Source organism: Massilia sp. Leaf139, from assembly GCF_001424165.1.
GTDB lineage: Bacteria > Pseudomonadota > Gammaproteobacteria > Burkholderiales > Burkholderiaceae_D > Telluria.
Genome location: NZ_LMOJ01000024.1, coordinates 57,672 through 288,357, shown reverse-complemented (window position 1 = coordinate 288,357; position 230,686 = coordinate 57,672). Strand labels below are relative to the sequence as shown.

At 64.9% G+C, this 230,686-nt stretch carries 195 protein-coding genes, 3 tRNA genes, 1 other RNA gene and 5 pseudogenes (2 of these 204 only partly in view); 89 read left to right on the top strand and 115 right to left on the bottom strand.

The features are described from left to right. The 3 genes from ASF77_RS17055 to ASF77_RS17045 form a co-directional block, all read right to left on the bottom strand. Positions 1-263, bottom strand: the 5' portion of a protein-coding gene (locus tag ASF77_RS17055) for a sulfite exporter TauE/SafE family protein (protein WP_056341831.1). 511 nt of this gene lie to the left of the window's left edge; 263 of the gene's 774 nt are visible here — the first part of the coding sequence; the start codon lies at positions 261-263; its stop codon lies off the left edge, out of view. Positions 264-546: 283 nt separating this feature from the next. Further along, a complete protein-coding gene (locus ASF77_RS17050) occupies positions 547-1,185 on the bottom strand; it encodes a peroxiredoxin (protein ID WP_056341828.1) in 639 nt (212 codons plus the stop codon). A 129-nt stretch (positions 1,186-1,314) separates the two neighbouring features. After that, positions 1,315-1,704: a diacylglycerol kinase gene (locus ASF77_RS17045; RefSeq protein ID WP_056341825.1), complete on the bottom strand. Its 390-nt coding sequence runs from the start codon at positions 1,702-1,704 to the stop codon at positions 1,315-1,317. A 152-nt stretch (positions 1,705-1,856) separates the two neighbouring features. Between ASF77_RS17045 and ASF77_RS17040 the strand changes: the two genes are divergently transcribed. Then, on the top strand, positions 1,857-2,642 hold the full coding sequence (locus tag ASF77_RS17040) for an IclR family transcriptional regulator (RefSeq protein ID WP_056341823.1): 786 nt from the start codon (positions 1,857-1,859) through the stop codon (positions 2,640-2,642). 43 nt (positions 2,643-2,685) lie between these two features. Here ASF77_RS17040 and ASF77_RS17035 read toward each other — a convergent pair whose 3' ends face one another. From ASF77_RS17035 to ASF77_RS17025, 3 genes are all read right to left on the bottom strand, one after another. After that, a complete protein-coding gene (locus tag ASF77_RS17035) occupies positions 2,686-3,876 on the bottom strand; it encodes a serine hydrolase (protein WP_373961919.1) in 1,191 nt (396 codons plus the stop codon). Between the two features lie 187 nt (positions 3,877-4,063). Next, entirely contained in the window at positions 4,064-4,771 is a 708-nt protein-coding gene (locus tag ASF77_RS17030; RefSeq protein ID WP_056341820.1) for a nitroreductase, read from the bottom strand. Next, the gene (locus ASF77_RS17025; RefSeq protein WP_056341817.1) at positions 4,768-5,679 is read right to left on the bottom strand and encodes a DMT family transporter; all 912 of its coding nucleotides are present in this window, start codon (positions 5,677-5,679) and stop codon (positions 4,768-4,770) included. Before ASF77_RS17025 ends, ASF77_RS17030 begins: the two co-directional genes overlap by 4 nt. 345 nt (positions 5,680-6,024) lie before the next feature. Between ASF77_RS17025 and phaP the strand changes: the two genes are divergently transcribed. Next, on the top strand, positions 6,025-6,606 hold the full coding sequence (gene phaP, locus ASF77_RS17020) for a TIGR01841 family phasin (RefSeq protein ID WP_056341814.1): 582 nt from the start codon (positions 6,025-6,027) through the stop codon (positions 6,604-6,606). Between the two features lie 217 nt (positions 6,607-6,823). Here phaP and ASF77_RS17015 read toward each other — a convergent pair whose 3' ends face one another. The 6 genes from ASF77_RS17015 to ASF77_RS16990 form a co-directional block, all read right to left on the bottom strand. Continuing rightward, a complete protein-coding gene (locus ASF77_RS17015) occupies positions 6,824-7,546 on the bottom strand; it encodes an ABC transporter ATP-binding protein (RefSeq protein WP_056341811.1) in 723 nt (240 codons plus the stop codon). Next, positions 7,546-8,313: an ABC transporter ATP-binding protein gene (locus ASF77_RS17010; protein WP_056341807.1), complete on the bottom strand. Its 768-nt coding sequence runs from the start codon at positions 8,311-8,313 to the stop codon at positions 7,546-7,548. The genes ASF77_RS17015 and ASF77_RS17010 overlap by 1 nt, the downstream gene beginning before the upstream one ends. Positions 8,314-8,326: 13 nt before the next feature. Further along, positions 8,327-9,541, bottom strand: coding sequence for an ABC transporter ATP-binding protein (locus ASF77_RS17005; protein ID WP_056341804.1), 1,215 nt, complete (start codon positions 9,539-9,541; stop codon positions 8,327-8,329). Positions 9,542-9,550: 9 nt separating this feature from the next. After that, positions 9,551-10,486, bottom strand: a complete 936-nt coding sequence (locus ASF77_RS17000) for a branched-chain amino acid ABC transporter permease (RefSeq protein WP_056341801.1) — start codon at positions 10,484-10,486, stop codon at positions 9,551-9,553. Positions 10,487-10,689: 203 nt separating this feature from the next. Next, the gene (gene ispH / locus ASF77_RS16995; protein WP_056341799.1) at positions 10,690-11,655 is read right to left on the bottom strand and encodes a 4-hydroxy-3-methylbut-2-enyl diphosphate reductase; all 966 of its coding nucleotides are present in this window, start codon (positions 11,653-11,655) and stop codon (positions 10,690-10,692) included. 11 nt (positions 11,656-11,666) lie between these two features. Next, complete coding sequence (locus ASF77_RS16990; protein ID WP_056342297.1) at positions 11,667-12,122, bottom strand: peptidylprolyl isomerase; 456 nt, start codon at positions 12,120-12,122, stop codon at positions 11,667-11,669. A gap of 242 nt (positions 12,123-12,364) precedes the next feature. Here ASF77_RS16990 and ASF77_RS16985 point away from each other — a divergent pair, with 242 nt between their 5' ends. The 6 genes from ASF77_RS16985 to ASF77_RS16960 all read left to right on the top strand — a co-directional run bounded on the left by ASF77_RS16985 (position 12,365) and on the right by ASF77_RS16960 (position 15,645). Continuing rightward, entirely contained in the window at positions 12,365-12,724 is a 360-nt protein-coding gene (locus ASF77_RS16985; RefSeq protein ID WP_056341796.1) for a TetR/AcrR family transcriptional regulator, read from the top strand. 12 nt (positions 12,725-12,736) lie between these two features. Further along, a complete protein-coding gene (locus ASF77_RS16980; RefSeq protein WP_056341795.1) occupies positions 12,737-13,090 on the top strand; it encodes a hypothetical protein in 354 nt (117 codons plus the stop codon). 111 nt (positions 13,091-13,201) lie between these two features. After that, positions 13,202-13,873, top strand: a complete 672-nt coding sequence (radC, locus tag ASF77_RS16975) for a DNA repair protein RadC (RefSeq protein ID WP_056341791.1) — start codon at positions 13,202-13,204, stop codon at positions 13,871-13,873. Between the two features lie 175 nt (positions 13,874-14,048). Beyond that, entirely contained in the window at positions 14,049-14,285 is a 237-nt protein-coding gene (rpmB, locus tag ASF77_RS16970; protein ID WP_005665737.1) for a 50S ribosomal protein L28, read from the top strand. 13 nt (positions 14,286-14,298) lie between these two features. Beyond that, positions 14,299-14,466 (top strand): 50S ribosomal protein L33, encoded by a 168-nt coding sequence (gene rpmG, locus ASF77_RS16965; protein WP_056157216.1) that lies wholly within the window; start codon positions 14,299-14,301, stop codon positions 14,464-14,466. A gap of 141 nt (positions 14,467-14,607) precedes the next feature. Next, positions 14,608-15,645, top strand: a complete 1,038-nt coding sequence (locus ASF77_RS16960) for a lysozyme inhibitor LprI family protein (RefSeq protein ID WP_082493845.1) — start codon at positions 14,608-14,610, stop codon at positions 15,643-15,645. Between the two features lie 74 nt (positions 15,646-15,719). On the opposite strand, the gene ASF77_RS16955 is transcribed toward ASF77_RS16960, so the two are convergent. The 5 genes from ASF77_RS16955 to ASF77_RS16935 all read right to left on the bottom strand — a co-directional run bounded on the left by ASF77_RS16955 (position 15,720) and on the right by ASF77_RS16935 (position 20,851). Continuing rightward, a complete protein-coding gene (locus ASF77_RS16955; protein ID WP_056341783.1) occupies positions 15,720-16,928 on the bottom strand; it encodes a fatty acid desaturase in 1,209 nt (402 codons plus the stop codon). Between the two features lie 181 nt (positions 16,929-17,109). Then, the gene (locus tag ASF77_RS16950; RefSeq protein ID WP_056341780.1) at positions 17,110-18,378 is read right to left on the bottom strand and encodes a mechanosensitive ion channel family protein; all 1,269 of its coding nucleotides are present in this window, start codon (positions 18,376-18,378) and stop codon (positions 17,110-17,112) included. 18 nt (positions 18,379-18,396) lie between these two features. Further along, positions 18,397-19,725, bottom strand: coding sequence for an RsmB/NOP family class I SAM-dependent RNA methyltransferase (locus ASF77_RS16945; protein WP_056341777.1), 1,329 nt, complete (start codon positions 19,723-19,725; stop codon positions 18,397-18,399). Between the two features lie 25 nt (positions 19,726-19,750). Next, the gene (purN, locus tag ASF77_RS16940; protein ID WP_056342295.1) at positions 19,751-20,383 is read right to left on the bottom strand and encodes a phosphoribosylglycinamide formyltransferase; all 633 of its coding nucleotides are present in this window, start codon (positions 20,381-20,383) and stop codon (positions 19,751-19,753) included. 69 nt (positions 20,384-20,452) lie between these two features. After that, complete coding sequence (locus tag ASF77_RS16935; protein ID WP_056341773.1) at positions 20,453-20,851, bottom strand: barstar family protein; 399 nt, start codon at positions 20,849-20,851, stop codon at positions 20,453-20,455. Between the two features lie 386 nt (positions 20,852-21,237). Between ASF77_RS16935 and ASF77_RS16930 the strand changes: the two genes are divergently transcribed. From ASF77_RS16930 to ASF77_RS16915, 4 genes are all read left to right on the top strand, one after another. Beyond that, positions 21,238-21,747, top strand: coding sequence for a glycine zipper 2TM domain-containing protein (locus tag ASF77_RS16930; RefSeq protein ID WP_056341770.1), 510 nt, complete (start codon positions 21,238-21,240; stop codon positions 21,745-21,747). Positions 21,748-21,863: 116 nt separating this feature from the next. Beyond that, entirely contained in the window at positions 21,864-22,646 is a 783-nt protein-coding gene (locus ASF77_RS16925; RefSeq protein ID WP_056341767.1) for a spermidine synthase, read from the top strand. 21 nt (positions 22,647-22,667) lie between these two features. Continuing rightward, on the top strand, positions 22,668-24,488 hold the full coding sequence (locus ASF77_RS16920; protein ID WP_056341764.1) for a GspE/PulE family protein: 1,821 nt from the start codon (positions 22,668-22,670) through the stop codon (positions 24,486-24,488). 58 nt (positions 24,489-24,546) lie between these two features. Continuing rightward, positions 24,547-24,622: transfer RNA gene (locus ASF77_RS16915), tRNA-Lys, on the top strand. An 81-nt stretch (positions 24,623-24,703) separates the two neighbouring features. On the opposite strand, the gene ASF77_RS24405 is transcribed toward ASF77_RS16915, so the two are convergent. The 6 genes from ASF77_RS24405 to ASF77_RS16905 form a co-directional block, all read right to left on the bottom strand. Further along, positions 24,704-25,108, bottom strand: coding sequence for a hypothetical protein (locus tag ASF77_RS24405; RefSeq protein ID WP_156648919.1), 405 nt, complete (start codon positions 25,106-25,108; stop codon positions 24,704-24,706). A 551-nt stretch (positions 25,109-25,659) separates the two neighbouring features. Beyond that, positions 25,660-25,869 (bottom strand): hypothetical protein, encoded by a 210-nt coding sequence (locus ASF77_RS24400; protein WP_156648918.1) that lies wholly within the window; start codon positions 25,867-25,869, stop codon positions 25,660-25,662. 590 nt (positions 25,870-26,459) lie between these two features. Then, positions 26,460-28,481, bottom strand: a complete 2,022-nt coding sequence (locus tag ASF77_RS23780) for a DUF2235 domain-containing protein (RefSeq protein WP_162244867.1) — start codon at positions 28,479-28,481, stop codon at positions 26,460-26,462. Next, positions 28,462-29,055, bottom strand: coding sequence for a DUF3304 domain-containing protein (locus tag ASF77_RS23775; RefSeq protein WP_082493843.1), 594 nt, complete (start codon positions 29,053-29,055; stop codon positions 28,462-28,464). The genes ASF77_RS23780 and ASF77_RS23775 overlap by 20 nt, the downstream gene beginning before the upstream one ends. Then, entirely contained in the window at positions 29,052-29,918 is an 867-nt protein-coding gene (locus ASF77_RS23770) for a DUF4123 domain-containing protein (RefSeq protein ID WP_162244866.1), read from the bottom strand. The genes ASF77_RS23775 and ASF77_RS23770 overlap by 4 nt, the downstream gene beginning before the upstream one ends. Before the next feature lie 2 nt (positions 29,919-29,920). Then, the gene (locus tag ASF77_RS16905; RefSeq protein WP_056341758.1) at positions 29,921-32,767 is read right to left on the bottom strand and encodes a type VI secretion system Vgr family protein; all 2,847 of its coding nucleotides are present in this window, start codon (positions 32,765-32,767) and stop codon (positions 29,921-29,923) included. Positions 32,768-33,001: 234 nt separating this feature from the next. Here ASF77_RS16905 and ASF77_RS16900 point away from each other — a divergent pair, with 234 nt between their 5' ends. The 4 genes from ASF77_RS16900 (at position 33,002) to ASF77_RS16885 (ending at position 35,638) form a co-directional block, all read left to right on the top strand. Beyond that, complete coding sequence (locus tag ASF77_RS16900) at positions 33,002-33,517, top strand: hypothetical protein (protein WP_229445469.1); 516 nt, start codon at positions 33,002-33,004, stop codon at positions 33,515-33,517. A gap of 69 nt (positions 33,518-33,586) precedes the next feature. Then, a tRNA-Lys gene (locus ASF77_RS16895) sits at positions 33,587-33,662 on the top strand. A gap of 64 nt (positions 33,663-33,726) precedes the next feature. Next, positions 33,727-34,320, top strand: a complete 594-nt coding sequence (locus tag ASF77_RS16890; protein WP_056341754.1) for a YigZ family protein — start codon at positions 33,727-33,729, stop codon at positions 34,318-34,320. 142 nt (positions 34,321-34,462) lie between these two features. Then, positions 34,463-35,638 (top strand): MFS transporter, encoded by a 1,176-nt coding sequence (locus ASF77_RS16885; RefSeq protein WP_082493841.1) that lies wholly within the window; start codon positions 34,463-34,465, stop codon positions 35,636-35,638. A gap of 44 nt (positions 35,639-35,682) precedes the next feature. On the opposite strand, the pseudogene ASF77_RS23765 reads toward ASF77_RS16885, so the two are convergent. From ASF77_RS23765 to ASF77_RS25165, 6 genes and pseudogenes are all read right to left on the bottom strand, one after another. After that, positions 35,683-36,428, bottom strand: a pseudogene (locus ASF77_RS23765) (slipin family protein); the annotation flags it as partial. A 9-nt stretch (positions 36,429-36,437) separates the two neighbouring features. After that, the gene (locus ASF77_RS16875; RefSeq protein ID WP_229445468.1) at positions 36,438-37,859 is read right to left on the bottom strand and encodes a nodulation protein NfeD; all 1,422 of its coding nucleotides are present in this window, start codon (positions 37,857-37,859) and stop codon (positions 36,438-36,440) included. Positions 37,860-37,948: 89 nt separating this feature from the next. Then, positions 37,949-38,785 (bottom strand): HDOD domain-containing protein, encoded by an 837-nt coding sequence (locus ASF77_RS16870; RefSeq protein WP_056341748.1) that lies wholly within the window; start codon positions 38,783-38,785, stop codon positions 37,949-37,951. A 114-nt stretch (positions 38,786-38,899) separates the two neighbouring features. Further along, positions 38,900-40,012 carry a BON domain-containing protein gene (locus ASF77_RS16865; RefSeq protein WP_056341745.1) on the bottom strand — a complete coding sequence of 371 codons (1,113 nt, stop codon included), beginning with the start codon at positions 40,010-40,012 and terminating at the stop codon, positions 38,900-38,902. A gap of 131 nt (positions 40,013-40,143) precedes the next feature. Continuing rightward, entirely contained in the window at positions 40,144-40,824 is a 681-nt protein-coding gene (locus ASF77_RS16860; protein WP_056341742.1) for a hypothetical protein, read from the bottom strand. Positions 40,825-40,909: 85 nt separating this feature from the next. Then, on the bottom strand, positions 40,910-42,526 hold the full coding sequence (locus tag ASF77_RS25165) for a methyl-accepting chemotaxis protein (RefSeq protein ID WP_056341738.1): 1,617 nt from the start codon (positions 42,524-42,526) through the stop codon (positions 40,910-40,912). A 360-nt stretch (positions 42,527-42,886) separates the two neighbouring features. On the opposite strand from ASF77_RS25165, the gene ASF77_RS24965 reads away from it, so the two are divergent. Further along, positions 42,887-43,735, top strand: a complete 849-nt coding sequence (locus ASF77_RS24965) for a PEP-CTERM sorting domain-containing protein (protein ID WP_056341734.1) — start codon at positions 42,887-42,889, stop codon at positions 43,733-43,735. Between the two features lie 60 nt (positions 43,736-43,795). Here ASF77_RS24965 and ASF77_RS16845 read toward each other — a convergent pair whose 3' ends face one another. Beyond that, the gene (locus ASF77_RS16845) at positions 43,796-45,529 is read right to left on the bottom strand and encodes a DNA mismatch repair protein MutT (RefSeq protein ID WP_056341731.1); all 1,734 of its coding nucleotides are present in this window, start codon (positions 45,527-45,529) and stop codon (positions 43,796-43,798) included. 150 nt (positions 45,530-45,679) lie between these two features. On the opposite strand from ASF77_RS16845, the gene ASF77_RS16840 reads away from it, so the two are divergent. After that, positions 45,680-46,219: a transposase gene (locus ASF77_RS16840; protein ID WP_056341727.1), complete on the top strand. Its 540-nt coding sequence runs from the start codon at positions 45,680-45,682 to the stop codon at positions 46,217-46,219. 48 nt (positions 46,220-46,267) lie between these two features. Here ASF77_RS16840 and ASF77_RS16835 read toward each other — a convergent pair whose 3' ends face one another. Genes ASF77_RS16835 through ASF77_RS16825 form a run of 3 tightly spaced genes read right to left on the bottom strand, consistent with a single transcriptional unit; the run spans position 46,268 to position 50,559 of the window. Beyond that, a complete protein-coding gene (locus ASF77_RS16835; RefSeq protein ID WP_229445467.1) occupies positions 46,268-47,743 on the bottom strand; it encodes an efflux transporter outer membrane subunit in 1,476 nt (491 codons plus the stop codon). A gap of 26 nt (positions 47,744-47,769) precedes the next feature. Then, positions 47,770-49,371: a DHA2 family efflux MFS transporter permease subunit gene (locus ASF77_RS16830; protein WP_056341724.1), complete on the bottom strand. Its 1,602-nt coding sequence runs from the start codon at positions 49,369-49,371 to the stop codon at positions 47,770-47,772. Between the two features lie 21 nt (positions 49,372-49,392). Beyond that, on the bottom strand, positions 49,393-50,559 hold the full coding sequence (locus ASF77_RS16825) for an HlyD family secretion protein (RefSeq protein WP_056341722.1): 1,167 nt from the start codon (positions 50,557-50,559) through the stop codon (positions 49,393-49,395). Between the two features lie 118 nt (positions 50,560-50,677). Between ASF77_RS16825 and ASF77_RS16820 the strand changes: the two genes are divergently transcribed. From ASF77_RS16820 to ASF77_RS16785, 8 genes are all read left to right on the top strand, one after another. Beyond that, the gene (locus ASF77_RS16820) at positions 50,678-51,328 is read left to right on the top strand and encodes a TetR/AcrR family transcriptional regulator (protein WP_082493838.1); all 651 of its coding nucleotides are present in this window, start codon (positions 50,678-50,680) and stop codon (positions 51,326-51,328) included. A gap of 132 nt (positions 51,329-51,460) precedes the next feature. Then, positions 51,461-51,646, top strand: a complete 186-nt coding sequence (locus ASF77_RS16815; protein WP_056341719.1) for a hypothetical protein — start codon at positions 51,461-51,463, stop codon at positions 51,644-51,646. 282 nt (positions 51,647-51,928) lie between these two features. Then, entirely contained in the window at positions 51,929-52,915 is a 987-nt protein-coding gene (locus ASF77_RS16810) for a polyprenyl synthetase family protein (protein ID WP_082493837.1), read from the top strand. A 54-nt stretch (positions 52,916-52,969) separates the two neighbouring features. Beyond that, positions 52,970-54,262: a glycosyltransferase gene (locus tag ASF77_RS16805; RefSeq protein WP_056341716.1), complete on the top strand. Its 1,293-nt coding sequence runs from the start codon at positions 52,970-52,972 to the stop codon at positions 54,260-54,262. Next, on the top strand, positions 54,255-55,475 hold the full coding sequence (crtY, locus tag ASF77_RS16800) for a lycopene beta-cyclase CrtY (protein WP_056341714.1): 1,221 nt from the start codon (positions 54,255-54,257) through the stop codon (positions 55,473-55,475). The genes ASF77_RS16805 and crtY overlap by 8 nt, the downstream gene beginning before the upstream one ends. Then, the gene (locus ASF77_RS16795; protein WP_056341711.1) at positions 55,472-56,962 is read left to right on the top strand and encodes a phytoene desaturase; all 1,491 of its coding nucleotides are present in this window, start codon (positions 55,472-55,474) and stop codon (positions 56,960-56,962) included. Before crtY ends, ASF77_RS16795 begins: the two co-directional genes overlap by 4 nt. Beyond that, entirely contained in the window at positions 56,959-57,951 is a 993-nt protein-coding gene (gene crtB, locus ASF77_RS16790; protein ID WP_229445466.1) for a 15-cis-phytoene synthase CrtB, read from the top strand. Before ASF77_RS16795 ends, crtB begins: the two co-directional genes overlap by 4 nt. Positions 57,952-58,024: 73 nt before the next feature. Continuing rightward, a complete protein-coding gene (locus ASF77_RS16785; protein ID WP_056341708.1) occupies positions 58,025-58,438 on the top strand; it encodes a DUF2141 domain-containing protein in 414 nt (137 codons plus the stop codon). An 18-nt stretch (positions 58,439-58,456) separates the two neighbouring features. On the opposite strand, the gene ASF77_RS16780 is transcribed toward ASF77_RS16785, so the two are convergent. The 5 genes from ASF77_RS16780 to aceE all read right to left on the bottom strand — a co-directional run bounded on the left by ASF77_RS16780 (position 58,457) and on the right by aceE (position 65,781). Further along, on the bottom strand, positions 58,457-58,780 hold the full coding sequence (locus ASF77_RS16780; protein ID WP_056341706.1) for a hypothetical protein: 324 nt from the start codon (positions 58,778-58,780) through the stop codon (positions 58,457-58,459). Positions 58,781-59,088: 308 nt separating this feature from the next. Further along, positions 59,089-59,640 (bottom strand): hypothetical protein, encoded by a 552-nt coding sequence (locus tag ASF77_RS16775; RefSeq protein WP_056341703.1) that lies wholly within the window; start codon positions 59,638-59,640, stop codon positions 59,089-59,091. A 120-nt stretch (positions 59,641-59,760) separates the two neighbouring features. Next, a complete protein-coding gene (lpdA, locus tag ASF77_RS16770) occupies positions 59,761-61,632 on the bottom strand; it encodes a dihydrolipoyl dehydrogenase (protein ID WP_056341700.1) in 1,872 nt (623 codons plus the stop codon). 12 nt (positions 61,633-61,644) lie between these two features. Beyond that, positions 61,645-63,012: a dihydrolipoyllysine-residue acetyltransferase gene (gene aceF / locus ASF77_RS16765; RefSeq protein WP_056341697.1), complete on the bottom strand. Its 1,368-nt coding sequence runs from the start codon at positions 63,010-63,012 to the stop codon at positions 61,645-61,647. Between the two features lie 75 nt (positions 63,013-63,087). Then, a complete protein-coding gene (gene aceE / locus ASF77_RS16760; protein WP_056341693.1) occupies positions 63,088-65,781 on the bottom strand; it encodes a pyruvate dehydrogenase (acetyl-transferring), homodimeric type in 2,694 nt (897 codons plus the stop codon). 402 nt (positions 65,782-66,183) lie between these two features. Here aceE and folD point away from each other — a divergent pair, with 402 nt between their 5' ends. The 5 genes from folD to ASF77_RS16735 all read left to right on the top strand — a co-directional run bounded on the left by folD (position 66,184) and on the right by ASF77_RS16735 (position 71,572). Beyond that, a complete protein-coding gene (folD, locus tag ASF77_RS16755) occupies positions 66,184-67,092 on the top strand; it encodes a bifunctional methylenetetrahydrofolate dehydrogenase/methenyltetrahydrofolate cyclohydrolase FolD (protein WP_056341692.1) in 909 nt (302 codons plus the stop codon). 59 nt (positions 67,093-67,151) lie between these two features. After that, positions 67,152-69,236: a M3 family metallopeptidase gene (locus ASF77_RS16750; RefSeq protein ID WP_056341690.1), complete on the top strand. Its 2,085-nt coding sequence runs from the start codon at positions 67,152-67,154 to the stop codon at positions 69,234-69,236. Between the two features lie 102 nt (positions 69,237-69,338). Continuing rightward, the gene (locus ASF77_RS16745; protein WP_056341686.1) at positions 69,339-69,764 is read left to right on the top strand and encodes a DNA polymerase III subunit chi; all 426 of its coding nucleotides are present in this window, start codon (positions 69,339-69,341) and stop codon (positions 69,762-69,764) included. After that, entirely contained in the window at positions 69,761-70,165 is a 405-nt protein-coding gene (locus ASF77_RS16740) for a hypothetical protein (RefSeq protein WP_056341683.1), read from the top strand. Before ASF77_RS16745 ends, ASF77_RS16740 begins: the two co-directional genes overlap by 4 nt. Before the next feature lie 273 nt (positions 70,166-70,438). Then, positions 70,439-71,572, top strand: coding sequence for a branched-chain amino acid ABC transporter substrate-binding protein (locus ASF77_RS16735; RefSeq protein WP_056341681.1), 1,134 nt, complete (start codon positions 70,439-70,441; stop codon positions 71,570-71,572). Positions 71,573-71,731: 159 nt separating this feature from the next. On the opposite strand, the gene ASF77_RS16730 is transcribed toward ASF77_RS16735, so the two are convergent. Then, complete coding sequence (locus ASF77_RS16730) at positions 71,732-72,040, bottom strand: c-type cytochrome (RefSeq protein ID WP_056341678.1); 309 nt, start codon at positions 72,038-72,040, stop codon at positions 71,732-71,734. 185 nt (positions 72,041-72,225) lie between these two features. Here ASF77_RS16730 and ASF77_RS16725 point away from each other — a divergent pair, with 185 nt between their 5' ends. Beyond that, positions 72,226-72,450 (top strand): TIGR04438 family Trp-rich protein, encoded by a 225-nt coding sequence (locus ASF77_RS16725; protein WP_056341675.1) that lies wholly within the window; start codon positions 72,226-72,228, stop codon positions 72,448-72,450. 148 nt (positions 72,451-72,598) lie between these two features. On the opposite strand, the gene ASF77_RS16720 is transcribed toward ASF77_RS16725, so the two are convergent. From ASF77_RS16720 to ilvD, 4 genes are all read right to left on the bottom strand, one after another. Next, positions 72,599-74,917 carry a CHAT domain-containing protein gene (locus ASF77_RS16720; RefSeq protein WP_056341672.1) on the bottom strand — a complete coding sequence of 773 codons (2,319 nt, stop codon included), beginning with the start codon at positions 74,915-74,917 and terminating at the stop codon, positions 72,599-72,601. Positions 74,918-74,927: 10 nt separating this feature from the next. Beyond that, positions 74,928-76,160: a hypothetical protein gene (locus ASF77_RS16715; protein ID WP_056341669.1), complete on the bottom strand. Its 1,233-nt coding sequence runs from the start codon at positions 76,158-76,160 to the stop codon at positions 74,928-74,930. Positions 76,161-76,263: 103 nt separating this feature from the next. Further along, on the bottom strand, positions 76,264-77,376 hold the full coding sequence (locus ASF77_RS16710) for a helix-turn-helix transcriptional regulator (RefSeq protein WP_056341666.1): 1,113 nt from the start codon (positions 77,374-77,376) through the stop codon (positions 76,264-76,266). A gap of 119 nt (positions 77,377-77,495) precedes the next feature. Then, positions 77,496-79,181, bottom strand: coding sequence for a dihydroxy-acid dehydratase (gene ilvD / locus ASF77_RS16705; RefSeq protein WP_056341663.1), 1,686 nt, complete (start codon positions 79,179-79,181; stop codon positions 77,496-77,498). A 126-nt stretch (positions 79,182-79,307) separates the two neighbouring features. Between ilvD and ASF77_RS16700 the strand changes: the two genes are divergently transcribed. Next, on the top strand, positions 79,308-80,198 hold the full coding sequence (locus ASF77_RS16700; protein ID WP_056341660.1) for a LysR family transcriptional regulator: 891 nt from the start codon (positions 79,308-79,310) through the stop codon (positions 80,196-80,198). Continuing rightward, positions 80,198-81,028, top strand: coding sequence for a prolipoprotein diacylglyceryl transferase (gene lgt, locus ASF77_RS16695; RefSeq protein WP_056341656.1), 831 nt, complete (start codon positions 80,198-80,200; stop codon positions 81,026-81,028). The genes ASF77_RS16700 and lgt overlap by 1 nt, the downstream gene beginning before the upstream one ends. A 140-nt stretch (positions 81,029-81,168) precedes the next feature. On the opposite strand, the gene ASF77_RS16690 is transcribed toward lgt, so the two are convergent. From ASF77_RS16690 to ASF77_RS16660, 8 genes are all read right to left on the bottom strand, one after another. After that, positions 81,169-81,969 carry a sulfite exporter TauE/SafE family protein gene (locus ASF77_RS16690; protein ID WP_056341653.1) on the bottom strand — a complete coding sequence of 267 codons (801 nt, stop codon included), beginning with the start codon at positions 81,967-81,969 and terminating at the stop codon, positions 81,169-81,171. A 120-nt stretch (positions 81,970-82,089) separates the two neighbouring features. After that, positions 82,090-82,485, bottom strand: a complete 396-nt coding sequence (locus ASF77_RS16685) for a hypothetical protein (RefSeq protein WP_056341651.1) — start codon at positions 82,483-82,485, stop codon at positions 82,090-82,092. A 110-nt stretch (positions 82,486-82,595) separates the two neighbouring features. After that, positions 82,596-82,898 carry an autorepressor SdpR family transcription factor gene (locus tag ASF77_RS16680; protein ID WP_056341647.1) on the bottom strand — a complete coding sequence of 101 codons (303 nt, stop codon included), beginning with the start codon at positions 82,896-82,898 and terminating at the stop codon, positions 82,596-82,598. A 70-nt stretch (positions 82,899-82,968) separates the two neighbouring features. Then, complete coding sequence (locus tag ASF77_RS16675; protein WP_056341645.1) at positions 82,969-83,436, bottom strand: EVE domain-containing protein; 468 nt, start codon at positions 83,434-83,436, stop codon at positions 82,969-82,971. A 75-nt stretch (positions 83,437-83,511) separates the two neighbouring features. After that, positions 83,512-83,693, bottom strand: a non-coding RNA gene (gene ssrS / locus ASF77_RS23760) — 6S RNA. 46 nt (positions 83,694-83,739) lie between these two features. Next, the gene (locus ASF77_RS16670; RefSeq protein WP_056341642.1) at positions 83,740-84,051 is read right to left on the bottom strand and encodes a cell division protein ZapA; all 312 of its coding nucleotides are present in this window, start codon (positions 84,049-84,051) and stop codon (positions 83,740-83,742) included. Then, a complete protein-coding gene (locus tag ASF77_RS16665) occupies positions 84,048-84,308 on the bottom strand; it encodes a hypothetical protein (RefSeq protein ID WP_056341639.1) in 261 nt (86 codons plus the stop codon). Before ASF77_RS16665 ends, ASF77_RS16670 begins: the two co-directional genes overlap by 4 nt. Positions 84,309-84,407: 99 nt before the next feature. Continuing rightward, on the bottom strand, positions 84,408-85,001 hold the full coding sequence (locus ASF77_RS16660) for a hypothetical protein (RefSeq protein ID WP_056341636.1): 594 nt from the start codon (positions 84,999-85,001) through the stop codon (positions 84,408-84,410). Between the two features lie 381 nt (positions 85,002-85,382). Between ASF77_RS16660 and groES the strand changes: the two genes are divergently transcribed. From groES to ASF77_RS16645, 3 genes are all read left to right on the top strand, one after another. Beyond that, positions 85,383-85,673, top strand: a complete 291-nt coding sequence (gene groES, locus ASF77_RS16655; protein ID WP_056341632.1) for a co-chaperone GroES — start codon at positions 85,383-85,385, stop codon at positions 85,671-85,673. Between the two features lie 35 nt (positions 85,674-85,708). Further along, on the top strand, positions 85,709-87,355 hold the full coding sequence (gene groL / locus ASF77_RS16650) for a chaperonin GroEL (RefSeq protein WP_056341628.1): 1,647 nt from the start codon (positions 85,709-85,711) through the stop codon (positions 87,353-87,355). Positions 87,356-87,447: 92 nt separating this feature from the next. After that, the gene (locus tag ASF77_RS16645) at positions 87,448-87,867 is read left to right on the top strand and encodes a hypothetical protein (RefSeq protein WP_056341625.1); all 420 of its coding nucleotides are present in this window, start codon (positions 87,448-87,450) and stop codon (positions 87,865-87,867) included. Between the two features lie 138 nt (positions 87,868-88,005). Here the strand turns inward: ASF77_RS16645 and ASF77_RS16640 are convergent, their stop codons facing one another. Then, on the bottom strand, positions 88,006-88,386 hold the full coding sequence (locus ASF77_RS16640; RefSeq protein WP_056341622.1) for a DUF5329 domain-containing protein: 381 nt from the start codon (positions 88,384-88,386) through the stop codon (positions 88,006-88,008). A 171-nt stretch (positions 88,387-88,557) separates the two neighbouring features. Here ASF77_RS16640 and ASF77_RS16635 point away from each other — a divergent pair, with 171 nt between their 5' ends. Both ASF77_RS16635 and ASF77_RS16630 read left to right on the top strand, forming a co-directional pair. Beyond that, complete coding sequence (locus ASF77_RS16635) at positions 88,558-89,655, top strand: NAD(P)-dependent alcohol dehydrogenase (protein WP_056341619.1); 1,098 nt, start codon at positions 88,558-88,560, stop codon at positions 89,653-89,655. 146 nt (positions 89,656-89,801) lie between these two features. Continuing rightward, entirely contained in the window at positions 89,802-90,260 is a 459-nt protein-coding gene (locus tag ASF77_RS16630; protein ID WP_229445465.1) for a hypothetical protein, read from the top strand. A gap of 226 nt (positions 90,261-90,486) precedes the next feature. On the opposite strand, the gene ASF77_RS16625 is transcribed toward ASF77_RS16630, so the two are convergent. After that, positions 90,487-92,127: an alpha-glucosidase family protein gene (locus ASF77_RS16625; protein WP_056341613.1), complete on the bottom strand. Its 1,641-nt coding sequence runs from the start codon at positions 92,125-92,127 to the stop codon at positions 90,487-90,489. A 253-nt stretch (positions 92,128-92,380) separates the two neighbouring features. Here ASF77_RS16625 and ASF77_RS16620 point away from each other — a divergent pair, with 253 nt between their 5' ends. Continuing rightward, entirely contained in the window at positions 92,381-93,991 is a 1,611-nt protein-coding gene (locus tag ASF77_RS16620) for an oligopeptide:H+ symporter (protein WP_056341609.1), read from the top strand. 68 nt (positions 93,992-94,059) lie between these two features. Next, positions 94,060-94,293, top strand: coding sequence for a hypothetical protein (locus tag ASF77_RS16615; RefSeq protein WP_156648916.1), 234 nt, complete (start codon positions 94,060-94,062; stop codon positions 94,291-94,293). Here ASF77_RS16615 and ASF77_RS16610 read toward each other — a convergent pair whose 3' ends face one another. Genes ASF77_RS16610 through ASF77_RS16600 form a run of 3 tightly spaced genes read right to left on the bottom strand, consistent with a single transcriptional unit; the run spans position 94,294 to position 97,318 of the window. Then, the gene (locus ASF77_RS16610; protein ID WP_056341602.1) at positions 94,294-95,580 is read right to left on the bottom strand and encodes an NAD(P)/FAD-dependent oxidoreductase; all 1,287 of its coding nucleotides are present in this window, start codon (positions 95,578-95,580) and stop codon (positions 94,294-94,296) included. It lies immediately after the preceding gene. A gap of 4 nt (positions 95,581-95,584) precedes the next feature. After that, positions 95,585-96,502 (bottom strand): quinoprotein relay system zinc metallohydrolase 2, encoded by a 918-nt coding sequence (locus ASF77_RS16605; protein WP_056341599.1) that lies wholly within the window; start codon positions 96,500-96,502, stop codon positions 95,585-95,587. Further along, positions 96,503-97,318, bottom strand: coding sequence for a quinoprotein dehydrogenase-associated SoxYZ-like carrier (locus ASF77_RS16600; RefSeq protein WP_056342276.1), 816 nt, complete (start codon positions 97,316-97,318; stop codon positions 96,503-96,505). It abuts the gene before it with no gap. Positions 97,319-97,573: 255 nt separating this feature from the next. Here ASF77_RS16600 and ASF77_RS16595 point away from each other — a divergent pair, with 255 nt between their 5' ends. After that, positions 97,574-100,303, top strand: coding sequence for an alpha-1,6-glucosidase domain-containing protein (locus tag ASF77_RS16595; RefSeq protein WP_056341597.1), 2,730 nt, complete (start codon positions 97,574-97,576; stop codon positions 100,301-100,303). A gap of 13 nt (positions 100,304-100,316) precedes the next feature. On the opposite strand, the gene ASF77_RS16590 is transcribed toward ASF77_RS16595, so the two are convergent. Continuing rightward, the gene (locus tag ASF77_RS16590) at positions 100,317-101,984 is read right to left on the bottom strand and encodes a response regulator (RefSeq protein WP_056341593.1); all 1,668 of its coding nucleotides are present in this window, start codon (positions 101,982-101,984) and stop codon (positions 100,317-100,319) included. Next, a complete protein-coding gene (locus ASF77_RS16585; protein ID WP_056341591.1) occupies positions 101,974-103,419 on the bottom strand; it encodes an ATPase domain-containing protein in 1,446 nt (481 codons plus the stop codon). Before ASF77_RS16585 ends, ASF77_RS16590 begins: the two co-directional genes overlap by 11 nt. Before the next feature lie 245 nt (positions 103,420-103,664). On the opposite strand from ASF77_RS16585, the gene ASF77_RS16580 reads away from it, so the two are divergent. Next, positions 103,665-105,308, top strand: a complete 1,644-nt coding sequence (locus ASF77_RS16580) for a long-chain fatty acid--CoA ligase (protein ID WP_056341587.1) — start codon at positions 103,665-103,667, stop codon at positions 105,306-105,308. 69 nt (positions 105,309-105,377) lie between these two features. Further along, positions 105,378-106,124 carry an AAA family ATPase gene (locus ASF77_RS16575; protein ID WP_056341584.1) on the top strand — a complete coding sequence of 249 codons (747 nt, stop codon included), beginning with the start codon at positions 105,378-105,380 and terminating at the stop codon, positions 106,122-106,124. Between the two features lie 84 nt (positions 106,125-106,208). Here the strand turns inward: ASF77_RS16575 and ASF77_RS16570 are convergent, their stop codons facing one another. The 11 genes from ASF77_RS16570 to ASF77_RS16520 form a co-directional block, all read right to left on the bottom strand. Continuing rightward, positions 106,209-106,457 (bottom strand): Imm74 family immunity protein, encoded by a 249-nt coding sequence (locus ASF77_RS16570; protein ID WP_056341581.1) that lies wholly within the window; start codon positions 106,455-106,457, stop codon positions 106,209-106,211. Between the two features lie 197 nt (positions 106,458-106,654). Beyond that, the gene (locus tag ASF77_RS16565; RefSeq protein ID WP_156648915.1) at positions 106,655-106,858 is read right to left on the bottom strand and encodes a hypothetical protein; all 204 of its coding nucleotides are present in this window, start codon (positions 106,856-106,858) and stop codon (positions 106,655-106,657) included. A gap of 159 nt (positions 106,859-107,017) precedes the next feature. Next, positions 107,018-108,880, bottom strand: a complete 1,863-nt coding sequence (gene glk, locus ASF77_RS16560; RefSeq protein WP_056341576.1) for a glucokinase — start codon at positions 108,878-108,880, stop codon at positions 107,018-107,020. A 163-nt stretch (positions 108,881-109,043) separates the two neighbouring features. Continuing rightward, on the bottom strand, positions 109,044-109,895 hold the full coding sequence (locus ASF77_RS16555; RefSeq protein ID WP_056341574.1) for a hypothetical protein: 852 nt from the start codon (positions 109,893-109,895) through the stop codon (positions 109,044-109,046). Positions 109,896-109,963: 68 nt separating this feature from the next. Then, the gene (locus tag ASF77_RS16550; RefSeq protein ID WP_056341571.1) at positions 109,964-110,809 is read right to left on the bottom strand and encodes an oxygenase MpaB family protein; all 846 of its coding nucleotides are present in this window, start codon (positions 110,807-110,809) and stop codon (positions 109,964-109,966) included. Between the two features lie 24 nt (positions 110,810-110,833). Beyond that, on the bottom strand, positions 110,834-111,862 hold the full coding sequence (locus ASF77_RS16545; protein ID WP_373961893.1) for an alpha/beta fold hydrolase: 1,029 nt from the start codon (positions 111,860-111,862) through the stop codon (positions 110,834-110,836). Between the two features lie 95 nt (positions 111,863-111,957). Next, entirely contained in the window at positions 111,958-113,100 is a 1,143-nt protein-coding gene (locus ASF77_RS16540; RefSeq protein ID WP_082493836.1) for a glycerophosphodiester phosphodiesterase, read from the bottom strand. Then, positions 113,100-115,496 carry a TonB-dependent receptor gene (locus ASF77_RS16535; protein WP_056341565.1) on the bottom strand — a complete coding sequence of 799 codons (2,397 nt, stop codon included), beginning with the start codon at positions 115,494-115,496 and terminating at the stop codon, positions 113,100-113,102. The genes ASF77_RS16540 and ASF77_RS16535 overlap by 1 nt, the downstream gene beginning before the upstream one ends. 132 nt (positions 115,497-115,628) lie before the next feature. Then, positions 115,629-117,302 carry an alpha-amylase family glycosyl hydrolase gene (locus ASF77_RS16530; RefSeq protein ID WP_056341562.1) on the bottom strand — a complete coding sequence of 558 codons (1,674 nt, stop codon included), beginning with the start codon at positions 117,300-117,302 and terminating at the stop codon, positions 115,629-115,631. A gap of 20 nt (positions 117,303-117,322) precedes the next feature. Continuing rightward, entirely contained in the window at positions 117,323-118,954 is a 1,632-nt protein-coding gene (locus ASF77_RS16525) for an alpha-D-glucose phosphate-specific phosphoglucomutase (protein ID WP_056341560.1), read from the bottom strand. Between the two features lie 78 nt (positions 118,955-119,032). After that, a complete protein-coding gene (locus tag ASF77_RS16520) occupies positions 119,033-120,355 on the bottom strand; it encodes an MFS transporter (protein WP_056341556.1) in 1,323 nt (440 codons plus the stop codon). Positions 120,356-120,645: 290 nt separating this feature from the next. Between ASF77_RS16520 and ASF77_RS16515 the strand changes: the two genes are divergently transcribed. Continuing rightward, positions 120,646-121,920 (top strand): MFS transporter, encoded by a 1,275-nt coding sequence (locus ASF77_RS16515; RefSeq protein WP_056341552.1) that lies wholly within the window; start codon positions 120,646-120,648, stop codon positions 121,918-121,920. A 14-nt stretch (positions 121,921-121,934) separates the two neighbouring features. Next, on the top strand, positions 121,935-122,774 hold the full coding sequence (locus tag ASF77_RS16510; protein ID WP_056341549.1) for an alpha/beta hydrolase: 840 nt from the start codon (positions 121,935-121,937) through the stop codon (positions 122,772-122,774). Positions 122,775-123,065: 291 nt separating this feature from the next. Here ASF77_RS16510 and ASF77_RS16505 read toward each other — a convergent pair whose 3' ends face one another. Further along, complete coding sequence (locus ASF77_RS16505) at positions 123,066-124,922, bottom strand: DEAD/DEAH box helicase (protein WP_056341546.1); 1,857 nt, start codon at positions 124,920-124,922, stop codon at positions 123,066-123,068. A 274-nt stretch (positions 124,923-125,196) separates the two neighbouring features. Beyond that, the gene (locus tag ASF77_RS16500; RefSeq protein ID WP_056341543.1) at positions 125,197-127,863 is read right to left on the bottom strand and encodes a TonB-dependent receptor; all 2,667 of its coding nucleotides are present in this window, start codon (positions 127,861-127,863) and stop codon (positions 125,197-125,199) included. A gap of 585 nt (positions 127,864-128,448) precedes the next feature. Between ASF77_RS16500 and ASF77_RS16495 the strand changes: the two genes are divergently transcribed. The 3 genes from ASF77_RS16495 to ASF77_RS16485 are packed head-to-tail and all read left to right on the top strand — an operon-like array spanning position 128,449 to position 135,511. Further along, complete coding sequence (locus tag ASF77_RS16495) at positions 128,449-130,290, top strand: glycoside hydrolase family 13 protein (RefSeq protein ID WP_056341540.1); 1,842 nt, start codon at positions 128,449-128,451, stop codon at positions 130,288-130,290. Further along, positions 130,290-132,611, top strand: a complete 2,322-nt coding sequence (locus ASF77_RS16490; protein ID WP_056341537.1) for an amylo-alpha-1,6-glucosidase — start codon at positions 130,290-130,292, stop codon at positions 132,609-132,611. The genes ASF77_RS16495 and ASF77_RS16490 overlap by 1 nt, the downstream gene beginning before the upstream one ends. A gap of 8 nt (positions 132,612-132,619) precedes the next feature. Continuing rightward, on the top strand, positions 132,620-135,511 hold the full coding sequence (locus tag ASF77_RS16485) for a hypothetical protein (RefSeq protein ID WP_056341535.1): 2,892 nt from the start codon (positions 132,620-132,622) through the stop codon (positions 135,509-135,511). 143 nt (positions 135,512-135,654) lie between these two features. Here ASF77_RS16485 and ASF77_RS16480 read toward each other — a convergent pair whose 3' ends face one another. From ASF77_RS16480 to ASF77_RS16470, 3 genes are all read right to left on the bottom strand, one after another. Further along, positions 135,655-136,644, bottom strand: coding sequence for a diacylglycerol kinase family protein (locus ASF77_RS16480; RefSeq protein ID WP_056341532.1), 990 nt, complete (start codon positions 136,642-136,644; stop codon positions 135,655-135,657). An 88-nt stretch (positions 136,645-136,732) separates the two neighbouring features. Continuing rightward, entirely contained in the window at positions 136,733-137,257 is a 525-nt protein-coding gene (locus tag ASF77_RS16475; RefSeq protein ID WP_056341530.1) for a GNAT family N-acetyltransferase, read from the bottom strand. Between the two features lie 75 nt (positions 137,258-137,332). Continuing rightward, a complete protein-coding gene (locus ASF77_RS16470) occupies positions 137,333-138,607 on the bottom strand; it encodes an amidohydrolase family protein (RefSeq protein ID WP_056341527.1) in 1,275 nt (424 codons plus the stop codon). Positions 138,608-138,833: 226 nt separating this feature from the next. Between ASF77_RS16470 and ASF77_RS16465 the strand changes: the two genes are divergently transcribed. From ASF77_RS16465 to ASF77_RS16450, 4 genes are all read left to right on the top strand, one after another. Next, positions 138,834-139,544 (top strand): phasin family protein, encoded by a 711-nt coding sequence (locus ASF77_RS16465; RefSeq protein ID WP_056341523.1) that lies wholly within the window; start codon positions 138,834-138,836, stop codon positions 139,542-139,544. A gap of 278 nt (positions 139,545-139,822) precedes the next feature. Continuing rightward, the gene (locus ASF77_RS16460) at positions 139,823-141,586 is read left to right on the top strand and encodes an ABC transporter ATP-binding protein (RefSeq protein WP_056341520.1); all 1,764 of its coding nucleotides are present in this window, start codon (positions 139,823-139,825) and stop codon (positions 141,584-141,586) included. Next, positions 141,573-143,378: an ABC transporter ATP-binding protein gene (locus ASF77_RS16455; RefSeq protein ID WP_373961892.1), complete on the top strand. Its 1,806-nt coding sequence runs from the start codon at positions 141,573-141,575 to the stop codon at positions 143,376-143,378. The genes ASF77_RS16460 and ASF77_RS16455 overlap by 14 nt, the downstream gene beginning before the upstream one ends. Positions 143,379-143,550: 172 nt before the next feature. Next, positions 143,551-145,632: a GGDEF domain-containing protein gene (locus ASF77_RS16450; RefSeq protein ID WP_056341517.1), complete on the top strand. Its 2,082-nt coding sequence runs from the start codon at positions 143,551-143,553 to the stop codon at positions 145,630-145,632. 89 nt (positions 145,633-145,721) lie between these two features. Here ASF77_RS16450 and ASF77_RS16445 read toward each other — a convergent pair whose 3' ends face one another. From ASF77_RS16445 to ASF77_RS16410, 8 genes are all read right to left on the bottom strand, one after another. Beyond that, positions 145,722-146,258 carry a transposase gene (locus tag ASF77_RS16445; RefSeq protein WP_056341514.1) on the bottom strand — a complete coding sequence of 179 codons (537 nt, stop codon included), beginning with the start codon at positions 146,256-146,258 and terminating at the stop codon, positions 145,722-145,724. Positions 146,259-146,399: 141 nt separating this feature from the next. Next, on the bottom strand, positions 146,400-146,645 hold the full coding sequence (locus ASF77_RS16440) for a hypothetical protein (protein WP_056341511.1): 246 nt from the start codon (positions 146,643-146,645) through the stop codon (positions 146,400-146,402). 10 nt (positions 146,646-146,655) lie between these two features. Next, positions 146,656-147,009, bottom strand: a complete 354-nt coding sequence (locus tag ASF77_RS16435) for a hypothetical protein (RefSeq protein WP_229445464.1) — start codon at positions 147,007-147,009, stop codon at positions 146,656-146,658. Positions 147,010-147,073: 64 nt separating this feature from the next. Beyond that, the gene (locus tag ASF77_RS24705; RefSeq protein WP_200934193.1) at positions 147,074-147,961 is read right to left on the bottom strand and encodes a hypothetical protein; all 888 of its coding nucleotides are present in this window, start codon (positions 147,959-147,961) and stop codon (positions 147,074-147,076) included. A 12-nt stretch (positions 147,962-147,973) separates the two neighbouring features. Next, positions 147,974-151,615: a tubulin-like doman-containing protein gene (locus tag ASF77_RS16425; protein ID WP_056341504.1), complete on the bottom strand. Its 3,642-nt coding sequence runs from the start codon at positions 151,613-151,615 to the stop codon at positions 147,974-147,976. Positions 151,616-151,640: 25 nt separating this feature from the next. Beyond that, positions 151,641-152,078, bottom strand: a complete 438-nt coding sequence (locus ASF77_RS16420; protein ID WP_056341501.1) for a hypothetical protein — start codon at positions 152,076-152,078, stop codon at positions 151,641-151,643. A gap of 23 nt (positions 152,079-152,101) precedes the next feature. Beyond that, positions 152,102-153,586 carry a hypothetical protein gene (locus ASF77_RS16415; RefSeq protein WP_056341498.1) on the bottom strand — a complete coding sequence of 495 codons (1,485 nt, stop codon included), beginning with the start codon at positions 153,584-153,586 and terminating at the stop codon, positions 152,102-152,104. Continuing rightward, positions 153,583-155,064 carry a hypothetical protein gene (locus tag ASF77_RS16410; protein ID WP_056341495.1) on the bottom strand — a complete coding sequence of 494 codons (1,482 nt, stop codon included), beginning with the start codon at positions 155,062-155,064 and terminating at the stop codon, positions 153,583-153,585. The genes ASF77_RS16415 and ASF77_RS16410 overlap by 4 nt, the downstream gene beginning before the upstream one ends. A gap of 221 nt (positions 155,065-155,285) precedes the next feature. Between ASF77_RS16410 and ASF77_RS16405 the strand changes: the two genes are divergently transcribed. The 3 genes from ASF77_RS16405 to ASF77_RS16395 all read left to right on the top strand — a co-directional run bounded on the left by ASF77_RS16405 (position 155,286) and on the right by ASF77_RS16395 (position 158,449). Further along, positions 155,286-156,344, top strand: coding sequence for a hypothetical protein (locus ASF77_RS16405; RefSeq protein WP_056341491.1), 1,059 nt, complete (start codon positions 155,286-155,288; stop codon positions 156,342-156,344). Positions 156,345-156,422: 78 nt separating this feature from the next. Next, positions 156,423-157,607 carry a sensor histidine kinase KdpD gene (locus ASF77_RS16400; RefSeq protein WP_056341488.1) on the top strand — a complete coding sequence of 395 codons (1,185 nt, stop codon included), beginning with the start codon at positions 156,423-156,425 and terminating at the stop codon, positions 157,605-157,607. A 2-nt stretch (positions 157,608-157,609) separates the two neighbouring features. After that, a complete protein-coding gene (locus tag ASF77_RS16395) occupies positions 157,610-158,449 on the top strand; it encodes a phytanoyl-CoA dioxygenase family protein (protein ID WP_056341485.1) in 840 nt (279 codons plus the stop codon). A gap of 112 nt (positions 158,450-158,561) precedes the next feature. Here the strand turns inward: ASF77_RS16395 and ASF77_RS23750 are convergent, their stop codons facing one another. After that, the gene (locus ASF77_RS23750) at positions 158,562-158,999 is read right to left on the bottom strand and encodes a response regulator (protein ID WP_162244865.1); all 438 of its coding nucleotides are present in this window, start codon (positions 158,997-158,999) and stop codon (positions 158,562-158,564) included. 37 nt (positions 159,000-159,036) lie between these two features. Beyond that, entirely contained in the window at positions 159,037-160,272 is a 1,236-nt protein-coding gene (locus ASF77_RS16385; protein ID WP_056341479.1) for a Gfo/Idh/MocA family protein, read from the bottom strand. 245 nt (positions 160,273-160,517) lie between these two features. Between ASF77_RS16385 and ASF77_RS16380 the strand changes: the two genes are divergently transcribed. Further along, complete coding sequence (locus ASF77_RS16380; protein WP_056341476.1) at positions 160,518-160,901, top strand: response regulator; 384 nt, start codon at positions 160,518-160,520, stop codon at positions 160,899-160,901. A gap of 103 nt (positions 160,902-161,004) precedes the next feature. Here the strand turns inward: ASF77_RS16380 and ASF77_RS16375 are convergent, their stop codons facing one another. Together ASF77_RS16375 and ASF77_RS16370 are read right to left on the bottom strand one after the other, a co-directional pair. Continuing rightward, positions 161,005-161,712, bottom strand: a complete 708-nt coding sequence (locus ASF77_RS16375; RefSeq protein ID WP_056341473.1) for an anti-sigma factor domain-containing protein — start codon at positions 161,710-161,712, stop codon at positions 161,005-161,007. Further along, complete coding sequence (locus tag ASF77_RS16370; RefSeq protein WP_056341471.1) at positions 161,709-162,293, bottom strand: sigma-70 family RNA polymerase sigma factor; 585 nt, start codon at positions 162,291-162,293, stop codon at positions 161,709-161,711. Before ASF77_RS16370 ends, ASF77_RS16375 begins: the two co-directional genes overlap by 4 nt. Positions 162,294-162,548: 255 nt before the next feature. Between ASF77_RS16370 and ASF77_RS16365 the strand changes: the two genes are divergently transcribed. The 10 genes and pseudogenes from ASF77_RS16365 to ASF77_RS16325 all read left to right on the top strand — a co-directional run bounded on the left by ASF77_RS16365 (position 162,549) and on the right by ASF77_RS16325 (position 175,416). Next, complete coding sequence (locus ASF77_RS16365) at positions 162,549-164,045, top strand: DUF4331 domain-containing protein (protein WP_056341468.1); 1,497 nt, start codon at positions 162,549-162,551, stop codon at positions 164,043-164,045. A 15-nt stretch (positions 164,046-164,060) separates the two neighbouring features. After that, the gene (locus ASF77_RS16360; RefSeq protein WP_056341465.1) at positions 164,061-164,330 is read left to right on the top strand and encodes a hypothetical protein; all 270 of its coding nucleotides are present in this window, start codon (positions 164,061-164,063) and stop codon (positions 164,328-164,330) included. Between the two features lie 53 nt (positions 164,331-164,383). Next, positions 164,384-165,556 (top strand): tetratricopeptide repeat protein, encoded by a 1,173-nt coding sequence (locus ASF77_RS16355; RefSeq protein ID WP_056341463.1) that lies wholly within the window; start codon positions 164,384-164,386, stop codon positions 165,554-165,556. Next, positions 165,553-166,680, top strand: coding sequence for a HupE/UreJ family protein (locus tag ASF77_RS16350; protein ID WP_056341461.1), 1,128 nt, complete (start codon positions 165,553-165,555; stop codon positions 166,678-166,680). The genes ASF77_RS16355 and ASF77_RS16350 overlap by 4 nt, the downstream gene beginning before the upstream one ends. A 133-nt stretch (positions 166,681-166,813) precedes the next feature. Further along, positions 166,814-168,609 (top strand): annotated as a pseudogene (locus ASF77_RS16345) (M1 family metallopeptidase); the annotation flags it as partial. Positions 168,610-168,993: 384 nt separating this feature from the next. Continuing rightward, positions 168,994-169,332 (top strand): annotated as a pseudogene (locus tag ASF77_RS24390) (hypothetical protein); the annotation flags it as partial. Between the two features lie 465 nt (positions 169,333-169,797). Then, positions 169,798-171,895, top strand: a pseudogene (locus ASF77_RS16340) (M1 family metallopeptidase). 188 nt (positions 171,896-172,083) lie between these two features. Then, complete coding sequence (locus tag ASF77_RS16335; RefSeq protein ID WP_056341459.1) at positions 172,084-172,572, top strand: DUF6702 family protein; 489 nt, start codon at positions 172,084-172,086, stop codon at positions 172,570-172,572. A gap of 8 nt (positions 172,573-172,580) precedes the next feature. Then, entirely contained in the window at positions 172,581-174,626 is a 2,046-nt protein-coding gene (locus ASF77_RS16330) for a TonB-dependent receptor (protein ID WP_056341456.1), read from the top strand. 52 nt (positions 174,627-174,678) lie between these two features. Next, positions 174,679-175,416 carry a 2OG-Fe dioxygenase family protein gene (locus ASF77_RS16325; protein WP_056341454.1) on the top strand — a complete coding sequence of 246 codons (738 nt, stop codon included), beginning with the start codon at positions 174,679-174,681 and terminating at the stop codon, positions 175,414-175,416. A 339-nt stretch (positions 175,417-175,755) separates the two neighbouring features. Here ASF77_RS16325 and ASF77_RS16320 read toward each other — a convergent pair whose 3' ends face one another. After that, positions 175,756-176,145, bottom strand: coding sequence for a hypothetical protein (locus tag ASF77_RS16320; RefSeq protein ID WP_056341452.1), 390 nt, complete (start codon positions 176,143-176,145; stop codon positions 175,756-175,758). A 35-nt stretch (positions 176,146-176,180) separates the two neighbouring features. Continuing rightward, positions 176,181-177,080, bottom strand: coding sequence for a LysR family transcriptional regulator ArgP (locus tag ASF77_RS16315; protein WP_056341450.1), 900 nt, complete (start codon positions 177,078-177,080; stop codon positions 176,181-176,183). 97 nt (positions 177,081-177,177) lie between these two features. On the opposite strand from ASF77_RS16315, the gene ASF77_RS16310 reads away from it, so the two are divergent. From ASF77_RS16310 to ASF77_RS16300, 3 genes are all read left to right on the top strand, one after another. After that, entirely contained in the window at positions 177,178-177,795 is a 618-nt protein-coding gene (locus ASF77_RS16310; RefSeq protein ID WP_056341448.1) for a LysE/ArgO family amino acid transporter, read from the top strand. Positions 177,796-177,914: 119 nt separating this feature from the next. Beyond that, complete coding sequence (locus ASF77_RS16305; RefSeq protein WP_056342263.1) at positions 177,915-179,048, top strand: efflux RND transporter periplasmic adaptor subunit; 1,134 nt, start codon at positions 177,915-177,917, stop codon at positions 179,046-179,048. A gap of 7 nt (positions 179,049-179,055) precedes the next feature. After that, positions 179,056-182,190: an efflux RND transporter permease subunit gene (locus ASF77_RS16300; RefSeq protein ID WP_056341444.1), complete on the top strand. Its 3,135-nt coding sequence runs from the start codon at positions 179,056-179,058 to the stop codon at positions 182,188-182,190. A 285-nt stretch (positions 182,191-182,475) separates the two neighbouring features. On the opposite strand, the gene ASF77_RS16295 is transcribed toward ASF77_RS16300, so the two are convergent. The 3 genes and pseudogenes from ASF77_RS16295 to ASF77_RS24955 all read right to left on the bottom strand — a co-directional run. Next, a complete protein-coding gene (locus tag ASF77_RS16295; protein ID WP_056341442.1) occupies positions 182,476-183,396 on the bottom strand; it encodes a hypothetical protein in 921 nt (306 codons plus the stop codon). Positions 183,397-183,483: 87 nt separating this feature from the next. Further along, positions 183,484-184,425: a YqjD family protein gene (locus ASF77_RS16290; RefSeq protein WP_056341441.1), complete on the bottom strand. Its 942-nt coding sequence runs from the start codon at positions 184,423-184,425 to the stop codon at positions 183,484-183,486. Between the two features lie 622 nt (positions 184,426-185,047). Then, positions 185,048-185,301, bottom strand: a pseudogene (locus ASF77_RS24955) (IS3 family transposase); the annotation flags it as partial. A gap of 184 nt (positions 185,302-185,485) precedes the next feature. On the opposite strand from ASF77_RS24955, the gene fnr reads away from it, so the two are divergent. Then, complete coding sequence (gene fnr / locus ASF77_RS16285) at positions 185,486-186,253, top strand: fumarate/nitrate reduction transcriptional regulator Fnr (protein ID WP_056341439.1); 768 nt, start codon at positions 185,486-185,488, stop codon at positions 186,251-186,253. Between the two features lie 71 nt (positions 186,254-186,324). Here fnr and ASF77_RS16280 read toward each other — a convergent pair whose 3' ends face one another. The 13 genes from ASF77_RS16280 to pepN all read right to left on the bottom strand — a co-directional run bounded on the left by ASF77_RS16280 (position 186,325) and on the right by pepN (position 200,484). Next, positions 186,325-186,855: a FixH family protein gene (locus ASF77_RS16280; protein ID WP_082493832.1), complete on the bottom strand. Its 531-nt coding sequence runs from the start codon at positions 186,853-186,855 to the stop codon at positions 186,325-186,327. A 9-nt stretch (positions 186,856-186,864) separates the two neighbouring features. After that, positions 186,865-188,250, bottom strand: a complete 1,386-nt coding sequence (gene ccoG / locus ASF77_RS16275; protein WP_056341435.1) for a cytochrome c oxidase accessory protein CcoG — start codon at positions 188,248-188,250, stop codon at positions 186,865-186,867. Next, positions 188,247-189,215: a cytochrome-c oxidase, cbb3-type subunit III gene (ccoP, locus tag ASF77_RS16270; RefSeq protein WP_056341433.1), complete on the bottom strand. Its 969-nt coding sequence runs from the start codon at positions 189,213-189,215 to the stop codon at positions 188,247-188,249. Before ccoP ends, ccoG begins: the two co-directional genes overlap by 4 nt. Continuing rightward, positions 189,208-189,372 (bottom strand): CcoQ/FixQ family Cbb3-type cytochrome c oxidase assembly chaperone, encoded by a 165-nt coding sequence (locus ASF77_RS23745; RefSeq protein ID WP_082493831.1) that lies wholly within the window; start codon positions 189,370-189,372, stop codon positions 189,208-189,210. Before ASF77_RS23745 ends, ccoP begins: the two co-directional genes overlap by 8 nt. Before the next feature lies 1 nt (position 189,373). Beyond that, positions 189,374-189,991 carry a cytochrome-c oxidase, cbb3-type subunit II gene (gene ccoO, locus ASF77_RS16265; RefSeq protein ID WP_056341431.1) on the bottom strand — a complete coding sequence of 206 codons (618 nt, stop codon included), beginning with the start codon at positions 189,989-189,991 and terminating at the stop codon, positions 189,374-189,376. Positions 189,992-190,009: 18 nt separating this feature from the next. Next, a complete protein-coding gene (ccoN, locus tag ASF77_RS16260; RefSeq protein ID WP_056341429.1) occupies positions 190,010-191,485 on the bottom strand; it encodes a cytochrome-c oxidase, cbb3-type subunit I in 1,476 nt (491 codons plus the stop codon). Positions 191,486-191,643: 158 nt separating this feature from the next. Continuing rightward, complete coding sequence (gene ccoS / locus ASF77_RS16255) at positions 191,644-191,796, bottom strand: cbb3-type cytochrome oxidase assembly protein CcoS (protein WP_056341427.1); 153 nt, start codon at positions 191,794-191,796, stop codon at positions 191,644-191,646. Positions 191,797-191,798: 2 nt separating this feature from the next. Beyond that, complete coding sequence (locus tag ASF77_RS16250; protein WP_056341425.1) at positions 191,799-194,189, bottom strand: heavy metal translocating P-type ATPase; 2,391 nt, start codon at positions 194,187-194,189, stop codon at positions 191,799-191,801. Then, the gene (locus ASF77_RS16245) at positions 194,186-194,944 is read right to left on the bottom strand and encodes a sulfite exporter TauE/SafE family protein (RefSeq protein WP_307181329.1); all 759 of its coding nucleotides are present in this window, start codon (positions 194,942-194,944) and stop codon (positions 194,186-194,188) included. The genes ASF77_RS16250 and ASF77_RS16245 overlap by 4 nt, the downstream gene beginning before the upstream one ends. A 2-nt stretch (positions 194,945-194,946) precedes the next feature. Next, complete coding sequence (gene hemN, locus ASF77_RS16240; protein WP_056342259.1) at positions 194,947-196,344, bottom strand: oxygen-independent coproporphyrinogen III oxidase; 1,398 nt, start codon at positions 196,342-196,344, stop codon at positions 194,947-194,949. 270 nt (positions 196,345-196,614) lie between these two features. Further along, positions 196,615-196,690 (bottom strand) — tRNA-Thr (locus ASF77_RS16235). Positions 196,691-196,803: 113 nt separating this feature from the next. After that, positions 196,804-197,805: a class 1 fructose-bisphosphatase gene (locus ASF77_RS16230; RefSeq protein ID WP_056341422.1), complete on the bottom strand. Its 1,002-nt coding sequence runs from the start codon at positions 197,803-197,805 to the stop codon at positions 196,804-196,806. A gap of 33 nt (positions 197,806-197,838) precedes the next feature. Further along, positions 197,839-200,484 carry an aminopeptidase N gene (gene pepN, locus ASF77_RS16225; RefSeq protein ID WP_056341421.1) on the bottom strand — a complete coding sequence of 882 codons (2,646 nt, stop codon included), beginning with the start codon at positions 200,482-200,484 and terminating at the stop codon, positions 197,839-197,841. A 206-nt stretch (positions 200,485-200,690) separates the two neighbouring features. Here pepN and ASF77_RS16220 point away from each other — a divergent pair, with 206 nt between their 5' ends. Further along, positions 200,691-201,338: a DUF4136 domain-containing protein gene (locus tag ASF77_RS16220; RefSeq protein WP_056341419.1), complete on the top strand. Its 648-nt coding sequence runs from the start codon at positions 200,691-200,693 to the stop codon at positions 201,336-201,338. A gap of 253 nt (positions 201,339-201,591) precedes the next feature. Here ASF77_RS16220 and ASF77_RS24380 read toward each other — a convergent pair whose 3' ends face one another. The 4 genes from ASF77_RS24380 to ASF77_RS16205 are packed head-to-tail and all read right to left on the bottom strand — an operon-like array spanning position 201,592 to position 204,041. Next, a complete protein-coding gene (locus ASF77_RS24380) occupies positions 201,592-201,735 on the bottom strand; it encodes a hypothetical protein (protein ID WP_156648913.1) in 144 nt (47 codons plus the stop codon). Further along, on the bottom strand, positions 201,732-202,706 hold the full coding sequence (locus ASF77_RS16215; protein ID WP_056342254.1) for a quinone oxidoreductase: 975 nt from the start codon (positions 202,704-202,706) through the stop codon (positions 201,732-201,734). Before ASF77_RS16215 ends, ASF77_RS24380 begins: the two co-directional genes overlap by 4 nt. Continuing rightward, a complete protein-coding gene (locus ASF77_RS16210; protein WP_056341417.1) occupies positions 202,706-203,101 on the bottom strand; it encodes a methylglyoxal synthase in 396 nt (131 codons plus the stop codon). Before ASF77_RS16210 ends, ASF77_RS16215 begins: the two co-directional genes overlap by 1 nt. 16 nt (positions 203,102-203,117) lie before the next feature. Next, positions 203,118-204,041: a DMT family transporter gene (locus ASF77_RS16205; RefSeq protein WP_056341415.1), complete on the bottom strand. Its 924-nt coding sequence runs from the start codon at positions 204,039-204,041 to the stop codon at positions 203,118-203,120. A gap of 92 nt (positions 204,042-204,133) precedes the next feature. On the opposite strand from ASF77_RS16205, the gene ASF77_RS16200 reads away from it, so the two are divergent. From ASF77_RS16200 to pepA, 13 genes are all read left to right on the top strand, one after another. Further along, on the top strand, positions 204,134-205,039 hold the full coding sequence (locus ASF77_RS16200) for a DUF2182 domain-containing protein (protein WP_082493829.1): 906 nt from the start codon (positions 204,134-204,136) through the stop codon (positions 205,037-205,039). 178 nt (positions 205,040-205,217) lie between these two features. After that, on the top strand, positions 205,218-205,943 hold the full coding sequence (locus ASF77_RS16195) for a YebC/PmpR family DNA-binding transcriptional regulator (RefSeq protein ID WP_056341411.1): 726 nt from the start codon (positions 205,218-205,220) through the stop codon (positions 205,941-205,943). Positions 205,944-205,964: 21 nt separating this feature from the next. Continuing rightward, positions 205,965-207,230 carry a phosphoribosylamine--glycine ligase gene (purD, locus tag ASF77_RS16190; RefSeq protein WP_056341410.1) on the top strand — a complete coding sequence of 422 codons (1,266 nt, stop codon included), beginning with the start codon at positions 205,965-205,967 and terminating at the stop codon, positions 207,228-207,230. Between the two features lie 254 nt (positions 207,231-207,484). Further along, the gene (gene hemF / locus ASF77_RS16185; RefSeq protein WP_056341408.1) at positions 207,485-208,396 is read left to right on the top strand and encodes an oxygen-dependent coproporphyrinogen oxidase; all 912 of its coding nucleotides are present in this window, start codon (positions 207,485-207,487) and stop codon (positions 208,394-208,396) included. A 22-nt stretch (positions 208,397-208,418) separates the two neighbouring features. Next, on the top strand, positions 208,419-209,096 hold the full coding sequence (locus ASF77_RS16180; RefSeq protein ID WP_056341405.1) for a nicotinate-nucleotide adenylyltransferase: 678 nt from the start codon (positions 208,419-208,421) through the stop codon (positions 209,094-209,096). Continuing rightward, complete coding sequence (gene rsfS / locus ASF77_RS16175) at positions 209,096-209,797, top strand: ribosome silencing factor (protein ID WP_056341403.1); 702 nt, start codon at positions 209,096-209,098, stop codon at positions 209,795-209,797. The genes ASF77_RS16180 and rsfS overlap by 1 nt, the downstream gene beginning before the upstream one ends. 17 nt (positions 209,798-209,814) lie before the next feature. Further along, positions 209,815-210,285, top strand: coding sequence for a 23S rRNA (pseudouridine(1915)-N(3))-methyltransferase RlmH (gene rlmH, locus ASF77_RS16170; RefSeq protein WP_056341400.1), 471 nt, complete (start codon positions 209,815-209,817; stop codon positions 210,283-210,285). 14 nt (positions 210,286-210,299) lie between these two features. Then, complete coding sequence (locus ASF77_RS16165) at positions 210,300-210,917, top strand: nucleoside triphosphate pyrophosphatase (protein ID WP_056341397.1); 618 nt, start codon at positions 210,300-210,302, stop codon at positions 210,915-210,917. 253 nt (positions 210,918-211,170) lie between these two features. After that, on the top strand, positions 211,171-212,634 hold the full coding sequence (gene rng / locus ASF77_RS16160) for a ribonuclease G (RefSeq protein ID WP_056341395.1): 1,464 nt from the start codon (positions 211,171-211,173) through the stop codon (positions 212,632-212,634). Between the two features lie 355 nt (positions 212,635-212,989). Next, positions 212,990-213,769, top strand: a complete 780-nt coding sequence (locus ASF77_RS16155) for a sensor histidine kinase (RefSeq protein WP_056341393.1) — start codon at positions 212,990-212,992, stop codon at positions 213,767-213,769. Positions 213,770-213,854: 85 nt separating this feature from the next. After that, positions 213,855-214,283 (top strand): hypothetical protein, encoded by a 429-nt coding sequence (locus tag ASF77_RS16150; RefSeq protein WP_056341392.1) that lies wholly within the window; start codon positions 213,855-213,857, stop codon positions 214,281-214,283. Continuing rightward, a complete protein-coding gene (locus ASF77_RS16145) occupies positions 214,267-215,721 on the top strand; it encodes an ATPase domain-containing protein (RefSeq protein WP_056341390.1) in 1,455 nt (484 codons plus the stop codon). Before ASF77_RS16150 ends, ASF77_RS16145 begins: the two co-directional genes overlap by 17 nt. A 273-nt stretch (positions 215,722-215,994) precedes the next feature. Next, a complete protein-coding gene (gene pepA / locus ASF77_RS16140) occupies positions 215,995-216,840 on the top strand; it encodes a flocculation-associated PEP-CTERM protein PepA (RefSeq protein WP_162244864.1) in 846 nt (281 codons plus the stop codon). 63 nt (positions 216,841-216,903) lie between these two features. On the opposite strand, the gene ASF77_RS16135 is transcribed toward pepA, so the two are convergent. The 6 genes from ASF77_RS16135 to ASF77_RS16110 form a co-directional block, all read right to left on the bottom strand. Beyond that, complete coding sequence (locus tag ASF77_RS16135; protein WP_056341386.1) at positions 216,904-217,614, bottom strand: energy-coupling factor ABC transporter ATP-binding protein; 711 nt, start codon at positions 217,612-217,614, stop codon at positions 216,904-216,906. After that, on the bottom strand, positions 217,611-218,318 hold the full coding sequence (locus tag ASF77_RS16130) for an ABC transporter permease (RefSeq protein ID WP_056341384.1): 708 nt from the start codon (positions 218,316-218,318) through the stop codon (positions 217,611-217,613). Before ASF77_RS16130 ends, ASF77_RS16135 begins: the two co-directional genes overlap by 4 nt. Before the next feature lie 6 nt (positions 218,319-218,324). Continuing rightward, on the bottom strand, positions 218,325-219,194 hold the full coding sequence (locus ASF77_RS16125) for a formate dehydrogenase accessory sulfurtransferase FdhD (protein WP_056341382.1): 870 nt from the start codon (positions 219,192-219,194) through the stop codon (positions 218,325-218,327). Beyond that, entirely contained in the window at positions 219,191-221,992 is a 2,802-nt protein-coding gene (gene fdhF, locus ASF77_RS16120) for a formate dehydrogenase subunit alpha (RefSeq protein WP_056341380.1), read from the bottom strand. The genes ASF77_RS16125 and fdhF overlap by 4 nt, the downstream gene beginning before the upstream one ends. Next, a complete protein-coding gene (locus tag ASF77_RS16115) occupies positions 221,989-223,704 on the bottom strand; it encodes an NAD(P)H-dependent oxidoreductase subunit E (protein ID WP_056341378.1) in 1,716 nt (571 codons plus the stop codon). Before ASF77_RS16115 ends, fdhF begins: the two co-directional genes overlap by 4 nt. Positions 223,705-223,860: 156 nt before the next feature. Then, a complete protein-coding gene (locus ASF77_RS16110) occupies positions 223,861-225,504 on the bottom strand; it encodes an OFA family MFS transporter (protein WP_056341376.1) in 1,644 nt (547 codons plus the stop codon). A gap of 121 nt (positions 225,505-225,625) precedes the next feature. Here ASF77_RS16110 and ASF77_RS16105 point away from each other — a divergent pair, with 121 nt between their 5' ends. From ASF77_RS16105 to ASF77_RS16095, 3 genes are all read left to right on the top strand, one after another. Further along, the gene (locus ASF77_RS16105) at positions 225,626-226,702 is read left to right on the top strand and encodes a substrate-binding domain-containing protein (protein ID WP_056341374.1); all 1,077 of its coding nucleotides are present in this window, start codon (positions 225,626-225,628) and stop codon (positions 226,700-226,702) included. 159 nt (positions 226,703-226,861) lie between these two features. Continuing rightward, positions 226,862-227,416, top strand: a complete 555-nt coding sequence (locus ASF77_RS23740) for a PAAR domain-containing protein (protein ID WP_082493860.1) — start codon at positions 226,862-226,864, stop codon at positions 227,414-227,416. 10 nt (positions 227,417-227,426) lie between these two features. Further along, complete coding sequence (locus ASF77_RS16095) at positions 227,427-228,497, top strand: DUF2515 family protein (protein ID WP_056341372.1); 1,071 nt, start codon at positions 227,427-227,429, stop codon at positions 228,495-228,497. 49 nt (positions 228,498-228,546) lie between these two features. Here ASF77_RS16095 and ASF77_RS16090 read toward each other — a convergent pair whose 3' ends face one another. Further along, on the bottom strand, positions 228,547-228,783 hold the full coding sequence (locus ASF77_RS16090) for a hypothetical protein (protein ID WP_056341370.1): 237 nt from the start codon (positions 228,781-228,783) through the stop codon (positions 228,547-228,549). Between the two features lie 246 nt (positions 228,784-229,029). Between ASF77_RS16090 and ASF77_RS16085 the strand changes: the two genes are divergently transcribed. Next, positions 229,030-230,686 carry the 5' portion of a family 1 glycosylhydrolase gene (locus ASF77_RS16085; RefSeq protein ID WP_056341368.1) on the top strand. 605 nt of this gene lie beyond the right edge of the window, so only the first 1,657 of its 2,262 coding nucleotides appear in the window; its start codon is at positions 229,030-229,032; its stop codon lies off the right edge, out of view.

The window sequence follows — 230,686 nt, the reverse complement described above, 5'->3', positions numbered from 1 at the left end:
AGCGTGGCGACCAGGGCGGCCGGCAGCGCACCCAGGCACAGGCGGCGCACGATGGCCCAGTTGACGGTGTTGTTGAAGCGGTGGGTGATGGTGCCTGCGCCCTTGGTGATCGAGGCAAACGCGAGATCGGTGCCGACCGCGACGGTGGGCGAAACGCCGAACAGCAGGGTCAGGAGCGGCGTCATCAGCGAGCCGCCGCCGACGCCCGTCATCCCGACCAGCAGGCCGACCCCGAAGCCGGCGGTAATGTATGTCATCAGCATGGCCCAAGAGTAAGCCGGGTCAGCCGTGGGACAAACGACGGGTTTCTTATTTGCTTATGCGTTGAGGGGAATGGGGGTGAGGCTTGCCGTAAATCGATATATGAAACGCGTTGCGATATGTAGGGTGGGCTCTCGAGCCCACGCGGTGATAAGCGACAGCAAGATCGTCGTGCACGACATCGGAGCTGGTGCGTATCACCGCGTGGGCACAGGTGCCCGGTGAAGCCGTGGGCGAGGCCATTGGCCTAGCCCACCCCTACGATTCCTGGCGAGCACCAGGTCATTACTTGTTCGGCTGCGGCGTCAGGCGCAGGTACGGCCGCGGCGCCGTAAAGCCCTTCGGATATTTCTCGGCGATCACCGCTGGATCCTGCACGGTCAGCGGGATGATGACGTCGTCGCCATCCTTCCAGTTGCCCGGCGTGGCCACCGTATGCGCGTCGGTCAGCTGCAGCGCGTCGATCACGCGCAGCACTTCGTCGAAATTGCGGCCGGTGCTCATCGGGTAGGTAATGGTCAGGCGGATCTTTTTCTTCGGGTCGATCACGAACAGCGAGCGCACGGTGGCCGTGGCCGACATTTCCGGGTGAATCATGTCGTACAGGGTGGACACCGACTTGTCGGCGTCGGCGATGATCGGGAAGCCCACCACGGTCTGCTGGGTTTCCTCGATATCCTTGATCCAGTTCTTGTGCTGCTCGGCCGGGTCGACGGAGAGCGCGATCGCTTTCACGTTGCGCTTGTCGAATTCGGGTTTGAGCTTGGCCGTCAGGCCCAGTTCGGTCGTGCACACCGGGGTGAAATCGGCCGGATGCGAAAACAGCACCACCCAGGAATCGCCCGCCCAGTCGTGAAAGCGGATGCGGCCGATGGTGGAATCCTGCTCGAAATCGGGTGCGGTGTCGCCGAGGCGTAAGGTCATGGTCTTCTCCAGGAGGTTGGTCGGAACAGGCGCGGCAGCAACATGAACGCCGCCGTAAGCCATCCGGCTATTCTGCGGCATTTTCGGCAAGCTTGCTGCGCTGTCAACGCATAAGCATATGCGGTTTCTTCACATGAAGCGGCTGTAGAGCACCGTGCCCCAGGTCAGCGCCGCCAGCAGCACCGTGAGCCCGACCGCGGCGCTTCCGAAGTCCTTGGCATTCTTCGAAAGCGGATGGCGCTCGAGCGAGATGCGGTCGACGATGGCCTCGATCGCGGAATTGATGAGTTCGACAATCAGCACCAGCAGCAGTACGCCGATCAGCACCAGCCGCTGGAAGCCCGAGACCGGCAGCACGAAGGCGAAGATGACGCCGAGCGCGAACACCAGTACTTCCTGGCGGAAGGCGTGTTCGATGCGCCAGGCCATGTACAGGCCCTGCACGGTATAGCTCGACGCGGCAAGGATGCGCTTGAAGCCGCTCTTGCTCTTGAATTCGCTGGTCTGGTGTTCCATCATATTTCCAAGAAGACATGAAGAAATGTCATTATGCCTGTTCTCCCTCTGCCATGGAGCGTTCCGTTGTTAGATGTCTAGCACTAGGGAAATAGTCACCATTTTTCGCATTATGGTATAAAGTAGATTCAATACTGCACCGCACCAACCACATCATGAAAATCGAAACCCTTGAACCGCCCAAGACATCGATCCAGGTGATTGAGCGCATGGTCGCCCTGCTCGACGCGCTGGCGATGTATCCCGATCCGGTGAGCCTGAAGGAATTGTCGAAGGTCTCCGGGCTGCATCCTTCCACCGCCCACCGCATTCTCAACGACATGGTCGTGACGCGTTTCGTCGACCGCGTCGAGCCCGGCACCTACCGGCTCGGCATGCGCCTGCTGGAACTGGGCAATGTCGTGAAAAGCCGGCTGTCGGTGCGCGAAGCGGCGCTCGACTACATGCGCGCGCTGCACAAGAAAACCCAGCAGACGGTTAACCTGTCGGTGCGCCAGGGCGACGAGATCGTCTACATCGACCGCGCCTTTTCCGAGCGCTCGGGCATGCAGGTGGTGCGCGCGATCGGCGGACGCGGGCCGCTGCACCTCACTTCCACCGGCAAGCTGTTCCTGTCGGTGGACGAAGCCAAGGCGATCCGGGCCTACGCCACGCGCACGGGTTTAGCCGGCCACAACAAGAATTCGATCACGGATTTGTCGAAGCTCGAGCGCGAGCTGAGCCTGGTACGGGCGCGCGGTTATGCACGCGACAACGAGGAGTTGGAACTGGGTGTGCGCTGCATGGCCGCCGGCATCTACGACGACAGCGGCAAGCTGGTGGCGGGCCTGTCGATCTCGGCCCCGGCCGACCGCCTGCAGGAAGACTGGCTCGACGACCTGGTGCAGACCGCCGGGCAGATTTCGGCGACGCTGGGATTCCGGCCGGTGTCGGTGGCCTGAGCCGTTGCGCAGGTAAAAGAAAAGGCGCCGCGGGCGCCTTTTTTTATCGTTTCTGCAGCACCGCGCCCGCGGTCACCGTCGAAAACGAGGTATGCGTTGCTTCGCCGGCTCCAAGCGGGCTGACGGTCGGCACGGTGATGCTGTCCGGCGTAAGCGCTTCCAGCCAACGGCGCATGCGTCCGGCGTCGGCGGTACGCGACATCTTCCCTTTCGAATCGAGGAAGACCATGATCACGTTGCGGCCCTGGATCATCGCCTGCATCACCAGGCAGCGCCCCGCTTCGTTAATAAAACCGGTTTTCTGCAAGCCGATGTTCCAGTCGGGCAGCGCCACCAGATAGTTCGTATTGTTGTAGCGCATCGGACGGCCGCTGGCTTCCACTACCCAGTTCGGATCGGTCGAGTACTGGCGCAGCAGCGGCTTCTGGTGGGCGTAGGCGACCAGCTTGGCCAGGTCGCGCGCGCTCGACACGTTCTGGCTCGACAGGCCGCTGGAATCGACATAGCGGGTATCGTTCATGCCCAGCTCGCGCGCCTTGGCATTCATCGCCGCCACAAAGGCGTTGATGCCGCCCGGATAGTTGCGGCCGAGTGCAGAGGCGGCGCGGTTTTCCGAGCTCATCAGGGCGATGTGCAGCAGGTTATTGCGGGTCATGCGCGCGCCGACCGGCAGGCGCGAGCTGCTGTACTTGTGGCGGTCGACGTCGTCGTTGGTGATGGTGAGGGTTTCGTTCAGGTTCTGCGCCGCTTCGACCACGACCAGGCCGGTCATCAGCTTGGTGATCGAGGCGATCGGCAGCGGAACGTTCGCATTCTTTTCGAACAGCACTTCCGAACTGTTCTGGTCGAGCACGAGGGCGACGCTGGAACGCAGCGAGAGCGGATCGCGCGTCTGGTTCAGGCCGGCCAGGTCGCCGGCGGTACGGGCCGCGGGAATGGCCAGCACGGCGGGCGCGGCGCGGCGGATGCTCTGGTAGACCACGCGGCGCTTGCCGTTGACTTTCACGACGCGGCGCACCAGGCGCTGGCGGCCGTCGGCGACCGGGGCGTCGGCCACCTGCTTGCGCTTGCTGCGGGTGGCCTTGGAAGCGGCCTTGCGCACCGGCTTCTTCTTGACCGCCTGGCGCTTCTGTTTGCTCGACGAAGCCTGCGCGCCGGCTCCCGCGCCGGCGGCCGACACGGGCTCGGCGACCAGGAAAAGGGAAACCAGGACAGACAACAGGAGCTTCATTATTTCTACTTCCTTTTACGCGAATCGGTCAGGCATGCTCTGAAGTGTATGCGCCTACAACTCATCTGCAAGCGAATTTAACATTGCCATGCCTATTTTGCCGCACAACAACGGAATCATGCACCGTGCATGCTGAGGTGTGGCCCGATCTTTTCACATTGTGTAACGCACGCAACAGCAGAGTTAACAATCACTCAAGGAAACGGACAAAGGCCGACAGCGGTTCGCGTTCCGTCACCAGCGTGTTCTCGATCTTGCCCGGATCGGCCCAGCCCAGCGCCATGCCGCACACCACCGTCTCGTTCGGCGGCAGCTGGAGTTGTTCGGCAATGACCCGGTGGTACTGGGTAAAGGCGGCCTGCGGGCAGGTATCGAGGCCACGGCCGCGCGCGGCGACCATGATGTTTTGCAGGAACATGCCGTAATCGAGCCAGGAGCCCTGCTCCATCACGCGGTCGATGGTGAAGATCAGCCCGACGGGCGCATCGAAGAAGCGGAAATTGCGCGCATGCTGGGCCGCCATGCCGGCCTTGTCTTCGCGCGACAGGCCGAGCAGGCCATATAAATCCCAGCCGACCTTGCGGCGGCGGTCGATGAAAGGCGAGACCCATTCGCGCGGATAGTAGGCGTATTCCTCGGTGTGCTGGCGCGACTGTTCGGGGTCGAGGTGGACGGCCAGGATGGCGTCCGACAGGGCGACCCGCGCCTGCCCGGTCAGCACGTACACTTTCCAGGGCTGGGTATTCGTGCCCGAGGGCGCGCGCGCCGCCACTTCGAGGATGCGTTCGATATCGCTGCGCTCGACCGGCTTGTCGAGGAAGGCGCGGATCGAGCGGCGCGAAGTGATGGCGGCATCGACCGCGTTCTGCGGGCTGGGTGCTTGCTGGTGCGGGGTCATGCAGTCTCCTGTTTCTTGACGACGAAAGCGACGCCGGTCACGGCCACCGCCATGCCCAGCAGCCCGAGCGGGCTGAGCGACTCGCCGAACAGCAGCCAGGCCATGATGGCGGTGGTCGGCGGAGTCAGGTACAACAGGCTGGTCACTTCGGTGGCGTTGCTGCGCCGGATAAGCTTGAACAGTAAAAAGATCGCGCCGATCGACAGCGCGAACACCGACCACAGCAGCGCGGCCACGAAGTTGGCGTTCCACGTTACTTTAGACAATGCCGGATCCAACTGTTCAAAAAGAATTGCGCAGGGCAGCAGCGCGGCGACAGTCGCGGCGAACTGGATCACGGTGCCCGTGCGCAGATCGAAACTCGGGCAGTAGCGGCGCTGGTACATGGTGCCGGCCGTGATCGAGAGCAGCGCGAACAGGCAGTACAGAATGGAGCGCGTCGACAGGCCTGCCAGATTGATCTTCGCCGCCACGACCAGCGCTACCCCGCCCAGGCCCAGCACCAGGCCGATCCACTGGCGCGGACGCACACGCTCGCCGATCAGGGGCGCGGCCACCGCGGTGAGGATCGGCTGCATGCCGACAATCAACGCCGACAGTCCGGCCGGCATGCCGATCTTGATGGCGCACCAGACGCCGCCCAGATAGCCGGCCTGCAGCAGCAGCCCCGCCACCGCCACATGCTTGATGCGGCCATGCGGCCAGGGCGCGCGAAACAGCAGGACGATGGGCAACAGCACGACCAGCACCAGCAGGCAGCGCAGCAGCAGGAAGGTCAGCGGCGGCGCATACGGCAGGCCGAACTTGGCGACGATGAAGCCGGTGCTCCAGAGGACAACGAAAAAGGACGGCACCAGCCAGCGGTGCTGCGAAGCGGATGCGCCTGGGAGTGCGGTGGTGTCGGCCATGGTCGTGGAAGTCGGGCGCAAAGATCGGGCACAAGGGTCGGGCGCAAAGGTCGGGCGCGAACCGGCGGACGGCGAGTAGCGCAGTTGCAAGTCTAACATGGGTAGACATTCTCTTCCGGCCACCCGATCCGGGTGAAAACCTTGGCAGACTGACGCTACAAGTTGTTGAGAAGTATTTCTTCCGATGCAAGAACACAACAATCATTTCCGGCGTGGTGCGATGCACCAAAATCGCTTGACGCGTCCGCCGAAATGGGCAAAACTTCGCTCTGTTGCGGTGCACCATTCGAACCAGCACCGGTTTGTAGCAGCATACCTTCCTATAACGTTTGTTTGGAGATACACATGTTTGCAATCCCAGAGCAGTTCTCGAATGCTACCAAAGCCAATTTCGAATCCCAGTTCGCCCTGTTCTCGTCGCTGACCGCGAAGACCTTCGAAGGCATGGAAAAGCTGGTCGAGCTGAACATCAATACCGCCCGCGCTACCCTGGCCGACAACTCGACCACCGCGCGCCAGCTGCTGTCGGCCAAGGATCCGCAAGAGTTCTTCCAGCTGAGCGCCGCCCAGGCCCAGCCAGCCGCTGAAAAAGCCGTCGCCTACAACCGCCAGCTGGCCGCCATCGCCACCGGTACCGGCGCCGAGTTCTCGAAAGCCGCCGAAGGCCAGATCGTCGAAGCCAACCGCAAGGTCATCGCCCTGGTCGACGAAGTGAGCAAGAACGCACCAGCCGGTTCGGAGACTTTTGTCGCCGCCGTCAAGACCGCGATCAGCAATGCCAACGCCGGCTACGAGCAGTTCAGCAAGACCACCAAGCAGGCCGTCGAAGCCATCGAAAGCAACGTGAACGCCGCCGTGTCGCAGTTCTCGCAGGCTGCCGCCAAGGCGCCGGCTGCCGCTGCCAACGCTGCCGCCGCTGCTGCTTAAATTAAAATTGCCCGTCTTGTGCGGGTAACAAAAAAGGCCGCCTGAGTGATCAGGCGGCCTTTTTACATGATCCGTCCGAGAACGGGGGCGCCGCAATTCGGCGCGTGTACGCGGGCATGCCCGCCCTACGGTGCACAACCGTCAGTAGTGAGCCGTCGCGTAAGGTAGGGCGGGCATGCCCTCGGATCACGCCATGCATGACCACGCCGCATGTCAATCACTCCCCCAGATACGCCGCCTGCACCCGCGGATCGTCGAGCATTGCCTGCGCATCCCCGGTCATGGTGATTAGTCCGGAATCCATCACATACCCCCGGTGCGCGGCCTGCAGCGCCAGCTTCGCGTTCTGCTCGACCAGCAGGATCGTGATCCCCTGCTTCGACACGTCGCGAATCACCTCGAAAATCTTCTCCACCATGATCGGCGCCAGACCCATCGACGGCTCGTCGAGCAGCAGCAGGGTCGGGTGGCTCATCAGGGCGCGCGCCATCGCCAGCATCTGCTGCTCGCCGCCGGACAGGGTGCCGGCCAGCTGGCCCGAACGCTCTTTCAACCGCGGGAAGACACCGAACCATTTCTCGATGTCCTGCTCGATCGCCGCCTTGTCGTCGCGCGTGTAGGCGCCCATCAGGAGGTTCTCGTGGATCGTCATGCGGGTGAACACGCCCCGCCCTTCCGGCACCATGGCCAGCTTTTGCTGCACCAGGCGGAAGGACTGCGTGCCCATCAAGGGCTTGCCGAGATAGGTCATCGTCCCCTCGACCTTGCAGGCCGGCAGGGTGCCGGTGATGGCCTTCAGGGTCGTGGTCTTGCCGGCGCCGTTGGCGCCGATCAGGGTCACCAGTTCGCCCTTGCCGACTTCCAGGTCGATGCCCTTGACGGCCTTGATGCCGCCGTACGCGACCTTCAGGCCCGCGATCTTCAACACTTGTTCGCTCATCAGTGAGCACCTCCCAGGTAGGCCGCGATCACCGCCGGATCCTTCTGGATCTCGGCCGGGACGCCTTCGGCGATGCGCTTGCCGTACTCGAGCACGGTAATCCGGTCGCACAGGCCCATCATCAGTTTCACGTCGTGCTCGATCAGGAGCACGGTCTTGCCGCTGGCCTTGATCTTGACCAGCAGTTCGCGCAGCGCCAGCTTTTCGGTGGCGTTCATGCCGGCGGCCGGTTCGTCCAGAGCCAGCAGTTGCGGATCGGTGGCCAGGGCGCGCGCGATTTCCAGGCGCCGCTGGTCGCCGTAAGACAGGTACTTGGCCGTGCGGTTGGCGAACTGGCCGATGCCCACGAAATCCAGCAGTTCCTGCGCGCGGGCGCGGATCGCCGCTTCCTCATCGCGCGCCGCCTTGTGGCGGAAGATCGCGCCGAACACGCCCTGCTTCGAGCGCACGTGGCGTCCGACCATGACGTTTTCCAGCGCCGTCATCTCGCCAAATAAACGGATGTTCTGGAAGGTGCGCGCGATGCCCGCCTTCGCCACCGCATGCGGCGCCGAGGGCGAATACGGCTTGCCGGCCAGCTCGAACTTGCCGCTGTCGGGCTGGTACAGGCCAGTGATGACGTTGAAGAAGGTGGTCTTGCCGGCGCCGTTCGGGCCGATCAGGCCATAGACCTGGCCGGGACGGATCTGGATCGCGACATCGGTCAGCGCCTGCAGGCCGCCGAAGCGTTTATTCACGCCGGAGATATTCAGGAGAAATTCGCTCATCGTGATCAGCGCCTCAGACGGCCGCCGCCTCCTTGTCGTCGTCGCGCGCCAGCGCCGCGTTCGGGCGGTCTTCCTTGTTCGGCGAAGGCCACAGGCCGGCCGGACGCACCAGCATGATGGCCACCAGCGCCAGGCCGTACAGCAGCTGGCGCAGCACCTCGGCTTCGATGATCACTTTCCCGAACAACGCCATCTGCGCCGGCTCGACCACGTGGCGCAGCACTTCCGGCAGGGCCGCCAGCAGCACGCCGCCCAGCACCACGCCGGGAATGTGGCCGATCCCGCCCAGCACCACCATCGCCAGCACGGCGATCGATTCGGTCAGCGAGAACGATTCCGGCGACACGAAACCCTGGAAGGCGCCGAACATCGCGCCGGCCACGCCGCCGAAGGACGCGCCCATCGAGAAGGCCAGCAGTTTGACGTTGCGGGTATTGATGCCCATGGCTTTCGCCGCGATCTCGTCTTCGCGGATCGCCACCCAGGCGCGGCCCAGGCGCGAATGCTGCAGGCGGCTGGTCACGAAGATCGTGGCAATGCACAGGAACAGGAACAGGAAGTAATAGGCGTTCACCGAAGGCATGCCGTAGCCGCCGATGTACACCGTCGATTGCGAACCTGCTTCGCCGGCGAGGGACACGCCGAAGATGCGGATCGGATCGATCATGTTGATGCCCTGCGGCCCGTTCGTGAAGTTAATCGGGTCGTTCAGGTTGTTCATGAAGATGCGGATGATCTCGCCGAAGCCGAGCGTGACGATGGCGAGATAGTCGCCGCGCAGCTTCAGCGTCGGCGCACCCAGCAGCGCCCCGCACAGCGCCGCCACCAGCCCCGCCAGCGGCACGATGGCCCATACGGACAGGTGGATGCCGTTCTGCTGGATCTCAGGCCCGAACAGGGCAACCAGTGCTTCCCCGATCGCCGGCGAGTAATTCACCACCGATTCGAGCAGCGCCGCGAATTGCGGCGAGGAAAACAGCCCGACCAGGTAGGCGCCGACGGCGAAGAAGGCGATGTAGCCAAGGTCAAGCAGGCCGGCGAAGCCGACCACGATATTCAGCCCGAGCGCCAGCATGATGTACAGGAGCGCGATGTCGATGATGCGCACCCAGGAGTTGCCGTACTGGGCGGCAAAGAAGGGGAAGGCCAGCATCGCGGCCAGCAGCAGGCCCATCGTGATAAAGGCCTGGCGCTTGTCGCGGTGGACGTCGAAAGTGAGGAAGGCCACGACGTCTCCTTATGCGCGGTCGGCCACGCGCTCGCCCATGATGCCGGACGGACGCAGGGTGAGCACCAGGATCAGCACCACGAAGGCGAAGATGTCCTGGTAATGGCTGCCGAGGAAGCCCCCGGTCAGGTCGCCGATGTAGCCGGCGCCGAGCGCCTCGATGATGCCGAGCAGCAGGCCGCCGATCATGGCGCCGTAGATGTTGCCGATCCCGCCCAGCACCGCCGCGCAGAAGGCTTTCAAACCCGGCAGCACGCCCATGGTAAAAGTGATCGAGGCGTAGTTCGCACCCCACATTACGCCGGCCACGGCGGCGAGCGCCGCGCCGATGGCGAAGGTGGCGACGATGACGCTGTTCGAATCGACGCCCATCAGGCCGGCCACGCGCGGGTTTTCGGCGACGGCGCGCATCGCACGCCCCATTTTGGTGCGTTCCACCAGCAGCACCAGCCCCACCATGGCCAGCGCGGCGAGCACCAGTAACAGCACCTGGGTCTGCGAAATCATGGCGCCGCCGACCATGATCGGTTCGCTCGAGAGCAGTTGCGGGAAGGGCAGCGGGCTGCGGCCCCACCACGGCATGGCCATGACGAAGGTCTGCAGCAGGATCGAGACGCCGATCGCGGTGATCAGCGGCGCCAGGCGCGGCGCGTTGCGCAGGCGGCGGTAGGCGATGCGTTCGATGAGGACATTGACCAGCATCGCCACGGGAATCGCACCGAGGATGGCGACGGCCAGCTGGACGAAACCGGGCAGACCGGGAAAATAGGCTTCCAGCAGTTGCAGGATCGAGAGGCCGACCATCGCCCCGATCATGAGGACGTCGCCGTGGGCGAAGTTGATGAGGTTTAGCACCCCGTAGACCATCGTGTACCCAAGCGCGACCAGTGCATACATGCTGCCTAGCACCAGCCCGTTGAGTATCTGCTGGACAAAAGTCTCCATCGTTTCCGCACCCTTCAGATCGATAACAAAACGGCACTCCGGGATCCCGAAGTGCCGCTCATCCGCCCGCTGCCGTGTGCGGCGGCAGGCAAAAACAGTTGCCACTACAAAAATTCCGAGCGTCGCCATCATAGCGAGCTTTTTGAAAAACTAACAACGGAAAGTTGTAGTGCGCTCCTGTGTTAGCGAAAGGAGTGCAAAACTTATGCCACCTCGGCCTTGACGCCGTCCAGGCCTTTCGGCAGCGGGAAGATGACGTTCTCTTCCACGCCTTCCAGCGCACGCACGCTGGCCGCGCCGAGCTGCTTCAGACGGTCTATGACGGCCTGCACCAGCACCTCCGGGGCCGAGGCGCCGGCGGTCAGGCCGATGCGCCGCTTGCCGGCGATCCATTGCGGGTCGATCAGGTCGGCGCGGTCGACCATGTAGGCGGGCGTGCCCAGCTTGTCGGCCAGCTCGCGCAGGCGGTTCGAGTTCGAGCTGTTCGGGCTGCCGACGACGATCACCACCTCCACCTGCGGCGCCATGAACTTGACCGCTTCCTGGCGGTTGGTGGTGGCGTAGCAGATGTCGCCCTTCTTCGGCTCCATGATGTTCGGGAAGCGTGCCTTCAATGCCGCGATGATCTCGGCGGTGTCGTCGACCGACAACGTGGTCTGCGAGACATAGGCGAGATTGTCCGGATTGGCCACCTGCAGGGTCGCCACGTCCTCGACGGTCTCGACCAGGTGCATGCCCTCTTCAGCCTGGCCCATCGTGCCTTCGACTTCCGGGTGGCCGTCGTGGCCGATCATGACGATTTCGGCGCCCTGCTTGCGCATCTTCGACACTTCCACGTGCACCTTGGTGACCAGCGGGCAGGTGGCGTCGAAAATCTTCAAGCCGCGCGATTCGGCTTCGAGGCGCACGGCCTTCGAGACGCCATGGGCCGAGAACACCAGCGTATTGCCGGCCGGGACGTCGTCGAGGCTCTCGATGAAGATCGCGCCCTTGGTGCGCAGGTCTTCCACCACATACTTGTTGTGGACGATTTCGTGGCGCACGTAGATCGGCGCACCGAACTGCTGCAAGGCGCGCTCGACGATCTCGATGGCACGGTCGACGCCGGCGCAAAAACCGCGCGGCTGGGCAAGCAGAATCTCGTTTTCCACGTTTGCGACGTTTTCCATAATTATTCCTGTTACAGAACCGAAATCAGTTTCACTTCGAATTGCAGATCCTGGCCGGCCAGCGGGTGGTTGAAGTCGAACAGCGCGGCGTCCTCGCGCATTTCGCGCAGCATGCCGGCAAAGCGGCCGCCGCCTGGCGCGGCGAAGTCGACCAGGTCGCCCGCCTTGTAGTCGGCGTCGGGCACCGAGTTCTCGTCGAGCGTCTGCTTCGAGACCCACTGCAGCAGTTCCGGATTGCGTTCGCCGAAACCTTCGGCGGCGCTCAGCGTGAACGTCTTGTGTTCACCCTCCGCCATGCCGAGCAGGCGCTCTTCGAGGAAAGGCGCGAGCTGGCCCTGGCCCAGCATCAGCGTGGCCGGGTTGGTGCCGAAAGTGGTGACGATGTCGGTACCGTCCGCACCGGCAAGGCGGTAGTGCAGGGTCAGGTAAGCCGATTCGGTGACGACAGCAGGGGAAGCGTTGGACATGTTCTTGGTCAAGTCAGGCAAACCGCTATTGTAATGCCTGGTGCCCATTCCCGCCTCGGAGCGCCACTTTTTTTGGCAGCAGCCGCCCTGCGTGAAACCGTTTTTCGCCGGACTGTCGCGCCTGCGCATCGGGCAAGCTGGGCGCCTCCGGAGTTATTTACCGATCGTTCCACAATAATTGTTGACTGACCATTCCATAATCGGCAGAATGGGTTTGTCAATCAAGCACCGGGAACGATCACATGGCACGCCCCAGGAATTTTTCCGAAGACGAGGTTCTTGTCCAGGCCGCCGCGATCTTCGCGCGCCTGGGCTATGACGCCACCTCGATCGACGACCTGCTCGCCGCCACCGGCCTGCAGCGCGGCAGCCTGTACAAGGCTTTCGGCTCGAAACGCAACCTGTTCGAAAAGGTACTGGCCGGGGCGCTGGCGCCGGGCTGGACGAGCAACCCTGCCTCGATCGACCTTCTGATTATTGCCCTCAAGGAGCTGGTGCCCGACGATCCGCCCATTGCCGCGCTCTGCCGGCGGGCGGTCGAGGAAGCTGGAACCGACGCCGCGCGGCTGCTGGGCGCGCGCCTGCTGGAACACCTGGACTGAGAAAGGAAGACCATGCCCCTACTCGAACTGACCGAAAAGGAACTGGTGGTGCACCTGTGCACGTGGGAGGCCGTGCTTTCGCTCCACGGCAGCATCCGCATACCGCTGGCGAACGTGCGCGGAGCCACCGCCGACGAGGGCTACCGCGGCCGCGAATTGGGCCTGCGCGCACCGGGAACCGGGGTACCCGGCCTGCTGTACGCCGGCACCTTCTACAAGAATGGCGACCGCCAGTTCGTCTTCATCGCCCGCGGCACCCATCCGGTCGTGATCGAATTGGCCAACGAAAAATTCAAGCGCATCGTGCTGGGGGTGAAGGATGCGCGGCGCACCGCGGCCGAGGTGAGCGGCGCGGTCGCGGCCTGAGGCCGGACGAATACAGCTGCGCGCGGGATGCAGCACCTGCGCGCCAGATCAGAACCCGATCCGTCCGGATGCCCATAATCGGCCCTCCTCTTTTTATGAAGGCGGAGCACCATGGGCATTAATGACTGGCCGGAACAGCACCGGCCGCGCGAACGGCTGGCGCGCGAAGGATCGGCCGCCTTGTCGAACGCCGAATTGCTGGCGATTTTCCTGCGCGTGGGCGTGCGCGGACGCAGCGCCGTCGAACTCGGCAGCCACATGCTCGAGCACTTCGGCTCGCTGCAGGCTTTATTGCATGCGACGCCCCAGGAGTTTTCACAGGTGCACGGTCTCGGCCTGGCCAAGTATGCGCAGCTGCAGGCCGTGATGGAACTCTCGCGCCGGGCGATCTCGGAAGAATTCTTTCGCCACGCGCTGTGTTCGCCCGACGTTGTCAAAACCTATTTGCGCGGCAAATTCGGGCTGCAAGCCCACGAATCCTTCGTCGTCCTCTTCGTGGATGTGAAAAACCGCCTGATCGATGCGCAGGAAATGTTTCGCGGTACCCTCACCCACACTTCCGTCTACCCGCGGGAAGTCGTACTGGCGGCTCTACGTCGCAACGCCTCGGGGGTGATGCTGGCGCATAACCACCCGTCCGGGATGGCCGAGCCCAGCGATGCCGACATCAAGCTGACGCGCGCGCTGACCCAGGCGCTGGCCCTGATCGACGTGCGTGTCCTCGACCATTTTGTGGTAGCCGGGACACAGGTGCATTCTTTCGCCGAACACGGCCAGCTCTAGCGGCGGCGTTCAATTAACTGCGTGAAAACAAGGTGTAAAGCACGATTTTACAATTGTTAAATTCAATCACAGAATCAAGACACAATTGTTTTTCGCAAGTGATTGATTCCGCGATGGTTTTCACGCTATACTCTCGTTTTTCCGAATTCGGAAGTTTATTCTTAAGGAGTGCATTATGGCACGTGTCTGCCAAGTTACCGGCAAGGGTGTGATGGTTGGCAACAACGTCTCCCACGCTAACAACAAAACCAAGCGTCGTTTCCTGCCGAACCTGCAGAACCGTCGCATCTACGTGGAATCCGAAAACCGCTGGGTCTCGCTGCGTTTGTCCAACGCCGGCCTGCGCGTCATCGACAAGCTGGGCATCGACGCCGTTCTGGCCGACATGCGCGCTCGTGGCGAAAAAGTCTAATTAGGGAGCTATCATGGCAAAAACTGGCCGCGACAAAATCAAGCTGGAATCGACCGCAGGTACCGGTCACTTCTACACCACCACCAAGAACAAGCGTACGATGCCGGCGAAGATGGAAATCATCAAGTTCGACCCCAAAGCACGTAAGCACGTTGCGTACAAGGAAACCAAGATCAAGTAATCGATCCTGGTGCTGTACAAGAAAAGCCGCCCACGCAAGTGCGCGGCTTTTTTGTTTTATCGGGCCCTTGTGACAATCGGTGATTTTCTGGCAAGCCTGGATGCGTATGATGAACGGTTTCGAACCTCGACAATACCTCCTATGTTTCGCCGCTCCCATGTTCTACGCGCTGCCCTCGCTGCCGCCTTGCTCTGGGTCGGCAGTTCGGGAGCCGCACAGCCCTCCGCTGCGGCTTATCCCAACACCGAAGGCTTCGGAATCGCATTCGACAAGGCCGAGGACTGGTATCGTCACTGCATGCGCGTCGAGCGCCTCGCCTACCCTCCCGCACGCGCGGACGGGGAGCGCTGCGACGCCGTCGATCTCTATTACGTGAAACGCGAACAGGCATCGACCTCCGCCGCCGAGTGGCGCCAGGTACATGCCTGTGCCCGCGCGGCGGGTGACGACGCCGTCCTGATGATGCTCCATGCGAACGGCTATGGGGTGCCGCGCGATACCGACCGCGCCTTGCACCATGCCTGCAAACTCGACAGCGCCAAAGCGGAAATGGAAGGCCGGGTGACCCACCTCGCCAGCGGCGCAGCCGCGCCCGACGGCCAACCCTTCGACCTGTGCGACCACGTCACCAGCGGCCGCATGGGATCGGTCTGCGCAGGCTTGAAGGAGACCCGCACGGCGCGCGCGCGAAACACGCGTCTCGATCGCCTCGCCACCACCCTGCCAGCCGCGGCGCAAGCACCGTTCGTGCAGTTGCGCAAGGCTGCCGATGCCTTCGCAAGCCAGTCCCAGTCCGAAGTCGACATGCAGGGCACGGGCGCGGCCGGTTTCGCGGTCGCCCATGCCGCAAGCCGACGCAATGAATTCCTAGACACGGTACTCGCCGCCACACGCGGCAAGCTGGCGCCGGTCAGCGCATCCGAATTCGCGCGGCTCGACGCCCGCCTGAATGCGGCCTATCGCAAGCTGCTGGCGGCGCCGCGCGGACAGGAAAACTGGAAAGCCCGGATCGGGCAGTCCACGGTTACCCGCGCGGATCTGCGCGCCACCGAGCGCGCCTGGCTCGCCTACCGCGACGCCTGGATTCCCTTTCTGCGAGCGGCGCGCTTGCCGGCAGACCCGGTCGCGGTCAAGGCAGCGCTGACGCGCCAGCGGCTTGCCCAGCTCGAGCGCATCTGAACGTGTGATACAACAGACCGCACCATGAAAAAAGGCTCCCGCGGGAGCCTTTTTTTGTAGCGAACCTGAAACGCTTATGCGTAGCTGCGCAGGCGCAGCGAGAATTCCTGCAGCGACTTGATGCCCGAGGCTTCGGCACGTGCGCACCAGTCCTGTAGTTGCTGCAGCAGCTGGTCGCGGGTCGAATGCGAGCGTTCCCAGATCGCGCCCAGTTCCACGCGCATCTGGTGCATCGTTTCCAGCGCCTTGCTGTGCTTGAAGAGCTCGATAAGCTGTTCTTTCTGCGACAGTTCCAGCTTGCCCGGCTCGCGCTGCAGCAGCTTGCGCGAGGATTTCAGGAAGCGCTTCTCCAGCTCGGCCTTGGTCTTCAGGTGTTCCAGTTCCTCGCGGAACGCGACCTTGACCGACTTGGCATACTTCGCCATCACGTCGTAGCGGTTGGTGATGACCGACTGCAGCGTGTCGAGGTCGGCGATCTGCTTGCCCTTGGCGAACTTCGGCTCCGGCGCAACCTTTTTCACTTTCGCCAGGCCCATCATTTCCAGGGCGCGGATATAGCACCAGCCGAGGTCGATCTCGTACCACTTGCTCGACAGCTTGGCCGAAGTGGCGTGGGTATGGTGGTTGTTGTGCAGTTCCTCGCCGCCGATCAGGATGCCGAACGGGAAGATGTTGGTGGCCGCATCGGCGCAATCATAGTTGCGGTAACCCCACCAGTGGCCCAGGCCGTTGATGATGCCGGCCGCGGTGATCGGGATCCACATCATCTGGACGGCCCAGATCGTGATGCCGATGACGCCGAACAGGGCGACGTTAATGACGAGCAGCGCCGACACGCCAACCACGCTGTGCTTGCTGTACACATTGCGCTCGAGCCAGTCGTCCGGCGTGCCATGGCCGTACTTGGCCAGGGTTTCCTTGTTCTTGCTCTCGACGCGGTACAGTTCGGCGCCTTCCAGCAGCACTTTCTTGATGCCGCGCGTGACCGGGCTGTGCGGGTCTTCCTCGGTATCGCATTTCGCGTGGTGTTTGCGGTGGATGGCCGCCCATTCCTTGGTGATCTGGGCCGTGGTCAGCCACAGCCAGAAACGGAAGAAATGGCTCGGGATCGCGTGCAGTTCGAGGGCGCGGTGGGCCTGGTGGCGGTGCAGGTAAATCGTGACGCTGGCGATCGTGATATGGGTCACGACCAGGGTGTAGAGCACGACCTCCCAGCCGGAAAGGCCGATGAGTCCGGTATTCAGGAATTCCAGGACGGAATGCAGGATGTTGCTAAAGCTCATTAAGGCTCCAAGGTGATTGCTGTCTGGTGCACGCCATCTTTTCTGGGAGAAGGTCGTAAGGCCCGACGAGGGATCGGGCCGCTATCCGCATTTTACGCACTTCTCGTGACACACGGCACGAACCACGCACGTAAATTGCGTCTTTCGGCAAAATGTGCGCCACATTCATGCCAGATGTGCATCAAGTTGGAGGAAGTTGTGGCACCAATCCCAAACGGATCGCGCCGGAGTGTACTAATGCGTAAATATTCTTGTTCACGGCCGAGATCACGCTGCCGCTGCCCTTCTCCGGATCGATGATCGAAAAGCCCAGTTCCAGCTCGTAGCCGGTAGGGCCGAAGGCGTTGAGCTGCACCGAAGGCGCCGGCTCGGCGATGACGCGCTCGACCTCGTCCGCCTGGCGCACCAGCAACTCCATCACTTCGTCGAGGTTGCTGTCGTAGGCGACGGTGATGCGCGTGCTCAGGCGCACCGCCTTGTTGGTGCCGGACTGGTTCAGCACGACGCCGGTGATCAGCATTTCGTTCGGCAGCAGGGTTTGCGTGCCGTCGAGCGCCTGCAGCACCGTGGTGCGCGTGTTGATGCGCGCAACCCGGCCCGAATACTTGTCGACCGTGATCGGATCGCCGATCGACAGGCTGCGTTCGAGCAGGATGATAAAACCGGACACATAATTACTGGCGATGCGCTGCATGCCCAGACCGAGACCGACGCCGAGCGCGCCGCCGAACACCGACAGCACGGTGAGGTCGAGTCCCATCAGGTTCAGGCCGACCAGCACCGACACCAGGATCAGCAGTGCGCGTGCCATGCGCGCCAGCACCACGCGCGAGGAGGTATGCAGCCCTTGCAGGCCCATCAGGCGCTCCTCGATCGAGGCGCCGGCCCACAGCGCCACCATCATCAGCACGATGACCGAGACCGCACCCTGCAGGATGTCGAGCAGGGGAATGCGCTTTTTGCCGATCGGCAGGCGCCGATCCTCGAGGAACTCGATGATGTCCGGCCACATCCCGAGCAGATACAGGGCCACGCCCAGCCAGACGATGAGCGCCAGGATTTTCTCGAAGGTCTGCAGCGCCGTGCCGATCTGGCCGTGCCGGGCGAACCCCCGCCGCAGCAGGTAGAACACGATGCGGATCAGCGCCATCGACGTGAACAGCGGCAAAGCCACGTTCAACAGGTGTACGCTCTGCTGCTTTTGCAGGGCGATCTTCGCGCCCCAGACCAGACCGGCGATCAGCAGCGGCGCCAGCACGCGGCCGAAGCCTTCCACACCGATGCGGCGCAGGGCATTCTGGCCGTCGTCCTCGTGCAGCCAGCTGCGCCGGATGAAGCGCGCCAGCAGCAGGCCGATGACCACCGCACCGACGATGGCCAGCGCCTGCCACAGGATGCGGGGATTGCTGATGTCTTCCAGGAGATCCTGCAGCAGGTCGGTCAATGGCATCTGGGCGCGGTTCCTTTTTTACGCGTCGGTGGCGTCAGTGTCTGCTTCGTCAGCGGCGGTGGCTTTCGGCTCTTTCGCTTTTTTTGCAGCCATCGGCTTGCGTTCCAGCACGGCGGCGAAGAAGCCGTCGGTGCCGTGCTTGTGCGGCAGGAGCTTCAGGTACTGATCCATCTCCAGGTCGATCTTCTGCTCGGCCAGCACGTCCTTCATCGGCACCAGGGCGAAATCCGGGTGCGAGGCCAGGAACTGCTCGACGATGAAATCGTTCTCTTCGTTCAGCAGCGAGCAGGTGGCGTACACCAGGCGGCCGCCGCCCTTGAGCAGGCGCGCGGCGCCGTCCAGGATCGAGGCCTGCTTTTCCTGCATCTCGGCCACGGCCGATTCCGGCTGGCGCCACTTGACGTCGGGATTGCGGCGCAGGGTGCCCAGGCCCGAGCACGGCGCGTCGACCAGCACGCGGTCGATCTTGCCGGCCAGGCGCTTGATCTTGGCGTCGCGCTCGTGCGCGATCAGCACCGGATGCACGTTCGACAGGCCGCTGCGCGCCAGCCGCGGCTTCAGCTTCGATAGGCGCTTTTCCGAGACATCGAAGGCGTACAGGCGGCCGGTGTTGCGCATCGTCGCGCCCAGGGCCAGGGTCTTGCCGCCGGCGCCGGCGCAGAAGTCGACGACCATCTCGCCGCGGCGCGCGGCCAGGATCTGGGCCAGCACCTGGCTGCCCTCGTCCTGCACCTCGATCGCGCCGTCCTTGAACAACGGCAGGTTCTGCAAGGTTGGCTTCTTCTTGACGCGCAGGCCGAGTGGCGAGTACGGGGTCGGCTCGGCCAGAATCGGCGCCTCGGCCAGCTTGGCGATGACCTCGTCGCGATTGGCCTTGATCGAATTGACGCGCAGGTCGAGCGGCGCCGGCGTGTTCAGCACGGCCGCCAGTTCCTTTGCTTCCGGCTCGCCATATTGGGCGACCAGCTTGTCGAACAGCCACTGCGGCATGTTCGCCTGCGCCAGTGGCGGCAGCAGGCTGCGGTCGATTTCCTTGATGCGAGTCAGGAACTCCGTCTCGTCCTCGTGCAGGCCGCTGAGCGACTCGATCCCGGCCGTTTCCGCCAGGCCCATCAAGGCGAGGCGGCGCATCGACGGCGTGCCGCCGCTGCCGCCGAAATCGGTGAAGAAGGTCTTGTTGCGCAGGACGGCATACACCGCTTCGGCGACGACGCCGCGTTCGCGCGAACCGAGGCGCTGGTGATCCTTGAAGTAACGCGACAGGGTGACGTCGGCCGGGGCCGTAAAGCGCAAGATCTCGCGCAGCACCTCTTCGGTACTGCCGAGAATTGCTGGTGGCAATCTCATGAAAATCCTTGAATGACTACTGGTGTTAACTGGTGATGGTGTCGGCGAAGTGCGAATCTGAAATTCGGACATCGCCCTGTTCAATACTGAGCCTGTCTTCGACGAACAGGCGCACGGCATAGGGGTAGAGCTTGTGTTCCTCGGCCAGCACGCGCGCCGCCAACGTGTCGGGCGTGTCGCCCGCCAGCACCGGCACGCGGGCCTGGGCCACGACCGGGCCATGATCGAGCTCGGCAGTGACGAAATGCACCGTCGCGCCATGCTCGGCCACGCCGCCCTCGATCGCCTGGCGATGCGTCTCCAGCCCCGGGAAGGCGGGCAGGAGCGAGGGATGGATGTTCAGCATGCGCCCGGCGTAATGCTCGACGAAGGGCGCCGTCAGGATCCGCATGAAACCGGCCAGCACGACCAGGTCGGGCGCGAAGCGGTCGATTTCCTGGCGCAGGGCCGCATCGAATTCGGCGCGGCTCGCAAACTGTTTACTAGGGACGACCGCGGTAGGAATGCCCTGGGCTTGCGCGAAAGCGAGTCCTGCCGCATCCGCCCGGTTGCTGATCACTGCCGCGATCCTGGCCGGCCACCCTTCCAGCTGCGCGGCGCGCACGACCGCTTCCATGTTGCTGCCGCGGCCAGAGATGAGGATGACGATGTTTTTCATGGCGCGCATTGTACCGCAAGGCCTGCCACCTGCCGCCTGCCGGCGCCACGGGCTGCGTCCCCTTCGACACTACTCGAAGGAGTAAAAAACGCGGAACGGGACTTTCTTCTCGGCCCAGAATTCGGCCGCGTCGCGGAACACGTCGAGCAGGGTCTCGCGCGCTTCCTTGTCGAATTTCTGGGTGTTCGGCAGCTGCTCCAGCACCACCAGGAAGCCGGGCTGGAGGCCGGCTTCGGACACGGTATTGGTGAGGCAGTTGCGCAGGGCGTCGAAGTTCTTGCTGCAGGGTTTAGGAAAATAGAAGTTCTCGCCGATGCGGGCGCACACCTGTTGCTTGGTCAGCGTGTTCGCGCAATGCGCGTACAGGAAATGGTGGCCCATTCGCACCGCCTCTTCCTGCAGTTCCGGCACGCGATAAGCGCGAATGGACTGCACAAGATTGGACGGCACTCTCATCAACATACTCATTTTTCCCTCAAGTCGACCTGGTGAGTGTGTGAAAAACTCCAGGGCCGTTCACCATGCATGCCCAGGCAGCAACGCCGTTCTCCTAAATCGTTTCCACGCGCCAATAACCCTAAGTCTGTAAGGGTAACGTTTTGTAGTAACCGAAGCAACCCGAATGTGCTTCAGCGGCCAAAATTTGAAAGAAACTGCCGCTTTTCGCGCAAATTCGTGCCTGTTTGGCGTGTTTTCGCATTCTGGCCTTCCTGCGACTCCATATGCACGGCTGTTACATTTTGTTGCCACGCAGATCGACCGGAAAGTCCGCGCCAGGATTAACATACATGGGTGGACGTGAATTCATTGGACGTCACTTCATACTAACCGCTGCACCTACGACGAGGTTCCTCATGAACATGCAAACCAAACTGATGATTTCCGCCCTGGGACTGTGCGCCTTGCCGCTCGCCCAGGCCGCCGAATTCGAAGACTTCGGCCGCGTGGTGCGCGTACAGCCGCGCGTCGAGCAGATCCGCATGCCGCGCCAGGAATGCCGCACCGACTACCAGCAGGTGCCCGTGCAGCAGCAGCGCGGTGCCGGCGGCTCGATCGTCGGCGGCATCGCCGGCGCCCTGCTCGGCAACCAGATCGGCAGCGGTAACGGCCGCGTCGCGGCAACCGCCGCCGGTGCGATCGCAGGCGCCGTCGTCGGCGACCGCGTGGAAAACAATGGCCGCCAGGATGTCGCCGTGCAGGAACAGGCCGTGCGCCAGTGCCGCACCGTCGAGGCCATCGAATCTCGCACCAGCGGCTACGACGTGACCTACGAATACCGCGGCCAGAACCACACCGCCTTCATGCAGCGCGATCCGGGCAACCGCATTCCCCTGCGCGTGACGGTCGAGCCTGCGCAGTACTGATCTGTCTGCTATCGGAACGGCGAAGCCCCCTCCTTCACCGTTCCGACCCATTCCCGTGGCGCTTGCGCTGCGGGAACCCCTCCCGTGATAATAGGACGATTCCTTCAGGTCGCCCTATGCTCATCAAACGCAAATCCATCGAACAAGCCGAATCCTCGCGCCGTCCCGCGCGCAAGCCGAAATTCGCGCCCGTGACCCTGTCCGAACAGGACGGCGTCCGCTATCTCCACTTCGGCACCGAATGGGTGCAGGGCGCGATGCGCATCCGTAAGCCCGACTGGCCGGAACTCGAATACGCGCAGCAGATGATGGCCTGGATGCTGTTCATCGAGACGCCGCGCCATATCGCCCAGCTCGGCCTCGGTTCGGCCACGCTCACCAAATACTGCTTCCGCCAGTTTCCCGAGGCCCAGGTCACGGCCGTGGAACTCAATCCTTCGGTGATCGCCATTTGCGACACCATGTTCAAGCTGCCGCCGCGCGATGATCGTCTACACATCCTCGAGATGGATGCGCTCGACTTCGTCGAAGACCCCGAAAACCACGGCCGCTACGACGTGCTCCAATGCGATTTATATGACGCCACCGCGCGCGGTCCCGTGCTCGACACGCCCGAGTTCTATGCCGCCTGCAACGACTGCCTGACCGAACAAGGCATCATGACGGTCAACCTGTTCGGCGACCACCCGAGCTACAACAAGAACATCAAGGCGATGAAATTCGCCTTCGCGCACGTGATCTGCCTGCCGGAAGTCCACGACGGGAACGTCGTCGCCCTCTGCTTCAAGACCCGGCCCGCGCTCGACAGCGCCGCGCTGGCCGCACGCGCGGCCCAGATCGTCGCCGCCACCAAGCTGCCGGCGAAATCCTGGGTCAAGGGTATCGAGGCGGCACGCTAACCATTCGAACACCGAGGGAACATGAACGCCAACGTCCAACCCGCTTCCCTCCCCCGCAGCCCCGCGCGGCCGCGCAAGCTCGACCTGCAGGCGATTTTCTCCTGGCTCCTGGCCGACGGCATCGTCGAGAAAGACAAGGTCAAGGCGCATTTCGCCCAGGCCCAGGGCGTCCTGAAAAACGCGGCCGGCTCGATGCACCCCTTGACGGCCGTCGCCCAGTGCAAGCTGGTGTCGACCCAGCCGCCGCACCGCCTGCTCACGCTCGACATCCTCACCGAATGGTGCGCGGCCAAGGTCGGCATCCCCTTCATCCGCATCGACCCGCTCAAAATCGATTTCACGAAGGTGGCCGACGTGATGTCGGCCAGCTATGCCGCGCGCTTCAATATCCTGCCGGTCGACATCAGCGCAACGACCTTGACGGTGGCGACCAGCGATCCGTTCGCGCTCGAGTGGGAAGCCGAGATCGCCAAGCTGTCGCGCCGCCGCATCGAACTGGTGCTGGCCAACCCCCTCGACATCGCGCAATACATTTCGCAGTTCTTCAGCCTGGCGAAGTCGATCCGCGACGCCAGCAAGTCGAACGCCCAGGACGTCGCCCTGCGCAACAACTTCGAGCAGCTGGTCGAACTGGGTAAGGCAAATAAACAGTTCGATGCGAACGACCAGCACATCGTCAACATCGTCGATTGGCTGTGGGGCTACGCCTTCGAGCAGCGGGCGTCGGACATCCACCTGGAGCCGAAACGTGAGATCGCCGTCATTCGCTTCCGCATCGATGGCGTGCTGCACCAGGTGTACCAGGTGCCGGCGGCCGTGATGCTGGCGATGACGGCGCGCATCAAGCTGCTCGGCCGCATGGACGTCATCGAAAAGCGCCGCCCGCAGGACGGCCGCATCAAGACCAGGACAAGCAACGGCCAGGAAGTCGAACTGCGCCTGTCGACCATGCCGACCGCTTTCGGCGAAAAGCTGGTGATGCGTATCTTCGACCCGGAGGTCGTGGTCAAGACGCTGCCGGAACTGGGCTTCCCGCCGGACGACGCCCAGCGCTGGGACGCCCTCACCAACCGCCCGCACGGCATTATCCTCGTCACCGGGCCGACCGGCTCGGGCAAGACGACGACGCTGTACACGACCCTGAAGGCGCTGGCGACCAACGAAGTCAACGTCTGCACGGTCGAGGATCCGATCGAGATGGTCGAGGCCTCGTTCAACCAGATGCAGGTACAGCCCGGCATCGACCTGTCCTTTGCCGACGGCGTGCGCGCCCTGATGCGCCAGGATCCGGACATCATCATGGTCGGCGAGATCCGCGACCTGGCGACGGCCGAGATGGCGATCCAGGCCGCCCTCACCGGCCACCTCGTGCTCTCGACCCTGCATACCAACGACGCACCCTCGGCCGTGATGCGCCTGCTCGAACTGGGCGTGCCCGACTACCTGCTGGAAGCGACCCTGATCGGCGTGATGGCCCAGCGCCTGGTGCGCACCCTGTGCCCGGACTGCAAGGCGCCGGATGGCGAGCTGAGCGACGACGTCTGGGAAAGTCTCGGCGGCGCCTGGCAGCTGCCCAAGCCGGCGCTGGTCTACCGCCCCATCGGCTGCCCCGAATGTCGCCAGACCGGCTACCGCGGCCGCACCGGCTTGTACGAGCTGCTGACGGTGTCCGAGGAATTCATCCGTTTGATTGGCGACGCGGCCGACCTGGCGGGCCTGCGCCAGCAGAGCGTTGCCGACGGAATGAAACCGCTGCGGATTGCCGGGGCGATGAAGATCATCGAAGGGGCGACGACGGCCGAGGAAGTGCTGAAGGTGACGGCGGCGCTGTCGGCCTCCTGAGGAAGTTCGCTTAGCACTAGCGCAAACGCCAATCGCCGGCTATAATGCTGCCTCTTTCGGGTCGTTAGCTCAGCTGGTAGAGCAGCGGACTTTTAATCCGTTGGTCGCAGGTTCGAATCCCGCACGGCCTACCACGAATTTAGCAGCAGCAATGAAGGCGTCATGAGTGATCATGGCGCCTTTTTTGTTTTAGTACCAATTGCCAGCTAGCTCCTCTAAAACTCCAATTGCTTAAGATCAGCTGAAACCGTTGCAATTGGATAGCCTTCACCTTCGCAATAACTCAAGAAATGAAGAGTGATTCTTTTGTTAACAACTGAAAGCTTTCCTAAGGTTTTTGTTGAACTATTTCGATCCATTAGTTCGATCGGTCGGTTACAGCTATCAATTAAAATACTCGATAAAATCTTCGGAGCCGCTGCTCGGACATCGAGAAAATTTAAAAATATTTCTGCACCTGCGCTACATTGTCCACTTCCATTCCCGCCTTTCGTTCTGATAAACGAAACAAATGCAAGTACTCCCTTATCTTTATATGCTTGCATAGCGTTGGGCAAGAATCCAATGAAACCGTCCGCACCGACCAGTGACGGATCATACTTTCTCGGAATCCGCTGCAAAACTACCTCTCCTCGCTCAGATTTCAAGAGGATGCTGGTAGATTTCTGATTATATCGGATCTGGTAGAGACTTCCATTGAAACATGCACTTGGGTACACCCTTACTAATTCTTCGAATTTCTGATCTTTGCAATTCGTGCTAGCTTGAGGTGCAGCCGCAACTGTATCGCAAAAAATTAATGACATCCCTAACATGACCGCGGCAATTTAATTTTTCATTTATATTTCCGCCCCAATAAAATTCTAGTCGTAGAGTTAACGTCTGCATTTTCAGAATCTGCTATTTTTCAGCACGCTTGCCGCTTATTTTTGCTTTGTATATTGTCATGTGAGAGACGTTGGCTAAGTTTGTAGAAAGGCGAATTTTAGTCCATTCACGAAGGGCTAGAGCGTCACATCGATTACTACGAGGTCAACGACAGTTGCGAAGGCTTCCTGAGTAGTAATGGCGCTCATTTGTTTTAGATAGACACGTCATGCGACTAGCTGCGACGCCTGCGTAGATCGCTGATCGACGCAATTTTAAAAGCAATGCTCCTTCATTAACTAGTTTAGCGCTCTACGCTCTTCTTTTCCTCATCGTCTTCTTTTTCACAACATGATGATGGTGGATCTGCTTGCTTGAGTAGTCCTCTTATTGCATCAGCTGAAATCATCATACTTGCAGAATAATATGGCTTAGAAAAATAAATTGTCATTACAATCTTGCATTCGATTGCTGACTTATTCTCTATTAATTTTAAGACCTCTTTACTCTCCATGAATCTTCGATGTGAGTAATTATCTCAACTAGCAACAAAAAACCCTTCCGACCGATACTTTTAATTCGCATCCCCTTCTTTTCCCTAAAGAAGTAAATCTCCCTCGAAAAACTTTCCCATCGCGTGTTCGCCCCTGAAGTTACAATCATCATCGAGCGAACAAATAAGTCTCTCGGTGACGACGCTCTCACCACGCTCTTGGTCAAAGAAAAAATCAAGGCTTTTTTGTCGAATCGAGCACGACTGAATTTTTTCTTTCTGCTTCGTCAATGATTACAAAAGTTAATTTGGTGATTGGCTCATCATTCGATTGGCATCCTGACAAAATAAGCAAAAGTGGCAGCAGGAATTTCGCCATCGTCGTACTCAGTCAGCTTATAAATTAATTCATAAAAGGTATTGACCGCAAGTTTTTCCTTCGATAACTTAGAACAGCCCTTCGTATTATCGTGATTTGTATTCCCTACAAATACGATCGGGGCCCTAAACTACCTATCTTTCGCCGAACTCAGCAACGCATCTCCTCTGCCAACTCCTGGCAGCAAGGACTAGAAATTGAAGCGCTACAGCGCCTACTCAGCAATTTCCACTTAACATGTGCCTTTGGCCTTTTCGTGGGACTCAAAGTTCCCTGGATGGAAAGCATATTCATATTTATTGTCGCCACCCAGATAAACGACCCGAGGATCCGATGGCAGCGTTGCATCCCCTGCAAAGCCTGCCAAAGAGTCGTGAACATAATTATCAAAAAAGCTAATTATATTCGGATCAGTTATCCCCTTGTTTCTTTCGAATTCATTTTCGTAAGCTTCGATCAGACTTTTGTAATGAGGACGAAGATTCTTAAAGTTTTTATGTTCAACCTCGTCTCCGAAAATATGCTTTTTTGTTCGCGCTCTACGTATTGCCATCACATCATTAATAAGTTGCGCATCATATATAGACAGCATATTTTGCAACTGATCCATTTTTGGCTGCGCGAGCTTCCGAGCCTTTGCGCTCAGTAGATCGTGATGGACACTCAGCTTTCTTTCACGTGCAGCCTGAATATCCTCATTAGACACTCCTGACTGCGGAGCTATTGAACCTCCGCTTCGTGCATTCATCGTTGCTGACGAACGACGCGATATGAGGGAGTCAAGTTCTTTAGCAGCACGAGCTTCTTCTTTTTCCAACCGCCAAATTTCGTCATCGATTCGCTTTTCGTCGTGGGCAAAAATATTCCGATGCTTAGAGATGCGGGTAGCTTCTTCCGTATTTCCAGCGAGCTTAAGTCTTATGGAACGGAATCGCCAGGCATAGTACAGTGCCATGTGTCTATTCATTGTTGTTCCAATTGTGGCGACGGATCCTACTTTCTTCAGATAGTGGTTAAAGCAAGCGATTAAATCCTTACTAATCTCAAAATCTTCCTTGTTCTCAACTCCCCAGGATATGGCAGGCAGAAGTGGCACCCCACAACTTACCGCGTGCCTATACATTTGCGTTAAAGGAATCAGTCCCAGTCCTTCAGTCCGCAATTCGCTTCTTGCACCCTCTCCTGGAGCATAACTACCTCCCACGTCGGAATGAACACCTGGATAGACAGTCTCATAAAAATGCCTAGGTTTTGTAATTTTTTTCGACTGGAAGATACTGATACTGTCCACTGGGAATGAATTTCGGATTTCATGCGCAGCGATGAAGTCCCTCACCTCTTCTACAGCATAGTCAATCTCCATTTTCCCACCCCAACCAGCGTGCCCGTCATATTTACCGGGCGCAGGGTCTGCTCCGGGCGCGGCATCCTCTGAGAACGCCAATGCTTCCGGTCGCGTTTTGCGATAATTTTCCAACCGATCTTCCATCATATATTCAACACTCGACATAGCGACGCCAACCTTGCTTGTCGTGTTTGAACTCATCGGCAATCCAACTGATGCTACCGTATCGAACAGACCCGCAAATCTAAGTCTAATGGGCCATTGACCTTGCTTCGATACCCATTTTCCTTTTTCCTTTTTGCATCGTTCCTCAAGCAGCATGCTAAGAAATGCACGTGCTAGTGCAGCACCGCGACTAAAGCCGAAAACAGCAATATTAATTTCAACTATCGAGGCTGAACTTGATGCTTGGGCACGGTTAAGATGGGGTAGCAAATAGCTATCGAACTGCTTTAAAGCGTAGTCTAACCGTTCTTGACCCATCGAGCCTGTTCCCAAACCTAATGCACTACCACCGTCATCACCTATTTCTCGGAAGTAGGTTCCGACTCCTTGCAAATACATGGCATAAATCCCATTAACAGGGTCATTTGCCGAGTGCACACGATACAGTTTTGCAACATTACTATGTTTCGGGACATTTTTGTCAGCAAATAAATTATTACCTGTCCCATCAAAGAAAAATGAGAACCAAAGGCATTGCTTACACGTAGCTCTATTGTCAGGCGAACTCTTCACTGTCACAGCGGCCGACACACTTTCAAGAGGCCTAATTTTCACAATCGGCTCAGCCGGAATAGTATCTATATGTGCTGCTTGTTCTGATGCTGTACGCAAGGCTTTTTCATTCGGCTGTAGCGGTAATGCTTTACTGTCTCCAACTCGACCGCTATTCTGGTTTTTTGTCATCTCGACACCTGGGTAAGTTAGTTTTCTGATTACGCTTGCCATTTAATGCAATTCGCGGCAGTGACAATTCATTTGTTAATTCTGCGCGCACCGACCCATCAGGATAAAAATGTACTTCCAAATGTTCAGGGGAGTGGTTCTTTGGATGAAGCACGTCCACATATGCTTCTTTATAATAAGCGAATATGTTTTTGAAAACCTCCCCGGATATGCGAGATTTTGTGATGTATAAGCACCCTCCTGACTGCCATCGAACATGAATCCTTAAGCTTTCTTTCTTTGCACCCGACAATACCAAGCAGCAGGCTGATTTCCCTCCGCCACTAGTTCTATTACTCAGGAATATATTTCCGCCACCTTGACCGTTGATGCTAAAGCTATCTATTATCTGATCCGTATAATTAAACCCAACTATATCTATGGCGTTGCTATTATCTATTTTCAGGATGTCATTTATGTCAACATTATTTTCAAGAGCATATCCGGCAGCGGTAAAGAAGACCATTCCAAAAAGAGAAATTCTATTTATGATTTGGTGACGCAGAATTTTTCGACTCAAAGACTTATGATTCATATTTCCACACCTAAATAATTTTCTACGATTTGCGTAAATTTTGCTTCTCCAGATTGAACCTGATCTAATCCCTCACTCCAGTAACGTTCCTTTTCAAAAGAATCCCCGCATAAAAGGGAAACTATACAGTAGAGGCTGAGATCGATAGTGGACATGATGCCGAAAGTATTTGCAAGACGGATTTTATCCGCTGCAAATCCATATCTGTCGTGCGGCAAGTTTTTCTTGAGGTGAGGCACCGCTTCTAAAAGTAAGTGAATGACGCGGTCTGGTTCTAACGCTTCGACCAAGGTTGCTTCTTGCTTTTCACTGAGACACAACTGGCCACATGGGTCATCAACTTCTTTAAATTCACTGCTGACCTCAACTAATTTTCCCAATCGATCGACAAACCACCATGTACTTGCCGCGCTAAAGAAATTTTTGGCTTGATCGAGAGATAAAATTTTTTTCAATTGCTCTAAGACACGAGGATCAAAAAATCGAAGCATTGCGTCCATATTTTGAGAAATTTTCATGTCAAGGCGCTTGCTTAATCGTTCTTGAACGGTATCAAGCGACTGAGACGACGCTAAGAGAATAAGACTGGATGTAGGCACACCATTATCTGTAATCCATCTTAATAATCTGCTGCTTACCTTTAAAGATGAATAACTGCCGAGCAGAATCAAAAACGGTGCAACAGAAAGCTCATTTTCCTCCCTCGAATCCGCAAAAAGGCTAGCCCATTTTGCGGGGCTTGCCACGAGCTCACGATGTAGCCCAGGCATTCCTGTATGGTCGGCGACGATATACAGATTTAGTTTTGGATTAGTAGTTATATAGTTCGTCGCAAATACCTTGAATTCGGAATTCGATAGCATATTCATCTTAGAATAAATGGCGACGCCATGTTACGCGCCTTAATTAAACATTCGACGCAAATACTTGTCGGCATGACTGGCAATGGGTAAGACAATTTATCCGGCCCCATAAAACTCTTCTTCCCCGCCCGCACCTTGATCTTCCCCGGACACTGCACCGTAATATTCCCGCCTTCGATCGTGATATTCGCCCCACCCGCCGTCGATAAGCTGATCCGCTTCGCGGCCGCCCAGTCGATATGCGCATTCGCGCTGATGACATTCAGCTCGTCGCGCGCCTGGACTTTCAATTCATCGGCCTGCGCCTGAATATCGATCGCATCCTCGGCGGCGATGAGTTGCAGGCCGAGTCCGCCCTCGCCTGCCTTGACCGCGCCGCCGAGCATGCCGATTGCTTGGCCGCTGTGGATTCGCATTTGCCCACCACCGGCGAACTGCGTGTCCTGTCCACTCATCAGCGCGACGCTTTCGCCGTTCGCCAGTTGCAGGCTCTGGCCGGCCACGGCACCAAAGCCGGCCGCGGCAGAAATGGCGATGATCGGATCCGTCGCGTGGGGCGCCTTGCCCTTGCCATCGCCAGTGTTCTTTGCGCCCGCGTCCGCCAGCGCCGCGTCCAGCGAATCGGTGCCGACCATGCCGGAGACGGCAGTCAGCAATGCCTTCAATGGCGCCGCCTTGTCGTCCAGCGCACTAGCCTTCGCCTTGACGGCGCCAAGGTGCGTGGCCAGGCCGACCGTTTGATGCGTAACGGCGGCGTTGCTGAAAGAATCGGCCAGCTTGGTCGCGGCAGAGAGCAGCGACATCCCGGCGGCGTTGTCGCCCGCGGGATCGCGCTGGGTGGCGCTGTGGTCAATCTTGTAGCTGGTGATCAGCAAGCCCGCGCCGCCCCGCACTGCACCGTAGGCGTCCGTGCGCAGTTCGGCGCCCAGGCCGCGGAAGCTGCCGCGGTAGTTGTCGGCAGCGTGGATTAAATGGCCGAGGTTGAGTTCGCTGGCGGCATGGGTGCTGCGCAGCTGGACGCGGCCCTGGACGTCGGTGTCGTCGAACAAGAGCTGGTTGTAGCCCGCGCCGCCGAATTCCTTGCTGCGGATGCCCCACTGGGCGGCGCTGTTGCGGTGGCCGGCGCTGTCGGCCGAGGCGCCGTGCCACACGGGGCTGTTGCCGCCGGCAAGGTTGCCCTGGGCGGAGGGCGCGTGGTCGCGCGCGGGCGCGAACGGGGACGCCTCCGGTTCGGCGACGCGGATGCCGCCCGGCGTCGGTGCGATGCCGCCTTCGCCCTGGCCGTTATACAGGGCGCCGACGATGATCGGGCGGTCGATGTCGTTCTCGAGGAACTGCACCAGCATTTCCTGGCCGATGCGCGGCAGGAATTGGCAGCCCATGCCGCCGCCGGCCGAACGCTGGGCGACGCGCACCCAGCAGCTGGCGTCGCCGCGCTCCTGCCAGTGGAAGCGGATGCGCACGCGGCCAAGGCGGTCGCAGTAGATTTCGTCGGCGCCGTTCGGCTGGTCGCTGCCGTCGGCGCCGATCACGATGGCGCTTTGCGTCCCATGCGCTGTCGGACGCATGTATCGGGTGGCGTCCAGGCGCCACGGCACGTCGGACGGGATGGCATCGAAACAGTTGGCATAACCCGTCTCGCGCGCCTGGGCAATCGCCAGCGCGAAGTCCTCCGGTACGTCGCGCGGGGCGATTTCCTCCAGCAGTTCCGGGATCGGCCCGAACAGTTCGGCAAGCGCGTGCTGGGCCGGCGCCGGCATGTTGTTGACGCCGACGCTCGCCACGCGCAGCACGGTGAAAGCCGCATCCGGGCATCGTGCCAGCAGCAGGCCGTCGATGTGCAGGCGGGTGCCGGCGCACAGGGTGCGCAGCGTGGAACGGCCGCGCCACAGGGCGCTGCGCGCTTCCTGCGCTTCCATCAGCAGGTCGGCATGACGGCGCGCCTGTTCGCGGGTGGCATAGGCGTACTGGCCGGGCACGTCGTAGGATTCGAGCAGGGGCAGCTTGCTGTTCTGTGCCAGCCGGCTCGGGGATTGCGCCGCCACCGCCTGCTTGGCCTTGTAATCGTGGCTGAGTACGGTCGTCAGCGAGCACTGCAGGCGGCGCCGGGCCACCAGCGACTGCACGGTGTCGCTGGCTTCGACCGCGCGCACGCCGTGGTAGCGCACGGCGCCGGCCGCTGCACTGCCGGCATCCTCGGGCACGGCATCGGGCTGGGTGCTGTCGGCGAACAGCACCAGGCTCGCTTCTGTCGCATCCGGCTCCCAGCGCCAACCCAGGCCCTCCTCAGCCAGCAGCCGTTCGATGAAAGCGAGGTCGGTTTCGCGGTACTGACAGCAATAGCTGCGGGGTATGGCCTGCACCATGAAAGGGCTGGTGTCGTCGCTCCAGCGCCAGCGCGCCGCTGGTTGGTAGGCCTGGAGGACGCTGTCGACGATGTCGATGACGCTCCTGTCTTGCCAGACCCGGCTGTTACGCACCTGCCCGAGCCGCCACAGCCAGGGCGCGATGCGGATGCGGTAACGCGCCAGGCCGCCATCGCTGCCGAGCATGGCTACCCCGCTGATTTCGCCGCCGAAGCGCTGGCGGGTGCCGTCCGCCAGGCTGATGGCCAGGTGCGCGGCCTGTCCCAGCAGGGCGGCTTGATCCACGTGGGCACTCGTCGACAGCATGATCACGTCGCGCCAACCGACTTCCTGCACGGCATCGCTGGCGCCGAAGGCTTCCACCAGCAGCGTTCCCGCTTCAAGGCCGGTGTCGCCGTCGCCGATCGTCAGTTCGTACAGCCGGCTCGCACTGGAAAACTCCGCCAGCGCATCGGTGACTTGTCGAACCAGCGCAATAGTCATGGATTCAGGCACTCCTCATGCATGAGCGATAACAAAGACAGCCGTAAAGACGGCATTTACGGGAGAAGCGTTGCCACGATACAAGGACGGCCTTTCCCGACATTTGCGCCGCGTCATGGCGCTCAGGAACGAGACGAATTGACAACACGTCCGCCTGTCATCCGGTGTGCTGTCGAACAGAAGGAGTCAGGCAACGATGCTAAAGTTGCTACATATTCCCACCCGAGGATTTCTGTGAAATACCTGCAAAAAATCGGCTCCATCGGCTACGTGCTGATCGCCCTGCTCTTTTTCGTGTGCGGCTTCACGCTCATCGTGCTTGGCGCCATCGAGATCTGGTCGGCCCTGCGTCCCTCGGACGAGCATTCCGTGCAAGATCGTTTCCGTCTCATCCTGGAATGCGTGGGTCTGTTGACGATCGCCGTGGCGGCCCTCGAACTGGGGCAGACCGTGCTGGAAGAAGAGGTTCAACGTGCCGTACACGTGAGTTCGCCGACCCGCCTGCGCCGTTTCCTGTCGCGTTTCCTGATCGTGGTAGTGGTCTCGCTCGGCGTCGAATGCCTGGTCGGGGTATTCCAGTTCGTGCACACCAAGCCGGAATTGCTGCCGCATGTGGCGTCGATCGGCCTTGCGGCAGCCGTCCTGCTGGCGGCCTGGGGCATGTTCGTGCGCATGAACGTCGAGGCCGAGAAGCTCGAGCCGGAAGCCATGCGCGAAGCGCAAAAGGAAGACAAGAACGTCGAAACCTAAGCGACTTGCACAAACGCGCAGGAAGTTCTTGGACATTCGCAAGAGTCCGGCTATAATCTTGCCTTCTTCGGGTCGTTAGCTCAGCTGGTAGAGCAGCGGACTTTTAATCCGTTGGTCGCAGGTTCGAATCCCGCACGGCCTACCAAAGATTCAGCGAAAACGCCAACCTTCACGGTTGGCGTTTTTGTTTCCGCGTCCCGCGCATCCACATGCCCCAGACCCTCCTCGCCCCCGTCCACCACGAACTGCTGATCAAGAAGAGCCGCTTCATCGCCTGCGTGCAGCCGATGACGGATCGGGCCAGTGCGCAGGCTGTGGTGGCGGGGCTGCGCGCCCAGCATCCGCAGGCGGCCCACGTCTGCTGGGCGCTATTGGCGGGCGGCCAGTCGGCGGCGGTCGACGACGGCGAGCCGAGCGGCACGGCCGGGCGGCCCATGCTCGACGTGCTGCGCCACCAGGATCTGGAAGGGGTATTGGCCACCGTCGTGCGTTACTTCGGCGGCGTCAAGCTCGGCGCCGGCGGCCTGGTACGCGCCTATACCGACAGCGTGGCCCAGGCCCTGCTGCATGCCGACAAGGTTGCGATCATCCGCCAGGCCACCCTGCGCTGCAGCGCGCCGTATGCGCAGGAAGGCATGATCCGGCGCGAACTCGAAGCCGCGGGCGCAACCCTGCTCGAGGTCGGCCATGGCGACGCGGTCGTGTTCGCCTTCAGCCTGGCCGAAGCCGAGGCGCCGGCTCTAATCGCGCGCCTCAACGAAGCAGGTCATGGACGCGTTGGCTGGATCCGCGACGACGCTTGAAGGGCGGCGCTATCAGGGTGCCGAATACCTGACATCACAAGCCGAAAGCGGACGGGTTCAATCGTGCGGGCTATAGTGGCCGGTTCCACTCGGCCCGGCTTTTTCACGCGCTCTAGTGTCACCACTGTAAAGACATCCTATTTTGATCAAGAAAAGCCTGCTCCCGCTGGCCCTTGGCGGCTTCGGCATCGGCATGACCGAATTCGTCATGATGGGCATCCTTCCGGACATCGCGTCCGGCCTCGCCATCACCATTCCCCAGGCCGGCTACCTGATCACTGCCTATGCGCTCGGCGTCGTGGTCGGTGCGCCGACCCTGGTCAGCCTGCTGGCCCGGCGTCCGCCGCGCACCGTGCTCATCTGGTTCATGCTGATGTTCGCAGTGTTCAATGCCCTGTCGGCGCTGGCGCCGAACTTCGGGCTGATGCTGGTGTCGCGCTTCCTGGCCGGCCTGCCGCACGGCGCCTTCTTCGGGGTCGGCGCGGTCGTGGCCAGCCGCCTGGCAGACGAGGGCAAGGTGGCCGCCGCGCTGGCGACCATGTTCACCGGCCTGACCCTGGCCAACGTGCTCGGCGTCCCGCTCGGCACCTGGCTCGGCCACAACGTCAGCTGGCGCCTGGTTTTCCTGATCGTCGCCGCCATCGGCCTGGCGACCGCCATCAGCCTGCAGCGGCTGGTGCCCTTCATCGAAGCGCGTCCGAGCGCGGGCTTCCGGAAGGATCTCGCCATCTTCCGCAAGCCGCGTCTGTGGATGGCGCTGGCGATCACCTCGATCGGCACTGGCGGCTTCTTTGCCTGGTTCAGCTATATCGCGCCGCTGCTGACCGACCTGTCGCGCTTCGCACCGGGCCAGATCCCGATGATCATGACCGTCGTCGGCGTCGGCATGACGGTGGGCGTGAACCTGGGCGGCCGGCTGGCCGACCGCTTCGCGCCGATCCACGCGATCGTCATCCTGCTGATGACGATGACCGCCTTACTTCTGATGAACGGCCTGTTCGCAACCTCGCAACCGGCAATGCTGGTGCTGGCCTTTGCCACCGGTGCGAACGCGCTGGCGATGGGGCCATCGATCCAGATGCTGCTGATGGAACACTCGCGCGAGGCCGAGATGCTGGGCTCGTCGCTGGGGCAATCGGGCTTCAATATCGGCAATGCGACCGGTGCCTTCCTGGGCGGGATTCCGCTGACGCTGGGCTTTTCGTACGCGGCGCCGCAGTGGGTGGCGGCGGGGCTGGCGTTCAGCGGGGTATTGCTGGCGCTGGGAATGCTGGGGATGCGATCGCGAACTTCGTCGTTGAAGCTGCGCGCGGAGTAAAAGGCGAGTTCGAACTTAAGGCGAGCCGCTTGGCGGTTCCTTCCTTCCAGCAGGCTCGACAGCATCTCCACCGGCAGCGGGAAAACAATGGTCGTGGTCTTGTCGCTGGCCAGCGTGGACAGGGTCTGCAGGTAGCGCAGCTGCATCGCGCCCTGCTGGCGCGCCAGCACCTGGGCCGCCTGCATCAGCTTTTCCGAGGCCTGCAACTCTCCTTCGGCGTGGATGACCTTGGCGCGCCGTTCGCGTTCGGCTTCGGCCTGGCGGGCGATCGCGCGCACCATCGATTCGTCGAGGTCGACGTGCTTGATCTCGACATTGGCGACCTTGATGCCCCAAGCGTCGGTCTGGGCGTCGAGCACTTGCTGGATGTCGATATTCAGGCGCTCGCGCTCGGCCAGCATGTCGTCGAGCTCGTGTTTGCCGAGCACCGAGCGCAGCGTCGTTTGCGCCAGCTGGCTGGTCGCCTCCATGAAGTTCGCCACCTGGATGATGGCGCGCTCGGGGTCGACGACGCGGAAGTACAGCACGGCATTCACCTTCACCGACACGTTGTCGCGCGAAATCACATCCTGCTTCGACACGTCGAGCACCACCGTGCGCAGGTCGACCCGCACCATCTGCTGCAATATTGGGATCAGGATGATCAGGCCCGGCCCCTTCACCGACCAGAAGTGCCGAGCTGGAACACGACGCCGCGCTCGTACTCGCGCAGCACGCGCACCGATATCGCGAGCAGCACCAGCGCCGCCACGATCAGCAGCGACAAGCCGAAACTCAGGTTGAACAGCATCGCGCTCTCCTAGTGTCCGTTGGCACGGGTTTCCTTGCCGTCGGGAGCATGTTCCAGCGGCGCCACCAGCAGCACCCGCCCGCGCCGCCCCAGCACCCGCACCCGTTCTCCGCGCGCCAACGGCATCTCGGCCGCGACCTGCCAGGTCTCGCCGCCGATATTCGCCCAGCCCTGGTGCGCTCCCGCCTCCCCGCTTTCCCCGAGCACCTCGCCGATGCTGCCCTCCAGGTTCGCCAGCGTGCCTGGACGTGGCCGCCGTCGCGTGCGCAGGGCGACATGGGCCGTAGCGCCCACGAGCAGCGCGGCCGTGAGCCCGACGCCGGCAACCAGCCCCAGCGGTAAACCAAAGCCCGGCGCCTCGCTGTCGAGCAGCAGGGCGCCGATGACGAAGGCGATCACGCCGCCGAAGCCGATCATCCCGAAACTGGGCAGGAAAGCCTCGGCGATCATGCAGGCCAGCCCGAACAGGATCAGCGCCAGTCCCGAATAATTGATGGGCAAGAGCTGCAGGCCGTACAGGCCGAGCAGCAGGCAGATCGCGCCCACCACACCCGGCAGCACGGCACCGGGGCTCATGAATTCGAACAGCAGGCCGTACACGCCGATCGACAGCAGGATCAGGGCCACGCTGGGATTGGTGATCGCCGCCAGCAGGCGTGTGCGCCAGTCGGGCGGCGTCTCGACGATGGCGGCGCCGGCCGTGTCGAGCCGGCGCGGCTGGCCGCGCACGGCGACGCTGCGCCCGTGCGCCGCCGCCAGCAAGCCGGGGACATCACGCGCAACGAGATCGACCACCTTGGCCGCCCGCGCATCCTCGGCCGACAGGCTCAGCGACTGGCGCACCAAGGCCTCGGCCCAGACCGCGTTGCGTCCGCGCAGCTGCGCCAGGCCGCGCAGGTAGGCAGCGGCATCGTTGACGGCCTTGTTTTCCATGGCCGAGGGCTGCCCCGGCTTGCCCGTGCCCGGCGGGTCGGGGCCGGTGCCGACCTGTACCGGCGTGGCGGCGCCCAGATTGGTGCCGGGCGCCATGGCCGCGACGTGGCAGGCGTAGAGGATATATGTGCCGGCGCTGGCCGCGCGGGCGCCGCTGGGCGCGACGAAGCAGGCGACGGGAACCGGTGCGGCGAGGATGGCACGCACGGTGACGCGCATGGCGGTGTCGAGCCCGCCCGGCGTGTCGATGCGGAGCACGGCCAACTGGTGTCCCCTGGCGGCGGCCTGGGCGATGCCGCGCTCGATGTAGTCGGCATAGGCGGGGCCGATGGGGCCATCGACGGCAAGGAGCGTGACGGCGGCGCTGCCCGCACGCGGCTGCGCAGGCACGGCCGCGAACGCGGCCGCAAGCGCCGGCAGCCAAAGCAGCCAGAGCAGGCAGCACATGCACAGCTGCCCCACGACCTTCGACGGCGCATGCCCCCGGTGACGATCCACGCTCGCTCCCGCAAGATGACCCATGCGGTTAGAACGGCTGGCCTCGTCCTTGGTTCCCGGCCGTGGTTTGCGCTACATGGAGATGCCGCTCAAACCAGCAGCGGCCCGCCCATCGCCTTGCAGGTTTCCTCGGCCTCCAGCCTGATCGACGCCAGCAGCTCTTCGTCGAGAACGAAATCGATGGCGCTGTCGCCATGCTCGGGCAAGGCCGGCGGCGCCGTGCCGAGCGGGGATGCGACCGGGGCGTACTGGTTCGCCAGCAGCAACGTGTCGAGCAGGGTCGAGGGCGGCATGTTGATCCAGGCGCGGCGCAGCTGGCCGATGGCGTCCAGCACCGGCTCCGGCACGGCCAGTTTCTTCATGACCTCGAGACCGACCACGTCCTCGCACAACTCTCCCCATTTTTCAGGATCGTCGTCGAGGAGACCCGGGAATTCGTCGGCGCGCGAGAGCAGATAGAAGCCGCCGACTTCGTGGATGATGCCGGCGAACAGCGCCGTATCCGGATTGGTGCCGGTCACGTGGCGCGCCAGCGACCAGGCCAGCGCCGCCACATTGGTCGTGTGCTGCCACAATTGTTCGGCCTTGGCGCGCAGTCCCGGATCGTTGATGCGGCTGCCGAACTGGCGCACCAGCAAGCTGGCGACAAGCGATTGCAGGCGCCGGTAGCCCATGCGGGTGACGGCGGCGCGTACGTTCGTCACGGGCGGCCCGCCACCGCTGAAGGCGGCCGAATTGGCCAGCGCCACGGTACGCGCGGCCAGCTGCGGCTCGGCCAGCACCAGCCGGATCGCATCGTCGAGCGGACAATCGGGATCGTCGAGCGCCTGCTGCAGGCGCAGCACGGCATTGACGCTGGTGGGGAAAGTGATATCACCGCGGGAGGCCTGCGCCACGATGTATCCAAAGGCTTCGAGTTTATTCACCTGAAAATTATACCTGCCCCCGCCGGGCCACGTGTTTACGTGACGGACGCTGCGGTCGCCGCGTAAACGACGACGGCCCCGAGCGGGGCCGTTCACCTTCGGAAAGCTTCCGATTTACTTCACTTTGATCGCGCTCTTCACGCTGGTCACGCCGTCGACTTCCTTGGCCGCCTTGACGGCCTTATCGGCCTCGGCCTTCGATTCGACGAAGCCGCTCAGCATGACGACGCCCTTCTCGGTCTCGACGTGGATGCCCAGCGATTTCAGTTCCGGCTGGGCCAGCAGGCCCGCCTTCACTTTGGCGGTGAGGGCGGTGTCGGAAGCGGCGACGGCGGTCGTGCGGCCGGCGTCGCGGGTCTTGTCGGCGGCGCGGTCGGCCGCGTTATCGGTCTTGGCGACGGCTTCCTTCGACTCTTCCCTGGCATTGGCGGCCGTCTGGCGGGTCTTGTCGCCGACGTTCTCGGCCGTGTTCTCGGTCTTCTGCGCCACGGTCGCGGCGACAGCCTTGGTCTTGTCGACCACGGTGGCGGCGACGTCCCTGGTCTTCTCTGCCACGGTCGCGGCGACCGCCTTGGTCTTGTCGACGGCGGTGGATGCGGCATCCTTGGTCTTGTCGGCGGCGCGCTCGGTGGCGTTCTCGGCGCGGCCGGCCATCGTCGTCACATTGCCCTTGCTGTCGACCAGGCAGCCGGTGTTGGCGCTGCCGGCGGTCTGCTCGCACTTGGCGACCGCTGCGGCCTTGACCGGATCCTTGGTGTCGGTACTGGCGATCAGGCCGGCACTGCCGCTGGCGCCAACGGCGGCGGTCGAGGCGCCGTCACGGCCGGCCTTGGCGTCGGCCAGCGCGGCGGTGCGCACCGACTTGGCGTTGTCCATGCAGCTATCCTTCTCGGCGCCGCTCTTGGCGTCGCACTTGGCCTTGGCGACTTCGTAGTCGGCTTCGGCGACCTTGTTGCGGGCGCTCGCGCGGCCCTTGTCGGAGGTGTTGTACTTGGCGAAGGCCTCGGACTCGGTACGGGCGCGTGCGGCTTTCGCCTCGGCCATGCAGACATCCTTGTCGTTGCCGCTCCTGGCATCGCACTTGGCGGTGGCGCTCTTGTATTCGGTAGCGGCCTTTTGCGTCGCGTTGCGGTAAGTGGCCGGATCGTGGTTCAGGGCGGCGGTCGGTGCGGCGGCGAAGGTGGCGCCGGCGGCGGTAGCCAGCAGGGTAGCGAGCAAGGATTTCATGGCGGTGTCCCTCGGGTCAGTTGTTGTGATAGCACCATTAAACGCTGGCCCCTCCACAACATCTGTGCGACAACGAACACTTGCCGGATAAACCATAAACATGGGTAAACCGTCACGCCGGGACGGCCCCTTCAATCCTGTAGCAGCCCCTGGCGCCACAGGGGCTCGGCCTCCTCGAACGGTGCCCCCTTGCCCGCGATGCGGCTGCCGTCGGCAGCCAGTGCGACCCAGGTGCGGGTGTCGTGGCCGCCTCGCGGCGTCTGGCCTGCGCGCACCGACGTCAGCCAGCCGTGCACGCGTGCATAGGCGTGAGGATTGCTGTGGCGCGTCCAGGCCAGCGCCGCCAGGTCGGCATAGGCTTCCTCGCGCCGGGATTCGCGCAGCGCGCGCGCCATTGCCAGCAGCGAGGCGTCGCTCGCCGTCTCTTCGCCCACCTCGGTAAAGCCGGCCGGGAGCGCGTTCCAGGCGCCCTTCGCGTGACGCCAGCAATGGGCGATTTCGTGCGCCGCCATGGCCTCGATGAGTTCGGCCTGGCTGTCCACCGGCACCTTCGCGAACACGGCTTCGGCCTGCGGATTGCCGCGCAGCGACAAGACGAGCTTGCAGCGGCCATCGGCGAAACCCATGGCCAGCGGCACGTCGGTGGCGCGCGCCTGCGGCTGGACGATGATGTCGAGCGGCAGTTTCAACTGTTGGGAATAGGTCAGTACCGGGGCCGCCGCCTGTAGCCAGCGCTGTTCGAGCGCGGTCAGTTCGGCGGCCTGGGCGGTTGCGCCGGCAAGCAGCGCGAGAGGAAACAAGGATTTGAACATGGAAGAGTTCCGGGTGCGATGAAGTGCCTCAAGGCAATTCTATGACCGAGAATATCTTCCCATTCAGAAATATTTTTGTCCCTATTCAAACCGACAATGCTAGCGCCGCAACTTGAGGCGCAGATGCAACAGCACGCCCCTGCTGCTGCTGTTCCATTTTAAACACACTGACCACGCCAGCCAGGGTCGTGGCCTGGTGCTGGAGCGAGGCGGCGGCGGCACTCGCCTGCTCGACCAGGGCCGCGTTCTGGCGCGTGGCGTCGTCCATGCGGCCGATGGCGCTGTTGACCTGCTCGATACCCGCACTTTGTTCGGCGCTGGCCGAACTGATCTCGGCCATGATGTCGGTGACGCGCCGGACGCTGGTGACGATCTCGTTCATCGTGCTGCCGGCCTCGTCGACCAGGCGGGCGCCGGCGTCGACGCGCTCGACCGAGCTGCCGATCAAGCCCTTGATTTCCTTCGCCGCCGCCGCCGAACGCTGGGCCAGGTTGCGCACTTCGGTCGCCACCACGGCGAAACCGCGGCCCTGTTCGCCGGCACGCGCCGCTTCCACGGCCGCGTTCAATGCCAGGATGTTGGTCTGGAAAGCGATGCCGTCGATGACGCCGATGATGTCGACGATCTGCTTCGAGGACGCATTGATCGACGCCATTGTCTCGACCACCTGTGCGACCACCGTACCGCCCTTCAAGGCTACTTCCGAGGCCGATTCGGCCAGTGCATTGGCCTGGCGCGCATTGTCCGCGTTCTGGCGCACGGTGCCGGTCAGTTCCTCCATCGACGCCGCCGTGTCCTTCAAGGTGTTGGCCTGGTTCTCGGTACGGGTCGAGAGGTTGTCGTTGCCGGCTGCGATCTCGGTCGACGCGTTGGCGATCGTCAGGGTCCCGCTGCGTACCTGGGAAACGATGGCGACCAGGCTGTCGCGCATGCCCTGCATCGCGAACAGCAAGCTCGAATCGTCGCCGGGCCGGGTGGCGATGCGCACGCCCAGGTTGCCGGCCGCGATGCTGCGCACGATGTGGGCGGCGTAGCCGGGCTGGCCGCCGAGCTGGCGCAGCAGGCCGCGGCTGATGAACCAGGCGCCCAGGCTGCCGGCGGCGACGGCCACCGCGCACAGCGCGGCCATCCACGCCAGGAAGCTGCCGGTCAGGGCACGCGCTTCGGCCGCCGAATCCTTGTTCAGCTGCTCTTCGAGATCGATCAGGCGGTTCACGCTGGCCAGCCAGGCGACGAAGGCCGGCGCCGCGCCCTGCGCCAGCAAGGTGCGCGCGCCCTCGACATCGCCCGCCAGGCGCAGTTCGGTCACTTTTGCGATCAGCGGCTGGGTCTTGCGCTCGTCTTCCTTGATCGCCACGAGTGCGCTTCGTTCGTCGGGCAGGATGTCGCTGCGCGCGGCGAACAGGGCATCGAGGGCCAGGCCGGCGCGCTCGTAGTTCGCGGCAAGAACGCGGATCTGCTCGATGGCCGGCTGCGCGGCGGCATTGTCCGTGGCGAGCACCACATCGCGCAAGGCAATCGCACGGTCATGCACGCTGCCGCGGAAATTGATCGCATGGCGCTGCTTGACGTTGTTGACGTCATTGATACGGTTCAGGGTCGCGTCGATATTGCCGACGCGGCTCACCGCCAGTGCCGTCAATACCATCATCAGCGCCAGCACGGCGCCAAATCCCAGCGCCAGTCGGGCGCCGATCGTCATTTTTGAAACATGGAAGCTCGCTATAGGTCGGCCGGCACTCGCTCCGGATACGCCACGCAGCATGTATTGCCACATGGAAATTGTGCAAAACTATAGCAGAACACCCTATTTTTTCGTCAAATTACCAAAAACTCCTCCGCCAGGTGTTGTAATTTGACGAATTTATCGGAAGAACAACGCCACGGTGGTGAAAAAAATTTGCTGCCGAAAAACTTTACACGCCCTGAATTTGAAAATAAAAAACAGCGCATAAACCATTGTTTTTAAATAGTAAATTATTTCCGGTACGAAAATTGCTTTTCATATTGGCAACGGCACGTCGATGCCCGATATATTTACATGAACCGACCAGGGATTCCCATGACATCTTCGATCCAGTACACCAAAACGCTCGCGGCCGTGGCCGTCGCACTGCTGACCACGACGGCCCACGCCACCGAAATTTATGCGAACAACCCTGCTCCGGGCGATGCGTTCACCAACGCGGTCGGCGATGCCGGCCAGGCCATCGGCAGCACCGGCTGGTACTACAACAACGTACGCAACAGCACCGTCGTCGGTATTAACACCGACAACCCGCATTCGGGCAATGGTTCGGTGTCCTTCGCCGCGCCGGCGAACGGCAAGGCCGACGTCGAGTACCTGCCGGGCCGTTCGCTGGGCGCGTTTTCCGCGCTGAGCAGCATGTCCTACGACTGGTTCCGCGACAGCGACAGCGGCGCCGGCGAGAAGCTGCACCCATCCCTGCGCGTCCTGGTCGATCGCGACGGCCTGCTGTCGACCAACGACCGCGGCTACCTGATTTTCGAGCGCACCTACAACGGCAACATGGCGGCGCCTGTGAATGAATGGGTAACCGACACGATCGGCGCCGGCACCTTCCTCTGGAACAGCCGCTTCTTCGCCAACACCCTGGAGCCGGGCACGAACATCAACGGCACCGGCTATGCCTACGATGCGACGCTCGCCGAATGGCAAGCCTACATGCCGAGCAGCGCGATCATCCTGGGCTTCAGCTCGGGCGTCGGCAGCGGCTGGGGTAGCTTCACTGGCGCGGTCGACAATATCTCGTGGACGATCGACAGTGTCACCACGACCAGCAACTTCGAAGTCGCGCGCGCGGCGGAAGTGCCGGAGCCAGGCAGCATCGCCCTGCTCGGACTCGGCCTGGCGGGCCTGGCGCTGCGCCGCCGCAAGACCAAAGCCTGATACGCGTTGCACCAATAAAAAAGCCCGCGCCAGCGGGCTTTTTTCATTGAAGCGAAGGCACTAGCGCCTGTCCGCTCCAGTCAGCGCCGCCGCCGTCACGAAAGCCGGGCGGATGTCGTTCGGCACCGCCTTCATCTTGTCGAGCGCCTTTTGTACGTCGGGGCGGATGACGACATATTGCGTCATCATCGCCTTGGCGCGCGCATAGTCGCCCTGCGCCTCGATCGTCAGGAACTCGCGGGTCAGGTCGCTCACGGCGCCCTTGATCTTCTTGAAATCGACCGAGAAGCTGCCGTCGCCGTGCGAAACGAAGGCGCCCTTGTCGAGCAGGTAGTTCACCTGGATCGCCATGCCGCGCGCGTGCGAGTCGGTCAGGCCGAAGTGCAGCGTGCGGAAACACGAGGCGAGGAAGGTGTTGTACAGCTTGCGCTCGGCCTGGGCGCCCTGCCCCAGCGTGTCCTTCAGCTGGCCCTTGTCCATCATGTAGGCCAGCGCCCAGAGGCCGGTGACGTCGGCTTTCGCTTCCTCGATGGTCGAATAGGCTTCCTTCAGATCCTGGCGCGGCGTCGATTCCTTGCCGTTCACCTTCGTGTGGTGCGGGCCCAGGCCGTGGGTGATCTCGTGCGCCAGGATGTGGGTGAAGAAGGAGTCGAAGTCGAGATCCTTCTGGTCTTGCGGCCGCAGTACCAGCTTCGTGATCGGCTTCAGCGTCGATTCGAATTTCGCTTCCTGGATATTTTTCAGCATGACGCGCTTCGAGCCGCGCTCGCGGATGATGCGCTCGTCGTTCGGCAAGTTGTAGGCAGCCGTCTGCACGCCCATGTTGCCGTCGCCCGCGCCATAGACCTGATTCACTACCACCATCGGCGCCATCGCCCCGACCTTTGGATTGCGGTACTGCTTGTCGACCGGCAGGTTGTCTTCCAGCTCCTGCATGTGCTTGCCGAAGAAGTTCAGCTTCTGCGTCTCCTTCGCATCGCGCACGCTGACATAGGCCTCGAAGGCCGCCTTGTAGCCGAACAGTTCGTCGTTATAGGTCTCGTACGGCCCGATCGTGATGTCGACCGGCGAATCGAGATCCATCCAGGCGAAGTCGGACGCCAGGTAGTCGTTCGACAGGAAAGCGTCGGCGCGCAGCAGCAGGAATTTTTTCAGGGAGGCGTTGTCAGTGCTGGCCGCGGCGTCGCGCAGCAGCTTGGCCAGCTGCGCCAGTTCCGGCTTGTATTCCTCGGAATACTTCACCGTGCGGAACTTGTCGTCCGGGCCGGTGCGGATCACGGTGAAATACCATTGCGCCGCTTCCTTGTCCTTGGCGGACAGCCCGTTCATCCAGGCTTCCAGCGCTTCCTTGCTGGCGCCGGCCGGATAGAAATTCGCGCCGTCGGGCTTGCGCGCCGGGATGGCGATGCCGGCATACTCGGCCGGCATGAAGGAGGCATTGCCGTCGATGATCGACCACGGCCCCTTGTTCAGCCAAAAGTAATGCTGGCGCGCCTGGCCCAGCGGCGTCGTATCCTTCCGCAGCGCCGCCCACAGCGCTTCGTTGCCGGCCCAGCACTGGCGCAGCTGCAGGGTATCGATGATCTTGGCCGCCTCGATCAGCTTGCCGATCGCGGCGCGGTCGTCCTTCGACAACGCCGCCGTATCGGCCCGCAGTTCGACCGGCGCGAAGCGCTTGGCCATCGCATTCAGTTCGGCGACGCTTGCCGCATGGGGTTGAGCGGCAGGCGCTTCGGCTGCCGTGACGGTGCCGGCAGCGATGGCCAGCACGAGCGGTGCGAGAAGGTGTTTCATGAGCCCCTGTCATGTCGGAATGAAGCTGCAGATTGTAGTACGTAGGGCGGGCATGCCCGCGGATTTTCGTATGCGTATCCTCGTCCCACGCATGACACGTTTGCGCCAACGCATCCGTCACACCGCTTCAACCGCATACGATGCCGCACCATGCCCTACTACCGCCGCCTCCGCTCTGGCCCCACCTATTTCTTCACCGTCGTCGCCTACCAGCGCCGCCCGATCTTCTGCGACCCGCACTTTCGCGCAGCCCTTCGAAAATCGATCACCGCCGTTCGTGTCGCGCGTCCGTTCACGATCGACGCCTGGGTACTGATGCCCAACCACATGCACTGCATCTGGACTTTGCCGGAGAAGGATTTCGATTACGGAAGGCGCTGGGGCGAGATCAAGCGCTACGTATCGCACTTGTGCCGTGAGACGCTCCATGACCCTGCCTTGTTGACGCGTTCAGCGAAGAAGCATCGCGAATCGACGATCTGGCAGCGCCGGTTCTGGGAGCACCAGATACGCAACGATGCGGATTTTGATCGGCACATGGATTACGTGCATTTCAATCCGGTGAAACACGGGTTCGTGATGAACGTGGCGGAATGGGAGCATTCGACGTTTCACCGGCATGTGCGCGATGGGGTGTATGCGCAGGATTGGGGTGGGACGGTGGAGGCGCGGACGCTCCATTTTGAATGAATGGTCGGGTGGGCATGCGCACGTACGCGTGGGCATGCCCACCCTACATCAACGTACCGTCGCCAAGGCTGGTGCCTCCGACCAGCCCCCACCGAGCGCACGCGCCACGGCGACCGACGCCAGCAAGCGCTGGGTACGGATCTGCGCGGCGGCGCGGTCGGCGGCGAGGGCGCTGCGCTGGGCGTCGGTGACGTCGAGATAGGTCGAGATGCCGCGCTGATAGCGGGCCTGCGCCACCAGCAGCGCGCGCGCGGCCGCTTCCTGCGCCTGCCCCTGCACCTCGCCCTGCTTCTGGCGCTGCTGCACGTCCGACAGCGCGTCTTCGACTTCGCGCAGCGCGCCCAGCAGGCGATTCTCGTGGTTCGCCACGGCTTCCTCGTAGCGCGCCTTGTACAGGGCCAGGTTGGCCTTGTTGCGGCCGCCGTCGAAGACCGGCAGCGACAGCGCCAGCGGGCCGACCGAGAACTGGCGCGCGCTGCCGCCAGTCAGGTCGCGCAGCGACTCGGAGGCGTAGCCGAAATTGCTGGTCAGCGTCAGCGACGGATAGAACATGCCTTCGGCCACGCCGACCTGGGCGTTGGCCGCGCGCAGGTTGGCGACGCTGGCGGCCAGGTCGGGACGCTGGGCCAGCAGGCTGGCCGGCAGGCCCACCGGAATCGACGGCGGCAGCGGCAGCGCCGGTTTCGCATCCGGCGGCAGCAGCGGCGTGCTCGGCGAGCCGCCGACCAGCACGGCGAGCGCGTGCTCGACCAGATTGCGCTGGCGCCGCACTTCGTGCAGGTCGGCTTCGGCATTGGCCCGTTCGATGCGGGTACGCGATACGTCGAGCTCGTTCGACAGGCCGGCATTGAAGCGCGCCTCGACCAGCTCCTGCGCCTCACGCCGCGCCGCCAGCGCGTCCGCCAGGATCGCGCTTTCCGCATCCAGGCCGCGCAGCTGCCAGTAGCTCTGCGCCACCTGGCTCGACAGCATCAAGAGCACGCCGTCGCGGTCGTCCTGGGCGGCCAGGGCCTGGGCGTCGGCCGCCTCGACCACGCGGCGCACGCGGCCCCACAGATCGAGTTCATACGACAGCGCCGCGCCGACGCTGAAGTTGTTGCCTTCGATCGAGCGGCCGCCCAGCGCCAGCGCCTGCGAGGTCTCGGCCGAGGTGCGCGAATTCGACACGCCCGCGTTCACCGACACGTTCGGCGCCTGGCCCGCGCGCAGCACGCCCAGTTGCGCCTGCGCCTGCAGCAGGCGCTGCGCCGCTGCCTTCGCGCCCGGGTTGTCGCGCAGCGCGCGCTCTTCCAAGGCGCTCAGGGTGGCGTCGTTGAACACCGTCCACCAGTTGGCCGGCAGGCGCGCGCTGTCGCTGGGCGCAGCGGCCGGCGCCTCGGCATGGCGGTAGGCCGGCGCCTCGACCGCTTTCGGTGCGGTGAAATTCGGGCCGATGGTGGAGCAGCCCGCCAGCAAACTCATTGCGGCCGTCACGCCGGCGGCGAGCGCCTGGCGCGGGAACATCTTGGCAAAGGAATCGAACATCGTTTTTCTCGTCTCTTCAAATGGGTTCAATGACCGCCGCCGGCGCCGCCGGGGGACTTGACCTTGTCGGCGAGCCAGACCGCGGCGATGCATCCGACCAGGATGATCCCGACGATAAAGAAGCCGTCGTTGTAGGCCATCACATAGGCTTCGCGCCGCACGATGCGGTCGAGCGCGGCCAGCGCCTGGCTGGCGGCGGTGGCCGGGTCGATGCCGCCCGCGATGAAGGCCTGCGTCATCTGGTCGAGGCGTTCCTGGGTCGCCGGCGCGTAGCTCGAGACCGACTCGCCCAGGCGCGCCGAATGGAAGTGTTCGCGGTTGGTGAGCGAGGTCGCCAGCATGGCGATGCCGATCGAGCCGCCCAGGTTGCGCGTCATGTTGAACAGGCTCGACGCCGACGGCATGTCCTTCGGCGCGATGCCCTGCATGGCGAAGTTCGACAGCGTCAGCATCACGAAAGGCTGGCCGATGGCGCGCACCACCTGGGTCAGCATCAGCTGGTCGTAGCCGGTGCTGGCGTCCATGAAGGCGTTCATCAGGCAGGAGCCGCCGAACAGCAGCAGGCCGAAACTGCACAGGATGCGGTTGTCGACCTTCGAGGACAGCGCCGCCGCGAACGGCATCACGAGCAATTGCGGCAGGCCGACCCAGGCGATGACTTCGCCGATCTGCATCGGCGTGTAGCCGGCGATCTGGCCCAGGTACAGCGGCAGCAGGTAGGACGAGCCATACAGGCCCATGCCGGTGACGGCCGAGAGCACGGTCGCGATCAGGAAGTTGCGCTGGCCGTACAGACGCAGGTTGACGAAGGACTGCTGGCGCGAGAAGCTCGTCGCCACCCAGCCCAGGATGCCGATCAGGGCCAGCGACGCGAAGGTGATAATGAACTGCGAGTCGAACCAGTCCTTCGAATTGCCCTCCTCCAGGAAGATCGTCAGGCAGCCCAGGCCCATCGCCATCAGGAAGATGCCGAGCCAGTCGGCGTTGAGCAGCTGCCGCGCGTTGGAAGGCTCGCGGTCCAGACCCCACACGATGCCGGCGATGAGCAGCACGCCCGGCACCCAGTTGATGTAGAAGATCGAGGGCCAACCGTAGATCTCGGACAGGTAGCCGCCCAGGGTCGGGCCCATGGCCGGCGCCAGCGTGGCGGTGAGGCCGAAGATGGCCATGCCGACCGCGCGCTTGGAAGACGGCAGGCGCGTCATCACCAGCGTCATCGCCATCGGGATCAGCGCGCCGCCCGTGAAACCCTGGAGCATGCGGAAGACGATCATGCTCTCCAGGTTCCAGGCCGCGCCGCACAGAGTCGAGAACACGAGGAACAGCGAGGTGGTGCCGATCATGTAGGCGCGCACCCCGAAGGCGCGCGCGAACAGCGCCGTCATCGGGATGACGACGATCTCGGCGCACAGGTAGGCGGTCGAGATCCAGGAGCCCTCTTCCTGGGTCGCGTTGAGCGTGCCGAGGATGTCGCGCAGCGAGGAATTGGTGATCTGGATGTCGAGCACCGCCATGAAGGCGCCGAGCATGCCGGCGGCCACCGCGATCCAGGTGCGCAGGTCGATCTGCGCGCCGGCGGCGGGCGCGCCGGGGAAGGCGGCGGGCGCCGCCGCGGTCTTACTCGTCATGATGATCCTTCACGTGCGTCCTTAGTTCGCCTGGGCGGTGCGGGCGGGCACGGTGCCTTTCGGCTCTACCTCCTGGCGCAGGTCGACTTCCGCCACCACCGACATGCCCGGCACCAGGCGGCCGGTCAGGCGCTGCACGTCGTTCGGCGCCAGCGTGATCTTGACCGGCACGCGCTGCACGATCTTGGTGAAGTTGCCGGTCGCGTTATCGGCCGGCAGCAGCGCGAACTGGTTGCCCGAGGCCGGCGAGAAGCTGTCGACGCGGCCGACCAGGTGCTCGTCCGGCAGCGCGTCGACTTTCAGTTCGACCTGCTGGCCCGGATGCAGGCCGGCGAGCTGGGTTTCCTTGAAGTTGGCGGTGACCCAGACCTTGTCTTCGACCACGGCGACCAGCTGCTGGCCAGGCTGCACGCGGGCGCCCACTTCCACGCTGCGGCGGCCGATGCGGCCATCGACCGGCGCCACGATACGGCTGTAGCCGACCTGCTGCTTGGCATCCTTCAACTGCGCCTGCAGCACCTTGATCTGGGCTTTCAACACATCGCGCGCCGACGCGGCGGCGGTGATCTGGGCCTGGGCGGCGGCGGCGTTGTCGCGGCGCGCATTCACATCGGCAGCGGCGGCCGTGCGGGCGGCGTTCGCGGCGTCGACTTCGGCCTTGGAGACGGCCTTCATCTGCTTCGTGTAGAGCTGGCCGAAACGCTCGGCGTCCTGGCGTGCGCGCAGCGCGAGCGCCTGCGACTGGCCGACTTGCGCCTGCGCCGCCTGGGACTGGGCACGCACCTGCGCCACTTGCGCATCGGCCTGGATTACCTGCTGCCTGGCGCTGGCGATCTGCGCCTCGATCTGCTCGACGCGCACATGCTGGTCGGCCGGATCCAGTTCGGCGATCACGGTGCCCGCCTTCACATGCTGGTTGTCTTCCACCAGCACGCGCGTGACGACGCCGGCGATGCGCGCCGACACCGGGTGCACGTGGCCGGCGATGTAGGCGTTTTCGGTATCGACGAAGTTATGGCTGCGGTACCACATGCGGCCGCCGGCGCCCAGCGCCGCGATCGCGATCAGGCCGACCACGAACAGCACGCGCTTGTTCGGCGGGGTCTTGGCGGCGGCCGGGGCCGCGCCAGGCACGGCGGAAGGATTGCCGAGCGGCTTCTGCTCGAGCGAAGGCTGCGTTTGGGACATGAAGCGACTCCAAAAAAGGAACAGGTGGTTTTTCAGTCCACCATTATTCGGCAAGCGCCCGGCTTCGTCAAGAAATGAAACGGTTGCATTTCATTTCTGCGTGAATTACAGTGACGCCATGAGCAAACTATCGCAAGCACCCGCTTCGCTGCGGGGCGCCGGACGGCCGAAAGCGAGCGACGTCGAAGCCCGCACGCAGGACTTGATCGACGTGGCTGCGCAGCTGTTCCTGGCCAACGGCTACACCCGCACCAGCCTCGAATCGATCGCCAAGGCGGCCCGCGTTGCCGTGCGCACCATCTACGTCAAGTTCGGCGGCAAGGCCGGCCTGCTCGACGCCGTGCTGCTGTCGCGCCGCGACGCGTTCTTCCGCATGCGCGACATGGAAAACGATCTGCGCCCGTTCCGCGAGGTGGTCGACGATTTCGCGCGCCAGTTCTTCGACCTGCTCTGCCAGGATCAATTGATCGCCATGCAGCGCGTGGTGATCGCGGAAGCGGCCGACAATCCGGAACTGGCCCACACCTTTTATGATGCCGGCCCGCGCCTGACGCGCGACATGCTCGAACGCTTCTTCGCCCGTGCCGACATCCGCGCCCAATTGCGCGACGACCTCCCCTTCGAGCAGCTGCCCGCATTTCTCACCAGCTGGATCTCCGGCGACGCCATGCAGCGCTTCGTCTTCCCTCACGACCAGCCCACCCGCGCCGACGCCCACCGCCTGCTCGCCCAGCGCCTCGAACTGTTTTATCGCGCCGTCTTGCGCTAGCTGTAACGGCAGAGCGAATGTGCGTCAACGCACCGACCCGTTGGGGGTAGGAGTGAGAACCTGTCCTTCTTTCAAGGAGGATGTCATGGATCTCAACAAGAACATCACAGCAGAACGCTGCAAGGGGGTAGCATGAGCAAGACTTCCCGTTACGAATGGCGCGACCAGCAGGCGTCCCTGCATGAGCGCATGAAGGGTTTCCTGCAAAACCCTGGCAACGAGCAACTCGAAGCCGTGCTGGCCGAAATGCGCGCCTATGCCGATGCCGCCAAATCCGGGCATATCGACATTCCGCAAAGCTGGACGAGCTACGGCTGAACGCCGTTCCGGCACTCTTCTAGTGCCACCACGAAAATGCCGCCCGGCTAACGCTCGGCGGCATTTTTCATGGGCCTGCGCCGGGCACTCATTCCCAACTTCCATGTTAATGGGACAACAACGGGACAAAAGTGTGACCTGCGTACATAAAGCGCTAAATTTGATGAGAAAACGATCGGAAATCTGCCCGCACTATTGAACAATTGACGATACGTAAGGTCGAATCCGGTATGATGAATTACGAATTCAACAATATTCGTCTATACATTCAAGGATCGACGCATGACTACGATGACTGGACGCATCACGGGGCTCGACATCGACAAGCGGGGCGACCCCTGGCTGACCGAACTTGCCGCGATCCGGCACGAGTTCGAAGAACGCATGGCGCAACTACTGCCCGACAGCGCCAATGGCAGCGATGCCCTGGCCACCGCCATGCGCGCCGGCACCCTCGGCGCCGGCAAGCGCATGCGTCCGCTGCTGCTGATGCTGGTCGCGCGCGACCTCGGCTGCGCCTCGCCCGCGCTGGTCGATATCGCCTGCGCGGTCGAGATGGTGCACGCCGCCTCGCTCATCCTCGACGACATGCCCTGCATGGACAATGCCATGCTCCGGCGCGGCCAGCCGACCATCCACGTGCAGTTCGGCGAAGACGTTGCCATCCTCGCCTCGGTGGCCCTGCTCAGCCGCGCCTTTGGCGTATTGGCCGAGGCACCCGGGATCCCGCCCGCCGTGCGTGCGCGCCTGGTGGCCAAGCTGGCGGAGACGGTGGGCACGCAAGGCCTGGTGCGCGGCCAGTTCGAAGACCTGCGCGCCAGCGGCCAGCGTTCGGAACAGGAAATCGCGACCACCAACGAGCTGAAAACCGGTGTGCTGCTGGGCGTCTCGGTCGACATGGCCGCCATCCTGGCCGAGACCGACGACTGCGTCGCCGAATCGCTGCGTTCCTTTGCACTGGCGGCCGGCCATGCCTTCCAGATCCGCGACGACTTCCAGGACGATCCGGCCAACGACACCAGCGTCACCGGCAAGGACACCGGCAAGGATCTCGGCAAGGCGACGCTGACCAATGTGCTCGGCTTCGAGGAAGCCAAGAAGCGCCTTGCCACCCACCTCGACGAGGCCGACCGCTACCTGACCAGCGCCATCGGCAGCAAGCAGCGCACGCGCCGCTTCGTCGACACCCTGTTCGGGCACGGCATGGACTTCCGCTTCGCCCGCAGTCCGCGTGCCGGCGCATACGACACGCACCAGGTGCGCCATTGAACGCTAGGCCGCCGCACGCCGCCGCGTTCCTGCGCGCCTGACCGGGAGCACCGCATGGCGCATTTCGGTGTGGTCGCACCTGCGTTCTACAGCCACGTGAGCGCGCTGTCGGCACTCGCACTGGCCTTGCACGAGCGCGGCCACCGCATCACCTTTTTCCAGCGGCCCGACGCCGCCGCATACGTGAACGACGCCCGGCTCGGCTTCCATGCCGTGGGCGCCGACACGCACCCGCCCGGTTCGCTGCCGGAAGCGCTGCGGCGGGCGGCCAATCCCGGCGGCCCGCTCGGGCTGCGCCGCGTGATCCTGGACATGGCCGCCGGCACCGCCATGCTGTGCCGCACCCTGCCCGCCGCCTTCGAACAATTGAAGGTCGACGCCGTCCTCGCCGACCAGATGGAGCCGGCCGGCGCCCTGGTCGCCGAAGCGCTGGGCCTGCCCTTCGTCTCGGTCGCCTGCGCCTTGCCCGTCAACCGCGAGCCCGGCGTGCCGCTGCCGGTCATGCCCTTCGACTGGCGCACCGGCGAGCGCGCGCTGCACATGGTCGAGGGCAGCACCCGCGTCTACGACTGGATGATGACGCCGCACCAGCGCGCGATCGAGGACGCATCGCGCCGCCTCGGCATCCCCGTGCGCGGCGCCCTGCACGAATGCCTGTCGCCGCTGGCGCAGATCAGCCAGACGGTGGCCGCCTTCGATTTCCCGCGCACGCAGCTGCCCGACACTTTCCACCACGTCGGCCCCTTGCGCGCCGCCTCGCACAAGGCGCCCAGCCGCATCGAGCCGCTGCCCGACATCGATCCCGATCGCCCCTTCATCTTCGCCTCGCTCGGCACGCTGCAGGGCCACCGCTTCGACCTGTTCAAGCGCATCGCCAAGGCCTGCCGCCGCATCGACGTCCAGCTGCTGGTCGCCCATTGCGGCGGGCTCGATGCGCGCCGGGCCCAGGCGCTCGGGCGGCATGGCGCAACCTGGGTCTGCGCCTTTGCGCCGCAGGAAGCGGCGATCGCGCGCGCCGACGCCGTCGTCTCGCACGCCGGCCTGAACACGGTGATGGATGCGGTGGCCAACGACACGCCGATCCTGGCCCTGCCGATCGCCTTCGACCAGCCCGGCGCGGCCGCGCGTATCCGCCATGCGGGCATCGGCCTGTCGGCCTCGCCGCGCTTCACGGGAGCGGCCGAACTGGCACGCCGCCTGCGCCGCCTGCTCGACGAACCCGAATTCGCCCGGCGCTGCGCGCCGCTCGCCGCCGCCGTGCACAAGGCCGGGGGCAGCGCGCGCGCCGCCGATATCGTCGAGGCGGCGCTCGGCCTCGACGCACGGAGCGCGCTGCACCGTGGATAAGCCCCACCTCGCATCCGTCCCGCCGCCCAGCGCCACCTATGACCTGATCCTGGTCGGCGGCGGGCTGGCCAATGGCTTGATCGCCTGGCGCCTGCGCACGCAGCGGCCCGATATAAAGATCCTGCTGCTCGAAGCCGGCGAGACCATCGGCGGCAACCACACCTGGTCTTTCCACGACGGCGACCTCGCTCTCGAGCAGCGCGTGTGGATGGCGCCGCTGGTCAGCACCCGCTGGCCCTCCTACGACGTGGTCTTTCCCGGCTACGCGCGCAGCTTCGACAGCGGCTATGCCAGCATCGACTCGCACACCTTCGCGCGCGTAATCGGCGAGGCGCTGGGCCCTGCCCTGCGCACCGGCGCCCGGGTCGAGTCGCTGACGCCGACCACGGTGCGCCTGGCGGGCGGCGAGTGCTTGCGTGCCGGCGCCGTCATCGACGGCCGCGGCCCGCAGGCCAGCCCGCATCTCGCGCTCGGCTACCAGACCTTCCTGGGCCAGGAAGTGAGACTGGCCGTCCCACATGGGCTCAAAGCGCCCGTCATCATGGATGCCAGTGTCGAGCAGCAGGGCGGCTACCGCTTCGTCTACCTGCTGCCCTTCGGCCCCGACCGGGTGCTGATCGAGGACACCCATTACGTCGATACCGGCGTCTGGGAGCCCGAGCGCCTGCGCGCGAACATCGCCGCCTACGCCAGGACACGTGGCTGGACGATCGCCGAGGTGCTGCGCGAGGAACACGGTTCGCTGCCGATCGTGCTGGCCGGCGATTTCTCGGGTTTCTGGGACGAGCTCGACGGGCAGCCGACCTCCGGCCTGCGCGCCGGCCTGTTCCACGCGACGACCGGCTATTCGCTGCCGCATGCGGTGCGCCTGGCCGAGCGCATCGCGAGCCTTACCGACCTGTCGGCGCCCGGCCTGTTCGCCGCCATCCGGAACGAGGCGCAGGCCGAATGGCGTGGCCAAGGCTTCTTCCGCCTGCTCAACCGCATGCTGTTCCTGGCCGGCAGTCCGGACAACCGCTGGCGCGTGATGGCGCGCTTCTATCGCATGCCGGCGCCGCTGATCGAACGCTTCTATGCCGCGCGCCTGCACCTGCTCGACAAGGCGCGCATCCTGAGCGGCAAACCTCCCGTTCCCGTGCCGGCCGCCATGCGCGCGGCCTGCATGGTCGAACCCCACATGCTTCAACCTCGTCAGATCAGGAATTCCCAATGAATCAAGCTAACAAGGCGGTCGTCGTCGGCGCAGGCTTCGGCGGCCTGGCCCTGGCCATCCGCCTGCAGGCCGGCGGCACCCAGACGACCCTGCTCGAAAAACGCGACAAGCCGGGCGGGCGCGCCTATGTCTACGAAGACCAGGGCTTCGTCTTCGACGCCGGCCCCACCGTCATTACCGATCCGTCCTGCATCGAGGAACTGTTCACGCTGGCCGGCAAGCGCATCGAGGACTATGTCGAGATGCTGCCGGTGGCGCCCTTCTACCGCCTGTGCTGGGAAGACGGCAGCCATTTCGACTATGCCAACGACCAGGAGGCGCTCGACCGCCAGATCCATGCGATCAACCCGCGCGACGTCGCCGGCTATCAGCGCTTCCTGGCCTATTCCAAGGCCGTGTTCGAGGAAGGTTATATCAAGCTGGGCACGGTGCCCTTCCTGACCTTCCGCGACATGATCGCGGCCGGCCCGCAGCTGGCCAAACTGCAGGCCTGGCGCAGCGTCTACTCCATGGTCTCGCGCTTCGTCGAGAACGAGCACCTGCGCCAGGCCTTTTCCTTCCACTCGCTGCTGGTCGGCGGCAATCCCTTCGCCACCTCCTCGATCTACACGCTGATCCACGCGCTCGAACGGCGCTGGGGCGTCTGGTTCCCGCGCGGCGGCACCGGCGCACTGGTAAAAGGCCTGGTGCGCCTGTTCGAGGACATCGGCGGGCGCATCGAGCTGAACGCCGCGGTGGCGCAGATCGAAACGAAGGACGGACGCGCCAGCGGCGTGCGCCTGGAAGACGGCCGCCTGTTCGCCGCCGATGCCGTGGCCTCGAATGCCGACGTAGTGCACACCTATGCCTCGCTCCTGAACGGGCACCCGCGCGGAAATACCGAAGCGGCCAGCCTGCGCAAGAAGCGCTTTTCCAATTCGCTGTTCGTCATCTATTTCGGCCTGAACCATCATCACAGCCAGCTGCAGCACCACACGGTCTGCTTCGGGCCGCGCTACCGCGGCCTGATCGACGAGATCTTCAAGGGCGACGCGCTGGCCGACGACTTTTCGCTCTACCTGCACGCGCCCTGCGTCACCGACCCTTCGCTGGCGCCGCCGGGCTGCGGCAGCCATTACGTGCTGGCGCCGGTGCCGCACCTGGGCAATGCCGACATCGACTGGGACGTGGAAGGGCCGCGCTACCGCGACAAGATCTTCGCCTACCTGGAAGAGCGCTACATGCCGGGCCTGCGCAGCCAGCTCGTCACCAGCCGCATCTTCACACCCTTCGATTTCCGCGACCAGTTGAATGCCCACGTCGGCTCGGCCTTTTCGCTGGAACCGGTGCTGACGCAAAGCGCCTGGTTCCGCCCGCACAACCGCGACCGCGACCTGAGCAACCTGTATCTGGTCGGCGCCGGCACCCATCCCGGCGCCGGCGTGCCTGGCGTGATCGGCTCGGCCAAGGCGACGGCAGGCCTGATGCTGGCGGAGGCGGGGGCATGAACGCCAGCGTGAACCCGACCCTGCTCGAACACGCGACCGAGACCATCAAGGTCGGCTCGAAGAGCTTCGCCGCCGCCGCCAGGCTGTTCGACGCGCCGACGCGGCGCAGCGTGCTGATGCTCTACGCCTGGTGCCGCCATTGCGACGACGTGGTCGACGGCCAGGAGTTGGGCTTCGGCGCGGCGCCTACCTCCGGCCACGATCCGCAGGCCGAGCTCGCGCAACTGGTCGAGCAGACGCGCCGCGCCTATGCCGGCGAGACGATGCGCGATCCGGCCTTTGCCGCCTTCCAGGAAGTGGCGCTGCGCCATGCGATCGCCGAGCGCTACGCCTTCGACCACCTGGCCGGCTTCGGCATGGACGTCGACGCCGTGCACTACGAAACGATCGAAGATACGCTGCGCTACTGCTACCACGTGGCCGGCGTAGTCGGCCTGATGATGGCGCAGATCATGGGGGCGAAGGAGCCGCGGGTGCTCGACCGCGCCTGCGACCTGGGCCTGGCCTTCCAGCTGACGAACATCGCGCGCGACATCATCGACGACGCCGGCATCGGGCGCTGCTACCTGCCCGCGCAATGGCTGCGCGAAGCCGGCATCCCGCCGCAGGAACTGGCGCTGCCGCGCCACCGCGTGGCGCTGGCCAAGGTGGCGGCGCGCCTGGTCGACCATGCGGAACCGTATTACGCCTCGTCGATGGATGGCATCAAGGCCCTGCCCCTGCGCTCGGCCTGGGCGATCGCCACCGCGCGCAACGTGTACCGCCAGATCGGGATCGAGGTCAAGGCGCGCGGCCCGGCGGCCTGGGACGAGCGCGTCGGCACTTCGCGCGCGATGAAACTGATGCTGCTGGCGAAAGGCGGCGTGCAGGCGCTGCTGTCGCGCCTGCGGCCGGTCAGGCCGCGTCCTGGCGGCTTGTGGCAGCGTCCCGCGGCGCAGGTTCCGGCACCCGGCCATGCAGGGCCTGCAGCCGGCCTGTCAGGGTCGTGACCGGCGGCGCGTAAGCCGAAGGAGACGGCGAACTGTCCCGCTCTCGCACCGCCAACACCACAAGGAAAACCGAATGAAACAGCTGTCCCGCACCACCCTTCTTGCTACTCTCCTGTTCGCGGCCGCTGCCGCCCCTGCCGCCACGGTCGAAGTACGCGTCAGCGGCGTCACCGCCAAGGGTAAAGTTGCCGTCGCCGTCTGCGACAAGGCAAGCTTCCTGAAACAGTGCGCCCACAACGCCACCGCGCCGGCCCAGGCCGGCGAGACGACGGTGACGATCAAGGACGTGCCCGCCGGCACCTGGGCCGTGCTGGCCTACCAGGACGAGAACGGCAACGGCGAACTCGACCGCAACCTGATCGGCATCCCCAAGGAACCCTACGGCTTCAGCCGCGACGCGCGCAGCAAGTTCGGGCCGCCGTCTTTCGAGGACGCGGCGTTCGAAGTGGGCGACGCGCCGGCCGCGGCGACCGTGCGCCTGCGCTGAGGGTCGACGCCGGTTCGCTCAGGCGCTGGTGGCCGCTTCGCGCGGCTTGGCCTCCACGCCGCTGTCGAGCACCCGCATCAGGAAATGCACCTTGCGCGCCGCATGGTGGCGCTCGTGGTGGTCGCGGGTCAGGATCTCGACGCGCCGCGGCTGCAGCGACAGCTGGCGCACGTCGATGTGATCGCCCGCCGCATCGTTCCCCGCGAACTGGGCCGCCAGGTGCTGAGCGATGGTGCCGGTCAGCGTGACCGGGACGCCGTGCAGCGTCGTACTCAGCTCGAAGGCGCGCGAGGCGGGCAGGACGAATAAGGTGCCGGTGTATTCAGTGCCATGCTCTTCCATGTCAGTCTCCTGTATCACGCATGTGATGCGCTGGGCGGAGCGCAGGCTCGCCGGTGCGCGTCTTCATCATAGCGCGGCTGGAGCGGGCACGGCGTGGAAATTTGAGGTGGCATGAGTCCCGGAAATGTAGGGTGGGCGCCCCGTGCCCACGCGGACGCATGCGCCCTGTTGGCACTGCCACGATGCCGCATCCCCATGTGGGCACGGGGCGCCCACCCTACGACGCCCGGCATCATGTACAGGCCAAACCAGGCGCTGAGGTCGAGGCATCCCGATGATGCGACGAAACACTAGCGCAGATCTGGCCCTTACTTAGGCTGCAAGCGCGCCTTCCAGTACGCAGCGCGTACGGGATTCACCGGTATGCCCAGGATGCCCTTTTCGTAGGCCCCGCTCAGGAATTCGATGGCGCGGCGGTCGCCGTCCGTCGCCGCCTGCTCGAAATGAGCCAGGGCCTGCGCGAGCGAATGATGTTTATTTTCGGGGTTCAGCAGAAACCCGCCAAACTCGAAGCGCCCTTCTCCGCGCGCCACGGCCTTGTTGAACAGTGCCAGCACCTCGTCGTCGTATTCCTCGCGTTGCTGGCGGTAGCTGCTTGTCCCTCTTGTCGCCTCCAGCGCCATGGATCGCACATTCACTTGCGCCTCGAGTGCGCCTGGGCAGCCATGCTCGAACGCGCGCTCGATCGCCTGCAACATCCGTGCTTCCCTGTCCGGCTCTTGCAAGGCGCGCGCCCGCAGCATGTTCTTGAACAGTTCGGCCGGATTCTCCTCCGGACAGGTCGCGTCCTGGGCCTGGGAGTTTAGGGGCAGCATCAGGACTGTGATGCCAATGAGGAGCAGTGCGAACGATCGAATCATGTCGGTTCCCGATGAATTAAGCGCGTGGAACTTATTCTGTATTAGAACGTCGATCGCATACCGAAATAAAAAAACCGGAACCTCGCGGTTCCGGTTTCGGTTCTTCCAGTCGTGCCGGTATCAGCGCTTGCGCATCGGCGGCAAGTCCGTGCAGACGCCCTTGTAGACTTCCGCCGCCATGCCGATCGACTCGCCCAGGGTCGGATGCGGGTGGATCGTCTTGCCGATATCGACGCCGTCGGCGCCCATCTCGATCGCCAGGGCGATCTCGCCGATCATGTCGCCGGCATTCGTGCCGACAATCGTCCCGCCGATGATGCGGCCGGTCTCGGTATCGAACAGCAGCTTGGTGAAGCCTTCGTCGCGGCCGTTGGCGACGGCGCGGCCGCTGGCGTTCCACGGGAAGTGGCCCTTCTCGACCTTGATACCCTTCTGCTTGGCTTCGTCCTCGGTGAGGCCGGCCCATGCCACTTCCGGATCGGTGTAGGCGACCGATGGAATGACCTTGGCGTCGAAGTAGGCCTTTTCGCCGTGCGCCGCTTCCGCCGCCACGTGCGCTTCGTGCACCGCCTTGTGGGCCAGCATCGGCTGGCCCACAAGGTCGCCGATGGCGAAGATGTGCGGCACGTTGGTGCGCATCTGGCCGTCGACGCCGATGAAGCCGCGATCCGTGACTGCCACGCCGGCCTTCTCGGCCGCGATCTTCTTGCCGTTCGGGCTGCGGCCGACGGCCACCAGCACCAGGTCGTACATCTGCGGCTCGGGAGCTGCGACGCCCGCTTCGGCCGACTCGAAGGTCACCTTGATGCCTTCGGGGAGGGCTTCAACGCCGACCGTCTTCGTCTTGAGCATGATGTTGTCGAAGCGGTGCGCGTTGTACTTCTGCCAGACCTTCACGGCCTCGCGATCCGCGCCCTGCATCAGGCCGTCCATCATTTCGACCACGTCGATGCGCGCACCCAACGTCGAGTACACGGTCGCCATCTCCAGGCCGATGATGCCGCCGCCGATGACCAGCATTTTTTTCGGCACCTGGCGCAGCTCCAGCGCGCCGGTCGAATCGACGATGCGCGGATCTTCCGGCACGAACGGCAGCTTCACCACCGAAGAGCCCGCGGCGATGATCGCCTTGGCGAACTTCACGACCTTCTTGGCACCGTCCGAACCCGTGACTTCGATGTGGTTCGGGCTAAGGAACTGGCCCACGCCCTGCACCACATTCACCTTGCGCGCCTTGGCCATGAAGGCCAGGCCGCCGGTCATCTTCTTGATGACGCCGTCCTTGTAGCCGCGCAGCTTGTCGATGTCGATTTCGGGCTTGGCGAAGGTGACGCCGTTGGCGCTCATGTGCGCCGTCTCGTCGATGATGTGCGCCATGTGCAGCAGCGCCTTCGAGGGGATGCAGCCCACGTTCAGGCAAACGCCGCCCAGGGTCGCGTACTTCTCGACCAGCACCGTGTTCATGCCGAGGTCGGCGGCGCGGAAGGCGGCCGAATAGCCGCCCGGGCCGGCGCCCAGCACCATCATCTCGCATTCGACGTCGACCTGGCCGCTGTAGCTTGCCGCGACAGGGGCCGGCACGGCGTTCGGTGCGGCCGCATCGGCTTTATGGGCCGGCGCGTAGGAGTCGGTCGGGCCGGCAGCGGCCGTCGGCGCCACGGCTTGCGCGCCGATCTGCGCGTCCGGCTTGGACGATGCGGCAGGCGCAGGGGCGGCAGCAGGCGCCGCAGCAGCAGCCGGTGCAGCAGCTCCCGCACCTTCTTCGATCATCAGCAGCAGCGAACCTTCGTTCACCTTGTCGCCGACCTTCACTTTCAGTTCCTGTACCACGCCAGCGTGGGTCGACGGAATCTCCATCGAGGCCTTGTCCGACTCCACGGTGACCAGCGACTGGTCGACCTTGATCGTGTCGCCGGGCTTGACCATCAGCTCGATGATCTCGACGTCCTTGAAATCGCCGATGTTCGGGACTTTTACTTCAACAGTACTCATGCTCGGCGCTCCTTACAGAAGGGTCTTGCGCAGGTCGGCCAGCACTTCGGCCAGGTAGGCGGCGAAGCGCGCGGCGCCGGCGCCATCGATCACGCGGTGGTCGTAGGACAGCGACAGCGGCAGCATCAGGCGCGGCTGGAAGGTCGAACCGTCCCAGACCGGCTTCATGGCCGACTTCGACAGGCCCAGGATCGCCAGTTCAGGCGCATTGATGATCGGCGTGAACGCCGTGCCGCCGATGCCGCCGAGCGACGAGATGGTGAAGGTCGCGCCCTGCATGTTCGCCGGCGAGAGCTTGCCTTCGCGCGCCTGCGCGGAGAGCTCGCCCATTTCGGTGGCGATCTGCGACACGGTCTTCTTGTCCGCATCCTTCACGACCGGAACCACCAGGCCGTTCGGGGTGTCGGCGGCGAAGCCGATGTTGTAGTACTGCTTCAGGATCAGATTGGCGCCGTCTTCGCTGAGCGAGGCATTAAATTGCGGGAACTTCTTCAGTGCGGCGACCGAGGCCTTGATCACGAAGGCGAGCATGGTCAGCTTCACCGCCGACTTCTGCTTTGCCAGCGCCGCGTTCGAATCGACGCGGAACTGCTCCAGGTCGGTGACGTCCGCTTCGTCGAAGGTCGTCACGTGCGGGATCATGACCCAGTTGCGGTGCAGGTTCGGGCCGCTGATCTTCTTGATGCGCGACAGCGGCAGCAGCTCGGTCGGGCCGAACTTCGAGAAGTCGAGCGACGGCCATGGCAGCAGGTCGAGGCCGACGCCGGAACCGCCCTTGGCCGGAGCAGCAGCAGTCGGGCCGGCGGCCATTACGCCCTTGACGAAGTTCTGCACGTCGATCTGCGTGATGCGGTTCTTCGGGCCGGTGCCCGGCACGCGCGACAGGTCGACGCCGAGTTCGCGCGCGAACTTGCGGATCGATGGCGAGGCGTGGGCTTTGGATCCGTTGGCGGCCGCCACATCGCCAGCTGGCGCGGCCGCAGGTGCAGGTGCAGGCGCAGCAGCAGGCGCCGGTGCAGGTGCAGGTGCAGGAGCCTGTGCGGCGGCAGCAGGTGCCGGCGCAGGCGCGGCAGGTGCCGCGGCTGGCGCAGCTTCGGCAGCCGGCGCGGGCGCGGCGGCGCCACCTTCGGCAGGAGCGCCTGCCGCTTCCTCGAGCATCAGCACGAGCGAACCTTCGGCGACCTTGTCGCCGACCTTGACTTTGATTTCCTTGACGACGCCGGCGTGGCTGGATGGGATCTCCATGCTCGCCTTGTCCGATTCGACGGTGACCAGCGACTGGTCGACCTTGATCGTGTCGCCTGGCTTGACCATCAGTTCGATGACTTCGACTTCCTTGAAGTCGCCGATGTCCGGGACTTTGACTTCCACAATGCTCATCGTATTAGCTCCGTTTTTATTTGTATGCGTGCACAGAAGCGTGCCTACCACCGAGGCAGGCACGCATCACGAGCATTACTGGGTCACAGGATTCGGCTTGTTCGCATCGATGCCGTACTTGGCGATCGCCTGCGAGACGATCGAACGATCGATCTTGCCTTCGTCGGCCAGCGAACGCAGGGCGGCGACCGTGATGTAGTAACGGTTCACTTCGAAGAACTCGCGCAGTTTCACACGCGAGTCCGAGCGGCCGAAGCCATCGGTGCCGAGCACTTTATAGGTGCGGCCCTTCGGCATGAAGGCGCGGATCTGCTCGGCGAACATGCGCATGTAGTCGGTGGTCGCCACGATCGGGCCGGTCGTGTCCTGCATCAGCGAGGTCACGTAAGGCACGCGCTGTTCGGCGTCCGGATTGACCATGTTCCAGCGCTCGCAATCCTGGCCGTCGCGCGCCAGCAGCGTCAGCGACGGAGCCGACCAGACGTCGGCGGCCACGCCCCAGTCGGCCAGCAGCAGTTCGGCGGCGAAGATCGATTCGCGCAGGATGGTGCCGCAGCCGATCAGCTGGACGCGGTTCTCCGTCTCGCCACCCTTCTTGAGCAGGTACATGCCCTTCAGGATGCCCTCTTCGGTGCCGGCGGTGAGACCCGGCTGCTCGTAGTTCTCGTTCATGATGGTGATGTAGTAGAACACGTCTTCCTGTTCTTCCACCATGCGGCGCAGGCCGTCACGGATGATCACCGCCACTTCGTGCCCGAAGGTCGGGTCGTACGGCAGGCAGTTCGGCACGGTCGCCGCGATGATGTGGCTGTGGCCGTCCTCGTGCTGCAGGCCTTCGCCGTTCAGCGTCGTGCGGCCGGCGGTGCCGCCCATCAGGAAGCCGCGCGCACGGATGTCGCCCGCCAGCCAGACCAGGTCGCCCACGCGCTGCATGCCGAACATCGAGTAGAAGGTGTAGAACGGGATCATCGTGCGGTTGTTCGACGAGTACGAGGTCGCCGCGGCGATCCACGAGCTCATGCCGCCCGCTTCGTTGATCCCCTCCTGGAGGATCTGGCCGGCCTTGTCTTCGCGGTAGTACATGACCTGGTCTTTATCGACCGGCTCGTACAACTGGCCTTGCTGGTTGAAGATGCCGATCTGGCGGAACAGGCCTTCCATGCCGAAGGTGCGCGACTCGTCGACCAGGATCGGCACGATGCGCTGGCCCAGGCTCGGATCCTTCAGCAGGCTGGTGATCACGCGGACGTAGGATTGGGTCGTCGAGATCTCGCGGCCCGGCGCGGTCGGCTCCAGCACGGCCTTGAACGATTCCAGCGGCGGCACGACGAGCTGCTCGTCGGCCTTCTGGCGGCGCTGCGGCAGGTAACCGCCGAGGGCCGCGCGGCGCTCGTGCAGGTACTTCATTTCCGGCGAATCGTCGGACGGCTTGAAGAACGGGATCTCGGCCAGCTTGTCGTCCGGGATAGGAATGTTGAAGCGGTCGCGCATCTCGCGGATGGCTTCGTCATCCAGTTTCTTGGTCTGGTGCGCGGTGTTGCGCGCCTCGCCCGACTTGCCCATGCCGAAGCCCTTGACGGTCTTGACCAGCAGGACGGTCGGCGTGCCCTTGTTCTCTTGCGCGTTCTTGAAGGCAGCGTAGATCTTGTGCGGATCGTGGCCGCCGCGGGTCAGGCGCCAGATGTCGTCGTCGCTCATGTTGGCGACCATCTTCAGCAGCTCAGGGTGCTTGCCGAAGAAGTGCTTGCGCACGTAGGCGCCATCCTTGGCCTTGTAGTTCTGGTATTCGCCGTCGACGGTTTCCATCATCACGCGCTGCAGGATGCCGTCCTTGTCCTTCGAGAGCAGCGCATCCCACTGCGAGCCCCAGATGACCTTGACGACGTTCCAGCCGGCGCCGCGGAAGTCCGCTTCCAGTTCCTGGATGATCTTGCCGTTGCCGCGCACCGGGCCGTCCAGGCGCTGCAGGTTGCAGTTGACGACCATGACCAGGTTGTCGAGCTGCTCGCGCGCGGCCATGCCGATCGCGCCCATCGATTCCGGCTCGTCCATCTCGCCGTCGCCGCAGAAGACCCAGACCTTGCGGTTGGCGGTGTCGGCGATGCCGCGTGCGTGCAGGTATTTCAGGAAGCGCGCCTGGTAGATCGCCATCAGCGGGCCCAGGCCCATCGAGACGGTCGGGAACTGCCAGAAGTCCGGCATCAGTTTCGGGTGCGGGTAGGAAGACAGGCCCTTGCCGTCGACTTCGCGGCGGAAGTTCAGCAGCTGCTCTTCGGTGATGCGGCCTTCCAGGTAGGCACGCGCGTAGATGCCGGGCGAGCTGTGGCCCTGGATGTAGAGCAGGTCGCCGCCGTGGGTGTCAGTCGGGGCGTGCCAGAAGTGGTTGAAGCCGATGCCCAGCATGTTGGCGAGCGAGGCGAAAGAGGAGATGTGGCCGCCCAGGTCGCCGTCGGCGCGGTTGGCCTTGACGACCATTGCCATCGCATTCCAGCGCATCCACGAGCGCAGGCGCTCTTCGTATTCGAGGTTGCCCGGGCAGTTCACGTTCAGGTGCGCCGGGATGGTGTTCACATAAGCGGTGTTGCTGGAGAACGGGATGTGGGCGCCGCGGCGGCGCGCCAGGTCGACCAGGCGCTCCATCAGGTAGTGCGCGCGTTCGGTGCCTTCGTTCTCGATGACGGCTTCGAGCGCCTCGAGCCATTCCTTGGTTTCGAGCGTATCTGGGTCATTGGCGGCCTGGGCCGTCAACTGATCGAGCTGAGCTGACATTGGTGCGTCTCCTTGGTTTTGGTGGCCCACGTCGATCTCCAGATCGCCGGCGGCGGATTGATGAACATCTAACCTGAATTAATCGACCAGATTCTACCAGCGCAAAGACTCTTTTTCAAATTACGATATATCGTTTCATAATATGGAATTTCGTACACAACTGTAGGGTGGACGGGTTCCCCGTCCACGCGTTCAACCTACGTTTGCCAGTCGTAATGCAGGTTCGCACACGTCCGCTGGACGCGTGGACGGGAGACCCGTCCACCCTACATGCATACGGCTGCATCCTCATCGTTACCAAGTCTGTAAATATGACAACGAACCACTGAGCGCGGCGCGCGATACCGCGTGCTTCCCACAGGGGCCGTATAATTTCATCTTTGTCCAGTGATGAGCCCCACCATGCCAGCCCAACTGATCGACGGAGTCCAACTTTCCCAACAACTGCGTGCCGAGATTGCCGAGCGCGCCAAGAAGCTGGCCGCCGCCGGCCAGCAGCCGGGCCTGGCCGTGATCCTGGTCGGCGAAGACCCCGCCAGCCAGGTCTATGTGCGCAACAAGGTCAAGGCCTGCGGCGACGTGGGCTTTCACTCGGTGCTGGAAATATACGATGCCGACCTCACCGAGGCCGCCCTCCTCGCCCGCATCGATGCGCTCAACAACGATCCAGCCATCCACGGCATCCTGGTGCAGATGCCGCTGCCGCGCCACATCAATCCGAGCAAGGTGATCGAAGCGATCGCGACCTCCAAGGACGTCGACGGTTATTCGGTGCTGTCGGCCGGCGAACTGGTCGCCAACCTGCCGGGCTTCCGTCCCTGCACGCCTTACGGCTGCATGAAACTGATCGAGAGCACGGGCGTCGACCTGCGCGGCAAGCATGCCGTCGTGATCGGCCGTTCGAATACGGTCGGCAAACCGATGGCGCTGCTGCTCTTGCAAGCCAACGCAACCGTCACTATCTGCCATAGCGCGACGCCGGATCTCGGCCTGTACACGCGCCAGGCCGACGTGGTCGTCGCGGCAGTGGGCCGCCGCAACACCGTCACCGCCGACATGGTCAAGCCGGGCGCGATCGTGATCGACGTCGGCATGAACCGCGACGACAACGGCAAGCTCTGCGGCGACGTCGACACCGCCGGCGTACGCGAGGTTGCCTCGCACATCACCCCGGTGCCGGGCGGCGTCGGGCCGATGACGATCACCATGCTGCTGATGAATACCGTCGAGTCCGCGGAACGCGTGCTCGGCAAGCGCCAGGAACTGCTCGGCCAGGCCACGGGCATGGATCCGAAGCATGGCACCGCGTAATTGAATGTAGCCAGCGATACCGGCGCAAAGTCCGGTATCGCCATCTAGGAAGGAACACAATGGAAACGAACGCCAGCAATCCCCTCCTCGACTTTTCAGGCCTGCCGCGTTTCGACGCGTTCCGTCCAGAACACGTCACGCCTGCCATCGAGCAACTGATCGGGGAAGCCACCGCCGTCGTGGCCAGGCTCGAAGCGCCGAGCGACCAGGTTACCTGGGATAATTTCGTCGTGCCGCTGGAAGAAGCGACCGAACGCCTGGGCCGCGCCTGGGGCATCGTGAACCACCTGAACCACGTGGCCGACACGCCCGAACTGCGCGCCACCTACAACGAGAACCAGCCGAAGGTCACCGAGTTCTGGACGACACTGGGCCAGAATGAAGTGCTGTTCGACAAATACAAGGCGATCCGCGCCGGCGCCGATTACGACAGCCTGAGCCCGGCCAGAAAGCGCATCGTCGAGAACGCGCTGCGCGACTTCCGCCTGGGTGGCGCCGAACTGCCGGCCGATAAAAAGGAACGCTTCGCCGCCATCCAGGAACAGCACGCCGCCATTTCCACGCGCTTCTCGGAAAACGTGCTCGACGCCACCAATGACTACAAGCTGATCGTCGACGACGAGAGCGAGCTGACCGGCTTGCCCGAGGACGCGAAAGCCGCTGCCCGTGCCGCCGCCGAAGCGGCCGGCAAGAGCGGCTTCCAGTTCACGCTGCACTTCCCGTCCTACTTCCCGCTGCTGCAGTTCGCCGACAACCGCAAGCTGCGCGAAACGATCTACCGCGCCAGCGCCACCAAGGCCTCGGACATGGGCGTCGTCTTCAGCGAACTGGAGAAGTGGGACAACAGCTCCAACATCGCCCAGCTGTTGAGCCTGCGCGACGAGGAAGCGAAGCTGCTCGACTACCGCAACTTCGCCGAAGTCTCGCTGGTGCCGAAGATGGCCGAGAGCCCTGAGCACGTGATCAACTTCCTCGAAGACCTGGCGCGCCGTGCCCGTCCGTTCGCCGAAAAAGACCTGGCCGAGCTGCGCGCCTTCGCCAAGGAAGAGCTGGGCATCGAAGACATGCAGGCCTGGGACGTGGCCTATGCTTCGGAAAAACTGCGAGAGAAACGCTATGCCTTCTCGGCCCAGGAAGTGAAGGAATACTTTCCGGAACCGAAGGTCATCGAAGGCCTGTTCAAGGTCGTGCAGACCCTGTTCTCGGTCGAGATCAAGCCGGATACGGCGCCGGTCTGGCATCCGGACGTGCGCTTCTACCGCATCGAGCGTGACGGCCAATTGGTCGGCCAGTTCTATTTCGACCTGTACGCGCGCGCCGGCAAGGGGCAAGGCGCGTGGATGGACGACGCGCGCGGACGCCGCATGACGACGGGCGGCATCGTGCAGACCCCGGTCGCCTACCTCACCTGCAACTTCACGCCGCCGGCAAGCGTGGACGGCAAGCTGCAGCCTTCGCTGTTCACGCACGACGAAGTGACGACCCTGTTCCACGAGTTCGGCCACGGCCTGCACCACATGCTGACCGAAGTCGAGGAGCTGTCGGTATCGGGCATCTCGGGCGTGGAATGGGATGCGGTCGAGCTGCCTTCGCAGTTCATGGAAAACTTCTGCTGGGAGTGGGACGTGCTGCAAGGCATGACCGCGCACTTCCGCAGCGGCGAGCCGCTGCCGCGCGCGCTGTACGACAAGATGCTGGCCGCGAAGAACTTCCAGTCGGGCATGCAGACCTTGCGCCAAGTGGAATTCTCGCTGATCGACATGCACCTGCACTACGATTTCGATCCGCGCAGCCAGCGCACCGTGCAGGAGCTCATCGACGACGTGCGCAGCAAGTTCTCGGTGATGATTCCGCCGTCCTTCAACCGCTTCCAGCATTCCTTCGGCCACATCTTTGCCGGCGGCTATGCGGCCGGCTACTACAGCTACAAGTGGGCCGAGGTGCTGTCGGCGGATGCCTATGCGGCCTTCGAGGAAGCGCTCGAGGCCGGCGGCGGAGAATTGTCGGCGGAAACGGGCCGGCGCTTCCAGCGCGAGATCCTGGCGGTGGGCGGCTCGCGTCCGGCATTGGAATCGTTCAAGGCCTTCCGCGGCCGCGAACCTTCCATCGATGCCCTGCTGCGCCACAATGGCATGAACGCCTGAAGGATCGGCGGACTGCGGCGACCTCTGCGCCGGCGATAAGTTCGCCGGCGTAGAGCGACGCAAACCAACCACCGCCAGTCGCGCCGGATTACAATCTGATCCATGACACGGATCGACTTTCATACCAATATCCCCGACAAGCTCGCCTACGCCTGCCGTCTGGCACGCAAGGCTTACGCGTCGAAGGCAAAAATCGTCCTGCTGGCCGAAGACGCCGCGCAGGCCGCGGCCCTGAACGAGGCGCTGTGGACGCTGTCCAATATCGATTTCCTGCCGCACGTGATGGCGGACGATCCGCTGGCGCCGGAAACGCCCATCATCATCACCGACAGCGAAGAAGCCGAGCTGCCGCACCACGAGATGCTGGTCAACCTCACGCGCCGCACGCCCAGCACCTTCGCCCAGTTCGCGCGCGTGTTCGAGATCATCTCCGTCGACGAGAGCGACGCCGCCGCCGGGCGCCAGCGTTATGTCGCCTACAAAAAGCAGTCCTATCCGCTGACCCACTTCGTCGCAGGACAATCATGAGCCAGAACCCGGCCTTCGATAGCAGCATTCCCGTGTTAACTGAAGTCGTGCTGGAGCCGGCGGCGCTGACGCCGGCGGAGGCCGAACCGGCCGCGCCTCAAGAGGCGGCTGCGCTCCTGCCGACCGAGGATCAGGCGCAGAAGCTGGCCGACAGGCAGGCCGAGCAGGACGCGAAGGCCGATACGGAACCCGCGCTCCAACCGCTGCCCGAACCCGACTGGGACGAACTCGAGCGCCGCATCGCCGAGCGCGTCGTGGCGCAATTACAGCCGCAAATCGACGCCGTCGTACGCAACGCCCTCGCCTCGGCCGCCGACCAGATCCACGTGGGCCTGCGCCAGGCGGTCGAGCAGGTCGTGGCGCAGCAGGTCGCCGCGCTCCAGTTCGGCCAAAAAACCTGACGTAGGAGCCATTGGGGCCAATGGCCTCAATGGCGGGTTCACCGGGCACTCCGTGCCCGCCCTACCACTGCCAACCCGGTGCACGCATCACATTTTCGCCTTCAAACCGTGCATCGTTTCCCCCGCATGCACCGGACATGACCACCCCGCGCAATACCGCTTTCCTCCCCCTCCAAATTGTTGTACCTTTTGCTCTGCATTAATCGCAACAGCGCAACAGGCGCTCGCCGGCGGTGAATCGGGCGCTCTATACCCCCCAATTTTGGAGAACGTATGACCACCAAGTTGATTCCCCTTGCCATCGCGATGCTGCTTGCTGCGAATGCCAGCGCCCAGCAGGTCGTCAAGATCGGCCACGTCGGCCCGGTCTCGGGCCCGAATTCGCACCTCGGCAAGGACAACGAGAACGCCGCCCGCATGGCGATCGAAGAGCTCAATGTGAAAGGTTTCACCATCAACGGCCAGAAGGTCACCCTGCAGCTGGTGGCCGAGGACGACGCCTCCGATCCGAAGCAAGGCACGGCCGTGGCCCAGAAGCTGGTCGACGCCAAGGTCAAGGGCGTGATCGGCCACCTGAACTCGGGCACCAGCGTGCCGGCCTCGAAAATCTACAACGACGCCGGCATTCCGCAGATCTCGCCGGCCACCACCGCCACGCAGTACACCAGGCAGCGCTTCCCCGGCGCCTTCCGGGTGGTCGCCAACGACGCCAAGCTGGGCGGCACGCTGGGCAAGTACGCGGTCGATACGCTGAAAGTGAAGAACATCGCCATCATCGACGACCGCACCACCTACGGCCAGGGCGTCGCCACCGAGTTCGCCAAGGGCGCCAAGGGCCCGGGCGTGAAGATCGTCGGCAAGGAATTTACCAGCGCCACCGCCACCGACTACACCGCGATCCTGACCTCGATCCGCGCGAAGAAGCCGGATCTGGTTTTCTTCGGCGGCATGGATTCGGTCGGCGGCCCGATGCTCAAGCAGATGAAGGCGCTCGGCATCGACGCGCGCTTCATGGGCGGCGACGGTATCTGCACCGAGGCGCTCGGCCGCCTGGCGGGGGACGCCGTCGGTGAAGGCAAGGTCATCTGCGCCGAAGCGGGCGGCGTCACCGGCGCCGAGCAGGAAAAGGTCATGAGCGACTTCCGCGCCCGCTTCAAGCAGAAGACCGGCCTCGAGGTGCAGCTGTATGCGCCGTATGTCTACGACGCGGTGATGGTGATGGCGGCGGCGATGCAGAAGGCCAATTCGGTCGAGCCAGCCAAGTACCTGCCTGAACTCAAGAAGATCAATTACAAGGGCGTGACCGGCCAGATCGCCTTCGACACCTCGGGCGACATCAACAACGGCGCGCTGACCCTGTACACCTTCAAGGGCGGCAAGCGCAGCAAGATGGACGTGATCCGCTGATCCACCCGGCCGGGCCGCGCGCCCGGCGCTCGCCGCGTCGGCCGGCGCCATGCCGGCCGTTTTCGTTGCGGCGATCAAAACCGAAGGGCAAACAAAAAGCGCGCCTGGCTGACGCCGGCGCGCTTCGGTTTCAACGCTGAGACAGACTCAGGGAGGCGATTACTTGGTCGCCAGTACCCATTTCACCAGGCTGCGCGCTTCCGCTTCGCTCACCTGCGGATTGGCCGGCATCGGCACCGGGCCCCAGGCGCCGGAGCCGCCCTTCATGACCTTGGCGACCAGTTTGTCTTCCGCGCCCTTTTGGCCGGCATACTTGGCAGCCACGTCCTTGTAGGCAGGGCCGACCAGCTTGGTTGCGGCAGCGTGGCAGGCCATGCAATTCTTGGCTTTCGCCAGGTCGGCTTGCGCGAACGCGCTCGAGGATGCCAGCACCGACAAGAGACCGCACAACACCAAAGAACGTTTCATCTGTTTCTCCAAAAGTAATGGCTGCATTCTACCGCGTTTCCGGGCAGTAGCCGCTCGTCGTCACACTCTGTAACCTCGCTTACGACTTTCAGCGAATAAGGGTTGTAAGCTTTCCACGCCCACGCCATATTTTGCCACAGAGCACTAAATTCTTAGTAAGATGGACGACATTCCGGAGAACGACCATGCCCCTCATCCTGTTGATTGCCGTGTTGCTGGCGCTGCGCTTTTTTGAAGTCTGGCGCTTTGCCGAACTGTCCTGGTGGTGGATCGTCGGCCTGATGGTGTTCGCCTTCGTCTGGTTCGAGTACGTGGAAAAGATGCTCGGCTGGGACAAGAAGAAGGTACACGACGAGGACGAGCGCCGGCGCAAGGCCCGCGTCCAGGATTCTTTCGACAGGCGCAAGTAGCGCCTTCCAGCCCTGCAATGCCACGGCAAAGCGCCTGCCGCTTGCACCCGCGGGATCTACGGTGCGCGGCCCGGGCGCATGCGGTGGCACGCTTGCCTGCCCCGGGGGCAAATGCATCGGGCGCAGCCTGTCGACGTCGTTCACGGTGTCATTGCCCGTGCCCCGTCAGGTAAAACGCCGCCCAGAACATCGGCTCGGGATGGCGCGCACGCACCAGGGACTGGGCCTGCTGTAAGGCCGCCTTCTTGCTGCTGCCCGCCTTCAAGGCCTTGTAGAACTCGGTCATCAATTCCGCGGTCGTACGGTCTTCGACTTCCCACAGGCTGGCCACGATATTGCTTGCGCCGGCGTACAGGAAGCCGCGCGCCATGCCCAGCAGGTCGTCGCCGCCCAGCGCCTTGGCCAGGCCGGTCTCGCAGGCCGACAGGGTGACCAGGTCGGCGTCCAGCCGCAGCTGGAACAGTTCTTCTACTTTCAACGCACCGTCATTGTCCTTGTCCGGCGCCAGCGCCAGGCGCGAGGCGAGCGGCTGTTCGTCCTTGAAGTCGCCGTGCGCCGCCACGTGCAGGTAGCGGTAGGCGGGCGCCATCTGGCGGAACCCGGTCTCGCTGGCCTGCGCCCGCGTCAACACGCGGCTTCCTGGCGCGAGCGGAGCGATCTGCAGCGCTTCCTGCTCCGCCGCCGGCAGGTCGAGGTCGGCGTGGCCAAGATCGGGATTGCCGAGGATGAGCATGGGCGACAGGCCCGTCTTGTCTGGCGCGCGCAGGTATTTCTGCACGCTGGCGCTGGGCAGATAGCGCAGCCGGTGACGCGCCTGCAGGTAGGCGCTGCCGTCGTGCAGGGCGGCGAAAGGCAGGTAATGCAAGGCGCCGTGCGGCACCAGTACCAGGTCTTTCCCCGCAATCAGCTCCGCCACCGGGGCGATCAGGCGCTGGTACAGCTGCTGCGACGCGGCCAGGGTATCGGCATGGCGCTCGCCCACCAGCGTGCGATAGCGGCGCACCGCCGCTTCCAGGCCGGCTGCGCCAGCGCGCCGCGCCACCACCCGATCCGCCGCCACCGCCACGATGACCAGATCCTGCCCATGCAAGTGGTACTCGACCAGCACTTCGCCCGGCTGCAGATAGCCGCGGATGTCGGCAAGCGGCAGCGCCTCGACGGTGACGAGCGATGCCAGCGTCGGGTCGCGCTGCCTGAGCGCGGCCTCCTTGTCGATGCTGCGTGCACGCGCACGCGCCAGCGCGCCGGCGTCGCCCGCTGCCACGTGCTGCAGCGCCGCTTCGTCGCGGGCCTGGCGCAATTCCGCCAGCGCCTGTTGGCCGGCCGTGCTGCCGCCCAGCAGGCGCTGGGGCGAGTGCGCGCTTTGCCCGGCCAGCATGTCGACCAGGGCGCGCGACTTGGCGCGTTCGATGTAGTCGTAGGCGAGGCTGTCCTGCCCCAGCTGCAGCGCAACGCCGATCGCGGCCGCGTACAGGGCTTCCTTGTCGCCGACGAAGCCGATCTTGCTCGCTTCGGTATTGATGCTGGCGCGCTGGGCCTCGACCACGTCGATGGCCTGGCGCAGCAGCACCAGGGCGCGCTCGGGCGCCTCGTCCTGGCGCGCCATGCGGGCCGCCTCATACAGGGCGAGCCAGTGGATGTCGCCGTTCTGCCAGATCTGGTCGAGCGCCAGCAGGCGTGCGAAGCTGCGCCGGGCCTGTTCGCGGCGGCCGGTTTCAAGCAGCGCCTTGGCCTGCATCCAGGCGCGCGGCAGCTCCACCCACAGCCAGTTGTTTTCTCCCGTGATGAAGGCGCCGCTGGCAAGCCGGTCGAGGAAGATGTTCAGGGACAGGGTCTTGTCGGCGTCGAGCGCGGCCAGCACGCCGGCGTAGTCGCCCAGCGCCATGCGTGCACGCGCCAGCGCCATCGCCTTGGCGCTGGCATGGGCACCCAGCATGCCGACGCGCACACCCTCGAGTTCGCGCGCCGCCTGCAGGCCGCCGGCGTGGTCGCCGCCCAAGGTGTGGGCGATCGACAGCGCCGCCAGCGCATTGCACAGGATGTCAAGTTCGTCGCTCTCCTCTTTCTTGAACCAGACCAGCGCCAGCCTGGCCTGGGCCCTGGCGGCCTTGTATTGACCCAGTTCGACGAGCGCATCGGCGCGCATGATGTGCAGCGACGGGGTGGCGTCGTCGAGGGCGAACAGGCGGGTATGGCGCTCGCCCTTGCGCAGCAGGGCCTCGAGCCGGTCGAGGCAGGCCAGCAGCGGCGCATAGCGCTTGGTCTTGCTGTAGGCGTAGCACAGCGCGTGCTGGTCGGGCGTGTCGAGCGGGCGCAGCGCGGCCTGGGCCTCGAGCTGCTTTTCCAGCTGCCCGAAGCGGCCGCTCGCGGCCAGGCCGACCTGGTCGGCGCCGGCCGCGCCGGCCGCCGGAGCCAGCACCAGCAGCAGCGCGCTGCTTGCCACGATCGTCGCCAGCCGGCGCATCATGGCCGGATCCTCAGAACCAGAACCCGAGGTTGGCGGTGAAGCCGCTGGTGTCCTTGCCGCGCACGTAGGACAGGCCCATGCGCGTGAAGCTGCGGGCATTGGTCGCGCGCTTGTTGGTACCGAGCGTGATCCCGATTTCCTGGGTGCTGGCCACATAGGGTTTGTCGCCCAGGTAGCGGGTGTCGATCAGCGAGACTTCGGCCGACAGCCTGGAACTGACGAAGCTGGCCGGCAGCGAGAGCAGCAGGCCGTTGCGGGTGAGCTTCAGGTCGATGCCGGGATCGTATTCATAGTCGCCGGTGGAGAACTTGCCGGTCTTGTAGACGCCGACCATGTTGCCGATGCCTAGGTGGTAGCCGCCCAGGGGAATCACATAAGTGCTCATCAGCGAGGCCGACATGATGGTGGCGACCGTGGCCCTGTCCTTGGAGGCGACCACCGAGTACCTGGCGCCGGGGCTGATGGTCCAGCGGTCGGTCACTGGGAAGCGGTAGGCCGCGCCGATGCCGCCGTGGTAGCTGGCGGCGCCGCCCGTGTTGACCTTGGTGAGCGGCATCGACAGCACCAGCTGGCGGCGCGGGTCGATGTCGTTGCGCACGGTGTACGACAGCGGCAAGGTAGTGGTCTTGATGTCGTCGGTTCCCGCGATATTGTAGGAGCCGTAGGACAGGCCGATGCCGATCAGGTTGTTGGTGGCGTTCTCGCCCTGGCCGGCGCCGCCGACGCTGCCGATGTTGCTCATGGTGTCGAAGCCGGCCGCGAAGTCGGCCGCGCCGATAGTGGGAATCGCGCCGCCGGCGCCGGTGATGGCGCTGGTGGGCGAGTTGCGCGCCTGGTAGTTGATCAGGCGGCCGAGCAGGTCGGAGTTCTCGACGTAGTCCTCGAACTGCTCTTCCGAGAGGTCGCGGTTTGCGCCGGTGAAGCTGCCGGACTCGTTCAGTTCGACGAAGTTGTAGTGCAGGGTGTTCGAGCCGGCATCGTAGCGGAACACGATGTTGACGTCATTCAGGCGCCCAACCGCCGTTGCAGCCGAGGTCTGGGAATAGGCACTGTTACTGAGCGAAAAATTCGAGAGCGCATTGAGGAAGGTGTCGATCTTCGATTCGCACAGCGACTGGCCCGCCACCCCGTTGACGTCGGCGCGAAAGCCGAACGAGCGGTTGCAGTCCAGCTGTTGGGCGAAGGCGGGGGCGCTTGCGGCGCCCAGCACCAGGGCGCAGCCCAGTGTCGGTGTCAGTTTCATTGGTTTCCCCCTTTCTGGTTATATGAGCATGTCGGCAACAGCGGACAGTATTCACCGAAGGGGCAAGGCGCCACATCCACAAACTTGATGATGCGGGGTGTTTTTATCCGGCGAGGCGGCTGACCATGTTCACCAGGTCGACCTGGCGCGCCATGCCCGTCTTGTCCAGGATGCTGCGGATCTGCGTGCGCACGGTGCTGACCCCGGCCCCGCGCAGGCGGGCGACCCGGTCGGCCGCGTCGCCGTCGAGCAGGTGGCGCAGGATCTCGCGTTCGGCCGCGGTAAGGCCGAACAGCTCGCCCACGCGCAGGATCATCGCCGCGCGCCCCGTGTCCGGCAACTCGACGACAAGCAGGTAGCGCTGTTCGTAGAAGGCGCCCGCATAGGTGTCGACGTCTGCCGGCAGGGCCGACAGGCTGCCCCTGAACAGTGTGTTGGCGGCGCCGCCCTGGAGCAGGAACGGAACCGTATGCCCGTGCCGGCGGCAGGCGGCGAACATATCGGGAAAGGCCGGCGCGGCGCGGCGCCCGAGCGCGACGATCCTGCCCTGATTGGCGCGCACCAGCGCATGCGCGCCCGAGAGCAGCGCCTGGCCGCGCGCATCGCTGGAGACGACCCGCGCCTGGGCATCGAGCAGCAGCCAGGCGCAGGATGCGCTGTCGGCAGCCGCGCGGTCGATCATGCTGCGCAGCTTCAGGCTGCGCAGCTGGCGCGCGGTCTTGACGGCCAGCTGGATGTGGGGCAGCAGACGCCGCAGCAGGGCGCAGTCGTGCGCCGAAAAGTCGTCGCTGCCGGCCTCGCGGTACCAGCACAGGTTGGTGAAGGGCACGGCGTCATGCGGGCTGCCGTCGAACAGCACCGAGCCGAGCATGCGTCCCATGCCGGCCTGCCTGCCGAATTCATTGTAAAAGGGGCTGCGTACCAGTTCGCCATGGGGGACGAGCGCGGTGCCGGTGACGACCACGTCCTTCTTCATCAGGCCATTGCGGGCGGCGGCCGCGGCCCAGACATCATCCGCGCTCCAGCGCGTCTCGAAGGCCTTGACCGCATCGGGGCAGATGTTCTGGCTGATCAGGGTGTCGTCCGGCTCGCTCTCGGAATGCGAGGTGAAGAGAAAAGCGGAGTGCGCGCGGAAGGCGGCGCCCAGCCCTTCCATCATACGAGGCATGTGACCAGGCGTGCAGGCGGCGGCGTAAATCGTCTGGAGCAGGTTCATGGAAGCGTTCCCGAAGTCGCTCCATCAATGTACCTGTTGGTATGTTTATGTCAACACATGCAGAGGCCGCTTGTATTTATCGTTGCATAATTTATACAAGCCTGCCCCTGCCTTGCCGCTCAGTCCGTCACCGCCCCCTTGCTCGCGCTCGAGGCCAGCTTCGCGAACTTCGCCAGCACCCCGCGCGTATAGCGCGGCGCCGGGCGCGTCCAGGCCGCGCGGCGGCGCGCGATCTCCTCCTCCGGCACGTTCAGCTGGATCAATAACTGGTTGGCGTCGATCGTCACCGAATCGCCCTCCTCTACCAGCGCGATCGTGCCGCCCTCGAAGGCTTCCGGCGAGACGTGGCCGACAACCATGCCCCAGGTGCCTCCCGAGAAACGCCCGTCCGTGATCAGGCCGACCGATTCGCCCAGGCCCTGCCCGATCAGCGCCCCGGTCGGCGCCAGCATTTCCGGCATGCCGGGGCCGCCCTTGGGGCCGAGGTAGCGCAGCACCAGCACATCGCCCGGGTTGATCTGCTTGGCCATGATCGCGTCCATGGCCGAATACTCGTCGTCGAACACGCGCGCCGGGCCGGTGATGGCCGGGTTTTTCAGGCCCGTGATCTTGGCCACGCAGCCTTCCGGCGACAGGTTGCCCTTCAGGACGGCCAGGTGGCCCTGCGCGTACAGCGCCTGGTCGATCGTGCGGATCACGTCCTGGCCGGCTGGCGGCGTCGAGGACACCTCGGCCAGTTCCTCGGCCAGGGTGCGGCCGGTGATGGTGACGCAGTCGCCGTGCATCAGGCCGGCGTCGAGCAGCAGCTTCATCACCTGCGGCACGCCGCCCGCCTTGTGCAGGTCGGTGGCGACATACTGGCCCGAGGGCTTGAGGTTGCAGATGACGGGCACCTGGCGGCGGATGCGCTCGAAGTCGTCCAGCGTCCATTCGACTTCGGCCGCGTGGGCAATCGCCAGGTAGTGCAGGACGGCGTTGGTCGAGCCGCCGGTGGCCATGATCAGCGAGACCGCGTTCTCGATCGCTTTTCTCGTGATGATGTCGCGCGGTTTCAGGTCGCGTTTCACGGCTTCCACCAGCACGCGCGCTGATTCGGCGCAAGAGCCGACCTTCTCGTCGTCCGGGTTGGCCATCGTCGACGAATACATCAGCGACATGCCGAGCGCCTCGAAGGAGGACGACATGGTGTTGGCCGTGTACATGCCGCCGCAGGAGCCAGAGGACGGGCAGGCATTCTTCTCGATGCCGTCGAAATCCTCCCGGCTCATGCGCCCGGCCGTGAATTCGCCGACCGCTTCGAAGGCGGAGACGATGGTCAGATCCTTGCCCTTCCAGTTGCCCGGCTTGATGGTGCCGCCGTAGACGTAGATGCCCGGCACGTTGGCGCGCGCCAGGGCGATCATCCCGCCCGGCATGTTCTTGTCGCAGCCGCCGATGACGACCACGCCGTCCATCCACTGGCCGTTGACGCAGGTTTCGATGCAGTCGGCGATCACCTCGCGCGAAATCAGCGAGAACTTCATGCCCTCGGTGCCCATCGACATGCCGTCGGAGATGGTCGGCGTGCCGAACACCTGCGGATTGGCGCCGGCTTCCTTGACGGTGGCGATTGCGATGTCGGCCAGCTTTTGCAGGCCCGAATTGCAGGGCGTGATGGTCGAGTGGCCGTTGGCGATGCCGATCATCGGCTTGTCGAAGTCGTCCTGCTGGTAGCCCATCGCGTAGTACATCGAGCGGTTCGGGCTGCGGGCGACGCCCTCGGTGATGTTGCGGGAGCGGCGATTGTAGCGCGGCTGGTCGGCCATGATGGACTCCTTGGAAACAATATCCAAAGAATGCCTTGCGTCCCGGGGAGCGTCAAATATAAGATTTGCCGAGCTGTGATTCGTAAAACATATCACAGCCAATAAAATTCATGGAAATGCATATCGATGAACATTGAACTGCGCCAGCTGCGGTATTTCGTCACCGTCGCCGAGGAACTGCACTTCGGCCGCGCCGCCGCGCGCCTGCACATGACCCAGCCGCCGCTGTCGCAAACGATCGCGGTGCTGGAAGCGACGCTGGGCGCGTCGCTGTTCCTGCGCGACCGGCGCCAGGTGGCGCTGACCGAGGCCGGGGCCGCCCTGCTGCCCGAGGCGCGCCGCCTGCTGGAAGGCGCCGCCGGCCTGGGCGAGCTGGTGCGGCGCGCGGCGGCCGGAGAATCGGGGCGCCTGGCCCTTTCCTTCGTCACGCCGGCCGACTACAGCCTGCTGCCGCCCCTGCTGCGCGACTACAGCGCGGCCTATCCGACCGTCGAACTCGTGCTGCAGGAAGCGACCACCGACGTCCAGGTCGACGATCTGTTAAACGATCGCATCGACGCCGGCCTGGTCATTCCGCCGCTATCGGACAAAGCGCAGGATCGGCTCGACTATATCAAGGTGCTGGCCGAACCGCTGGTGCTGTGCGCGCCGGCGGGCGTGCTGCCGGATGGCGGCAAGCCGGTCGACTTGTCGACGCTGCGCCACCTGCCCCTGATCATCTTCCCGCGCAAGAGCGCGCCGAGCCTGTACGACGCCATCCTCAGCTGCTTCCATGACGCCGGCCTCTCGCCCGTCATCAAACAGGAAGCGATCCAGATGCAGACCATCGTCAGCCTCGTCTCGGCAGGCATGGGCTTGGCACTTGTGCCACAATCCGTGTCGAACCTGATGCGCCCCGGCGTAGAATACCATGCCCTCGCCAGCCCGACGCCGCTCGTCGAACTCGGCCTGGCCTGGCGCCGCGACAATGCCTCGCCCGTGCTGCGGGGCTTTTTGGAATTACTAAGGAAAACATAATGCTGGTACACCCGAATCCGGATCCGGTCGCCTTCTCGATCGGCCCGGTCGCCATCCACTGGTATGGGCTGATGTACGTCGTCGCCTTCGGCCTGTTCCTGCTGCTGGGACGCGTGCGCATCAAGCAGCCGCACATCGCCGCGCAGGGCTGGAAGAACGAAGACCTGGACGACATGCTCTTCTACGGCATGCTCGGGGTCGTGATCGGCGGGCGCCTGGGCGAGGTGCTGTTCTACCAGCCGGCCCATTTCTTCGCCAATCCGCTCGAGATCTTCAAGGTCTGGCAGGGCGGCATGTCCTTCCACGGCGGCTTCCTCGGCGTGCTGATCGCGATGGCGCTGTGGGCGAGAAAATCCAAGCGCAACCTGCTCGACGTCTACGACTTCATCGCGCCGATGGTGCCGCTCGGTTATGCCGCCGGCCGCCTCGGTAACTTCATCAACCACGAACTGCCGGGCCGCGTGGCCGACCCGAGCCTGCCCTGGGCCATGCTCTGGCCCGACGGCGCGGGCCTGCACTACCTGGAAGGCCTGCGCCACCCGTCGCCGCTGTACCAGATGCTGGTCGACGGCATCCTCGTGTTCCTGATCCTGTGGCCGTTCGCGCGCAAGGCCCGTCCACGCCTGGCGGTGGGCGCGATGTTTACCCTGCTGTATGGCTGCGCGCGCTTCTTCACCGAATACTTCCGCGTGCCGGATTGGGAAACGACCGTGGCCGGCATGCCGATCACCTCGGGGCAGGTGCTGTCGCTGCCGATGATCGTCGCCGCGCTGGTCATGCTGGGGTGGGCGTATTCGCGGGATGGACGTAGGGTGGTCGGCTCCACCTAAAAGCCGGATCCGCCTGCGGCATGGACGCCGCCCACGCGTAACGCACGCATTTTAATTGCGCGCCGCGGGCCATTCGGGCGTCACGCGTGGGCGGCGTTACCGGCGCGGATTGATCACGCATCCGGGTGGAGCCGGCCACCCTACATCGCCTTCCAGAACATGTACGCCGCCAGCGCGTAAAGAATCACCGAAAACACCTTCTGCAACTGCCGCACCGGCATCCGGTGCGCCGTGCGCGCGCCGAGCGGCGCCATGGTCACGCTGGCGGCGACGATGATCGCCAGCGCCGGCAGATAGATGTAGCCGAGCGAATAGTCCGGCAATCCCGCCTCGCCCCAGCCGTAGAACACATTCGCCAGCGTGCCCGCCAGCGCGATCGGGAAGCCGAGCGCGGCGCTGGTGGCTACCGCATTGTGGATGCGCACGCCGCACCAGGTCATGAAGGGCACCGAGATGAAACCGCCCCCCGCGCCGACCAGTCCCGCCAGGATGCCGATCAGCCCGCCCGCGACGAACATGCCGCCGGTGCCGGGCAAGTCGCGCGCCGCGGCGGGCTTCTTGTTGACCAGCATTTGCGTGGCCGAGAAGGCGACGAACAGGCCGAAGAACCAGGCCAGCGTCGACGCGTCCATCTGCTTGCCGATCCAGGGGCCGATGGTCGAGCCGACCACGATGCCCGGGGACAGCAGCTTGACGATGCGCCAGAGCACGGCGCCGTGCTTGTGGTGCGCGCGCACCGAGGACAGCGAGGTGAACATGATGGTGGCGAGCGAGGTGGCGATCGCCATGTGCACAACCAGCGCCTCGGGCACGCCGCGCGCCGTCAGCACCATGGTAATGAAAGGCACCAGGATCATGCCGCCGCCGATGCCGAGCAGGCCGGCGGCGAAGCCGCCGAAGCAGCCCATGGCCAGCAGGGCCAGGATCAGGAACGGATCCATGCGCCCTCCCCGGTGGTGGGAGAGGCTGGAGAGTAAAACGTGGAAGCCATGGTCGTGCCTTGTCAAACGGATGAGACAGGCATACTAGACCATGGATCGCGGATTGTCGAAGCCGTCCCTTCAGCCACGCACGACAGCGTCGCGTGCGCCCAGGCAGCGCAGCACGGCGGCAAGCAGCGCCACGGCCAGCACCGCGCCACCGGCCAGGTGCATCCAGGCCAGGGGCGCCAGCAGCATCGCCAGCATGTAGCCGAGGCCGCCCAGCACCAGGCTCCAGCCCGCGAAGCGGCGCGCGGCCTGCTCGGCCTGCGGCGAGCGCAGGCGCGCCAGGCTGGTCAGCGATTTCGGAATCACGTTCGCATAGAACACCACGACAATGCCCAGCAAGGCGCCGGTCAGGCGCTGCGCCCATTCGACCGACAGAAGGTCAGGTGTGGCCCAGCGCAAGGCTGCGGCGCCGCCGAGGATGGCTGCGGCGGCAAGGAGGGAACGGCGAAGTGAGACGGTGTGTTTCATGACTTCTCCTAAAGCGCCTAACAAAACTTCCACAGCTGCGTTGCAGCTCCTTGTCGTACAGTCGTACAGTCGTACTGTCTTCGTCGCTGCGCCTTGCTCTGAAAGTTCTGTTAGACGCTTTTGGTATCCGAATGGCCGGTTTCCGGCCGCGTGACTTGCAATCCAAACGTTTGCGCAAAGGCGAGCAGCGCTTCTTCCAGCACCGACAGCTTGAGGCGGTAGGTGACGTTCCTGCCCTGCTTCTCGGCGTCGATCAGACCGGCGTTGACGAGCACCGCGAAATGCGCCGACATGGTGGGCTTGGATACGTCGAACATGTCGGCCAGTTCGCCCGCACCGATGGGGCCGGCCTGCAGCAACTGCAGCACCTTGCGGCGGGTCGGGTCGGACAGGGCTTTGAAAACGGTACTCATGCAATCGATTATTAGCTAATCATCTAACTATTGCAAGCAGTTTTGCGCTGAAGTCGATACCGCTGTTGGATTATCGTTGTTCGCGAATGAAAGCGAGGATCGTATTCCACTGCCCGCTCGTCACCGGCGAAATGGAAAGACGGCTGCCTTTCTGCAGCAAGACCATGTCCTCTAAAGCGGGAATCGCGCGCATGTCGGACAGCGGCAAATACCGCCCTTTTTCTTTCGCGCGCACGTCGACCGATATCCAGCGCGGTTGCGCGGGTGTCGCTTGCGGGTCGAAGTATTTGCCGGCGCTATCGAATTGGGTGGCGTCCGGATACGGGCCGCTTGCCACTTCGGCGATGCCGGCCACGCCGGGAACGGCGCAACTGGAGTGATAAAACAGGATGCCGTCGCCAACCTGCATCTGGTCGCGCATGAAATTGCGGGCCTGGTAATTGCGCACGCCGAACCAGGCGACCGTTTGTTCCGGCGCGGCGAGAACGTCGTCGAAACTGACTTCATCGGGTTCGGATTTCATCAACCAGTAAGGCATCGTGCGGACAGCTCCAAAACATAAAGCAGGCATAAAAAAACGGCTGCGGACAAATGCCCGCAACCGCTTATGGAATATAGCCCCGCCTGTGCCGTTTTTTGCCGGCATCCCGAACCTGATGGCTCAAGGTGGTCACAGTCAGTCCAATTTCGGGTTCGTCGAACTAGCGACGCTCACGCCCATCAAACACTATCCCGCAACCTATGCATGTAAATGGTTCAAGGAATATATGGCAATCTCGAACACCGCAGGGTGCCTCGCAGTTTACTCGCTTGAAGCCTCATGTCAAACGAATTTGGCCGCTCAGGACAAATTTTCTTGCGGCGCCAGGGCCTGGTCGAGGACGCTGTGCATGGCCTCGAGTTTTTGTTTCACTTCGAGCATCGACATGTCCGACAGCGGGCCTTGTGGCGACTTGACCGACAAGAATTCCGCCGCCACGCTGAGCGCGGCCATGACCGCGATGCGGTCGTTGCCTTTCACCTTGCCGGAGTCGCGCAGCGCCGTCATCTTGCCGTCGAGGTAGCGCACGGCGTCGCGCAGGGTCGCCTGCTCGCCTTCCTTGCAGGCCAGGCGATAAGGCTGGCCCATGATCGTCACATCCAGGTAAATCATCGGGCGGCCTCGCTCTTGATGGGTTCGGCGTGCTGGTCGTCGTCCATTTCCGCGTCGTCAGGTTCAGGGGCGGGCAATTGCTCGATCACGGCTTCGACCTTGTGCTGCACCTCGACAAGCCGCTCGACGAGCGCCATGTTGACTTCGTTGAGCAGCTCATTGGTCTGGCGCAGTTGGGCGTTCTCGCTGCGCAGCGACCCGACCAGCGACGCAAGTCGCTCGATTTTGTCGGATAGGTCTTGGAATTCGGAAATCATTCGTAACTATAGGTCTGATCTGGTTAGACAGTCAACAGGATAGCGTGTCGTGCGCCCCGCTGCCCGCCCGGGACGAACGGTGCACCCAAGGCGCCGGCGTCAGCGCTTCTTCAGATAATTGTCGGGATCGAAGTCGGCGAAATCGATCTTGCCGAAATCCTTGGGCGGCACATGCACCTGCGATTCCCGGCTCGTATCCGGCGCATGGACGTCGAAGGAATCGATCTCCACCCGCACCAGTTGCCAGGTCTTGTCGCGGCGCGAGTACGCAAACGTGTAGCTGCTCGACCAGCGGTCGCGCGATCCGCCCGCATTCGAGACCGTGAAACGCCTGCCCTTTACTTCCAGCTCCTGGAACGGATCGCCCATCACGCCGCCGCAGTCCTGGCAGCCGACCACCGCCCCGTTCTTCTTCAGCAGCGCCAGCGCGCCATTGCTGCCGCGGCCGACCACCAGGAGCACCCGGCTGCCCATGTCGTCGCCGCGCTGCAGGACGACGAGGTAGTCGCGGGTGCCATCGCCGTCCAGGTCGGCGGGGTAAAAGCGCAGCAGGCAGGAGCCGGGTTCGACGAAGCGCGCGAGCTCGGCCGGCGCCCGCTCGTCCACGGGTTCGCGCGCACACAGGGTTTGCGCGGACGCGGCGTGGGGAAGCAGCGAGAGCAGGACTGCGAGGAACAGCGTCGGTATCGTCATGGGCATGGCTCGCTAAAACTGAACAGCAATCGTCACGGACGGCGTCAAGGGCGCCGACACGCGCGGTTCAAACACTTTTTGATCTCGATCAATTCCCCACCAACAGTGCGTCAAACCCCTTGTCATCGGTGCTAGTCTCTCCGCTTTGTGCCTGCGCAAGGAGGCGGACAGCGTCTCATCCTGCGTGCATATCTTGAGCAAGTTCAAACCGACACGGTTTATTTTGCAACATGGCCGCTTGAAATACCAAGATGTCGTCCCTATAATTAGCACTCGTTAGTTGAGAGTGCTAACAACTCTTTCAAAGCCGCGGCGCAGTCCGCGACGCGGCCATCGAAGCACAACAAAGCTAGTCCAAACCACTGAATAAAGGAGTTTTGCATGAACCTTCGCCCTCTGCACGATCGCGTTATCGTGAAGCGTCTCGACCAGGAAACCAAGACTGCCTCCGGCCTGATCATCCCTGATGCAGCCGCCGAGAAGCCGGACCAGGGCGAGATCCTCGCCGTCGGCAATGGCAAAGTCCAGGACAACGGTCAAGTCCGTGCACTGGAAGTCCAGGTTGGCGACCGCGTCCTGTTCGGCAAGTACTCGGGCCAGACCGTCAAGGTCGACGGCCAGGAGCTGCTGGTGATGCGCGAAGAAGACATCATGGCCGTTCTGGTCAAGTAATCCTCCCCTCAGAATATCTCTCGGAGAAATAAAAAATGGCAGCTAAAGAAGTAATTTTCGGCGACGCAGCGCGCGCCAAGATGGTTGAAGGCGTCAACATCCTCGCCAACGCAGTCAAGGTCACCCTGGGCCCGAAAGGCCGCAACGTCGTGCTGGACCGCGCCTTCGGCGCACCGACCGTCACCAAGGACGGCGTCTCGGTCGCGAAAGAGATCGAACTCAAAGACAAGCTCATGAACATGGGCGCGCAGATGGTCAAGGAAGTCGCTTCGAAAACCAGCGACAACGCCGGCGACGGCACCACCACCGCGACCGTGCTGGCACAAGCCATCGTCCGCGAAGGCATGAAGTTCGTTGCCGCCGGCATGAACCCGATGGATCTGAAGCGCGGCATCGACAAGGCAGTTGCTGCCACCGTCGAAGAGCTGGCCAAGATCGCCAAGCCATGCACCACCTCGAAAGAAATCGCCCAGGTCGGCGCGATCTCGGCCAACTCGGACTACTCGATCGGCGAGCGCATCGCTGAAGCGATGGAAAAAGTCGGCAAGGAAGGCGTCATCACCGTCGAAGACGGCAAGTCGCTGAACGACGAACTCGACATCGTCGAAGGCATGCAGTTCGACCGCGGCTACCTGTCGCCGTACTTCATCAACAACCCGGACAAGCAAGTCGCCATCCACGACAACCCGTTCGTCCTGCTGTGCGACAAGAAGATCTCGAACATCCGTGACCTGCTGCCGGTGCTGGAGCAAGTCGCCAAGGCCGGCCGTCCGCTGGTCATCATCGCCGAAGACATCGAAGGCGAAGCGCTGGCGACCCTGGTCGTCAACAACATCCGCGGCATCCTGAAGACCGTCGCAGTGAAAGCCCCTGGCTTCGGCGACCGCCGCAAGGCCATGCTGGAAGACATCGCTGTCCTGACCGGCGGCCAGGTGATCGCCGAAGAAGTCGGCCTGACCCTGGAAAAGGTCACGCTGGCGGAACTGGGCCAGGCCAAGCGTATCGAAGTCGGCAAGGAAAACACCATCATCATCGACGGTGCAGGTTCGGCTGAAAACATCGAAGCGCGCGTCAAGCAAGTGCGTATCCAGATCGAAGAAGCGACCTCGGACTACGACCGTGAAAAGCTGCAAGAGCGCGTGGCCAAGCTGGCCGGCGGCGTTGCCGTGATCAAGGTTGGCGCTGCCACCGAAGTCGAAATGAAGGAAAAGAAAGCACGCGTCGAAGACGCGCTGCACGCTACCCGCGCCGCGGTTGAAGAAGGCATCGTGCCAGGCGGCGGCGTCGCCCTGCTGCGTGCCCGCGCCAACCTGAACGTCAAGGGCGACAATCCTGACCAGGAAGCCGGCATCAAGATCGTCCTGCGCGCCATGGAAGAGCCGCTGCGCATGATCGTCCAGAACGCAGGCGAAGAAGCATCGGTCGTCGTGTCGGGCGTCCTGGCCGGCACCGGCAACTACGGCTACAACGCCGCCAACGGCACCTATGGCGACATGGTCGAAATGGGCGTCCTGGATCCAGCCAAGGTCACCCGCTCGGCGCTGCAGAACGCAGCCTCGATCGCCGGCCTGATGCTGACCACCGACTGCATGGTCTCGGAAGTCGTCGAAGACAAGCCAGCCGGCGGCATGGGCGGCATGGGTGGTATGGGCGGCATGGGCGGCATGGACGGCATGATGTAATGTGCCACCGGAGCGCCGGTTCGCCGGCGCCCTGCTGCACAATCAAGCCTGCAAGGTTCGCCTTGCAGGCTTTTTCATTTTTGGAGACGACGATGGCTGCAGTGAATGCGGAAGATCTGGAAGACGCCGTGCTGATGGTGTCGGAAGCGGGCACGCGCGACGAGGCCTGGGTCTCGCTCGATACGGGACGGGTGCACGTGCGCTCGCCGCTGGTGGACGAGGAAGCGGCGCCCCTGCCCCAGGATATCGACAGCTCGACGCGCTACGTGCGCGTACCGCACATGCGCACGCTCCCGCTGGGACTGGAGATGGCGTTCGATTTCGCCGCCGCCGCTCTGCCCGACGATGCCGAGCGCGTGCGCGCGATGTTCAAGCGGGTAGGCGGCTACCAGGAATTCAGCGCGCTCCTCGAACAGCACGGCTTGACCGAGCGCTGGCACGATTTTCGTGAGGCGCAGACGCGGGCGGTGCTGGCGGGGTGGTGTGCCGAACATGGCTTGGAATTGCGCTAGCGGCGCATTTCCAACCCCCGCGGGCATGCCCGCCCTACTTCGAAACCCGTGGCTGATGCGTCACGTAGGGCGGGCATGCCCGCGTGCGCACGTCTGCGAACCACGCACGTAAAACACGATCGATTACCCGGCACGCCGCTACTTGCCCGCCCGCCCCCGAAACCGCCGCAACTCCTCCATCAAATACGCGTTGCTGGCCACCGCCTTCCCTCCTCCGCAGCGCACCTGATAATCCTTCCCGCTCATGCTGCTCTCGCTGGCCGCGCGCTCGATGAAGGACTCGGCACTCGTCACCAGCGAACGCTTGAGCAGGTAATCGTATTTCTTCTTCAAATGCGCCCGCGCCTCGCCCCCGGCATGCCAGCTGCCGTTGCGATTGAACTCGCAGCCCGGCGTGGCTACATAGTCGAGCAGGTGCGCGATCTCGGCCTGGGCGCGCGCGTCGGGCGCGCCTAGGGCCGCGCCGTGCACGGCCGCAGCGAGCAGCACGGCGCCCGCGCTTCCGATCAGCTTTCTCATTGTTCCTCCGCCTTCGAAACCACACAGATGGGCCGAGTCTAGCAGCCCGCCGCGATGCGGCGCGTCCCGAAAGCCTTGCAGGAACGCCCGCGCCGCGCCTTGAGCGCGTCACCTAACAGACGCGGCCGCAAGGCGCGCCTATCTTCCCCGCTCCCAACCCAAGGAGCGAACATGATCAAGGTCACCGGCTACGCGGCGAAGCACTCCTTTAGCCGCCTCAAACCCTATGAATTCGAGCGCGAGGAAGCGGGCGCGCACGAGGTCGAAATCGACGTGCTGTATTGCGGCGTCTGCCATTCGGACATCCACCAGGTGAAAAACGAGTGGTCGAACACGGTCTATCCCTGCGTGCCCGGCCACGAGATCGTCGGCCGCGTCACGAAAGTCGGCCCGGCCGTCACGCGCCATGCGGTGGGCGACCTCGTCGGCGTCGGCTGCATGGTCAACAGCTGCGGCCAGTGCGAAGCCTGCCAGTGCGGCGACCAGAACTACTGCGGCAGCCCGAACAGCTGGCTGGCGACCTACAACGGCCCGATGATCCCGAAAGCGAAAGCGGGCGAGAACATCTACGGCATGGACAACACCTTCGGCGGCTACTCGAACGTGCTGGTGGTGAAGGAAGACTTCGTGCTGAAGATCCCGGCCGCGCTGAAGCCCGAAGTGGCGGCGCCGATCCTGTGCGCCGGCGTGACCACCTATGCGCCGATGAAGCACTGGGGCGTCAAGGCGGGCGACCAGGTCGGCATCATCGGCATGGGGGGCCTGGGCCACATGGCGGCGAAGATCGCCAAGGCGATGGGCGCCGAGGTGACGCTGTTCACGACGACGAAAGAGAAGATCGAGGAAGCGCAGAAGCTCGGCTTCAAGGCGGTGCTCGAGAAGGACAAGAAGGCGCTCGAGGAACTGGCAAGCAGCTTCGACTTCATGCTCTCGACCGTGCCCGAGAAGCACGACCTGAATCCCTTCGTCGAACTGCTCAAGCGCGACAGCGTGCTGTGCGTGGTCGGCGCGCTGGAGCCGCTGGCGCCGACCGACAACATGGCGCTGGCGCAGATGCGCCGTTCGGTCGCGGGCTCCCTGATCGGCAACCTGGCCGAGACCCAGGAGATCCTCGACTTCTGCGCCGAACACGGCATCGGCCCGGAGATCGAGATGATCCGTATCCAGGACATCAACGACGCCTATAAAAAGGTCGAAAAGGGAGACGCGCGCTTCCGCTACGTGATCGACATGGCCTCGCTGAAGGAAGAGATCGCGGGCGAGCAGTAAGCAGTTCGCGTGCAGGAATGCCATGGCTTCAGGTTCTCGGCCGCTTACCTGCCACGCGCTGTCGAACTCGTCGAGATCGAGCGCCGGATTGCCCGGCGCTCATGCATCGGCTAGTATGGCCCCACGTTTTTCCACGAGGCCCGACCATGATTTCACACACCCGCCTGCTGACCGTTTCCCTGCTCGCCGCGGCCCTGCTCGCCGGCTGCAAGGAAAGGCAGGCGCCTGCACAGCCGGCGGCGCCCGCCAAGCCGGCCGTGCAGCAGAAGGCCGAGCCGGCCGTGACGCGCGAACAGGCGATGGCGGCGCTGCTGGCGCTGCCGGAAGTGAAGAGCTGGTCGCAGGACATCGAGAAGCGCTCGCGCGGCAAGGCGCACGGCGCCGTCATCGAAGACGACCCGACCCCGCGCGTCATCAACGGCACGGCTTACTGGCAGCTGAGCTTTGTGGAGAACCGCGCCGACAAGGTGCAGCGGCGCGAAAGTTTTCTGGTGGCGCGCACGGGGAGCCAGATCCTGGTGGAAGACACCGCCAGTGATACGGTGATGTCGTTGGACGACTGGCGGCGCGGGATTCGGCGGGTAGAGACGAAGTCGGCGGATTGACGGTGAGGTAGCGTGGGCACGGGTGCCCACCGTACGTTACGCTATGGCCGCGGGTTCGTAATTGCGATAGTAGCCGTGTAACGTAGCGTGGGCTCTCCGAGCCCACGCGTTCACCGTGTGCAATCACGCGGTTTCACACATACATTCCGACGCGTGCAATCGCGGTATCGAACACGTTTCGATTGTCTACCCGCGACCACCGCGGATTTTTATGCAACGACCGTCGTTAACCCACCGTCCCGAACCACGCTCCATACGCCGGCAGCGTCACGCGACCGGAAGCCGCCTCGCCCGGCAAACCGTGGCCGGCCAGATCCTGGGCCGATGCCGTCTCCGGCCAGTCGATCGTCACCGGCGCGTTCGACAGGTTGAAGGCGGCCAGCACGGTCGCTTCACCCTCCAGCGTGCGGCGCAGGGCCAGCACCGGTTCGGGGGCGTCGAAGAAGGAGATGTCGCCGCGCGTCAGTTGTGGCAGCTGCTGGCGCCAACCGATGATGCGGCGCGCGGCATTCAGTGCCGAGCCGGCATCGCTTTCCTGGACAGAGGCGGCAGCGGCCAAGTGCGGTGCGGCGACCGGCAGCCATGGAGTGCCTTCGGTGAAGCCGGCGTGCGGCGCCTCGCTCGTCCACGGCATCGGCGTGCGGCAGCCATCGCGGCCCTTGAACTCGGGCCAGAAGGTGATGCCGTACGGGTCTTGCAGCAGCTCGAACGGCACGTCCGCTTCCGGCAGCGCCAGCTCGTCGCCCTGGTACAGGCAGGGCGTGCCCTTCAGCGAAAGCTGCATCGCCAGCACCATCGAGGCAAACGCCACCGATGCATCCTCGCCGCGCCAGCGTGTGACCACGCGGATCGCATCGTGGTTCCCGACCGACCACGAAGCCCAGCCGCCTTTCACGCGCGCTTCGAATTCTTCCACTTGCGTGCGGATGTGCTTCGCAGTGAATTCCGGCGTCAGCAGATTGAAGCTGTAGGCCATGTGCAGCTTGTCGCCGTCGGCCGTGTACTCGGCCATGCAGGCCAGGGCGTCGTCGGCGCCGACTTCGCCGATCGACACGGCGCCGTATTCGTTCAGCAGCGCGCGGATCTTCTGCAGGAAGGCGATGTTTTCCGGACGCGTCTTGTCGTAGATGTGGGACTGCATGCCGTAGGGGTTGACGTCGGTGACCGAGGCCGTGTCGCGCTTGGTGGCCGGCGGATTGCTGCGCAGCTGGGTGTCATGGAAGTGGTAGTTGCAGGCGTCCATGCGCACGCCGTCGACGCCGCGCACGAGCCAGAAGCGCAGCGCGTCCAGGTGGGCCTGCTGCACGTCCGGGTTGTGGAAGTTCAGCTGCGGCTGGCTGACCAGGAAGTTGTGCATGTAGTACTGCTTGCGGCGCGTGTCCCACTGCCAGGCGGAGCCGCCGAAGACCGACATCCAGTTGTTCGGCGGATTGCCGTCCGGGGCGGCGTCGGCCCAGACATACCAGTTGGCTTTCGGATTGTCGCGGCTGGAGCGGCTTTCGACGAACCATGGGTGCGCATCGGCCGTGTGCGCCATCACCTGGTCGATCATGATTTTGAGGCCGAGCGAATGCGCCTTGGCCACCATGGCGTCGAAGTCGGCCAGGCTGCCGAACAGCGGATCGACGTCGCAGTAGTCGGAGATGTCGTAGCCGAAGTCCTTCATCGGCGACTTGAAGTAGGGAGACAGCCAGACGATGTTCACGCCCAGGCTGGCGATGTAGTCGAGCTTCGCGGTAATGCCGGGGATGTCCCCGACGCCATCGCCGTTCGTGTCAAAGTAGCTGCGCGGGTAGACCTGGTAGATGATGGCTTCGCGCCACCAGTCATGCTGTTGCGTGGATTGCTGCGTGGCGGTCTGGGTCATGGCGGTGTCCGGTAGAGAATCGGTGAGAAATTTTAGGCAATATACATCAGGATTTTCGATTTTACAATCCGGCTGCCTACCGATATACCACTTATATTTCCTTTGCATTCAACGGCTTACATGCAAATATTATTTGCACTGATAATGGATCAGGTAGCAAAACTACGAACATGCTGCATCGCCATAAATTTTCAGGTTGCAAAGACCTCACTGACATCATAGGATCGCGTGTCATTTATTACAGGATGCGCCCATGAGCCAGCCAACGCCGACCGCCACCAGCGGCCGCATGCCCCGCCAGATCCCCTACATCATCGCCAACGAAGGCTGCGAGCGCTTCAGCTTTTATGGGATGCGCAATATCCTTACGCCCTTCCTGATCTCGACCCTGCTGCTGTTCTTGCCGGAGTCCGAGCGCACGGGTGAAGCCAAGCACGTGTTCCACACCTTCGTCATCGGCGTCTACTTCTTCCCGCTGCTGGGCGGCTGGTTGGCCGACCGCTTCTTCGGCAAGTACAACACCGTCTTCTGGCTCAGCCTCGTGTACTGCGCCGGCCATGCCTGCCTGGCCATCTTCGAGGACAACGTCAAGGGCTTCTATCTCGGCCTGGGCCTGATCGCGCTCGGCTCGGGCGGCATCAAGCCGCTGGTGTCGTCCTTCGTGGGCGACCAGTTCGACCAGACCAACAAGGGCAAGGCCAAGCTCGTCTTCGACGCCTTCTACTGGATCATCAACTTCGGCTCCTTCTTCGCCTCGCTCCTGATGCCGCTGTTCCTGAAGAACTACGGCCCGGCCGTCGCCTTCGGCATCCCCGGCATCATGATGTTCATCGCGACCGTCGTGTTCTGGAGCGGCCGCCGCAAGTACGTGCACGTGCCGCCGGCCGGCGCCACGCCGCATTCCTTCACCCGCGTCGCGAAAAGCGCCCTGCTGGCGCAGGCGCCGGGCCAGGGCCGTCCGGGCCTGACCGTCGCCATGATCGGCGTAATCGGCGCGCTCGTCTCGCTGGCGATGTCGCCGCAATGGGGTTTCGTGATCGCGGCCTGCACGGCGCTGGTGCTGCTGCTGGCCTTTGGCAGCATCGGCACCTCGATGCAGCTCGAGCGCGCGCGCGGCCTGCATCCGGACGAGGCGGTCGACGGCGTGCGCGCCGTGCTGCGCATCCTGGTGGTGTTCTCGCTGGTGACGCCGTTCTGGTCGCTGTTCGACCAGAAGGCCTCGACCTGGGTGGTGCAGGCCAATTCGATGGTCACCACCTTCTCCATTTTCGGCAACGAGTTCACGCTGCTGCCGGCGCAGATGCAGGCGCTGAACCCGCTGCTGGTGATGCTGCTCATCCCGTTTAACAACCTGGTGCTGTTCCCGATGCTGGCGAAGCTCGGCTTCACGCCGACGCCGCTGCGCCGCATGACGGCCGGTATCGCCTTCTCGGCCCTGTCCTGGCTGGTGATCGGCACGATCCAGGTGTCGATGGACGCGGGCACCCCGACCTCGATGGCCTGGCAGATCCTGCCGTATGCGCTCTTGACGATGGGCGAAGTGCTGGTCTCGGCCACCGGCCTCGAATTCGCCTACAGCCAGGCGCCGGCCTCGATGAAGGGCGCGATCATGGCCCTGTGGAGCCTGGCCGTCACGGTCGGCAACCTGTGGGTGCTGGTGGTGAACGCGGCCGTCAAGAACGACGCCGTGCTCGGCACCATCGCCGGTTCGGGGGTGAGCGTGATCGCCTTCCAGATGTACTTCTTCGCCGCCTTCGCGCTCCTTGCGGCGATCGCGTTCGGGCTGTACGCGAAGCGTTACAAGATGGTCGACCATTATCGCAGTACGGACGACGCGCAAGCGCCGGCGCCGGTCAAGGCCTGATGCGCTGACTACCCCTCTTCAAACGCCCGCCTAGCGGGCGTTTTTTACTTGCGGCCGCGATTATGTTAATGGACGAACTGTTCCGCGCCGACGAAACGCTTAGTGTGAAGCGCAGCACCAGTCATCACATGAAAGTAGAGAATATGAAAGACGTAAAAGTAGATGTGCGCGTGAACGTCGGCGTCGACGCGGCCAGTGTCGCGATGCTGTTTGCCTCCGCAGCGTGGGCACTGTTCCTGTACAAGGAGCACAAGCAGGCGAAGCTGACCGCCGATGCCCAAGGCCGAACAGTGTCGGCGTAATCAGGTGTGCGCTCCCGGCGCCGTGCGCGGCCGGGCCGCCTGTCCCAGCACATCGCCCCAAATCTGCTGCGCCCACGCGTCGGCATCCGCGCCTTCCTGCGCCGACGGTCGATCCGAGAGGAAGCCGGCGCCGTCGGCCGCCATGCCCTTTTTCGCCGCATCGTAGCGGTAGATCGTCGAGATATGCATCGCCTGGCGGTCGTCGACGAAGCTGTAGCAGGTGTTGGCAAAGGCCGGCGCCGGATCGGGCACTCCGCCCAGCATCAGGTCGACGATGGCGCGCGCGCAGATCTTTGCCTGGGCATTGGCCATGTGCGCCGACTTGGGCAGGTTCGAATCGATCGCGTCGCCGATCACGTGAACGCGCGGCAGCGCGGTCGATTCATAACTGAGAGAGTCCACCGCGCACCAGCGCCCCTCGGCATTGGCCAGGCCGCCCTCCCGGGCAATGCGGCCCGCCCGCTGAGGCGCAATGAAGTTCAGTACATCGGATTTCACGGTATCGAAGATGGTCTTGACGGTCTTGCTCGCCACGTCCACCTGGCGCACTTCGCTGCCCGGCAGGTACTCGATTATGTCCGGATACAGCTCGCGCCAGGCCCGTTCGAACAGGACGCGTTTCGAGGTGATGACGGGATTGGCATCGAGCACCACGACCTTCGAGCGCGGCTTGTGCCGTTTGAGGTAGAAGGCGACTTGGCAGGCGCGCTCGTAGGGCGCGGGCGGACAGCGGTAAGGCTGCGGCGGCACTACGATCGTAAAGACGCCGCCGTCGCGCATGGCCATCAGCTGGCGCTGCAGGTTGCGCGTCTGCGGCCCCGCCTTCCAGGCATGGGGAATGCGCTCCTGCGCGCTCGCCAGCTGCGGAAAGGCGTCGAAGATGAAGTCGATGCCGGGTGCCAGCACCAGCCGGTCGTAGGGCAGTGCTTCGCCGTCCACCACGATGCGCGACTTGTCCGCATCGATCGCCGTGACGCCGCCGCGCAGGAAGCGGACGCCGTGATTCCGACGCAACGGGTCGTAGCCGAAGCTGATGTCGTCCAGCGTTCTCTGGCCGCCCAGCACGCGGTTGCTGACCGGGCAGGAGGTGAAGGCGGCGTGCTGGTCGACGAGGGTGACCTCGATGCGCCCGCCGCTCAGCAGGCGCAGGTACCTGGCCGCCGTCGCGCCGCCGAAACCTGCGCCGACGACGACCACGCGTCCCAGCCTGGCCCGGCCGGCGCCGGCAAGCGTCGGCACCGAGGCCGACGCGGCCAGCGCCAGTTCCAGGAAGGTGCGCCGGCGCATGGCCTCACTCCCATTCCATGAGCGGGTACAGCAGGTTGACGTTGCGCCGGTTGACGGCATCGAAGAGCTGCCAGCGCGCCCGCTCCGAGGCGGCCGCCTGCTCCATCGTCTCCGTCATGTCGGCGCCGTCACGGATGCCGGCGCGTACGTCGCGCAGCAGGATGGTGAGATAGTCGCGCTGTCTGTCCAGCGCCGCGTCCCTATTGCGGGTGACGGGGCCGTGCCCGGGGATGGTCACACCGGCCTTCAGCTTCCTCAGCGATTCCATGGCCGCGAGCCAGCCTGGGACATCGCCGTCGACCGAGGGCGTACGCTCGATGAAGAGCAGATCGCCCGTCCACAAGCTGCCGCTGGCCGCATCGAACACGGTGAGGTCGTTGTCCGTATGGGCCTTCGGCCAGGCGCGCAACTCCAGCTTGCGCCCGCCGAGGTCGAGGCTCAGGCGATCCCCGATGGTCTCGCCCGGCGCGACCACCCTGCTCTCATTGGCCACCTCGCCCAGCTGCTTGTTCAGGCTGCGCAGATACCCGTCGCCGCGTACGGCCAGGGCCTGCGGCAGCCTGGCGTGGCCGATGAAGCGGACACCGGCGCCGGCAAAGGCGGCGTTGCCGAACACGTGGTCGGGGTGTCCATGCGTGTTGATCACATAACGAACGGGCAGTTGGGTGACGCGGCGCAGTGCCTCCTTGAGCGCCATGCCGACGGCGTAGGAGCCGCCCGTGTCGACGACCGCCACCGCCTCGGCGCCGACGATGAAGCCGATGTTGGCGATGTCGCCGTCGTAGCCGTCCTCGAAATCCTTGTGCTGCCCGATGTGCACATACACGCCCGGCGCCACCTGCTCGACTTTCAAGGGCGCCGCGCAGGCATGTGCCGCGGCGGCGCTGGCCAGCAGCCAGGCCAGGCGGAGGAGGCGCCGCATCTAGCCTCCGACGCTGAGCGACTGGCGGAAACTGCCGCCCGCATTGTCGCGAATGGACACTTGCAGCGCGCCCGGCCCGTCAGCGACGAAGCTGAAGCCGATCGAGGGATCTTCGCTGATGCCGATCTGCGTATCGGCCGTCATCACCGGCTTGCCGTTAAACGTGACGTCGATCTTGTCGATGAAAAAAGCGGGCCGGAAGCCATGCGTGTTCAGGTCGCGCTGCAAACCGGTGTACATCGGATGTTTAATAAGGAGCCTGGCCTTGTTGACCTCGCCCCGCTTGAACGGGCCGTCGAGGGCGATCTTCATCTTGCCCGCTGCGGCGATGGCCGCCGCGGCGTCGCCCGTGGCCGGGCCGCCGCAGCCGCCTGAGGCTTTCACGGCGGTCTCGTTCACGTACAGCCGCCCGTCGCTCGCTTCGGCGACCACGTGTACCTGCGAATCCGATTCGAAGCGGATGCGGGTGGCGATCTCCGCCTTGCCGCTTTGCGGATTGAAGTGGAACACCGCCGTCAGCGGTACCGGGTTTTTATCGACGAAGACCGTGACCGACCTGATGTAGCGCGCCGCCGTCATCGGGTGGTCGATGCTGAAGGCGAAGGGCACCTGCTCGCCGCTAGCCGCGCGCGCGGGCGCCGTCAGGCGGACAAAGGGCGCCGGTTCCAGCTTCTTGCCGGGGTAGTAGGACTGCTGTAGCGCCGTCCAGGCCGCGTCCGGCGTCTGGGCCGATGCCCTGAAAGGAGAGGCCGCCAAAGCCAGCGCAACCAGACTATACGAGAGATACCGACGCGCGCTCTGTAGTCGATTTTTCATCAGATCCACCTCCATCCTGGTACGGATGTCCGATTTCATTTCCGAATCGTCTTGCACGGCCGCGAACAGGCTGCGGGCAGCCGCGCCGACAGAACGACTATAGCGCATCCACATTCTGTTGTATGAATCCTATTTTGCACGGCACGAGGCGGCTCAGTGTTCGTCTAGTAAAATTACATCAATAGCAGCACTGATCCGCGTTATTCTTGCGGCTCTGCACTTCGCTCCGTAGCTAAATTACGAGAAAATCCGCGCATGCTCCCTACCGTTCGCATCATCGCCTTTGCCGCAGCCAGCGCTGCCTTCGTCAGCCCGGCGCACGCCGCCATCGCCCTCCAGGCCTGCGACGCTCCTGCCTTCGCCACCGTCCTGCAGGCCGCGCCCGGCAAGCTCGAGGCGCGCGCCGTTTGGCTCGACCGCCGCCTGGCGAAGTGGCCAGGCATGGCTGCCGAGGGCCGCTTCCGTCTTTACCACTCGGCGGCCGGCACGATCGCCGCCGCCGTGGGCGGCAAGGTGCAGAACGCGTCGGGCGCGCTGGAATTGAAGGTGCATGCGGGCGCCATGCCGCCCTCGGCCGCGCAGCGCTTCAAGTACGTCCCGAACGGCCCGGTGCTGGCCCTCGATGAAGCCGACCTGCCGCGCATCGCCCGGCTGCACCGCGAGCAGCTGGTGCTGGTGCGCGAAGACGCCGCCGGCAATGTATTTGCCGCGACGCGCCTGCAGGCTGCCGGCGCCCTCGACGACCTGTACGCCGCCGCGCAGGACATCCCCGACCTGGGCGCCACGCCGCGTCCGGACGGCACCACGTTCAAGCTGTGGGCGCCGACCGCGCAGGGGGCTGCCGTCTGCGTCTACGACAAGGGAAGCGGCCGCGCCCGCGCCATCCATCCGCTCGCCTTCGACGCCCGCACCGGCGCCTGGAGCGCGCAGCTCCCGGGCGATCTCTCCGGCCGCTACTACAAGTACGCGCTCGAGGTCGTCGCCGACGGCGCCGGCCTGGTGCGCAATCTCGTCACCGATCCGTATTCCGTCAGCCTGAACACGGACTCGCAGCGCAGCTATATTGCCGACCTCGACTCCCCTGCCCTGAAACCCGCGGGCTGGGACGCGCACCGCACGCCGGACACCGTCAGGGCGCAGACCGACATGACGGTCTACGAACTGCACGTGCGCGATTTCTCGCGCGACGACGCGAGCGTGCCGGCGCACAAGCGCGGCAAGTACGCCGCCTTCGGCGAAACGAACTCGAACGGCATGCGTCATCTGAACATGCTGGCGCGGGCGGGTATGACCGACATCCACCTGCTGCCCGTCTACGACATCGCCACCGTGCCCGAACGCGGCTGCGCGCTGCCGCAGCCGGCGGGCGCTGCCGACAGCGAAGGCCAGCAGGCGCTGGTGATGAAGACGGCCCATACCGACTGCTACAACTGGGGCTACGACCCCTGGCACTACAACGCGCCCGAAGGCAGCTACGCCAGCGACCCGGAGGACGGCGCGCGCCGCATCGTCGAACTGCGCGAGATGGTAATGCACCTGCACCGTGCCGGCCTGCGCGTCGGCATGGACGTGGTCTACAACCACACCTTCGCCGCCGGCCAGCAGGAAAAATCCGTACTCGACCGGATCGTACCCGGCTACTACCACCGTCTCGACGCGGCCGGCCAGGTCACCCAGTCGACCTGTTGCGACAACACGGCAACGGAAAACGCCATGATGGGCAAGCTCATGGTCGATTCGAGCGTGCTGTGGGCGCGGCACTACCGCATGGATTCCTTCCGCTTCGACCTGATGGGCCACCAGCCGCGTTCCACCATGGAGCGCCTGCAGCAGGCCGTGAACGCCGCCGGCGGCCGCCACGTGCAGCTGATCGGCGAGGGCTGGAACTTCGGCGAGGTGGCCGACGGCGCACGCTTCGTACAGGCCTCGCAACTGTCCCTGAACGGCAGCGGTATCGGCACCTTCAGCGACCGTGCACGCGATGCCGCGCGCGGCGGCGGTGCCGGCGACTCGGGCGAGACCGTCGTCAAGCAGCAGGGCTATATCAACGGCCTGGTCTACGACGCCAACGCCCTGGCGGGCGAGCGGCCGCGCACCGACCTGATGCGCGCGGCGGACATGATCCGCGTCGGCCTGGCCGGCACCCTGCGCAGCTATCCGCTCCTGAACTTCGACGGCGTCACCCGCACGCTCGATCGCATGGATTACGGCGGCCAGCCGGCCGGCTATGCGGGCGCGCCGGGCGAAACCGTCAACTATGTCGAGAACCACGACAACCAGACCCTGTACGACGCCAACGCCCTGAAACTCCCGCGCGCTACCTCCAGCGCGGAGCGCGCCCGCGTGCAGGTGCTGGGCCTGGCGATCAACGCCTTCAGCCAGGGCGTGGCCTATTTCCATGCCGGCTCCGAAATCCTGCGTTCGAAATCCCTCGACCGCAACAGCTTCAATTCGGGCGACTGGTTCAATCGCCTCGACTGGACGTACCGGACGAATCACTTCGGCACCGGCCTGCCGCCCGCGCCCGACAATGCGAAGGACTGGCCCCTGTTTGCGCCGTTGCTGGCCGATCCGGCGCTGCGCCCCGCCCCCGCCGACATCGCTTTTACGCGCGACGCTTTCCGCGACCTGCTCGCCATCCGCGCCAGTTCCACCCTGTTCCGCCTGCGCAGCGCCGACGAGGTGGCGCAGCGCCTGCGCTTCTTCAACGTCGGGCCGCGGCAGGAGCCGACCGTGATCGCCGCCCACCTCGACGGCCGCGGCTACGCCGGCGCCGGCTTCGCGGGGATCCGCTACTTCATCAACGTCGACAAGGTCGCGCATGCCGTCACCGACGCCGCGGCGCGCGGCAAGCGCCTGCGCCCCCATCCGGTGCACAGCGCGGCGCAAGCAGGCGACAAGCGCGCAGCACTGGCGCGCTTCGATGCGGCGACGGGCAGCTTCAGCATCCCGCCGCGTACGGCGGTGGTGTTTGTCGAGGAGTAGAGCGCGATGCGCGTCAGTCCTTTTGCTGCGATTGATTGAGTGCCGCCGACATGGCCTGCGTCAGCGCACTGAGCGTGTAGGGTTTGCGCAGGAACTGCACCTGCAGCGTGTGCAGGCGGCCGGGGTCGACGATATAGCCGCTGGCGAGGACGACCGGCAAATGAGGATGGTGTAGCGCCAGCCAGTTCACGAGGCCGATGCCATCCATACTACCCGGCATCATCACATCCGACAGTACCAGGTCGATTCCGCTGAAGTCGGCTTCGATGGCCGCATCGGCACTGTCGGCCAGAATGATCTCGGCATCGAGCACTGCCAGCAAGGACGACATCGTTTCCGCGACGACCGGATCGTCTTCCACGCACAGGATGCGCACCCCGGCCAGAGAATGCGCTTGCTCTTCCAGCACGGCCGGCTGCGTCGGATCCGCGGTTCCCTCACTGCGCGGCAATAGCATGCCGACCGTCGTCCCGCGCGGCTCGCGGCGAATGAAGGCAAGGCCATGACTCTGGCTGGCGAAACCGTATACCTGGGACAGGCCCAGACCCGTACCCTTGCCGACGGCCTTGGTCGTGAAGAACGGCTCGAAGGCTTCCCGCGCGGTCTTCTCGGACATGCCTTCGCCATTGTCGGTCACGCTGATGCACACGTATTCGCCAGCCAGCACGCCTCCCTCCGGCAGCTGCGCATCGGGCAGGTGATAATTGGATGCGGTCAGCACGATGCGGCCGCTGCCCTGCATGGCGTCGCGCGCATTGCTGGCCAGGTTCAGCAATGCGGCATCGAGCTGCGCCGGATCGACCGAGACGGGCCACAAACCGGGGGAGACCTGCAGGCGCAGGTCGATTCCCTGCCCCAGTGAACCGAGCAGCAGTTCCGAGGCCGCGTTCAGGTACAGCGGCAGGTCGAGGGCGACGTTGTTCAGCGGCTGCCGGCGCGCGTAGGCCAGCAGCTGCTGCGTCAGCGCCGCGCCATGGCCGCTGGCGCGGCGGATGCTGTCGAGCGCGCGTTCGCTGCGCGGATTGGCGTCTTTCGACAACAGCATGCGCAGCAGGGTTTCCGAGCCCGAGATCACTTGAAGGATGTTGTTGAAGTCGTGCGCCACGCCGCCGGTCAGCCGGCCCAGCGATTCGAGGCGGCGCGCCTCGGCCAGCGCCCGTTCCACCCGGCGCCGTTCGCCGATTTCCCGCTCCAGCGATTGCGTGCGTTCGCGTACGGCTTGTTCCAGCGAATCGGCATGCCGCTCCAGTGCCTGCCACTGGTCGCGGACGGCAAATTGCAGCCGGCGCGTGCGCAGGGCCGCACGGATCGACATCAACAGCACCTCGCGCGAGGTCGGCCGTTCGATCAGGGTGATGTTGCCGATGCGCGCCAGGCGCGTGAAGCGCTTGCTGTCGACCTTCGTGCCGCCCGGGCCGGCCAGGGTCAGCACCGGCAGGTCGGACCAGGGCGGCTGGCGCCGCAGGCTGGCATCCATGCCCTCGATCGAGCACTGCTCCAGCCCTTCCTCGGTGACGATCGCGCACCAGGCATCCTCGCCGAGGGCTGCGTAGAAGGCCGCCGCATCGGGACAGGCCCGCACCTGCACGCCTTCTTCTTCCAGCAGCATACGCAGGGTGGCGGCATCGCCTTCGATGGGGGCGAAGACCGCGGCAACGGCGGAGGGCGCGTCAGAAATCAAGTGGCGATACTCCGGAGTCCTTGAGCGGCACACCGATCCGCTCGCCGATGTCGATGCCCGCGTCGGTCAGGTGAAACTCGCGCACGTCGTGTTCGTGGCGGCCATGGCGGCGCTTCAGGATGCAGATGGCCTTGTGGACGACGTTCTCGTGCTCGTAGTAGCGCAGTGAAATGATGTTGTCCGTGATGATGCTGAGCGCGTCCGGTTCCTTCGAGGTATCGAGGCGGGCCGAATGCGCGCCGACGATGATCGACGTCACGTTCATGTTGCTCAGGTAGGAGAACAGTTCGTTCATCTGCAGCAGCAGCGATTTTTCCTCGCGAATCACGTCGAGATAGGAGTTGATGCAATCGATGATGATCAGGCGTGCCCCGCGGTCTTCGACCAGGCGCCGCACGTTCCAGATGAATTCGCCCGGCGAGATGCGCGAGGGATTGACGCGCTGGAGGTAGAACAGGCGCCCCTCGTCGGAAGCGGCGCCCTGGTGCATGTGCTCGACCATGCGCGAACGCAGCGTGACCTCCGACTCATCGAAGGTGAAGTAGCCCACGTGGTAGCCGCTCTCGACCACCGACAGCGCGTACTGGAGGGCCAGCGTGGACTTGCCCGATCCCGAGGGGCCGACCACCATCGTCGAGCTCCCGGCGACGAGCGCCCCGCCGACCATGTGGTCGAGACTGTCGACCTTGCTCAGGATGTCGAGCGCACCGTCGTCACGGTGGTGCTCCTGCGCGATCAGGCTGGGGAACACCAGGATTTCGCTCTTCTTGATCGCATAGTCATGCCAGCCGGTCTGGAAGTCGCCGCCGCGCAGCTTGACCACGCGCAGCCGGCGCCGCGTCGCGCCGAAGCTGCGTTCGAGCTGCTCGAGCGTGACGACGCCGTGCACCGCGCTTTGCAGCTCGAATTCGCCGCCGTCGGAAGTGAGATCGTCGAGCAGCACCACCGTCGCATCGAACGTGGCCAGGCGCTGGCGCAGGTCGATGATCTGGCGCCGGTAGTGGGCGCTGTCGCGCGCCAGCAGGCGCACCTCGACCATCGAATCGATGACCACGCGCTTGGCGCCGCTATGGGCGATGCGATCGGCGATGCGCGCCACCAGGGCCGACAGCTCGGTATCGGTCGGCAGCAGGATGGTCTGCGAGGACGTGGTGTCCGCCGACATTGGCATGATCTCTTCGATGACGATACCGTCCAGGTTCCAGCCGTGGCTGCGCGCGGTGGCGGTCAGTTCTTCCCGGCTCTCCGACAGCGTCAGGTACAGGCATTCGTCCCCGACCGAAACGCCGTGGATCAGGTAGCGCAGGCCGAAGGTGGTCTTGCCGGTTCCCGGCCTGCCCTCGATCAGGTGCACGCGTTGACGGATCAACCCGCCTCTCAGGACGGCGTCGAGTTCCGGAATTCCGGTCTGGATTCGTTCGATATCGGCCTGCATGACTGCTCCTTGCTTGAATATGGCTGACGCTGCCGTCGTCGGCACTGTTGAAAAAATTATAAAACATGCAAAAAACCTCGATTGTGGCCTGCATAACAGAGCGGCACGATCGGCTGGCCGACCGCTTTCGGCGAGCAACACCCGGCAAGCGGCGTAGCCCCGGGGACTGAAGTATGATTGGAAGCGTCACGCTTCCGATCAGAGAGGCGGATACCCAATCGCGATAATTGAGGAGACACCGCAATATGTCCGAACGCCCCGCCGACTTCTGGCCGCGCGCCCTGCCGCGCCACCTGACCATCCCCGCCACCAACCTGTTCTTCAACCTCGAGGTCTCGGCCGCGCGCTACCCCGACAAGCCGGCCGTCGTGTTCTACGACACCTCCCTCACCTATGCCGAACTGAAGGACGAGGCCGAGCGCGTGGCCGGCTTCCTGCAGGCCGAATGCGGCGTCAAGCAGGGCGACCGCGTCCTGCTCTACATGCAGAACAGCCCGCAGTTCATCGTCGCCTACTACGCGATCCTGCGCGCCAACGCGGTGGTGGTGCCGGTCAATCCGATGAACCTGACCGAAGAACTGCGCCACTATGTGGGCGACACCGGCGCCACCACCATCTTCGCGCCGCAGGATCTGTATGCGCAGGTCGCACCGCTGTTGGAGCAGGGTCTGCGCCACGTGCTGCTGGCGGCCTATTCGGATTACGTCACCAGTCTTACCGACCTGAATGTGCCGGACGTCGTGCGCGGACGGCGCCGCGCCATCGAGGACGCCGGCGTGGTGCTCTGGCACGCCATGCTGGCACGCGGCTGCCGGCCCGGCCCGCTCACCGCCGGGCCCGACGACCTGGCCGTCATGCCCTACACCTCGGGCACCACCGGCCTTCCCAAAGGCTGCATGCACACCCACCGCAGCGTGATGTACAACGCCGTGGCCGGCGTGCAGTGGTTCGGCGCGCAGCAGGATTCAATCGCCCTGAGCGTACTGCCGCTGTTCCACGTGACGGGCATGCAGGGCGGGATGAACGGGCCGATCTTCATTGGCGGCACCGTCGTGCTAATGGCGCGCTGGGATCGCGACACCGCGGCCGAATGCATCCGGCGCCACCGTATCAACGCCACCCAGCTCATATCCACGATGGTGATCGACCTGCTCTCGAGCCCGCGCATCGACGAGTACGACCTGTCGAGCATCACGCGCCTGTCCGGCGGCGGCGCGGCCATGCCCGACGCCATCGCCCAGAAGATGCACGACCTGCTCGGCATCGATTACGTCGAGGGCTACGGCATGTCGGAGACCATCGCGCCGACCCACATCAATCCGAGCGAGCGCACCAAGAAGCAGTGCCTCGGCATTCCGATCCAGGACGTCGACGCGCGCGTGATCGACGCCGGCACGCTGCAGACGCTGCCCGTTGGCGAGACCGGCGAAATCGTCGTCCATGGCCCGCAGGTGATGCTCGGCTACTGGAACAATCCGGAGGCGACGGCGGACGCCTTCGTCGAGATCGACGGCAAGCGCTTCCTGCGTACCGGCGACATCGGCAAGGTCGACGAGGACGGCTACTTCTTCATGACGGATCGCCTGAAGCGCATGATCAATGCCTCCGGCTACAAGGTGTGGCCGGCCGAAGTCGAAGCGCTGATGTACCGCCATCCGGCGATCAGGGAGGTGTGCGTGGTGTCCAGCCAGGACGCGCGCCGCGGCGAGACGGTGAAGGCGGTGGTCGCGCTGAAGGACGGCTTCGCCGGCCGCGTGACGGAAGGCGAGATCATCGACTGGGCGCACCAGAACATGGCGGCCTACAAAAGCCCGCGCATCGTGGAGTTTCGCGAAACGCTGCCGAAGTCGGCGACGGGTAAGGTGCAGTGGCGTTCGCTGCAAGGGTAGTATCGTGGCGACGCGAAACGACGGATTCACGCAGCGCGCAGTTGGACATATCAGGATGCGCCGCTAGCCATGCTCTCCCACGCCTACCTGCTCGAGGTCAGCCTGAAACCCTCGGCCGCCGCGCACGCGGCGGGTTTCCCCTTCACGCTACCCGTCGTGCGTTCGCTCGGCCGGCTCGCCATGCACCCGCAGGTCACCTTCCTGGTGGGCGAAAACGGCTCTGGAAAATCGACGCTGCTGGAAGCGATTGCGGTGGCACTGGGTTTCAATGCCGAAGGCGGCAGCCGCAATTTCCATTTTTCGACCCACGCTTCGCATTCGACGCTGCACGAACATCTGCGTGTGGCGCGCGGCATCAAGCCGCCGCGCGACGGGTTCTTCCTGCGTGCGGAGAGCTTCTTCAATGTGGGAACGGAAATCGATCGGCTCGACCGGGAACCCGGCGGCCCGAAAATCATCGACTCATTCGGCTGCAAGGCCCTGCACGAACAGTCGCATGGCGAAGCCTTTCTGTCGCTGTTCATGGAACGCTTCGGCAGCAACAGCCTGTTCCTCCTCGACGAACCGGAGGCGGCGCTGTCGCCGCAGCGCCAGCTCGCCATGCTCAGCCGCCTGCACGACCTGGTCGAGAACGGCAGTCAGTTCGTCATCGCCACCCATTCGCCGATCCTGATGGCCTATCCGAACGCGCTCATCTACGAATGCGGCGAGCGCGGCATCCACCCGATCAGGTATGAGGAGACCGAGCACTATCGGGTGATGCACGATTTCATCGCCAACCCGCAGCGCATGCTCAAGGTGCTGATGAACCGCTAAGGCTAGCCACGGGCAAGGTGCAATGGCGTTCGCTGCCGGGCTAGCGCTCGATCGCCGGTACGGAGCGCACGAAGCCTTATTCCATCAGGCCGACTCAAACTCCAGCATATGGCCGCGTTCTTTGAACTCGGCCTGAATCCCGTCGACGATGGTCTTGATGTCGGCCTCGGAGATCGGCTGCTTTGCCGTCTTCGGCTCCCAGTAGTCGATCTGGTCGAGATAGACGACGAAACCCAGGCGCTTGTTTTCGGGGAAAAGCATTTCGCCCGGTATTGCCGCCATCTTCTCGCCGAGCTGGACGTGGATATGGCCGCGATCGATATTCAGGATCATGAACGTACTCCTTATAAGGGAACTGCACGCAAGCCGGGTGTGTCTTCACCCGGAGACGGTGAGCCTGGCGCTTAGGCCAGATCCACCGGTGGCTACGTACTGTTCCCGAATTTGGAAGTCAGAGCATTGACCCTGCTGAATCCTATACGCGATGCTGCCAGTTTGCGACAGCCTGTCGCCGGCTCTACCTCGGCAAGTCAGGCCCGCTTGGCCGCCTTGCGGGCGCGCAGGTGCTTCCACACCGCGTAGTCGCCGACCAGGAACAGGCCCAGGAAGAACGGCAGCTTGTACCAGTGATCCGACGAGACGTGATAGCTGCCGACGAAGGAGACGGCGATACACAGCACGCCGATCGCGAGCGTCAGTTTGTCGGAGAGCTTGGCAGGTGACTTCGTTTTCAACTTCATTCCTTTTGATGGTCGGTGCACGCTGCCGGCCCGTGCCGGGTGCGCTGCCGCATTATCGCAAAGCGACTGCGGTCGGGGGAGAAACCGGACGCATTTATTTCGCGTCTTTCAACGCACCCGGATCAGCTTGCTCCCCTGCTCGAGCATGGGTCTTCACACGTCCAGGTGCGAAATGAGCAGCTTCCTCGCCTCGATATCGCCGTCCTGCCCCGCCTGCGCGCCCAGCGAGATGCCTACCGCCATGATGTCGATCAGGAGCAGCTGGAGGATGCGCGAAATCATCGACAGGAAGGTGGTGCTGTCCTCGGCATGGTCGACCGCGAGGCAGACGTCCGCCTTCTTCGCCAGCGCCGATTTGCTGCTGGTGATGGCGATCACGCTGGCGCCGGCGCGGCGGGCGGCGTCCACCGCGGACAGCAGCTCGGGCGCCTGCCCGGCCGTCGAGATGGCGATGACGACGTCGTTCGGTTTCAGCAGTTCTGCGGCGAGCTGGAACAGGTGGGCGTCGCCGTGGGCCGTGGTCGGAATGCGGAAGCGGAAGAACTTGTGCTGCCCATCCAGCGCCACGACGCGCGCGTTACCCATCGCGTAGAACTCGACCTTGCCGGCATTGCGCAGCAGCGCGATCGCGCGGTCGATTGCATGCACGTCCAGGCCGTCGCGGAATTTCAGGATCGCGGAGACCGTGTTGTCGATCACCTTGGCGGACAAATCGTGGGTGCTGTCGCTCATGCGCACCTGGCTGTGGCGCACGGGGATCGAGCCGGTCAGGCTTCCCGCGAATTTCAGCTTGAATTCGGCCAGGCCCTGGAAGCCGAGCGAGCGGCAGAAGCGGATCACGGTCGGCTGGCTCACGTCGGCCAGGCGCGCGATCTCCGCGATCGGCTCCGACAATACCTTGCGCGGATGCTCGAGCACGAGCGCGGCCACGCGCTGCTCGGCCGGCGAGAGTTCGTGCTGCAGGTGCTGCACGCGCTCCATCAGCGTGTTGGCGCCGCTGCGACCGCGCAGGTGTTCGGACAGGATCGTCGACACGCCGCGCAGGGCGGGATTGGGCGTCATGATCACATAGGTCGGGATCTGGGCCAGGTAGTCGGTGAAGCGCCCTTTCGCCTCGAAGCGGGCGCGGAACGGCGATGTCGCGAACCACTGGGCGATGCGCGGAACGATGCCGCCGCCGATGAAGATGCCGCCGAAGGCCCCGAGCGTCAATGCCAGGTTGGCGGCCGCCCCGCCCAGCATGCCGGCGAAGCATTCGAGCACTTCGAGGCAAAGCGCGTCCCCTTCGTCGAGGGCGCAGGCCACGATCTCGGCGGCCGTGCGGCTTGGCGCTTCGACGCCGTTGCGTTCGGCCAGCGCGCGGTAGATCAGTTCCATGCCGGGGCCGGACATGATGCGCTCGTTCGACACGTGCGGCCACTCGCGCCAGGCGTATTGCAGGATCGCGAATTCGCGCTCGTCGCTCGGCGCGAAGTTGACGTGGCCGCCTTCGCTGCCGAGGGTGACGAATCCGTCCGCGGTCGGGATCACGCCCGAGACGCCAAGGCCGGTGCCGGCGCCGAGCACGCCCGCCACCGCGTGCGGCTGGGCCTTGCCCGGGCCGACCTGCAGCACGTCGCCCGCCTGCAAGCCCGGCAGCGCCATCGCCAGCGCCGTGAAGTCGTTGACGATGACGAGGGTCGACCAGCCCATCGCACGGCGCACCTCGTCAGTCGAGAAGCGCCAGTCGCGATTGGTCATGCGCACCAGGTCGCCGCTGACCGGATTGGCCATGGCAAAGGCCGCGTGCGTGATGCGCTCGCCCTTCTGCTCGAACCAGGGCGCCAGGTAGGCGTTCAGCAGCGGCACGATGCCGCTGTAGTCGTCGCAGCGCAGCACCGCCGTCTGGCGGAATACGCCGGGGGCGGTCTCGAGCGAGAAGCGGGCGTGGGTGGCGCCGATGTCGGCCAACAGGCGCGGGCCATCGGCGTAGGAGGCACGGCTGGATTTTTGTTCGGTGTCTGGTTCGGTGATCATCGCGGCTTGGTTCCCACGCCTGAAAGCTGGGCTACGTCATGAGCCGCAAGGATAGCATTGTTTGAATGCTACCAGATGCCTCCATTCGCACCATCGGGAGTGCCTGACATAATCGCCAGGGCGAGGCGCTGCAACGCAGCCCTGGTGATTTTGTCAAGCACTCCTAGCCTTCCTTGCGGTCGCAGGCGTGGGTGCTGCCCTCCTTGTCGAAGGCCGTCACGTTGGTCACCTGGCCGGCGCCGTCGTACATGACGCTGATCCGGCGCTCTTCCGGCAGCACCAGGATCAGTCCCGCGGTACTGCCCGCGTCGTCGAAGACGAAGCTCTCGTTGACCGCCTCGCGCATGTCGAAGCGGGCGTCGCCGACCTTCAGGACGCCATCGGACAATTCGACGGCGAGATCGCGCCGCACCAGCAGGTTGCTGGTGTCGAGACAGCTGACGGCCTGCTTCTTGCCGTTCAGGAGTTTGCCGAGCGAGAGGTAGAGCGGCTGGGCGTTCAGCTTCTCGATGCCGGCGGCATTGCTGCATACGAGGCCGACGTCGTCGCGCGAGAGGCTGGCATAGCTGCCCTCGCCCGCCTTGCCGGTCTGGAGCGTCAGCATGCCGGCCTTGTCGTCGTCGACCGAGAACATGGCCATCGTGTTGTACTGGCCCTTGTCGTCGCGCGTGCGCATCAGCATGGTCTTCTTCGCCATGGTGAAATCGACGGCCATGCCGGCGGCCGAGGCCTTGCCGTCCGCGCCGACCGTGATCGCGGCATCCATCTTGCGCGCATCCGGCATGCGCGTGCAGGCGCCGCTGTAATTGCCGGCGACGAAGGGGCCGACCACCGGCCAGTAATTCATCTTGGGCGCAGGCGCCGCGTCAGCGGACGCATCGCCTTCGGCCTGGCCCTCGGCGGCGGCCTGCTGTTCAGCCTGGGCCTGGTCGCCTTCGGTGTCGTCCTTCTTGCTGCAGGCGCCCAGCAGCAGGGCCAGGCTCAGGGCAGAAAACAGGGCAGTGCGACGGATCATAAATACTCCTTGAGGACGGGAACCGTACGCTAGCACGAAAGTTAAATTTTTCGCAACTATCAGTTCACCTATTTTCGCAGCCGCCGCGCAGCCTGCACGGCCGGCGTATCGCCCAGCGGCAGCAGCGCGGCGCTGCGCGCCAGCGTGCGCACCAGGGTCGCCTCGCCCGGGCGCAGGCCCTGCCCTTCGAGCTGCGGCAGCGAGCGTACCGGCTCCGGGACGAGTGCCACGGCGGCGCGCACCAGCAGCCGCTGAACCGGGCGCATCGGCGCGGGCACGATCGGCGTGTCGGTCATGATGCGGATGAAGTCGGCGAGGATGTGCGATCCCTCCAGCGTCGGCGCGGTCGCGGCCAGCAGCGCTTCCCACGCGGCCCACGAACGCAGCGCACCGCTCGCGCCGTACAGGCGCGCCGAGGGTTCGGCTTCGATGAATGCGGCGTCCTTTTCGCGCGCCGACAGGGGCCGCACATAGCGGTGATAGGCCTCGACGAACCCGAACACGGCGGTGGCCTGCACCCAGTCGAGCAGGCGCGGATCGTTGGCGCGGTAGGGCATGCCGTCGGGCGTGAGGCCCTGCACGCGCTCGTGCACCCGCACCACCTGCGCGATCATCTTCTCCGCCGCCGAGCGCGGGCCGTACACCGTCATCATGGCGGCAAAGCCGGTACGCCGCAGGCGCAGCAGCGGGTCGCGCTGGAAGCCGCCCCCGTTCCATACGCCCGCGCGCACCGAGGGTTCGGCCAGCTCGAGCAGCACGGCCGTCACGCCGCCGACGAACAGCGCAACCGGATTGGCGAACACCTGCCAGGAGATGCCGTCCGCCGGCGCGAGCGCGAGTTCGCCGCGCGGCTGGCTGAAGTCGAAGGCCATGCCCGGGGGCGGCCGCATCAGTTCGCGTATGGTCTCGAGCATCGGCGCCTCCGGCCGGCAAAGGCCTTACTTCGCCGCCAGCCCTTTCAGGAGCGCCGCGTGGAAGGCCTTCGGATCCTGCATCTGCGGCGCGTGGCCCATGTCCGGGAAGCTCACCAGCGTCGCTTTCGGAATCGCCTTCGCCGTCCGTTGCGCCAGCTCCGGATAATTGCCCAGCTTCGGCCGCAGCGCTTCGGGCGCGGCGTCCTTGCCGATCGCGGTGCTGTCCTTCAGGCCGATCAGGAGCAGGGTCGGCATCGTCAACTGCGGGAATTCGTAGACCACCGGCTGGGTATAGATCATGTCGTACAGGAGCGCCGAATTCCAGGCCACGATGTCCTTGCCCGGCCCGCGGTACATCCCGGCCAGCATCTGCACGGGCGGTTCGTATTCGGGCTTCCACTGGTTGACGTAATAGGTCGCCTTCTCGTAGTTGCGGATCTTATCGGCCGTGGTCTGCAGCTCGCGCTGGTACCACTTGTCGACGCCCAGCGAAGGCACGCCGAGTGCCTTCCAGTCTTCCAGGCCGATCGGATTGACCAGCACCAGCTGCTCGGTCTGCTGCGGGAACATCAGGCCGTAGCGCACGGCCAGCATGCCGCCGGTCGAATGGCCCATCATCGTGACCGGCCCCTTCACGCCGATCGACTCCAGCAGCGCACGCGTGTTCTCGGCCAGCTGCTGGAAGCTGTACTGGTAATGCCGGGGTTTGCTCGACTTGCAGAAGCCGATCTGATCGGGCACGACGACGCGGTAGCCGGCGTCGCTGAGCGCCTTCATGCTCGCGTCCCAGGTCGCGCCGCAGAAGTTCTTACCGTGCAGGAGCACGACGGTACGGCCATTGGCTTTACCGGTTGGCGCGATGTCCATGTAGGCCATGTGCAGCTTCGCGCCTTGCGAGGTGAAGCTGAATTTCTGGACGGGCGCGGGGTAAGTAAACCCTTCGAGCTCGGGGCCATAGGCCGGTTCGTCGGCGGCGTGGGCGGCGCCAAGGGAGGCCAGGGACAAGGCAAGAATGGCGGCAAGGTGGACAGGTCGGACGGTCATGGCGGGCATCATGGTCTCGCAAGGGATCGGACGAAAGAAGTCTAGTCGAGATCAGAAATCCGTGCCGCCCCGGCACATCCTGCCGCGCTCCCAGGCGCCGCCGTTCAGCCGATCGCCTTGCGCGCCAACGCCGTATCGTCGGAGAACAGGCCGTCGATGCCCGTCTCCAGGTAGCGCCGCATCTCGGCGATCGATCCCGCCTCGTTGCGCGCGTTCGGCCCGGCGCCGTCGCGGAAGTCGGCCGCCAGGAAGGCGTTCTCGGGCCGGAAGGTCCAGGCCACCACCTGCAGCCCGGCGCGGTGCGCGTCCACGACCAGCGTGGTCGGCGCCGCCAGGCGTTCGTCCGGGCCCAGTGGAATCACCGCGCGGCTGATCGGCGCGACGACGTCGGCATAGCGCGCCACCTCGCGCAGGCCGGCGGCCGACACCATCTCGCCATAGGTCAGGCTGCCGTTCGCCAGCGCCACGTCGGCCGGCCGCAACGCGTCGCTGCGCCCGCCCGCGATCACGAGCTGGGCCAGGCGGATGTGGGTGGAGCGGCCGAGCAGCTTGCGCAGCGCCTTGAGGTTGGCCGTCTCGAACGACTGCACGGTGACGGGCGCGCGCCGCGTATAGGCGTGCCCGTTCAGGGTCGCGACCAGGCGCTCCTCCAGCGCCAGTCCCGCGCCGGCGAACCAGGTCGAGTGCTTCAGCTCGGGGATCAGCCCGATGCTGCGCCCGCGCGCGGCCGACTCGGCGGCGACGAAATCGATCATCTCCTCCAGACTGACGAGCTGGAACTGGCCATCATGGGCGGCGCCGCGCATCTTCGGCAGGCGCTCCACCGCACGCAGCGTCTTGAGTTCGGCGAAGCTGAAGTCGGAGACGAACCAGCCTTCGTGCGCCTGGCCGTCGATCGTCTTGCGCGTCTTGCGGCGCGCAAACTCGGGGCGGCTGGCCACGTCGGTGGTGTCGGTGATGGCGTTCTCGTGGCGCGCGACCAGCACCCCGTCCTTCGTGCAGACGAGATCGGGTTCGACGTAGTCGGCGCCGTCCTGGATCGCTTTCGCATACGCGGCCAGCGTATGCTCGGGATACAGGGCGCTGGCGCCGCGGTGCGCGTACAGCGCCGGCGCCGCCTTCCGATCCAGGCGCGACGCAGTCTTCTGCGCCCCTGCCAGACCAGGCCAGGCCGCCAGCGCGGCGCCGCTGGCGAAGCCACGCAGCAGCAGGCGGCGCGCGGCGCCGGCCGGGTAGATCGGGTTCATCAGATGTCCGCCTTCACGGTCAGGAAACCCATGCGCGGCGGGATCGGGTAGGTGGCGTAGCTGCCGCTCGCCTGCCCCACGTTCGGCTGCAGCACACCCTTGCGGTCGGCCAGGTTCGTCACGTTCATGCTCCAGCGCATGTTTTTCAGGAAGCCCGTCGAAAACGGCACTTTACCCGAGACGTTCAGGCCGAGCAGGAAGTAGCTCGGTACGGAGAGGTCGTTGGTATAGGTGGCGTAGCGGCGGCCGACGAAATCGCCCGACAGCGCGATCTCGAGGTCGGCGCCCGGCTTGAAGGTGGCGACGAACTTGTTCATCCACTTCGGCGTGTTCGGCACCGTCTTGCCCGCGGTCGGCACCACGGTGGTGCCGGACAGGTAGCTGTCTTCATAGGTCGAGCGGTTGTAGGACACGGCGTCGTAGAAGCTGAACATGCGCCCGAAGTGGAAGGTGCCGCCGAGGTCGACGCCGTCGGTCTTGACGCTGCCGACGTTCGACAGGATGGTGGTGCCGCCGGCAAAGGAGGTGATGATCGGGTTCGAGCTGATCGCCAGCTGGCGGTCGTCGAAGTCCACGTGGTACAGCGTCGCCTGGCCGTCGAAGGCGCTCAGCGGGCCAAGGTCGAGCACGCGCGAATCGCGCAGGCCCAGCTCGTAGGTCACCGAAGTTTCGGGCTTGGCCGTGGCCTTGAAATAATCGAAGGCGGCCTGCGAGGACAGGCTCCACGGCGAATTGCCGCCGCCGCCGTAGGTCACGAACTGGCGCATGTTCTTCTGGACGTTGGCGAACAGCTGGCCGGTGCTGGAAATGTCCCAGCGCGCGCCCACCTGCGGCAGAAACCATTTCCTGGTCGTGATCTTCCCTTCCGGCAGGCCTTGCGAGCCACCGCTGAGCGTGGCCGGCAGCTGCTGTACGGGGAAGATGCCCTCGGCGAATTGCAGGCTCGACTTGAAACCGCCCTGCAGCGTCAGATCCGGGCGCAGCTTCCATTCGTCCTGCAGGTGGAACTGGACGACCTTGTTGTCGATGTCGCTGCCGTACTGGGTAATGAGCGGATTGCTCGGGCGCTGGTAAGGCGTGCTCGGGTTGTTGACGTCGAGCGCATACCAGCGGCGGTAGGCGCCCGAGTTGTTATGCTCGAACCAGAGCCCGGTCTGGATGCGGTGCGCGCCCAGATCCCAGCGCAGGGTCGACATCGCACCCTGGCGGTTGATCTTGTACTCGGTGGTGCGGGTCGCGTAGCCGGAATTGCCGAACACCGTCTTCAGATCCTGATTCGGATAATAGGCCCGGAACAGCGCCGGCAGGCCGGCCTGGTTGATCGGGCCGGCCACCACGCCGACGCCGTCGTTGTGGTGGAAGTAGTACTGGTTGCTCCAGGTGAGCTCGTCGTTCAGGTAGGCGTCATACTTCACGTAGGCCAGCTTGTCGGTGCGCTGGGCGTCGCTGTAGTAGTTGCGGAAGTTCGCGCCCACGGCCGCGGGCGGCGCGCCGTTGCGGTCGAGGTAGGCCAGCGCGGCGGCGAAGTCCGGATACAGGAAAGGCCGCGTGTAGGGCGCGGCGAGGCCGGCCTGGTGCAGGGTCGAATCCTCGTTCGGCTCGATCTTGTCCGACCAGTCGGCGAAGATCGTCAGCTTGCCGTGCTCTCCCTGGTGAACGAACTTGGCGTTGACCTGGTCGTTGCTCTGGCGGCCGTTGAAATCCCAGGCCTTGGCTTCGTGGTGCAGGCCAGAGATGTACAGGCTGCTGCCGCCGCCCAGGTCGCCCGAATCGAAGCGCACGAAGCTGCGGCTGGCCTTGTGGCTGCCGACGGTCTGCTGCAGGTTGACGTTGCGGCGGTCCAGCGGATCGCCCGAATAGGTTTCGATGGTGCCGCCCAGGTTGCTGGTGGACGGCGTGCCCAGGTCGCCGGCGCCGGTCGACAGCACCACGCTGCGCACGTTCTCGCTGGTGAGGGCGCGCTGCGGCGCCAGGCCGTTGTAGTTGCCGTACTGCTGGTCGCCCAGCGGCACGCCGTCCATCGTGTAGCCGAGCTGCTGGCCGTTAAAGCCGTGCACGAACAGCGACAGGTTCTGCTCGTTGTTACCCCACGGGTCGGCCGTCTGGAAGCTGACGCCGGGCAGCGCCTGCAAGGCCTTCAGCGGATTCACACCCGGCATCACCTTCTGCACCTCGGCGCCCGACATGGCCACCGTGGAGCGGGTCTTGCGGGTCGAGATCTCGACGGTGGCGACGGCGCCCGCCGCCACGCTGCTCTCGACCGCCGCGGCATCGGGCGCGGCCGGCGTGTCTTCGGCAGGCGCGGCCTGCGCCAGCGAGACGCACAGGGCGGAGGCGGCGAGTGCAATGCGGGATGGACGCAGGATCGTACGGCTGGACTTCAGGGTGACATTCATCGGGCAAGGTTTCGGTCAGTTGAGGTGACCGAAAGAGTAAGCTTGCCAGATGACTAAGCCGTGACGTTCGCGTGACGGATTGATGACGGCGCCGGCCGGTAAAACCGTGGTCGAGGCCATCGGCCTCGCCCCCTACTCCTGCCCGATCAGCACCACCGTGTTACGCGCATCGAACTGCACCTTGCCGCCCTTGACGACGGCGGTCTTGCCCGAATACCAGTCGCGCACGGTCTGGCCGTCCAGGAAGACGCCCGCCACCGGCACGGCCGTCGGCTTGTCGAGCGGCAGGCCGAGCGCGACCACCACGCGGTCGCTGATCTCGCCCTGCTCCCAGGTGCGCTTGAAGGTGTAGGGGTAGTGCTGGATCATGCGGTGCACGCCCGCGCCCACGGCGGGATGCGCCTGGCGGAAGCGGCCCAGCTTGGCCCAGTGCTCGCGCACGTCGGCCACGCGGTTCAGGCCGCGCTGGGCGTTCGATGCCAGCTCGTCCCAGTTCATGAAGGAGCGCAGCGTGGCGTCGCCTTCGGCGCCTTCGATGTTCAGCAGGCGCGCGGTCTCGTCGCCGTAGTAGATCTGGGCGGCGCCCGGCGCCAGCAGCAGTTTATTCGCCGTCTCGTAGGGACGCTGGCGCAGCGCGTCGTAGGGTTGGCCATCGTCGTGCGAACTCAGGTAGTTCAGCACGGACGTGCCCTTCATCGGCCCCTCCAATGCCTTCGAATACTTGCTGAACAGGGTCTCGTAGGATTCGACCGCATCCGTCTTCATCGCGAAGTTGATCATGCTGTCGAAGCCCTGGGCCGGATAGTCGACCGTCATGCCGCCGAGGTCGAAGGCGCGGGCGTGCCCGATGCCGTAGTTGTAGACCTCGGCCGTCATGTAGAACGGCAGGTCGCCCAGTTTTTTGCCCGGGTTCGCCTTCTTCCAGTCTTCGAAGGCGGCGCTCGCGACCTTCTTGAGCTCTTTCCAGACACCCGGCTCGGTGTGCTTGACGGTGTCGGCGCGGAAGCCGTCGATGCCGTACTTGCGCACCCAGTCGGCATGCCATTTCATCAGGTAGTAGCGCGGCGCGCGCGGGTAGCCGGTGCGCTTGAAGAAGGCGTCCAGCTCCTGCACCTCGCGCTCGTAGCGCCCTTCCTTCTTCCACTTGGCCACCAGGGCGGGCGGCAGCGCCACCGGCTTGTCGCTCTCGGTGCGGATGTCCGGCAGGTTCTTCACCAGCGTGCATTCGATCGTCGTGCGCGCATCTTTATAGGTGCAGACCGGGCCGGTACGCACCCAGTCCGCCGGCCATACCGGGTCGGCTTGCGTGACGGGGCCGGTGTGGTTCATCACCACGTCGAACAGCACGCGCAGGCCGTTGGCGTGGGCCGTGTCGATCAGGGTACGCAGCTCCGCCTCGGTGCCGAGGTTGGCGTCGATGGCGGTGAAGTCGCGCGCCCAGTAGCCGTGAAAGCCATAGCTTTTACCGGTGCCCTCGTCGGTGCCGGCATGGATCTGCTCGACCGGCGGCGTGATCCACAGGGCGGTCACGCCCAGTTCGTGAAAATAGCCCTCCTTGATCTTCGCCGTGACGCCGGCGAAGTCGCCGCCCATGAAACCGCGCAGCTTGGCCGCATCCTCCTTGCGCCCGTAGGCGTGGTCGTTACCCGGGTTGCCGTTGTTGAAGCGATCCGTCAGCAGGAAGTAGACGGTCGCGTTCTCCCACACGAAGGGTTTGCTCGGCCCGGCCCAGGGCGCGGGCGCCGCATGGGCAGCGGTGGAACCAAGGGCGAACAGCAGAGAGGCGGCAAGTGCGGGTAGTTTCATGGAGTTCCTGTAAGAGTGGATCAGGTGATGACGCTCGGCTGCTGGCGGCCCGTGCGCTGGCGCAGGCCGGACACGTTCTCGGCGATCGTGATCAAGCCTGACAAGGCTTCCTGGGTGTCTAGATGGTGGCGCGCCGGATCGGCCTCGTAGCGTTCGAGATAGAGGCGGACGGTGGCGCCTTCGGTGCCCGTGCCCGACAGGCGGAACACGATGCGCGAGCCGTCGCTCATGACGATGCGCACGCCCTGCTTCGAGGCGATCGATTTGTCGACCGGGTCGGTGTAGACGAAATCGTCGGCCAGCGCGACGCGGTAGTCGCCCAAGGTCTGGCCGGCCAGGGTCGAAAGCCGCTCGCGCAGCGCCGTCATCATGGCATCGGCGGCGCCGGCGTCGACGGCTTCGTAGTCGTGGCGCGAATAATAGTTGCGGCCGAAACGCGCCCAGTGTTCGCGCACGATCTGCTCGACCGGCTTGCCGGTGGCGGCCAGCATGTTCAGCCAGAACAGCACGGCCCACAGACCGTCCTTCTCGCGCACGTGATCGGAACCGGTGCCATAACTCTCCTCCCCGCACAGCGTGACCATGCCGGCGTCCATCAGGTTGCCGAAGTACTTCCAGCCGGTCGGGGTTTCGAAGCAGGAGATGCCGAGGGCCTCGGCCACGCGGTCGGCGGCGGTCGACGTCGGCATGGAGCGCGCGATGCCCTTGATGCCGGCCGCGTAGCCCGGCGCCACGGTGGCGTTGGCGGCGATGATGGCCAGGCTGTCGGATGGCGTCACCGCGATGCCGCGCCCGACGATCATGTTGCGGTCGGCGTCGCCGTCGGAAGCAGCGCCGAGCTGGGGCGCGTCGGGGCCGTTCATCAGCGCGATCAGCTCGGCCGCGTTGACCGGGTTCGGATCGGGGTGGTGACCGCCGAAGTCCTCCAGCGGCTCGCCGTTGATGACGGTGCCGCTTGGGGCCCCGAGCACGCCTTCGATGATCGCTTTCGCATACGGGCCGGAGACCGCGCTCATGCCATCGAATTTCATGGTGAAGCCGCGCGCGAACAGGGCGCGGATGGCATCGAAGTCGAACAGGCGGCCCATCAGCTCGGCGTAGTCGGCGACCGGGTCGATGACTTCGACCCGCATGCCTTCGAGGGTGCTGCTGCCCAAGGCGTCGAGATCGACGGGCGGCGCGTCGCTGATGCGGTAGGAAGACAGCGTTTGGGTATGGGCGTAGACCGCTTCGGTGATGCGTTCCGGGGCCGGGCCGCCGTTCTCGATGTTGTACTTGATGCCGAAGTCGCCATCCGGGCCGCCCGGATTGTGGCTGGCCGAGAGCACGATGCCGCCGAAGGCGCCGTGCTTGCGGATCACGCAGCTCACCGCCGGGGTCGAAAGGATGCCGCCGCGCCCGACCAGCATGCGCGCCACGCCGTGAGCCGCGGCTATGTGCAGGATGGTCTGGATGGCCTGGCGATTGAAGTAGCGGCCGTCGCCGCCGAGCACCAGGGTGCGCCCGGTGCAGTCGCCCAGGGTCAGGAAAATCGCTTCGACAAAATTCTCGAGATAGCCGGGCTGCTGGAACTCGGTCACCTTCTTGCGCAGGCCCGAGGTTCCCGGACGCTGGCCGGCAAATGGCGTCGTTGCCACGGTCTGAATCGTCATGCTTCGCTCCCGATGTGAATGCGTTCGTTTGTTAATAAAACGTTACGATACGACAGCAGGGAAAAGGATGTCGCAAGACTAGTTGGCCGCCTTGTCCGTCACGGCCAGCGTCAATACGGCGGCCAGCAGCATGCAGCCGCCGCCCAGCGCCAGCGTCTGCACGGTGTGGCCGTCGAAGAATTCGCGGGTGACGAAGCCGAGCAGCAGGCCGCTGACGATCTGCGGAATCACGACGAAGAAGTTAAACAGGCCCATGAAATAGCCCATGCGCTTGGCCGGCAGCGCGCCCGCCAGGATCGCATACGGCATCGTCAGGATGCTGGCCCAGGCGATGCCGACGCCGACCATCGGCAGCATCAGCATTTCCTTGCTGTCGATGAAGACGATACCGGCCAGGCTGATGCCGCCAATGGCCAGGCAGGTGGCGTGCACGGTCTTGCGGCTGGTGGCGCGGGCGAACACCGGCAAAATAAACGCGGCCAGGGCCGAGACGCCGCTGTAGACCGCGAACATGATGCCGACCCAGTTGCCGGCGTCCTGGAAGGCCGCCGACTGGGCGTCGCGGGTGCCGTAGACGGAGTCGGCGATCGCGCTGCCTGTATAGATCCACATCGCGAACAGCGCGATCCAGGTAAAGAACTGGACGAAGGCCAGCTGCACCATCGTCTTCGGCATCTTGGCGAAGCCGCTCAGGATTTCGGTAAAGGCGACGCCGACACGGCGCGCATGGGCGCGTTCGTTGTTGAACGACGCCAGGTCGGCGGGCGGCAGTTCGTCCGCGCTGAACACCGTCCAGCTGACGGCCACCATGAAGACGACTGCGCCGGCATAGAAGGAATAGCGCACGGTGTCGGGAATGCTGCCGTCGACCGGCACGTTGGACACGCCCAGGCCGGTAAAGATCGTCGGCAGCAGCGAGGCGATGACGGCGCCGCAGCCGATGAAGAAGGTCTGCATCGCATAGCCGGCGGTCTGCTGGGACGGGTCGAGCTTGTCGCCGACAAAGGCGCGGAAAGGCTCCATCGAGACGTTGATCGCCGCATCCATCATCCACAGCACGGCGACCGCCATCCACAGCGCGCTGGAGTTCGGCATCAGGAACAGCGAGATCATGGCGAGGAAGGCGCCGACGAAGAAGAAGGGGCGGCGACGGCCCCATTTCGGGTGCCAGGTGTTGTCGCTCAGGTAGCCGACCACGGGCTGCACCAGCAGGCCCGTGACGGGTGCGGCGAGCCAGAACAGGGCCAGGTCGTCGGGATTGGCGCCCAGGGTCGAGAAGATGCGGCTGGTGTTGGCGTTCTGCAGTGCGAAGCCGAACTGGATGCCGAAGAAGCCGAAGCTCATGTTCCACAACTGCCAGAACGACAGGCGCGGTTTGAGCGCCTTGGTATGCATGTCCATCTGTGTCCCCAATGGCCCGGCGTGGCGCCGGACTCGGTCTATGTGGCGAACGCGCCACGTGCCGCCGTCGCTGCCGCGGAATGCGCGGGAAGGCGAGGAAGTGGCTGGGGAGCGTCCCCGTCCGGAAGGCCATGAGGACGGGCGGTTACAGGCGAAGTTTCAAGAAGATTTGTAGCAAAATAACATGGCGTTTTCCGAGTGTCAATTCGAATAAGGCGTAGTAGAATCGCCACGCCCGCCCGGTTTTACGCAGGCTTTGTAGTCAAACAACAACCATCGCGGAGACACCCATGCTCGACATGCAGCGCCGGCTGAGCAATTCATTTTACGCCCTGGGCAGCTTGCCGGCCACGGCCATGGGTTTTGCCTTGTGCATCCAGATTTCCGCGCTCAGCTGGCTGCTGAGCACCAAGTACAAGCTCGACATCCACGAGATCGGCATCGTCTGGGCCGCCGGGCCGCTCGCCGGCATCCTGGGCCAGGTGATCATCGGCTTCATCAGCGACAAGACCTGGCTCTGGGGCGGGCGGCGCCGGCCCTTCATCCTGATCGGCGGCGTGCTGGCGGCGCTGTCGGTGTTCCTGCTGCCGCGCATCGAGGTCGTGGCCGATTTGCTCGGCATCGGCAACCTGCTGATCGTCGCCGTGATCATCGCGCTGACGCTCGACCTGTCGATCAACATCGGCTTCAATCCCACCCGCTCGCTGATCGCCGATGTGACCCCGGACGGCGAAGCGCGCACGCGCGGCTATACCTGGATGCAGACCATCTCCGGCTTCTGGGGCGTGATGGCCTACCTGATCGGCGCCTTCATCGACAACTACACGCTGATCTCCGTGGGCGTGCTGCTGGTGCTGGTGTTCTCGGTCGTGCCCACGCTCCTGATCGAGGAGCCGCGCACGATCGCACCCATTGCGCGCGAGGCGGCATCGACTACCGACTGGCCGCAGTTCCGGCGCCTGTGCGCAGCGCATGCCTTTACCTGGTTCGGGGTGCAGGCGATGTTCGTCTACATCATCTCCTTCATCCAGCAGCATGTGGTCACGCCGGGGTCGAGCGTCGAACAGGCGGCGGCGCAGTCGGGCCATCTGATCGCGATCTCGTTCGCGGTGATGAATGTAGTGGGCTTCCTGCTGCCGGCGCTGGTGCTGGCGCCGCTGGTGACGCGCTTCGGGCGCGTGCGCACGCAGGCCGCCTGCGTCGGCATCATGGCCCTCGCCTATTTTGCGATCGCCCTGTTCGCACGCTCGCCGGCCGTGCTGTACGTGCTGATGGCGGTGGTCGGCATTGGCTGGGCGGCGGTGGTCAGCCTGCCGTTCGCGATCATGAGCGAGAAGGTCGACCGCAGCCGCATGGGCTATTTCATGGGCCTGTTCAACCTGTCGGTGGTGCTGCCGCAGCTGGCGACGACCGTGGTCGGCTTCGTGCTGAAGACGGCGGCGGACAAAAGCCTGCTGTTCCTGATCTGCGGCGGCTGCCTGGCCGTGTCGAGCGTGCTGTGGCTGCTGGTGCGCGACTCGCAGCCGGCGCCGGCCGCTGCCGCGGCACTTGCCGCTTCCCATTGAACCAAAGAGCCCCGATGCGTACTGCTTCCCTCCTCCTGGCTGCGCTGCTGGCCGCTCCCGCCTTCGGCGCCGATGTCGCCCCGGCCGCTAAACCGTCGACCGCCCTGCCCGGCGTCAGCCTGCTGGCCGAACAGCTCGAGATCCCGGGCCTGAACCGCAAGCGCCAGATCCGCCTCTACCTGCCGCCTGCTTATGCGACGTCGAACAAGCGCTATCCGGTGCTCTACATGCACGATGCCCAGAACCTGTTTGACGACGCCACCGCCTTTGCCGGCGAGTGGAAGGTCGACGAGACGCTGGACGCCTTGTCGAAAGAAGGCAAGCTGGAACTGATCGTGGTCGGCATCGACAACGGCGGCGACAAGCGCATCACGGAACTGAGCGCCTGGGACAACCCCCGCTTCGGGCAAGCCGAGGGCAGGCAGTACACCGACTTCATCGTCAAGACACTGAAACCGCTGATCGACGCGCGCTACCGCACCCTGCCCGGCCGCGCGCACACCGCCATCATGGGCAGCTCGATGGGCGGCCTGGCCTCGCATTACGCGATCGCGCAGTATCCGCAGGTGTTCAGTAAAGCCGGCGTGTTCTCGCCGGCGTACTGGACGGCGGCGCCCGCCTTCGACTTCATGGCTGCGCATCCGCTGCCGCAGGACGCGCGCGTTTACCTGCTGGCGGGCGAGAAGGAAGACGAGCCGATGGTGCCGGACGTGCGGCGCATGGCGCAGGTGGTGACGGCGAGCGGGCATCCGGCGGCGAACACGGTATTGAAGATCGTGCCGGAGCAGAAGCACGACGAGGCGTTCTGGCGTGGCGAGTTGCGTGATGCGTTGTTGTGGATGTTTGTGGACTGAGGTGCTGATCGACCGGTGAACGCGTGGGCATGCCCACCCTACGTTACGCGTCGGCTTCATGAACCTGCTACGGGCGGTGGTGCATCGTACGGGGTCATTGATGCCAATGGCATCAATGACCCCGTACGATGCGCCACCATCATCAACTTCTGCCATCGGCCGTCGTGTGCCGTAGGGTGGGCTCTCCGAGCCCACGCGTATGCGGCCGATGCATGTCGAAACAAAAACGGGGAACCGACCCACCGGTCGATTCCCCGTTTTCATTCGCATGCGGCGCGAGCCGCCTATTCATTACGCCTTCGGCTTCGCCTTCTTGAATGGCGGCTTGTCCGCTTTAAAACCCGGCTTCTCGGCATAGCGGCGCTCGGCGCCGAAGGATTTTTTCGCACCCGGCTTCTTCGGCGGCGGCGTCTCGCCGTCGCGCGTGATCTGCAGCTGCTGGCCTGCGACCCACACGGTTTTCAGGTGATCGACCAGATCCGGCGGCAGGTCGGCCGGCAGGTCGAGCGTCGAGAAATCGTCATAGATCTCGATGCGGCCGATCAGCTTCGAATCGATGTTGGCTTCGTTGGCGATGGCGCCGACGATGTTGCCCGGCTTGACGCCGTTGGCGTGGCCGACTTCGATGCGGAAGGTGGCCATGCCCGCTTCCGGCGTGCGCGCAATGCGCTCCTTCTTGAAACCAGAATTGGTGCCAAATTCGCGTGGCGCGCGTGGCGGACGGTCGTCCCAGCCGCCGTCGTCGCGCGGGGAGCGCGGCGGACGCTCGACGAAGTCGGCGCGCGCGGGGCGGTCTTCCCAGGCGCCGGCCTTCGGCTCGCGATCCGGTTTCTCCAGCAGCAGCGGCACGTCGCCACGGCCGAGCTTGGCCAGGGCGGCGGCGATGTCGACCGCCGGTACGTTCGCTTCCTGCTCGAATTCCTCGATCAGGGAACGGAACTGCTCCAGGCCGCCGGCGGCCAGGGTCTGCGCGATCTGTTCCTTGAATTTGGCGATGCGCACGTCGTTGACGGCCTTCACGGTCGGCAGCGTCAGCGGCGCGACCGGCTGGCGGGTGGCGCGCTCGATCGCTTTCAGCAGGCCACGCTCGCGCGGCGTGATGAACAGGATGGCGTCGCCGCTGCGGCCGGCGCGGCCGGTGCGGCCGATGCGGTGGGTGTAGCTTTCCGGGTCGGACGGCACGTCGTAGTTGATGACGTGGCTGATGCGTTCGACGTCCAGGCCGCGCGCGGCGACGTCGGTGGCGACCAGGATGTCGATCTTGCCGTTCTTGAGCTGCTCGATGGTGCGCTCGCGCTGCTGCTGCGCCATGTCGCCGTTAATCGCCGTGGCCGCGAAGCCGCGCGCCTGCAGTTTCGTCGCCAGCTCTTCGGTACCGAGCTTGGTGCGCGCAAAGATGATCATGCCGTCGAAGGGCTCGGCTTCCAGGATGCGGGTCAGCGCATCGAGCTTCTGCATGCCGGCCACCAGCCAGTAGCGCTGGGTGATGTTGTCGGCGGTGCCGGTCTTGGCGGCGACCGTCACTTCGCTCGGGTCGCGCAGATAGGTTTTTGCGATGCGCTTGATCGCCGGCGGCATGGTGGCGGAGAACAGCGCGATCTGCCGCTCTTCCGGGATCTGCTGCAGGATCTGCTCGACGTCGTCGATGAAGCCCATGCGCAGCATTTCGTCGGCCTCGTCCAGCACGAGCGTCTTCAGCTGCGACAAGTCGAGCGAGCCCTTTTCGATGTGGTCGATCACGCGGCCCGGGGTGCCGACGATGATCTGCACGCCGCGGCGCAAGGCCGACAATTGCGGGCCGTAGGCCTGGCCGCCATAGATCGGCAGCACATGGAAGTTCTTCATGTGCGCGGCGTAGCTCTGGAAGGCCTCGGCGACCTGGATCGCCAGTTCGCGCGTCGGCGCCAGCACCAGCGCCTGCGGCGTGGTCTGCTTGGTGTCGATGCGCGAGAGTACCGGCAGCGCGAAGGCGGCGGTCTTGCCGGTACCCGTCTGCGCCTGTCCCAGCACGTCGCGGCCTTCCATCAGCAGGGGAATGGTGGCGGCCTGGATCGGCGACGGCGTCTCGTAGCCGACGTCCTTCAGTGCCTTCAAAATCGGCGCCGGGATGTTCAGATCGGAAAACGTTGGGAGTGGGGTGTCAGACATGGATGAGTTGCTCTTAAATTGAAACGAAAGCGACAGTTTACACCGTCGCCCGTGTAGACGTGGGGCGATTGCCTATACGTCACAGATTTGCAAAAGAAAAAGCCCTTGCAGGCAGCAAAGCCTGCAAGGGCTCGGGTCGCCCGAAGGCGCCTAGTAAGTTCGAGAAACCGTCGCGAGCGGAAGGAGTGCTGGCCGAGAAGCGCAGCTGTACGGCTGTACAGCGAGCATCGCAGGCCGGCAATCCGACGCGCAGCAGGTTTATCGAACTTACATATTACAGTTTGTAGTTCAGGCCCAACAGCATCTGACGGCCATATTTCACGTAGCCGCGTGGACGATCCGGCGAGCCGGCATAGGTCTGGAAGTCGGTATCGGTCAGGTTGTTCACCTGGAACAGCACCGACAGACCCTTCACTTGCGGGAAGTCGTAGCCCAGCTGCAGGTCGACCACGGTGTCGCCCTTGACGAAGGTCAGTTCGTTGGCGCCGCCGATGCCGCCGATCTCGCCGACGAAGTCGCTGCGGCGACGCTGGCTGATACGGGCCGAGTAGCCTTCCTTCTCGTAGTAGGCGGTCAGGTTGAAGACACGCTTCGACAGGCCCGGCAGCGGGATGTCCATCGTGCCGAAACGCTGATCCTTGATGCCGATTTCGCTGCTGGTGAACGAGGCGTTGGCGGTGACGCCGAAGCCGTCGAGCATCGGGCTGATCACGTTCAGCGGGGTCGAGACGGCGAACTCGAGGCCCGACAGGCGGCCGCCTTCGCCGTTCTTCGGCTGGTTCATGGTGCCGATGTTGCTGGTGGCGCCGGCAAGGCGGTACTCGGAGAAGTCACGCGGCACGGTGATGTTATAGATGTACGACTTCAGATCCTTGTAGAAGCCGGCAGCCGACACGTAACCCGTCTTGGCGAAGTACTTCTCGTACGACAGGTCGAGCTGGTTGGCGCGCCATGGATCGAGCTGGGCGTTGCCGCCGTTGCCGTAAGGCGTACCGGTGCTCTGCTGGGTCAGGCCCACTTCCAGCGCCGCGTTCAGCTGGTCGAGGCGGGCGCGGGCCAGGGTGCGGCCGGCGCCGAAGCGCACGACCTGGTCGTTCGGCAGGCTCCAGGCCAGGTTCAGGCTCGGCAGGTAGTCGGTGTACTTTTTGCCGTCGGTCAGAGGCACCAGGTCGGCGAACGGCCAGGCGCGCAGCGTGTTCGCGGTCGAGCTCTGGTCGGTCTTCACGACCTGCACGCCGACGTTACCGCGCAGCGGCATCGCCATCAGTTCGGTGTCGATGTTGAGCTTGACGTAGCCGGTCTTGACCTTCTCGTCGATCGTCCAGTTCTTGGTCGCGCCCCATGGCACCAGGATCGCCGGGGTGTACGGGCCGAAGTTCTGGGCCAGCACGGTGTTGATGTCCCAGCTCAGGGTGTTCGGCAGCGCGTACAGCGACTGCGCACCGTTGACCGCGTTGGCCGCGAAGCTGCCGTCGCCGATCTTCGAGAAGCCGGTCTCCAGGTGCTGCTTTTCCTTCGAGCGCTTCGACAGGTTGAAGCCGGCTTCGACGCTGCTGAACGGGCCTTCTGCGAACTTGTATTCGACGCTGGCGCGTGCCGAGTCGAGCTTGTCGACCATGTGCGGCGCGTTGACATAGCCTTCGCCGAACTGGCCGCCGATGCGGATATCGGCCGGGGTGGCGTAGGCGCCCGACAGGTTCAGCGCCGGGATGGCGCCGTTGCCGTAGTCGAAGCCCAGGGTCTGGCGGGTCGCGCGGCCGGCGTTGATCTCGACCAGCTCTTCCTTGTGGTCGGCTTTCGAGTGGCTCAGGTCGATGATGCCGACCCAGTCGCCCGAAGTGAAGCGGTTGTTCCAGCCGAACGCGGTCAGCTTGTCGTCGCGGGTCATGCGGTTGTTACGCACGACCGGATTGACGTCGGTCGCGGTACCGCTGACCATGACGCCGTTGACGATCCGGCCGTTGGTGAAGCCGACGGTGCCGTCGTCCTTCAGCGGGATTTCCATGCCGCGGCGGATCTCTTCCTGGTCGAAACGCGAGTGGTACACGTCCAGGGTCGAGCTGAAGTTCTTGTTCGGGCGGTATTCGAGCACGCCCATCAGGCCGTCACGCACCTGGTTGCCGGTGGTGGCGAGTGCCTTGATGCCCTTCGGGACTTTGACGGTCTGGCCGTTGGCGGTGTAGTCGACCCAGTCCCAGGTCTCGAACTGCTCGGAGACGTTCGGCTTGTCCTGGCGGGCGTAGCCGATGGCGACGCCGATGGTGCGGTTGGCGAACTGGTCGACGTACGAGGCGCTGACGCGGCTGCCGGTGTCGGGCGAGCCGGCGCTGACTTCGCCCTTCGAGTTCTTCTCGCCGCGGACGTTGACGCTGATGGCGCGCTCGCGCAGCGACAGCGGCTTGATGGTCTGCAGGTCGACGGTGCCCGACAGGCCCTGGCCGACGACGGCGGCGTCGCCGGTCTTGTAGACGGTGACGGCGTTGATCAGTTCCGATGGGTACTGGTCGTATTCGACGGTACGGTTGGCGCTGGTGCTGACCTGCTCGCGGCCGTTGAGCAGCGCGGTCGACAGGTCGCCCGAGGTGCCGCGGATGCTGATCTGCTGGGCCTGGCCATTGACGCGCTGGGCGGTCAGGCCTGGCAGGCGTGCCAGCGATTCGGCGATCGAGATATCAGGCAGCTTGCCGATGTCCTCGGACGAGATGGCTTCGACGATGCCGTTGGCGTCGCGCTTGGTGGCGATCGCATTTTCGATCGCGCGGCGGATGCCGGTGACCTGGACGGTCTGGATCGGGGCGTCGGCGGCAGCCTCGGTGACGGCGGTTTGGGCGCTGGCGTTGCCGGCCATGGCCGACACGAAGATGGCGCAGCCGGCCGCAACCGGGCTCAGCTGAAATACAAGGCCCGAACCGGCGGTGCGCTTGTTTGCGAAGATATTCATTTGTCCCCTCAGATCAGACTACGTAATTTCCCGCAGACAGCTGCACAGCCACGGCACGGGAAGCAGATATAACGTCTCTTTAGACGTTCTGGCAAGAATTCTGTACTAAAACTAGATGCACTGTCAACGGGAGTTCATTCGCACTACGTTTTTTCAGAATTTCATAGGCCTCTATATAGAGAGCGCTTCGCTCGCGTTGTATCCCAGCTACAAAGCCAGCCGTAAGGACGTGTAGTCGGACTACATGTTGCTTGCATTTCACCAAGTCAGTGCAGAAATGCACTGTTTTGGTGCAAATCTCCGAATGGTATCGATGTCATTCAACTTGGGTGGAAATACCGGCTTTTCTGGCGCTCCGGCCGGCACGATTCGAGCATCATGCTCCGTCCAATGCGAGCACGCACCGTATGTACTTAAACTAGCAAGATTGTTCAATTGATGTGCCAGCACTTGTATAGTATTCTCGGCCTTTCATAGAGTGAAAACCAAGCAATCCCGAAATCAGTCACCTTTAATCATGTAGGCAGACTACTGGTTTTCGTATTCCCGGCATCCATCCATCACCGTTTCCAGCCGAGTCCCGCCATGCGACGCACTTTTGCAACACTTTTCTTCGCCGCCGCTCTCCAGTCCGCCGCGGCCGCGCCCGCCATCGCCCACCTGGAACCGCCCTTCTGGTGGACGGGCATGCAGGACAAAGGCCTGCAACTGATGGTGCATGGCGCCGGTATCGGCGGCATGCAGGCGCGCATCGATTACCCGGGCGTGCGCATCGCGGCCAGCACCCGCGTCGCTAATTCGAATTACCTGTTCATCGATCTCGAGATCGCAGCCGAAGCAAAGCCGGGCACCTTCGAGATCGTGTTCGAGGGCGCCGGCGCCACCCTGCGCCACGCTTACGAGCTGCGCGCAAGGGCGCCGGGTTCGCGCCAACGTCAAGGCTTCGGCAACGCGGACGCCATCTACCAGATCATGCCCGACCGCTTCGCCAACGGCGACCCGGCCAACGACAGCGTGCCCGGCATGCTGGAAAAGGCCGACCGCAAGCATCCGGGCGGACGCCACGGCGGCGACATCCAGGGCGCGATCGACCGCCTCGACTACATCGCCGGCCTCGGTTTCACCCAGCTCTGGCCCACGCCCCTGGTCGAGAACGACATGCCCGCCTACTCCTACCATGGCTACGCATCCACCGATCATTACCGCATCGATCCGCGCTACGGCAGCAACGAAGATTTCGTGCGCCTGTCGACCGAGGCGAAGCGGCGCGGCATCGGCCTGATCCAGGACGTGGTGCTCTCGCACATCGGCAAGAACCACTGGTGGATGAAGGATTTGCCGACGCCGGACTGGATCAATTTCGGCGGCAACTTCACGCCCACCGCCCACCACCGCGTGTCGGTGCAGGATAAATATGCCTCGCAAGCCGACAGCCGCAACTTCACCGCCGGCTGGTTCGTCGAAAGCATGCCCGACCTGAACCAGACCAATCCGCTGGTGGCGAACTACCTCATCCAGAACAACATTTGGTGGATCGAATACGCGAACCTGGCGGGCCTGCGCATCGATACCTACAGCTATTCCGACGGCGCCTTCCTGACCCAATATACGAAGCGCATCATGGACGAGTACCCGAACCTGAACCTGGTCGGCGAGGAGTGGAGCACGCTGGTACCGGTCGTCGCCCGCTGGCAGCGCGGCAAAATCAATTTCGACGGCTATACCTCGTCGCTGCCGAGCCTGATGGACTTTCCGCTGGTCGAGGCAATGCGCACCGCCCTCACTACCCCGGACAAAGGTTTCAACGAGGTCTACCAGACGCTCTCGCTCGACTACCTGTACCCGGAACCGGAAAAGCTGGTGCTCTTCGGCGGCAACCACGACATGGCGCGCATGTACAGCGCCGCCGGCGAGGACTTCGACCGCTACCGCATGAACCTGGTCTTCCTGATGACGATGCCGCGCATCCCGCAGTTCTACACGGGCGACGAGATCCTCATGACCAGCACGGTCAAAGGCCGCGACGACGCCAGCTACCGGCGCGACTTCCCCGGCGGCTGGGCGGGCGACAAGGCCAATGCCTTCACCGGCGCCGGCCTCACTGCCCGCCAGCGCGCGGCGCAGGAACTGGTGCGCAAGCTCGCCACCTGGCGCAAGGGCCAGCCGGTGATCCACAGCGGCCGCCTGATGCACTTCGGCCCCGAGGACAATACCTGGGTCTACTTCCGCTACCAGGACAACAAGCGCATCATGGTCGCGATGAACAACAACGACAAGGAGATGCGCTTGCCCACCGGCCGCTTCCAGGAAATGCTGAAGGGGACGGCGCGCGGCGTCGATGTCCTCACCGGAGCCACGGTCGATTTGGCGCGCGAGCTGCGCCTGGCGCCGAAGGCGACGCTCCTCATCGAACTGCCGGAGGCATGATGCGATCTACTCTTCTCGCACTGTCGCTCACGCTCGCGCTGGCGCCCGCGGCCGCCTTCGAAAAACCCGGCATCGACGCCTTTTTCGACGCGATGGCGATCGAAGCCGCACCCGGCCAGCAATCGCGCTTTGTCGCCGGCGACAACCTGGCCGGCTATTTCGAAGGTTTCACACACAGCCACGAACGCGGCGCCGGCTATGTGCTCAAAAGCGGCACGGTCTTCCACAATTATGTGAGCAGCGTCGATGGCGTCGCCAACGCGCGCGCCGGCGGACGCGAACAGGTGCTGCCCTTCGGCCACCGCGTCGCCTATGCCAACGGCAGCGTCGAGGAACTGGCGCTGCTGTCGAAACGGCATGCGCTGGCGCTGCGCGTCGGCAGCGCGCGGCCGGCGCGGCTTGGCTTGAAACCGCTGTTGATAACGGCGGGGGCGGTCACGCAGCGCGACGGTGTCGTCATCGTCGCACCGGGCAAAGGTGCCACCCAGTACATGGCGCTGGCCGCAAGCCAGGCCTTCACGCTGGAAGACGGCCTGCTGCTGCGCGCCAGCGCGCCGGCGACCTCCTTCACCGTGGTGGCCGCCTTCGGCGCCAGCGCCGCCGAAGCGGGCGAGCGCGCACGGCGCCTGGCCGCGGGTGACCCGATCGGCGACGAGCGGCGCGCCACCTATGCCGCCCTGACCCGCAGCTACCTCGCCACCAGCGATGTCGAGTACAACAAGGCGCTGAACTGGGCCAAGGCGGCCTCGAAGCTGTTCGTGGTCGACGAATACGGCGCCGGCATCTGGGCCGGCCTGCCCTGGTTCCGCGAGAACTGGGGCCGCGACACCTTCATCGCCCTGCCCGGCACCCTGCTGGTCTCGGGCCAGTTCGCCGACGCGAAGGCCGTGCTGGCGAACTTCGCGCGCTTCCAGAACCTGCGTACGCCGCGTGACAAGGACTATGGGCGCATCCCGAACCGGGTCTCGCCCGACGAAATCATCTACAACACCGTCGACGGCACGCCCTGGATGCTGCGCGAAGCCCACGAGTACATCCGCTACACGGGCGACAAGGCCTTTGCGCGCGAGATGTACAAGCTGGCCGTGCCCTATTTCGAGGGCGCCATCGCGAATTATGTCGACACCGACGGCCTGCTGCGCCACGCGGCCTCGGACACCTGGATGGATGCGCGCATCGAGAATGCCACCCACCAGCCCTGGTCGGATCGCGGCCCGCGCGCCAACGACATCCAGGCGCTCTGGTACACGGCGCTGAACACCGGCGCCTGGCTGGCCGACCAGGCCGGCGACGCCAAACGCGCGCGTGAATGGCGCGCGCTGGCGGCGAAAGCCCGGGCCAGCTTCCTGCGCTTGTTCTGGGATGGCGCCGCCATGGCCGACCGCCTGCGCGCGGACGGAAGCCGCGACCTGAAGGTGCGGCCGAACCAGCTGATGGTCGCGACCATCCCCTTCGACGATTTCGTGCCCGGCGCCGTGCAGGCGCGCGTGACGAAGAACGCCGTCTCGGCCCTGCTCTACCCCTACGGCATCGCCTCGCTGAGCCAGGACGACCCCACCTTCCACCCGCGCCACGAAAACCCGGACTTCCACCACAAGGACGCTGCCTACCACAACGGAACGATCTGGGGCTGGAACGCCGGCTTCACGGTCACGGCCCTGAACCGCTTCGGCTACCAGGACTTGAGCTGGGCGCTCACGCAAAACCTCGGCAAGCAAATCCTCGGGGTCGGCATCGACGGCACGCTGGGCAACATGAGCGAGAACCTCGATGCGTTGCCCCATCCGGGCGGCAAGCTGAAACCCTCCGGCACCTTCGCCCAGTCCTGGAGCGTGGCGGAATACGCGCGCAACGGTTACCAGGACTACGTCGGTTTCCGCCCCGACCTGCCGAACAATATGCTGGCGTTCGAGCCCGCGATTCCCGGAGCCTGGTCGCGGTTCGAGGCCGTGCTCCCCTTCGGCTTCGACGAGGAAATCGCGGTCGATTTCAGCCGCAAGGCGGCGCGCCAGCGCTGGACGTTCACGCTGCGCGGCAAGCAAACCCGCACCCTGCGCATGGCCTGGCTGAACGACGACAAGCGCCGCATGCAGAGCGAGTTCACGCTGGCGCCGGGCAAGCCGGTGACGCTGGAACTGGGCGCCGGCCGCGCCACGCTCGACGGACGACGGCTGGCGCTGCGCCAGCTGCGTCCCTCGTATGCGGACACCATCGGCACGCTGCGCTTTGCGAAGCCGAAGGACTACCGCAGCGAAGACTTCCCCATGCTGCGCGAACGCGATGCGCTGCGCGGCATCGTCGAACGCGGCGAATACCGATAAAGGCAATCATGAATCCGTCCCGCTGGCTGCTGCCCGCCCTCCTCGCCTCAAGCACCGCGGTTGCCGCCGATCCCGGCCCTTTGCGCGAGGCCCTGTATGTGCGCGGCGGCTTCAACGGCTGGGGCCTGGAGAACGCCCTGCGCCACAAGGGCAATGGCGTCTACGAAACCGACATCCTGATCGCGCCCGGCAACCACGGCTTCAAGCTGGGCAGCGGCGACTGGCGCCGCGAGTGGGTGCCGAACCCGCACGAGAGCGTCGCCGTCCAGCCGGATCGGCCGGTACGCCTGGCCACGCGCGCCGGGCTTGAGGCGACGCTGTTCGTGCGCAGCACCGGCACCTATCGCTTTACCCTCGATGCGAAGCAGCCGGCCGCGCCAAGCCTGCGCATCACCCGCCTGGAAGCGCGCAAAAGCGGCCCCGCTCCCGACCCGCATGCGGGCCATGCCCGCATCGCCACCTTGAACTTCCCCACCTGGGACGGCAAGACGGAAACGGCACGCTTCTCGCTCGCCGACCCGGAAGCCGGGCGCCGCAGCTACATCCATTCGACGACGATGTCCCTGCGCGACCCGGTGCCCCAGCACAGCCGCTATGCCGAAGGCCCCGACCTGCCCTATCTGCGCAGCGGGAACCTCGCCTTCGACGCCCTGTTCGCCCTGGCCACAAGCGAGATGCGCCAGGACGCGGTGCGCGCGATCCGCGACGGCAACTACAACGCGGGCGCACCGATTCCTTGCGACTGCTTCGAGACCGGAGAAAAATGGCATTACGTCTGGACGCGCGACCTGTCCTATGCTGCCGACCTGGGCCTGGCCCTGTTCGATCCGGCGCGGGTGCGCAACGCGCTCGACTTCAAGCTGGCCGGCTATCGCAAAGAGGTGCCGAAAGCGGCCCCGGTCGCGGGCAGTGCCGACGGCCTGCAGATCGTGCAGGACACCGGCAGCGGCGGCAGCTGGCCGGTCAGCACCGACCGCGTGGTCTGGGCCTTCGCGGCCAAGGAAACCCTGCGCCTGCTGCCGGCAACCGAACGCGCCGCCTTCGCCGCGCGCGCCTTGAAAGCGCTGACGAACACGATCGAGAACGACCGCATCGCCGCCTTCGACCCGGAGGATGGCCTGTACACGGGCGAGCAATCCTTCCTCGACTGGCGCGACCAGAGCTACGCCGCCTGGATCACGGACGACCTGGCCTCGATGGCGAACAGCAAATCGGTCTCGACCAACGCCGCCCATTACCAGGCGCTCAACTTCACCGCGCGCCTGGCGCGCGAGGCTGGCGACGGCGCCCGCGCCGCGCGCTACGCCGGCTGGGCGGCGCAATTGAAAAACGCGATCAATGCGCGCCTCTGGCTGCCGGACGCCGGCATGTACAGCAGCCTGACCGCCGCCCATTTCGACGGCGCGCCGCTGCACAAGTTCGACTGGCTGGGACAATCGCTGGCCATCCTCACCGGCATCGCCGACGACCAGCAGGCGCGCAGCATCCTGGCGCGCTACCCGCACGGCCCCATGGGCCCGCCGGTGATCTGGCCGCAGCAGCCGGGCGTGCCGGTCTATCACAACCGCGCGCTGTGGCCTTTCGTGACGGGCTATGGCCTCAAGGCGGCGGCCCATGCCGGCAATGCGGCGGTGGCCGACGCCGCCTACGATTCGCTGATGCGCGGCGCGGCCCTGAACATGTCGAACATGGAGAACCTCGAATGGCTCAGCGGCCAGCCGCTGCTGCTCGACGAGAAGAACCCGTCGCTGATCGGCCCCGTCATCAATTCCCGCCGCCAGTTGTGGTCGGTGGGCGCCTATCTCGGCATGGTGGTCGAACAGGTGTTCGGCCTGAGCACCACGGATGAAGGCATCCAGTTAAAACCTTTCGTCACCGCCAAACTGCGCCGCGAAACCTTCGCCGGCACCGGGCAGGCCACGCTGCACGACCTGCGCCTGCGCGGTGCGCGCATCTCGCTGCGCCTGCTGCTGCCGTCCGCTTCGCAAAAACAGGGCGTGCACCGTGTCGAGCGCGTGCTGCACAACGGCGCGCCGGTGCCGTCCACCATCGCCTGGGAGGCGCTGCGCGACGGCGACACGATCGAGATCGTGCTCGGCGCCGTGGCGGAAGGCGAGCACGCCATCCGCCGCGAGAACGCCGATCCCTATGTGGAGTCGCCTACGGTCTTCGGCCCGCGCGAACCCGTCATCGCCTCGCTCGTGCGAGAGGGCGACGACCATGCGCGCCTGCACTTCGGCGCCGGCGGCAATCCCGCCGGCACGGTCTACCACGTCTACCGCGACGGCAAGCAGGTGGCGGCCGGCCTGGCGCCGGGCGAGTGGCGCGATCGCGAGGTGCATCCCTACGCCTGCTACGCCGTCGAGGCCGAGCACCCGCAGTCGCGCAACCGCAGCCACCACAGCCTGCCGCGCTGCGTGGATGCGGCCGTCGAGATTCCAGTGTCCGATGCGCGCGTGGTGTCGAACCTGAAGACCACAGCGAACGGCGCCCTGGCCGGCTGGGGCGCGCCGCAGGATCGCTTCGAACTACGCGGACTGCGCATCGAGGCGGCCGGTGCCTATGCGCTGCAGCTGCGCTACCGGAACGAGGCGAACGGGATCAACCTGGGCATCAGCGGCGGCGTCAAATGGATGCGCGTCGAAGACGCGGCCGGGCGCACGGTGGCGCAGGGTGTGGTGCAGCTGCCGCACACGAAGCCGGCGCGCGGAAGCACGCCCGCGCCGCTGTCGACGCCGCTGAGCGCGCGCCTGCAGCCAGGCACCTACCGCGTGCGCCTGGGCGACTTCTACAACATGAGCTACCTGGAGAGCAACGCCAGCTTCAGCGGCGCGGGGGGCATCCATGGGCCGTCGAACCGGGTTGATTTGTTCGGGGTACGGGTGCAGCGGATAAAATGAACATCGGCGTTCGATAGGCGTCGCGTCTACTCGTCGTTCCGGCGTGGGCACGGGGCGCCCACCCTACAAGACACGCAACGTGACGTATGTAGGGTGGGCGCCCCGTGCCCACGTAGACGCATGCGTCGCGTTGGCACATGTCGCTAGCTGGTGCCGGCGCCCGACTCGGTGCCGGCGGCGCTGGATGCCGCATCGGCCGCCGGTTTCAGCAGGAGCAGCCGCCCTTCCACCACCTGGAACACCAAGGGCATGCGCATGCGCGTCACTTCGCCGTCGGTGGCGACCTTGATGCCGCGCCGCGGCGACAGGCGCGCGTGCTTCACGGTCAGGCGCTTGAAGGAAAAGCCGATCACGTTGTCGGCATCGCCCAGGCGCCCGAGGGCGCCGCGCAGCATCAGGCCGAGCATGCCGAGCTTGCCGACCGGGCGCGGTGCGATCGCCGCCAGCTCGCCCTCCTCGACCGCCTCGGTCAGCGGTTCCATGCCGACCTGCTCCATCTGCAGCCGGTTGTTCCCGACGAACAGGGTCGGCGTGCGCAACTTGCGCGTGATGCCCTCGGTGTCGAGGGTGATGCGCAGCGAACGATGGCGGCCGAGCGCGGTTTTTAAAGCCGAGAGGATGGCAACCACGCGGCTGCGGCCGTACTGGCGCTTGTCGTGCTCGCGCGCTTCCAGCAGTTGCGGATACAGGCCGACGCTGGCGTTGACGAGGAAGATGCGGTCGTTGACCATCCCGATCTGCACCGGCGTCACGCGCGCGCCCAGCAGAGCATGCACGGCCTCGGCCAGGTCTTCGGGAATGCCGTGGGTGCGGCCAAAGTAGTTGAATGTCCCCTGCGGCAGCACGCCGAACAGGCAGCCCTGGCGCACCGCTTCGTGCGCGACCGTGTTGATGGTGCCGTCGCCGCCGGCCGCCACCACGATGCCGTTTTCCTCGCGGGCGCGGGTCGCCATGCGGCGCGCGATGTCGCCCAATTGGGCTGGATCCTCCACGATCTCGAGATGGCAGGTGCGCCCTGCCGCCTGCAGCACGTCGCGGATGGTCGACTCGCGCAGCGCGGTTTCCGAATGGCCGGAACCGGCGTTCATGACGACGTAAAAGGCTGCGTTCGGCCCGGGTTCGGCGACTTGCATGGAGCTGCTTTCGTGGATGTTGAACTGACAATGATCCTATCATCGCCCACGAGGCCATGCTGCACCGCTGACCGGCGGAGGGCCGGGTCTACTCGTCCGCCGTCGGCCAGTGATCCGGATCCTGCAGCAGCTGGTACATGACGTAGGCGTCGACATAGCCGAGCCGCTTGTGGCGGAAGGCTTTCGGCAGCGTGCCGACGATGGAGAAGCCGAGCTTCTTCCACAGCATCACGGCGGCCGTATTCGTGCTGACCACGTAGTTGAACTGCATCGCCAGGTAGCCCTGGCCGCGCGCCTCGAGCAGGCTGTGTTCGCCCAGCATGCGGCCCACGCCCGCGCCCTGCGCCGACGGGCTGACCATGTAGGACGCGTTGGCGACATGGCGCCCGCGCCCGAGCTGGTTCGGCACCACGCGGTACATGCCCAGCACGCGTTCGCCCAGGGCCGCCACGCGGCTGGTGACGCCCTGGCCGAACCAGTAGGCCTGCACCGCCTCGCGCGTGGTCTCAGGTTCGAAAGGATAGGTTTCCCCCGCATCCACATGGGCGCTGAAGATGTTCCACATGGCGTCGAAATCGGCGCTGGTGGCGGGGCGGATCTGGATATCGTTCACGGCTCTGCAGTACTGTTCCGATGCGCTATATGCATACTTCATGGGCTGGCGATTCTAGCACCCGTGGCGGCAAACTCAGCGTCCGATACGGAAATCGACCGTCTCCGGGCGGCCGGCCAGGCGCAGGGCCGAGACGTTCGGCGCCGCTTCGGCCACCACTGTCCCGCGGCGCACGACGGCGCGGCGCGTGGCGCGCAGGCGGATCGCTTCGGCTGGACTCGATGCGCCCAGCAACACCAGGTCGGCGTGGCAGCCGGGCGCGATGCCATAGCCTTCCAGGCCGAGGATGCGTGCCGGGGTCTCGGTGACGGCGAGGAAGCACTGGCGCATGGCCGCCTGCCCCGTCATCTGCGCCACGTGCAGGCCCATGTGGGCCACTTCCAGCATGTCACCCGACCCCAGGCCGTACCAGGGATCCATCACGCAGTCGTGGCCGAAGGCGACGTCGATGCCGGCCGCCAGCAGTTCCGGCACGCGCGTCATGCCGCGCCGCTTCGGATAGCTGTCGTGGCGCCCCTGCAGCGTGATGTTGATGAGCGGATTGGCGATCGCCGCCACGCCCGACTCCTTCATCAGCGGCAGCAGTTTGCTGACGTAATAATTGTCCATCGAATGCATCGAGGTGAGATGCGAACCTGCCACGCGCCCTTGCAGGCCGAGGCGCCAGGTTTCATAGGCCAGGGTCTCGATGTGGCGCGAGAGCGGATCGTCGGTCTCGTCGCAATGCATGTCCACGCGCAGGCCCTGCCCGGCCGCGAATTCGCACAGCAGGCGCACCGACTCCGCGCCCTGCGCCATGGTGCGCTCGAAATGGGGAATGCCGCCGACCACGTCCACGCCCATGGCGATGGCGCGCTTGAGGTTGTCGAAGGCGCCCGGACTGCGCAGCAGGCCGTCCTGCGGAAAGGCGACCAGCTGCAGGTCGATGTAGGGCGCGATGCGGCGCTTCACCTCCAGCAGCGCCTCGACGGCCAGCAGGCGGTCGTCGCAGATGTCGACATGGGTGCGGATCGCCAGCAGGCCGCGCGCCACGGCCCAGTCGCAATATTGCAACGCCCGCTCGATGAGGGCCTCCTGCGCCAGTTGCGGTTTCAGCTCGCCCCACAGCGCAATGCCTTCGAGCAAGGTGCCCGATTCATTCACGCGCGGCAAGCCGTAACTGAGCGTCGCGTCCATGTGGAAATGGGCGTCGACAAAGGGCGGCGACACCAGGTCGCCGCCGGCGTCGATCTCGCGTACGCCCTGTGCGGACAGGCCCGCTTCAACGGCAACGATGCGCTCGCCGGCGATGCCGATGTCGATCTCGCGGCGGCCGTCGGCCAGGGTGGCATTGCGTATGACAAGATCCATGGGCGCTCCTGTTCAGATCGGATGATTGTAGCGATTTCCCCATCTTTTTAAAGCGTTTGCTGGCGAATTGGGTGTCGAATTGTAACGGTGCTGCAATGCAATATTGCGCTGATGACATAGTGACAAATTTCGCTTTGCAGGGCTCAGCATCAGGACTACACTAGTTATGTTGCAGTGCGCCATATCCGACCAGCCGAACACTTGCTCAAGCATATAAGGAATCACAATGACTTCCCTTCCAGAACAGTTTTCCGCAATCCGCCATACCCAGCTCGACAATGGATTCAACCTGATGCGCAGCGTCGGCGAGGGTGCCCTCGACCAGACCAGCCGCGTGCTCGCGCTGCAGCTCGACGCCTCGCGCAGCGCCATCGAACACTCGTCCAACACGATGCGCCAGCTGCTCGCCGTGCGCGACCCGCGCGACCTGCTGGAAATCGGCGCGCAGTCGCAGCGCCAGTGGCGCTCGATGTTCGACTACGGCCGCGAACTGTTCAGCCTGGCCGCCGGCTTCACGCCGCTGCGCAGCTACAGCGCCGACGCCCTGAACGCGATCACGACGGCGAACGCCGCCGCAGCGCAGCAAACGGTCGACGCCGCCGTCGCCAGCATGACGCCGGCCGCTCCTGAAGCCGCGCCTGCGGTGCCTCTCACCGCTCCCGTAGCGGAACCGGAAAGCACGGCAGCCTTTGTCGTCGTCACCTCCGACGTCGAGCCGGACGCCGCGCCGACGCCGATCGCCCAGGCGGCCAGCGAAATCACCGACATGTCGGTCGCGCCGCCGCACCCGGTGGCCGCCAGCGTGCCGGTCGAGGTGTCGGTCGAGATCGAACTGCCGAAGGTCGAGCCAGTCGATGCGACCCCGCCGGTGGTAATGCCGGCCACCACCAAGGTCACGGAACTGCGCGGCACCAAGGGCCGCCGCAAGCAGAACTGACCCAGGCGCCAGGCGCGCTGCGCCTGAGGTGCAAAAACAGTAAACTAGCGGGCTTCGGCCCGCTTTTTTATTTGGCCTAGACCCGTAGGGGTGGTCGAGGCCAGTGGCCTTGACCACGGTTTCAACGGGCGGGTTCCCCGCCCACGCGTTCAACCGGCATCTGCATGATTACTCCTGTGGTATGCACCCGTGCGTTGAACGCGTGGGCGGGAGACCCGCCCACCCTACGGTATGTTAATGACGGTCGCGGGCGATTAACAACCGCAACAAGGAACATCATGAGTCTAGCAAGCCTGGTCGGCGGCTTCGTGCTGCGCCACTGGAAAGCCTATGCTTCGTCGGCGGTGATGCTGGCGGGGGTGGCCGTGTGCACGGTCTGGGTGCCGCGCAAGGTCGGCGCGATGATCGACGGCCTGGCCGCGCATACCTTGTCAAGCCACGGCCTCACCATCGGCATCCTGCAGCTGCTGGCCCTGGGCGTGGCGATCTACGTGCTGCGCGTGAGCTGGCGCATCCGCCTGTACGGCGCGGCCTACCGCCTCGGCGTCGAACTGCGCACGCGCCTGTACGCGCGCCTCTCCGCGCAAGGCCCGGCCTTCTACCAGAAGCAGCGCACCGGCGACCTGATGGCGCTGGCCACCAACGACATCGACGCCATCGAGATGGCCGCCGGCGAAGCGATGCTGGCGGGCTTCGACGGCACGCTCACCCTGATCATGGTGCTGGGCGTGATGCTGCTCGGGGTCGACTACCGCCTGGCCCTGATCGCGCTGCTGCCCTTCCCGCTGATGGGTCTGGCCTTCTGGTACATCTCGCGCCACATCCACACGGCCGAAACGGATTCCTTGAAGCGCTTCTCGACGCTCAACGACCATGTGCAGGAATCGCTCTCCGGCGTGCGCACCGTGCGCGCCCTGGGCCTGGAAGCGCGCAGCAGCAGCCAGTTCTCGGAACTGGCCGGCCAGGCGGCCGACGCCAGCCTGACGGCGCAGAAATGGGAAGCAGCCTACGAGCCGGCCGTCGGCCTGACGCTCACCGCCGCCAGCACGCTCACCCTCGGCCTGGGCGGCTACCTGGTCTGGAACAACCAGCTCACCATCGGCGCGCTCACCAGTTTTACCATGTACCTCGGCCAGCTGATCTGGCCGATGTTCGCGGCCGGCTGGGTGCTCTCGCTGATCGAACGGGGACGCGCCGGCCTGGCGCGCCTGCAGCCGATGCTCGACGCGCCCCTTACCGTGGTCGACGAAGGCAGCCTCACGCGCATCGAGGATGGCCCACTGGTGCTGCGCGACGTCCACTTTGCCTACGGCGGCGCAAGCGGAGAAGTAACCCGTCCCGCGCTCGACGGCGTCTCGGTGGCGCTGCGCCCCGGCATGACCCTGGGCCTGGTCGGGCCGACCGGCGCCGGCAAGTCGACGCTGCTGCGCGTGCTCCTGCGCCAGGCCACGCCGCAGGCGGGCGCCGTCACCTGGGGCGGCCATCCGTTGGAGAGCTATCAACTGGCCGCCCTGCGCGCGGCCACCAGCTGGGTGCCGCAGGAATCCTTCCTGTTCTCGGCCAGCATCGCCGAGAACATCGCCCTCGCCCGCCCCGGCGCCAGCCGCGCCGAGATCGAACAGGCGGCCGACATGGCCGCCATCCACGACGACATCCTGCGCTTCCCGCAGGGCTACGACACCCCGGTCGGCGAAAAGGGCATCACGCTTTCGGGCGGCCAGCGCCAGCGCGTGGCGATCGCGCGTTCGCTGCTGGCGGAAAGCTCGCTGCTGCTGATGGACGACGCCTTGTCGGCGGTCGACACCGGCACCGAGACGCGCATCCTCGAGCACCTGGCCGAACTGCGCGCGAATAAGCCGGAGCTATCGGCCATCATCGCCAGCCACCGGTTGTCGGCCGTCGTCAACGCCGACCTGATCGTGGTCTTGAAGGAGGGCCGCATCGTCGAATCGGGCGACCACGACACCCTCCTCGCCCTGGACGGCTGGTACGCCAGCCAGTGGCGCTACCAACAACTGGAGGCCAGCCTTGACGCAGCCTGATACCGCCGTGAAGCCCGACCTCGTAAAACCGGGCCGCGCCCAGGTCACGCAGGCGGCCGGCCTGCTGCGCCGCGCCGCCTGGCCCGACCGCCGCCAGCTGGTGCTGGCCACGCTCTGGCTGATGCTGGCCGCCGGCCTCGAAGTGATCGGCCCGATCCTGGGCAAAGCCCTGATCGACGACTACCTCATCCCCCGGAACGCCGACTGGACGCGCATGGCCCTGCTGCTGGGCGGCGTGCTGGTTTCGGGCTGGGCCGCGTCCTGGCTGCGCTACCTGCAGCTGATCCGTCTGTCGGGCATGGCGATGCGCTCGGTGCGGCGCCTGCGCGAATGGGTGTATGGCCACGTGATGCGCCTGCCGATGGCCTTTTTCGACCGCGCGATCACCGGCCAGCTGGTCAGCCGCGTGACGAACGACACCGAGGCGGTGAAGACCCTGTACATCCAGGTGCTGTTCGTGCTGCTCGATTCGAGCATCGTCCTGGTCGGCACCATGATCGCCATGGCCTGGCTCGACTGGCGCCTGATGCTGATCGTGCTGGCCCTGCTGCCGGCGGTGCTGATCATCGTCTGGCTCTACCAGCGCCTGTCGGCGCCGGCGGTGACGCGCGCCCGCGCTCTGCGCAGCGACATCAACGGCCAGATGGCCGAATCGATCGGCGGCATGACGGTGCTCCAGGCCAGCAATGCGGCGGGCCGCTTCGGCGAGCGCTTCGCCGCCACCAACGACAAGCACTATCACGCGCGCCTGTCCGAGCTGAAGGCGAACGCCTTCCTGCTGCGCCCGGCGCTGGATCTGCTCAACGTGATCCTGCTGGCGGTGGTCATCTTCAGCTTCGGCCAGCGCGAGATCGGCGCCGTCGAAGTCGGCGTGCTGTACGCCTTCATCAGCTATATCGCGCGCGTGGTCGAGCCGCTCATCCAGATCACCATGCAGTTCAGCGGCCTGCAGCAGGCGGTGGTGGCCACGGCACGCGTGTCGACCCTGCTCGACGAGGCCGGCGCCGCCGAACACGCGCAGGGGCGCGGCGCCGGTTCGCGCCTGGAGGCCAGTCCGGACGCGCCGGCCGTGCGCGTGCGCGACCTGAGCTTCGCCTACGTGCCGGGCCAGAACGTCCTGCACTACATCTCGCTCGACATCCCACAGGGCGCCTTTGTCGGCATCGTCGGCCACACCGGCAGCGGCAAGTCGACCTTGTTGTCGCTGCTGCTGCGCTACTATCCGGCCGAGAACGGGCGCATCGAGATCTGCGGCGAGCCGATTGCCGGCATCGACAACGAGCGCTTCCGCAACGAGGTCGGTCTGGTGCCCCAGGATCCGTTCATTCTGGCGGCGTCGGCGCGCGAGAACATCGACATGGGACGCGGCCTGCCCCTCGATCGCATCGAGGCGGCGGCGCGGGCGGCGCATGCGCACGGCTTCATCGCGGCGCTGGAACAGGGTTACGACACCCCGCTCGGCGAAGGCGGTTCGCGCCTGTCCTCGGGCCAGAAGCAGCTGGTCGCGATCGCGCGCGCCCTGGCCGGCGAGCCGCGCATCCTGCTGCTCGACGAGGCGACCTCGCGCATCGACAGCGCGACCGAGCAGATCGTGCAGGAAGCGCTGGACGAGTTGCGCGGCCACGTGACGATCATCGCGATCGCGCACCGGCTGTCGACCATCCGCGACGCCGACCGCATCGTCGTGCTCAATCACGGGCGCATCACGGAAGCGGGCGCGCACGAGGAACTGATGCGGATCGAGGGCGGTTTGTACCAACGCTTGTACTTGTTGCAGCAACTGGCCGTGTAGGCGCCGGTATGCATGCTTTCGTGGCATGCGTTAACGCCAACATTGCCGTTTCGGCGTCGCTTTTTTGCGATACCGAAGCAAAAAAAGCGATATTTCTGCTCTGCAACAAGAATATAATGACAGATGGGCGCGCGTGACTACGCGATACCGACCACCCCATCGAAAGATCATTATGCAGGCAGCTCGCAAGTCCAGACAGCCCCGTCGTCGCGTCGCGACGCTGCTGGCCTCGTTATTGCTGAGCGCCTCCTGCGCCTGGGCCCAGGCCGCGGCCCCGCTCGCTGAACCGCTCGCCGAGCGCCTCGCCGAGATCCGCGAAATCAACCGCTTCATTCCCGAACGCGCGCTGCCGATGCTGCGCGCGATCCAGGCCGAGGCGGGCGCGGCTTCGGCCGAGGCCAACGGCGAGGTGCTGTCGCAGCTCTGCATCGCCTACATGGGCGTGGGCCGGCTCGCCGAGGCGCTGGCGACCTGCGATGAGCTGATCGAATTCGGACGCCGCACCAACAACAACGGCGCCCAGGCCAAAGGCCTGCTCGGCAAGGGCTATATCAAGTACCGCCAAAAGGAACTGGCGCTGTCGCACGAGCTGGTCTGGGAGGCGGAGCGCCTTGCCCTTACCACCGACGACATCGACCTGCGCGTGCGCGTCGGCGTCTCCTCCGCCGAATCGTATGCCGAAGACGGCAACTTCCCCCTGTCGCTCGAAAAGACCCAGGCGATCCTCGCCTACACGCGCCAGCATGGCGGCCCCGTGCACCTGGTGATCGTGCTCAATTCGCTGGCGCGCCTGTACGGCCAGATGCGTGAATTCGACAAGGGCTTCGAGGCCCTGGCCGAGGCCACCGAGGCCGCTGTCAAGACCAATTCGCCGGGCCGCATGGCGACCCTGAAGGCAAGCGAATACGGCCTCGCGGTCGATACCGGCCAGCTGCCGCGCGCGCTCAAGGCGCAGACCCTGGCGCTGGAACTGCAGCGCAAGATCGGCGCCCAGTCGCTGGTTGTCCGTTCGCTGGTGAACATGGCCGACTGCTACCTCAAGATGCGCGACTACCGCAATGCCAAGGCGTACTCGCTGGAGGCGATCGAGGCAGCGCAGCGGATCAACGACGACGTGGCGCTGGCGACCGCGCGGGTGAACCTGGGCCAGGCCTATCTGTCGACCGGACAGATGGCGGAGGGCAAGCGCAGTTTCGAAGCAGGCCTGGCGGTCTACGAAAAAACCGGCGACAAGCCCGAGCTCCAGATGGTGCTGGCCGAGTACGGCGAGGCGCTCGAGCGCGCAGGCGACTACGCCGGCGCGGTGGCCGCCTATCACCGCGAGCGCGGCCTGTCGAACGAACTGTTCGAAAAGCGCCGCCAGAAGGCGCTGCTCGAACTGCAGGAAAAATACGACGCCGACAAGAAGCAGCGCCAGATCGTCCTGCTCGAACGCGAGAACGAGATCAAGTCGGTCGAGATCGACAACCGCCGCCTGCAGCAGCGCGTGTGGTGGCTGCTGGCCGCCGTGTTCGCGCTGGCCTCGTTCGTGGTCGCCCTCCTCTACCGCAAGGTGCGCCACGCGAACGCGCAGCTGTTCCTGAAGAACCAGGAACTGAAGCAGCAGAGCGTGCGCGATCCGCTCACGAGCCTGTACAACCGGCGCCACTTCCAGGACTTCATGCGCGGCCACCGCAACGAGGAAAAGCGCGGCGCCGGCACCTCGGGCGAAGAGATGGTCAGTGCGCTGTTCCTGATGGACGTCGACCACTTCAAGCACATCAACGACACCTGGGGCCACGGCGCCGGCGACGCGGTGCTGATCAAGATCGCCGAGAGCCTGCGCGAGATCCTGCGCGAGACCGACATGATCGTGCGCTGGGGCGGCGAGGAATTCCTCGCCTTCCTGCCCTCGATCCCGCAGAGCGGCCTGGACGAAGTGGCGCGCCGCCTCCTGAATGGCATCAGCGCGACCAGCATCGAGTTCCAGGGCACGACGCTCAACGTCAACGTCTCGATCGGCTTCGCCCCCTACCCGCTGGCTCCGGCCGGCACCCCGCTGCCATGGGAGCGCGCCGTCAACCTGGTCGACATGGCCCTCTACATGGCCAAGGGCCACGGCCGCAACCGCGCCTACGGCGTGCGCGGCTTCACCAACTTCGGGCGTACCTCGATGGAAGAAGTCGAGCAGAACCTCGAACAGGCCTGGCGCGCCGGGTTCGTCGACATGTCGATCGTGACGGGTGGGTATCCGGATTTGCGGGCGAGCGCGTAAAAATCCACTGGATCATGCTGTAGGGTGGACGGGTCTCCCGTCCACGCGTTCAACGTCCGAGCGACAACCCACTGGCCCGTTTTACCCCGTCACTCCCACCACAAATCCGGCATCTCCGCCGGCCCGCCCCAGTCCGCCGGATACACCCCTTCCCGCACATACCGTCCAAAACTCGAATACGGCCACAACGACGCATGCGCCACCTGCCCGTGCTTCACCGGATTGATATGAACGTAATCCATATGCCGTTCAAAATCCCTTTCATCCCTGATCTGGTGCTCCCAGAAGCGCCGCTGCCAGATGGCCGATTCGCCGCGGCGTTGCATGCAGGACGATCGTGCAGCCGAACCGGATCGTTCACGGCAAGCGTAAGAGACATGGTGCTTGATCTCGCGCCAGCGCTGCGAAAAGTTGCTGTCGCCTTCGGGTAAAGTCCAGATGCAGTGCAGGTGGTCGGGAAGCTGTACCCAGGCATCGATCGTGAAGGGGCGGCGCGCGCGCGCCTTTTGGATGGCTTCGCGTGTCGCACGCAGAACGTCAGGTTCGCACAGGATGGGGCGTCGATGCCATGCGACAAGTGTGAAGAAGAAGGTGGAGCCAATATGGGCGCGACGGAATCGGGACATCGCGTGATGGTAATGCGGGGTATTTGCAGTGGTTAATCGTGCGGTGTGGTGGGATGAGGGACATCAAGCGGGGCCGTGACAGGCAATATCTCAGTGGATGCACCGTTGAACGCGTGGACGGGGAACCCGTCCACCCTACGGTTAGGTGTCCGTTCGTTGATGCTGCGGTTCGCCTTTCCATGCCACCAATGCTACGAAAATCGCGGCGACGAGGCAGCTATAGACGATGGTGGCGAGCTGGCCGTAGGGCGCGAGCAGGATGGGGCCGCCGATCAGGGCGGCGAAGAAGCCGGCGTAGACGGCCCAGCCTTGCCAGACCAATGGAAGTCCCCAGCCCCAGCCGCGCGAGGCGGGGCGGACGGGGAACCAGTAGCGGGGCGTTTTCATGATGTTGAGATCAGCGCGCCGCTTCCTGCATCTTCTCGCCGGCGCGTTCGACCTTCTCGCCGACCTTTTCCGTGGCCTTTTCCAGTCCGCGGCCGGCCTCCTGGGTGGCGTCCTTGATCTTCTCGCGTGCTTCCTCGGTGCGTTCGGCGAGCTGGCGGCGCTCCTGCTCGGCGCGCTCAGCCAGTTTTTTCGCCGCCTCGTCCGCCTTTTCCAGCGGGGCGCGCAGGTTCTCGGCGACCCGGTCGCCGGCTTCATCGACCGCCTTGCCGGCCTTTTGCGCCGGGCCCATCGCGTCTTCGTCGCGCGTGCAGCCGGCGGCCATGGCCAGAACCAGCAGCGCACTGAACATGGTCGTGTATTTCATGGCTCGCTCCTGTGATGGTGTTTCCTGAAGCATACACCTTGTGGCAACCGCATTGTCGCCTCCATCAGCGCATCTTCCTTCCTTCGACCTCGTCTGCGCGCGGATGTTCGGGCGCGCGTGCGTCGATCTCTTCCTTCGTGGCGCGCGTGGCGTCGTCCTCGCCCCAGCGCTTGGTGAAGGTGCGCAGGCGCGTGCGGGCGCGCTCGATGGCCGAGGCCGATAGCGCCGCGTCGACCGCCGTCTTCGCTTCGCGCCAGGCCTTGTCGCGCTGGCGCTTGCGGGTGCAGACGCCGCTGGCCTCGTTGAGCGCCTTCTGCACGCGCTGCAGCTGCTCGGGCGTGGCCTTGGTGCCGCGCAGGGCGATCAGTTCGCTCTGGGCCTCGCGCGGCTTGCATTCGGTCGCCAGCGCGATCGCCTTGTCCATCTGCGCCTCGATGCGCCGGTTCGAGGGCTTGGCGATCAGCCAGATTGCCCATAACGCGGCCAGGGCCAGCAGCCACCAGCGCAGGCGCACCGGGGCACGCGTGGGCGGCGGCGCGCCTGCCGGGCCGGCACGGGGCGGCGCCGGCTGGGGTCGCGGTGGCGGCGGCGTGTCCACGGGCGGGGCCGGACGCGCGGGTGCGGGCGCCGGCCTCGCTTGCGCAGCCGCGGCTGGCATGGGCGCAGCCGGTGCGGGCGCCGGCGCCGGCGGCGTCTCGGGGCGCGCGGCGGGTGCCGGCGGCGGCGCTGCCTCGGCCTGGCTGGCCGCAGCGGCAGTAGCAGCCGCGCTCATGGCCGCCGCTACCGGAATCGACTCGCGCACGGGCCTATCCGGCGCCGCGCTGGCCGGCGCCGGCCGCAAGCCGGCCGTCTCTCCCTGCGCAGTGCCGCAATACGGGCAGAACCGCACGCGGCGCGGCAGGGCGTGCCCGCATGCGGCGTGGATGCAGCGCACTAATGAATCGTCTTGCACAACCCTCCCCTGTTATTGCGGATCCGGGACGCCGTCGTCCGGATCGGGAATCGATGGGGCGGCGGCGATGCCGGGAATGTCGGCCACGCTGCCCCACTTGCCGGTCTTCGGATCCTGCGCCATGTTCCAGGCGCGCGTGGCCAGGTCGATCTCGCCGCGCGCCAGCTGGCGCGCCACCTCGTCGACCGCGAACGGCCCGCGCTGGGCGCCGCCCACGAACAGTTTATAACGCGCAGAATCTGGTGAAAGCGCCGGGGCCGGCGCCGGATCGGGAATCGCCGCCGGCGGCACGCCAAGCGCGCGCACCTCCAGCGCCGCCGCGGCGCGCGCCTCGCTGGCCAGGATCTCGGGTTTCACGACGCGCTTGTCGAGCGGACGTTCCACTTCCCAGCTGTAGGCGTCGTGCGCCGAATCGGGCACGGTCTCGCTCCAGGCCGCGATGCCCGCCAGCGCGGCATCGGCCGCGGCGTTCGACAGGGTTGGATCGGCCGCCAGCGCACGGCGCAGCCAGGCTTCGTACAGGCGCCGCGCCGTGATGTTCGGCAGCGAAGGCGATGGCAGCTGGGCGCCGGTCTCGTCGGTCTCCAGGCGCGGCTCGTACACCCGCAGCTGGTAGTGGCGCATCAGGGCGGCCAGCAGCAGCAACTGGTGCGGCCCCAGGCCCGCCTGGCGGTTGCGCACGGCCGCGATCACCTGTTCGCGATAATACGGCGGCAGGCCGTTCGAGCGGATTGCGTACTCGTTCCCGATTTGCAGCCATTCGCCCGATCCCGGCTCGACCTCGAACAGGTACTGGCCGCGCGGCTGGAAGGCCGCCTCGCGGTCGCCCGCATCCCCCTTGCGCCGGATGACGCCAAGCGCAATCGCCTGCAGGAACCACTCGTAGTCGTCGGCCAGGCGATTGAGTTCGTCCATCGAGGGCGAAATCGGATGGCGGAAGCGGGTCGAATCGAAATGCAAGTGGGTCGGGATCTTCGGATTCTCGATCTGGTAGGAGGCGCGCCAGGTCGGCAGGCCGCGCAGGATCGTCATCGGGAAGCCCGACAGCTCGATATAGCAGGTGGCGCGCCCGGGAATGCCGGTGTTCACGACCGACACCAGGTCGCCGTGAAAATACCCGGTCGGCACCGCGGCGCGGATCTCGCCTTCCATCCGGCGCCAGGCACTCACGTCGCCCACTCCGATAAAACACTTGAATTGATCCGAATTCGGAGTGAACTCGGCCGAGAAGCGCGCGTTCACCCAGGGCATTGCGCTGCGGATCCATTCGGCGAAGACGCGCTGGCGTTCCTGCGGCGTCATCGCGTTCAGGCGTTCGAGCAGCGGATCGGCCGGCTCCTGCAGCAGCTCGCCGTTCGACAGCTGCGTCTGCGCGCGGCGGAACAGTTTCAATAGCAGATCCGCGCGGGTACGCTCGTCGCCCAGCTGCGGGAACAGTTTGGCGGAACCGCCGAATTCGAGCAGCACCTCCTCGCTCCAGACGCTCACGTCTCCCGTCAGGCGCACCGGCGCCGGCTGCATGTCGCCGGCCAGCTTGATGTAGGTGGCGTGCTCCTGGCGCGCGTCCGCGCGCAGCTGGCTGATGCGGCCGTCGACGGCGCGCAGGATCTCCTGCACATGGCGCCGCCCTTCCTGGAATTCGCCGGCGATGCCGCTCCACTGGGCATTGCCGTGCTCGTCGGTCGACTGCGGCTCGCCCAGCCAGGTGGACATGTTGCGCATCACCTCGATCGACTGCGCGGCCGACACGGCCAGCAGGTGAAAGCGCAGGTAGTCGGCGATGTCGCGCTTCAGGTGCGCCATGACCTCCCTCGCCTGCGCATCCTTGCCGAACAGGCGCCCGGCCGCCTGCGACAGGTTGTTCAGCGACTCCTCGACCTGGCGCGTGCGCAGCGCGTCGCGGATGTCGCGGTAGCGGCGGCCGTTGCGCTCGGCGTTGGCGAGATCGCGCTGCAGCAGGCGCGCTTTGACCTGCTCCAGCAGCGAGAGCACGAATTCGAGGCCACCCTGCTTGCGGTCGTCCAGCAGCGCGTACAGGCGCTCGCGCACCCGCGCCTTCAGGCCGTTCGTCAGTTCGACCGTGTGGCGCTTGATGCGGTCTTCGCTGGTCTCGGCGCTGGCGCCGGCTTCACGGATGGCGTCGCGCTCTAGGTTGGGCAGCAGCTCGGCCACGCGCTCGCGCCACTGCGGCACGTCAAAGGCGGCCATGATGCGATCCATCTCGAGCTGCACCTTGCTCTCGACCCGCTCCAGCAGCGAGCGCCCTTCCTTGTCGCGCAGGAGCAGGCCGGTCAGCGCGTATTCCTGGAACGGCGCCACGTCCACCGTCCCCTTCTTAAAGTCCGGGAACTCGTCGAAGGGCAGCTCGCGCATGTCCATGTGCTCGCGCATGAAGCCGTCGCGTTCCTGGTCGCCCGCACGCCGCGCCAGCGCGCCGTCGCGCCCGACCAGGCCGAAGAATTCCTTCACCATCAGCGCCGCCAGCTCGTAGGCGCGGATGTCCTCGCGCAGGCTTTGCTGGGTGTCGAGCACCGACTGGCCAAAGGCGGAGTACACCTTCGAGTAGGACAGGCGCATGTCGCCGAAGCGCGCTTCCGGCACGCGCGGGTTGTAGGGCCCGAGCTTGTGCTGCTGCTGGTTGACCGCGACCGAGCGCTTGCGGTTGGCGAAGTCGGCCGAGGCGAAATCCTCGAACAGGGTGTCGGCCACCATCTGGTAGACGTCCTTGACGTCGTTCGTGGCCTTGTTGGCGAGGTTGGCCGTGTCGACGAAATACACGTCGTCGAAAGGCGCGCCGCGCCCGGTGATACTGTCCGGATCCATCCATTTGACCTGCGCGTTCATGTCGCGCATGGTCGTTTCCAGTTCCATCAGGGTGGCATAGGCATTCGCCTCAGTGCGCTCCTTGTTCGCTTTGGCAAAGCCCGAAGGCATGAACATCACCAGGTCGACCTGGCTGTCGGCCACTTCCTGGCGCGCGATGGCTTTCGCCATCCACCCCAGGTCGATGGCGCTGCCGGCGCCGGTGCCGCCCGCGTTCGAAGCGATGACGACGATGCGGAATTTCGAGGTGTCCACCTGCAGGCCGAGGCGCTGGTAATTCTCCTTGCGCTCGATGCCGGCGTTGCTGCCCAGGTAGTTCAGCGCGCCCTTGATACGCCCGCGCAGCTTCGGGTATTTGTCGAACAGGTACAGGCGCGCCACGGCGCGGATCTGGCCCGCGCCTTTCGACGGGTCGATGCCGAGCGAGCGCAGTTTTTTCGGCCGCAGCGGCATCCATTTCTCGATCAGGGGAAAGCGCGCCAGGCTGTCGTCGGACTCGTGGTACTGCGGTAGATCCAGCGGCTCCACCAGCCGCTCCTCGTCGGTGAGTTTGACCAGTTCGTACCAGGGATCGGTGCGCTGCGACTTGCCCTCGTCGATGACGGAATTCGAGTCGAGGTCGAAGTGGAGGAAGCGCGCGACCGGGAAGTCGGCGATCGATTCGACCCGGGTCGGATGGTGCCGGTTCCAGACGGCGGACAGGATGCGCCGGCGGATGCGCATCATGACTTCCATGCCGGTGCCGCCAGCGCCGATGAACAGCGTCGGGCGCAGGTCGACCTTCAGTTCGGACTTGCGGTTGATTTGGTCAAGCGTCGGGATATCTGCCATATCATTGTCCTTTAACTTCGTTCCTTTAGCGGCGGCCGATGAACAGGGCCGCGATCAGGCCGGCCAGGCCGACCGCGACCAGCGGCACGGTCACGCCGAAAGTCAGGTATTTGCTCGCGTTGATAATCGCCAGTACCACCGCCGCCGACAGGAAGGCCAGCCCGACGAACAGCAGCCAGCCGGCGCTGCCCGCGGTGGACGGCGCCACGCGGCGCACGACCAGGTGGTGCACATAGGCGTTGCGGACAAAGAAGTACACCACCAGCAGCACAAGGAACACGCCGCTGCCGATGGCGACGTCGCGCGTGGAGGTGTCGGTGGCCCGGGCCGGGGCGCCGGGCATGACCTCGACCGGGCCGGTGGCCGTCTCCGGCAAGGTTTTGGGCAGCGGATCGTCGGGCGTGTTCTTATCCGCGGGCAGCTTGAAGCCGGGATCGGTCTGGGCGGTGTTTTGGGCTTGCATGGTTTTCCTTGTTGTCTTGTCGATCAGCGTTCGAGACGAACCTGCGCACCTTCGCGCAGGTCGATCAGCTGGTGGCCGAACAGGGTGGTCTTCAGGCGCGCGACTTCATTGCCCGCCTTGTCGTAAATCGGTTGCACCGTGCCGGTGCGCGCATGCATGACGCGCTGCTCGTCTTCGACGGTGAGCACGGCGCGGCGCGGACGCATCCAGCCGTAGGCCGCCGCCGCACCCGCGGCCAGCAACGCCAGCAAGGCGCCGCCGGCCGCGATCAAGGGGCCGCTGCCGTAATGCACGCGCACTTCGATCGGCAGCACGGCGGTCGAAGCCTGTACCTGGCTTGGTGGCGTGAAGATGTCGGGCAGCGGGTCGCCCGGAAACAGTTCCGTCATGCGGCTCCTGAAGCCCTGGGACAGCGCCAGCTTCTGATCCGCCAGGTGCAGTTCGATCGTCCCCGGCAGCACATAGGCCGAGCCCGCCGCTTTCAGCGCCGCCATCGACCATTTACCGGGCAGCTGGGCCGTTGGGAGTTGCAGGGTCGAGTCCAACGGCTGCGGCTTGCCCGGCGCCAGCGTGGCGACGCGGCTGCTGCCCAGGCTGACGGCGCGCCCCTCTCCGCCCAGCGTCGAGCGCGCGGACAGCGCCGCGCTGACGATGGTGTAGGGGTACATCGTGTTCTCGAGGTTCCAGCCGATCTTCGCGTTCGGCGCGGTGGCGTCCGGGGCGACGTCGGCGCGCAGCACGCCGTTAGCGCCCATGGCGAAGGTCACGCCCGGCGCGTTCTCGACCTTGCGCGGCACCAGGCGCACGGTGTTGCGGTCGAGCGGTTTCAGGCGCGCCGGCGGCTCGGTGATGATGCGCTTGATGGCGCCGCTGGCAAGCAGGCTGTCGAGCGCGCGCGCCCCGCTCTCGCCGATGGCGAAGGCATATACCATCAAACCGTTGGCCGTGTAGTGCTGCCCCTTGACCGGCATGCGCAGCGGGAAGGCGAGCGCGGTGCGGATTTTGCTGCCGTTATGAATGAGCTGATAGAACTCGCGGTTGCGCTGCGCGGTGGCCTGGTCGTTGTTCGGGCTGTTGCGGTTGTTGGTGACGAGCCAGACGATGCCGTCACGCCCGCCCAGCGCCTGCGTCATGGCGGCGCTCACGGCTTCGCCGAGGTCGGTGTCGGCCAGCGCGCCGCCGGCTTTACGGGCGGTGTCGAGACCGGCCAGGACGCGGGTGACGTCGCCGCGCGTGCCCTGGCCGACGGTGGCCGAGAGCAGCGCGCGCGGCGACGGCGCGTTCGGCTGCGACTGGTTGAAGGCGGCCAGCACCAGCGCGTCGCCGGGCCGGGCCACGGCCAGCGCCAACTCGGTCACCAGCGGCTTGAAGGGCGACTTCGGATCGCTGTAGAACGGCTCCATCCAGCCCGAGTTCTGCACCAGGAAGACGTGCGGCGTGGCCCAGCTTGAACCCGCGCCGCACAGCAGCGCCAGGATCGCCAGGGTGCGAACGAAAAACGCCGTCACGGCTGGACTTCCAGGCGCCAGCCGCGCACCGTGTTCCAGTCCGGATGGTGCAGCCACAGCGCGCCGTTGTAGACGAAAGGCACGCAGTCCAGCGGCCGCGACAAGCGCGCGACCTCGTCGAGGATCAGGTTGCGCTTGCCGATCCATTCGATGGTCGTGCGGGCGATGGTGCGGCCGGCCAGCGCCTCCTCGGCGCGGCCGGTGTAGGCATGAAAGCGCAGCACCAGCCCGCTCGGCTGCGCGCGGTTGTTATTGAAACTGCGCAGCAGCGGCAGCACCAGGGTGTCGTCCTCGACCACGTCTTCGATGTGCTCGGCCGACCAGGGCTGGTCGAGCACCGGGTGGCCGCGCCGGAACAGGAAATTGGCGAAGCCCAGGCGCGCGCCGTCGATCGGCTCGACTTGCGGATTCTCGGCCCCGAGTTCGAGGAAGGAATAGGCCTGGCCGTCGTGCCCGATGTGCCACAGGCGGCCGTCGCGGCTTTGCGTGGGGCCGCCGAAATCGAGCTTGGGCGCCCAGCCGCGCGGCCACGGCGTCCAGCGCGGCGCTTCGCCCGGACGCCACACCAGCTGCCCCTGCGCGTGCAGCCAGAACAGGCGGTTGTCATAGCCGATCGGACGATCCCAGCCGGAAGTGGGCGCGTCGGGACAATCGAAGGTGACGCCGTTGACGAAGTCGAGCTGGGCGTCGAGCAGGTGCAGCACGCCGTCGTCCACGTACAGGCAGCCGACCTGGCGCCGCATCACGCCGGGGCTCGAGGCCAGGCGCCCGGCGAACAGCAATTCGAGCCGGTAGCTTTCGTTGACCGGGTTGATCCACAGCCGCGACAGCCCCGTATCGAGCGGCACGATGCCGACTTCGCCGCGCGCCGGATTCACGGCCGGCAGCCAGCTGTAGCCGCCGGCGGAAAAGCGCAGCTCGGCGCCAGGCTCCTCGGCGCCCATCACATGCCACAGCTGGGCCAGCGGATCCCAGTACTGCAGCACCCCGCGCGCCGGGGCCAGCGCCAGCAGGCGCTGTTCGGGAAAGCCGTAGCTGCCGGCGATGAATTCGCAATGCGCGTTCGGCGGCGCCGGCATGGCCAGTTCCGCGCGATTGACGTGGGGCGCGGCGGGACGCCCTTCCAGGCGGTCGCCCAGCGCCAGGGAGGTGACCGGCAAACCGTGCGGCACGTGGCGCGGCAAGGCCTGGTCGCTGGGCGCGCCCCACCAGTCCGGCTGGTGCCCGGTGCGTCCCTGCAGGCGTTCGAGCGGCGCGCCGCAATTCGGGCAGTAGGCAAACCCTTCCGGATAGATGCCGGCGCAGGCACAGGCGGTCGGGAGCGAGGCGCCGACCAGGTGGGCGACGTCCGGCAGCCGGCCGCGCGCATGCGCCTGCCAGTCGATCGGCCCCAGGCCTTGCGTGGCCTGCAGCGCGAACTGCCCGCTCGTCTCGTCCTCCAGCCAGGTGCTGGCCGGCGTCTCCCATTGTGTTGCCATCGTGCTCCGCCGTCAGATTGAGATATGCATGCCGCCCCCGTGTTGCGGGTGGCCATTGCTGTCTAAATCATAACTGCCCCGGCGCCTTTGCGGCGCGCCGTTCGGCCGGTAGCGCCCGGTGGCACCGCCAGGCGCGCACCATGCGCCTTGTCAAGGAATCGGCCGCGCAATCGTATAATGCCGGGTCTATCCGCGCCTTCGGCTCCCCGCCCTCTTTTCCCATGACCGCTCCCGCCCTCGCCCCCACGCCCGACCTGCCCGCGCACGCCGTCGATGCCGCCACCGCGCACCTGAAAGACATCCTCGCCGTCGCCATCGAACACGGCCCTCGCAGTGTCGATGGCCCGCGCGCCCTGGTCGTCTACGACACCCGCACGGGTCTTTCGCGCGCACTGGTCGAGGCTTACCGGCGCAATCTGCCCGAATCCGACTTCCTCGACTTCGACGGCGTCGATCCCGCCGAGGTGCTGGCGCGTTTCCGCGGCCTCGCGCCGAAAGATCTGGTGGTGCTGGTGCAGTCGACCAATTTCAGGCTGGAGGCCTTCCGCATCCGGGTCGAACTGTTCAAGCTGGGCCTGAAGGTGATCGAGCACGTGCACCTGTCGCGCATGCCGGGTGTCCAGGGCGAGCACTATATCGAGGCGCTGGCCTACGACCCGGCCTACTTCCGCGGGGTCGGGCGCGCGCTGAAAGGCCGCATCGATGCGGCGCCGCTGGCGCGCGTCTGCGGCGGCGGCGAGGAGCTGACCTTCGCTTCGCCCTTCGAGCCGGCCAAGCTCAACATCGGCGACTACAGCGAGATGCACAACGTCGGCGGCCAGTTCCCGATCGGCGAAGTGTTCACCGAGGCGCTCGACCTGGAGGCGGTGAACGGGCGCGCGCAGATCCACGTGTTCGGCGACACCTCCTACCTGTCGAACCGGCCGGAGACGCCAGTAACGATCGTCGTCGAACGCGGGCGCGTGGTCGGCACCGAGAACGCGACGCCGCAATTCCAGCAGGTGCTCGACATCATCCGCCGCGACGAAGGCGAGGTCTGGGTGCGCGAACTCGGCTTCGGCATGAACCGCGCCTTCTCGCGCGAACGCCGGGTCGACGACATCGGCACCTACGAGCGCATGTGCGGCATCCACCTCTCGCTCGGGGCCAAGCACGGCGTCTATCCGAAACCGGGTTTCAAGAGGAAAGATGCGCGTTACCACATCGACGTGTTCGTGGTCACCGACGCCGTCTACTTGGGCGAAGAGCAAGTGTATGCAGATGGCAACTGGATCGTCTGATTTGATGGATTTGAGTGCAGCAAGTGGTAGGATAACAGGCTGTCGATGTGATTTTATAAAAATTAGCTGGAAACTGGGATGAAAGAGGATCTTTCAAAACGTGTGGCCGAGATCCAGGCCATCAGCGCCGTGCCGAAAATTCTGGAAACCGTGGCCGCCATGACGGGCCTGCGGTTCGTCTGTATCGCGCACGTCACCGACGATTCCTGGACCGCCTGCGCGGTGCTCGACCGACTCGACTTCGGGCTCGCCCCCGGCGCCCAGCTCGATGTGACCACGACGCTGTGCGAAGAGGTACGCGACACCGCGCGCGCCGTCATTATCGACAGCGTCCGCGGCAGCGACCAGTATCGCGATCACCACACGCCGCGCATCTACGGCTTCGAGAGCTATTTTTCGATCCCGATCTTCCGCGCCGACGGCGCCTATTTCGGCACCCTGTGCGGTCTCGACCCGGAGCCGGCGCGCCTGACCGACAGCACCGTCGCCACGACCATGCACCTGTTCGCCGAACTGGTGTCGAAGCAGCTCGATGCCGACACCAAGCTGGTCGCCGCGCGCGCCGAGCTGCTCGACGAGCGCGAAACGGCGGAACTGCGCGAACAGTTCATCGCCGTCCTCGGCCACGACCTGCGCACCCCGCTCGGCTCGATCCTGCTGGGCACCGAACTGCTGGCATTGAAGCACCCCGATCCGGACACCCGCCCCATCGTCGAGCGCATCCGCAAGAGCGCCACGCGCATGGCGGCGCTGGTCGACGACGTGGTCGATTTCACGCGCGGGCGCATGGGCAGCGGCATTCCGATGACCCTGCGCGAGGCCGAGGTCGACGTCACGCTCGAACAGGTGGTCGACGAGATGCGCGGCCTGTATCCGCAGCGCGCGATCGAGGCCCGCATCGCCCCCGGCCTGCGCCTGCGCTGCGATCCGGAACGCATCGCCCAGCTGCTGTCGAACCTGCTGAAGAACGCGCTGGTGCACGGCAGCGATCATGCCCCCGTCCGGGTCGATGCCGCCTTCGACGGCGGCGAGTTCGTGCTGTCGGTAGCCAACGCCGGCCGCGAGCTGCCGCAGGACGTGATCGACGGCCTGTTCAAGCCCTACTGGCGCGCCGCCTCGCGTTCGGGCAGCGAAGGCCTGGGCCTGGGCCTGTACATCGTCGACCAGATCGCGCGCGCCCACCAGGGCACGATCGAAGTGAGCTCGACAAACGGCGTGACGATGTTCCTGTTCCGCATGGTGCCGGCGAAGAAGGAGGCTTGAACATGCTGAGCGCCGAACAACGCAGCCAGTACGAACGCGACGGCTTCATCGTCCTGCCCGGCTTCAAGAGCCTGGACGAGATCACCGCGCTGCGCGCACGCGCCGAGTCCATCGTCGAGGCCTTCGATCCGAACGAGTCGCGCTCCATCTTCACCACGCGCGAGCAGGAGCGAGTCAGCGACGCCTGGTTCCTCGGGTCGGACAACACGGTGCGCTGCTTCTTCGAGGAGGAGGCCTTCGGGCCGGACGGCCAATTGCGCCAGGCGAAAGCACTGTCGATCAACAAGATCGGCCACGCGATGCACGACCTCGACCCGGTGTTCTCCGCATTTACGCGCGACCCCAGGCTGGCCGCCGTGGCGCGCGACCTCGGCCTGGCGCGGCCGCAGGTGTGGCAGTCGATGTACATCTTCAAACAGCCCGGCATCGGCGGCGAAGTGCGCTGGCACCAGGACGCGAGCTTCTTCGACACCGATCCGGTCAGCGTGACCACCTTCTGGTTCGCGCTCGAAGACGCGACGGTCGACAATGGCTGCCTGTGGGCCGAGCCGGGCGGGCACCGCGGCCCACTGCGCGAACGCTTCCTGCGCGAGGGCGACGCGACCCGCATGGAGAAGCTCGACGCCACGCCCTGGCCCGGCGGCAGCACCGCCGTGCCGCTGGAAGCGGCGGCGGGCACGCTGGTCTGCTTCCATGGCCTGCTGCCGCACTACAGCGCGCCGAACCGCTCGCCGGTGTCGCGCCATGCGTTCACCTTGCATGCGACGGATGCGTCGACCGTGTATTCGCCGCGTAACTGGATCCAGCGCGATGGCAATTTGCCGGTGCGTGGGTTCGCATGAGCGGAATATCGGTGATTGTGTAACGCGTGGAGTCGGGGACTCCACCCTACAATCGCCGACTAGCCTGACATGTAGGGTGGAGTCCTGACTCCACGCCGTACATCGCCTGTGCTCAGGCGCAACCAAACCCGGTCTGCGTCAGCGCCCGCGTCAGATCCGCCTTGAACACCGCGTAATCGATCGCCTTTTCCACGAAGTCCCCTGCCCCCAGCATGCGCGTGCGCACGCGGTCGGTCTCGTCGCGCGAGCTGGAGAGGACGATGACGGGAATATCGGACAGGGAGGGTTTGGAGGAGATCTCCTTGAGAACTTCGAAGCCGTCCACTTTCGGCAGCTTCAGGTCGAGCAGGACGAGGTCGAAGTCGTGCGCCGCGGTCAGCGCACGCAATGCCTCCTCGCCGTCGGAAACGACGACGACTTCATGGCTGGCCGCGCAGCTCTGCAGGACGCGGCGCGTCAACTCCACGTCGAAGGGGAAGTCGTCGACAATCAGGGCTTTTTGACCATCGGCCCATCGTACAGGAAGAACAGCGATGTGTCGTGGCGTCACATCGCCCGCCGTCCGCGCATGCGCTGGGCCGTCCGTCTCAACCCTGCTCTTCCGGCTCCGGCCCGCGCGTCTTGCCCGGCGGCGCCAATTTGACCGGCCGCCCGCTGCGCGCCGACTCGTAGATCGCCGCGATGATGCGCTGATCCTGCAGCCCCTCCTCGCCCGGCGTATGCGGCTCCCTGTCCTTGCGCACGCACTGGGCGAAGTGATCGAGCTCCTTGGCGAACTGATTGCCTTCCTCGATGTGCAGCTCCGCCCCCTGCTCCCTGCCCTGCTCGACGCGCGAGACGCGCAGGCGGTTGCCCTCGTAGGCGTAGGCCGGGCTCATTTCGGCCCAGGCGCTCGATCCGTTCAGGCGGTACATCTGCGATTTGTGCGAGCTGTAGCCGGTCGAACAGGTGGCCATGAAACCGCTCGGGAAGCGCAGCGTGAACTGGCAGGATTCCTCGACCTCCTTGAAGCGCGCGTCGCCCGGCGTCGACCAGGTGTGACCGGTCACTTCCACCGGTTCCTCGCCGCTCAGGAAGCGCGCCTGGCTGATACAGTACAGGCCCACGTCGGGCAGCGGGCCGCCGCCGGCCAGCGCGCGCTTCATGCGCCAGTGCTGCGGGTCGGCCATGTTCTGCGAATTCACGGAGACGAATTCGCGCAGCTCGCCCAGCTTCTTCTCGCGAATCATCTTGACGAGCGCGCGGTCGAGCGGCGAGTACTGGCGGCGGTAGGCGATCATCAGCTTGCGCCTGGCCGTCTTGCAGGCTGCGATCATGCTCTCGCATTCGGCCACCGTGTTGGCCATCGGTTTTTCGCACAGCACGTGCTTGCCCGCTTTCGCGGCGCGGATCGTGTACTCGGCGTGCATGCTGTTCGGGAGCGCGATATACACGCCCTGCACCTCGGGCATCTGCGCCAGCCTGTCGTAGTCCTTGTAGTCGAGCACCGCGCTTTCCGGGATGTTGTACTGGCGCGCGATCTTGAGCGCCTTGGCGCGGTCGCCGCTGACCAGCGCCACCGGCTTCGTGTGCTTGCTCTGGGCGAAAGCGGGCAGCATCTCGTTTACCGAGATACGACCCACGCCGACGATCGCGATGCCGACCCGCTCGTTCCACGGATCGCCCGGCGGCTCGGTCTTTTCCGGCTTTTCGGTCTTGGTTTCGATGGGCGGGAAGGTGACCTTGTCTTTCTCGGCCGCGCCCGCGATGGCGGGCGTCGACATGGCGGCCAGGGTACCCACGTAGCGCAGGAAATCGCGGCGTGGCGCTGGTTCTTGACTCATGAATGCATCCTTTCGGCAGTGGCTGCTGCTGGCTGATGGGAAGAATGGAAACAAATCCTCGCACAGGGTATGAAATGCCAGTGTTCTATTGCCTACAAACCAGAATTTGTGCGGATCGCCGTCGCTCATTCTTGGGAGCAAGTACAAATGCCTTGCGATTCCATCGCACCCAGCCTCATACTGGGTATCAATGTTCATAAAGGCAGACCATGCTTCCAACAACACGTGGGGAGCGGCCTTTTCGGGTGCTCCTGGCAGACCGCAGCGAGGAAACCCGCGACCTGTTCGGCACCCTCCTTACCAGCATGGGCTATGAAGTCCATTCGGTCGGTACCGGATTCGAGGTGCTGGCGCACGCCCCCCTGTTTCGCCCGCATGCCGTGTTCACCAGTGTTTTCCTGCCCGACCAGACCGGTTTTGCGCTGTGCGCGGCATTGCGGCGGATGCCGGAAACGGCACAGGCGCTGATCGTCGCCGTCACCGGCCACCTTGCACCCGACGCCGCCCGCCGCGCGCAGGAAGCGGGCTTCGACCGCTATCTGGTCAAACCCGTCCAGCTCGATGCAATCCTGAAAACGATGCGACTGCTCGATGGCGGCCAGGACACGGGAGCGGCGCAGGCTCCGTGAGGATGGCCGGGTGGCCTGCGGCCTGCCTGCCTGATCTCTTCGACGTGGCGCGTTCGCCGGCGCGCCTTCATTCACGCGCGCAGGCGGGCGCAGGGAATCCTTCTCACATCAGACGAACCCAGCCGCCTTTGTAGAGGATCGGCCCGCTCGGCCCGTCCGGGTTCGGCGAGCCGCCCTTCGGCTCGAGGCTGACGGCGAGCAGGGCCACGTCGTCGCCGATGGCATTGGCCGGCAATGGCAAGCTCAGGGCGCGGTCGGCGCCGAGCACGCCGAGCGAACGCGGCTTGCCGGCGCGCGGCACGGCCCATAATTGCAGCGCCTGCTGCGCCGTGAGCGGCACGCTGGCCACCATCTGCACCCTCATCAGGCCGCGTTCGCGGTCGGCGCTGACCACCAGCACGGGCCGGGCCTGTTCGTCGAGCAGGCTGGCGATGTCGCTCACCCGCGCCGCATCCGGCTCCGGACGTCCCCCCAGCACGGCCACCAGCAGCAGCGCGGCCAGCGCCGACGAGGCCAGGCCGAGTCCACGCCACAGGGTCAGCGTCCCTTTGCGCCAGAACTGCCAGGCCGGGGCCGGGCGCGGGCCCAATTGGCGCTCGATCGCGCGCCATACGCGCCGGTCGGGCGCCACGGCGGGCGAGAGCTCGGCCATCGCGCCGAGCCGCTCGTTCCAGTCGCGGACGGTACGACGCAGCGCGGCGTCGCCATGCATCAGGCGCTCGAAGCGGCGCCGCGCGCGCCCGCGCAGGGTGCCCAGCACGTATTCAGCGGCCAGGCGCTCGCGCAGCGGCTCGTTGTTCTTCAGGTTCATGCGGCACCCCGCGCACTCAGGCAGGCATGCAGGCGCGCCAGACTGCGCCGGATCCAGGTCTTGACCGTCCCGAGCGGCAGCGCCAGCTTGAGCGCCATGTCGCTGTGCGACAGGTCATGGAAATAAGCCATGCCGATCACCTCGCGGTGCCTTGCTTCCAGCCCGGCCATGCAGTCGGCCAGGGCCTGCGCTTCGCTGCTCATCTGCAGGCGCTCGGCCGGCGTCGCCGCCACGTCCGCCAGCGACGCCAGCACGTCGCTGCCGATGCTGTCGTCCTCGCCGTCATGGCGCTGGCGCCGGAGCACGTCGAAGGCGCGATTGCGCACGATGGTCGTCATCCAGGTCATCGGTGCCGACAGCGCGCTCTTGTAGGTGCCGGCCGCATGCCAGATGGCGATGAAGCTGTCCTGCAGCACTTCCTCCGCAAGTTCGCGCCGTCCGAGGATGCGCAGCGCCAGGCCATACAGGCGTGGCGAACTCGCTTCGTACAGTGCGTGGAAAGCGATGCGGTCGCGCTGTGCGGCGGCCTGCAGCCAGATGCGCAATTGCGCCGGGTCGGCGTATGCCGCGGTGCTTCCCAAGAGATGCCTTTCGATGCGTGGATGAGTGTTGCCGGTGCGATAACGCGACGAAAAATACCATATTTACGTTCTTACTCTGCAAGAAAATATTTTGAATCCAATCCGCCTGCGGCTGCGTATACCTCGGTACGGCACGTTTGCATCGTGATCATTTCTGTTTCGCATCGAATCGTGCGACGTGCCCGCAACATACTCAATATCATCAATTTGTTGTAAATACCAATAATTTAATCCCGTTGTTAACCGGAGAGCGAGATGAGACAGCAACACAAGAAATCCCTAGGTACGATCGTGGCATTGGCAGGGGCGGCATGCATGGCTTTGTCCGTGCCGGCCGGCGCGTCGAGTCACCGCGAGGCGCCATTTTTGACGAATTCACCGAAGGTCGATGGTACCGACTTCTACATGTTCCGTAGTTACGCGCCTGGCCGGAGCGGCTTCGTGACGATGATCGCGAACTTCATCCCGTTCCAGGATCCGCAGGGAGGCCCGAACTTCTACCAGTTCGACCAGAATGCGATGTACGAGATCCATGTCGACAATAACGGCGACGCCAAAGAAGACATCACCTTCCAGGTGCGCTTCAAGAACACCTCGAAGCGCACCGCGCTGACCATCGGCGGCAAGCAGGTGCTGATCCCGCTGATCAATTCGTCGACCATCAGCGGCGTCAATCCCGCTTCCCTCAATGTGCGCGAGACCTACACCATCGACATGGTCAAGGGCGACCGCCGCAGCGGCACGCGCACGCGCCTGGCCGGCGCCAACGGCGCGACGGAATTCGACAAGCCGGTCGACAACATCGGCGAGAAGGTCTTCGGTGGCGCCGGCGGCTACGAGACCTATGCCAACCAGCACATCTACGACATCAACGTGCCGGGCTGCGGCACCGGCCGCGTGTTCGTCGGCCAGCGCAAGGAGCCGTTCTATATCGCGGTCGGCAAGATTTTCGACCTGTTCAATCTGAACCCGCTCGGCGCCGAAACAGCCGGCAACAAGAACGACCTGGAAAACAAGAACGTCAGCACGATTGCGATGGAATTGCCGGTCGGCTGCCTTGCCGTTGCCGGAGAGCCGGTCATCGGCGCCTATGCGACGGCCAGCATGCGCCAGGCGCGCCTGATCAATCCGGCCCCCGCCTCGAGCATCAACGGCGCGGTCAAGGAAGGCGGCGCCTGGACCCAGGTTTCGCGCCTCGGGATGCCGCTGGTGAACGAAGTCATCATCGGCATGGACGACAAGGATCGCTTCAATACCTCGAAGCCGAAGGACGACGCCCAATGGGCCAATTACGTGACCAATCCGGTGCTGCCGGCGGTCGTGGAAACCCTGTTCCCGTCGGCCAAGGCGCCGACCAACTTCCCGCGTACCGACCTCGTGACCGCCTTCCTGAAAGGGATTCCCGGCGTGAACCAGCCGAAGAACGTCGTCGCGTCCGAGATGCTGCGCCTGAATACGTCGATCGAACCGACCGCGGCGGGCGCGCAGAATCCACTCGGCGTGGCCGCCGGCGACAACGCCGGTTTCCCGAACGGACGCCGCCCCGCCGACGATATCGTCGACGTCTCGCTGCGCGTGGCGATGGGTGCGCTGTGCGTGCTGACGGGTGCGAACGATGCGCTCGGCGTTGGCTGCAAACCGGCCGACGCACCGGCCGGCGGCCTGCAGCTGACCGACGGCGTGCGCAAGGACGCAAGCAGCTTCAAGGCGGGCTTCCCTTACCTGAACACGCCGCTGCCAGGCAACCAGTAAGCGAGGAGGCACATCATGTCCACCCACTTCTCCAGGCACGCCGCCCTTGCGGCGGCCCTCTGCGCCGCGCTCGCCCTGGGCGGCTGCGGCGGCGACAGCAAGACGAGGTTCTCCGAGCCGCCACCGACCGGGGGCACCCCGGCCCCGCCGCCGGTGGCGAGCGATTCGTTCTTCGACTACGTGCTCGCGCGCGTCAACGCCCTGCTCGATGACGCCGAACCGGCATCGATCGACGCCGTGACCGAGACCAAGCCCGAGAACACCGAGCCGGCACCGGTCGGCTGAGCAGCGTCCACCCGCGCGGGACGGTGCGCCGTCCCGCGCTCTACGGAGTCTCCATGTTCGGCAAGTTCGTCTTGTTGTCCTGCTGCGCCTGCGTCCTCGGGATCGCGGGTGCGGCGCCCCATGTTCCGGCCAGCGGCGCCCAGGTACTCGAACGCCTGCCGGGCGGCCTGGCCCCGGCCCGGCGCGAACTGCAGGGCCTGCGCGCAGCGCTCGGCGCCCGGCCGCAGGATCTCGGCCTGGCCACCACCGTCGCGCGTCGCTATATCGAACAAAGCCGGCGCGACGGCGATCCCCGCTACCTGGGCTATGCCGAAGCGGCACTCGCGCCCTGGTGGTCGCAGCCGCAACCGCCATCGGAGGTGCTCGTGCTGCGCGCCACGCTGCGCCAGAGCACGCACCAGTTCGGCGCCGCGCTGGCCGATCTCGACACGGTGCTGCGCCGCGACAGCGGCAACAGCCAGGCCTGGCTGACACGCGCCACCGTGCAGACCATCACGGGCGATTTCAGGAGCGCGCACGCCAGCTGCATGCGCCTGTATTCGCGCGCTCCGGAACTGGTGGTGCAGGCTTGCCTGTCAAGCGTGGGCAGCGTCAGCGGCCAGGCCGACGCCAGTTACGAACGCCTGCGCCAGACCTACGCGGCGCGCGCCGACGCGCCGCCCGAGCTGCGCACCTGGGTGGCCACCCTGCTCGGCGAGATGGCCGCGCGCCTGGGCCGCCCGAACGCGGCGCAGGCGCACTTCCGCGATGCGCTCGCGCTCGACCCGCTCGACAGCTACCTGCTGGGCGCCTATGCGGATCTGCTGCTCGATCGCGGCCGTGCCCGCGAGGTGGTCGCACTGTTGAAGGACAAAACGGCGGCCGATGCGCTGCTGCTGCGCTATGCCATCGCGTTGAAGGCCGTGGGTGCGCCCGGCGCGGCCCAGGCCAGCGCCGACCTGGCAGCGCGTTTTGACGCCGCCATGCGGCGCCGCGACACCGTGCACCAGCGCGAACAGGCGCGCTACGAACTGGCCTTGCGCGGCGACGCAAGCGCCGCCGTCCGCCTGGCCAAACTGAACTGGGCAGTGCAGAAGGAGCCGGCCGACCTGCGCATCCTGGCGCAGGCCGCCGCCGCCAGCCGGGATCCGCAAGCGGCCGCCCTGGTGCGCGACTGGCTGGCCGGCAGCCGGGTCGAGGACGCGACCCTGGCCTCCGCGCTGGCGCAGATTGGAGACAGGACGTGAGGGCGCGCTGCCTGCTGCTGTTGCTGCTGTGCTTCGCCTGGGCGCTGCCCGCACAGGCGCACAAGGCCAGCGACAGTTACCTGAGCCTGGACGTGCGCGGTGAACGCATCGAGGGCCAGTGGGACATCGCCCTGCGCGACCTCGAGATGGCCATCGGCCTCGATGCCGACGGCGACGCCGCGATCACCTGGGACGAAGTACGCGCGCGGCATGAGGCGATCGGCGCCTATGCGCTGGCGCGACTGAAACTCGCCGACGGCGGCACGCCCTGTACCCTGCGCGTGACGCAGCACATGATCGACGAGCATACCGACGGTGCCTATGCGGTGCTGCGCCTGCAGGGCGCCTGCCCGGGGCCGGTCGCCCGGCTCGCCGTCGACTACGGCCTCCTGTTCGACATTGATCCCCAGCACAAGGGACTGTTGCGCCTGACGCACGGGACGGTCACCAGCAGCGCAATCTTCGCGCCGGATGCGCGCAGCCAGCTGCTGGAGCTGGCTGCGCCGTCGCGCTGGCGCCAGTTCGCCGACTACGTGCGACATGGCGTCTGGCATATCTGGATCGGCTTCGATCACATCCTGTTCCTGGTGTCGCTGCTGTTGCCGGCGGTGCTGGTGCGCCAGGCCGGCCAATGGCAGGGCCGCGAGACGCTGCGCGCCTCGGCGCTCGACGTCCTGAAGATCGTCACCGCCTTCACGCTGGCGCATTCGCTGACCTTGAGCCTGGCGGCGCTCGGCGCGCTTGCCCTGCCCTCGCGCCTGGTGGAGTCGGCGATTGCCGCTTCCGTCGTGCTGGCCGCCCTGAACAACCTGTGGCCCCTCGTGCACCGCTGGCGCGCGCTGGTGGCCTTCGGCTTCGGCCTGATCCACGGCTTCGGCTTCGCCAGCGTGCTGGCCGATCTCGGCTTGCCGCAAGACGCGCTGGTGGTGTCGCTGGTGGGCTTCAATGTCGGCGTCGAGCTCGGCCAGCTGGCCATTGTCGCGCTGTTCCTGCCGCTGGCCCATGCCATGCGGCGCGGCCTGTTCTACCGGCGTGTGGTGCTGGCCGGCGGTTCCGCCTTCATCGTGCTGCTGGCCGCCGTCTGGTTCGCCGAGCGCGCGTTCGACCTGAAGCTGCTGGCATGAGCGCCGCGCACGTACTTCCTATTCGTGTTGCATACGCGTCATGTATCAGCTTTTTTACAAATCGCGCCCAAGCTTGCCTGAAAGATACCATTAGAATAGTTTCTCCAAAATTACTTATAAAAACAGGGGAAACATGATCCGTTTGCCAATCGCCCTGGCTACGCTATGCCTGAGCGTGTCCGCTTTCGCGGCCGATCCTTTCGACGACAAGTTCCGCCAGCTCGACGAGCTGCTGCCGACCGCATCGACCATCCGCACCGCGTCGGGCGCGCCGGGCCATGCCTACTGGCAGCAGCGCGCCGACTACACGATCCGCGCCACGCTCGACGAGGCGAACCGTGCGATCCGCGCCAGCGAAACGATCACGTACCACAACAATTCCCCGGATACCCTGAACTACCTCTGGCTGCAGCTCGACCAGAACATCTACAAGCCGAACTCGGACGCGCGCATGTCGGCGACCTCGGCCTCGCGCGAGGCCTGGGCCAAGCCGCGCAGCCCGGAAGAAGGGATGAAGTTCGACGCCCTGCGCACGACCTTCGAAGGCCTGACCTTCGACGGCGGCTTCAACATCACGGGCGTCAAGGCGGGCGGGCGCAAGCTGGCCTACGTCATCAACCGCACGATGATGCGCATCGACCTGCCCCAGCCCCTGAAACCGGGCCAGCGCTTCTCCTTCGACGTCGAGTGGAACTACAAGATCAACGAGCAGAAGGTGCTCGGCGGCCGTTCGGGCTACGAGAAGTTCGACGAAGACAAGAACGACCTGTTCGAGATCGCCCAGTGGTTCCCGCGCATGGCCGCCTACTACGACGTCTACGGCTGGCAGCACAAGCAGTTCCTCGGCGCCGGCGAATTCACGCTCGAATTCGGCGACTACGATGTCGAGATCACGGTGCCTTCGGATCACATCGTCGCCTCGACCGGCGTGCTGCAGAACCCGGGCGCGGTGCTCACCGCCGCCCAGCGCGAGCGCCTGGCGCGCGCGAAGACCGCGAAAAAGCCGGTGATCATCGTCACCCAGGCGGAAGCCGAAGCGGCCGAAAAAGCCCGCGCGGGCGTGACCAGCGGCGCCAATAAAACCTGGCACTTCAAGGCGAAGAACGTGCGCGATTTCGCCTTCGCCTCGAGCCGCAAGTTCATCTGGGACGCCCAGGGCATGAAGAGCGGCGACAACGACGTGATGGCGATGTCCTACTATCCGAAGGAAGGCAATCCGCTGTGGGAGAAGTACTCGACCCAGGCGATCGTCCACACCATCGAGCAGTACAACAAGTACTCCTTCGACTATCCGTACCCGACTTCGATTTCCGTGAACGGCCCGGTGGGCGGCATGGAATACCCGATGATCACCTTTAACGGCCCGCGTCCGACCAAGGACAAGAAGACGGGCGAACTGACCTATTCGAAGCGCACCAAATATGGCCTGATCGGCGTGATCATCCATGAAGTGGGCCATAACTACTTCCCGATGATCGTCAACTCGGACGAGCGCCAGTGGACCTGGATGGACGAGGGCCTGAACTCCTTCGTCCAGACCCTGGCCCAGGAAGCCTGGGAAGAGAACTGGCCGGAGATGCGCGGCGAGCCGCGCCTGATCACCGACTACATGAAGAGCCGTAACCAGGTGCCGATCATGACCAACTCGGAGTCCCTCCTCCAGTTCGGCAACAACGCCTACGCCAAGCCGGCCGCCGCGCTGACCGTGCTGCGCGAGACGGTGCTGGGCCGCGAGCTGTTCGACTTCGCCCTCAAGGAATACGCGAACCGCTGGAAGTTCAAGCGCCCGACCCCGGCCGATTTCTTCCGCACCATGGAAGACGCCTCGGGCACGGATCTCGACTGGTTCTGGCGCGGCTGGTTCTACACGACCGACGCGGTCGACGTGAGCGTGGACGGCATCAGCGAGTACACGGTCAGCACGCAGAANCACGGATCTCGACTGGTTCTGGCGCGGCTGGTTCTACACGACCGACGCGGTCGACGTGAGCGTGGACGGCATCAGCGAGTACACGGTCAGCACGCAGAATCCGGAAATCGAAAAGGCCTGGCGCCGTAAACTCCGCGAAGCCGAGCCGGCCTCGCTCACCGACCAGCGCAACAAGGGCATGCCGCGCCGCGTCGACGCGCACCCGGAGCTGAAGGATTTCTATAACGAGCACGACGATTTCACCGTCACCAATGCCGACCGCAACAAGTTCAACGAAGGCCAAGAAAAGCTCGAGGACTGGGAAAAGGCCTTGCTCAGTTCGGGCAAGCACCTGTACCTGGTCGACTTCACGAATATCGGCGGCCTGGTGACGCCGCTGGTGNATCAGGTGCGCCAGGCGCACGATCCGGATGTCACCAATGCCGACCGCAACAAGTTCAACGAAGGCCAAGAAAAGCTCGAGGACTGGGAAAAGGCCTTGCTCAGTTCGGGCAAGCACCTGTACCTGGTCGACTTCACGAATATCGGCGGCCTGGTGACGCCGCTGGTGCTCGAGATCCAGCTGGCCAGCGGCAAGAAGTACATCGAGCGCATCCCGGCCGAAGTCTGGCGCTATTCGCCGAAGAAGATCACCAAGCTGATCGTCACCGACGAGCCGATGACGGGCCTGACCCAGGATCCGTTCTGGGCTGGCCTGCTCGCCGACCGCGAGCGGCGCTACCNGGTGACGCCGCTGGTGCTCGAGATCCAGCTGGCCAGCGGCAAGAAGTACATCGAGCGCATCCCGGCCGAAGTCTGGCGCTATTCGCCGAAGAAGATCACCAAGCTGATCGTCACCGACGAGCCGATGACGGGCCTGACCCAGGATCCGTTCTGGGAGACCGCCGACATCGACCAGAACAACAACGCCTGGCCGCGCAAGCTGACCCCGTCGCGCCTGGAGCTGTTCAAGACCGAGCGTGGCGGCGGCGACATGATGAAGGACTTCAATACCAAGTTGAAGACCAAGGAAGAAAAGGCGGCGACCGCCGAGGAACCGAAGAAGGAGACGGTGCCGCCGGTGCAGTGATGCGTCGTTGAACGCGTGGGCGGGGAACCTGCCCACCTTACGTCCCTCCGTTTTTAGCCGGTGGTTGCGCGAACAGCGCGGCCACCGGTTTGTTTCATTCAGAACCAATCGAATACCCATGAAAATGAAGCACCTTGCCCTCACCCTCGTGCTGGCCGTTTCAAGCGCCGCCCACGCCGCCGACCCGTTCGACGACAAATTCCGCCAGCTCGACGAGCTGCTGCCGACGCCGGGCACCACCCGCACCGCCTCCGGCGCGCCGGGCCACGCCTACTGGCAGCAGCGCGCCGACTACAAGCTGCGCGCGACGCTCGACGAAGCCAAGCGCGCCATCACCGGCGCCGGCACCATCACCTACCACAACAACTCGCCCGACACCCTCAACTACCTGTGGGTGCAGCTCGACCAGAACATGTTCCGCGGCGACTCGGACAACCGCAACATCTCGACCATCCCCTCGCGCGAAGCCTGGCAAAAGGGCGGCGCGGAGGGCGTGAAATTCGACGCGATCCGCTTCGCCTTCGAGAGCCGCACCTTCGACGGCGGCTTCAAGGTCGCCAGCGTCAAGGGCGCCAACGGACAGCCGCTGCGCCACGTCATCAACAAGACCATGATGCGGGTCGACCTGCCCCAGCCGCTGAAGCCTGGCCAGCGCGTCTCGTTCGCGCTCGAGTGGAGCTTCAACATTCCCGAAGCGAGCGTGCTGGGCCGCCGCATGGGTTTCGAGCGTTTCGACAAAGAGGATAAAAACGATCTGTTTGAGATCGCCCAGTGGTTCCCGCGCATGGCGGCCTATTACGACGTCGCCGGCTGGCAAAACAAGCAGTACCTGGGCGACGGCGAGTTCACGCTCGAATTCGGCGACTACGATGTCGCCATCACCGTGCCCGCGGATCACATCGTCGCCTCCACCGGCGAGCTGCAAAATCCCGGCGAAGTGCTCACCACGGCCCAGCGCGAGCGCCTGGAGCGCGCGAAGAAGTCGAACAAGCCGGTGATCATCGTCACCCAGGCGGAAGCGGAAGCCGCCGAAAAGAAGCGCGCTACCAGCATGAAGACCTGGCGCTTCAAGGCGAAGAACGTGCGCGATTTCGCGTTCGCTTCGAGCCGCAAGTTCATCTGGGACGCGCAGGGCATGAGGAGCGGCGATACCGATGTGATGGCGATGTCCTACTATCCGAAGGAAGGCAACCCGCTGTGGGAGAAGTATTCCACGCAAGCCATCGTCCACACCATCGAGCAGTACAACAAGTACTCGTTCGACTATCCGTATCCGACCGCGATTTCGGTGAACGGCCCGATCGGCGGCATGGAATACCCGATGATCTCGTTCAACGGCCCGCGTCCGACCAAGGATAAAAAGACCGGCGCCCTCACCTATTCGAAAGCGACCAAGTATGGCCTGATCAGCGTGATCATCCACGAGGTCGGCCACAATTACTATCCGATGATCGTCAACTCGGACGAGCGCCAGTGGACGTGGATGGACGAAGGCCTGAACTCCTTCCTCCAGTTCCTGGCCGAAGAGGCCTGGGAAGAAAACTACCCGGCGCGACGCGGCGAGCCGCGCGACATCGTCGACTACATGCGCAGCAAGAACCAGACGCCGATCATGACCAATTCGGAGTCGGTGCTGCAGCGCGGCCCGAACGCCTACGGTAAACCTGCCACCGCCCTGAACGTGCTGCGCGAAACGGTGCTCGGCCGCGAGCTGTTCGACTTCGCCTTCAAGGAATACGGCCGCCGCTGGAAGTTCAAGCGCCCGACGCCCGCCGACCTGTTCCGCACCATGGAAGACGCTTCCGGCACGGATCTCGACTGGTTCTGGCGCGGCTGGTTCTACACGACCGACGCGGTCGACGTGAGCGTGGACGGCATCAGCGAGTACACGGTCAGCACGCAGAACGGTGACGCCGCTGGTGCTCGAGATCCAGCTGGCCAGCGGCAAGAAGTACATCGAGCGCATCCCGGCCGAAGTCTGGCGCTATTCGCCGAAGAAGATCACCAAGCTGATCGTCACCGACGAACCGATGACGGGCCTGACCCAGGATCCGTTCTGGGAGACTGCCGACATCGACCAGAACAACAACGCCTGGCCGCGCAAGCTGACCCCGTCGCGCCTGGAACTGTTCAAGACCGAGCGTAGCGGCGGCGATATGATGAAGGACTTCAATACCAAGTTGAAGACCAAGGAAGAACCAAAAAAGGAACAGTAACGTAGGGTGGGCGCCCTGCGCCCACGCGTTACGCACGTATCCAACGTCGCCGGCGGTAACATACCGCCCGCGACGCATGCAAGGGCCGCGGGCCGTGGTCGTCGTTTCGAGCGATATGCCACCACCAACGGAAAATGCATGCACACGTAACCGCGTGGGCGCAGGGCGCCCACCCTACCTGGATATTTATGAAGCACCTCCTCCGCCTCTTCGCCCTGGCCCTCCTGCTCGTCAGCACCCAGGCCTGCGCCCACCGCTTCCACGCGGGCATCACCGACATCGCCTTCAATGCCCGCACCGGCAACACCGAGATCGTTCACACCTACATGGCGCACGACGTCGAGGCCCTGCTGGCGAACCTGTACGGCCGCCAGTTCGACCTCTCCGACCCGGAAGACCAGGAAGCGGTGCGCAAGTATGTCGAAGGCCGCTTCCGCGTGCTGGATCAGAACAAGACGCCGCTCGCGGTGCGCTGGGTCGGTATGACGGCCGATCCGGAAAAGATCACCGTGTTCCAGGAAATCGAACAGACCCCGCTATGGAAGGCCGGCGCCATCCATGACAACGTGCTGATCGACTTCCTGCCGGATCAGGTCAATACCGTCAATCTCAACGAAGGCAATGCCGTGCGCACCCTGAGCTTCGACCGCAACAAACTCGAACAGTCCACCCGCTAAAGGCATTCATGATCCCGAGTCGTCCCCGCATTCGCCCACTATCCTTTGCGCTGGCCACGCTGTTTGCCTCGGCTTCCGTCCTCGCCGACGACCTCGTGCTGCAGCGCGTGCTGGTCGAAGGCTCGCGCATGAGCCAGCTCGGCATCGCCGACTCGGCCAATGCCGGTACCGTCGGCCAGAAGGAGCTGGCCGCGCGCACCGCCTACCGGCCCGGCGAAATGCTCGAAGCGATGCCCGGCCTGATCGCCAGCCAGCACAGCGGCGAAGGTAAAGCGAACCAGTTCTACCTGCGCGGCTTCAATCTCGACCACGGCACCGATCTCGCCACCTGGGTCGACGGCATGCCGGTCAACCAGCGCAGCCACGCGCACGGCCAGGGCTGGACGGACGTGAACTTCCTGATCCCGGAACTGGTCGGCCGCCTCGACTACCGCAAGGGCCCCTATTCGGCGCGCGACGGCGACTTCGCCTCGGCCGGCAGCGCCGAGATCAGCTATGCGAACCGTCTCGTAAAAGACGTCGCCAGCGCCACCCTCGGCCAGGACGGTTTCCGGCGCGCGATGCTGGCCGGCTCGCCCGAGCTGGCCGGCGGCACCCTGCTCTACGCGCTCGAACTGATGGACAACGACGGCCCCTGGACGCGGCCCGACGACTACCGCAAGCGCAACGGCCTGCTGCGCTACAGCCGCGGCTATACCAACAACGGCTGGAGCGTGACCGCCATGGCCTACCGCGGCACCTGGAACGCGACCGACCAGATCCCGCTGCGCGCTGTCGAAGACGGCAGCCTGGGACGCTTCGACGCGATCGACGACAGCGACGGCGGCAGCGCGCGCCGCTATAGTCTCTCCGGTATCTGGCGCCAGACCGGCGCCGAGTCGTCCTCGAAACTGAGCGCGTATGTGATCCGCAACCAGCTCGACCTGTTCTCGAACTTCACCTATTTCATGAACGATCCGGTGAACGGCGACCAGTTCGCCCAGCCGGATCGGCGCGTGACCAGCGGCCTGGATGCAACCCAGACCTGGCACCTGCACCGCGGCGAGACCATGGCCTCCGACCTGACGGTGGGCGCGCGCCTCCAGAACGACAACATCTACAACGGCCTGTACGACACCCGCGCCCGTCAACGCCTGAGCACCACGCGCGAAGACCATGTGGTCGAGACCAGCGGCGGCCTGTTCATCGAAAGCGCCACGCGCTGGAACAAGGCCGTGCGCACCATGATGGGGGTGCGCGCCGACCGCTACCGCTTCGATGTCGAGAGCGACCTGGCCGCCAACACGGGCCGCGCCCACGATACCCAGCTGAGCCCGTCGTTCAGCCTGATCCTGGCGCCCTTCGCCTCCACCGAGTTCTACCTGAACTACGGCCACGGCTTCCACAGCAACGACGCGCGCGGCACGGTGGCGGCGATCGATCCGGCGACCCTGTATCCGCTCGAGCGTGCACCAGGCCTGGTGCGTTCGCGCGGCATGGAACTGGGCCTGCGTACCGAGGCGATCCCGAAGATGCAGACGGCAGTCTCGCTGTACCGGCTCGACTTCGATTCCGAGCTGACCTATATCGGCGATGCCGGCATGACCGAAGCCGGCGATGCCAGCCGCCGCACCGGCATCGAGTTCTCGCACTACTGGCGGCCCCTGAAATGGCTGGCGCTCGACTTCGACGCGGCCTATGCGCGCGCCCGTTCGCGCAACGGCGACCGGATTCCCGGCGCGGTCGAAGGCGTGGGCCAGCTCGCGCTCACCGTCGACAAGCTGGGCCCGTGGTCGGGCGCGCTGCGCCTGCGCTACTTCGGCCCGCGTCCGCTCATCGAGGACAACAGCGTGCGCTCGCAGGGCAGCGCCACGCTCAACGGGCGCGTCGGCTATAAAATCGGCAAGGATCTGCAGCTCGAGCTCGAGGCCTTCAACCTGGCGAACCGGCGCGACTCGGCGATCGACTACTACTATGCGTCGCAGCTGGCCGGGGAGTTGTCGCCGCGCGACGATATCCACTTCCATCCGATCGAACCGCGCTCGTTCCGTTTGACGCTCACCAAGACCTGGTAAGCCCGAGGGCCGGTTTTCGCCGGCCCTGGTAAAAACTGCTACGCTACCGGGCATGAACCTATCCGAACTGCCCTATAGCGACCCTTCCCGCCTTGCCGAAGCCCTGCTCGGCGACGGCTACGCCCTCTTGCGTCCGGCGGACGTCGCCCGCCTTGCCGGCTGCACGCTGGCCGAACTCGACGCGCTGATGCCGAGCTGGGATCGGCTCGAACTCGACAACTACCTGAAGGACGGCGGCCGCTACCGCCGCCGGCGCCACTCCTGCTTCGTCGACGACGGCAAGGCGCTGCAGCAGACCCCGCACCGCGCGCACTGGCAGCCGGTCGAATACAACGCCCTGCATGGCGGCATGCACCGTTTGTTCGCGCCGATCGAAGCGGGCACCATCATGCAGCCGGCCTGGCAGCAGCTGGTGCGCTCGCTGGGCGCGGTTTGCTCGCAGGTGAAGAACGCGCAGCCCTGGTATGTGGAAGCGCACCAGTTCCGCATCGATACCGCCGACGGCATCGGCCGCCCGACGCCGGAAGGAGCGCATCGCGACGGCGTCGATTTCGTGGCCGTGATTTTGATCGGCCGCACCAATATCAAGGGCGGCGAGACCCGCGTCTTCGACGCCCACGGCCCGCGCGGCCAGCGCTTCACGATGACGGAACCTTGGACGCTGCTGCTGCTGGACGACGCCGCCGTCATTCACGAATCGACGCCGATCCAGCCGCTGGGAGAGCATGGCTACCGCGATACGCTGGTGCTGACCTGGCGCGCCGAGTCCTTCCAGGGCGAGGGTGTCTGACGAACTTCGCACTGACGTAACCGAGTTACCCGTAGGGTGGGCGGGGGATAAGAGTCCGGGGGACTTTTATCCCCCGCCCACCCTACGAGCCAAAAAAAACGCCCGCATACCTTGCGGTAGCGGGCGGCAATCCAGAATTTCGGAGAAAAACTGGAGGAGACGCTTCCAATATAACCCGATTTATTGTGCGTCGCAATACAGTAGAACTACCACACTAATGGGACTGCTCCCTCTGTCTTCGTAAGACTTTTCTGACGATCGTTATGCATCTCAGCTATTTATGATGCGACGCATCATAAAAATGCCGCTGGCAAGCTGCGCTGCACAAAATTGGTGCGATCAAGATCCATTTATCCCGGCTCTGCCGTTTTCACGGGCATGCGGCACGACCTGATCGGCGCATGTGGCTTGCACACTATTTTTCGTAGCGCCCGCAGCCTCGGCGCGCGCCGTCGCCGCAGACATCGCGCGGGCTGACGGCGTATCGGCATACGACGGTATGCGTCCGGTGGCGGCGATGCTGCCGCGCTGGGGTTCGGAGTGCGTGGCGGCGCGCGCCGGCAAGGCGCTCGCGGCGCGTGGCTTTTCTTCCTGGACGGCGCACTGCGTGGTGGACGCGGCGGCGCCTGGTTCGGAAAAAGCCTGCCCGGCTGCACAGCCGGGCAAGCCGGTACACACGGCGGCGATCAGTAGCGGCATGTTCATGGCGGCCTCCTTCGATGCGGCCATTCTAGCGCCCTCCTACGCGCCCGGCGCGCCGCACGCTAGGGCAGCGGCAGCGGTAACAGCGCGGCCTGTGCCGCCTTGACCAGCGCGGCGCCCATGCGCTCCAGGCGCTGCGGCTGGATGCGCCAGGCATGCCAGTAGAGCGGCACGTCGACCGGCAGCGCCGGCGCCAGCTCGACCAGCTCGCCCGCGTCCAGCAGGCGCCGGCACTGTTCCTCGGGCAGCATGCCGTAGCCGAAGCCGAGCCGGATCGCCTCCACGTACGGGTCGCTGGCCGGCACGTAATGGCAGGGATAGCTGCCCTCGGGCAGGCCGAGGTGTTCGCGCAGGAAGGCCGACTGCAGCGAGTCCTTGCGGTCGAACACCACCACGGGCGCATGCACCGCCGCCTCGCGCGTAAGACCGTCGGGGAAGCGCTGCCGGGCGAAGCCGCTCGCAGCCACCATCCGGTAGCGCATCAGGCCGAGCGGCGTCGCGGTGCAGCCGTGCATCGGCTGCGGCTTGCCGGAGACGCAGGCCAGCACGCGCCCTTCTTCGAGCAGGGCAAAGGTGTGGCCCTGGTTGTCGAGCACGAATTCGACCAATAGCCCTTCGGCGGCCAGGATCGGGCCCAGCGCCGGCAACAGCCAGGTCGCCAGCGTGTCGTTGTTGACGGCCAGGGCGACGCGCGCCGGCCCCGCGTCCATCCCCATCTCGGCCAGGAATTCGGCTTCCAGCAGCAGGCTGCGGCGCAGGTACTGCAGCAGGCGCATGCCGGGTACGGTCGCCCGGCAGGGCCGGCTGCGCACCAGCAGCGGCGTGCCGAGTTCCTGTTCCAGCGCCGAGATGCGCTGCGAGACTGCCGAGGGCGTGATGCCGAGCTGGCTGGCCGCGCCTTCCAGGCTGCCGGTGTCGATGGCGGCGGCGAAGGCGCTGCTGCGGCGGGGATCGATTTTCATAGATTAGCGAAACTTAAGCACCCTTAATAATCATGAATATAATTGAAGTAGCGGCCTGCGCTTGGGAAAATACCGGCTCCTGATTCGTGGAGCTGTCATGTTTTCCCAACAAATCTTCCTGCAAGGCCTGGGCTTGGGTGCCAGCCTGATCATGGCCATCGGCGCCCAGAACACCCACGTGATCCGCACCGGCGTGCGCGGCGAGCACGTGCTGGCCACCGTCCTCGCCTGCATCGTGGTCGACGTGGCGCTGATCGCGCTCGGCATGGCGGGCCTCGGCAGCGTGATCGAATCCTCGCCGCCCTTGCTTGCGCTGGCGCGCTACGGTGGTGCGGCTTTCCTTGCCTGGTATGGCTGGCGCTGCTGGGCGAGCAGCCTGCGCGGCGGCGCGGCGCTCGCGCTCGGGGAGCAGGACAGCCGCACGAGCCTGAAGCGCGCACTGGCGACGGTATTGGCGCTGTCGTTACTGAATCCCCACGTCTATCTCGACACCGTGGTGCTGCTGGGCGCCGTGGGCAGCAGCCTGGCCGGCGAGCAGCGCGGCTCCTTCGCGGCTGGCGCCATGGCCGCCTCGGTGCTCTGGTTCAGCGCGCTCGGCCTGGGTGCGCGCCGCTTCGCCCCGGTCTTGGGCCGTCCCGCCGTGTGGCGCATGATCGAAGCGGCAACCGGCAGCCTGATGCTGGTGCTGGCCGTGCTCCTGCTGCGCGGGAGCTGATGACGCACGGGTAGCTTCAAATGCATGAATTTGCGTGGTGTTTCGTGCCTTTTTGATAAACTGCTCCATTGCGCTCAAGGCAACCGCCTTGCCAGACCATGGAACCGGAATTCAAGCACATGCCATCCTCGACACCACGCTCACGCCTCCTCGCCTGTTCGACCGTCCTGCTCCTCGCCGCCCTCTCCGGTTGCGGCAAGGAAGAGGAGAAGAAGACGGCGCCCGCCACCCCGGCCCTGACCGTCACCACCGCCCGTCCGAGCACCGCCGAACTGCCGCTGCGCCTGGCCGCCAACGGCAACGTCGCGGCCTGGCAGGAAGCGGTCATCGGCAGCGAGTCGGGCGGGCTGCGCCTGCTGGAAGTACGCGTCAACGTAGGCGACGTGGTCAAGAAGGGCGAAGTGCTGGCCGTGTTCTCGGCCGATACCGTCAACGCCGACGTCGAGCAGGCACGCGCGGCGCTGCAGGAAGCCCAGGCGAATGCCGCCGAGGCGGCCGCGAACGCGAAACGTGGCCAGGACTTGAAGAGTTCCGGCGCCGTCAGCGAACAGCAAGCGACCCAGTGGGCCACCGCCGCCCGCACCGCGAGCGCGCGCGTGGCCGCCGCCAAAGCCACCCTCGACCAGCAGCAGCTACGCCTGAAGTACACGCAGGTAGTCGCGCCCGACAGCGGCGTGATCTCGGCGCGCAGCGCCACCGTCGGCGCCGTGGTCGGCGTCGGCACCGAGCTGTTCCGCCTGATCCGCCAGGGCCGCCTCGAATGGCGCGCCGAACTGCCGGCCGCCGACATCGGCCGCGTCAAGCCCGGCACGCGCGTGCGCGTCAAAGGCGCGAGCGGCAGCGAAGTCGTCGGCAAGGTGCGCACGGTGGCGCCGACGGTCGATGCGCAGACGCGCACCACCCTGGTCTATGTCGACCTGCCGCCTGCCCTGTCGACCAACGCGCCCCTGAAGGCCGGCATGTTCGCCGGCGGCGAATTCGAACTGGGCGCCTCGAACGCGCTGACCGTGCCGCAGCAGGCGATCGCCGTGCGCGACGGCTTCAGCTACGTCTTCCGCCTGAACCCGGACAGCCGCGTGAGCCAGCTGAAGATCGGCACCGGGCGCCGCCTGGGTGAGCGCATCGAAGTCGTCAGCGGCCTGGCGCCGGACGCGCAGATCGTCGTCAGCGGCGCCGGTTTCCTGAACGACGGCGATCTGGTGCGCAATGTACAGGCGCCGCCGGCCGCGCCGGCCAAGGTCGCGGCGCGCTGAGGACACCATGAATTTTTCCGCCCTCTCCATCCGTAACCCGATCCCCGCGATCCTGCTGTTCGCGCTGCTGACGCTGGCCGGCCTGCTCGCCTTCAAGGCCAATAAAGTCCAGTTCTTCCCCGATATCGAACTGCCGATCGTGACCGTCACCGCCACGCTCGACGGCGCCGCGCCCGCCCAGCTCGAAACCGAGGTGGCGCGCAAGATCGAGGACTCGGTCGCCACCCTGCAAGGCGTCAAGAACATCTACACCAAGGTGCTCGACGGCGTGGCCACGGTCACCGTCGAATTCATCCTCGAGAAGAACCTGTCGGATGCGGAGAACGACGTGCGCGGCGCCGTCTCGCAGGTGCGCGCCGACTTGCCGGCCGAGATGCGCGAGCCGAGCGTGACCAAGGCCGCCACCGCCGGGCGCTCGATCCTTACTTTCACCGCCGCCGCAAGGACGGGCACAGGCGCCGGCGCCGGCACGAACGGCATGGACGACCAGGAGCTGTCCTGGTTCGTCGACAACACGGTGTCGAAGCGCCTGCTCGGCGTGCCGGGCCTGGGCGCGGTGAAACGCGTGGGCGGCGTCGACCGCGAAGTGCGGGTCGAACTGAACGATGCGCGCATGGCGGCGCTGCGGGTGTCGGCACTGGACGTATCGCGCCAGCTGCGCAACGTGCAGCGCGAAGCCCCTGGCGGCCGCGGCGACGTGAGCGGCGCCGAGCAGTCGGTGCGCACCCTGGCCACCGTCGCCAGCGCCCAGGAACTGGCGCGCATGGATATTCCGCTGCCGGACGGGCGCCACGTCAAGCTGAGCGAGATCGCCACCGTGATCGATAGCGTGTCGGAGCCGCGCGCGCTGGCCGAGCAGGACGGGCGCAAGGTGGTCGGCTTCGAAGTCTTCCGCACCCGCGGCGCCAGCGAGACCGAGATCGCCGCAGGCGCGCGCGCCGCGGTCGCCGAGCTGCAGCAGGCGCACCCGAACGTGATCCTGAAGGAGGTCGTGGACAACGCCGAGCCGGTGCAGGAAAACTTCGACGCCTCGATGGAGATGCTGTACGAAGGCGCGGTGCTGGCCGTGCTCGTGGTGTGGTGGTTCCTGCGCGACTGGCGCGCCACCTTTGTCGCCGCCGCCGCCCTGCCGCTGTCGGTGATCCCGGCCTTCCTCGGCCAGTACCTGTTCGGCTACACGCTCAACATGGTCACCCTGCTGTCGCTCGCGCTGGTGGTGGGCGTGCTGGTCGACGACGCCATCGTCGAGATCGAAAACATCGCGCGCCACCTGCACATGGGAAAGACGCCGATGCAGGCGGCACTGGAGGCGGCCGACGAAATCGGCATGGCGGTGATCGCGACGACCTTCTCGTTGGTGGCCGTGTTCCTGCCGACCGCCTTCATGGGCGGCATTCCCGGGCGCTTTTTTAAACAGTTCGGCTGGACGGCGGTGCTGGCAATCCTGGCCTCGCTCGTGGTGGCGCGCCTGCTGACGCCGATGATGGCGGCCTACATCATGAAGAAGCCGTCGAAACCGCACGTGGAGCAGGATGGCGCCATCATGCGGCGCTACATGGCGAGCATGCAGTGGTGCCTGCGCCACCGCCGCATCACGGCGATCGCTTCGCTGCTGTTCTTCGTCGGCTCGATCTCGCTGGTGCCGCTGCTGCCGACGGGCTTCGTGCCCGCGGCCGACCGCGGCCAGACCATCATCAACGTCGAACTGCCGCCCGGCTCGACGCTGGCGCAAACCCACCGCGTGGCCGAAGAAGCGCGCCTGGCGGCGATGCGCGTGCCCGGCGTGAAGAGCGTGTTCAGCTCCATCGGCGGCGGCTCCAGCGGTGACGCCTTTGCCCCCGGCGCCTCGGCCGAAGCGCGCCGCGCGGTGCTGACGGTGACGACCTCGCACCGCAGCGACCGCGACGAATCGCTCTCGGATCTGGAACGCCGGATGCGGACGGAGTTGTCCGCCATTCCCGGCGCGCGCTTTAACGTCGGCCAGGCCGACACCGGCGGCAAGCTGCAGCTGGTGCTGCGCAGCGAAGACCCGGCCGCGCTCACCGCCGCCGCCCGCCGCGCCGAGCGCGAGCTGCGCGGCCTGCAGGGCATCGGCAACGTCAGTTCGAGCGCCTCCCTGGTGCGCCCCGAGATCATCGTGCGGCCCGATTTTGCGCGCGCGGCCGATCTTGGCGTGACGGCGGCCGCCATCGGCGAAACCGTGCGCGTCGCCACCGCCGGCGACTACGAACAGGCGCTGCCGAAGATGAACCTGTCGGAGCGCCAGGTCCCGATCCGCGTGAAACTGCCGGACGCGGTGCGCGCCGACCTCGATGCGATCGGGCGCCTGACGGTGCCGGGCGCGCGCGGGCCCGTGCTGCTCTCGACCGTCGCCGACATTACGATGGAAAGCGGCCCGGCCGAGATCAACCGCCTCAACCGCAGCCGCAACGTGACGCTCGACGTCGAGCTGGGCGGCCGTTCGCTGGGCGACGTGAATGCCGAGGCGCGCGCCCTGCCCGCCTTCCAGCAGTTGCCGGCCTCGGTGCAGATCGCGGAACTGGGCGACGCCCAGGAGATGCAGGCGCTGTTCGCCAGCTTCGGCGTGGCGATGGCGATCGGCGTGCTGTGCATCTACGGCGTGCTGGTACTGCTGTTCCACGACTTCATGCAGCCGATCACGATCCTGGCGGCGCTGCCGCTGTCGATCGGCGGCGCCTTCATCGCCCTGCTGCTGACGGGCAGCGCGCTGTCGATGCCGACCATGATCGGCCTGATCATGCTGATGGGGATCGTCACCAAGAACTCGATCCTGCTGGTCGACTACGCCATCCTCGCGCGCGAAGCCGGCATGAACCGCTTCGACGCCCTGGTCGACGCCTGCCACAAGCGCAGCCGGCCGATCATCATGACGACCATCGCAATGGGCGCCGGCATGCTGCCGCTGGCGCTGGGGTTGTCGGGCGACCCGAGTTTCCGCTCGCCGATGGCGATTGCGGTGATTGGCGGGCTGATCACGTCCACGCTGCTCAGCCTGCTGGTGGTGCCGGCGGTGTTCACCTATGTGGACGATCTGAAGGACTTGATGAATCGCGGCGTGCGCAGGATGCGGCGGCAGCCGAAGGAGCCGGTGCGGACGGTGGCGCCGTCGGCGATGAAATAGGGTTGCCGTTGTATTGACGGCGCAGACGCGTGGGCACGGGTGCCCACCCTACGGTGCACGACCGCTTCAAGGAATTCCAGCGGCCGTCGCGTAACGTAGGGTGGGCTCTCCGAGCCCACGCGTTACGACCGCCAAATAAAAACGCCGGCATTTCTGCCGGCGTTTTTATTTGCTACCTGACTGCTCAGAAAATAATCGCGAGCAGGATGATGATCGGAATCGGAACCCCGACGAGCCACAACAGAATCGACTTCATAGCGTTCTCCTTGGTTTAATGGTTGCTACTTAGCGATGCTTGACGCCGTCGCGCAGCTTGCCGCCCAGGGTGGCGCACCAGCTGGCGACAAAGGCGCCCACCAGCAGGGCGACCGTCAGCCACAGCGCCGTGCCGGCCGCGGCCTTGCGGGCGGTGTCGGCGGCTTCCTTGGCCGTGGCCTTGGCCTTCGCCGCGGCAGCGGCGCCGCGGGCGTAGACGTCGTCGACGCGCTTCTCGGCGGCGGCTTGATCCAGGCCGGTACGGGCGGCGATGCGGCTGGCCAGATAAGCGCGGTCATCCCTGTCCAGGCTGCCGTTCTTGACCGCATTGGCGAGGATGCGCATGGTTTCCTGGCGCAGGTCGGCGCTGCCGCCGGTCGTGTCGGGCTTGTCGGTGCGCAGCATCATGTCCGAGAAATAGTCGAGCGGATTGCCGCCGGCGCCCTCGCCATTGTCGCGCGCAGCTGCTGCGGTCGCGGCGGCGCCGCTGGCCATCGTTGCTTTCGCCACGCCGGCGCCGGCGTCGACGGCCGTGCCGGTCATCTTGCCGATCACGCCCGAGAACAGGGCCGCCGCCAGCATGGTCGAGACCGCCCAGGTGAGGAGGCCGTGCGCGGTGTCGCGGAAATAGACTTCATCGGTATGCAGGCTGGCCCATTTCACGCGCAGGCGCCCGGCCATGTAGCCGCCGATGGCGGAAGCAGCCAGCTGGGTCAGCGTGATCCAGAGGATGGCGCCGATGCCGAAAGCAACGCCGCTGTTGTCCGACCAGGGGGAAGCGGCGGAAAGGCCGAGTCCGGAACCCAGCAGGTAGAGCACGAGGGACAGTGCGGAGGCGGCTGCTGCGCCGGCCAGGATCGCGCCCCAGGAAACGCCTGAGCGTGCGGTTTCGACGGCATCGGCCCCATGGCTAGGGACGTGCGTCGTCGCACTCGATGATTGAGCTTGCATGATTTAGCCTCGATTATTGTTATTCGAAAGACGGCATCCCGGCCGAGCGTCATCTCGGCCGGGATACGTCTGGTGAAGCGCTACCGATCAGTAGTCGCGACGGCGGCTGCCACCGAGCAGCTTGGCCAGGATGTAACCGGCGCCGAGGGCGATGGCCACGGCGGTGCCTGGCTTGTTGCGCACGTATTCGCGGCCCGAATCAGCCAGTTGCTGATAGGTGTCGTTCATTTGCGCGGAACGGTTGCTGAACTGGCTCGAAGCACCGCTGAGCAGGCCGCTCAGCTTGTCGACGCCGGCGTGGGCCGAGGAAACGACGCGCTCGACCATCGGCTGGGCTGCCTCGGCGGCCTTGTCGATTGTCTTGTGCATTTCTTCCGGCTTCATCGAGGCCATCATGCCGCTCGACGACGAATCGCCGCCGGTGCTGCCACTGGTGCCGGTCGAGCCGCCCTGCGCGCCCGAGGACGACGAACCGCCGGTCGAACCCGAACCGCCGGAGACCGACGAGCTGCCCAGGGCGCCAGTGCCCGACGAACCCGACGAGCCCGACGACGAGCTGCCCATGGCGCCGGTCGAACCTGCCGACGACGAGCCGACATTGGCCGAACCCGACAGCGACGAACCGGTGATCGAGGAGCCCGAGCCCGACGAATTGGTCGACGACGAGCCGTTCGACGACGAGCCGGTCGACGACGAACCCATCGCGCCAGTCGAGCCTGCGCTCGACGAACCCGACAGCGATGAACCGGTCGAACCCGACGACGACGAGCCGCTCAGGCCGCCGCTGCTGCCCGCACCGCTCGAACCGCCGGTGGCGCCGGCGTTGCCGGAGCTGCTGGCGCCGCCCATGGCGCCGCTGCTCGAACCCGTGGATGGGCTGGCGCTCTGCGACGAGGCGCCCGACAGGCTGCCCGACGAACCGCTGCTGCTCTTGTTCAGGCTGCTGGACTTGTCGTCCTTGCCAATGCTGCTGCCGCTTTGCTTGCTGGCGTCAACGCCTTTTCCCTCGCTCGACTTTTGATTATCCATGACTTTTGTCCTTGTAAAATGGTGACCAACGCGGAGTAGACCGGTACCCGACCCCACATTCTTCCTCGATTCGGATCGAAACAAAACGGAGGCGCGAAAATGAACTGCGCTATATCAATGGATTGTTCGGATCAATGTTCTCGGTCATTGATTTACATCGATGACCACGAACAAGCTAAAAAGTTCCTTCAACAAGCCACGTCACTTTCGCATCCCGTTTTGCAAGAGTACGCCACTAGGGCGTACCGCACGATTGCAGCGGTCGGGTTACCACGTGCGATACAAAAAATATAACGGATGCGCCAGTCTAACCGTGCGTTGACTAACAGAACCGCAGGATCGCTGAAGATCGGCTGTCGATCAAAGAGAAAGACAGCGCGTTCACCGCTATTTCGATGGATACAGGAAATTATTACAGACGGATGGAAACCACCGTCGCCGACGTAGTGAACGCGCGAACTTGGTTCGCGCAATAACGGCTGATGAGCGAACTCGACTTGCTCAAGAGAAGCTGATCGATGTGGCGGTGCCGGCAAACCAGAGCCTTGGCCTGTGCCACGGAGGCTGAAGTCCGCGTTGCAAAGTGGATCGCCCCAGCTTCCTGGAAGCCGGTTAGTGTGAGTCAGGCCAGGATAGCCTGATTGCTCGACTGCCTGTCGTAGTTTGCCTCAGCTTCGGCCGGCGGTATGGGGCCGAGCGGCTCAAGCAGCCGGCGGGGATTGAACCAGGAATCCATTCGAGTATGGCCGTCGAATGGATTGGTTCGGCCTGGCAGGACCCGTTGATCGTCTCGGCCAAGGCCTTATCGTCACTGTCAACCTGACCGCCCACAGACAATTCGATGCCGGCTTCTGGCAGACGCGCGCGGTACTTGATCCATGCGCATAGGGCGCTCGATGACTTCGGGGGAGTACTTGGGTTGTTTTTTCATGACACCATGTCCTCGAACACTGAAGCCTGTACTCAACCCGGGGCGATTCAGCATAGGTTACTCCCGAAAAACGTCATATGCGCCCGTTGACCGGTCTATAATCTTCACACACCCGTTTTAGGCACCCAGATGAGCCAAGGTATCCCATTCCCGACCACGGCACCAATTAGCCTTGGCCAGATCAAGGCGAGCTGCAGCGCGTGCAGCATGCACCAGCTGTGCCTGCCGATGGGGCTCGACGAAATCGACATCAACCGGCTCGACCAGATCATCGGCCGGCGCCGGCGGCTCGTACGCGACGAACGTCTGTATGCCATGGGCGAGCCATTTCGCAGCCTGTACGCGGTGCGTTTCGGTCACTTCAAGACCTATCAGGTCAATGCCTTGGGCGCACAACAGATCACGGGCTTTCAGATGGCCGGCGAACTGCTCGGCATGGATGCTATCAGCGGCGACCGCTACCAGTGCGACGCCGTCGCGCTCGAAGACAGCGAAGTGTGCGAGATCCCGTTCGCGCGCCTGGAAGAATTGTTCGGCGAGGTGCCCGCGTTGCTGCGCCACTTCCACCGCATCATGAGCCAGGAGATTACGCGCGAACAAAACGTGATGCTCCTGCTGGGCAACATGCGGGCAGAGCAGCGCTTTGCCGTCTTCCTGGTGAACCTGTCCGCGCGATATGCCGCGCGCGGCTATTCGTCGACCGATTTCGGCTTGCGCATGTCGCGGGAGGACATCGGGAACTACCTTGGACTGACCATCGAGAGCGTCAGCAGGCTGTTGTCGCGTTTCAAGAAGCAGGGCTGGATCGAAGTGGATAAGCGCGAAGTGCGCTTGCTCGAGCCGGCGAGGCTGAAGGCGATGGCTGCCGGCACCGAGCAATGCAGCCCGATGGCCTGAGCCCCGGGCCGCACTCTTCATGCATTTTGCGGTAGCAGCTGGCTCGTATCGACAGTTGCTGCGCCCGGCAGTCACGGTTCCGGATCGGCCACGATCTCCAGCTTATCCGTCGATGCCGGGCTCCAGGCGCGTGCCAGACGCCACGCGCGGCCTTCGTCCTCGACGACGACGCGCCAATGCGTCATCTCCAGGGCTGGCAGCCGGATCGCGGCGACGCCGTGCGCGTCTGGCCGCGCGTCGAGCATCAGGTCTTTCCGCGGCAGCGTCGGATGCGCGAGCAAGATCCGGAAGGGCGCGCGCATCGGGCGGCCGAAGCTCTCGAGCCGGCCTTCGAGCACGCCGGCCTTCGCGTCATGGCGCGCCGTGAAGGCCAGGTTCAAGGCCGTTGCCGCGCGGTCGCGCCGCAGATCCTGATTGATCGCCTTGCCACGCTTGTAGTAATCGTCCACGACGACTGCATCCGGCTGCCTGATCGCAAGCCCGACTGTAACTGCGGTTGCCAGGATGACGGCGGCAGGACCGAGCATGATGAACCACGGCCAGCGATGGCGGTACCATGGGGGCACGACGGGTTGCGGAAATACGGGTGGAAGCGTTGGCATGTGTGGTTCCTAACGCGGCACGATGAAAGCCGCCTCTTCGCTCACGGCGACTGCTGCGTCGTCCAGTGCGGTAATCGTAAAGTCGATCTGGTTCGATCCGGGCTTGCCTGCCCCCGGCGGAATACGCACCCGCACCGGCAGCGCGCGCGTGCTGGCACCGTCCAGAGCGACGACCGTCTCGTCCACGATCACGACTCCGGGCAGGCCTTCGACCTGCAGGCGCAGCCGGCGCGGCGCTTCGCTGGTGTTCATCAGCTGCAGGCGGTAAACATTCTCGATCCAGCCCTCCCCAACTTCCCGGCCCATCGAGCCGCGGTCGCGGATCACGTCGACCTTGAGCGGGACGCGCAGCGCCAGCGAAGCCGTCATCGCCGCCAGCAGAAGCGCCAGCACCGCCGTGTAAGCCAGCACGCGCGGGCGCAGCAGACGTCGCCGCACCTGCGCCGTGCTCCATCCCTGCGCCAGCGCGTTTTCGGTGGCGTAGCGAATCAGGCCGGCCGGCTTGCCGATTTTTTCCATCACCCCGTTGCAGGCGTCGAGGCAGGCGGCGCAGCCGATGCATTCGTACTGCAGGCCGCGCCGGATATCGATGCCGGTCGGGCAGACCTGCACGCACAAGCTGCAGTCGATGCAGTCGCCCGAGCGCGCCCGGCCGGCCTGGCCGTGCGCCGCGCGCGGCTCGCCGCGGCCACCGTCATAGGTCACGATCAGGGTGTCCTTGTCGAACATGGCACTCTGGAAGCGCGCATACGGGCACATGTATTTGCAGACCTGTTCGCGCAGCCAGCCGGCATTGCCGTACGTGGCAAAGCCATAGAACAGCACCCAGAATACTTCCCAGGAGCCGAGGTTCCAGGCAAGGATTTCGCCCATGAGGAAGCGCACCGGGGTGAAGTAGCCGACAAAGGTCAATCCGGTCCACAGCGCCACCAGCAGCCAGGCGGCGTGCTTCGCCGTTTTCTTCGCGATTTTCTCGAGGTTCCATTTCTGGCGGTCGAGCCGGACGCGGGCGCTGCGCGCGCCCTCGACCCTGCGTTCGATCCAGAGGAAAAGCTCGGTGTACACCGTCTGCGGGCAGGCGAAGCCGCACCAGACGCGCCCGGCCACCGTCGTGACAAGGAACAGCCCGTAGGCGCAGACGATCAACAGGGCCGCGAGATAGATGAAGTCCTGGGGCCACAGCACGAGGCCGAACAGGTGGAACTTGCGCGCGCCGAGGTCGAACAGCACCGCCTGGCGGTCGTTATAGCCGATCCACGGCAGCCCGTAGAACAGCAGCTGGGTCAGCCAGACGCAGGCCCAGCGCAGCGTCGCATAGCGGCCTTTTGCCTCGCGCGGGTAGATTTCCTCGCGCGCGGCGTACATCCTGATGACCGCTTCCTTGGGCGCGTTCATTTTGCAGCGACCTTGTGCTTGTCGACCGGAGCGCCGGCCGCCGGCTCGCCGGCCGCCGGATTCGACAGGCTCCAGACGTAGGCGGCTAGCACGTGCACCTTGGCCTCGCCCAGGAACTCGCCGAAGGCCGGCATGGTGTTGGTTCTGCCTTTGCGGATCGTCTCCATCACGGTCTCCGCGCTACCGCCGTAGAGCCAGGTCTTGTCGGCCAGGTTGGGCGCGCCGAGCGCCTGGTTGCCGGTACCTGTGGCGCCATGGCAGGCCATACAGGCTGCATACTTGGGTTTGCCGAACACGACCTTGATCGGGTCGGCGGTCAGGCCGGACAGGTTGAGCACGTAATGCGCGACCGCTTCCACGTCCTTGTCGGAACCGAGCGCCGCGCCCATGGGCGGCATCATGCCGATGCGCCCGGCCATGATGCTGGCCTTGATGGTGGCCGGCTCGCCCCCGTGCAGCCAGTCCTTGTCGGTCAGGTCGGGGTAGCCCTTGTTGCCGCGCGCATCCGAGCCGTGGCACTGGGCGCAGTAGTTCATGAACATGCGCTCGCCGATCGCGCGCGCCTGCGGGTCGGACGCCACCGCCCTGATGTCCTGGCCGGCATAGCGCGCGAATACGGGTCCGAAATCCTGATCGGCCTTCTTCAGCTCGGCCTTGTATTCGCCCGCCGAATCCCATCCGAGCCTGCCCACGTGACTGCCCAGCCCCGGGTACAGAACCAGGTAAGCGACGGCGAACACGATGGTCAGGTAAAACAGCCACATCCACCAGCGCGGCATCGGCGTATTGAGTTCGGTCAGATCGTCGTCCCACACGTGGCCCGTGGTTTTCTGCGGCTGGCCATCGGCGTCGAGCCTGACCCGGTGCACTGACTGGGACCACAACAGGATGCCGCACCCGGCGATGGAAAGCAGCGTGAGGAGGACGATGTACCAGTCCCAGAAGCCGCTCGTGAAGTCAGCCATGATCCGACTCCTCGTCGGCGAAAGGCAGCGCGGCGGCGCTGTCGAAGTCGGCGCTGCGGCGCAACAGGAAGGTCCAGAGCAGGATGCCCATGAAGCAGGCAAACGAAAGCACGGTGATCACGCTGCTGGCGCGGTCGAAAATAGTGTCGATGGACATGTCAGTTCCTTGTCTTGATCTGGGTGCCGAGGCCCTGCAGGTAGGCGACGAGCGCGTCCTGCTCGGTCTTGCCTGCGAGTTCGGCCGGCGCGTTCTTCACCTCATCCTCGCTGTAGGGAACGGCGAGCATTTGCATGGCGCGCATTTTCGGCACGATCGTGGCCGGATTGAGCCGGGTCGTGGCGAGCCATGGATAGCCGGGCATGTTCGATTCGGGTACGAGGTCGCGCGGGTTGTCGAGGTGGGTGCGATGCCATTCGTCGCTGTAGCGCCCGCCAACACGTGCCAGGTCGGGCCCGGTGCGCTTGCTGCCCCACTGGAAGGGGTGGTCGTAGACGAATTCGCCGGCAACGGAATAGTGGCCGTAACGCTCGGTCTCGGCGCGCAGGGGCCGGATCATCTGCGAGTGGCAGTTGTAGCAGCCCTCGCGGATGTAGATGTCGCGCCCGGCCAGGCGCAGTGGAGAATACGGTTTCAGGCCCGCCACCGGTTCAGTCGTGGACTTCTGGAAGAACAGCGGCACGATCTCGACCAGGCCGCCGATGGAGATCACCAGCAGCACCAGGCCGATCAGCAGCCAGGGGTTCTTCTCGATCCATTCATGGGTAAAGTTTTTCATTTGCGCGTTCTTTCGATATCAGGCGTGGGTCGGCACAGGGGTTCCGGCCGCGTCGGCGCCGGTCTGGGCGCCGTGCGGCTGGCGTGGCGGCGCGATCCGTGGATCCACTGTCACCGTACCGGCCAGCGTCTTCCAGGTGTTGAAGGCCATCAGCGCCATGCCGGACAGGTAGAGCAGGCCGCCCGTGAAGCGGATCACGTAATAGGGATAGGTCGCTTTCACGCTCTCGGCGAAGGTGTAGGTCAGCGTGCCGTCGGCATTGACCGCGCGCCACATCAGGCCCTGCATGACGCCGGCGATCCACATGGAAGCGATGTAGAGGACAATGCCGATGGTGGCGACCCAGAAATGCGTCTCGACCAGCGCCAGGCTGGCCATCTGCTTTTTGCCCGCGAGGCGAGGGATCAGGTAGTAGATCGATCCCATCGTGATGAAGCCGACCCAGCCCAGGGCGCCGGCATGCACATGGGCGACGGTCCAGTCGGTGTAGTGCGACAGCGAATTGATGGTCTTGATCGACATCATCGGCCCCTCGAAGGTGGCCATGCCGTAGAACGACAGCGAGACGATCAGGAACTTCAGGATCGGATCCGAGCGCAGCTTGTGCCAGGCGCCCGACAGCGTCATCACACCATTGATCATGCCGCCCCAGGACGGCGCCAGCAGGATCAGCGAAAACACCATGCCCAGCGACTGGGTCCAGTCGGGAAGCGCGGTGTAGTGCAGGTGGTGGGGACCTGCCCACATGTACGTGAAGATCAAAGCCCAGAAGTGCACGATCGACAGGCGGTACGAGTACACCGGGCGCTCGGCCTGCTTGGGGATGAAGTAGTACACCATGCCCAGGTAGCCGGCGGTCAGGATGAAACCGACCGCGTTATGCCCATACCACCACTGGATCATGGCGTCCTGCACGCCCGCATACACGGGGTAGGATTTGAAGGCGGAGACGGGAATCACCGCGCCGTTCACCACGTGCAGCACGGCCACGGCGATAATGTAGGCGCCGAAGAACCAGTTGGCGACATAAATGTGCTGCACCTTGCGCTTGACGATGGTGCCAAAGAAAACCACCGCGTAGGCAAGCCAGACGACAGTGATCAGGATTGCGATCGGCCATTCGAGCTCGGCGTATTCCTTGCCGCGCGTAAAACCCATCGGCAGCGTGATCGCGGCCGCCACCAGCACCGCCTGCCAGCCCCAGAAGGTAAACGCGGCCAACCTGTCGGAGAACAGCCTGACCTGGCAGGTACGCTGCACCACGTAGTAGGAGGTGGCGAACAGGCCGCAAATGCCGAAGGCGAAAATGACTGCGTTGGTGTGCAGCGGACGCAGGCGCCCGTAGGACAGCCAGGGGACGTCGAAATTGAGCGCGGGCCAGGCCAGCTGGGCCGCAATAAAGACGCCGGCCGCCATGCCGATCACGCCCCAGACGACGGTGGCGACGGCGAACTGGCGCACCACCTTGTAGTTATAGTTCAGACTGCTTTCCACAATGCTCTCCTGACGGGGTTCCCTTCGTTGACAGCAGGAGAGTAATTTTCTGGACTTCAAAAATCCTTGATGTGAATCAAAATGTTCAGTAACGCGAGAAGATGGCCTGCACACGCGGCGCGCGGCCCTGCTTGGATCCTGCCGCGAGGCGAAGCAATTCAGTTGCCGGCGCTGTCGTCGTCGCGCAGGACGCGCAGCCCGGGCCCTTCCAGATCCTCGAACTGCCCGCTGTCGGCAGCGCCAAAGAAGATCCAGATCGCCAGCGCGACCAGCACCAGGCTCAGCGGAATCAGGAGATACAACGCTTCCATGCCTAGTTCCTCAGGCGCAGTGCATTGAGCACGACGATGGCCGAACTGGCCGCCATGCCGATGCTCGCCAGCCAGGGGTTGAGCAGGCCGGTGGCCGCGGCGGGAATCGCAAGCAGGTTGTAGGCGCTGGCCCAGGCCAGGTTCTGGCGGATGATGCGCAGGCTGCGGCGCGCGGTGTGAGCGGCATCCAGCAGCGGCGCCAGGCTGTCCCCCAGCAGGACGGCGTCGGCATGCAGCTGCGCCAGCGCCGCGCCGCTGCCCATGGCAAACGAGACGTCGGCGCCGCGCAGCACGGCGGCGTCGTTGATGCCGTCACCGACCATCGCCACTACCGCTCCGCCTTCCTGCAGGCGCCGTACGTAATCGAGTTTTTGTTCGGGCAGCCGGGCGCCGGCGGCTTGCCGGATGCCGAGCCGGGCGGCGACCGCGGCGACGGCGCCGGTCTCGTCCCCGCTCAGGAGAACCACGGTCTTGCCGGCCGCCTCGAAGCATCGCACCACGTCTTGCGCTTCCGGACGCAAGTCGTCCGCGATGTCGAAACGTGCGAGCCAGCTGCCGCCCTGCCCGAGCCAGACGGCGCTGCCCTGGGCGCCGTCCACCGCGGGCGGCGCGCGGCCGGCCAGTACCGCCACGAAGGCGGCGCTGCCGAGCCGGTAGCGCTGTCCGCCGACCTCCCCTTCGATGCCTTGCCCGACCGTGTAATGCAGCTCGCGCGCTGGCGTGTGCCGGCCTGCCGGCGCGGCCGCGCGGATCGCCTGCGCCAGCGGATGGGCGCTGCCCTCTTCCAGCGCCGCCGCGGTCGCCAACGCGGCGTGCGCAGCCGCCGGCCCGAACACCTGCGTGGCGCGCACCCGCGGCCGGCCAAGGGTCAGGGTGCCGGTCTTGTCGAACACGACGTGGGTAGCGCGCTCGAAGGTCTCGAGCGTGTGCGCGCTGAGCGCCAGCACGCCGCGCCGCAGCAGGCTGTCGGTGGCGGCCGCCAGCGCCGTCGGGGTGGCCAGGGACAGCGCGCATGGGCAGGTCACGACCAGCACGGCGATCGCCGCCGGCCAGGCACGCGCCGGGTCGATGGCCTGCCAGGCCATGAAGACCAGCACGGTCAAGACCAGCAGCGCGGCTACTGACCAGGCGGCGACGCGGTCGGCCCACAGGGCGATCTGCGGCTTGCCCTGGCCTGCGCGTTCGACCAGGCGTACCAGCATCGCCAGCGTACTGTCGCGCGCGGCCGCGCCGACCCGCAGCACGATTGCCTGGGCCACGTTGACCGCGCCGCCGGGCAGGCTGTCGCCCGGCCCCATGCGCCGTGTGCGGCTCTCGCCGGTGAGCAGCGCCAGGTCGGCCTCGGTGTCGCCTTCGACAATCACGCCGTCCGCAGGCACCGCCTGCCCGGGCGCCACCAGCACCACGTCGCCCGGCTGCAGCGTGGCGGCGGCCACCAGCTCGCTCGTGCGGGTCGTCGGATAGGCGCCCATGCGTTGCGCGGACGCCGGCAGGCCCGCCTGCAGCGACTCCAGGGCGCCGGCCGCGCGCCGGCGCGCCGTCAGTTCCAGGTAGCGGCTCGCCAGCAGCAGGAAGACGAACATGGTTACCGAATCGAAGTAGACCTCGCCTTGCCCACGCACCAGGGCGGCAACGCTGCCGGCAAACGCGGCGCCGATTCCCAGCGCGACCGGCACGTCCATGCCCGGCACGCCGCGGCGCAGGTCGCGCCAGGCGCCAAGGAAAAAGGGCTGAGCCGAATACAGTACTGCAGGCAGCGTCAGCAGCAACGAAGCCCAGCCCATCAGCGCCGTCATGTCGGCGTCCATCGTGCCGTCGGTCGCCATGTACACCGGGACGGCGTACATCATGACCTGCATCATCGCCAGGCCGGCAATGAAGAGCTGGCGAAACAGCTTGCGGCGAGCCCGTTCCAGCTGCTCGCCGTGGCGCTGCGCGTCATACGGATAGGCCGTGTAGCCGATCGCGCGCAGCGCGCGCAGGATAGCGCTGACCTTGCAGCGGGCGGGATCCCAGCGCACCCGAAGGCGCTCGCTGCTGACGTTGAGCGTCGCTTCGGACACGCCCGGCACCGCCTGGAGACGGCGCTCGATCAGCCACACGCACGCCGCGCAGCGCATGCCTTCAATCGTGAAACTGCCTTCGCCGGCATTGTCGCTCGCGTCGAACAAGTCGAGCTCCGGCGCATCGCCGTCCGGGACAGTGGCTCCATAACCGGTTCGGGTGGCGTAATAGTCCGCACAGCCGGCATCGACGATCACCTCGGCCGCAGCAGCGCAGCCAGGACAGCACATCGGGCGTTCGATGCCGTCAACGAGCGCCGGCCAGCGCTGGCCTGCGAGCGCCAGCCCGCAGTGGAAACAGGTTGCTGCCGCGCTGGCGTCATCCCTCATGGGGTCAAGCCCGGCGTCATGCAGAGCACCTGCAGCCAGCTGCTCGGCAATCCGCTCGCCGAGCGCACCATGCCGAGCAGGCCAAAGGCGAGCACGGTCGCACCGCAGGCCACGCGCACAACGCGCAGGCGCAGCCAGCTGCGCAGGCGCACCCCGGCCAGGCCGAGCGTCAGCATCATCGGCAGTGTGCCAAGTCCGAAAGCCAGCATCACCAACGCACCGGAGCCGGGCGAGCCGCTCAGCATCGCCGCCACCAGCACGCTGTAGACCATCGCGCATGGCAGCCAGCCCCACAGCGCGCCGGCTGCAAACATCCGGCCCGGTGTGTCCGGCGGGCCAATGCGGGCCAACAGCGGACGCACATGCCGCCACACCAGCTGCCCGCCGCGTTCGAGCTGGGCGATGCCGGCCCAGACTCCCATCAGGTGCAGGCCGAAGGCCACCAGCAGCAGGTTGGCCGCGACATAAGCGTATTGCTGTAACGCAGGCATCACGGTCAGGTTCGCGGCCCCCTGGGCCAGCCCACCCGCGAGAAAGCCGGCGACCATGTAGCTGGCGATGCGCCCGGCATTGTAGGCCACCGCCTGGACGCCGTCCGGCGCCACCGCAACGGTGCGCAGCGTCATGACGACGCCGTTGCCGCGGGCGCGCCGCGGCGCGAGCGACAGGGCGCCGACAATACCGCCGCACATGCCGGCGCAGTGGACGCTGCCAAGCAGCCCTACCAGGAACACGGGAAACAAGCTGACGCTCATTGTCATACCGTACGCGAGTAACGGGGAGCCGCGTCAGCTTGCGCCAGGTAGCGGTCGAAGACCATGCAGACATTGCGGATCAGTAGCCGCCCCCGCATCGTTACCGTAATCCATTCGCGATCCAACGTGACGAGGCCGTCCGTTTCGAGCTTGCGCAGCAGTGCCAGTTCAGGCGCAAAATAGCTGGCGAAGCTGATCGGAAAGGCCTGCTCCATGGCCGCCATCGAGAGCTCGAACTGGCACATCAGCTTACCGATTACGGAGCGGCGCAGGAGATCGTCCATGCTGAGCGCCACACCGCGCACGACCGGCAACTCATTGTTGTCGAGCCCCTCGTAATAGGCTTCAAGCGTCTTCGCGTTCTGGCTGTAGGTAGCCCCGACGGCGCCGATGGCAGACACCCCGCAGGAAATCAGGTCGCTGTCGGCATGCGTTGAATAGCCTTGAAAATTGCGGTGCAGCCGCCCCTGGCGCTGGGCGACGGCAAGGTCGTCGTCCGGCCTGGCAAAATGGTCCATACCGATATACACGTAGCCGGCACTGGTCAGGCGTTTGATGCACAGGGTCAGCATGGCCAGCTTCTCTTCGCTGGCGGGCATGTCCGCCTCGCGTATGCGGCGCTGCGGCTTGAACACATGCGGCAGGTGGGCGTAGTGATAGATCGAGATGCGGTCGGGACTGGCGTCGATCACTTTGTCGATCGTCACCGCCATGGTGGACAGGCTTTGCTTCGGCAGGCCGTAGATCAGGTCGATGCTCACCGAACGAAAATGCGCCTCGCGCGCCGCCGCAATGATGGCGCGTGTCTCGGCTTCCGGCTGGACGCGGTTGACCGCTTCCTGCACCTCGGCGTCGAAATCCTGCACGCCGAGGCTGATGCGGTTGAAGCCCTGGTGGCGCAGGTTCCGTACGCGCTCCTGCGATACGGTGCGCGGATCGACCTCGATCGAATACTCGCCGATCTCGTCCGGTGCGAACTTGAAATTGCGGCGCAGGTGCGTCATCAGCTCGTCCATCTGGACATCCGACAGATAGGTCGGAGTGCCGCCGCCGAAGTGCAGTTGCTCGACTTCGTTAAAGCCCGCAAACAGCGTGCCTTGCATCGCAATCTCGCGCTTGAGGTAGCTGAGGTAGGTGGCGGCCTTTTCGCGGTTCCTGGTCACGATCTTGTTACAGGCGCAGTAATAGCACACGGTATCGCAGAACGGAATGTGCAGGTACAGGGACAACGGCCGCCCGGCGCCGCGCGTACGGACGGAGGCGACGGCGTGCAGGTAGTCGCGGTAGCTGAAGCTGTCCTCGAAGCGATCGGCGGTCGGGTACGACGTATAGCGCGGACCGTTCTTGCTGAGGCGCGTGATGAGCTTGGTGTCGAAATCGATGGTTTTTGTCAAGGACATCGGCGCATCGTCGATTGCGCTGACGGGGATCTGCTGGTGAAGCATGTGGAACACTCCTGCTGCCTGCCGGGCCGCAGGGTGCGGCTCAACTTATGGAAGGAGTGTATTGATGCGACCCAGCAAAATCCTTGACTTGCATCAAATTTGACCAGGCGGCGAGCCGTCGAGCGGTCGCCGCAGGCGACGTGTTTTTTATCAGGGAGATAAAAGACAAAAGAAAAAAGGGCTACACGCAGAAGCATGTAACCCTTTAAACTTCCTACTGAATTCTGGTGCCGCTGACCGGAATCGAACTGGTGACCTTCGCATTACGAATGCGCTGCTCTACCGACTGAGCTACAGCGGCTCTACGCGGGCAAACCCGACGAAGAGCCGTATTCTAACAAACAACCTGCCAAACTTGCTAGTCCAACTCGGCAATTTCGTAGCTAAATCACCAGAACGGGTTGGCTCAGCGTTTCACTCGGCGTGATAGCGGGTGACCAGCTCGACTTCTTCCTTCGATCCCAGGAAGACCGGCACCCGCTGGTGCAGCTTGGTCGGCTGGATCTCCATGATGCGCTGCACGCCGTCGGTGGCGGCGCCGCCGGCCTGCTCGACGATCATCGCCATCGGGTTCGCTTCGTACATCAGGCGCAGCTTGCCCGGCTGCGAGGGGTCGCGCATGTCGGCCGGGTACATGAAGACGCCGCCGCGGTTCAGGATGCGGTGCACGTCGGCCACCATCGATGCGATCCAGCGCATGTTGAAATCCTTGCCGCGCGCACCCGTTTTACCAGCCAGCATTTCGTCGACATAGCGCTGCACCGGCGCATGCCAGTGACGCTTGTTGGACATGTTGATCGCGAATTCCTTGGTCGCTGCCGGGATCTGGATATTGCTCTGGGTGAGCACCCAGGAACCCATTTCGCGGTCGAGCGTGAAGCAGTGCACGCCGTCGCCGGTGGTCAGCACCAGCATGGTTTGCGGGCCGTAGACGGCGTAACCTGCCGCCACCTGGCTCGAGCCCGGCTGCAGGAAGGCCGCTTCGGTCGGCTCGCCCATGCCTTCCGGCGCCTTCAGTACCGAGAAGATGGTGCCGATCGAGACGTTGACGTCGATGTTCGACGAGCCGTCGAGCGGATCGAAGAGCAGCATGTACTCGCCCTTCGGATAGCGGTTCGGGATCGGGTGGATGCTTTCCATCTCTTCCGATGCCATGGCCGCCAGGTGGCCGCCCCACTCGTTCGCTTCCAGCAGGATCTCGTTCGAGATCACGTCGAGCTTCTTCTGGACTTCGCCCTGGATGTTCTCGGTGTCGGCGCTGCCGAGGATGTCGCCCAGCGCACCCTTGCTGACTTCGTAGCTGATGCGCTTGCAGGCGCGGGCCACGACCTCGATCAGGAGGCGCAGTTCGGCCGGGATGGAATTGTGGAGGCGCTGCTGCTCCACCAGGTGTTGCGTGAGACTGACGCGTTTCATGAACTTCCTTTTGCTTGGATTAAGACCTTCTAATTAGTTTGCGAGCGCTTTGCCGACCACTTCGCGCACGTCATTGGAAAGACGCTGCTGGCCGGCGACCTGCTGCAGCGCCCTCTTCATGAGTTCCTGCAGCTCCGGCGTGTAGCGGCGCCAGCGATCCATGGTGCGTGCCAGGCGGCTTGCCACTTGCGGGTTCAGGCCGTCGAGCGTGATCACCTGTTCGGCCCAGAAGGCGTAACCGCTGCCGTCCGGGGCGTGGAACTGCACCGGGTTGCCGGCGCAGAAATTGGCGATCAAGCTGCGCGCGCGGTTCGGGTTGCGCAGGTTGAAGGCCGGGTGGCGCATCAGGCCGCGCACGGTCGGCACGTCGGTAATGGCGCTCGTGGCCTGCATGGCGAACCACTTGTCGATGACGAGCGGTTCGTCCTCGAACTCGTCGTAGAAACGCTGCAGGGACACTTCGGCGCCCGGTGCGCGTGCATGGATCAGCGCGCTCAGCGCGGCGACGCGGTCGGTCATGTTGCCGGCTTCGTCGAACTGGCGCTGGGCCAGTGCCAGGCCCTCTTCGTCCTGGGCCGCGGTCAGGTAGGCCAGGCACAGGTTTTTCAGGGCGCGCTTGCCGGCGGACAGTGCGTCGGGGCTGTACTCGCCCGGGGTCTGGTTCGCCTCGTACTGCGCCAGCAACTCCGTACGCAGGCGGGTGCCGATGTTGGCGCGCATGAACTGGCGCGCCAGGTGGATCGACATCGGGTTCACGACCTCGATCTGATCGGCCACCATGCCCTCGGACGGCAGCAGCAATGCCTGCTCGCGGAAGGCTGGATCGAGGGTTTCGTCGGTCAGCATCTTGCCCAGCGCCAGCAGGAAGGTATCGTCCAGCAGCAGCGGCGCACCGACGCCGGCTTCGCCCGTCAATTTGAGCAGGCGTCCCATGGCCAGGCGCTGGCCGGCTTCCCAGCGATTGACGGCGTCGCTGTCGTGGTTGAACAGGTGCAGCAGGTCGGCGTCGCCGTAGTTGTAGTCGAGGATGATCGGTGCGGAAAAGTCGCGCAAGATCGAGGGCGTCGGCTGTTCCGGCACGTTCTCGAACACGAAGGTCTGCTCGCTCTCCGTCAGCTCGAGGACAGCCGTGCTGCCGAGGTGTTCGCCGCCGATGGTGAGCGGCAGGTCGCGTCCGTCCGCGCCCAGCAGGCCGACGGCGATCGGGATGTGGAACGGGAATTTACTCGTCTGACCCGGGGTCGGCGGGCAAGACTGGAAGAAGGTCAGCGTGTAGGTGCGGGCGATGTCGTCGTAGCGGGTCTCCGCGCGCACGACCGGGGTGCCGGCCTGGCTGTACCAGCGCTCGAACAGGCTCAAATCGCGGCCGTTCGCATCCGCCATGGCGCGGCGGAAATCGTCGCAGGTGACGGCCTGGCCGTCATGGCGCTCGAAGTACAGATCCATGCCCTTGCGGAAACCGTCGCGGCCCAGCAGGGTTTGGTACATGCGCACGACTTCGGCGCCCTTTTCGTACACGGTCACCGTATAAAAATTGTTGATCTCGACGAAGGAGTCGGGACGTACCGGGTGCGCCATCGGGCCGGCGTCTTCCGGGAACTGGGCCTGGCGCAAGGTACGCACCTGGTCGATGCGGCCGACGGCGCGCCCGCTTTCGGTGCCGATCATGTCGGCCGAGAACTCCTGGTCGCGGAACACAGTGAGACCTTCCTTCAGCGACAGCTGGAACCAGTCGCGGCAGGTGACGCGGTTGCCCGTCCAGTTGTGGAAGTATTCGTGGCCGACGACCGCTTCGATGCCCTGGAAGTCGATATCGGTCGCGACGCGCGGATTGGCCAGCACGAACTTCGTGTTGAAAATGTTCAGGCCCTTGTTTTCCATCGCGCCCATGTTGAAGTCGCTGACGGCGACGATCATGAAGCGATCCAGGTCGAGTTCCAGATCCCAGCGCTCCTCGTCCCAGCGGATGCTGTTCTTCAGGGACTGCATCGCGTAATCGGTCTTGTCGAGGTTGCCCTCTTCCACCCAGACTTGCAGCAACGCGTCGCGGCCGTCTTTCAGGCGGAAGCTTTCTTCCTGGCAGACCAGGCGCGCCGCAACCAGGGCGAACAGGTAGGACGGCTTCTTGAACGGGTCTTCCCACTTGGCGTAGTGGCGGCCGTCGCCAAGGTCGCCTTCTTCGACCAGGTTACCGTTCGACAGCAGCACCGGATATTTTTCCTTGTCGGCACGCAGCATGACCGTAAACACGGCCATCACGTCCGGACGATCCGGGAAATAAGTGATCGCGCGGAAGCCTTCGGCCTCGCACTGCGTATAAAAACTGCCGTTCGAGGTGTACAGGCCGTTCAGGGTGGTGTTCTGTTCCGGCACGCAGATCGTTTCGATCTCGAGCGTAACTTCCTCCGGCGTATTCGGAATCGTCAGCAGGCTGCCTTCGATGCGGTAATCGTTCGCGCCGAGGGTGTTACCGTTCATGCGCAGCGCCACCAGTTCCAGGTTCTCGCCGTAGAGCTCGATTTCGCGCTGGGCGCTGTCCGGGTTGCGCCGCATCGTCATCCGGTTGGCGACGATGGTGCGCGCGGGATCGAGGTCGAAGCCGAGTTCGACGGTGTCCACGAGGTAGCTGGGCGGGGTGTAATCTTTCCTGTAAATCGTCTGGGGCGTGTCGGTGCGCATGGGTTTGTCCGAAATATACAGTCGAAGAAGCACTTATTTTACCAACAAGATTTGCCCGCGCCCGCGCAATTCAGTCGCTGCGCGCCTGTGCGAAATGTGTCGTCATGTGGCGTTGGTAACCAGGTGTAAATTTATCTGCGAGAATTGACGAAACGGCGCACTCTGACGCTAGGCAAAGACCGTCAAAAATTTTAGAGAGATAATCAATGAAACGCTTGATTGCAGCAGGGATGGCGCTCACCGCGCTATTGCTCGGCGGATGCGCAACGACCATCCGCTCGGACGTGACGACCTTCCACCAGTGGCCGGCCCAGATCGAGGACAAGAGCTATGTCTTCGAGGCGCCGCCGACCTTCGACAATACGCTCGAATACCAGAGCTACCAGAACCTGGTGCGCGGGCAACTGGCGCAGCTGGGTTTCCGCGAGTCGAACATGAGCCCGGCCGCCCTGAAGGTGGCGATGCGCTTTACCACCACCGACGTGCCGGTGCAGGTGGTCGAGCCGGCAATGCCGATGTTCTACGATTACCCCTACTACCGCGTCGGCCCGCGTTTTGCCAACCGCTTCGGCCCGCGCGGCCGCTGGGCACGCTGGCATCATCCGTTCTACGATCCGTTCTGGAGCCCCTTCCCGGCCTACCAGGTGTCAATCGAACACCAGTACCGGCGCGAGCTGCAGGTGTCGATCAAGGACAGGAGCGACAAGCGCCTGTTCGACGTCACCGTGCACAACATGAGCCGCGAGCTGTCGACGCCCGAGGTGATGCCGGCCCTGGTGCAGAGTGCGTTCCAGGGATTCCCGGGGCCGAGTGGGCAGGTGCGCAGGGTGGAGTTGCAGCGCAAGGATGGTTAATCGACATGCCGGCAATTTAGCCGGCATTTTTTTTATTCGAGACGTTCGCACAACGTAGGGTGGGCTCTCCGAGCCCACGCGTTACGGGCATATCCTTGCGCCACGAAACATGAATGATCGCTCGCACCGCATGCAAACGTCGTAACGATTTTTGCCGATTTCGCGAGCGACGATTTACCGCCAACGGTGCATGCACACGCCCGTAACGCGTGGGCTCGGGGAGCCCACCCTACGGTACGCCACCGCTAACGGCTTACGAAAAATACGCTTCCGAAGCAAACGTAATCGCCACCACCAGCAACACCGCCAGCAGCAGCACGATCAACAAACGCCCGAACTTCGGCACCCCGACCGTGTCCGGTTCCTGCGGCTCGTTGTCGTCGCTGAACTCTCTCATGGCAGCAGGATCGTGGAGCCGGTCGTGCGGCGGGCTTCGAGCGCCGTGTGGGCGGCGGCGGCTTCGGCCAGCGGGAAGCGCTGGTGGATGTCGATCTTGACCTTCCCGCTTTCCACCATGGCGAACAGATCCGCCGCCCGCTCTTCCAGCTCGACGCGGGTGGCGACGTAGGCGCCCAGCGAAGGCCGGGTGAGGTAGAGCGAATTGCGCGAGGCCAGTTCGTTCATCGTGAACGGCGGCACCGCGCCCGACGAATTGCCGAAGCTGACCATCAGCCCGCGCGGCTGCAGGCAGTCGAGCGAGCGGATGAAGGTGTCCTTGCCGACCGAATCGTAGACGACCGGCACCTTCGCGCCATCGGTAATCTCGAGCACGCGCGCCACGATGTCTTCCTCGTTGTAGTCGATGACGTGAGCGGCGCCGGCCGCCAGCGCCAGGTCTCCCTTTTCCTTCGACCCGACCGTGCCGATCAGGTTCACGCCGAGTGCGCGCGCCCATTGGCAGGCGATCAGGCCGACGCCGCCGGCCGCCGCATGGAACAGGATGGTCTGGCCCGGCTGGATCTGGTAAGTGCCCTTGAACAGGTATTGCACCGTCAGGCCCTGCAGCATCATGGCGGCCGCCGTCTCGAAATCGATGGCCTCGGGCAGTTTCACCAGAATGTCGGCCGGCATCGTGCGCAGTTCGCTGTAGGCGCCGTTCGGACGGCCGGCATAGGCGACGCGGTCGCCCGGCTGCACGTGGCTCACGCCCTCGCCCACCGCTTCGACCACGCCGGCGCCTTCCTGGCCCAGGCCGGACGGCAATGGCATCGGGTACAGGCCGGTGCGGAAATACACGTCGATGAAATTCAGGCCGATCGCATGCTGGCGTACGCGCGCCTCGCCCGGCCCGGGCTCGCCCACCTCGACATCGACGTATTCCAGTACCTCCGGCCCGCCGGTGCGGGTCATGCGGATTGCCTTGGCCATCATCCCTGTTTCTCCTCGTTCTTGGTTTGCATGAGTCGGCCCAACACCAGATGGGCCGTGGACAGATTGGTGGCGCAGGCGACGTTGTGTACGTCGCAGGCGCGCACCAGCGCGTTGATATCGGGTTCGTGCGGCTGCGGCGTCATCGGATCGCGCAGGAAGATCACGCAGTCGATCTCGCCGTCGACCAGCCGGGCGCCGATCTGCAGGTCGCCGCCGAAGGGGCCGGAATGCATGCACTCGACGACGAGGCCGAGTTCGTTGATCAGGCGGCCGCCGGTGGTGCCGGTGGCGGTCAAGGTGCAGCCGGCGAGAAAGTCGCGGTATTCGCCGGCCAGCGTAATCATGTCGTCCTTCTTCTTGTCGTGCGCGATGAGCGCGATGCGTGGCTTCATTCTTGTCGCCTCTTTCTCATTTTTTCATCGACAGCAGGGTGATACCCGCCAGCACCAGGCCGGTGCCGAACAGCTGCACCGCGGTGATCGGCTCGCCCAGCACGAGGTAGCCCAGGAACAGTGTCGAGACCGGGCCGACCATGCCGGCCTGGGACGCGGTCGGCGCGCCAATGCGCCCCACCGCCGCCATGGTCATGAACACCGGGAAGATAGTACAGAAAACGCCGTTCACGAGCGAGAGTCCATACACCGGCAGCGGCTGCACCAGCAGGGAAGCGGGCCGCAGGATGAAAAACTGCGCCAGGCAGGCCAGGCTCGATACGCACATCGCGTAGGCCACCAGGCGCAGCGAACCGACGCGCCGCACCATCTCGCCCGTGCCCAGCAAATAGAAGGCGTAGGCAAGCGCCGAGGCCAGCACGAACAGCGCTCCCAGCGCCGTGCTGTCCGCGTCGCCGCCGGCCAGGTCGTGCATGAACACCAGCACGATGCCGCAGTAGGAGAGCGCGAGCGCGCCCCATTCGAAGGCGCCGATGCGGCGCTTGAAGAACAAGGCGCTGATTGCCAGCACGAAGGTCGGCGTGAGGAACAGGATCAGCCGTTCGAGCCCGACCGAGATGTACTGCAGGCCCAGGAAATCGAGCGTGCTCGACAGGTAATAGCCGATCAGGCCCAGCACCACGATGCGCCAGCGATCCTGCTTCGTGAGCGGCGCTGCGGTGCGCATCTTCCAGTAGGCCACCGCCGCAAACACCGGAAGCGAAAACAGCATTCTGAAGGCGATCAATGTCACTGCATCGATGTGGTATCGGTACAGCAATTTGGCGACCACGGCTTTTGTGGAAAACAAAACCGCACCGCCGATGGCGATCGCCAGGCCGGCAATGAAGGCCGGGCGTGGCATGGAGGTTGCAGTCGCGGCGGTTTCAGGCTGGGTCATCCGACGATTGTACGGCCAAGCACAAAATCGAGCTCGGCAGCACCGCGGAACGCAAGGGCCGCTGCACAGTCAAACTCGTCATTCACCCGACCATGAGGAACGACAATGCCGAACCGGAGCATGAAGTGGCCCATGAAGTGGCCCATGAAGTGGCACATGAAGTGGAGCCGGCGCCAGCCGCCGGGCCGCTCGCCTCCTCGCCCGGGGGCGTCTCGATGAGCACCCTGATCCGCGTCGACACCCAGCCGGGCCGCGAACGGCCGCTCGTCATCGCCTGCCTGGCGATGCTCGTGGCGCTTTGCTGGGCCTGCCTGGTGTTTCGCGCCCTGCGCATCGCGACGCTCGAGCCCCCGCTGCCCGGCGCGGCCCTGGCCCCCACGCCGCCCTACCGCGCGTCCGAACTGATGCTGGTGCTGGCGATGTGGGGTGCGATGCTCTCGGCCATCACCCTGCCCGCGGCCACGCCGGTCATCCTGCTGTTCGCCCACATCAACCGGCTGGCGCAATCGGTGCGTTTTCCGAATATCGGCACGCTCGCCTTCGTGACCGGCTACCTGGCGGTCTGGATCGGTTTCGGCGCGCTGGCGACGCTGGCGCAATGGGCGCTGCACGACGCCGGCGCGCTCGACACCGGCATGGCCTTCGTCAACCCGGCCGCCATCGGACTGGCGCTGGTGACGGCCGGGCTCTACCAGTGGACACCGGTGAAGCACGCCTGCCTGCGCCATTGCCGGGCGCCGCTCTCCTTCGTCATCACCAGTTGGCGGCCGGGGCTGGCGGGCGCCCTGCGCATGGGCGTTACGCACGGCGCCTATTGCGTGGGCTGCTTCTGGCTGCTGATGCTGCTGCTGTTCGCCGCCGGCGTCACCAACCTCGGCGCGCTGCTCGGGCTGGCAGCCTTGATCATGCTCGAGAAGCTGCTGCCGGGCGGCGCCGTCGTCGCCTGCGCCGGCGGTCTCGGGCTTGTCGCATGGGGGACACTATTGCTGTTTCCATAAGCCGACGCACCTGAAAACGCACTCATGGCGGCGTTGCACCGTCTCGCCGTACAGGCGTACTGTCTTCGACGGTGCGCCTTGCCTTGAGCGCGTTTTCAGGCGCGTTTTGGACTTTTGGCGGACGGGGCGCATGCTAGAATGTCGGCCATTCTTGCATACCGTCTAAGGAATTCTCGACATGGCTGGACACAGCAAATGGGCCAACATCAAGCACAAAAAAGCCGCAACTGACGCCAAGCGCGGCAAGATCTGGACTCGCCTGATCAAGGAGATCACGGTCGCCGCGCGCATGGGTGGCGGCGACATCGATGCCAACCCGCGCCTGCGCCTGGCCGTCGACAAGGCGGCCGACGCCAACATGCCGAAGGACAACGTCACGCGCGCGATCCAGCGCGGTTCGGGCAGCCTGGAAGGCGTGAACTACGAGGAAATCCGCTACGAAGGCTACGGCATCGGCGGCGCGGCGATCATCGTCGACTGCATGACCGACAACCGCGTGCGTACCGTGGCCGAAGTGCGCCATGCCTTCAGCAAGTTCGGCGGCAACATGGGCACCGAGGGTTCGGTCGCCTTCATGTTCAAGCACACCGGCCAGTTCCTGTTCGCGCCCGGCGTGGACGAGGACAAGCTGATGGAAGCGGCGCTGGAAGCCGGCGCCGAAGACGTGGTGCAGGACGAGGAAGGCGGCTTCGAAGTGCTGTGCGATCCGTTCGCCTTCTCGAACGTCAAGGATGCCCTGGAAAAGGCCGGCTTCAAGGCCGAGGTGGCCGAAGTCATCATGAAGCCTGCGACCGAGACCGAATTCACCGGCGAAGACGCGATCAAGATGCAAAAGCTGCTCGACGCGCTGGAAAACCTGGACGACGTGCAGGAAATCTATACCAACGCCGTCATCGGCGAATAACCAGCATAAGCGCGAGCGCCCATGAAAATCCTGGTAGTCGGCTCCGGCGGCCGTGAACACGCCCTGGCCTGGAAACTGGCCCAATCCGAACGCGTGCAGATGGTGTATGTCGCACCCGGCAATGGCGGCACCGCGCGCGACCCGCGCCTGGTGAACGTCGACATCACCGATCCGGCCGCGCTGGCCGATTTCGTTGTGGCCGAGCACATCGCGCTGACCCTGGTCGGCCCGGAAGGCCCGCTGGCCGCCGGCATCGTCAACCTGTTCCGCGCGCGCGGCCTGAAAATCTTCGGGCCGACGCGCGAGGCGGCGCAGCTGGAAAGTTCGAAGGACTTCGCCAAGGCCTTCATGCAACGCCACGGCATCCCGACCGCGAAGTACCAGACTTTCTCCGACGCTGCCCAGGCGCATGCCTACATCGACGCCAATGGCGCGCCGATCGTCATCAAGGCCGACGGCCTGGCGGCCGGCAAGGGTGTCGTCGTGGCCATGTCGCTGGAAGAAGCGCACGGCGCGGTCGACCACATGCTGTCCGATAACGCCTTCGGCGACGCCGGCGCGCGCATCGTGATCGAGGAATTCCTGGCGGGCGAGGAAGCGAGTTTCATCGTCATGTGCGACGGCAAGCACATCCTGCCGATGGCCACCTCGCAGGATCACAAGCGTCTGAAGGATCACGACGAAGGCCCGAACACGGGCGGCATGGGCGCCTATTCGCCGGCCCCGATCGTCACCCCGGCCATGCATGCGCGCGTGATGCGCGAGATCATCAACCCGACCGTCCAGGGCATGGCCAAGGACGGCATCGTGTTCACCGGCTTCCTGTACGCCGGCCTGATGATCGACAGCGAGGGGAATCCGCGCACGCTGGAATTCAATTGCCGCATGGGCGACCCGGAAACCCAGCCGATCATGGCGCGCCTGAAAAGCGATTACCTCACGGTGCTGGAACACGCCTGCAACGGCACGCTCGACGCAGTGGAACTCGAATGGGATCGGCGCACGGCCGTGGGCGTGGTGATGGCGGCCAGCGGCTATCCGGACAGCCCGCGCAAGGGCGATCTCATCGACGGCATTCCCGCGGAGACGCCGGAATGCGTGACCTTCCATGCCGGCACCAGCGTCGTCGGTGGCAATTTGCAGACCAATGGCGGGCGCGTGCTGTGCGTCGTGGGCCTGGGCGACAGCGTCAAGATGGCGCAGAAGCAGGCCTACGAGGGCGTGGAGAAGATCCGCTTCGATGGCGCCCAGTTCCGCCGCGATATCGGGTGGCGCGGGATCAAGTAAGCGCGTTTCGATTCCGGAACCGTTAGTACCGCGTGGGCTCGGGGAGCCCGGTGAACCCGTCATCGAGGCCATTGGCCTCGATGACCCCTACGGTACGCCACGGTCTCGACACAATCGTTGGCCGCCGTGTAACGTAGGGTGGGCTCCCCGAGCCCACGCGGACGCATCGCTTGACCAAAGGCGGCCCGATTAGCACCCCCACACTGCCGCAGTGTACAATCCCCCTCTTATTTTTCTTTCACGCCCCATCCTTCATGTCCACGCCCTCCCCGTCCGCCATCAAAGCCTGGCTGCTCGACCTGCAGCAACGCATCGTCGCGGCCCTGGAAGCGGTGGACGGCAAGCCGTTCCTGCAAGATAGCTGGGAACGCCCGGAAGGCGGCGGCGGCATCTCGCGCCTGATCGAGGAAGGCAACGTGCTCGAACGCGGCGGCGTGAATTTTTCGCATGTGATGGGCGCCAACCTGCCGCCGTCGGCAGCGGCGAGCCGCCCCGAACTGGCCGGCCGCGCCTGGGAAGCGATGGGTGTGTCGCTGGTGCTGCATCCACGTAATCCCTACGCGCCGACGGTGCACATGAACGTGCGCTTCTTCGAAGCCACAGCCGAGGGTCAAGAGCCCGTCTGGTGGTTCGGCGGCGGCATGGATCTGACGCCCTATTACGGCAACCTGGACGACGCGCGCCACTTCCACCAGGTCTGCCACGACGCCCTCGCCCCATATGGCGACGCGTTCTACCCGCGTTTCAAAAAGTGGTGCGACGAGTATTTTTATATCAAGCACCGCAAGGAAGCGCGCGGCGTCGGCGGCATCTTCTTCGACGACTTCAACGAACTCCCGTTCGACGAAGCCTTCGCCATGGTGCGCAGCGCCGGCGACGGTTTCATCGACGCCTACCTGCCGATCCTGCAAGCGCGCAAGGACACGCCCTACGGCGAACGCGAGCGCGATTTCCAGGCTTACCGCCGCGGCCGCTATGTCGAGTTCAACCTGGTCTGGGATCGCGGCACGCACTTCGGCCTGCAGTCGGGCGGCCGCACGGAGGCGATCCTGATGTCGCTGCCGCCGATCGTGAAATGGCGCTACGACTGGCAGCCGGAACCGGGCACGGCTGAAGCGGCCTTGTACACTGACTTCCTGCCGCACCGCGACTGGCTCGCCAAGTGAGCCGCATTCAGTGCAACATCCCGTGAGCACCTGCATCGCCCTGCTCGGCGGCAGTTTCGATCCCGTCCACCATGGCCACGTCGCGCTGGCGCGGCTGTTTTGCGCGTTATTGAAACCGACCGCGCTGCACGTGATGCCGGCCAAGCCCTGGCAGAAGTCCTCCCTGCAGGCGAGCGACGCCGAGCGCGTGGCGATGCTGGAACTGGCCTTCCGCGAACTCGGCGAGGAGGTGCCGGTCGTCATCGACCAGCGTGAAATCGAACGCGGTACCTCGACCTATACGGTCGAGACCCTGCGCGGCCTGCGCGCGGAATTCGGGCCGGAGGCATCGATCGTCTTCCTGATGGGCGCCGACCAGTTGCAGAACCTCGACAGCTGGCGCGAATGGCGCGAGCTGTTCGCGCTGGCCAATATCGCGGTGGCGGCGCGGCCGGGTTACACCCTGGAACAGGATGCGCTGCCGCAAGCGGTGGCGGAAGAACTGGCGCCGCGCCTGGCGCCACCAGAACAAGTGCGTATTAAGCCCGCGGGCCTGGTATGCCTGGCGCACACACTGGCGGTCGATATCTCGGCCACCCGGGTGCGCGCCCTGCTGCGCAAGGAAGGCGAACCGCAGGACGGGCCACGTACAGACGTGAACTCGCTCGTCGCGCCGGTAGTGCTAGACTATATTCAACAACATCATTTATACAAGAACTAATGGATATCAAAAAACTGCAAACGGTCGTCGTGGACGCCCTCGAAGACGTCAAGGGCCAGGAGATCATGCTGTTCGATACGACCGGGCTGACCAGCCTGTTCGACCGGATTGCGGTGGTTTCGGGTACCTCGAACCGCCAGACCAAGGCGCTGGCCGCATCGGTGCGCGACAAGGTCAAGGAAGCGGGCGGCGACATCGTCGGCATGGAAGGCGAGGACACCGGTGAATGGGTGCTGGTCGACCTCGGCGACATGATCGTCCACATCATGCAGCCGGCCATCCGCCAGTACTACCGCCTCGAAGAAATCTGGGGCGAGAAGCCGGTCAAGCTGGGCGCCGCCAAGCGCAAGTCGACGCCTGAGGCGCTTGAGGCCGCCGAGCCGAAAGTGAAGTCGAAGCACCTGGCCGCCAACCAGGCCGCGCCGGAAGTGAAGCCGGTCAACGAACGCAAGCCGGCTGCACGCAAAGCCGCCGCCAAGACGACCGCCGTGAAAGCGCCGGCCAAGAAAGCCGTTGCCAAGGCCGTGTCGAAAGCCGTCGGCAAGACCGTGCGCGTCGGCCCGAGCAAGACCGAGATCGCCGCCGTCGAGGCGACCAAGGCCAAGCCGCCGAAGCGCAAGCTTGCCGCACCGGCCGCCGCCGAAGGCGCCGTGCCTGCGAAGAAAGTCATCAAGCGCGTCACCAAGAAGGCCGCCGAGTAATTTTTACCTGAGTTTCAATGCAACTGATCATCGCCGCGGTCGGCCATAAAATGCCGGCCTGGATCGAAACCGGCTTTTCCGAGTACACGAAGCGCATGCCGCCCGAGCTGCGCATCGTTCTCAAGGAGATCAAACCGGTCGAACGTTCCGGCAGCAAGACGGCCGCCACCGCGATGGCGCTCGAACGCGAGCGCATCGAAGCCGCATTGCCGAAAGGCGTGCGCATCATCGCGCTCGACGAGCGCGGCAAGGATCTGACCAGTGTCGGCCTGTCCCAGCAATTGCTGGGCTGGCTGCAGGATGGCCGCGACACGGCCTTCCTTATCGGCGGGGCCGACGGCCTCGATCCGGAACTGAAAGCGCGTGCCGAAGGATTGATCCGCATTTCCAGCATGACGCTTCCGCACGGGGTCGTGCGCGTGATGCTGGCGGAACAGCTTTACCGCGCATGGTCCATTACCCAGAATCATCCGTACCACCGCGTCTGACGGCCAAAGCTCCCATGAAAGTCCTCGACAAAAAAATCTACCTCGCCTCGAAAAGCCCGCGGCGCCGCGAACTGCTGCGCCAGGTCGGCGTGGATTTCGACCTGCTGATGCTGCGCAGCGACCCGGCGCGCGGCGCCGACGTCACCGAGGACGTGCGTCCGGGCGAGCCGGCGCACGACTATGTGGTGCGCGTCGCGCTCGAGAAAGGCGCTTTTGCCTGGCGCGTGCTGCAACAGCGGCGCCAGCCGCTGCGCCCCGTGCTCACGGCCGACACCACCGTGACGCTCGACAACGAGATCCTCGGCAAGCCCGCCGATCCGGCGGAAGCCGCGGCCATGCTCGAGCGCCTGTCGGGCCGCACCCATCAGGTGCTGACCACGGTCGCGGTGCACTTCACCGACATGGCCGAGCACGTCACCCAGGTCTCGAACGTGCGCTTCGCCAAGCTCACCCCGCAAGCCATCCGCGCCTATTGCGCCACGCCCGAGCCCTACGACAAGGCCGGCGCCTACGGCATCCAGGGGCTGGCGGCGCTGTTCGTCGAGCATATCGAGGGCAGCCATTCGGGGATCATGGGCTTGCCGTTGTTCGAGACGGCGGCGCTGCTGCGCAAGGCCGGCGTCGTCATCTAAGGTAGGGTGGGCACTCATGCCCACGCGGTACGGCGTGCGCTCAACGGCGAGGCCATTGGGACACGGTTCGGTTGATCCTCGGCCGTACCACGTGGGCTCGAGAGCCCACCCTACGTAAAACGGGCGGCATATTACCCTCCTCCCGTCCCGCCATTGCCCCATCACTCCCCCCGTAAAACCGCTTTCCCCCGCCGCCGCCTTTGCCGGGCGTGTATCATGGCACTCTGAACAATATCCCAGTGCGCAGCGTGCCATGAACGAAGACATCCTCATCAATATCACTCCGCAGGAAACGCGCGTGGCGCTGGTTCTGCAGGGCGCGGTGCAGGAGTTGCACATCGAACGCACGCTGACGCGCGGCCTGGCCGGGAATGTGTACTCGGGCAAGGTCGTGCGCGTCCTGCCGGGAATGCAGTCGGCCTTCATCGACATCGGCCTGGAGCGCGCCGCCTTTCTCCACGTGGCCGATATCTGGGAAGCGCGGCCGCACGACAATTCGAACACGCCGCCGACGCCGATCGAAAAGCTGCTCTTCGACGGCCAGGTGCTGACGGTGCAGGTGATCAAGGATCCGATCGGCACCAAGGGCGCGCGCCTGTCGACCCAGATCTCGATCGCCGGGCGCATGCTGGTGTACCTGCCGCAGGATAACCACATCGGCATCTCGCAAAAGATCGAGAAGGAAGCCGACCGCGAACTGCTGCGCACGCGCATGGCGGCCCTGCTCCCGAGCGAGGAAAAGGGCGGCTACATCGTCCGCACCCAGGCCGAGGAAGCGTCCGACACCGACCTGCTGGCCGACATCGATTACCTCCGCAAAACCTGGGCCGCGATCCAGAACGGCGCGCGTACCCGTCCGGCGACCAGCCTGCTGTACCAGGATCTGAACCTGGCCCAGCGGGTACTGCGCGACTTCGTGCACGATGAGACGGCGACGATCCAGGTCGATTCGCGCGAGAACCACGCCATGCTGGTCGAGTTCGCCAAAATCTACACGCCGAGCGTGCTGGCGCGCCTGCAGCACTACACCGGCGAGCGCCCGCTGTTCGACCTGTATGGCGTCGAGGAAGAGATCCTGCGTGCGTTGGGCCGGCGCGTCGATCTGAAAAGCGGCGGCTACCTGATCGTCGACCAGACCGAGGCGATGACGACGATCGACGTGAATACCGGCGGCTATGTCGGCGGCCGCAATTTCGCGGATACCATTTTCAAGACCAACCTGGAAGCGGCGCATGCGATCGCGCGCCAGCTGCGCCTGCGCAACCTGGGCGGCATCATCATCCTCGACTTCATCGACATGGAGAACAACGAGCACCGCAACCAGGTGCTCGCGGAACTCAAGAAAACCCTGGCGCGCGACCGCACCAAGGTGTCGGTGAGCGGCTTCTCGGCCCTGGGCCTGGTCGAAATGACGAGGAAGCGCACGCGCGAGTCGCTCGCCCACATCCTGTGCGAGCCCTGCCCCGCCTGCGCAGGCAAGGGGCAAGTCAAAACCTCGCGCACGATCTGCTACGAAATCCTGCGCGAACTGCTGCGCGAAGCCAAGCAATTCAACCCGCGCGAATTCCGCATCCTCGCCTCCCAGGAAGTGGTCGACCTCTTCCTCGAGGAAGAATCGCAGCACCTGGCGATGCTGGGCGACTTCATCGGCAAGAAGATTTCGCTGCAGGTCGAAAAGGGCTATCACCAGGAACAGTACGACGTCATCCTGATGTAGGCACGGCCGGCGCTTTAATTGCGCCGCTCACGATCTGGCGCAAGCCCTCCCGCGCCGCACCGGTTCCAGGCGAGTCCGTGCGTGAACCATTCCTCCCGCGCCGGTTCCAACGTCTGTTGGATAGACAGCATCTCGTCTCAAATTCCTTGCCAGCCACTGCTTTCGCTTGACTTGGCGATCGAAACTCCCTAGCTTCTGGGCTAGGAAACTGTTTACGTCAATGGGTTCTTTGCGGCGAATCAACCTGCTCTCGAACATGCCTATACATCCTTTCGGCCACGGCGCCCAGACAGGGAGAGGCGAACCGCATGGCGCGCCGGCGCCAGACGCGTGCGACGACGAGCGCGAAGCATCCATGCTGCGCGTAGCCCAGGATCAAATGCTGGTCAACCAGGCGCTGGTGGAAAAGATCTTCGCATGCGAGCGGGCCGAAGTGGCGCTGCGCCAGTCGGAACAGAAGCTGCACGACCTGCTCGCCCACCAGCACGCCACCCGCGAAGACGAACGCCGGCAGATCTCGCGCCGCCTGCACGATTCGCTGGCCCAGAACCTGCTGGCGCTGCGCATGGACATCGTCATGATGCGCCAGCAGACGACCGGCCGCCACCGCCAACTGCGCGACCGCATCGGCGCCGCCCTCGACAATGTCGACCTCACGCTGCGCTCGGTAAAGGAGATGCTGGGCGAGTTGCGCCCGCCCTGCCTCGAGCTGGGCCTGCGCGCCACCATCGAAGTGGAATTGCGCAAATTCGAGCGTGCCAGCGGCATCGCGTGCGAGCTGTGCGCGAGCCCCGGCATGAGCGATTCGATTCTTGGCGAAGAGGAAGTGTTGACCGTGCACCGCGTGCTGCAGGAGTCCCTGAACAATGTTTGCCGGCATTCGCTGGCGAGTCGCGTCGTCGTGCGCCTCGATACCGGCGCCAACCGGCTGACCATGACGGTCACCGACAACGGCATCGGCTTCGATACGGACGCCCCCCGCAAGCCCAACAGCTACGGCCTGCTCGACCTGGTCGAGCGTGTCGCCGCTCACCGCGGCCACCTCGTGGTAAGCGGCGCGCGCGGCCATGGCACCGAGGTCAGCTTGAAAATTCCCTTGTCTCCCGGGCAATCCAGCACGCCGGTAATCGGATAGAATCACGGCTCGATTTTATTCATCCACCCGGCCGGAACGTGACGATCAATCGTCGGCGTACCATGCTCAAGATTGCTGAACGCCCATGCCGATACCGACCGAGCTGCTCGTGAGAATAACCAGCAGGCTTGTCAGCGCCAGGGAACCCGCCGACGCGGCGGGAGCCTTGGCCGTATGGGAAACCTTGTTCGGCAAGCTCGTGCCCCTGCTCGGCCCCCTGAGCAACGAATTGCTGTTTGCCCGCAGCCTTATTGCGCGGCAAGCCGCCTTTCCCTGGCTGCCGCAGTTCGAGCCCGGCGCCGAAGGAAGCGCGTTCAGCGTATTCCGGTCGGCGCTCGGCGGCCGTACGCCGGAAGACATCGTTGCGGTCAACCAGGCTTTGCTGGAAGCCTATACATCGGCATTGGCCGACCTGATCGGCATGCAGCTCTCCGTGCATCTGCTCAATGCGGTATTCCCGGGTGATGAAGCTAACCAGAATACGTTGGAGAATTCGCATGACCGACAAAGTTGAGCTGCGCCTGTTGGCCAGTGGCGTTCCGGGACTCGACACTGTCCTGGGCGGTGGCCTGCCCGAACTATCGTTCAATATCATCGGCGGTGCTCCGGGCAGCGGCAAGACCACCTTTGCCCAGCAGCTCATGTTCGGCATGGCCGGATCCGGCCGCAAGGCCCTGTTCTTCACGGCCATGGGCGAACCGCCGGTCAAGATGCTGCGCTACCAGCAGCAGTTCGATTTCTTCGATGTCGCCAAGATCGGCAACGAAGTCAACTTCATCAGCCTGGCCGCCTCGGTCGAACAGGGCGATTACGACATCGTGCTGGCCGAGATCCTGGAGGCGGTGCGCCTGCACGCACCGGCGCTGGTGTTCTTCGATTCCTTCCGTTCCTTCATCCAGGGCGCGCGCGGCGACCAGCAGGAAGCGGCCGCGCTGCAGGTATTCGTGCAGCGGCTCGTCACCCACATGACCAGCTGGAACGCGACCAGTTTCCTGATCGGAGAATACCTGGCCGGCGAGGCAAGCGAAAATCCGATCTTTACCGTGGCCGACGGTATCTTCTGGCTGACCCAGCATGTGCAGCGCAACGCCATGTCGCGCAAGATCGAGGTGGTCAAGATGCGTGGCCAGAAGCAGCGCTCGGGCCTGCACGCCTTCCGCATCGACCGCGGCGGTGTCCAGGTCTTCCCACGGATCATGCCTCCGGCGTCGCCCGATTGCCCGCCTCCGCCGGGCCGCAGCAAACGCCTGTCGTCGGGCGTGCCCGTGCTCGACGAGATGCTGGGCGGCGGCATCCCGTCCGGCTACACGGCGCTCCTGGTCGGCCCCGCCGGTTCCGGCAAGAGCATCCTGTCGGTCGAATTCCTCGCCGCCGGGGCGCGCAACGGCGAGGCCGGCGTGATCGCCCTGTTCGAGCGCACGCCCAACCAGATCATGAATGCGAAGCTGCAAACCCTGGTCGATGCCGACCAGGTCGGCATCGTCACCGTCCGTTCGCTCGACCTGGCGGTCGACGAGATCCTGTACGAGCTGATGGCCGAGATCGATGCGCGCAAGGCAACCCGGCTGGTACTGGACTCGCTCACCGGCTTCGAAATGGCGCTCTCGCCGGAACACCGCGACGACTTCCGCGAATCGCTGTACCGCATGGCGACCGTGCTGAACGCACGCGGCGTGACGGTCTTCCTCACGAGCGAACTGGAAGACAGCTTCAGCGAACTGCGCTTCAGTCCCTACGGCAGCGCCAATCTGGTCGATGTCGTCATCATGCAGCGCTATATCGAATGGCAAGCGGAATTGCACACGGTAATTTCAGTCGTCAAAATGCGTGGCAGTAAACACAGCCGGCAAATCCGTCTTTTCCAGATCACCGACGACGGCATCGATATCGGCAGTGCGGGTGCGCCATTCGAGGGCATGCTGACGGGCCAGGTGCAGTTGCGCTCCTCCTGAGTCCCTCCACTATCCCCTGTAAATAAGACAATCTTTCAGGGGAATCATTCCTTGTGGTGCCTTTATCAAGGCAGCCTCATAACGACTTGTGCCCAACAGAAATGCGCTTTTGTCGGGAATCTTTACACGTACGCACAGCCAAAAAATTTGAGTAATTTAAGCAGTTGATTTCAAAGAAGATTTGCTTTGGGCATGGGGATTGCTTTACTAAAAGTTCCCCCACCCCAACGACTATGTGTCGAAAGATTAACAATGAATTTCGTTAAGAAACTTATGTGCGCTGCAGCAATGGCGCTCGGTTCGACCGGTGCCGCAATCGCGAGTCCGGTGCTGAACAACTGGGTTTTCAATCCGACAGGCGGAGGCTTCAGCAATGGTCAGGTGATCAACGAATACCTGGACATCAACGGCAATGCCTTCATTCAGCTCACCCCCAACGGCGGTACGGCCTTCGCGTTCAAGGAGACAGCCGTCTTCAACATCAAGCAAGCCGACAGCAACGGCCAGTCGTTTTCGAAGAACTTCCGTGGCGGTAATATCACGGCGACCTTCGAAGCTGTCGGCACCGGCATTTTCGGCGGTGCCTTCACCTTCAGCGGCGGTACGGTGCGCATGTACCACAACCCCACGAACGGCCAGTATGGCGGTACCAGCGGCCACTACGGCGCCGACCTGGGCAACATGATCGCCGAGTTCAACGTGCTGGGCGGCGGCGGCATGGTCGACCAGGCCGGCATCCCGACGCGCAACGGCCAGGTCAGCGTGTTCGCCCAGGCGGCACCGGGCATGCTGGACGCCGGATACTTCTTCAACAAGGCGGGCCAGGATCTGTCGACCGAATCGATCCTGTCGTTCGCCTTCACCAACGCCAACGCCTTGTCGCGTCCGACCGGCACCCTGGTCACTGAAGTGGCCTGCCAGTTCGCCGGGTTCAACGGCCCAGGCTGCAACGGCGGCACCTACGCCAACCGTCCGGGCTCGTATTTCTTCATCGGCGCCAACGGCCAGTTCAAGCTGGGACAGAATCCGGCGCCGGTGCCGGAACCGGGCTCCTTCGCCCTGTTCGGCATCGCCCTGCTCGCCGCCGGCGCCGCCGCGCGCAAGCGCAAGGCCGCCTGATCGTCTTCATGGCAGGCGTAAAAAAAGCGGCTTCGGCCGCTTTTTTTTCGTCTTGTGTGCCGCTCACGCGGGGGCGTCGGGCATTCCCTTGTCGGACATTCCCTTGTATGGCCGCGCTTCGAGCTGCCCGTCGCGCAATTTGAGCCGGCGCACCCCGGGCAGGCCGATCAGGTCGCGGTCGTGGCAGGCCATGACCACCGTCGTTCCCTGCTCCAGCAGAGTGGGAATCAGGGCGATCACCTGCTCGCGTGCGGCGCCGTCGAGGTTGGCGGTCGGCTCGTCGAGCAGCAGCAATCGCGGCTGCAGCACGCGGGCACGCGCCAGCGCCACGCGCTGCTTTTCGCCGCCCGACAGGCGTGCCGGGTCGGTATCGGCCAGGTAGCGCACGCCGGCCCAGTCCATGGCCTGCGCCACGACCCTGGCGATACGGGCCTTCGGCTCGCCGCGCGCGTTCAATCCATAGGCGATGTTGCGCGCCACGCTGGTCGAGAACATGATCGGATGCTGGTGCACGTAGACGATGGCGCGCCGCAGCATTTGCGGGTAAGGATGGAGCGCCACCGGCTTGCCTTCGAAGACGGCGCTCTTGACGTCGGCCGTCTCCAGTCCCGCCAGCACGCGCAGCAGCGTGCTCTTGCCTGCGCCGTTGGCGCCGGTCAGCACATAGGCGCTGGCGGCGTCCAGGCGCAGCATGTCGATGTCGAACAGCAGGCGCTCGCCGTGGCGCTTCTTCAAGCCGTGCACCGTCAGCAGCGCATCCGCATCGGTGCTCATGTCCGCCCTCCCGCCGTATGCGCTTCGCCCTGCAGCAGCATCAGGGCGCCGTTCATCAAGAGCGCCAGCGCGACCAGCACGATGCCCAGCGCAATGCCCTGCGCGAACTCGCCCTTGCTCGTTTCCAGCGCGATGGCGGTGGTGATGGTACGCGTTTCTCCTTCGATGTTCCCGCCCACCATCAGCGCGCAGCCGACTTCCGAGATCACGCGTCCGAAGCCGCTGATCACGGCCGCCATCACGCCGTAGCGCGCTTCGTGCAATACCGTGAACATGACGCGCCAGCGCGAGGCGCCCAGGGCCCGTGCCGTCTCGGCGTAGCGGGCGTCGAGCGCCTGCACCGCCGCCAGCGTAAAGGCCAGCAGCACCGGCAGCCCGACCACGAACTGGCCGGCGATGATGCCCGACTGCGAGAACAGCCATTCCAGCGGCCCGAGCGGGCCGCGGCGCGACAGCAGCAGATACAGCAGCAAGCCGATCAGGACGGTCGGCAGGGACAGGGCGCACTGCGCCAGCCAGACGGCGATGCGGCGCCCGGGAAAACGGTGCATGGCGATCGCGTAGCCCAGCAGCACCGCCGGCGGCGTGGCCAGCAGCAGGCCGATGACGCTGGTCTTGATGGACACCCAGATGATGCGCCAGAGCGCGGCGTCGCCGGAAAACAGCAGCGCAAACGCATGCGCCGTGGCGTCGTACAGGGACATCGGAACTCAGGCGCTGCGGGGATAATGAGGAACGTCGGCCAGCTCCGGCTCGAACACGAGCCGCTCCTGCCCTGCCAGCAGCAGGAAGTGCTTGCCGCTGCAGCGCGCCAGCAGGCTCATGCCGACCTTTTGCGCCACCATGTGCCCCATCTGCGTCGTGCCCGAGCGCGACAGCAGGAAGGGAATGCCCATCTGCGCGCCCTTGATCACCATTTCGGAGGTCAGCCTGCCGGTCGTATAAAACACCTTGTCGGCGCCGTTCACGCCTTCCAGCCACATCAGGCCGGCGATCGCATCGACCGCGTTGTGGCGGCCCACGTCTTCCACGAAGTACAGCAGCTCGCCCGTGTTGGAAAACAGCGCGCAGCCGTGCACCGAGCCAGCCTGCTTGTAAATCGATTGCTGGGTGCGGATGGTATCGACGATGCGGTAGACGACCGACTGGGTGAGGCGTGCACTATCATCCAGGGAAATAGTCTCAACCTCATCCATTAATCCACCAAATACAGATCCTTGCCCGCAGCCGGTGGTGACGACCTTCTTCGCCGTGCGTTCCTCGACATCGGCGATGCCATTGCGGGTGACGACCGCCACCGCGTCGACCGACCAGTCGACCTGCACCGAGACCACGTCCTCGATCGCGCGCACCAAGCGCTGGTTGCGCAGGTAGCCCAGCGTCAGGGCTTCGGGCGCGCCGCCCAGGGTCATCAGGGTCACCAGCTCACGTTTGTCGACATACACCGTCAACGGGCGCTCGGCCGGAATCGCGATGGTGGAGGCGCGCCCCCGTTCGTCGAGCGCGCTCACCTCGTGGGTGAGGTGGGCGCGCGCGTCCGAGAGTTGTGGCGAATAGCGTTGCAGGTCTGTGCAGTTCATGTTGCCAATTGTGCCATGCCGGCCAGGATTTGGCCGCCACCGTAGCTGCTTTGCTGTGCGACCTCCCCGCCCGGCGTCACCTTGATCGCACAATACTTGAACTCGGGGATCTTCCCGAACGGATCCAGCGCGGCATTCGTGAGGCGGTTGATGGCCGCCTCGTAGTAGCAGAACGGCACGAAGATCGCGCCTACGGGCGAACTGTCGTCGGCCCGCGCATACAGCACCACTTCGCCGCGGCGCGAGGCGATCGTGAGCGGCGCGCCCGGCGCGATGCCCAGGCGTTCCAGATCCAGCGGGTGGACGAGGGCCACCGGATCGGGCTCGATCGCATCGAGCACCGTGGCGCGCCGCGTCATGCTGCCCGTGTGCCAGTGCTCGAGCTGGCGGCCCGTGATCAAGACCATCGGGTACTCGGCATCGGGCCGCTCGTCGGCCGGGATGATATCGGCCGGCACGAAGCGCGCCCTGCCCCCTTCGCGCGGGAACAGTTCGGTGAACACGACCGGCTGGCCGACGTCGCCCTCGTTCACGCAGGGGTAGACCACCGCGCCGTTGCGCTCCAGGCGCTCCCAGGTGATGCCGCCGATGCTGGCCATGGTGTGGCGCATCTCGTCGAACACTTCCGACACGTGGCCGTAGTTCCACGGCAGGCCGAGGCGGTTGGCGATCTGCTGGATGATCCAGAGATCCTGCTTCGCGTCTCCGGGCGGATCGATCGCCTGGCGGCCCAGCTGCACCAGGCGGTCGGTATTCGTGAACGTGCCGGTCTTTTCGGGGAAGGCAGAGGCCGGCAGGATCACGTCGGCGAGATACGCCGTCTCGGTCAGGAAGATGTCCTGCACCACCAGGTGTTCCAGCGCCGCCAGCGCGGCGCGCGCGTGGTTGGCGTCCGGGTCGGACATGGCCGGGTTCTCGCCCATGATGTACATGCCGCGAATCTGCCCTGCGTCGATGGCGTCCATGATCTCGACCACGGTCAGGCCCGGTTTTGGATCGAGCTTGGCGCCCCAGGCGGCCTCGAATTTCTGGCGCGCGGCGGGGTTGTCGACGCGCTGGTAGTCCGGCAGCATCATCGGGATCAGGCCGGCGTCCGAGGCGCCCTGCACGTTGTTCTGGCCGCGCAGCGGATGCAGGCCGGTGCCGGGACGGCCGATCTGGCCCGTCATCAGGGCCAGCGCGATCAGGCAGCGCGCGTTGTCGGTGCCGTGCACGTGCTGCGACACGCCCATGCCCCACAGGATCATCGATCCCTTCGAGGTGGCATACAGGCGCGCCACGTAGCGGATGGTGTCGGCGTCGATGCCGCAGATCGGCGCCATCGCTTCCGGGCTGTACTCGGCGACGTTCTTTTCCAGCTCTTCGTAGCCGATCGTGCGGCTGGCGATGAAGGCCGCGTCGACCAGCTTTTCGCTGACGATCACGTGCATCATGGCGTTGAGCAGGGCGACGTCGGTATCGGCCTTGAACTGCAGGTAGCGGTGCGCGTGGCGCGCCAGTTCGGAGCGGCGCGGATCGAGCACGATCAGCTTGGCGCCCGTGCGCACGGCGTTCTTGATCCAGGTGGCCGCGACCGGGTGGTTCACGGTCGGGTTGGCGCCGATGATGACGATCACTTCGGCGCGCGTGACGTCCATCACCGGGTTCGAGACGGCGCCCGAGCCGATCCCTTCCAGGAGGGCCGAGACCGAGGAGGCGTGGCACAGGCGCGTGCAATGGTCGACGTTGTTGGTGCCGAAGCCGGTGCGCACCAGCTTCTGGAACAGGTAGGCTTCCTCGTTGCTGCCCTTGGCCGAGCCGAAGCCCGCCAGCGCGGCGCCGCCGTGTTCGTCGCGGATCTGGGCCAGCTTGCCGCCGGCCAGCGCCAGCGCCTCTTCCCAGCTCGCTTCGCGGAAGACGTCGAGCACGCGGTCCGGATCCATCGTGAACTCGCCCGTCTTGGGCACGCCCGCGCGGCGGATCAGCGGTTTCGTCAGGCGATGCGGATGGTGGGCGTAGTCGAAGCCGTAGCGGCCTTTTACACACAGGCGGCCCAGGTTGGCCGGGCCGTTGCGGCCTTCCACGTACAGGATCTTGTTGTCCTTGACCTTGTAGGTCAGCTGGCAGCCGACGCCGCAGTACGGACAGACCGAGTCGACCTGTTTATCGGGGATGTTGAGGGCGACTTCGCGCGCCGGCATCAGGGCGCCGGTCGGGCAGGCCTGCACGCATTCGCCGCAGGCGACGCAGGTCGAGTTCCCCATCGGGTCGTCCTGGTCGAAGACGATCTTCGCATTCTCGCCACGGAAGGCCAGGCCGATGACGTCGTTGACCTGTTCGTCGCGGCAGGCGCGCACGCAGCGCGTGCACTGGATGCAGGCGTCGAGGTTGACGGTGATGGCCGCGTGCGTGTCGTCGCGCTGCGGCTGCCGGCGCGTGGGCGTGAAGCGCGGCTTGCCGAGGCCGAGCTTTTCGGCCCAGACGTCGACTTCGTTCTTTCTCGTGTACTCGGCTTCCGGCATGTCGGCCAGCAGCAGTTCGAGCACCATCTTTTGCGACGCGAGCGCGCGTGCGCTGTCGGTCGTGACCTTCATGCCCTGGCTCGGGTGGCGGCAGCAGGACGGCGCCAGCGTACGCTCGCCGTCGATCTCGACCATGCAGGAGCGGCAGTTGCCGACGGCCTCGAAGCCTTCCTTGTAGCACAGACGCGGGATGGCGATGCCTTCGCGGTCGGCGACCTCGATCAGGGTCTCGTGCGGCAGGGCCGCGACTTCGCGGCCATTGAGTTCGAAGGTGACGGTGGGAGTAATCGCGTTCATGATTTCATTGTCTCCAGCTCGTGCGGGAAGTATTTGATGACGCAGTCGAAGGGATTCGGCGCAGCCTGGCCGAGGCCGCAGATCGACGCGTCGCGCATGACCTGCGACAGTTCGCCCAGCAGGGGCACGTCCCATACCGGCTTGCGGATGATGTCGAGCGCCTTGGCGGTGCCGTTGCGGCAGGGCGTGCACTGGCCGCAGGACTCGTCCTTGAAGAAGGCGAGCGTGTTGCGCGCGGCGGCGGTTGCGCTGTCGTGCTGCGACAGCACCACCACCGCGGCCGAACCGATGAAGCAGCCGTAGGGCTGCAGGGTGTCGAAGTCGAGCGGAATGTCGCCCATGGCGGCCGGCAGGATGCCGCCCGAGGCGCCGCCCGGCAGGTAGGCATAGAAATCGTGGCCGTCCTGCATGCCGCCGCAGTATTCGGCGATCAGTTCGGTGATCGTGATGCCGGCCGGCGCAAGTTTCACGCCGGGTTCCTTGACGCGGCCCGAGACCGAGAACGAACGCAGGCCGCGCCGGCCGTTGCGGCCGAAACCTGCAAACCAGTCGCCGCCGCGTTCGAGGATCTCGCGCACCCAGTGCAGCGACTCGAAATTGTGTTCCAGCGTCGGCCGGCCGAACAGGCCGACTTGCGCCACATACGGCGGGCGCAGGCGCGGCATGCCGCGTTTGCCTTCGATCGATTCGATCATGGCCGACTCTTCGCCGCAGATGTAGGCGCCGGCGCCGCGGCGCAGGTAAATCTGCGGCATGCCCTGCACCGGCGGGTCGCTGCGCAGTTTGTCCAGCTCGGCTTCGAGCATGGCGCGGCAGCCGTGGTACTCGTCGCGCAGATAAATGTAGATGGCCTCGATGCCGACCGCCCAGGCGGCGATCAGGGCGCCTTCCAGGAAACGGTGCGGGTCGCGCTCCAGGTAGACGCGATCCTTGAAGGTGCCGGGCTCGCCTTCGTCGATGTTAATCGCCATCAGGCGCGGGCCGCTTTCCGCGCGCACGATGCGCCACTTGCGGCCGAGCGGGAAGCCGGCGCCGCCCAGGCCGCGCAGGCCGGAGGTTTCCAGCGTGCCGATCACCCGTTCGACGTCATGGACGCCGGCGACGCAGTCGCGCAGCAGCTGATAACCGCCGTTGGCGCGGTAATCCATGAAGCCGATGTGGTGCGTGACCGCATCGAGCGTGGCGCCGGCGGCGACGGTCGCCACGACCGCTTCGGCGCTGGCGTTCGGAACCGCATGCTGTCCCACCACCGCCGCCGGCGCCTGTTCGCAGCGGCCGATGCAAGGGGCTTCGAGCAGGCGCACGTCGCGGCCGAGCAAGGACGGCAGCTTGTCCAGCAGTGCGCGCGCGCCCGCCATCTCGCACGACAGGCCGGCGCAGACGCGTACCGTCAGCGCGCTTGGGGCCGCCTCGCCTTCCTTGACCACGTCGAAGTGGTGGTAGAAGGTGGCGACTTCGTAGACCTCGGTCTGCGCCAGGCGCATTTCCTGGGCCAGCGCGGCCAGGTGGGCGCTCGACAGGCAGCCGAAATGATCCTGGATCTTGTGCAGGTGTTCGATCAGCAGGTCGCGCTGGCGCGATTCGGCGCCCAGTAAAGCCTGCACCTCGGTCAGTGCCTGCGGGTCGACGCGGCGGCCCTTCGGGGCTTCGCGCTTGCGCTGGCGGCTGGCGCCGGTGTTGGCGACGGCGATCGGGATGATGGGGTGGTTCATGGTTCGTCCCAGTTGTTCGATGTTGCGTTGTTGGTCGTGGCGGTGTGGTGTTTCAACCGGTGTACCGCGGGCATGCCCGCCCTACGGTGCAATGCCCTTCCGCGACGGCGGTGCACGGTAGGGCGGGCATGCCCGCGTACACCGCCGGAACGGCGATTATTTAAAGAGCACCGACGCCTTCTGCAGCGTCACCCAGATGCCCAACATCAGCGGAATACCCACCGCCGCCCAGGCAAACGCGGTTACCAGCGGGCTGCTGGCAATGCCGCTGCCACTGCCGCCGGCGACACGGGTGCCGGCCATGGCGTTGATGTCGCGCTCGTGCGCCAGCTTCTTCTCGGCCGCCAGTTCGGCGTCGGTCATGAAATGCTTGTCAGCCAGTGGACGGATCATCGCGTTGAGCAGGATGCCCACGATGACCAGCCCGGCCAGCACGTACATCGTCACGTCGTAGGCCTGCGCCTTCGGCACGCCGTGCGCGATCTGGTACTCGCGGATGTAGTTGATCAGGATCGGGCCCAGTACGCCAGCGGCGGCCCAGGCGGTCAGCAGGCGGCCGTGGATGGCACCCACCATCTGCGTGCCGAACAGGTCGGCCAGGTAGGCCGGCACGGTGGCGAAACCGCCGCCATACATCGACAGGATGATGCAGATGAAAGCGACGAACAGGGCGAGCTGGCCGGCGTGCGCCATCGACGGGATCGACAGGTACAGGATCGCACCGAGGATCAGGAAGACGAAATAGGTCGCCTTGCGGCCGATGTAGTCCGAGCACGAAGCCCAGGCGAAGCGGCCACCGATGTTAAACAGCGACAGCAAGCCCGTGAAGCCGGCGGCGATGGCCGCGATCTGGCCTTTCTGGGCGGCATCGAGATCGTTGAAGCCGAGGTCGACGCCGATCAGGCGTCCGCCGAACACTTCCTGCAGCAGTGGCGAGGCCATGCCCAGGATGCCGATGCCGGCCGAGACGTTCAGGAACAGCACACCCCAGATCAGCCAGAACTGCGGAATGCCCCAGACGCGGCTGGCATGCACGTGCTTCGAGGTGATCATCGTATTGGCCGACTTGGCCGGCGGGATCCAGCCTTCCGGTTTCCAGCCGGTAGCAGGCACGCGGTAGGTCATCGCGCCGCACACCATGAAGACGAAGTAGATCGCAGCCAGCGCCAGGAAGGTTTCCCAGACGCCGACCGAGTTCGCGGTAGCGAAGTGCTTCATCAGCTTGTCCGCCAACGGCGCGCCGATCATCGCGCCGCCGCCGAAGCCCATGATGGCCATACCGGTCGCCATGCCGCGGCGATCCGGGAACCATTTGATCAGGGTCGAGACGGGCGAGATGTAACCCAGGCCCAGGCCGATCCCGCCGATGACGCCGGAACCGATCCACATCAGCCAGATCTGGTGGGTGTAGATACCGAAGGCCGAAATGACCAGGCCGCCGCACCAGCAGACCGCCGAGACCATGCCGGCCTTGCGCGGACCGGCGTGTTCGAGCCAGCCGCCGAAGAGCCAGGCCGCCAGGCCCAGGAAGACGAAGAACAGCGTGTACATCCAGCCCAGCATCGAGATCTTCCAGTCGCAGCTGGTGGAAAAGATCTGCGCCATGAAACCCATGTCGGCGGCGCAGGCCACCGACTCGGTAATGCCGATCGCTTTCGACAGTGGCAGCCAGAACACCGAAAAACCATATGCCATGCCGATACACAGGTGAATCGCCAGCGCCGCCGGCGGTACCAGCCAGCGGTTAAAGCCCGGCCCTGCGATCGTGCGTTCCTTACTTAGAAAATCGAACAAACCCATCTCGTCCCCTCCGGTTTTATAGTTTTAAATATGCTTTTTAAAGCATATCTATCCAGCATTTTTTGTTGCTTTTGGAAGGTATCATGATGTTTTTGGCATGGAAATAGGCTATTTTTAGCATATGCTCAAAGTTCACATCCGCCCGCACTGGGAAATCAGCGTCAAGGGCGAAGCGCCGCTCGACACGGCCGACCTGCTCGGCCTGCTGTTGTCGATCCAGGACACTGGCTCCATCGCCCAGGCGGCCAAAAGCGTCGGCCTGTCCTACCGCTATGCCTGGGGCTTGCTGCGCTCAGCCGAAGCCCTGTTCGGCGAGCAGTTGCTGCAAACGGGGCGCGGGCGCGGCACGAGCCTCACGCCGCTGGCGCAAAAGCTGGTCTGGGCCGACCGCCGCATCGCCGCGCGCCTGTCGCCGACCCTGCACAGCCTGGCCTCGGAACTGGAAGCGGAACTCGGACGCATCACGGCCAACAAGCCGCGCACGCTGCGCATGGACGCCAGCCACGGCTTCGCGGTGGCCGCGCTGATCGGCAGCATCGACCGCGACGCCCTGCCGCTCGACCTGCGCTACCGCACCAGTACCGACGCCGTGGCGGCGCTGGCGCGGCGCGAATGCGACCTGGCCGGCTTCCACATTCCGCTCGGACGCTTCGAGGCGGCCACCTGCGCCTGGTACCTGCGCTGGCTCGATCCGAACCAGCATTGCCTGGTGCGCGTGGCCGGCCGCCAGCAAGGCCTGATCACGGCGCGCGGCAATCCGCTCGGCCTGCGCGGCCTGGCTGACCTGGCGCGGCCGGATGTGCGCTTCGTGAACCGGCAAGCCGGTTCCGGCACCCGCATGCTGCTGGAAATGATGCTGGCCGAAAGCGGCCCGCCGCTCGAATCGATCAACGGCTACAACAGCGCCGAATTCACCCATTCGGCAGTCGCGGCCTACATCGCCAGCGGCATGGCCGACGCCGGCTTCGGCATGCGCGCGGCCAGCGCCCAGTTCAAGCTCGATTTCCTGCCGCTGGTGCGCGAATACTATTATTTTGCGCTGCGCACCGACGCAGTCGACGAGCCGGCCATGCGCCAGCTGCTCGACCTGATGCGCGACCCGGCCTACCACCGGCTGGTGGCCGCCCTGCCCGGCTACGATGCGGCGGGCACCGGCGAACTGGTGTCGATCGCCGAGGCATTTTCGCTGCAGCCATAAGCTGCGTGGGCCAGTGACGCTGGCGCACAACGTTTTCGTACCCAGGCTTCCCCCGCATCCCCGCGATCGGCCTTGCACTCCTGCGTTGTCTCAAACGAGCGGCCTCGTCCGTCGATAGATTGGAGGCTTGCCCGAAACGTGGGGATGCGCGGGGACGCCATGGTCGACAGATATTTCATCACGCTCGGTGCGCCGACCACGGCCGGCGGCAAGGTCACGTCCGGCAGCCGTTTCCGCACCATCGACGGCGTTGCGCTGGCGGTCGTGGGCGACACCTGCTGGTGCGCCGCCTGCCTGTCCGAAGGCGTGATCGTGCCCGACGGCCCGCGCCTGGACGAGACGATCGACGGCCGCTTGGCCGCCCTGCACGACGACCTGTGCTTGTGCCAGTGCAGCCCGCCGCCGCGCCTGGTGGCCGCCCAGCGCCTGGCCTGCCAGTCGGTCGACGCCGACTGGTATGCCGGCCAGCTCGCCGCGGCGCGCGATGCGGCGGCGCTCGCCAACGCAGCGGCGCTGCGGCCGGACGACAGCGGCCTGCTGCCGATCGTGCTGCTCGATCCGGACACCTTGCTGCCGCTGGAGACCGGCGCCTACCGGCTGGATCTGGGAGCTGAATCGCTCCAGGATCTGCTCGACGGCCAGGGACGCACCGAGCCGCTCGCGGCCACGCAGCGGGCCGGCGCCGTCACCTGGTTGATGGACGAGGCCAATTGAGGCGCAACTCATGCAGGCCCGCTACCTCCCCGGAACGCCGAACCCCTGGTTCGCCATGCACAAGTACCACGGCATTCCCATCCACCGCAACATCAAGCCGATCGGCGAATGCAAGCTGCACCACCAAATCGGCCCGGCGGCGACCGTGGAGAAGGCGATCGGCGTCCCGATCCTGACGCCGGAACACCTGTGGCGCAGTTTCCAACTCGAGGCCGAAAACATCCTCAGCATCGACGGCAGCCTGGAAGGCAACGACCGCGAGCGCAACCGGCGTATCAATGCGGCGTATGCGAAGTTATGGCTGGCGGATAACCGCTTCCAGTGGGCGGGGCTAACGGCCTTTGCATCGAAACAGGTGGGTTGCGGGCTGCTGCATTCGGCCGACGTGAACGCGAAGAACCGCCGCGTGCGCGAGCAGGTCGGGCGGGCTTACGCCGCGTATCCCGGAGCGGGGGCGTCGACGATGGTGCAATCTTTCACGGAGACCGCGGCAGGGTACATGGTCAAGAAGCTGGGTTTCGGGAATGCACATCTGTTTTTGGATATCTATCCGCTACACAGATTTTTTATGGAGCGTGGGTGGGAGGAGTTCAATGCCTACCTCGACAAAAGGCAGAGCGATAAGTATCCGGTGCACTGGGCGGTAGACAGGAACACGCTTCGGTTTGGAACGCCGTTTGCAGAGATCAAGAACGGATTCAGTCACATCGTTTCAGGAGACCTGGCGTCAAGCGTTGAAAGCCTTGCTCGACACGAACAAGTGAATATTCTCCAAAAACTCATGTACAACGATCCCGTCCTGCAAAAGCTGCTGGCCGTGAACCAGTATGCCTGGGCAACCGATTTTCCAACGGGCGACTATGAGGAAATCAAGCTGACGCTGTCGGCCGAGTGCCGGGCGAAGAACGGTTTCACCTCCTGGTTTTCCAAGAAGAAGGGCGCGCAGCTGTGGCTAACTGCAGAGCGCATGCCATTCGTGCTGGCAGCCGCCAGACAATTCCATCGCCTCGTGCACGGTTCCGAGCGGCCTTACGTCGAGGCGTCGTTGCGCACGATCGCCGCCGGAGGGGATGTCGCATGAAGTGCAGTCAACTTCAGCAGCGTAAAATGAAGAAGCGCCTGCTCCGCCCTCACCGCCGCCGCTTCTTCCAGTTATAGTCCGGCCCCGTTACATCCACGCCCGGATGCCCCACCACATCCGGGTGCTCGGAGCACATCGTGATGAAGCGCACGCCCTTGCCTTCGCGCTGGCGGCGCCGCAAATCCTCCATGAAGCCCATGGCCTTGACCATTTCGTCGGTGCCGAAGCCCTGGGCATGCGGACGGCAATCCGTTTCCTCAATAATCGTCCAATACACCATATACATAGGCCCGCTCCACAAAGTGATTTTGACGGAATTGCTGAAGTAACAACAATGCGATAATTCTGCCTTCCGGCAGCCAACAGAAGCGCACGATTTCGCGGAAGATAGCAGATATTTAGCAGAGGAAATGGATATGAAGACAAAAAGTAGGACTAGTCCGAAATGTCACTTATATGTTAGCCGATTCACATAACAGCCTGCGCAGGGCCGCTAGGCTTAAGCCTGTCTTCAACAAAGCAGGTATCACTCATGAACATCAGTAAGCAAATCCAGCCAGATACCGCACCCGAGCTGGCGCTTTGGGGCGGACTCGAATGTACAGTCAACCGCGTACGCGACAACTACTTCAGCCAGATGGAACGCAACGGCCACGCAGACCGCGTGGAGGACATCGAGCGCTTCGCCTCGCTCGGTATCAAAGCGATCCGCTATCCGGTGCTGTGGGAGCGCACCGCGCCGACCGGCATCGAGCATGCCGACTGGTCGTGGGCCGATGCGCGCCTGCCCGCGCTGCAACGCCTCGGGGTCACGCCGATCGTCGGCCTGATCCACCATGGGAGCGGCCCTGAACATACAAGCCTGGTCGATCCAGCCTTTCCCGAAAAGCTCGCCGAGTACGCCGGCGCGGTAGCCCAGCGCTATCCGTGGGTCGAGTACTACACCCCCGTCAACGAAATCCTGACGACAGCGCGCTTCTCCGGTCTGGCCGGCGTCTGGTACCCGCATGGAAAGAGCCACACGACCTTCGTGCGCGCCCTGCTCAATCAATGCAAGGCAACCGTGCTGTCGATGCGCGCCATTCGCGCCGTCAACCCGGATGCCAAGCTGGTACAGACCGACGACCTGTCGAAAACCTACAGCACGCCCGAGATGGCGTGGCTGGCGAACTTCTTCAACGAGCGGCGCTGGCTGGCCTGGGACATCCTGTGCGGGAAAGTCGACCCGCAGCATGCGCTGTGGACTTACCTGCTGGAGTCCGGCGCCACCTGCGACGAGCTGCTCTGGTTCCGCGAGAACAGCTGCCCGCCCGATATCATCGGCGCCAACTATTACGCTACCAGCGAGCGCTGGCTCGATCACCGTACCGAACGCTATCCGCAGGACCGTGTCCACGCGTACGACGGCCACGTTCACGCCGACATCGAGACCCCGCGCGCCCTGGCCACGCCGACGCCTGGCATCGGGCCCCTGCTGCAGGAAACCTGGGATCGCTACGGCCTGCCGATCGCGGTCACCGAGGCCCACATCGACGCCAACCGCGAAGACCAGATGCGCTGGCTGCTCGAGATCTGGAATGCCGCCCGCAAGACCAAGGCCGCCGGCGCCGACATCCGTGCCGTCACGGTCTGGGCCCTGCTCGGCTCCTACGACTGGAACTGCCTGGTCACCGAATGCCGCGGCTACTACGAACCGGGCCCGTTCGACGTGCGCGGGCCGGTTCCGCGCCCGACGGCGGTTGCCACCCTGATGCGCGAACTGGCCAGCGGCCGTCCGCTGACGCACCCTGTGCTGCAGGGCCAGGGCTGGTGGCGCCGGCCGGGCCGCTTCCTGTGCAAGCCGGTGGCGACGCGGACGGCGGTGGCCGACATCGCGGTGCGCGGGCAGTTCAAGTCGAACCATGTGCAGCCGATCCTGATCACGGGCGCCACCGGCACCCTCGGCTCGGCCTTCGCGCGCATCTGCGAAAAGCGCAACCTGGCCCATCACGTGCTCACGCGCCAAGAGATGGACATCACCGATCCGGCCTCGGTCGAAGCGGCGATCCAGCGCTTCAAGCCCTGGGCGATCATCAACGCCGGCGGCTACGTGCGCGTCGACGAGGCCGAGCGCGACATCGACGGCTGCATGGACGGGAACACGCACGGCCCGACCATCCTGGCCCTGGCTTGCATCCGCCACGCGCTGC

Excerpts from the sequence above, each read along its gene's own strand:
- ispH (WP_056341799.1), bottom strand. The coding sequence starts at position 11,655 with ATGGAAAACGTCGCAAACGTGGAAAACGAGATTCTGCTTGCCCAGCCG.
- ASF77_RS16305 (WP_056342263.1), top strand. The coding sequence starts at position 177,915 with ATGCCATCCTCGACACCACGCTCACGCCTCCTCGCCTGTTCGACCGTC.
- ASF77_RS16930 (WP_056341770.1), top strand. The coding sequence starts at position 21,238 with ATGAACATGCAAACCAAACTGATGATTTCCGCCCTGGGACTGTGCGCC.
- ASF77_RS16360 (WP_056341465.1), top strand. The coding sequence starts at position 164,061 with ATGTCCACCCACTTCTCCAGGCACGCCGCCCTTGCGGCGGCCCTCTGC.
- ASF77_RS16215 (WP_056342254.1), bottom strand. The coding sequence starts at position 202,706 with ATGGCCAAGGCAATCCGCATGACCCGCACCGGCGGGCCGGAGGTACTG.
- ASF77_RS16825 (WP_056341722.1), bottom strand. The coding sequence starts at position 50,559 with ATGTCCCAAACGCAGCCTTCGCTCGAGCAGAAGCCGCTCGGCAATCCT.
- ASF77_RS16110 (WP_056341376.1), bottom strand. The coding sequence starts at position 225,504 with ATGGGTTTGTTCGATTTTCTAAGTAAGGAACGCACGATCGCAGGGCCG.
- ASF77_RS16510 (WP_056341549.1), top strand. The coding sequence starts at position 121,935 with ATGCGTACTGCTTCCCTCCTCCTGGCTGCGCTGCTGGCCGCTCCCGCC.
- ASF77_RS16605 (WP_056341599.1), bottom strand. The coding sequence starts at position 96,502 with ATGCGGCGCCTCCTCCGCCTGGCCTGGCTGCTGGCCAGCGCCGCCGCG.
- ASF77_RS16230 (WP_056341422.1), bottom strand. The coding sequence starts at position 197,805 with ATGAAACGCGTCAGTCTCACGCAACACCTGGTGGAGCAGCAGCGCCTC.
- ASF77_RS16365 (WP_056341468.1), top strand. The coding sequence starts at position 162,549 with ATGAGACAGCAACACAAGAAATCCCTAGGTACGATCGTGGCATTGGCA.
- ASF77_RS17045 (WP_056341825.1), bottom strand. The coding sequence starts at position 1,704 with ATGATGGAACACCAGACCAGCGAATTCAAGAGCAAGAGCGGCTTCAAG.
- ASF77_RS24380 (WP_156648913.1), bottom strand. The coding sequence starts at position 201,735 with ATGAGAGAGTTCAGCGACGACAACGAGCCGCAGGAACCGGACACGGTC.
- ASF77_RS16385 (WP_056341479.1), bottom strand. The coding sequence starts at position 160,272 with ATGAGTCAAGAACCAGCGCCACGCCGCGATTTCCTGCGCTACGTGGGT.
- ASF77_RS16840 (WP_056341727.1), top strand. The coding sequence starts at position 45,680 with ATGCCCTACTACCGCCGCCTCCGCTCTGGCCCCACCTATTTCTTCACC.
- ASF77_RS16445 (WP_056341514.1), bottom strand. The coding sequence starts at position 146,258 with ATGTCCCGATTCCGTCGCGCCCATATTGGCTCCACCTTCTTCTTCACA.
- ASF77_RS16205 (WP_056341415.1), bottom strand. The coding sequence starts at position 204,041 with ATGACCCAGCCTGAAACCGCCGCGACTGCAACCTCCATGCCACGCCCG.
- fnr (WP_056341439.1), top strand. The coding sequence starts at position 185,486 with ATGAGCCAAGGTATCCCATTCCCGACCACGGCACCAATTAGCCTTGGC.
- folD (WP_056341692.1), top strand. The coding sequence starts at position 66,184 with ATGCCAGCCCAACTGATCGACGGAGTCCAACTTTCCCAACAACTGCGT.
- purD (WP_056341410.1), top strand. The coding sequence starts at position 205,965 with ATGAAAATCCTGGTAGTCGGCTCCGGCGGCCGTGAACACGCCCTGGCC.
- ASF77_RS23780 (WP_162244867.1), bottom strand. The coding sequence starts at position 28,481 with ATGACAAAAAACCAGAATAGCGGTCGAGTTGGAGACAGTAAAGCATTA.
- ASF77_RS16805 (WP_056341716.1), top strand. The coding sequence starts at position 52,970 with ATGGCGCATTTCGGTGTGGTCGCACCTGCGTTCTACAGCCACGTGAGC.
- ASF77_RS16530 (WP_056341562.1), bottom strand. The coding sequence starts at position 117,302 with ATGAAACTACCCGCACTTGCCGCCTCTCTGCTGTTCGCCCTTGGTTCC.
- groES (WP_056341632.1), top strand. The coding sequence starts at position 85,383 with ATGAACCTTCGCCCTCTGCACGATCGCGTTATCGTGAAGCGTCTCGAC.
- ASF77_RS16315 (WP_056341450.1), bottom strand. The coding sequence starts at position 177,080 with ATGAAAATCGATCCCCGCCGCAGCAGCGCCTTCGCCGCCGCCATCGAC.
- ASF77_RS16495 (WP_056341540.1), top strand. The coding sequence starts at position 128,449 with ATGCGACGCACTTTTGCAACACTTTTCTTCGCCGCCGCTCTCCAGTCC.
- ASF77_RS16355 (WP_056341463.1), top strand. The coding sequence starts at position 164,384 with ATGTTCGGCAAGTTCGTCTTGTTGTCCTGCTGCGCCTGCGTCCTCGGG.
- purN (WP_056342295.1), bottom strand. The coding sequence starts at position 20,383 with ATGAAAAACATCGTCATCCTCATCTCTGGCCGCGGCAGCAACATGGAA.
- ASF77_RS16890 (WP_056341754.1), top strand. The coding sequence starts at position 33,727 with ATGCCCCAGACCCTCCTCGCCCCCGTCCACCACGAACTGCTGATCAAG.
- ASF77_RS16795 (WP_056341711.1), top strand. The coding sequence starts at position 55,472 with ATGAATCAAGCTAACAAGGCGGTCGTCGTCGGCGCAGGCTTCGGCGGC.
- ASF77_RS16440 (WP_056341511.1), bottom strand. The coding sequence starts at position 146,645 with ATGAAAACGCCCCGCTACTGGTTCCCCGTCCGCCCCGCCTCGCGCGGC.
- ASF77_RS16600 (WP_056342276.1), bottom strand. The coding sequence starts at position 97,318 with ATGAAAAATCGACTACAGAGCGCGCGTCGGTATCTCTCGTATAGTCTG.
- ASF77_RS16165 (WP_056341397.1), top strand. The coding sequence starts at position 210,300 with ATGAAAGTCCTCGACAAAAAAATCTACCTCGCCTCGAAAAGCCCGCGG.
- ASF77_RS16105 (WP_056341374.1), top strand. The coding sequence starts at position 225,626 with ATGCTCAAAGTTCACATCCGCCCGCACTGGGAAATCAGCGTCAAGGGC.
- ASF77_RS16785 (WP_056341708.1), top strand. The coding sequence starts at position 58,025 with ATGAAACAGCTGTCCCGCACCACCCTTCTTGCTACTCTCCTGTTCGCG.
- ASF77_RS16460 (WP_056341520.1), top strand. The coding sequence starts at position 139,823 with ATGAGTCTAGCAAGCCTGGTCGGCGGCTTCGTGCTGCGCCACTGGAAA.
- ASF77_RS17015 (WP_056341811.1), bottom strand. The coding sequence starts at position 7,546 with ATGAGCGAACAAGTGTTGAAGATCGCGGGCCTGAAGGTCGCGTACGGC.
- ASF77_RS16125 (WP_056341382.1), bottom strand. The coding sequence starts at position 219,194 with ATGAACTGCACAGACCTGCAACGCTATTCGCCACAACTCTCGGACGCG.
- ASF77_RS16290 (WP_056341441.1), bottom strand. The coding sequence starts at position 184,425 with ATGGATAATCAAAAGTCGAGCGAGGGAAAAGGCGTTGACGCCAGCAAG.
- ASF77_RS17025 (WP_056341817.1), bottom strand. The coding sequence starts at position 5,679 with ATGGCCGACACCACCGCACTCCCAGGCGCATCCGCTTCGCAGCACCGC.
- ASF77_RS16745 (WP_056341686.1), top strand. The coding sequence starts at position 69,339 with ATGACACGGATCGACTTTCATACCAATATCCCCGACAAGCTCGCCTAC.
- ASF77_RS16520 (WP_056341556.1), bottom strand. The coding sequence starts at position 120,355 with ATGGACATGCATACCAAGGCGCTCAAACCGCGCCTGTCGTTCTGGCAG.
- ASF77_RS16150 (WP_056341392.1), top strand. The coding sequence starts at position 213,855 with ATGCCGATACCGACCGAGCTGCTCGTGAGAATAACCAGCAGGCTTGTC.
- ASF77_RS16200 (WP_082493829.1), top strand. The coding sequence starts at position 204,134 with ATGAGGAACGACAATGCCGAACCGGAGCATGAAGTGGCCCATGAAGTG.
- ASF77_RS16935 (WP_056341773.1), bottom strand. The coding sequence starts at position 20,851 with ATGAGTATGTTGATGAGAGTGCCGTCCAATCTTGTGCAGTCCATTCGC.
- ASF77_RS16585 (WP_056341591.1), bottom strand. The coding sequence starts at position 103,419 with ATGCAGGCCGATATCGAACGAATCCAGACCGGAATTCCGGAACTCGAC.
- lpdA (WP_056341700.1), bottom strand. The coding sequence starts at position 61,632 with ATGAGTACTGTTGAAGTAAAAGTCCCGAACATCGGCGATTTCAAGGAC.
- ASF77_RS16830 (WP_056341724.1), bottom strand. The coding sequence starts at position 49,371 with ATGACGAGTAAGACCGCGGCGGCGCCCGCCGCCTTCCCCGGCGCGCCC.
- crtB (WP_229445466.1), top strand. The coding sequence starts at position 56,959 with ATGAACGCCAGCGTGAACCCGACCCTGCTCGAACACGCGACCGAGACC.
- ASF77_RS17030 (WP_056341820.1), bottom strand. The coding sequence starts at position 4,771 with ATGACCCCGCACCAGCAAGCACCCAGCCCGCAGAACGCGGTCGATGCC.
- groL (WP_056341628.1), top strand. The coding sequence starts at position 85,709 with ATGGCAGCTAAAGAAGTAATTTTCGGCGACGCAGCGCGCGCCAAGATG.
- ASF77_RS16210 (WP_056341417.1), bottom strand. The coding sequence starts at position 203,101 with ATGAAGCCACGCATCGCGCTCATCGCGCACGACAAGAAGAAGGACGAC.
- ASF77_RS16720 (WP_056341672.1), bottom strand. The coding sequence starts at position 74,917 with ATGATGCGCCGGCTGGCGACGATCGTGGCAAGCAGCGCGCTGCTGCTG.
- ASF77_RS16660 (WP_056341636.1), bottom strand. The coding sequence starts at position 85,001 with ATGACGATACCGACGCTGTTCCTCGCAGTCCTGCTCTCGCTGCTTCCC.
- ASF77_RS16980 (WP_056341795.1), top strand. The coding sequence starts at position 12,737 with ATGCCCCTACTCGAACTGACCGAAAAGGAACTGGTGGTGCACCTGTGC.
- ASF77_RS16570 (WP_056341581.1), bottom strand. The coding sequence starts at position 106,457 with ATGATCCTGAATATCGATCGCGGCCATATCCACGTCCAGCTCGGCGAG.
- ASF77_RS16725 (WP_056341675.1), top strand. The coding sequence starts at position 72,226 with ATGCCCCTCATCCTGTTGATTGCCGTGTTGCTGGCGCTGCGCTTTTTT.
- ASF77_RS16295 (WP_056341442.1), bottom strand. The coding sequence starts at position 183,396 with ATGCAAGCTCAATCATCGAGTGCGACGACGCACGTCCCTAGCCATGGG.
- ASF77_RS16525 (WP_056341560.1), bottom strand. The coding sequence starts at position 118,954 with ATGACGATTCAGACCGTGGCAACGACGCCATTTGCCGGCCAGCGTCCG.
- fdhF (WP_056341380.1), bottom strand. The coding sequence starts at position 221,992 with ATGAACGCGATTACTCCCACCGTCACCTTCGAACTCAATGGCCGCGAA.
- ccoG (WP_056341435.1), bottom strand. The coding sequence starts at position 188,250 with ATGAACGCGCCCAAGGAAGCGGTCATCAGGATGTACGCCGCGCGCGAG.
- ASF77_RS16550 (WP_056341571.1), bottom strand. The coding sequence starts at position 110,809 with ATGCTCGAGACCATACGCGAACTGATGCGGCCGCCCCCGGGCATGGCC.
- ccoP (WP_056341433.1), bottom strand. The coding sequence starts at position 189,215 with ATGGCTGACTTCACGAGCGGCTTCTGGGACTGGTACATCGTCCTCCTC.
- ASF77_RS16715 (WP_056341669.1), bottom strand. The coding sequence starts at position 76,160 with ATGAAACTGACACCGACACTGGGCTGCGCCCTGGTGCTGGGCGCCGCA.
- ASF77_RS16675 (WP_056341645.1), bottom strand. The coding sequence starts at position 83,436 with ATGCCTTACTGGTTGATGAAATCCGAACCCGATGAAGTCAGTTTCGAC.
- ASF77_RS16320 (WP_056341452.1), bottom strand. The coding sequence starts at position 176,145 with ATGGCCGCATCGAAGGAGGCCGCCATGAACATGCCGCTACTGATCGCC.
- ASF77_RS16630 (WP_229445465.1), top strand. The coding sequence starts at position 89,802 with ATGATTTCACACACCCGCCTGCTGACCGTTTCCCTGCTCGCCGCGGCC.
- ilvD (WP_056341663.1), bottom strand. The coding sequence starts at position 79,181 with ATGGCCGACCAGCCGCGCTACAATCGCCGCTCCCGCAACATCACCGAG.
- ASF77_RS16280 (WP_082493832.1), bottom strand. The coding sequence starts at position 186,855 with ATGCCAACGCTTCCACCCGTATTTCCGCAACCCGTCGTGCCCCCATGG.
- rlmH (WP_056341400.1), top strand. The coding sequence starts at position 209,815 with ATGCAACTGATCATCGCCGCGGTCGGCCATAAAATGCCGGCCTGGATC.
- ASF77_RS16845 (WP_056341731.1), bottom strand. The coding sequence starts at position 45,529 with ATGAAACACCTTCTCGCACCGCTCGTGCTGGCCATCGCTGCCGGCACC.
- ASF77_RS16405 (WP_056341491.1), top strand. The coding sequence starts at position 155,286 with ATGACCGCTCCCGCCCTCGCCCCCACGCCCGACCTGCCCGCGCACGCC.
- ASF77_RS16480 (WP_056341532.1), bottom strand. The coding sequence starts at position 136,644 with ATGCAAGTCGCCGAACCCGGGCCGAACGCAGCCTTTTACGTCGTCATG.
- ASF77_RS23740 (WP_082493860.1), top strand. The coding sequence starts at position 226,862 with ATGGTCGACAGATATTTCATCACGCTCGGTGCGCCGACCACGGCCGGC.
- rng (WP_056341395.1), top strand. The coding sequence starts at position 211,171 with ATGAACGAAGACATCCTCATCAATATCACTCCGCAGGAAACGCGCGTG.
- ASF77_RS16135 (WP_056341386.1), bottom strand. The coding sequence starts at position 217,614 with ATGAGCACCGATGCGGATGCGCTGCTGACGGTGCACGGCTTGAAGAAG.
- ASF77_RS16685 (WP_056341651.1), bottom strand. The coding sequence starts at position 82,485 with ATGAAACACACCGTCTCACTTCGCCGTTCCCTCCTTGCCGCCGCAGCC.
- phaP (WP_056341814.1), top strand. The coding sequence starts at position 6,025 with ATGTTTGCAATCCCAGAGCAGTTCTCGAATGCTACCAAAGCCAATTTC.
- ASF77_RS16925 (WP_056341767.1), top strand. The coding sequence starts at position 21,864 with ATGCTCATCAAACGCAAATCCATCGAACAAGCCGAATCCTCGCGCCGT.
- ASF77_RS16750 (WP_056341690.1), top strand. The coding sequence starts at position 67,152 with ATGGAAACGAACGCCAGCAATCCCCTCCTCGACTTTTCAGGCCTGCCG.
- ASF77_RS16095 (WP_056341372.1), top strand. The coding sequence starts at position 227,427 with ATGCAGGCCCGCTACCTCCCCGGAACGCCGAACCCCTGGTTCGCCATG.
- ASF77_RS16905 (WP_056341758.1), bottom strand. The coding sequence starts at position 32,767 with ATGACTATTGCGCTGGTTCGACAAGTCACCGATGCGCTGGCGGAGTTT.
- ASF77_RS16545 (WP_373961893.1), bottom strand. The coding sequence starts at position 111,862 with ATGCCCGCCATGACCGTCCGACCTGTCCACCTTGCCGCCATTCTTGCC.
- ASF77_RS16615 (WP_156648916.1), top strand. The coding sequence starts at position 94,060 with ATGGACGAACTGTTCCGCGCCGACGAAACGCTTAGTGTGAAGCGCAGC.
- ASF77_RS17000 (WP_056341801.1), bottom strand. The coding sequence starts at position 10,486 with ATGGAGACTTTTGTCCAGCAGATACTCAACGGGCTGGTGCTAGGCAGC.
- ASF77_RS16645 (WP_056341625.1), top strand. The coding sequence starts at position 87,448 with ATGGCTGCAGTGAATGCGGAAGATCTGGAAGACGCCGTGCTGATGGTG.
- ASF77_RS16955 (WP_056341783.1), bottom strand. The coding sequence starts at position 16,928 with ATGAGCTTTAGCAACATCCTGCATTCCGTCCTGGAATTCCTGAATACC.
- ASF77_RS16155 (WP_056341393.1), top strand. The coding sequence starts at position 212,990 with ATGCTGCGCGTAGCCCAGGATCAAATGCTGGTCAACCAGGCGCTGGTG.
- ASF77_RS16375 (WP_056341473.1), bottom strand. The coding sequence starts at position 161,712 with ATGAACCTGAAGAACAACGAGCCGCTGCGCGAGCGCCTGGCCGCTGAA.
- ASF77_RS16435 (WP_229445464.1), bottom strand. The coding sequence starts at position 147,009 with ATGAAATACACGACCATGTTCAGTGCGCTGCTGGTTCTGGCCATGGCC.
- ASF77_RS16680 (WP_056341647.1), bottom strand. The coding sequence starts at position 82,898 with ATGAGTACCGTTTTCAAAGCCCTGTCCGACCCGACCCGCCGCAAGGTG.
- ASF77_RS16540 (WP_082493836.1), bottom strand. The coding sequence starts at position 113,100 with ATGAACCCGATCTACCCGGCCGGCGCCGCGCGCCGCCTGCTGCTGCGT.
- aceF (WP_056341697.1), bottom strand. The coding sequence starts at position 63,012 with ATGAGCATTGTGGAAGTCAAAGTCCCGGACATCGGCGACTTCAAGGAA.
- ASF77_RS23770 (WP_162244866.1), bottom strand. The coding sequence starts at position 29,918 with ATGCTATCGAATTCCGAATTCAAGGTATTTGCGACGAACTATATAACT.
- ASF77_RS16950 (WP_056341780.1), bottom strand. The coding sequence starts at position 18,378 with ATGCCATTGACCGACCTGCTGCAGGATCTCCTGGAAGACATCAGCAAT.
- ASF77_RS16335 (WP_056341459.1), top strand. The coding sequence starts at position 172,084 with ATGAAGCACCTCCTCCGCCTCTTCGCCCTGGCCCTCCTGCTCGTCAGC.
- ASF77_RS16735 (WP_056341681.1), top strand. The coding sequence starts at position 70,439 with ATGACCACCAAGTTGATTCCCCTTGCCATCGCGATGCTGCTTGCTGCG.
- rsfS (WP_056341403.1), top strand. The coding sequence starts at position 209,096 with ATGGATATCAAAAAACTGCAAACGGTCGTCGTGGACGCCCTCGAAGAC.
- ASF77_RS16555 (WP_056341574.1), bottom strand. The coding sequence starts at position 109,895 with ATGATCCGTCGCACTGCCCTGTTTTCTGCCCTGAGCCTGGCCCTGCTG.
- ASF77_RS16420 (WP_056341501.1), bottom strand. The coding sequence starts at position 152,078 with ATGCAAGCCCAAAACACCGCCCAGACCGATCCCGGCTTCAAGCTGCCC.
- ASF77_RS16490 (WP_056341537.1), top strand. The coding sequence starts at position 130,290 with ATGCGATCTACTCTTCTCGCACTGTCGCTCACGCTCGCGCTGGCGCCC.
- ASF77_RS16710 (WP_056341666.1), bottom strand. The coding sequence starts at position 77,376 with ATGAACCTGCTCCAGACGATTTACGCCGCCGCCTGCACGCCTGGTCAC.
- ASF77_RS16700 (WP_056341660.1), top strand. The coding sequence starts at position 79,308 with ATGAACATTGAACTGCGCCAGCTGCGGTATTTCGTCACCGTCGCCGAG.
- ASF77_RS16145 (WP_056341390.1), top strand. The coding sequence starts at position 214,267 with ATGACCGACAAAGTTGAGCTGCGCCTGTTGGCCAGTGGCGTTCCGGGA.
- ASF77_RS16575 (WP_056341584.1), top strand. The coding sequence starts at position 105,378 with ATGCTCTCCCACGCCTACCTGCTCGAGGTCAGCCTGAAACCCTCGGCC.
- ASF77_RS16470 (WP_056341527.1), bottom strand. The coding sequence starts at position 138,607 with ATGGATCTTGTCATACGCAATGCCACCCTGGCCGACGGCCGCCGCGAG.
- ASF77_RS16310 (WP_056341448.1), top strand. The coding sequence starts at position 177,178 with ATGTTTTCCCAACAAATCTTCCTGCAAGGCCTGGGCTTGGGTGCCAGC.
- ccoO (WP_056341431.1), bottom strand. The coding sequence starts at position 189,991 with ATGAAAAACTTTACCCATGAATGGATCGAGAAGAACCCCTGGCTGCTG.
- ASF77_RS24400 (WP_156648918.1), bottom strand. The coding sequence starts at position 25,869 with ATGGAGAGTAAAGAGGTCTTAAAATTAATAGAGAATAAGTCAGCAATC.
- ASF77_RS17040 (WP_056341823.1), top strand. The coding sequence starts at position 1,857 with ATGAAAATCGAAACCCTTGAACCGCCCAAGACATCGATCCAGGTGATT.
- ASF77_RS16860 (WP_056341742.1), bottom strand. The coding sequence starts at position 40,824 with ATGTTCAAATCCTTGTTTCCTCTCGCGCTGCTTGCCGGCGCAACCGCC.
- ASF77_RS17010 (WP_056341807.1), bottom strand. The coding sequence starts at position 8,313 with ATGAGCGAATTTCTCCTGAATATCTCCGGCGTGAATAAACGCTTCGGC.
- ASF77_RS16090 (WP_056341370.1), bottom strand. The coding sequence starts at position 228,783 with ATGTATATGGTGTATTGGACGATTATTGAGGAAACGGATTGCCGTCCG.
- ASF77_RS16775 (WP_056341703.1), bottom strand. The coding sequence starts at position 59,640 with ATGATTCGATCGTTCGCACTGCTCCTCATTGGCATCACAGTCCTGATG.
- ASF77_RS24965 (WP_056341734.1), top strand. The coding sequence starts at position 42,887 with ATGACATCTTCGATCCAGTACACCAAAACGCTCGCGGCCGTGGCCGTC.
- ASF77_RS16245 (WP_307181329.1), bottom strand. The coding sequence starts at position 194,944 with ATGAGCGTCAGCTTGTTTCCCGTGTTCCTGGTAGGGCTGCTTGGCAGC.
- ASF77_RS16985 (WP_056341796.1), top strand. The coding sequence starts at position 12,365 with ATGGCACGCCCCAGGAATTTTTCCGAAGACGAGGTTCTTGTCCAGGCC.
- hemN (WP_056342259.1), bottom strand. The coding sequence starts at position 196,344 with ATGTCCTTGACAAAAACCATCGATTTCGACACCAAGCTCATCACGCGC.
- ASF77_RS16505 (WP_056341546.1), bottom strand. The coding sequence starts at position 124,922 with ATGTCTGACACCCCACTCCCAACGTTTTCCGATCTGAACATCCCGGCG.
- ASF77_RS16945 (WP_056341777.1), bottom strand. The coding sequence starts at position 19,725 with ATGAGATTGCCACCAGCAATTCTCGGCAGTACCGAAGAGGTGCTGCGC.
- ASF77_RS16640 (WP_056341622.1), bottom strand. The coding sequence starts at position 88,386 with ATGAGAAAGCTGATCGGAAGCGCGGGCGCCGTGCTGCTCGCTGCGGCC.
- ASF77_RS16300 (WP_056341444.1), top strand. The coding sequence starts at position 179,056 with ATGAATTTTTCCGCCCTCTCCATCCGTAACCCGATCCCCGCGATCCTG.
- ASF77_RS16625 (WP_056341613.1), bottom strand. The coding sequence starts at position 92,127 with ATGACCCAGACCGCCACGCAGCAATCCACGCAACAGCATGACTGGTGG.
- ASF77_RS16865 (WP_056341745.1), bottom strand. The coding sequence starts at position 40,012 with ATGAAATCCTTGCTCGCTACCCTGCTGGCTACCGCCGCCGGCGCCACC.
- ASF77_RS16425 (WP_056341504.1), bottom strand. The coding sequence starts at position 151,615 with ATGGCAGATATCCCGACGCTTGACCAAATCAACCGCAAGTCCGAACTG.
- ASF77_RS16500 (WP_056341543.1), bottom strand. The coding sequence starts at position 127,863 with ATGAATATCTTCGCAAACAAGCGCACCGCCGGTTCGGGCCTTGTATTT.
- ASF77_RS16730 (WP_056341678.1), bottom strand. The coding sequence starts at position 72,040 with ATGAAACGTTCTTTGGTGTTGTGCGGTCTCTTGTCGGTGCTGGCATCC.
- ASF77_RS16410 (WP_056341495.1), bottom strand. The coding sequence starts at position 155,064 with ATGGCAACACAATGGGAGACGCCGGCCAGCACCTGGCTGGAGGACGAG.
- rpmG (WP_056157216.1), top strand. The coding sequence starts at position 14,299 with ATGGCAAAAACTGGCCGCGACAAAATCAAGCTGGAATCGACCGCAGGT.
- ccoS (WP_056341427.1), bottom strand. The coding sequence starts at position 191,796 with ATGGAAGCGTTGTATCTCCTGATTCCGCTGAGCCTGGTGCTGGTCGCG.
- ASF77_RS16250 (WP_056341425.1), bottom strand. The coding sequence starts at position 194,189 with ATGAGGGATGACGCCAGCGCGGCAGCAACCTGTTTCCACTGCGGGCTG.
- ASF77_RS16690 (WP_056341653.1), bottom strand. The coding sequence starts at position 81,969 with ATGGATCCGTTCCTGATCCTGGCCCTGCTGGCCATGGGCTGCTTCGGC.
- ASF77_RS16535 (WP_056341565.1), bottom strand. The coding sequence starts at position 115,496 with ATGAATGTCACCCTGAAGTCCAGCCGTACGATCCTGCGTCCATCCCGC.
- ASF77_RS16130 (WP_056341384.1), bottom strand. The coding sequence starts at position 218,318 with ATGTCCCTGTACGACGCCACGGCGCATGCGTTTGCGCTGCTGTTTTCC.
- ASF77_RS16820 (WP_082493838.1), top strand. The coding sequence starts at position 50,678 with ATGAGCAAACTATCGCAAGCACCCGCTTCGCTGCGGGGCGCCGGACGG.
- ASF77_RS23775 (WP_082493843.1), bottom strand. The coding sequence starts at position 29,055 with ATGAATCATAAGTCTTTGAGTCGAAAAATTCTGCGTCACCAAATCATA.
- ASF77_RS16670 (WP_056341642.1), bottom strand. The coding sequence starts at position 84,051 with ATGATTTACCTGGATGTGACGATCATGGGCCAGCCTTATCGCCTGGCC.
- ASF77_RS16810 (WP_082493837.1), top strand. The coding sequence starts at position 51,929 with ATGACTACGATGACTGGACGCATCACGGGGCTCGACATCGACAAGCGG.
- hemF (WP_056341408.1), top strand. The coding sequence starts at position 207,485 with ATGTCCACGCCCTCCCCGTCCGCCATCAAAGCCTGGCTGCTCGACCTG.
- pepN (WP_056341421.1), bottom strand. The coding sequence starts at position 200,484 with ATGCGCACCGACACGCCCCAGACGATTTACAGGAAAGATTACACCCCG.
- ASF77_RS16580 (WP_056341587.1), top strand. The coding sequence starts at position 103,665 with ATGTCCGAACGCCCCGCCGACTTCTGGCCGCGCGCCCTGCCGCGCCAC.
- ASF77_RS16400 (WP_056341488.1), top strand. The coding sequence starts at position 156,423 with ATGAAAGAGGATCTTTCAAAACGTGTGGCCGAGATCCAGGCCATCAGC.
- ASF77_RS16325 (WP_056341454.1), top strand. The coding sequence starts at position 174,679 with ATGAACCTATCCGAACTGCCCTATAGCGACCCTTCCCGCCTTGCCGAA.
- ASF77_RS16740 (WP_056341683.1), top strand. The coding sequence starts at position 69,761 with ATGAGCCAGAACCCGGCCTTCGATAGCAGCATTCCCGTGTTAACTGAA.
- ASF77_RS16780 (WP_056341706.1), bottom strand. The coding sequence starts at position 58,780 with ATGGAAGAGCATGGCACTGAATACACCGGCACCTTATTCGTCCTGCCC.
- ASF77_RS16465 (WP_056341523.1), top strand. The coding sequence starts at position 138,834 with ATGACTTCCCTTCCAGAACAGTTTTCCGCAATCCGCCATACCCAGCTC.
- ASF77_RS16960 (WP_082493845.1), top strand. The coding sequence starts at position 14,608 with ATGTTTCGCCGCTCCCATGTTCTACGCGCTGCCCTCGCTGCCGCCTTG.
- glk (WP_056341576.1), bottom strand. The coding sequence starts at position 108,880 with ATGATCACCGAACCAGACACCGAACAAAAATCCAGCCGTGCCTCCTAC.
- ASF77_RS16115 (WP_056341378.1), bottom strand. The coding sequence starts at position 223,704 with ATGAACCACCCCATCATCCCGATCGCCGTCGCCAACACCGGCGCCAGC.
- ASF77_RS16395 (WP_056341485.1), top strand. The coding sequence starts at position 157,610 with ATGCTGAGCGCCGAACAACGCAGCCAGTACGAACGCGACGGCTTCATC.
- ASF77_RS23745 (WP_082493831.1), bottom strand. The coding sequence starts at position 189,372 with ATGTCCATCGACACTATTTTCGACCGCGCCAGCAGCGTGATCACCGTG.
- pepA (WP_162244864.1), top strand. The coding sequence starts at position 215,995 with ATGTGCGCTGCAGCAATGGCGCTCGGTTCGACCGGTGCCGCAATCGCG.
- ASF77_RS16620 (WP_056341609.1), top strand. The coding sequence starts at position 92,381 with ATGAGCCAGCCAACGCCGACCGCCACCAGCGGCCGCATGCCCCGCCAG.
- ASF77_RS16220 (WP_056341419.1), top strand. The coding sequence starts at position 200,691 with ATGAAACGCTTGATTGCAGCAGGGATGGCGCTCACCGCGCTATTGCTC.
- aceE (WP_056341693.1), bottom strand. The coding sequence starts at position 65,781 with ATGTCAGCTCAGCTCGATCAGTTGACGGCCCAGGCCGCCAATGACCCA.
- radC (WP_056341791.1), top strand. The coding sequence starts at position 13,202 with ATGGGCATTAATGACTGGCCGGAACAGCACCGGCCGCGCGAACGGCTG.
- lgt (WP_056341656.1), top strand. The coding sequence starts at position 80,198 with ATGCTGGTACACCCGAATCCGGATCCGGTCGCCTTCTCGATCGGCCCG.
- ASF77_RS16990 (WP_056342297.1), bottom strand. The coding sequence starts at position 12,122 with ATGTCCAACGCTTCCCCTGCTGTCGTCACCGAATCGGCTTACCTGACC.
- rpmB (WP_005665737.1), top strand. The coding sequence starts at position 14,049 with ATGGCACGTGTCTGCCAAGTTACCGGCAAGGGTGTGATGGTTGGCAAC.
- ASF77_RS16595 (WP_056341597.1), top strand. The coding sequence starts at position 97,574 with ATGCTCCCTACCGTTCGCATCATCGCCTTTGCCGCAGCCAGCGCTGCC.
- ASF77_RS25165 (WP_056341738.1), bottom strand. The coding sequence starts at position 42,526 with ATGACGATCGGCGCCCGACTGGCGCTGGGATTTGGCGCCGTGCTGGCG.
- ASF77_RS16815 (WP_056341719.1), top strand. The coding sequence starts at position 51,461 with ATGAGCAAGACTTCCCGTTACGAATGGCGCGACCAGCAGGCGTCCCTG.
- ASF77_RS16330 (WP_056341456.1), top strand. The coding sequence starts at position 172,581 with ATGATCCCGAGTCGTCCCCGCATTCGCCCACTATCCTTTGCGCTGGCC.
- ASF77_RS16610 (WP_056341602.1), bottom strand. The coding sequence starts at position 95,580 with ATGCGCCGGCGCACCTTCCTGGAACTGGCGCTGGCCGCGTCGGCCTCG.
- ASF77_RS16635 (WP_056341619.1), top strand. The coding sequence starts at position 88,558 with ATGATCAAGGTCACCGGCTACGCGGCGAAGCACTCCTTTAGCCGCCTC.
- ASF77_RS16485 (WP_056341535.1), top strand. The coding sequence starts at position 132,620 with ATGAATCCGTCCCGCTGGCTGCTGCCCGCCCTCCTCGCCTCAAGCACC.
- ASF77_RS16665 (WP_056341639.1), bottom strand. The coding sequence starts at position 84,308 with ATGATTTCCGAATTCCAAGACCTATCCGACAAAATCGAGCGACTTGCG.
- ASF77_RS16450 (WP_056341517.1), top strand. The coding sequence starts at position 143,551 with ATGCAGGCAGCTCGCAAGTCCAGACAGCCCCGTCGTCGCGTCGCGACG.
- ASF77_RS16195 (WP_056341411.1), top strand. The coding sequence starts at position 205,218 with ATGGCTGGACACAGCAAATGGGCCAACATCAAGCACAAAAAAGCCGCA.
- ASF77_RS16515 (WP_056341552.1), top strand. The coding sequence starts at position 120,646 with ATGCTCGACATGCAGCGCCGGCTGAGCAATTCATTTTACGCCCTGGGC.
- ASF77_RS17050 (WP_056341828.1), bottom strand. The coding sequence starts at position 1,185 with ATGACCTTACGCCTCGGCGACACCGCACCCGATTTCGAGCAGGATTCC.
- ASF77_RS16835 (WP_229445467.1), bottom strand. The coding sequence starts at position 47,743 with ATGTTCGATTCCTTTGCCAAGATGTTCCCGCGCCAGGCGCTCGCCGCC.
- ASF77_RS16920 (WP_056341764.1), top strand. The coding sequence starts at position 22,668 with ATGAACGCCAACGTCCAACCCGCTTCCCTCCCCCGCAGCCCCGCGCGG.